Here is a 230,686-nt window from a genome sequence, read left to right on the forward strand (position 1 = left end):
CGATCGCCGCGGAGCTCAGGCGGCAGATGAAGAGCGAGCTCTCGGAGCGGGTCGAGACGGTCTACGCGGACGTCTACTTCTACCCGCTCGGCCTCGCGATCCTGCTCCTCATCGCCGAGGTGTTCCTCAAGGACGCTCCGCGCCGTCGCTTCGTGGCGACACACCCCGAGGCCGCGCCGAAGCGCGCCGGGCTCTTGCTGAAGGGGCGCCCGCTCGGGGCGGGAGCGGGGCAGGCTCCTGGGGGCAACACGGGAGGGCCGCATGCCGCGTCGTGATCGCAAGCGCGTGGATCTCGCCGGGTTCTTCGCGCGCCGCGGGCGCTGGATCGCGATCGGGCTCGCCGCCGCGTGCCTCACCGGGGCCGCGTTCTCGGCGGCGACCGGGTGCAGCGGGTGGGATCCGACGTCCCCGTTCGAGCGGAACGCGCCCGCGGTCGACCAGGCGATCCGCGATCTCGACGCGGGCAACCTCGAGTCTGCCGAGCAGGCCCTCGCGAGCTACCTGGGGACGGGCCCGTGCAGCGACGCCGGCATCGGGCTGCCGGACTCCGTGCGCCAGAAGCCGAACGGCTCGTTCGATCTCGGGCTGACGCTGTTCCACCTGGCCGAGCGCTACGGTCATCGGTTCGGTGACGAGGAGCTCGCGGACGGCGGGCCGGAGCAGGAGCAGAGCGACGCGCTGCGCGGGATCGAGATCGACTGCGCGCTGGTCCTCCTGAAGGCGATCGGGGCCGATCCGAGCGTGCCGGCCGATCTGCGCGCGCGGGCCCGCTACCTCTCGGGCAACCTCGAGTTCTTGCGGCGCAAGTACGAGGACGCCGTGACGTATTACGATCAGGCGCTCGCCATCATCCCCGGGGTCCTCGAGGAGGCCGGCGGCGACGGCGTCGGCCGGGACGCGGCCTGGAACCGGGCGATCGCCCTGCGGCGCATCGAGGACCAGAAGGACGCCGCGCCGCCGGACGCAGAGCCCGATGCGCCGCCGGACGCAGAGCCCGACGCGCCGCCGGACGCAGAGCCCGACGCGGGCGACGACGGCGGCGATCAGGACGCTGGCGACGACGGCGGAGAGCCTGACGCGGGCGACGACGGCGACGGCGGTGACCAGGACGCGGGCAACGACGGCGGCGACCAGGATCAGAGCCCTGACGCTGGCCCGCAGGACCAGACGCCCGACGCCGGCTCACCCGAGCAACCCGAGCCGCCGCGCGAGCAGCCCCAGGAGCCGCCGCAGACCGGTCGGCAGGACGATCGCATCCTCGACCAGCTCGAGGAGGCGCCGACGTATCAGGAGCAGGAAGCGAAGAACAAGGCCGGCATGCGGCGCGGCCGCGGCATGGAGGACAAGTGACGGGCCCGCTCGCGCTCGCCGCGCGCTCCCCTGCCCCGCTCGCGCTCGCCCCCCCGCGCCTCGCGCCGCTCGCGACCGCGCTGCTCGTGGCGTTGCTCGCGTTGCTCGCCCCGCTCCGCGCGCGCGCCCAGCAGCAGCCGGAGCTCTCGGCGCGCGCGAGCTCCACCGACGTCGAGGTCGGCGAGCCGTTCACGGTCGAGGTGAAGGCGCTCGTCGAGCGCGGCGCCGGCATGCCCTCCGATCCGGAGCTGCGTGTCCCGCCCGACCTCTCCATCGTCTCCGGCCCGAGCATCGGGACGCAGATGAAGACCCAGCTCGGGGGCGGCGTCATGATCACGCAGCTGGGCATCAGCGCGACGTGGCAGATCGTCGCGAACAAGCCCGGCCGCTACACCATCCCGGGGCCGACGATCTCGTGGAACGGCAGGCGCCTGCCGGCGGCTCCGATCATGATCAAGGTCGCGCCGGCGAGCGGGCGGCCTCGCCGGCCGAACAACCCGTTCCTGTTGCCCGGCGGCCCGCTGCATGGCTTCCCGTGGCCGTTCGGCGGCTCGGGCGGCCTCTTCGACGACGAGCCGACCCAGGACGAGCCCGAGGCCGAGGCGACAGAGCTGGCGATGCCGCGCGAGCCGGACCCGGTGGTGTTCCTCCGCGCCATCCCCGACAAGACGGCCGCGGTGGTCGGCGAGCAGGTCACGGTCTCGTTCTACCTGTACTTCCGCGAGAACGCCGAGATGACCGAGCCCCGCGCAGCGCCCGCCGCGGACTTCCTTCGCCACCCGCTCCTCGAGGACCCCCGCAACGAGCGCCCCGTGTACACGCGGGTCGGCGGGCACCGCTACGCGGCCCGCCTCGTCGACAAGCTGGCGCTGTTCCCGCTGAAGACGGGCGAGCTGCACACGGGCAGCATGCAGACGCGCATCACCGGGCGCCGGATCGGCGCGCGCGTGCTGCGCGAGTCGAACGACGTCGTCGTCAAGGTCACGGAGCCGCCCGTCGCCGGCCGCCCGTCCGGCTATGCCGTCGGCGACGTCGGTCAGTTCACGCTCAAGGCGACGGTGCAGCCGCGCCAGATCGAGCAGGGCGGCTCGGTGGCCGTGACCGTGCAGATCGCGGGCACCGGCAACTTCCCCCAGTCGCTCCGGGTGCCGGAGCGGACCGGGCTCGAGTGGCTCGACCCGGAGAAGCGCGACGCGATAGAGCCGCGCGGCGGCGCGATCGGGGGCACCCGATCGTTCGGCTACGTCGTCCGGATCCAGGAGAGCGGCGCGGTCGATCTCGGGAAGATCGAGCTCCCCTACTGGGATCCGGCGCAGAAGCGCTACGTGGTCGAGCGCGCCGAGCTCGGCGTCGTCCAGGTCAGCCCGGTGGCCCCTCCGGCGTCGTCCGGGCCGCCGTCCAGGGCGCCTCGCGCCGAGGGCGACGGCGCTGGCCGGGGCGAGCCGTTCGCCGGCATGCCGGGGCTCCGCACGTCGCTCGGCCCGCACGCCCCGCCCGCGACGCTGCCCCTCGACGGCGCGCCGTTCTGGCTGCTCCTGGCCGCGCCGCCGCTCGTCGTGACGCTGTTCGGCGCGGGCGATCGGCTCCTGCGCCGGGCGCGCGATCGCCGCGCGGCGGGCGCGACCTCGCCCGCCCGGCTCGCGGCGATCGCCCAGCGCGAAGCGGAGGAGGCGGCCGCGCAGGGGGATCTCGGGGCGACGGCCGCGGCGATCGAGCGCGCTGTGCACCGGGCGATCGAGTCCGCGACGGGCCTCCGCTCGCGCGGCGTCCTGCTCGCGGAGCTCCCGGGCGAGCTCGGCCGGCGCGGCGTCCCCGGGCCGCTCTCGTCGCGCGTTTGCGAGGCGCTGGCCGCGTGCGAGGCGATCCGGTTCGAGCCGACCGCGCAGGAGGGCGGCGGCGCCGCCGCCGCGGCGCTCGTCGAGCAGAGCCGGGCCGTCGTGACCGAGCTCGCGCGATGGAAGCCCGCGTGAACGGCCGCCGCAGGCGCCCCCTCGCCGGCGCGCTCCTCCTCGCCGGAAGCCTCGCGTCGGCGCTGCCGTCGAGCGAGGCGCGCGCGCAGCCCGCGGAGCGCCCGGAGGTGCTGTTCCAGGAGGGCACGGCCGCGCTCGGCCGCGGCGAATACGGCGCGGCGATCGACACGTTCGAGCTGCTCGCCGACCGCGGCTTCGTGCACCCGGACGCGAGCTATAACCGCGGGCTCGCCTACGTCACGCGCGTCCGCGAGGGCGCGGATCGCCCGGGAGACCTCGGCCGGGCGGCGGCCGCGTTCGAGGAGGCGCTGCGGCTCCGCCCGGGCGACGCCGACGCGGATCGCGCGCTGGATCTCGTGCGCGCCGAGATCACCCGCCGGCGCTCGCGCCGCGCCACGGACGCGGTCGACGTGCGCCCGACGCTCGGCCGGGTCATCGTCGGCCTCGCCTCCGAGCGCACCTGGGCGGCGGCCGCGCTCCTCGCGTCGCTGCTCCTCGCCCTGGGCGTGGTCCTGCGGCGCCGCCCTGCCGGCCCTGCGCACGTCGCGGGCAGCGTCCTTGCGCCGACGGCGCTCGTCGCGTTGCTCGCGCTGGTGCCGCTCACCTATGCGGCGCGGCACCTCCGCCTCACGACCCGGGCTGGCGTCGTGGTGGTCCCCGAGGTCCGGCTCCTCGATGAGGACGGGCGCGCGTTGCCCCGCGCGGAGCAGAGCGCGATCCCCGAGGGTGCGTCGGTCGAGGTCGGCAGGAGATCGGGCGGGCTCGCGGAGGTCCGCTGGGGCGCCACCGAGGGCTGGGCTCCGGCGTCGAGCATCCGGTTGCTCGCTCCATGAGCCGCGCCATCGTGTGCTAGGTTGTCCGCGTGTGGGTACGCCGCGCAGCCATTCGCCCCGTCCCCTCGTACGCTCAGGTGCCGGCGCGCGTCCTGTCCGAGATCGAGGATCAGCTCGCCGAGGATGACGACGACTCGCGCAAGCAGCTCGACGACGCGTTCACGCGCTTCGAGCAGACGCAGCCTGCGCTCGCGGACCGGATCTCCTCGGTGCTGTCCGGCCCGCTCGACGAGACGGCGCTCGCCCTCGGCTATTTTCTGACGCTGGCGATCTGGCTCGCCTTCGACGAGCTGTTCGGTCAGGACCTCGACGAGGTCACCGAGACGGCGCTCACGGGCGTCGAGGAGTCGCTGAACCTGGACGAGCAGATCCGCCTCCACGATCCTGCCGAGGCGGTCGACTCGGACGACGTCATCGCGATGGAGCAGCCCGACGTCCTCGCCTTCGTGCAGGAGCACCTCGACGCGGCGCTCGAGGCGAACGCGCACGAGGTCGACGTCGACGACGTCCACGCGATCTACCGGGTAGTGCTGATCGAGGTCCTGGCGCTGAGCTACGCCGTCCGCCCGCCCTCGAACTGGGTAGCGCTGACGACCGAGTTCACCGCGTAACGCGTTTCCCCCACCGCTCCCCGCCCCCATCTCCAGATCGCCGCGGCAGAGCGGCGTTCACCCGCACAGGAGACGGGCCCAGATCGGCGTTTTCGGCGCACAGGCGCACTCCGGTGCGCCGAGCACCGAAAACGTCGAGGTGGGCCCGTATCCGAAGCGGGTGAGCGCCGCTCTTAACGTGCCGAGAAGGTCGCCAGGAAGGCTGGCATCTCGGCGCTGCGGCCGTCCTCGAGGAGGACGGTTCGGCGCGGGGCATTGATCGCGTCGAGCACGGCGACGAGCTCACGGAACGGCGTCTTGTTGTCGCTGTGGAGCACCGCCTGGTCGGCGCGGCGGTCGCTCGGGGCGCGGTGCTCGCCGCTCCGCTCCCACTCGCGCCGGATGGCCTCGCCGAGCTCTCTGTAACGGATCGCGGTGGCTCCCGCTCCGCCGATCTCGACAGGACGTCTGGGGACGCTCACCTCGCTCAGGACGGTCGCGCCCTGCTTCCACACGAGGTTGAACTGGTCCTCGCCGACATGGACGTGCATCGTCCTGAGAGGCTCCTTCTGGCACTCCTCCCCGCACCCCGCGGCGGCAGGCACCTCCGCGCTGGTCTTGAGCCGCGAGTTCGTGACCCACACCGCCGTGATCAGCAGGAAGGCGATGGTCACCATCAGCAGATCGATGAACGGAATCATGTTGATCTCGCTGTTTCGCGCCCGCCTCTCGCCACCTCCCACGTCGACGCCTGCCATGGCTGCCTCCTTGTGTGTTCGTGTTGCCGCCGCGCACTCGCCAGCTCCGCGGCCGCGCTGCGATAGGAGGACAGAGCGCGGCGCGCGCCGGATGTTCCTGGAAAGCACCAACCGCTCCCCCCGCCACGGGTGACCCGCTCGCGCGCGTGGGCCGCGCCGGCGATCCCGATGCGGGAAGAGTGCGACGAGCGATCCCTCGGACGGCCGATGCCCCGTATCGTCCACTATTTCGGAGGCGCTTCGATCCGCCCAGCTCAAAAAAAACGCAACGCGTCATCTTCAAGCAGTCTCATCAACGGCCGCCCTGATATGGAAAGGGCGGATGAGAAGCTCGATTTCTCCGGCATAAGCGAAGATGCGGCCGCCTTGCGCCGCGGACGAGAGGGCGTCGTGCCGTCCTCGGGTCAGCGCAGCGTGCCGCCCCTCGTGCGTCATGGCCGAGCTGTCTCTTGACAGACAATCCGTTATAACGGATGATGTACCTACGGGTTGGAGGTGAAGCGGATGCGCCCCCAGAGTGCTCAAGTGATCGACCTCGAGGAATACCGGCAACAGCGGCGGGCGGCTCGGAACAAGCATGTTCCCGAGAGCAACAGGCCGACGTCGGCGGGAAACTCTTTGACCATGCCGGTCGCCCTCTGGTGGTTCCCGATCTGGACGTGGATGCCCGTCTGGCAGGTGCGATGAAATCCGTCCGTCAGAACACGCCACGGAGCTCGCCGGGGCTGGTCTCCGGCGATGGGCTCGGCGCGTCGTTGCCCGTGGAGGGTTATCAGAACGGCGTGCAAGCGTCCGCCGTATCGACGGGACGCTCTCCGTCGCCTGCTGGACCGCGCTCGCACCGCAGGCCGGAGAGCTTCGCTGGCCCCGCGAGCTCGTACTCCAGCCGCACCAACGGAACAAACGGAGAAGCGCCGCAGCGGGACGTGGACGAGGCGTCTGGAGACGCCTGGGCCTACGAGATGGCCCCGCAGGACGCCTCTTCGGCCCTCACCGGCATCGTCGGGGCCAACCTGCGTCGCCTCCGGACCAAGCGTGGGCTCTCCCTCGAGCGGCTGGCGAAGGCGTCTGGCGTGAGCCGGGCGATGCTCAGCCAGATCGAGCTCGGCCAGAGCACACCGACGATCAACGTGCTCTGGAAGATCGCGCGGGCGCTCGGCGTGCCCTTCTCGGCGCTGATCAGCGACCAGTCGCTCGGCGGCACATCGCTCATCCTGGCCGCGCGCGCCAAGGTGTTGACGTCGCATGACGGCTCGTTCACGTCCCGCGCGCTGTTCCCGTTCGACGTGCCGAGGATCGTCGAATTCTACGAGATCACGCTCGCGCCCCTCGCCACCGAACACGCGGATCCTCACCCGCCGGGCACCGTGGAAAACCTCGTGGTGACCGCCGGGACGCTGGAGATGGTCGTGGGCGCCGAGCGCCATGTGCTCGCGACCGGCGACGCGATCATGTTCGACGCCGACTTGCCCCATCAGTACAGGAACCCGACCGATCAGCAGGTCATCCTTTACCTGGTGATGACGTACGTCGAGAAGACGGGCTGACCGGGGCGCTCGACAGCCAGGATCACCGAGGCGCCAAGGACGCCGAGAGGAATAAGGACGTCTTCCGGCGCTCCTCGTCTCCCTCCGGTTCTCCCTCCGCACCGTGGTGATTGAAAGAACAGGAGCGCTACGTCTCGACCCCCGAGACACGCGGATAGCGCCGCACACGGCTTCTGCCCCAGGACATGAATGTTCGGCGCCCGGCGCAGCGTCGCCCCTGGCCTGCCGGACGCGATGGCAGGCCCGAGGCGGGCCCGGCGGATCGACCGCTGACCGACGCCGGCCAAGCATCACGCCGGGGCGTCACGCGCCCGTCCGCGCTATCATCGCGCCGCCTCGTTCCGGGCAGCCTGGCCCCCGCCGCATGTCCCAGCCCCCTCCCGCGCCCGCGTTCGCCGAGATGACCGTCGGCGCGCACCGCCTCGCGCTCCTCAAGGACGGCGCGCAGACCTACCCGGCCATGCTCGAGGCCATCGCCCGCGCCCGGCGCACGATCTGCCTCGAGACGTACATCCTCCGGGTCGATCGCACCGGCCAGCGCTTCGCCGAGGCGCTCATGGAGCGCGCGGCGGCCGGCGTCGAGGTGAACGTCCTCTTCGACGCCTGGGGCTCCTCCGTCTCGTCGTCCTTCCTCGATGGGCTCCGCCGCGCCGGCGTCCGGCCCCACGCCTTCCGCCCCCTCGACCTCTCCGCCCCGCTCGGGAAGGTCGCCCGCCGCGACCACCGCAAGGCGCTCATCGTCGACGGTGCGATCGCCTTCACGGGCGGCCTCAACCTCTCCGACGACTACGCGGCTCCGGAGGATGGCGGCGCCGACTGGCGCGATACCCATCTCCGCATCGAGGGCCCCGCCGCCGCCGAGCTCCAGTACTTCTTCTTGCGCACGTGGCAGCGCACGGGCGGCGCCCCCATCGACGACGAGCGCTACGGCTACGCCGAGCGCAGGCCCGACCCCGCCGTCCAGATCATCAGCAACGACCTCCCCCGCCGCAGGCACCGCCACGGCATCCGCGACGCCTACCGGCACGCCATCGAGCGCGCCCGGCGCAGGATCCTCATCACCAACGCGTACTTCCTGCCGCCGCTCCGGATCATCCACGCGCTCTCCGCCGCGGCCCGCCGCGGCGTCGACGTCAGGATCATGGTCGCCGGCACCACCGACGTGCCCGCGGTCCTGCTCGCGTCGCGCGCGATCTACGGCCACCTCCTCGACGCCGGCGCCCGCATGTTCGAGTGGCGAGGCCGCGTCCTTCACGCCAAGACCGCGGTCATCGACGGCCTCTGGTCCACCGTCGGCTCCACCAACCTCGACAGCCAGTCGCTCCGCATGAACCTCGAGGTGAACGCCGTCGTCTCGCACCGCGGGTTCGCGGGCGCGATGGAGCGGATGTTCGCCGACGACCTCGCCCACTGCCGCGAGATCACCGCCGCGGGCTGGGCCCAGCGCCCCCTCTGGGAGCGGGCCGCCTCGTGGACGGCCTACCTCGCGCGCGACTGGCTCTGATCCCGCGCGATCCGCCGCGCTCGGCGGGGGATGCTACCGTTCCGGCATGTCCGACTTCCGCCGCTTCCGCGGCACCGAACGCTACCTCACGAGCGAGGCGCTCGAGGCCGCCGTCAACTGCGCGCTGGCCCTGGAGCGGCCGCTCCTCGTCAAGGGAGAGCCCGGCACCGGCAAGACGCTGCTCGCCGAGGCCATCGCGCGGAGCCTGTCGGCCGAGCTCATCACCTGGCACGTCAAGAGCACCACGCGGGCCCAGGACGGGCTCTACGTCTACGACACCGTGCAGCGGCTCTACGACGCGCGCTTCGGCGACTGCGACGTCCGCGACATCCGCCGGTACATCAAGCTCGGCCCGCTCGGGAAGGCGTTCAACGCCTCGGCGCGCGTCGTGCTCCTCATCGACGAGGTCGACAAGGCGGACCTCGAGTTCCCGAACGATCTCCTCCACGAGCTCGATCGGATGCGCTTCCGCATCGCCGAGACCGGCGACGAGATCGCCGCGCGGGAGCGGCCCGTCGTCATCATCACCAGCAACAACGAGAAGGAGCTGCCGGACGCGTTCCTTCGCCGCTGCGTGTTCCACTTCATCGATTTCCCGGAGCCCGAGCTCATGCGGGAGATCATCCACGTCCACCACCCCGATCTCGATCGGACGCTCGCCGACCAGGCGATGCAGGTCTTCTACGAGATCCGGAAGAACACCCGGATCCGGAAGCGCCCCTCGACGAGCGAGCTCATCGACTGGATCGCCGTCCTGCGGAGGGCGGGCGTGGGCGAGGTGAAGCTCGACAAGGCACTGCCGTTCCTCGGTGCGCTGCTCAAGAAGGAGCAGGACCTTGTCGCGCTGGCCGATCAGCTGGCGGGCGGCAGGCGGTTCCGGTCGTAGCGATGTTCGTCGCGTTCCTCTACGAGCTCCGGGCCCGCAAGGTGCCGGTCGGCGCCCAGGAGGCCGTCGGCCTCGCGCGCGCGCTCGCCGCGGGCCTCCACGAGAGCTCGCTCGAGGGCTTCTACCACGTCGCGCGGGCGATGCTCGTCCACTCGGAGGCGCACCTCGACGACTTCGATCTGGCGTTCGCCCAGCACTTCCGCGGCGTGCACGTGGAGGCCAAGGCGGTGACGGAGGAGCTCCTCTCGTGGCTCCGGGATCCCATCAAGATGCGCGCCCTCTCCGACGAGGAGAGGGCGATGATCGAGGAGCTCGATCTGGAGGAGGTGCTCCGGCGGTTCGAGGAGCGCCTCCGCGAGCAGCGCGAGCGCCACGACGGGGGGAGCCGGTGGATCGGGACCGGCGGCACCTCACCGTTCGGCCGCGGCGGCTTCCATCCGAGCGGCATCCAGGTCGGCGGCCCCGCGGGCGGGCGCAGCGGCGCCGTGCAGAACGCCGACGCCCGCCGCTACCGCCCCTACCGCAGCGATGTCACGCTCGACGTGCGCCAGATCGAGGTGGCGCTGCGCAAGCTGCGCGCCTTCGCGCGCGAGGGCGGCGATCGCGAGCTCGACATCGAGGCGACGATCGACGCGACGGCCAGGAACGCGGGCGAGATCGAGATCGTCACGAGGCCCCCGCGCCGGCCGAACACGCGCGTGATCCTGATGATGGACGTGGGCGGCTCGATGGATCCCAGCGCCGCGCTCGTGTCGCAGCTCTTCAGCGCGGCGAAGCGCGCGACGCACTGGAAGGAGCTGAGGAGCTACTACTTCCACAACTGCGTCTACGAGAGGGTCTTCAGGACCGAGGGGCTCCTCGACCCCGTCCCGGTGCGCGAGCTCCTCCGCGAGTGCGGCAAGCACCACAAGCTCGTGATGGTCGGAGACGCCTCGATGGCGCCCTACGAGCTGCTCGGCTCGTCGGGCTCCGGCGGCGGCGCGGGCTCCTCGTTCGACCCCGACCCGCGGCTGCCCGGCGTCGCCTGGCTGATGATGCTCCGCGACCATTTCGACCGCGCCGTGTGGCTGAACCCGGACGGGATCGGCCCCTACCCCCACCCGACCGTCGACGCGATCAAGAGCATCTTCCCGATGTTCGCGCTCACGCTGGAGGGCCTGGGAGAGGCCATCGCCGAGCTCGTCCGCGGCCGCGGCCGCGCCTGATCCGTGCGGCGCGCGGGCCCGGGTCAACGGCCCGCGCGGCGGAACACCTCCGCCGTGGCCGACGCGACGAGGGCGCGGTCGAGCCAGCGGTCGAGCTCGCGCTCGCTCCTGCACGACGAGATCTTCGCCGCGGCCGCCTTCGTGAGCCGCAACCCTCGCCGAGCGAGGACACGCCTCAGCGCGTCGCGCTTGCCCTCGAGGATCCCCTCCCCGCGCCCCGCTTCGCGCCCTTCCTCACGCCCCGCTTCGCGCCCTTCCTGACGCCCTTCCTCGCGCCCCAGCTCGCGCCCTTCCTCGCGCCCTGCATCGAGCACGGCGTCGAGATCTTCATATCCGCGCCGCTGGAGGAGGTTGGTCAGCGTGCTCTTCTCCGCCTCGCTCCGGTCGTAGAGCGCCTCGACCCGGACCGCGTTCTTCAGGATGCCCGGCGCGCTCAGCAGCTCCCCGGGGAGCGCGACGCGCACCTTCCGGCGGGGCTCGTGCACCTCGACCCGCCGTGGACCGATGAGGCGCACCACCCACAGGAGCTTCGTACCGGCCGCCAGCAGGTCGGCGATCTTCTCCTTCAGCGCCTCCTCGTCCTGCCCCACGTCGGCGTACTCGATCGCGAGCTCCGGCACGCCCTTCACCCAGCCCGGCCTGTCGGGGACGTTCCCCACCGCGACGTCCGGCGCGCGGAGGGTGCCCGGATCCGGGGAGTACCCCGTGTCCACGCCCACCTCCTTGACCGCCGGGTCCCACCCCACGACGGAGCTGCCCAGGTGGTTCGGCCCCGAGGCGCGCCCGCCCGTGGGGGCGCAGTAGACGGGGTGGCCGTTCGACAGCTCGTACGGATCCCCCGCGCGGAGGTGCTCCGCGCGAAAAGGGCCGCGCTCCGCCGTCCGGCGCTTCACCTGCATGAGAGGACGATAGCACGCCGGAGATGCGCCCCGGGGAGCTCGCCACGCTCCGCGCCCGTCACGCGCTCGGCAACCACATGCGGAACGCCGCGCCCCCGCACCGGCCCGCCGTCGCGGTGATCTCGCCGCCGTGCGCCTCGACGATGACCCGGCTCAGCGCGAGGCCGAGGCCGGTCCCCTTCACCTTGGCGGTCACGAGCGGCTCGAAGAGGTGGTCGGCCACGCACGGAGGAACGCCGGGGCCGTTGTCCTCGATCTCGAGGTGCGTGCGCTCGTCGCCCCTCCACGCCCGCGTGACGATCACGCCGCCGGGCCCCTGGTCGAACGCCTCGATCGCGTTGAGGTAGAGGTTCGAGAAGACGCGCTCGAGCAGGATCGGATCGCACAGGAGCGTGAGGTCGGTCGGCGCGACGGCGACCTCGAACCGGACCGCCGTGGGCAACACCAGCGCGTGCCGCGCGCTCTCGATGAGCCGGCCGAGGTGCGCCGGCTCGCGCCGCAGCGGCTCGCCGCGCGCCAGCCCGAGGACGCTGCCGATGACCTCGTGCGCCTTGCGGATCTCGCACGTCACGCGGTCGAGGTGGCGCAGCAGGCGAGGCCGATCGTCGAGGTCGCGCTGCGCCAGGTAGAGCGACGACTCCGCGACCGCGAGGGCGTTGCGCAGCTCGTGGGCGACGCTCGCGCCGACCGCCCCCGCCGCGGCCAGGCGCGCCGCGCAGCACGCCGCCTCGTGACCCTCCTTTTCCATAAAGCAAAGCGCAGCGTAGCCGATCCCCGAGCGATCGCCCGCGCGTGCTCCGCGCTCCGCGCCCCGCGCTCGGCGCCCCGTGCGCCGCCGCCGCCGGGAGGATCTTTACGACACGACCGTCCCGGGCTGGCTCACTCGGCGTCCGCGGCGAGCGGGAGAGCCGGAGTTCGCTCCGGAGCCGACTTGACGCGGCGCGCCCGCTCGAGATCGAAGAGCGAGAAGCGCTCGCCCGCTGCGGAGCCCGCCGGCGAGGTACGGCCGAATAGCTGAAGCCGCACGGCGCGGTGCGGCGGCGGCGTGATCGCGCCCGGCGCTTCACCCGGCTCTCCCGTGATCACCGCCGCGACCTCGGACGACTTCACCGCACCCGAGCCGCGGATATCGACCTCGACCTCGAGCGCGACGAGATCGCCGACGAGCCCGGCGCGCGCGAGCGCCGCGTGGACCTCGGGCCCGCCGACCTCGGCCCGCACGAGGTACTGGCGCACGTCGACCATCTTGGCGAGCCGGTCGATCTCGCGGCGGATCGGGAGCGACGCGGCCGAGAGGGCGGCGCTGCAGCGGGCGGCGAGGAGCGCCTCCGCGTCGCCGCCGATCGCGGAGCGCGCGAAGGCGAGCGCGTAGCGCGCGCCGGCGATGAGCTTGCTCAGGGCCGGGTCCTCCGGGCCGAGCTTGACGGCGCCGCTGAACACGAGCCCGCGCGGGCTCGCGGCCGACATCGCGGCGACGAGCGCGTCGAGCGCGGCGGGATCGAGGTCGCGCTCGAGGCGGAGGTCGACGTACTCGTCGAGGCTGATCACGCCGAGCGAGAGCGCCGGCGAGAAGGTCATGTCGGGCTTCGGGTGGAAGCCCGCGGTGTAGGTCATCGGCGCGCCGACGCGCCGGAGCACGCGGGGCAGCTCGCGCACGACGTCGAGGTGGCCGAGCAGCGCCATCGGCCCGGCCTTCTCGAAGCGGAAGCGGTAGCGGAAGCCGCCGCGCCCCTTCGGCGCAGGCGCGATCCGCCGCGCGCGGTGGGGCGCCTCCGCCTCGGCGCGCGAGGGCTCCCTGCCGTCGCCGCTCTCCGGCTCCGTGGCAGCGACGCTCTCCCGCTCCGCGCCGCCGTCGCTCGCCGGCTCCGCTCCTCCATCGCTCGCCGCCGCGCCAGAGGGACCCGCGGCGGCCGCGGGCGGCGCGGCGCCCGCGTCGGTGAGCACCGGCAGCGAGCGCCGGTGGGCGCCGAGCCGATCGAGGAAGGTGAGCCGCTCCTCGCGCATCTGCGTCATGTCGCAGGCGACGCCGCAGTCGTAACAGACGAGCCGCCGCGCGTCGGCCTTGGCGTCGTCGAGGTTCGTGTGGTGGACGAACATGCCGGCGACCTTGCCGCACGGCGGGCTGAGGCGGCTCTGGAGCGCCTTCCGGTACTCCTTCGCGAGGAAGCCCTCCTCGAGGCCGACGTCGATGTGATCCCAGGGCAGCCGCGCCGTCACCGGGAGGGTGCCGAGGTACTTCTCGCGATCGACGCCGACGTGCGTGAACGCCTCCTCCCACACGCCGAGATCGAGCTTGTCCTCCCACGAATCGAAGCGGGCGCCGTGCCGCCAGGCCCGCTCGAGGACGTCGGCGAGGGGGCGGTCGCCGCGGGCGAAGATGCCCTCGAGGACGCTGGCGTGAGCCTCGTGGGTCTTCAGCGTGACGGCGCGGTACGGCCGCACCGTGTCCTTGAGCAGCCGTTGCTTGCGCCCGACCTCGCCGAGCGTGTCCATGGCCGCCCACTGGAAGGGCGTGTGAGGCTTCGGCACGTGGGTCGAGACGCTGACCGTCACGTCGACCGGCTTGCCCTTGCCCGCCGCCTTCCTCCCAGCGCCGGCCGCGCGGGCGCCCGTCTCGACGATGCCGCGCACGTCCTCGTCGGTCTCGGTCGGCAGGCCGATCATGAAGTAGAGCTTCATCTTGCCCCAGCCCCGGCTGAACACGCGCTCGGCCGTCTCGAGGAGCTGCTCCTCCGTGACGTTCTTGTTCACGACGTCGCGCATCCGCTGGGAGCCCGCCTCCGGCGCGAAGGTGAGGCCGGTCGCGCGCACGCGCTTGAGCTCGTCGAGCAGCTCGGGCTCGAGCCCGTAGGCGCGCAGCGACGAGACGCCGAGCGAGATGCGCTCGGCGGTGAGGCGCTCGGTGACCTTCTTGATGAGCGGCGAGATGCACGAGACGTCGGCGGTCGACAGCGCCGTGAGCGAGACCTCGTCCTGGCCGGACCTCTGCACCGCGCGCATCACGGTGTCGACGATCTGCTCGGGATCGCGTTCGCGGACGGGCCGGTAGATCATGCCGGCCTGGCAGAAGCGGCACCCCTCGGTGCAGCCGCGGGCGATCTCGATCGACATGCGGTCGAAGATGGCCTCGGGCCCGCCCGTGGGGCTCTGGTCGGGGAACGGGTACTTGTTCAGGTCGACGAGGGCCCGCTCGATCGGGAACGGGATCCCGGAGGCGAGCGGGCGGTCCACGACCTCGAAGCCGGTGTCGGGATCGAGCCGGGTCGCGTAGAGCGAGGGCACGTAGACGGCGCCGAGGCGCGCGATCGCGACGAGCCGCTCGCGCCTCGGCACGCCCTCGCGCTTGAGCCGCGCCCACGCGAGGGCGACCTCGGTCGCCTTCTCCTCGCCGTCGCCGATGACGATGGCGTCGAGGAAGGGGGCGATCGGCTCGGGGTGGGTCGCCGTCGGGCCGCCCGCGATCACGATCGGGTCGTCCTCGCCCCGGTCCGCCGCGCGCAGCGGGACGCCGCCGAGGTGCAGCATCGTGAGGATGTTGGAGTACGTGAGCTCGAACTGCAGGGAGAAACCCACGACGTCGAAGTCCCTGAGCGGGCGCGCGGACTCGAGGGACACGAGCGGCAGCCCACGCTTCACGAGCTGGGCCTCCATGTCGACCCAGGGCGTATAACAGCGCTCGGCCAGCGTGCGCGGGTCGTCGTTCAGCAGCTTGTAGAGGATCTTGAAGCCGAGGTGGCTCATCCCGATGTCGTAGACATCCGGGAATGCCAGGCAGACGCGCGCCTCGACCGACGCCCAGTCCTTCACGACCGAGCCGACCTCGCCGCCCGCGTAGCGCGCGGGCTTCTCGACCTGATCGAGGAAGGAGGCGTACGGGTGATCGGCGAGCAGGGGGAGGCTGTCCATGGCGCCTCGGCGCGTAGCATGGCCGGCCGGCGCCGGCACCCGCGGCTCGCTCGAGCCAGCTCGATCCGCCGTCCGGGGCCGCAGGCCGGAGCGGCGCGGCGGCCCGCTTGGGCTATGCTCACGACGTGCGCGAGCGTGATGCCCATCATGTGGAGATCGACCGGGCGCGGCACGTCGAGTACCGGGACCCCAGCGAGTTCGACCGGATCGCCTTCGCCATGCGCACGCTGGACCGCCTCCGGCCGAAGCGGCTGACGGTGGCCGTCTACCCCGCGCTCGCCGCGATGCGCGTCGAGCGCGGGAGCAATTTGCATCGCGGCGAGGGCGGCTCCTGGGCGATCGTCGGCATCCCGCCGCACGCGAGCCGCGAGCACATCGCCTACGCCCTCGCCGAGCTCGCCGGCGTCGAGTCGGTGCCCTACGCCGTACAGAGCCTCCTCGCCGCCGACAGGAACACCGACGCCTAGGCGCGCGCGCCGTGACGTTGTTACGCCGTAGCGCCGCTGCACGGACATCGCCGCTGTCCCGAGATCGGCCGCGCGCCTCGGCGGGGCGGATGGTATTGCGCCCCGCACGAGGGAGAGCGACGCTGCCCTCCGTGCCTGCTCCGATCCGGCAACAGATCGCGCACCACCGCGCAGCGAAGGCGGTGTGGAGCGTCATCGTCAGCCTGGATCGCCACAACGGGCCGCGGGCCGCGAGCGCGATGGCCTTCGACGCGTTCCTCAGCCTGATCCCGCTCGCCGCCTTCGCCGGCTATGTGCTCAGCCGGATCCACCAGTGGTCGGATGTGGTGGTGCGGCCCATCCTGCAGGCGGCGCCCCCGGACGTCGCGAAGCTCGTCTCGGAGGAGCTCATCCGGCTCTCGCAGTCGTCGGCGGTCGCGCCGATCAGCATCACCGGCTTCCTCTGGATCACGTCCTCCGGGCTCTCGACCGCCATGGGCGTGTTCGACACGATCTACAACACGCGCGAGCGCCCCTGGTACGTGCGCAGGGCGATCGCGGCGGCGTGCGTGATGGCCAGCCTGGCCGTGGTGCCCGTCGTCGCCGGCGTGGGCGTGCTGATCGGCACGCTCTCCGGATCGACCGGCGCCCGCATCGTCGCCTTCGCCCTCCCCGGGGGCCTCGTCATCTGCATGGTGGCCGCCTTCTTCAGGATCTCGATCCAGCGCCCGAACATCGAGCGACGCCGGATCTTCCCGGGCGCGGTGCTCACGGTGGTGCTCTGGTCCGCCGTGTCGACCCTCTTCTCGCTCTACGTCGCCACGCTCGGCCGCTACGCCACGTTCTACGGGAGCCTCGCGACCGTCGCGATCTTCCTGTTCTGGCTGTGGCTCCTGGCGCTCGCGCTGCTCATCGGGGGCGAGCTGAACGCGCGCCTGGAGCGGGAGCGCGCCGGGGTGACGTCGATCCCGCCCCCCGGCAAGTGGAGCGCGCTCGCGCTCTCCGATCTGCCCGAGCTCTCCGATCTGCCCCAGAGCGTCACGCCGTCGCCCCAGAGCGTCACGCCGCTGCCCCAGAGCGTCACGCCGCTGCCCCTGAGCACCACCCTCCCCCAGGGCGCAGCGCTCCCCCGCGGGGCCGCGGCGCGGCTCGGCGACGCCCAGGGCGCGGGCAGCGCGGACGAGGACGAAGCGCGCGGCGCACCGAGCTCGCCGCGCGAGCACCACGCCGCCGGGTAGGTCGAGGCGGCGGGAGGCCGACGCCCCCGGCGGCCGCGCGCTGAAGGACGGACGGTCGACGCCCGACGGTTCGGCTCGGCACGGGCGGTGAAAGCGTCGTCGCTCGTCCGCCACTCGGCGCTCACTCGGCGCGCATTCGCACGGTGGGTGCGCGCACTTCGCGCAGGGGCATGTCGAGGGCGGGCGTGAGGGGGAGCAGTCGAGCGTGCACGCGCACTACGGAGCGGGGGGTGACGGGGGCGGCGACCGACGCGCCGCGCCTTTGCCGGGCGACGCCGGGCTGTACTTTCTGGGGGCGCTGCACGAGCTCGTCGCCGTCGGCCTGCACCGCCCCGCGCTCGAGGCGCTGTGCGCGGGGCAGCGCGACCTCGCGGAGCCGCCCATCGACCGCGCCTACCTGCTCAAGATCCTCGACGAGGAGATCTGCCGGCAGTTCGGGCATCCGCTCCGGCCGCTCATCGAGCTCGTGCTCAACGCCGCCGACGCGGCCCGCGCGCCGCAGCCCGTCGTCGACGTCGCCGTCACCGACGGGCGCGTGGAGGTCAGCGACGCCGGCGCCGGCATGGGGCTCCGGGCAATCCTCTCACGGCTGCTCATCCCGTTCGCGACGGACAAGCGGCCAGGGATCGATCTCGGCCGGTTCGGGGTCGGGTTCTTTTCCGTGCTCGGGCTGGGGCTCTCGGATCCGGAGAGCTTCAGCCTGCACGTCACCACCGGCGACGGCGTCGAGGGATGGGCGATCCGCGTCGTGGCCTGGCCCAGCGCGGGCGACGCGGGCAGCGCGCCTGCGAGCGCCTCGGAGGAGCCCGGGCAAGCCCGCGGCCGCGCGTCGCCCGAGCTCACCGCCGCCCTGATGTGCTCGGTGCGCCGGATCGCGCCGCTGCTCGGGACGCGCGTGCGCGTCACCTCGGCGCTGCTCGAGACGGCCACGGTCCGCGCGTACCTGCGCGACGCGCTCCACTTCTTCCCCGCGAGCCGCGCCCTCGTGCTGCTCGACGGCGCGGCCGTGAACGACGGCCGGCTGATCTCCGGCGGGCAGCTCATCCACGAGCGGGTCGAGGTCGCGCCCCAGCCCCCCGGCGCGGCCGCGCTGGAGTCGCGGACCCACCTCGGCGACGCGCTCCTCGCGCGCTTCCACGTCGGCGGGCGAGGGCTGCTCCCGAGCATCTCGGCGGCCACCTTCCATGCCGGGGTCAAGGTCGACGCCTGCCTCGCCCTCGCCGAGCTCGCGCTCATCGATTTCCCGGCCGCCGTGGAGCTGACCGAGGGGCGGGACGCGCTCAAGGTCGGGCCCGAGTTCACCGCGGTCGCGACGGCCTTCTACCGGCGCCTCATCGAGCTCGCCGCGGCGAGCGGCGAGGGCCGGCGCACGCGCGACAGGCTCGCCGAGATGGCCGCCCAGATCAGCGCGCTCATGCTGCAATCCGCGGGCTGGGACGAGGTCGCCCTCGATCTCGCGCGCGCCCTGCTCGGCCCCGGGCGCTGCATGGTGACCCCCGAGCGGCGGGAGGCGCTGCTCGGGTTCCTCGGGCCGAGCGTGGCCGAGCGGCTGTTCGTGCCGGAGAGCTTCTGGGCGGAGCGCGAGTGGCAGCCGCACCTGCCCGGCGAGCGCGAGCTGCTCGAGGACGAGCTCGAGATCGACGCGCCGGAGACGCTCTCGGCCCTGGCGCGGCGCCGCGGCGACCTCTCCGGGCTGCCGCTGCTCGTCGCGCGGGCGACGAGCCCGCACACGACGATGGTGGCCCTCTGCCGGAGCCGGCTCCTGCCGGACCGCGGCGCGGGCGCGGCGGCGCGCCGGGCGCCGGGCGCGCCGCCGCTCCCCGACGCGCCGGGGCGGCGGCCGGCGGGGCCGCTGCCGTGCCTCGGCACGCGCCGGCTCCTGCTCATCCGCGACGACAGCGCGGCGGTGCGGCGCCCCTCGGGCTGGAGCGACTGGTACGCGCTGCGGGCCGCCTTCGACCGGGCCTCCGGGGTGCGCGAGGCCGATCTCGAGCGCGATCTCATCGTCGGCGAACCCGTGGACGGGACGGCCTTCGCGGCGCCCCGGCCCGGCGAAAGGACGTCTGGAGGCGAGCCATGACCCAGATCTCGTACGGGCTTTTCTCGGAGCTCTTGCTCGTGCGGATCCACGGGCGCGCCGAGGCCTACCTGCAGGCGAGCAGCGCGGAGCGCCTCGCGCTCGTCGCCGCCTGCCGCGGCGAGGCCACGGTGCCCGACCTCGCGCAGCGCATCCTCTCGCGCACCATCTACGCGCAGGCGTCGTCGCGGATCGGCCCGCTCCGCGAGCTGCTCCAGAACGCGCTCGACGCGTCGCCGCCGGGCGCCCGCATCGACGTCCGCTCGTCCGAGGACGGGCGCGAGATCTCGGTCACCGATCAAGGCCGCGGCATGAGCCGGACCGAGCTCCTCGCCGACCTGCTCGTGCCCTTCCGGAGCGGCAAGGCGGGCGAGCCCGACGCGATCGGCGAGCACGGGATAGGCTTCTTCTCCGTGCTCGAGATCGCGCCGTGGATCGAGGTGGTCACGGCGACGCCCTCGGGCGGGCACCGGCTGCTCGTCGCGCCGCTCGGCGGGGGGCCGCCCTACGAGGACTTCTCGTGGACGCTCCTGTCCCTGCCCCGCCCCCCGCCCGCGCCGTACGCGGACGGCGCCCGCGCGGGCGCCCCGGCGCGCCGTGTCGACGAGCGCGCCTCCGAGCCGCCGCGCCGCCCGACGACGGGCACCTCGGTGAGGCTGTCGCTCGCGCAGCCGATCTCGCGGCCCGCGCTCGCCGCGGAGGTCACCGCGGCGGTGGGGCTTGTCGACGCGACCGTCGCGCGGATCTACGTGGACGGCGCGCTCGTCAACACGGCGCGCGGGCGCCTCCGCCGCGCCGCGGAGGTGCCGCTCCGGCTCCCGCCGTCGGGCGAGCTCTGCGGCGCGGTCGAGCTGCTCGTCGGCCGGGGCGACGGCATCGAGCCGCAGCTCACGATCACCCAGAAGGGGCTCACGGTGACGACGCGGATCGATCCCTTCCCTGGCCCCGAGCTCGGGCTTCACCGCGAGCTCGCGCGGGCGATCACGGCGGCGGGCTTCGGCCTGGTCGCGGAGCTGCCGCTCGGCGTGCCGCTCAACAAGGGCCGCTCGGCGGTCGCGGCGACCGCGTCCACGGCGGTCGAGGCGGCGCTCGTCGCGGCCTTCGAGCGGTTCGTCCTGCGCGACGCCCTGTACGACCGCGAGCTCCTGCGCGCGGTCGATCACCGCCTCTCCTCGGTCCTCGACCGGCTCCTCCACGCGGCGCTGCTCGGCGAGAGCATCACGATCGCGTCCGCGCAGGCGGTGGACGAGCTCGATCCGGTCGCGCGCACCCCCACGGTGGCGGCGCCCGAGCAGGTCATCCGCTTCGCGAGCGGGCTGCTCGACGCGCCCCTCTTCCGGTCGATCGTCGTCGACGCCGGCCAGCGGCCCTCGGGGGCGGCGCTCTCCTCGCTCGGCCAGGTCCACTACCGGAGCGCGCCGCTGACGCTGCGCGAGCTGCTCCAGGCGCACAGGACCGGCGCGCTCCGCCCCCTCGAGGCCGCGCCGTCGCTGTCGTCGAGCCAGATCCGCAGCACCGCCCGCTGGCCGCTCGGCGCCTCCGGTCCGGGGCCGGAGGCCGCCGGCGTGCGGTCCGGGGACCTCGTGTACCTCGCGCTCGACGAGCCGCTCGCGCAGGCGTTCTGGCGGCGCCTCGCGAGCGAGGGCGCGGCGTCGCAGCCCCTCCAGGCCGCCGCCGGGGCGCCGCCGCGGGCGCCGGGCGCGGCGCCGTGCCCGATGCCCCGCACCTCGCGCGAGGCGCTCCTCAAGACCGCGATCGACGTGCCCGGCGTCCGCGCCGTGGCCGCGGCCATGACGATCATCGAGCGGCTCGACGCGGCGATCTCCGAGTCCGCCGACCTCCCGGCGTCGCCGATCTGGGTGCACCAGGACCTCTACGGCCCCGACGAGATGGCGCACACCGACGGGAGCGGGATCAGCGTGAACCTCGCGTCGGCGCGGGTGCGGGCGCTGCTCACCGCGGTGCTCCTGCGCGACGACGCGGTCGCCTTCACGGCGCTGGCGGATCTCCTGCTCCACGAGAAGACGCACGTCTCGCTGGCGAGCTACGTCCCGCGCCCGACGGCCGAGCACGGCACGAGCTTCTACCGCCGCAAGGACTGGATGCGCCGCCGCCTGCTCGCGGCGATCGCGAGCGGCGCGGTCGCCGACCCGATGCGCTGGCTCGCGGTCGCGCGGCGAGGGCTCGCGAGCGCGGCGCTCCCGGCGCCGTCGGAGCTCTCGCAGGCGTTCCTGGCGGCGGCCGCAGCGGCATGACGCATCACATTCTCCGGAGACCGGTGTTCGACCGAGGGCGAGATCGCCGCGGCGGCGTCGCGCGAGCGCGCGCTATGCCGCGGCGGGTCTCCCCATCGCGTAGGCGATGCCGCTCTGAACTCGACAACGTTCTCCGCGATGGGCGTGTCCTGGATACGCCGGAGGCCCCAGGTCCATGCCTCCGCGCTCTGGTCGAGCGTGATGAGCTGCTGCTCGCGGAACCGCCGGAGCAGCCGAGTCAGGTAGAACGGGTTGCGAGGGGCAGCTCGGAGACGGTCGCGCCGGCGCTCCGGATATCGCTGAGGGCGAACGAGAGCGGGTATCCCTCGTCGACCTCCTGATCCCGGGCCGCGTCGATCAGCAGCAGATGAGCGCCGCCCGTGTTGCTCAGGATGACCTTGAGCAGGTTCAGCGAAGCAGGATCGGCCCACTGCAGGTCGTCGCAGGGCCTGGTGCAAAATTGCAATGGAGATGTGTACACGACGGTCTGTTCGCGCCTCGAAGCGAGCGGGCAGACCAACCATGATCCCCCTGACGCGCCGGCACAACACGACACAATTCCAGCGAAGTGGAATCATTCCGGCGCGCTTCCCCGAGCGGGCTCAACGGGAGACGAGGTCCTTCATCCAGGCGACGTCGTCAGGTGTCGCCTGGTGCAGCTCGCCGGCCCACTCCTCGTCGGTCATGCGCTCGAAGTCCTCGGTGATCTTCTCGAAGTACGAGGAGGCGAGCCCCACGAAGGCGCGCGCCGTGCCGCACGGATCGGCGGTGACGACCATGAGCCGCGGCCGGCCGGTGCCCACGTGCAGCACGCGCCCGACCGGCGCCCCGCCCTCGTCGGTCGGCTGCGTGTGCACGTCGGCGATCGTCGGATCCTCGGCCACGGTCTGGAAGACGTCGAAGAAGAGCTCGGCGTACCAGCCCACCGCCCCCTCGTCCGAGCCGCAGCCGGTCTGGATCCGGACGGCCTGGTTGATGAAATCGAGGTGCTCCTGGGTGAGGGGCACCCCGGCGCGCTCGTTCTCGGCCATCTCGCCGAGCGTCCGCGCGACGCTCTGCAGCTTCGCGAAATACGCCGGCACCCGCTGCGCCAGCAGCGACGGTGCGCCCGACAGATCGAGCGCCTCGACGGCGCGGCTGCCTTGCTCCGCCAGCTCGGCGATGCGCGAGAAGAACGCCGGGTACGGGTCGACGTAGGCGTCCGGGAACTCGCACGTGGCGCCGCTCGTGTACGACTGCTTGGCGTAGAGCAGCGTGTCGTGCCGGAGCTCGGCCCACGAGGCGAGCTGGGTGTTCAGGAGGCGCCGGCCCCACGCCTCGGTCTTCGCCACCGCGGGCAGCCCGGTCGTGTCGGCGAGCGCCTTCGCCGGCGACAGCTCCCGCAGCGCGCCGAGCCAGTGGTTGTAGAGGTTCTTGCTCCAGAAGTCGCCGGGGTGGGCGTCGACGAGCACGCGCATCATGTGCAGGTCCGGCGCGTAGGGGAACTTCCCGAGCTCGGGCGCGAGCAGCTGACCCGCCTGATCGTTGCCGAGCGCGGCGAAGCCCACGTCGAGCGGGCTCGGCATCATCCGCTTGACGGTGCCGCCCATCACCCGGTCGTAGACCACGTTCGAGAAGACGTGCGAGTCGACGACGTACCGCTGGCCGAGCAGCGCGAAGCTCGACGAGAGCGGCATCGTGCCCTTGCCGAGGCCGTTGATCATGATGTGGCTCGAGATCCGCTGCGTCCCGTGGCCCTTCTTCACCACGACGTCGATGATCTGCTCGTCCGAGAGCCCGGCGAGACCGGCGGCGCCGGCGAGGCCGAGGTCCTTGAGCAGGACGTCGAGCTCGGGCAGGGTCATGTAATCGCTCTCGCCGACGAAGGTCTGAACCGTGTCGTCGATGCGCGTGTACCGGGCGAGGGTGCTCTCGTCGGCGAGGGCGCGCAGCACATAGGCGCCCTCGAGCTGCCGCCGCTGCAGGACCTGCGTGCCGTCCTCCTGGGTCTCGAGGAAGCGGAAGTCGACGCGGCCGAGCCACATCATGCTGCGGAAGTAGCGCTGGAGCTCCGGCGAGTCGGTGTAGTGGCCGCGGGGCTCGAACTGCGAGAAGTCCATGATCCGATCGGAGCCGAAGAGGCGCACGCTGCCCGCGCCCTGGTGGGCCTTGGCACCCGCGACGAGCTCGTCGATCTTCGCGGCGTCGGCGCCCGCCACGGGCGCGACGGGCGTGTCGCTCAGCAGCGAGAGCGCCACGGCGGTGAAGAGGTCCGCGTCGGCGCGCGCCTCGGCGCCGAGCTCGCCGCCGGCGCCCGAGGCGAGCCGCGCGCGCATCTCCTCGAGCATCGCCCCGAGCTCGGGCGCCAGCGCGGCGAGCTCCACGCCCTTCAGGATCGCGTCGTAAGACCGGTGCACCGCGTACAGGATGGAGTCGGCGGACACGTAGAGCGGCAGGTCGAGCGCGTAGATGCTCGCGTAGCCGTAAACGAAGGTCGGGAAGGCCTTCTTCTCCGAGATGACGAAGCCGCTCTCGGAGAGCTTCGCGAGCTCGTCCTCGTCGAGGGCGAGCGAGGTGCCCTGGACGAGCGAGAGGCCCTCGGCGTCCGCAGGCGCGTAGGGCAGGCCCGAGGCGAAGGGGACGGCGTACCTCGAGGCGAAGTCCTCCGCGGTCATGTTCGCCGAGGACTCCTGCTCGTCGAGCAGCGCGCTGAGCTCCGCCTGCTGCTCGGGCCCGAGCGGCGCCGGCGGCTGCTCCGACTGCGTGCCGCCGGTCTGCGTGCCGCCGGTCTGCGTGCCGCCGGTGTCGGTCTGCTGGCTGCTCTCGCCGGAGCAGCCGCCGGCGAGGGCGAGGAGGATCGGAACGACGTGAAAGTGAAGAAGCATTTTGCGCATCGTGTTTCCCTTCCAGAGCGCGCCTCCAGTGCGCGGGGCGCGGCGCTCCCGCTACGGGCAAGGACAGTGCCGCGGGCGCGAGGCGCGCTCCCCTCTTCGTCCACAACAGGAAAGATCTGCTCGGATACAGCAGGATACGGCACCATCGCGAGGATGCGCGGCTGAGGAGGACTGGCACGATGTCGCCACGCCGGGATCAGGTGGTCATTCGAGGCTTGCGCCGCGCGGAGATGGCGTTGTGAGACCGTGAAGACCGCCGGAGAGGAGAAGCGCTCGTGGTGTCCCGACGACTGTCCTCTTCACGCTTCACGCCCATCGATGCCTGGGCGTCCCCCGCGCTTCCCGCGCTCCCTGCACTCCCCGCCTGATTCTGTCGATTTCTTGCTCCCCATGACAAAGTGGGAACATCGCTGTTTCGACGGGGCCCCGAGGAAACTTGGCGGTCCCATGCACGATGAACGTGACGGCGGCGAATCGGATCCACTACAAGGGGCGCCGGAGGCGAACCATGACCATCACGTTCTATTACTCCCCCCAATCGAGCGCTGGGCGCGTCCGCCTGACGCTCGCCGAGCTCGGTGTCCCCTACGAGGCCGTCCGGGTCGATCTGCGCGCCGGCGACCAGAGGAAGCCGGAGTTCCTCGCCCTCAACCCCAATGGCCAGGTGCCGACCCTCGTGATCGACGGCACCCCGATGTTCGAGTCGGTGGCGATCCAGATCGCCCTCGGCGAGCGCTACGGCGTCGAGAAGGGCCTGTGGCCGGCCCCCGGCTCGCCCGAGCAGCTGACGGCCCTGACGTGGCTCGTCTGGGGCCAGGTCAACCTGACCAGCGCCCTGTTCCGCTACATCAAGAACACGAGCGACTGGTTCCCCAAGGAGCAGCAGGACGCGAAGCAGGCCGAGGCGGCGCTGACCGAGGCGCGCGGCCTGCTCCGCATCCTCGACGGCCGCCTCGACGGCCGCCAGTACATCACCGGCGAGCGCTGTACCCTGGTGGATCTCGACCTCGCGTCCGTTCTCGGCTGGGGCCTTCAGGCTGGCAAGATCGACATCTCCGAGCTGAAGAGCTTGAAGGGATGGCTCGGCCGCATCATGGAGCGCCCGGCCGTGAAGGCGGTCATGGCCGAGAGCTGAGCCCGAGCGCCTCGCTCGCCCGTGCGGGCGAGGCGCGCCCCCGCCTCTTCATCGACCGCGCGGCGAGCGCTCACGGTCATCCACGCTGTCCGCGCGATGTGGGCCCCGCGCCCCGAGCGCCCTTGCGCGCGCCGGACACATGCTAGAACTCGGCCGCAATGACGGTCCTCCAGGTCGCCGACCTCAGCTTCGGTTACGGCGCGGACAGGCTCTTCCAGGGCATCACCTTCTCCCTGGAGCAAGGCCAGCGCGCCGCGCTCGTCGCCCCGAACGGCGCGGGCAAATCGACGCTGCTCCGCCTCGTCGCCCGCGAGCTCACCCCCGACACGGGCTCGGTCGTGATCCGCAAGGGGATCCGGTTCGCGTACTTCCGGCAGTCGCACGAGCTCGCGGCCCAGGGCACGGTGCTCGAGGCCTTCCTCTCCGGGTTCTCGGAGGTGCTCGAGCTGCGCCACGCCCTCACCGCGGCGCAGCACGCGGCCGCCAGCGGCAGCGAGGCCGATCTCGCCCGCCTCAGCGATCTCACCGACCGCTACCACATCGCCGGCGGCGACGACCTCGAGCGCCGCGTGGAGATCATCGCGGCCCACCTCGGGTTCTCGCCCGCCGACATGGAGCGCCCCGTCTCGAGCCTGTCCGGCGGCGAGCGCGGGCGCCTGCAGCTCGGCGTGGTGCTCGCCATCGAGCCCGATCTCTTGCTGCTCGACGAGCCCACGAACCACCTCGACATCGAGACCATCACCTGGCTCGAGAAGCACCTCGCGGGCCTCGGCGGCGCGCTCCTCTGCGTCTCGCACGACCGCGCGTTCCTCGACGCCGTCTGCCCGCACACGTTCGAGCTCGGGCAGCGCAGCTTCCGCGCCTACCCGCTCAAGTACAGCGACTACGCCGTCGCCCGCGAGGAGGACCTGGCCCGTGAGCGGGAGCTCGCCGAGCGGCAAGAGGCGTTCGTCGCCAAGACCGAGGACTTCATCCGGCGCAACATCGCCGGCCAGAAGACGAAGCAGGCGCAGAGCCGGCGCAAGATGCTCGACAAGCTCGAGACGATCGACCGGCCCGAGGACGTGTGGGCGACCGCCGAGAGGGTCCGGTTCCGGTTCGCGCCCGCGCCGCGCAGCGGGGACATCGTGCTCGACGCGCGCGGCCTCGGCGCCTCGCGCGGCGGGCGCACGCTCTTCTCCGGCGTGGACCTGCTCCTGCGGCGCGGCGACCGCGTCGGCATCGTGGGGCCCAACGGGACCGGCAAATCGACGCTGCTCAAGCTGCTCGCCGGCGCGGGCGCGCCCGAGGACGCGGGCGACGTGCGGCGCGGGACGAACCTCTGCCAGGGCTACTTCGACCAGCACCTCGGCTCGCTCGACCCGTCGAGGACCGCGGTCGAGGAGATCCGCAGCGTGCGCGCCGACATGAACGTCGACGCGACACGCCAGTACCTGTCGCGCTTCCGGTTCTACGGGGACGACGCGCTCCGGAAGGTGCAGGGCTTCTCCGGCGGCGAGCGGAGCCGGCTCGCGCTCGGCAAGCTGCTCCTCGAGCCGCGCAACCTGCTCTTCCTCGACGAGCCGACGAACCACCTCGACATCCCCGCCGCCGAGATCCTCGAGGAGGCGCTCGCGGGCTTCGAGGGCACGGTGCTGCTCGTCTCGCACGACCGCAGGTTCCTGGAGGCGGTGACGACGCGCATCGTCGCGGTGCGCGAGGGGCGCGTGGACATCTACCCCGGCGGCTTCCGCGACTACCGCGACAACCTCGAGAAGCTCGCGGCCGAGGCGGAGGAGGCGGAGCGCGCGCGCGAGGAGGGCGAGAGGGCGAAGGGCGCGCGGGGAGCGCGGAAGACGGCGAGCGCGCCGCCGCCGCGCGAGGAGCCGAAGGCGGAGGCGGCGGACCGGGGCGCGAAGGCGTCTGGCCGCGCGGTGCGGCGGAGCGGCGCGACGATGCCGCCGCCGGACGATGCGGGCGCGGGCGACGCGGCGGCGCGCCGGCGGGCGTTCGAGACCGACAAGGCGGCGGCGCGGGCGACGGAGCGCAAGCGCAAGCGGGTCAAGGAGCTGGAGGCGGAGATCGCGGCGGGTGAGTCGCGGCTCGCCGAGATGCGCGAGGCGCTCAAGCAGGACCCGGGCGGCGACTGGGCGAAGCTCGCGGCGGCGGCGCGCGAGGAGCAGGCGCTCGCGAAGCGCGTCGACGCGGCGATGGCGGAGTGGATGGCGCTCAGCGAGGAGCTCGGGGCCTCGGCGACGACGGCGGGAGGCGAGGCGTGAAGCGGCGGGCGGGGGGGTCGCGGGGGGCGCGGATCGCGGGGGTGCTGCTCGCGCTCGCCGCGGCGGCGCTCGGCCCGGCGTGCAAGGAGAAGCGCGCCGACGGCACCGCGCCGGCGCAGGCCGTCGCCGAGCTGCCGCCGCTCGAGCTCCGCGACGACACGGCGAACCTGATGCTGACGTGGATCGACGAGAAGGGCGACACGCACGTCGAGATGCGCCCGGCCGACGTGCCGGCCGAGGGCCGCGCGCTGGTGCGCGCCATGCTCTCGGACCGGACGGAGGGGACGCGGGACGCGTTCTACGTCGCGGATCTGACGCAGAAGCGGCCGGACGGCACGTATGCGGTCCGGACGATGCCGCGGAGGGAATGGGAGTCGCTGCTGGAGAAGCGGCGCGCCGAGCACCTCGCGAAGACGGCGCCGCCGCCCGCAGCGACGCCAGGCCCCGGCGGCTCTGCGGGCGCCGGCGCGCCGGGCGCGCCGAGCCACCTCGCGGGGGTCACGGTGATCATCTACGGCGCCTCGTGGTGCAAGCCGTGCCACCAGGCCGCGGACTACCTGCGCTCGAAGGGGATCGCCGCGGTGGTGAAGGACATCGAGGAGGACGCGGGCGCGGCCGCGGAGATGCAGGACAAGCTCGCGAAGAGCCACCAGCGCGGGGGGAGCATCCCGATCATCGACGTGCGGGGGCAGATCCTCGTGGGGTTCAGCCCGGGGGCGATCGACCAGGCGCTCGCGCGCGCGGCGGGCGGGACGACGCTCTGAAGGGGCGGCGGGCCTCTGCGCTCGTCCAGGCGCGCGGCTGGCTCGACCACCACCTCGATCGGCTCGACGACGCTCTCGCTCGCTATCACGCCGTCCTCGATGGCCATGACCGCCTCCCCCTCCGCATCGACTGAGCGCGCCGGCGCTCTGCGACCGCCGCAGTCCACCGGCGCATCGCCTCGCTGCGATCGCGGCGAGCGGAGATCCAGCTCGATGATGGCCACCACAGAGCCGGATCGTCCGGCCATCAAACAGCCTGCTCGGTAACACATAGCAACCCGGATGGGTCACCACGCCGAGCCTTTCTTTTAAGGCGTTCCGTTCACAGCGCCGGATTTCTCACGCCTCGGATCGGCATCGTAGGCGGGAAATCCATGCCGAAGACTTGTTCCGGAGTTCAGCATCCAGGGAAGACGCTACCAGCGTCAGGATGGCGCCAGGCCATGGATCACGATGGGTCATGGAGCACTAAGCTGCGCCGTAGCGTATACACCCTCATGGTGCACGATCCACAGTCGCCTGTCCACCGGAGCGCAAATGATGACATCGCACCCCGAAAAGACTCGCTCAGAGAATTGGTCAGAGCACCACGCCTGGAACTCTTCAAATTGAGACGCAGATACTGCAAACGCGCCGCTTCCCTCTTTGAATGAAACATCTGTAACCACGACCAGCTCGGTGTCCGGTGACAACGAAGAGAGCCCGAGGAGCTTCGCCATGGTGTCATCATCTTCGATACCCGCTGGGATGCGTGTCCACTGAAGAGTACCGAGCGCATCGTCAATCGCATCTGGAACGATCGACGAAAGCCTCGATCCGATCATCGATTCAATCTGTCGCGCGACCACGCCCAAATCAACTATGTTCATTGCTCTCTCTTTCGCGACGCCTGCCGACACACATTACATAGCACCGATCCACTACCTATGATCAGGCTTATAATTCTCCCACCCTTCGACAAACGCCTTCTGCACCGTTTCCCAACCACCTTTGCCCTGGCGCATGGGCAGCGATCGATGGCGAGGCTCAACATCAACATCACCGGGCGGTCGAAGGCGCACATCGGCTCCCCAGCCCCAGGGCCGGGACTAGCGCCTTCACGTGGCACATTTTCGTGGTGCGAATTGTCTATTTGGCGTGGGCCACTGGTGCGAGCGCCAGAGAGGGATCCATCACCTTCTGGTGCCCTCGGGCGAACGATGGGGGGGGGGGGGGACGCAGCAATCTGAGTTCAATTTATATATTATTATTGTCAGCAGAGAAATACATCAGTTCAAGCCTCCTCTCTTTCTCCGAGTTTAGCTCGACCGCACGTCGAAGTGTCCGATGGTGCTCAATCTCCCGTGCGGGAGCACTTCGGAGAAAACGAACGAGATCCGCCCTCTGCTCGTCGGTCAGCATTGGCCGCGCAACGAAGACGTTCTGCACGGGCTCGTACTTCCAATCCGGGTCATTCGGCGTAATTTTCAGTAGATACTCGTAGAGCGAGCTCCACCACGGATCCCATTCCTTCTGTTCAGGATCCACGACGAGGTATGCACAGGTGGTCCGCAATGGAATATCGATACGAACCTGACGTATATGGCGCTCACGATCCGACATTAGAAGGCTCCAGGTGGAAGAGGTACAATCGTCCCCGATCTGAGAATCGTCTCCCGTGCCCTCGGCGTGAAAATCCATTGGGTGCGGCTCTTCTGGAACGAGGGCATTTTGCTCATTTCACCCGGCGCAGCTTGGGTCGAGGCGGCGGCAGCGGTGAGGGGACATCGCCCCCTGCATAACGTGCACGGTGCGTTCGGTCATGCTCCTGCTGCAGGTGGAACGCCCAGTAGGCTTCGAGGTCGCCGCTCGAGCGCAGCGAGCGGAGGCGCAGCACCGCCTCTGCGCCTCGGAGCGACCAGCGAGCCCCTGTGCGGTCCATGCGATCCTTGACGAGATGGCGGCATGCGCCCTCGATCACGCCCGTTGCGATGGGCAGCCCCGCTGCGAGCGCGCGCTCGTAGTGCAAGAGCGTCCGATGCTTCACAAGGTAGCCGATGCAGGTATCGAGCGTCACCGCTGTCCCCATGTCCAACACGCGGCTGCTGGCATGGCGCCGGATGGTGCTGGCAATGGCTCCGGCCGTGCGCCCCGCGAGCAGCTCGTGCAGCCGGCACGTCACCCACTGCTCGACTTCCTTGGTCCCATCGGCGAAGAAGCAGTGCGCGGCCTTCCAGAGACACTCAAGCACGTGGATGATATCGAGCACTATCGTGATCTCGACGCATGCCTTCTTCGCAGCGCGCTTGACCAGGGTGTTCTGGTCCTTGTTGCCGTCGACCAGCACCACCCACCGCCGAAGGCGTTCCGGATCGCGACGCAGGCCTTCAGCAAACGCCGCCGAGATCACCTCCCGCGCTGACTTCTCCACGCTCGCCCAGACCCGTTTGTTCACCGGCCGCGGCCGTTGCGCCGCGACGTCCTTCACAGGGCGCAAGTCGTTCACGATGTCGTCAGGCGTGCGGACCCAGGGGTCTATCGTGTAGATGGTGGCGACCTCGGCCATTCGCTTCCGGTTGCGCTTCTCGCCCTTGGCGAGGCGCTTGGTGAGCTTGTGTTTCCCGGCTTCCGCAGCCTTCCGCGTCGCCGGTCGGAGGTCTTCGCGCCGCATCGCGATCCCCTTGCCGTCGAAGCTGAGTACCAGCAGCGCCTGAGTGTCCTCGACTTCAACGGCTCGGCTGGAGTAGAACGCATCGAAGTCCTGCGCGGCGCGCTCCGCGAGCTCCTCCACCTGGCGCTTCGGCACCGCGGCGCCGGTCGATTTTCTCAATCCCTCAACGACCTCATCGAACGAGCTGCGGGCGGCGCTCTCGGCGACGTAGCGACGGACGCTGTGCGAGTAGAGCTCGTCCGGCAGGCTCAGCCCGCCCCCCCGATTCCTTCGCCTCTCGCGGCCGAACCTGGGCTGCGGCTTCGCTCCTGGGCCAGCGGATAAGTGCACGGCATGAACGGCGCAGGGGGGCCAAGTCCACCGGCTTCGTCGACGGGCGTCTGCATCGAGGGGATAGGGGCGCGGTCCCAGGGACCGCACCTGCCGCGCAACACCATGAAATCGCACGGATTTTTGTCGTCGCCAAGGATCTACACCCTCCGCTTTTATAATGTCAGAGGTTTTGTCCAACGCGCGACCAAGCTTTCCGAAGAGCTTTGCGGCGCCAGCCACTTCGAGCGGCCCAGGCCCCAAGCCCTCGCCAAACCAGGCACCTACCTCCTCGCCTTTGTTGTAGTCGACCACCTTCGGAACCTCGATGTCAGCACCGAAGAGATTCGCTACGCCTTCCACCGTAGCACCTGGAGCATTCACCAGGCCTTTGGCGAAGCCAGCAACGTCCCTCCCCTGGATCTTGCCGACACCCTTGTCGTCCCAGAGCTGCCCTTCGTACGAGAGACCATTTTCATCCGCCCGTGCCTGCACTTCGGCAGCGGACTTGGTGATCGTTATCTCGGCGACCTCAATCTCAATGGGCGGTCGTGTGCCCTCGATGGTCACCGGAGCGAGGGTGGTCACACCTGGTTCCGCGAGGATCTTACTTCCTTCGGTGCGGACATACCATCCCGCGCCGTGGGAACCAGACTCCGACCAATACTGGTTCCCACCCCAGGTTCTCGACAGGCGACCGACGTACTTCTCATCCTTGCTCGAACCCAAGTACGTCGTCGTCGGCTCGTGGCCGCTCGGGTCCACCAGCCGGACAGGGTTTCCCGCCGCGTACTCGTACAGGTTGATCCCACCCTTAATTCCTATGGGATCTGCGCTCGTCCACCTCCCCAGCCACGGCGCATAGTACCTCGCCCCGTGGTAGTACAGCCCCGTCTCCTCGTCCTTCTCCTTGCTCGTGTACCGGTACCGCTTCCGGCTCACCTCCGCGGCGCTGCTGGCCGACCAGTATGCCGTCGTTCCGTAGGGGTGGTACTCCTCGTAACCGATCACGAGCCCCGCGCCGTCGACCTCCAGCGACGCCGACCCGAGGTGGTTATCGAGCTGATACCGCACCCGCGGCGTCACCGTGAACGGCCCCGCGGTGTCGACCGTCTTCGTCTCCACCATGGCCACCCGCCGCGCGCCATCCATCACGTGCAGCGTCTGCCGCTCGAGCACCAGCCCCGTCGCGTTGCGCTTGCGGTAGACCTCGTATCCGCCGAGGTAGATGCGCTCCTCCACAAGCCCGTTGTGCTCCCACACCTTGCGCACGCGCTGCCCGGCCGCGTCGTAGGTGTAGTAAACCACCCCGCCGCCCCCGAGATCCGTGCTCCGCAACTGGTCGTTCTCGTCCCAGGTCAGCGCCGCGATGTGCGGCATCGACGTCATGTTGCCATGTACGTCATGCGTATACGTCGCGCTGTAGGGCCCGTTCACCGGGTCCCCCGACACGCTCGTGCTCGTCAGCCGGTTGCTCGTCGCCTCGTGGGCGTACCGCCGCGTCCAGCTCCCCGCCCCGGCCTCGTGCACCATCCGCAGCAGGTTGCCCACCTCATCGTAGAAATACTCCTCCGCGTAGCTCCTCAGCGCCTGCGCGTCGTTCGCGTGCGGCAGCGACTGGATCGGAACATCGTTCTGGTCCCGCTGCACGTCGGCAATGCCCCCCGCGTGCTCCCGCCCCGTCGCCTCGATCAGCCGGTAGACCGCGTCGTACACGTACTGTGCGCTCGGCGATACCACTGCGTTGTTGAAGAACACCGTTTGCTGCGCGCTGTCCCCGATCTCCACGATGTTCCCGGCCGGGTCGTGCACATACGTGAGGTTCTGCAGCACCGCGCTGTCCGAGCTCCGCGTCGTCTTCAGGCGCGAGAGCCGGAACGTCAGCGGGTCATACGTGTACGCCGTCGAGGTGCCATTGCCGTACTCGATCCTCTCGCGCTGCCCCTTCGCGTCGTAATCGATGTTGTCGACGAACGTCGTCCACGCCACCGCGCCTCGAACGCGCGCCTCGACCCGCTCGAGCAGCCCCGCCTCGTTGTACGTCGGCTTGACCTCGCTCGCATCCGGCGCTGTCACGCTCGTCGGCCGGTTCAGCGCGTCGTACGCCGTCTGCGTGCCGAAGCTCTCGGTCTCCAGCAGCGGCTCGGCCGCCGTCGCGATGGCGGACACATCCGTCAGCACAGACAGCACCGACCAGTCGGCGTCCGCGTGCACGTCGCTGCGCAGCCGGCGCGAGGCCTGCAGCAGGTTGCCCTTGAAGTCGTACGCCTGGCTCGTCACCACGCCCGCGCCATCATACACCTGGTACGGTCTGCCGCGCAGGTTCAGCGCCGTCGCCTGCGGATGCGCTTCGCCGTAGACGTAACGGCGCGCCAGCCGCTCGCTGCCCGAGCCGAGCTGCACGCGCTCGTGCGTCGGTCGGCGCAGCGCATCGTACGACGAGCGGTAGACGAACCCACGCCCGTTCCAGGCCCGCAGCCGCTGTCCTGTCGCGCCCGCCAGCATCCACCGCTCGCCGCCGTCGTTGCTCTTCTGATAGAGCAGCTGCCCGCCCAGCCCGAAGCGATGCTGCATCGCCTGGTTGCCGCGCGCGTCCGTGATCACGAGCGGCTGCCCCTTGATATCCAGCGTGCTCTGCGTGACATACGGCCCCTCAGCACCGTTGTCCGCCACCGCGCGGAACACCCGCCCCAGCGCGTCCAGGTGGCTCACCGCCGGCGTCCCGGCGTGCGCGGCCGCCAGATCCGCCGCGCGCCGCTCCGGATCGCCCGCCGTCAGCGCCTGCCGCGCCGCGTACCACGAGCTCTCCAGCACCGTGTCGTTCGGATCGTGCGACGTCTGCTTCCACGCATCCAACACCACCCGCGAGAACGTGCCATTGGGCAAGTCGGTCCGGATGAGCCGGCCGAGCGGATCGTACCGCAGGATCGGCGTAACTCCCCACTCCACGAGCTCCGCTTCGTCCTCGTACTCGTTCGTCGCGCTGAAGAACGGCTCGTACTGCTTGACCGGATTGCCCTTGTTGTCCAGCACCGTGCGCCCGGTCCCGATCCAGCGAGACGTCGCGTGCGAAAAGACGAGGTGGCCCTGCGCGTCGTGCCCGAGCGCGCCGTTCGCGTCGCGCTCGGGCGCGAGCCCCGGCTCCGCATTCACCTTGCGCAGCACCTCGTTGCCCGAGCCGTCCGAGTAGCTGTACGTGTCCAGCCAGCGCGTGTTGCCCGCGCCGTGCTGCTCGCGGGCGCGGGCGTGCACCACGCTCGGCTTGCCGGTGAGCCGGAATCGCTCCAGATCGTACGCGAACGTCGCCGTCGGGTCGTCGAGCGTGTCGCCCTCGCCGGCCCCCGGCTTGCCCATCACCGCCAGCAGCGTGACCCTCCCCAGCGCGTCGAAGCGCACCTCGCTCACATTGCCGTTCGCGTCCGTCAGCTTCAACGGGGCGAGCACACGGTAGTCGGGGACGGCTTCCACGACATTGCTCAGCGGATCCGTCACCGCCGTCACGAGCAGGCAATACGGGTCGTAGGCAACCTGCGACGCATTGCTGAACGGATCGATGAACGTCGTCGGCAAGTAGAAGTGAGCCGCCGAAGGCACCGCCCGCCCCGAGGCCACCCAATAGTCCGGATCGTCCGGGAGCTGGAGATAACCCCCCTCCGTGAGCATGCCGCTCGTGACGCGGGTCCCGAACACGGACGTGATCAGCGAAGGCGTGAGGACCTTGGCGAAGCTCTCGTAAACGAGCGCCCTGCCCCCGACCTCGCCGAACGGCAGCGGCCCCGTGAGATCGTCGCTCCAGTCCCTCGTGCGCGCATGCTGCAACAGGCGCTTCTGGAACGACCCGCCCGGCGTCCCGTCGTACGCGAGCGTCGGCGCGTCCTCCGCCGCGGCCGCCGCGTCGAAGACTGCCTGGAACCCGAGCACCCCCTCAGAGCCAAGCGGCAGGCCGTGCAGCTCGTAGGTCCGGGTCTCGGTTGAGCAGCGCCAGCAAGATGGAGGCCCCCAGGCGCCATCCTGAGCGCGTTCTTTGAGGGGCGAGAAACGAAGCCCACTCAGAAACCTTGGTCGAGGTCTTCGAGAAGAAGATCTCCGCCGCGAAGGACAGGCTCGAGTGGCAGCGGCTCAAGACCGTCGCCCACCAGGGCAAGCTCGATGCGATGCTGGTCTTCGCCCTGGATCGGCTCGGGCGCTCCCTCGTTGGCAACCTTCAGGAGGTGCTCGCCCTGGATCGCCTCGGCGTCGAGGTCATCAGCGTGAGGGAGCACTGGCTCGACATGGGCGGCCCGATCCGGGAGTTGCTCATCGCAAGCTTCTCCCGGGTGGCCCAGGAAGAGCGATGGCAGATCGCTTCCCGGTGTCGAGCTGGCCAGGAGCGTGCCTGCCGACAGGGCACGTCGGCTGTCCCCGAGCGGTCGTGGATCTCGACCAGGCCATCGAGCTTCGTGCCCGGGGCCCCTCCATCCGGAAGGTGCCGAAAAGCCCGGCGTGTCGTCCTCGGTCCCTCCCTCGGGCGCTTCGGAGCCACGACGGAGCCGTCGGCGCATGGACATCGCTAGGTGGCGAGGCTCAACACCAACAACACCGGGCTGGTCGAAGGCGCATGGACTGGATTATGAGCTGCTGCACCGCCCTCCCTCACCGTCGCCAGTCCCATGTCGGTCTAGCTCGGATCAGTTCAGCGAATTCGTGAAGCGGCAGAATGATGCCATGCTGCGTGTCCACCACCAGGTCACGTCGTTCCGCGAGCTTCTGCACCACCCGACGCGTGAGCGGCAGGTTGGTCGTCGTCAGGGTGAAGAACCTCGGAGCAGCTCCGATGAGCTTCGTGATCGTTGGGACGGTGTCAGGGTCTTCGATCTCCGCGTATGGGTTTGGATTGAGAACGATCCACCTCTCCCCAGGGACGGCAATCCTGATCCCACCAAAGTCCGTCTTGGCGAGCTGAAACATTTCGCTGAGTGGCGCGGCGAGGCTCTCAATGAACTCCCCAGCCGGCGCGGCAATCGTTAGGGTATCGGTCATGGCTTTTGGATCCAATGCGATGGCCGAGGACCGGCCGCCACAATATTATGCAGCTGCTCTGGGGTGGTCGCCACCGACCACCCCTTCTTCGCGATTTGCGTTTGCAAGGCCCTTGACGCATAGGGCGCATAGGCGATGGGGTCCCAGCCACGCGCCGCAGTTTCCTCCATTTGAGTCATCAAACCCCTCGTACCGCCGGTCTTTATTTGAATCGCCCGCCCGTCGGTCAATGCAATATCGAGGTCCGTACCAGGCTCGCCGTTGGGCCGCACCGTCTGGACGTTGACATCCTCTACGATCCCGGGAATGCGCGCCTCGACTTCGGTTGCCAGCTCTCCAACCTGCGGATCCTTGCTGGTGAAGGTCCTCGGTGCTCCCCTTGCGGCGTCAGCGGCGACCTTCAGCTCGATCTTCTCGGCAGCATTCCGCTCGACCGTCGGCGCGGCGGCATCAATGACCTCCTTCCCGGCCCTTTGCTCGGCGACCTTCACCACCTCCTTCTTTAAGGCCTGCGTGGCAGTCTGGACTACCTTCTCCTCGGCCGGCCGTAACGCAGTCTCTACCTTCTTGGCCGTTTGGCCCAGAAGCGCTCGACCCTCCTTCCCCACTGCACGCCCGGCGTCATCTAGGGGGCCAGGAAGATCGAGCGGCGATACACCCGGGGGATGCGGATCGGCAAGTCCGACAGCCAGCGCGCCGGCTGCGTACGCCTTTCCCGGATTAGCAGTAATCCAGACATACGCTGCTGCTGGCGCCTCCATGACGATGCCCCCGATCATCCCCCCGACAACGGCCCCCGCAGCCTCGGCCCCGAGCTCTTGCCGGTATTGCTTCTGCGTGATCTTGCCCTCGAGAAGGCGGTCGACCCGTCGATCCTGTTGCGTGCGGAAGGGCTCGCGTCCGTCCGGATCATGGAAGACGACCGGGTTCCCCCTCACGTACTCATAGAGGTTGATCCCCCCCTGAATCCCCGCGGGATCCGCCGCCGTCCACCTCCCGAGCCAGGGCGCGTAGTACCTCGCCCCGTGGTCGTAGAGCCCCGTCTCGTCGTCCTTCTCCTTGCCCGTGTAGCGATACCGCTTCAGGCTCACCTCCGCGGCGCTACTGGTCGACCAGTACGCCGTCGTCCCGTAGGGGTGATACTCCTCGTAGCCGATCACGAGCCCCGCCCCGTCCACCTCCAGCGACGCCGACCCGAGGTGGTTGTCGAGCTGGTAGCGCACCCTCGGCGTCACCGTGAACGGCCCCGAGGTGTCAACCGTCTTGGTCTCGACCATGGCCACCCGCCGCGCGTCATCCATCACGTGAAGCGTCTGTCGCTCGAGCACGAGCCCCGTCGCGTTGCGCTTGCGGTAGACCTCGTAGCCGCCGATGTAGATGCGCTCCTCGACGAGCCCGTTGTGCTCCCAGACCTTGCGCACGCGCTGCCCGAAGGCGTCGTAGGTGTAATACACGACTCCGCCGCCGTCGAGATCAGTGCTCCGCAGCTGGTCGTTCTCATCCCATGTGAGCGCTGCGATGTGCGGCATGGCCGTCATGTTGCCGTGAGCATCATGGGGATACATCGGGCTGGACGGCTCGTCTTCAGGATCCCCGAAGGTGCTCACGAGCCGGTTGCTCGTCATCTCGTAGGAATACCGCCGGATCCAGGTCCCCGCGCCGGCCAGATGCTCCATCCGCTGGATGTTGCCGACGGCGTCGTAAAAGTACTGCTCGGTGTAGTTCCTCAGGGCCTGCGCGTCGTTCGCGTGGGGCAGCGCCTGAATCGGCAGGTCGTTCTGGTCGCGCTGCACGTCGGCGAGCCCGCCCGCGTGCTCCCGCCCCGTCGCCTCGATCAGCCGGTAGACCGCGTCGTACACGTACTGCGCGCTCGGCGATACCACGGCATTGTTGAAGAACACCGTCTGCTGCGCGCTGTCCCCGATCTCCACGATGTTCCCGACCGGGTCGTACACATACGTGAGGTTCTGCAGCACCGCGCTGTCCGAGCTCCGCGTCGTCTTCAGGCGCGAGAGCCGAAACGTCAGCGGGTCATATGTGTACGCCGTCGAGGTGCCGTTGCCGTACTCGATGCGCTCGCGCTGCCCCTTCGCGTCGTAATCGATGTTGTCGACGAACGTCGTCCACGCCACCGCGCCTCGAATCCGCGCCTCCACCCGCTCCAGCAGCCCCGCCTCGTTGTACGTCGGCTTGACCTCGCTCGCATCCGAGGCGGTCAGGCCATCCGGGGCGGTCAGGCTGGTTGGGCGGTTCAGCGCATCGTACGCCGTCTGCGTGCCGAAGCTCTCGGTCTCCAGCAGCGGGTCGGCCGCCGTCGCGATGGCGGACACATCGGTCAGCGCCGACAGCACCGACCAGTCGGCGTCCGCGTGCACCTCGCTGCGCAGCCGGCGCGAGGCCTGCAGCAGGTTGCCCTTGAAGTCGTGCGCCTGGCTCGTCACAACACCCGCGCCATCATACACCTGGTACGCCCTGCCGCGCAGGTTCAGCGCCGTCGCCTGCGGGTGCGCTTCGCCGTAGACGTAACGGCGCGCCAGCCGCTCGCTGCCCGAGCCCACCTGCACGTGCTCGTGCGTCGGCCGGCGCAGCGCATCGTACGACGAGCGGTAGACGAACCCACGCCCGTTCCAAGCCCGCAGCCGCTGTCCTGTCGCGCCCGCCAGCATCCACCGCTCGCCGCCGTCGTTGCTCTTCTGATAGAGCAGCTGCCCGCCCAGCCCGAAGCGATGCTGCATCGCCTGGTTGTCACTCGCGTCCGTGATCAGGAGCGGCTGCCCCTCGATATCGAGCGTCGTCTGGGTGATGTACTCCCCCTCCGCGCCGTTGTCCGCCACCGCGCGGAACACCCGCCCCAGCGCGTCCAGGTGGCTCACCGCCGGCGTGCCCGCATGCGCCGCGGCCAGATCCGCCGCACGGCGCTCCGGATCGCCCGCCGTCAGCGCCTGCCGCGCCGCGTACCACGGGCTCTCCAGCACCGTGTCGTTCGGATCGTGCGACGCCTGCTTCCACGCATCGAACACCGCCCTGGAGAACGTGCCGTTCGGCAGGTCGGTCCGGATGAGCCGGCCGAGCGGATCGTACCGCAGGATCGGCGTAACTCCCCACTCCACGAGCTCCGCTTCGTCCTCGTACTCGTTCGTCGCGCTGAAGAACGGCTCGTACTGCTTGACCGGATTGCCCTTGTTGTCCAGCACCATGCGCCCGGTCCCGACCCAGCGCGACGTCGTGTGCGAAAAGACCAGGTCGCCCTGCGCGTCGTGCACCAGCGCGCCGTTCGCGTCGCGCTCGGGCGCCAGCCCCGGCTCCGCCTTCACCTTGCGCAGCACCTCGTTGCCCGAGCCGTCCGAGTAGCTGTACGTCTCCAGCCAGCGCAGGTTGCCCGGTCCGTGCTGCTCGCGGGCGCGGGCGTGCACCACGCTCGGCTTGCCGGTGAGCTGGAATCGCTCCAGATCGTACGCGAACGTGGCCGTCGGGTCGTCGAGCGTGTCGCCCTCGCCGGCCCCCGGCTTGCCCATCACCGCCAGCAGCGTGACCCTCCCGAGCGCGTCGAAGCGCACCGCGCTCACGTTGTCGTTTGCGTCCGTGAGCTGCCGCGGGGCGAGGACGCGGTAGTCGGGGACGGCTTCCACGACGTTGCTCAGCGGGTCCGTCACCTCCGTCACGAGCAGGCAATATGGGTCGTAGGCGACCTGCGACGCATTGCCGAACGGATCGACAAACGTCGTCGGCTGGTAGAAGTGGGCCGCCGAGGGCACCGCCCGCCCCGAGGACACCCAGTAGTCCGGATCGTCCGGGAGCTGGAGATAACCCCCCTCCGCTAGCATGCCGCTCGTGACGCGGGTCCCGAACACGGACGTGATCAGCGAAGGCGTGAGGACCTTGGCGAAGCTCTCGTAAACGAGCGCCCTGCCCCCGACCTCGCCGAACGGCAGCGGCCCCGTGAGGTCGTCGCTCCAGTACCTCATGCGCATGTGCTGCAACAGGCGCTTCTGGAACGACCCGCCCGGCGTTCCGTCGTAATCGAGGTGCGTCGCGCCGTCCGCCGCGTCGAGGACCGCCTGGAACGTGAGCACCCCCTCCGCGCCGAGCGGCAGGCCGTGCAGCTCGTAGGTCCGGGTCGCGGTCGGGACCCCGATCCGATAAGCACCCTCCTCGTCCGGGACCAGGTGCTTCACATCGTTCTCTGTCAGCGTCGCCTTCCCCTCCCCCTGCTCGGCGAACGCCGTCCACGCCGCCCGCCGGCGATACCCGATCTGCGCCGCCCGCAGGACCGCACCGTAATTGTCGACCTCCAGCGTGAGCGCGTGCGCCACGCGCGGATCGCTCTCGCTGCGCTCGTAATGGTACTCGAGCGCCTCGCGCGCATGGGCGAAGAACACCGCGTGCGCATTGCCCACCGCGGGCTGGAGCCGCCGCATCGCGTAGCTGTGCTCCTTGACGACGTACGGCCGCGGCTCCTCCGCCGTCCCGTCGAGCGCATAGATCTCCTCGCGGAGGGGCCGCCCCTTGAGCGCCCGGCACGCCTCGCGCATCTCGACGGCGCCGAGATCCTCGCGAAGCAGCGTGTCCGCCAGGCGGACCGCCGCCGCGTCACCGGCGTAATACTTCCTCTCGTACTGCGCCGAGATCTTCGCTCCCTCGATCCAGGCGCCGGTATGGAACCACGTCTTCGTCAGCACCGGCGGCAGGTGCAGCTCGGGATCGGCGTTGGCCGTGGGCGGCGCGAAGCCAGCCCCGCTGAACGCCGAGAACGACTCGGTGTCCCGCTGCTCGACCATGCCGAAGCCGCGCATCTCCCGTTCCACCCCGTCGTAGTCGCCGTGGTGGTAGGCATATGTTGTCACGAAGCGATGCCGCGAGATCGCGTCGAAGACCTCGACGCGCTCGATGACATGGACCACGAACGGCAACTTCGTCACCCACGGCCGGCCGGCCGCCCGGTCGGCGAGGTAGAACTTCGTCGACGGAGCGTAGGTCACCGTCGTCGTCCTTCCGAGGTTGTTCGCGATCGAGGTCAAGAGGTGTGGCTTCCGGAAGTTGCCAACGGGTTTGAGACAGGCCGGACGAGAATCCTATGAGGAGAACGCGCTGAGGGGCGCGTTCCGGCACAGGGCCCCCACCAGTCGAGGTCGAGGCGGCCGTGTCACAGCGGCGGGCGTTGCGCCAGGTTCGGCCGCGGCGCTGGTCGTGCCCGTGTGCGGCCCCGCGGCCTCGTCGGCAGCGTCGTCAACGGACAGCGGATTGATGGCTACCGAAGCGGGCGGCCGACGCACAACGGGCGGACCGTTCGGGAAGCGTTCCGGGTGCGCGGCGTACGCTGTGTCGAGGGCGACTTGGCGCCGAGCCGCGACATCTTCGACTCGGCCGTAGAATACATCAGCAGGTGTGAAGAGCGCAAGGCCAGAATGCTGATGAAGGTCATTATACCAGCCGAAGAACTCCTGGCACCACGCTCGTGCATGAGCCAGCGAGGCAAACCGGTCCGGATAGTCGGGCTGGTACTTGAGCGTCTTGAACTGCGACTCGGAGAAGGCGTTGTCATCGCTGACGTGAGGCCGGCTGAAGCTTCGAACGACGCCGAGCGAGCCGAGGAGCTGAGCGAGCCCTTCCGACCTCATTGCGGAGCCGCGGTCGGCGTGCACGGTGAGCGAGCCGGGCTCGACGCCGTGGCGGGCGACCGTCTCTGCGAAGAGCTGCTCGGCGAGCAGCGCGCTCTCGCGCTCGGCGAGCAGCCAGCCAACGGTCATGCGGCTGAACAGGTCGAGGACGACGTACAGGCAGTAGAAGACCCCGGGCAGCGGCCCGCGCAGCTTGGTGATATCCCACGTCCAGATCTGGTTGGGGGCCGTGGCGGTGAGCGTCGGCTTGGCATGCTTCATCGGCCCACGCTGCGCGCGTCGCTCGCCGCTCTCGCCGGACGCCGCGAGCAGGCGGTACATCGTGCGGATCGAGGCGAGATAGACGCCGCGCGACAGCAGCGTCGCGTAGACCTCCGGCGGGGGCTGGTCGACGAACTCGTCGCTGTGCAACACATCGAGCACGGCTTGCCGCTCGGGGTCACTGAGCCGGCGTGGGCTCGGAGCGTTCCCGTGCAGCGCACGCGGCATCGCGGGCTGGGTCTGCCGGTAGAGCGTGGCGCGGCTGATGCCGAGTGCCGCACACGCCTGCGCGATGGGGACGTGCGTGTCATCGAGCTCTTCGATGACGTCCATCAGCGCTCTTCGTCGTTCGTGAGGTTGATGCCCAGAATGGCAGAGACTTTTTTTTGGAGATCTATGAGCTTCTCAGCGAGCGCGAGCTTCTCCTCGAGCCGGGCCGAGCGCTTCTCGAGCTCGGCGATGCGCCGATCCTTCGCGTCCTGCTTCGGCTTGCGGCCGGGCTTACGCCCCGCGAGAGCCTCGCTGCCGTGGAGGGCGAGCTGCTTGCGCCACGCCGTCAGCAGGGAGCTGTAGATGCCCTCGCGGCGCAGCAGCGCCTCGATGTCGCCGCGCTGGGTGCATGCAGCCGCTTCGCGAACGATGCGCAGCTTCTCCGCCGCCGAGAACTTCCGCCTCTTACCCGGCTTCGGCACAGTCTCGACGGCGACGCCACTCGGGCGGGGAGCAGCGCCCTGCGCCGCTGGGGCGGGGGTAGGATCGACGGATCGGAGATGGGAAGGCTTCGGCACGGGTCAGGTCCATTCTCCGCCCTCTCACCACAGATTTCCAGGGGGAGCCTGTCTCACCCGACGTTGGCACAGAGGGCTTCTTGCTCCCGAGCAGATCGATGTAGCGCACCCGCGGGCGCGCTCCGGGCAGCGACTAGGCCCACACGAGGCACCCGGTCCCGGAGCCGAGCAGATCGATCACATCGACCGACGCCAGATCGCTCACGTCCGGCAGCTGCGGCAACATCACCGGCGCAGCCAGCGTGTTGCCGGCGTTGTTCGCATAGAAGCGCACGCCGTCCGGGTGCAGGTAGAGAATGTCGGTCGTGCCCGAGCCGTCCACATCGGCGAGGCGAATGCGCTTCGGGTCGAAGCGGCCCTCGTGATCGAACCGCAGGCTGCCGCTCATCTGCACCTTGGCGCCGAAGCGGCAATGGCCGAGGTTGGGCCAGTAACACACGTTGCCGTTCCGGATCCGCACGAGGTCCACCAGGCCGTCGCCGCTCATGTCGGCCAGGAAGATGCTCTGTGCGGCGTCGGCGAAGACGAGCGACGGCCCGCGCTCCTCGTCGCTCGGACGCGCGATCGTGATCGGCCGGTCGAAGCCGCCCTTGGCGAGCGACGGATACCACGTGAACGTGTCGGGCCCCGTGATCAGGATGTCCTCGTGCCCATCGCCGTCGAGATCGATGAGGCGGACGTTTGCGTCGCTCCAGTCGACGTTCGGCTGCGACGCGAACGGGCGGAACGCCGCCCAGCCCGCGTCGGTGCGGTCGAAGTAGCCCGCCACCGGCCGCTCGAACACCACCCTCTCCTTGCGCCCGTCTCCGTCGATGTCGAGCAGCTGCCCGCCGGAAACGGCCGGGCGAGTTTGCAGCGGCCGCGCCGTGGACAGGAGGCCCCCGCCGAGGTTCTGCTTGTAATACAGCGCCTCGCCCTCCTCGATCAGCACGCCGGGCAGCGCCTCGCCGTCGAGATCCACCCACCGCCGCCCAGAACCCATCGTGCCGCCCGGCAGGTCGCGCAGACTCTCGGGGTCGAGCGACTTCACCTCGTGGTGAATCACCGGCGCGCTGTACGTGAGCGCGCCGGGCGGGAGATTACCGGTGTGAACGCCGGGCTGTGTGACCGCCGGTGCGTGCTCCTAACATTCTGTTGGCCTTGGGGAAGGAGGGGCCAACAGCAACTGGGTTCGATTCAGTTTTCGGGCTCGATCCATCTGTCAGCAGAACCACGAGTCCAACGCGCACGTGCAACGAGATTGAACCACCCGGATCGTTCTTTGCTTCCCCGATATAACATGACTCGTTCACACTCGTATTCGTCCGGTGCTGGACGTCTGCAATAGACGGCGACCTGACTCCGGCGGTCCCCAGTAAGATCGACGATGGTGAACGGCCTCCACATGAACTCGTTGCCATCGTCCCGAGGTGCGATTGACTCGGCACTCTTTCGGGGCAGAGACTCGTTAATCCAGTGAAATTCGAGTCGGGCAGCCCTGGTTGCCTCCGATGCACGAACCGCAACGAGACCCTGAGTGATAGGCGATTCACTCGAGCAGCCCTCCACAGCCCACAGGCCGTCGCCAACCTCGTTACCGACCGACGCTTGACAGACCACACCTCGCTTGTCGATGAGCAGCAAAGCTTCGCCGCGAGAAGGGGTTTGAGCGCGATAGGACGGTAGGGACGTTATCCGGAGCGTCCCCGGCAAGACACGCGAAACTAAAAACACATCAACACCCTCCGGCTTCACCACTCCTTCCTTCCGGGAGACGCGATACAATTGATACCAGCCGCACCGCTCTGCCCCATAGTATTCGAAAGCTCCGCCCACCTCGATGTCTCCCTCACCGTAAGCACGTCGGAGGTAGACTTGCTGTACAGAACAGTGCAGGTCAGTTTCCGCGACCTTTCGCACGAGGGACTCGGCGCCATCGCCGAGGCTAGACCCATGCGGCAAAGGGGCAACAGACGGCTCTGGAGCCATCGTAACACGGGAGCGGCACTGGATTTGGTCCACGCTGGTCGCCTCGCGTGCACCGGCGCAACCGGCGCAGACCAAGGCCGCCACCGCGAACGCTTCGCTGGTTCTCATCGTTCCCCTTTGACTTCGTGTCATCGGGTTGATTGTCGCACAACCGAAGTCGATTGTCGAGGCGGGGGTAAGCGGCGTGGCCCGATGTTGCAGTGTCACGGCAACGGACGCGGCGCCCGGGTACTCAACGGCGCCTCGCGGAAACTCCCGCCGCCGGGCCGCCAGGGGCGGGTGCATCGCGTCGTTGCACCTCGTCGCCGCGCTTCAGGAGGGCTCCCCGGGGCGGCTGGCGTCGCCCCGGGGCCCTGCGGTCCGACGGGCCCCTGTTATCACCCATTTACGCTCTACGCCATCCGGCGAGCGTACCGAGTCCGGCCTGCACCCGCCGAGGCGGCGGAAGCGACGACGTTTCACGGATGTGAGCCCGGTCAGGCCGCACTAAAAACACGTTACGTGCTATTCGATTGCGACTGAACCATGCAGTCACCTCCAACGAATATCTCGACTTTCGGGCGCGCCTTATGCGACCTACGCGCAGGCAATTGATCTATTGTTGCTCTGCGGCCTTAGTTCTACTGCGGGAAGTTGGTGAGACCTGAGTAGGCCGGCGACAGCCACCTGGTCGGTTGGTGTCGTTTGTTTCTCACTTTGTCCTCCGAAAGTTAGAACAGGGGGTTTCCATCTGCGGTCGGGTGCCCAAGATGGGCGTCGCGATGACATACACGCTGGACAACGCAGCGAAGTCTCGGTTGGATGACTACTTTGCCCAGATCGGCGCCCACCTACGACGAAAGGAGCAGCGGGCGTCGTTCGCGGCTTACGCCTTTGGCATTCTGGGCGAGGGGGAGAGAAAGAGCGTCGAGCCCATCGCGGCGCGCGCGTTCGGAGAGCCACGCGAGACGCAGCGCGCCCATGACCGGCTTCTCCACTTCTTGAGGGACTCGCCGTGGAGCGATCGCGATGTCCGCCGTGAGGCTGCGCACTATGTGACGAGGGCCATGCACGAACAGGATCCGATCTCGGTCTGGATCGTCGATGACACGGGCTTCCTCAAGCAAGGGGACCACTCTGTCGGTGTCCAGCGCCAGTACACAGGCACCGCAGGGAAGATCACGAACTGCCAGGTTGGCGTGAGCCTCTGCGCCGCAAACAGAACCGAGCACGTCCCTCTCGATTTTGAGCTGTACCTCCCTCAGCAGTGGCTGGATGACGAGGAGCGCCGGAAGGAGGCCAGGATTCCGTCCGATCAGGTGTTCAAGACCAAGCCGGATCTCGCGCTCGACATGATCGCCCGCGCAATAGCCGACGAGATCCCGGGAGACATCGTTCTCGCGGATGCGGCCTATGGCACCTCGTCCGGTTTTCGTGACGCGCTGCGAAGCTATGGGCTTGACTTCGCCGTGGCCGTCAACGCGACCACGGGCGTGTGGTTGCTCGACGCCAAGGAACGACGCCGCGGCGCCGCCGTCGGCGTTCAGAAGCTCGGCATCGAGCTCGGGCTGCAGGCCTTCCGGCGAGTGACGTGGCGCACAGGAACACGCGGAAAGCTCGCCAGCCGCTTCTGCTTTCGCAGAGTGAAGGCGGCCCATGACGATGGGTCCGAGCCCAAGGACAGAGAGGTCCTGTGGCTCGTGATCGAGTGGCCGCACGACGAAACGAAGCCGACGAAGTTTGCCCTGACCACGCTGCCTCGCCGGATGAGCAAGAAGCAGATCGTCAGAACCCTGAAGGAACGATGGCGCACCGAACACGCCTACGAGGAGCTCAAAGGGGAGCTGGGGCTCGACCACTATGAAGGACGGTCGTTCCCTGGATGGCACCATCACGTGTCCGTCGTCCTGTGCTGCTACGCGTTCATTGTTGCTGAACGCGTGCGGCATTTTCCCCCCTCGGTCCGAGGGGAAGCGCAAGGCTACGCGCTCCGTAGCGCGGCCTGAGCGCCACTTCGCCGACTCCTTCACCACTCTCCGCCTCGCCATAGCGTACGCCCTCATCGCGTGGCTCCCTCGATGCCCTCTGTGTCACCGTCGAGGGATCCCACACTCTCCAAAGGGTCAACTGCATTCTTTTGCGGCGGAGTGCACAACTGAGGGCGGGGTTGTGTCGATAGACACGAGATGAACCGCCAAGACACCAAGGACGCCAAGGAAGAAGTGAGGAGCGAGCCCGACGCGGAGTTGGATCGCCTCGCCCACTGCGTGATCGGCGCCGCGCTTGAAGTGCACCGAACTCTCGGCCCTGGCTTCCTCGAAGCTATCTACGAGGAAGCGCTCTGCGTCGAGCTTTCCTTGCGCCGCATTCCGTTCGCCCGGCAAGTGCCCATCGGCGTGGACTACAAGGGGAATCTGGTGGGCCAGGCTCGATTGGATCTCGTGGTGGATGGTCAGCTCGTCGTCGAGCTCAAGGCCACCGAGGGCATTGCCCCGATCCACGTTGCGCAGCTTCTGTCGTACCTCAAGGCGGCAAGACTACGGCTTGGCCTCTTGATCACCTTCAAAGTGGCCTTCCTCCGTACCGGTGTCAGGCGCGTGGTTCATTCCCCGTAAATTTGGCGTTCTTGGCGTTCTTGGCGGTTCCTCTCTTTCCGCGACGAACCTCCCGCAGTAGTGTTAGCTGCTCTCTGCCACACGGTTTCTTTGGGTTCGACGCTCCGCGCTGCTTGCTCCCACGTAGTGGGAGTTACCGACTTGATGGCCTCCGTTTCGCTCGGCGCCGAGAAGAACTCGTGGACAGCTTTAGCCAAATGATCGGCGGGTTCAGTCTGGATACTGAGCCAGTTACCAAGGGGGCCATGCTCGTCGGATATACCCTGAGATCTCAGGCCGGCATGAGCAGACAGCTCATGGAAGAACGTCTCCAGAATCGAATCTTCAGATCGGCTTACCTCTTTGCTCGAATCGATAGGACTGCGAAATCGGTTCGCCACAACAATCAACCCCTGGGCTGGCTTCTTGTCTGTCGCTGGACGTCGGAGCGCTGGATCCGTGTCACCGCTTGCCCTCTCGTCCCGCATCTTCCTCTTGCCCCAATACTCGTTGCTCGGGTATGAGTCTATCGTTTCGCCGACCATCACTCCATCTTCTTTGTGTCCCCAGACCGGCGCGTCTCCGGGCTCGAAATCGCCTTGAAGCTTGTCGTTAGGGTAAAGACTGTCCTTCGATACGTTTGACGCCGCTGTGGTAAGATGCCAATCACCTGATTGAATGGCGCGCGCAGCGGACGTAAACCATTCCGGCACATCCTTCTGCGTAACGCCCGGAGGCAGCTGAGCTTGACTCTTAACGAAAATTCGATTTTCCCGCCAGGAGAATGCGTTCTTCATCCAGCCCGGGATTTTATCATTGCGCTTGATCATCTCAACAAGCTGTCTCGCAGATATCTTTGATTCTGGAGAAACCGTGAGACCACCCGCAGCTCTCTTTCCCTGATGACCACTTGGATCCTTCAGTACTATTGGGTTTGGGTGTAGATCCTTGGCGACGACAAAAGTCCGTGCGATTTCATGGTGTTGCGCGGCAGGTGCGGTCCCTGGAACCGCGCCCCTATCCCCTCGATGCAGACGCCCGTCGACGAAGCCGGTGGACTTGGCCCCCCTGCGCCGTTCATACCATGCACTTATCCGCTGGCCCAGGAGCGAAACCGCAGCCCAGGTTCGGCCGCGAGAGGCGAAAGAATCGGGGGGCGGGCGAGGCCACATTCGGCGGGCTGACGGCCATTTATTTCGCCACAGGTGATAATTCCGGGCGCGAAAATGCAACGCATTGAAATGCTACGAAGCTGACGTACCCATGGCCTCTGCAAGAGGCCGGTCCCGACAAGCAGGTTGGACCGGCAGGAGGACTTGGTCGTGAGCGCCGCGTACGCCGTTGCAGCAGGTCAGGACCCTTTCAAGAGCGCCCGGGAGCAGGCAGAAGTCATGGAGAAGCATCTTCGGTCATCCGAATCGATGGAGAGCACGCATGCCGAGCTGGAGGGGTTCGTCGTCGACGAGGGGCGCGAGTACCAGCGGCGGCTCCTCCAGGCCCACCTCGAGCTTCGGGCCGAGCGCGAAAGGCCCGTGGTGGTCAAGGGCGCGGACGGCGTTCAGCGCAAGCATCGACGTCTCAGCAGCAGAGCGCTCATGTCGGTCGTCGGCGAGGTCGATGTGCCACGCGTGGCCTATCAGGCGCCGGGCGTCCCCGGTCTTCATCCGATGGATGCGGCGCTGAGCCTGCCGGACGAGCTCTACTCGCACAGCGTCCGTCGCTACGTCGCCGAGAGCGCCGCCCGCAGCTCGTTCGATGAGGTCGTTGAGGGATTGAGAAAATCGACCGGCGCCGCGGTGCCGAAGCGCCAAGTGGAGGAGCTCGCGGAGCGCGCCGCGCAGGACTTCGATGCGTTCTACTCCAGCCGCGCCGTCGAAGTCGAGGACACTCAGGCGCTGCTGGTACTCAGCTTCGACGGCAAGGGGATCGCGATGCGGCGCGAAGACCTCCGACCTGCGACGCGGAAGGCTGCGGACGCCGGGAAACACAAGCTCACCAAGCGCCTCGCCAAGGGCGAGAAGCGCAACCGGAAGCGAATGGCCGAGGTCGCCACCATCTACACGATCGACCCCTGGGTCCGCACGCCTGACGACATCGTGAACGACTTGCGCCCTGTGCATGACGTCGCGGCGCAACGGCCGCGGCCGGTGAACAAGCGGGTCTGGGCGAGCGTGGAGAAGGCATCGCGGGAGGTGATCTCGGCGGCGTTTGCTGAAGGTCTGCGTCGCGATCCGGAACGCCTTCGGCGGTGGGTGGTGCTGGTCGATGGCAACAAGGACCAGATCACCCTGGTCAAGCGCGCCGCGAAGAAGGCATGCGTCGAGATCACGATAGTCCTCGATATCATCCACGTGCTTGAGTATCTCTGGAAGGCCGCGCACTGCTTCTTCGCCGATGGGACCAAGGAAGCCGAGCAGTGGGTGACGTGCCGGCTGCACGAGCTACTCGCGGGGCGCACGGCCGGAGCCATTGCCAGCACCATCCGGCGCCACGCCAGCAGCCGCGTGGTGGACATGGGGACAGCGGTGACGCTCGATACCTGCATCGGCTACCTTGTGAAGCATCGGACGCTCTTGCACTACGATCGCGCGCTCGCAGCGGGGCTGCCCATCGCAACGGGCGTGATCGAGGGCGCATGCCGCCATCTCGTCAAGGATCGCATGGACCGCACCGGGGCTCGCTGGTCGCTCCGAGGCGCAGAGGCGGTGCTTCGCCTCCGCTCGCTGCGCTCGAGCGGCGACTTCGAAGCCTACTGGGCGTTCCACCTGCAGCAGGAGCATGACCGAACGCACCGTGCACGTTATGCAGAGGGCGATGTTCCCTCACCGCTGCCGCCGCCTCGACCCAAGCTGCGCCGGGTGAAATGAGCAAAACGCCCTCGTTCCAGAAGAGCCGCACCCATTGGGTTTCCGCTCACGAACGCGTACAGGTTCGTCCCCTCCACCATCCCAGCCGGATCCGCGCTCGTCCACCTCCCGAGCCACGGCGCATAGTACCTCGCCCCGTGGTAGTACAGCCCCGTCTCCTCGTCCTTTTCCTTGCCCGTGTACCTGTATCTCCTCTGCGAGACCTCGATCCCCGATGCCGTCGACCGGTACGCCGTGGTCCCGTACGGGTGGTACTCCTCGTAGCCGATCACAAGCCCCGCCCCGTCGGCCTCCAGCGACGCCGACCCGAGGTGGTTGTCGAGCTGGTAGCGGACCCGCGGCGTCACCGTGAACGGCCCCGACGTGTCGACCGTCTTGGTCTCCACCATGGCCACCCGCCGCGTGCCATCCATCACGTGCAGCGTCTGCCGCTCCAGCTCCAGCCCCGACCCGTTGCGCCGCCGGTAGGCCTCGTAGCCGCCGAGGTAGATGCGCTCCTCGACGAGCCCGCTGTGCTCCCACACCTTGCGCACGCGCTGCCCGGCCGCGTCGTAGGTGTAGTAAACCATCCCGCCGCCCCCGAGATCCGTGCTCCGCACCTGGTCGTTCTCGTCCCAGGTCAGCGCCGCGATGTGCGGCATCGACGTCATGTTGCCATGTACGTCATGCGTATACGTCGCGCTGTAGGGCCCGTTCACCGGGTCCCCCGGCACGCTCGTGCTCGTCAGCCGGTTGCTCGTCGCCTCGTAAGCATACCGTCGCGTCCAGCTTCCCGCGCCTGCCTGGTGCGCCATCTCCAGCAGGTTGCCCACCGCATCATAGACATACTGCTCCGTATAGTTCCTGAGCGCCTGCGCGTCGTTCGCGTGCGGCAGCGACTGGATCGGAACATCGTTCTGGTCACGCGGCACGTCGGCAATGCCCCCCGCGTGCTCCCGCCCCGTCGCTTCGATCAGCCGGTAGACCGCGTCGTACACGTACTGCGCGCTCGGCGATACCACCGCGTTGTTGAAGAACACCGTCTGCTGCGCGCTGTCCCCGATCGCCACGATGTTGCCGACCGGGTCGTACACATACGTGAGATTCTGCAGCACCGCGCTGTCCGGGCTCCGCGTCGTTTTCAGCCGCGAGAGCCGGAACGTCAGCGGGTCATACGTGTACGCCGTCGAGGTGCCGTTGCCGTACTCGATCCGCTCGCGCTGCCCCTTCGCGTCGTAATCGATGTTGTCGACGAACGTCGTCCACGCCACGGCGCCGCGAATCCGCGCCTCCACCCGCTCCAGCAGGCCCGCCTCGTTGTACGTGGGCTTGATCTCGCTCGAATCCGAGGCGGTCAGGCCATCCGGCGCCGTCACGCTCGTCGGCCGGTTCAGCGCGTCGTACGCCATCTGCGTGCCGAAGCTCTCGGTCTCCAGCAGCGGGTCGACCGCCGTCGCGATGGCGGACACATCCGTCGGCGCCGACACCACCGACCAGTCGGCGTCCGCGTGCACGTCGCTCCGCAGCCGGCGAGAGGCCTGCAGCAGGTTGCCCTTGAAGTCGTACTCCTGGCTCGTCACCACGCCCGCGCCATCATACACCTGGTACGGTCTGCCGCGCAGGTTCAGCGCCGTCGCCTGAGGATGCGCTTCGCCGTGGACGTAGCGCCGCACGAGCCGCTCGCTGCCCGCGCCGAGCTGCACGTGCTCGTGCGTCGGCCGGCGCAGCCCATCGTACGACGAGCGGTAGACGAACCCTCGCCCGTTCCAGGCCCGCAGCCGCTGTCCTGTCGCGCCCGCCAGCATCCAGCGCTCGCCGCTGTCGTTGCTCTTCTGATAGAGCAGCTGCCCGCCCAGCCCGAAGCGATGCCCCATCGCCTCGTTGTCGCGCGCGTCCGTGATCACGAGCGGCTGCCCCTCGATATCCAGCGTGCTCTGCGTGACGTACTGTCCCTCCGCGCCGTTGTCCGCCACCGCGCGGAACACCCGCCCCAGCGCGTCCAGGTGGCTCACCGCCGGCGTGCCCGCATGCGCCGCGGCCAGACCCGCCGCACGGCGCTCCGGATCGCCCGCCGTCAGCGCCTGCCGCGCCGCGTACCAAGGGCTCTCCAGCACCGTGTCGTTCGGATCGTGCGACGCCTGCTTCCACGCATCGAACACCACCCGGGAGAACGTGCCGTTCGGCAGATCGGTCCGGATGAGCCGGCCGAGCGGATCGTACCGCAGGATCGGCGTGACCCCCCACTCCACGAGCTCCGCTTCGTCCTCGTACTCCTCCGTCGCGCTGAAGAACGGCTCGTACTGCTTGACGGGATTGCCCTTGTTGTCCAGCACCGTGCGCCCGGTCCCGACCCAGCGCGACGTCGCATGCGAAAAGACGAGGTCGCCCTGCGCGTCATGCATCAGCGCGCCGTTCTCGTCGCGCTCGGGCGCGAGCCCCGGCTCCGCCTTCACCTTGTGCAGCACCTCGTTGCCCGAGCCGTCGGAGTAGCTGTACGTGTCCAGCCAGCGCAGGTTGCCCGGTCCGTGCTGCTCGCGGGCGCGGGCGTGCACCACGCTCGGCTTGCCGGTGAGCTGGAATCGCTCCAGATCGTACGCGAACGTGGCCGTCGGGTCGTCGAGCGTGTCGCCCTCGCCGGCCCCAGGCTTGCCCATCACCGCCAGCAGCGTGACCCTCCCCAGCGCGTCGAAGCGCACCTCGCTCACATTGCCGTTCGCGTCCGTCAGCTTCTGCGGGGCGAGGACGCGGTAGTCGGGAACGGCGGTCACGACATTGCTCAGCGGATCCGTCATCTGCGTCACGAGCAGGCAATACGGGTCGTAGGCGACCTGCGACGCGTTGCCGAACGGATCGACGAACGCCGTCGGCTGGTAGAAGTGAGCCGCCGAGGGCACCGCCCGCCCCGAGGACACCCAGTAGTCAGGATCGTCCGGGAGCTGCAGATAGCCCCCCTCCGCGAGCATGCCGCTCGTGACGCGGGTCCCGAACACGGACGTGATCAGCGAAGGCGTGAGGACCTTGGCGAAGCTCTCGTAAACGAGCGCCCTGCCCCCGACCTCGCCGAACGGCAGCGGCCCCGTGAGGTCGTCGCTCCAGTACCTCATGCGCATGTGCTGCAACAGGCGCTTCTGGAACGACCCGCCCGGCGTCCCGTCGTACGCGAGCGTCGGCACGTTTTCCGCCGCGGCCGCCGCGTCGAAGACTGCCTGGAACGCGAGCACCCCCTCAGACCCAAGCGGCAGGCCGTGCAGCTCGTAGGTCCGAGTCGCGGTCGGGACCCCGATCCGATAAGCACCCTCCTCGTCCGGGATCAGGTGCTTCACATCGTTCTCCGTCAGCGTCGCCTTCCCCTGCTCCTGCTCGGGGAACTCCGCCCACGCCGCCCGCCGGCGATACCCGATCTGCGCCGCCTGCATGATCACGCCGTAATCGTCGACCTTCAGCGTGAGCGCGTGCGTCACCCGCGGATCGCTCTCGCTGCGCTCGTAATGGTACTCCAGCGCCTCGCGCGGATGAGCCAAGAACACCGCGTGCGCATTGCCCACCGCGGGCTGGAGGCGCCGCATCGCGTAGCTGTGCTCCTTGACGACGTACGGACGCGGCTCCTCCGCCGCCCCGTCGAGCGCGTAGACCTCCTGGCGGAGGGGTCGCCCCCTGAGCGCCCGGCACGCCTCGCGCATCTCGAGGGCGCCGAGATCCTCGCGAAGCAGCGTGTCCGCCAGACGGACCGCCTCCGCGTCGCCGGCGTAATACTCGCTCTCGTACTGCGCCGAGATCCTCGCCCCCGCGATCCAGGCGCCGGTATGGAACCACGTCTTCGTCAGCACCGGCGGCAGGTGCAGCTCGGGATCGGCGTTGGCCGCGGGCGGCGCGAAGCCAGCCCCGCTGAACGCCGAGAACGACTCGGTGTCCCGCTGCTCCACCATGCCGAAGCCGCGCATCTCCCGCTCCACCCCATCGTAGTCGCCGTGGTGGTAAGCATACGTCGTGACGAAGCGATGCCGCGAGATGGCATCGAACACCTCGACGCGCTCGATGACATGGACCACGAACGGCAACCTCGTCACCCACGGGCGGCCGGCCGCCCGGTCGGCGAGGTAGAACTTCGTCGACGGGGCATACGTCATCGTCGTGGTCCTTCCGAGGTTGTTCGCGATCGAGGTCAAGAGGTGCGGCTTCTTGCTCCCGAGCAGATCGATGTAGCGCACCCGCGGGCGCGCTCCGGGCAGCGACGAGGCCCACACGAGGCACCCGGTCCCGGAGCCGAGCAGATCGATCACATCGACCGACGCCAGATCGCTCACGTCCGGCAGCTGCGGCAACATCACCGGCGCAGCCAGCGTGTTGCCGGCGTTGTTCGCATAGAAGCGCACGCCGTCCGGGTGCAGGTAGAGAATGTCGGTCGTGCCCGAGCCGTCCACATCGGCGAGGCGAATGCGCTTCGGGTCGAAGCGGCCCTCGTGATCGAACCGCATGCTGCCGCTCATCTGCACCTTCACGCCGAAGCGGCAATGGCCGAGGTTGGGCCAGTAACACACGTTGCCGTTCCGGATCCGCACGAGGTCCACCAGGCCGTCGCCGCTCATGTCGGCCAGGAAGATGCTCTGCGCCGCGTCGGCGAACACGAGCGACGGCCCGCGCTCCTCGTCGCTCGGACGCGCGATGGTAATCGGCCGGTCGAAGCCGCCCTTGGCGAGCGACGGATACCACGTGAACGTGTCGGGCCCCGTGATCAGGATGTCCTCGTGCCCGTCGCCGTTGAGGTCGATGAGGCGGAGGTTCGGGTCGCTCCAGTCGACGTTCGGCTGCGACGCGAACGAGCGGAACGGCGCCCAGCCCGCGTCGGTGCGGTCGAAGTAGCCCGCCGCCGGCCACTCGAACACCACCATCTCCTTGCGCCCGTCCCCGTCGACGTCGAGCAGCTGCCCGCCGTTCAGGACGGCCGGCCGCGACGGCAGCGGCCGCGCCGGGGACAGGAGGCCCCCGCCGAGGTTTTGCTTGTAATACAGCGCCTCGCCCTCCTCGATCAGCAGGCCGGGCAGCCCCTCGCCGTCGAGATCGACCCACCGCCGCCCAGACCCCATCGTGCCGCCGGGCAGGTCGCGCAGACTCTCGGGGTCGAGCGACTTCACCTCGCGGTGAATCACCGGCTCGTTGTACGTCAGCGCGATGGACGGGAGCGCCTCGCGGCTGTACGCCTGGGTCTGCGGATCGCGGACATATCCCGCCTGCGTCGCGGTGGCGAGCCGCGTCAGGTGAGCGTTCTCCGCATACGTGAGGTCGAGCGACCGCACGAGACACGGCGTCTCGCCGAGCTCGGATATATGGTGAAACATCAGCACGCGACGGCAGAGCCGGTACGTGCGGATCTCGAAGCCCGCGCGGTATACCGAGAACGGGTCCTGGCGGACTGGCCACGGGGCGCTCCCCACAGGCGTGGGTTCCGCAGCATCGTGCTCGCCGTAATCGAAGACGACCTCGAACAAGCTGCTTTCCGCGTCGCCCGGCACGATGTTCCCGTAGCGGACGCGCTTGAGATAGCGGTTCGCGAAGGCCGCGCGGCCCGCGTGGCGGTGGCTCTCCGCGGCCTCGTCGCGCGCGACCCCCGTCAGGTCTTCTGCTTTGTAGTCGTAGACGACGACATTGCCCTTGTCGTCCCGCGTCTCCTCCAGCAGCCACGAGAAGATGCGCTCCGGCCTCGCCGGGTCGGCGATCCGCGCCTCCGGGCTCCGCCCGTAGACGCTCGTTATGTTGTCCGGCGTCGTCGCCGTCCAGTACATGTTCCCGCCCTCCTTGACCTCGCGGCGCTCGATGCGCGCAAACGCGCCCTCGACGCGAGGACGGTAGCGGATCACCCGCTCGCTCTCGGTCTCGTACCGGTCGAGCACCGCGCCGTCGGTCGACCGGGCCGGCACCAGATCCTCGGCGCCGGACAGGACGAACACATCGCTCTCGCGCGCGTCGTCGTAGCGGGGAAGGCCCTTGTCGGTCTTTCGTGTGATGCGCGGTATCGACAGCTGCCAGCCGGCGCCGAACGGGCCATTGCCTGCCCCGGAGTCGTACGTCACCGCCAGCGCTGGCCCGAACCCGGCGCGGCCGGGGCTCAGCGGCAGCGGGATCGAGAACGATCCCGTGCCCGTCACCGGGTTCGCGGAGAATTTCTCATCCACCCCGCGGATCGCGCCGCCGCCCTTCGGCAGCGCGGGCGCGGGCAGCTCCGGCGCCTTGGGCGCGCCGGGGAGGCCCTTCGGAGCCTCGGTGTCTTTGCCGGACCCCTCCCGGGCGAGGGACGCGGGGTCTCGGCTCTTGCCGCGGGCGCCGCCGTCCGGCGCGGCCGGTGATGCTGCCGGAGCAGCGGTGGTTTCCTTCTTGGGCTCACGAGCGTTCATCCGTCTCCCTCTTCCCATGGCAATGGGCGGCCCACGCGCCCGGAGCGACTCGCTCCGGCACGACGGCGCCGGCCGCCGAATCCGTGAGCGGCGCCGGGCCAGCGCCGCTCACGGACTGTTCAAGCTCTCCACGGCCCTGTCCTCGTCGCCCGGTCCCCCCCGGGAACAAGGGCTCGTCCCCTCTGCGGGCAGCGCTACTTGTAGAACACGTTCACGATCATCGTGTTCGCTCCCGGTTGGGAGGTGTTGTCGTCTGCCGCGGCGGCGGTCGCGCCGATACCGATGCCGTTCGTGAAGGCGATGCCGTTCGTGTACTCGGCCGAGGCGTTCTGCCCGGCCGGCACGTAGAGCGTCGCGACAGGAGTGCTCGTGCCGACGGTCGGGGCCGTGGCCATGTCGTAGAGCTTCACGAACGCATCGCTCGCTCCCGAGTTGGCCAGGTGCCAGCCGAACACCTGCCCGGCGGAGCTCTTCACGCTCTGCCCGGTGGTGCTCAGGCCGATCATGCGGTAGACCGAGAGCCCGCCTGCGGTGGCCGGCTTCACGTTGACCGCGCCGAGCGTGTTGCCGCCGGCCGGGTGCGACCCGACCAGGCGCACCGGCAGCGGGTCGTTCTGCGAGACGTCGACCGCGGTCCCGTCCACGCCCGTCTGCAGCTTGGCGCGCAGGACGTGGACGCCGAGGATCTCGTCGGTGGCGAGGAGCGTGCCCGCGCCCTCAGGAAGCGTGATGTTGTCCGACATGATTGTTGACTCCTTGGTGAGAGATCGCCTGGGTTTCTTCCGCGGTCACGCCGGCTCGAAGCTGTACTCGCAGAGCAGGTAGATGTCCTGGAGCGTCTCGTCGAGCCGGCTGTTCGTGCTGAGGTCGCTCGCGATCGCGCCCACCGCGCTGCGGCTCGCGCTGAGCGTCCAGGTGCCGAGATCCTGCTCGTTCTGGGGCAACGCCTGGCTCGCGCTCGCCCCCGTATTGCGCTCGTTGTCGTCCGGGTACTCCACGAGATTCAGCGTGTCCGCCGGCGCGACGCCTGGCCGCGCCATCGTGACTCCGAGCACGCCTCCCTCCGAATAATGCGTCTTCCCGTTCCACCGCGCATAGAGCGTGTAGCTCTTCAGCGCGATCTTCTGCGTCGCCGGGGCGTAGGGGAACATCTCCGGCGCGAGCGAGATGGACAGCTGCTGTGCCACCTCGTCATCCGACGGCGCCACCATGAACCGGGCCCACTCGGCCGGCAGCTCGGACCGCAGGCTGAAGAGCCGGCGCCGCACCGGCGGGTGCGCAGCGTAATAGTCCTTCGCCACGCCCGTGAGGGCGCCGTCCGAGCGCGCCGTGTACCGGACGTGCAGGACCACGTCGCTCACCGCCGCGATGTCGAAGCGGTTGTTCGCCGCAGGGAGCTCGATCGTGTAGGTGCCCAGCACGCCCGCGCCCTCGAAGGGGAGATACCGCTCGTCGCGCAGGTTCGTCTCGAACAGGCCCGCGTCGTTCACCCCTCCGCTGGTCGTGATTGCATGCGTCACCGGCACGAGATCCGTCCGGAAATTCTGGGTCTCCCCGTAGGTCTGGGCGGTCACCGGCTGCTGCTGCGGCGGCGGGCGCACCTTCGTGTTGCTCAGCGTGAGCGTGCAGCTCACGCCCGCGTACGGGCCTGTCACGGTCGGTATCGTGACGGCGACCGACTTGATGCGACGGAAGTAGTGACCCGGGTAATCGAGATCGAACACCTCCTGCGTAGCCGCTCCGCAGAGCGCGTTCCGAAGCGTGCTTGTGGAAGGCGGCCCCGTGCGTAGAGTCGCGGTGCGATGACGGAGCGACGGAGCGGGGACGCAGGCGTCGAAGTGCCGAGCCTGACGACGGCGGTGCTGAAGCTGTCTGCGCCGCACGTCGCGTGGCCAGGCCGCGAGGACGCCCCCGGCCGCGCGACCGGGCGCCCGCGTCGCGCGGCCGGGCAGCAGGAGCGCTCGGGAGCGACGGAGGCCGCCGGCGTGCGGCGCCGCAAGAGCGCCGCCCAGCCGTCCGCAGAGGAGGTGAGCGGACGGCGGCCGACGCGAGACGCGGACAAGCAGCGCCGAAGCGATGCGACCCGAAGGGGCCCCGCCAGGACGAGCTCGACGGCGGCCGGGCGAAGCGACGACAGCACCGGCTCGACGAGCCGACGCACCTCGGCGCGGAAAGGACGCGCGCCGGTCTCGGCCGCTCCGGACGCGACGAGCGCTGTGGGCGCGACGGAAGCGGGCGACGCGGCGCGATCAGCGGTCGCGGAAGGCGAGCCGCGAGCCGGTGATCCGAGCCAGGTCCAGGTACTTGAGCCGCCCCTCGGCGATGAGGCGTTGTCGCGTCGCGACCCAGTTCTTGGGACTCAGGTCGAGGATGCGACTGAGCGGATAGCTCGGAGCCACGGTCAGGATCTCCTGCAAGTAGAGCTCGGGGTCGAGCCCGTGCATCTGGCAGGTCGCGATGAGCGACGAGATGGCACAAGACCGGACAGCGTGCTCGTCGCTGCCGTGGAAGAGCCAGTTGCGCCGTCCCTTGACGACGCGGCGCAGTGCCCTCTCGGAGGCATTGTTGTGGATGGGGATCTCCCCGTTGGAGAGGAACTCGCAGAGCGCCTCCCTCTGGTTGTGCAGATAGACCAGCCCTTCGCGCAACGGCGAATGCTCCGGGACGACCTGCCGCTGCGCCTCGACCCAGGCGAAGAGCTTCTCAATCAGCGGTGCGGACTTGCGCTGCCGGATCTCGAGGCGCTCGTCCGGGCTGCACAGGGCGCATTCCTCCTCGACGCGGAAGAGCGCCTGGAGGGTCTGGAGCGCGAACGCCGCCTCCTTGCCCGCCCCGGCCTTGAACGCCTTGAAGAAGCGCCTTCGTGCATGGCTCCAGCAGCCGGCCTCGCGCGCCTTGCCCGGCCCGAACAGCACGTTGTGGTTGGCCGAGGCATCGGCGACGAGCGTCCCCTGGTAGCCGCCGAAGAGCTTCGCGACGGTGGGGCCGTCGTACGTCGGTGTATAGCGGAACAGCACCCCATCGCCGGGCGCGACCAGGACGAAGACATGCCCATAGCGGTGCTTGTCCTTGGCCCGGATGGCGGTGCCCGTCGCATCCATGGCGAACCACGACCTCGAGAGCGCGTCGCTCCAGATGGCATCGGCGATGCGCATCGCGATGCCGCCACAATCGTACTGCCAGCGTGTCATGTTACCGCGGCCGATGCGGAAGCCGTGGCGATCCGACTCCACCTCTTGCCGGTAGTAGGGCGTATGGTAGTCGAGCTTGTGGACGAACAGATGGGCCAAGAGGCTCGGATCGGCAAGGCACCTGTCGATCGGGCGCTCCGGCAGCGAGGCGATCTTCACCGGTCCGCTGTCCTCCCCAGCGTCCGACTCGGGCGTGTAGCGTACGAGGACGCCGTCGATGAAGGGGCTATGCTTGAAGGACGTGTCCGCGGGGATCCCCGAGAGCTCGTGCTCCCGGACGACGAGCGGCTCGCCGCGCTCGTGATTCAAGGCCGGCCCGGCGGCTGGCGAAGGAGCCGGCTCCTCTTCAGCTGCGCTGCTCGCCGCCGGCGCCTCCGCCTTGGCCACGTACTTGAGGCGACGCGTGACGAGCTCGAGGAGGCCGCCACGCCGGTAGCCGATGCTCGAGCTGTCTTCGGCGCCCACACGCTCGAAGCGCTCGAGGCCTTTGAGCAGCACCTCCTGCGGCAGCGACTCGATGATCACCCTCGGAATAACACCGATGCGGCGGCGCCCGTGCTCGTGGCGCTTGACTGGCTTGCCACCTCCGGGATCGGAGCCGGAGGAGGATTCTGCCGTCCCCGCGTGCTCCGGTGGGCCCGCGGAGCCCGGCGGCGGGCCGCTGGCCTCGCCCGGGTCCACTTCGGGCGCGGCGTCGACGCTCTCGGCCTGCGACGAAGTCGGAGCCGGACAGGCATCTGGCTCCCCGGCCAGCGAAAGCCGCAGCTGGTCAGGCGAGACCTGCTCGGAGACGTGGCGCCGGAATCCGATCTCCAGGGTCCGAATCGTCTCCTGCAGCTGTTGATTGTACGCCTTGAGCGACGCGACGGTGCGAGCGAGCTCTTGGGCCTGCTGCTCCGCCGTCGAGAGCTCGGCCAGCCTCGCCTCGAGCTCCTGCACCCGCCGGAGCAGCGCGTCGACCACCGACGCGGGGCCGGCGGGGCTCCCCTGTCCTTGTCCCCTGGCCTGGAGATAGCCGAGCACGAGCGCCGCGCCGTCAAGGCGCTCTGCCTCCGTCGACTGCGGCAGCGCGGTCTCACCGGGGCGTGTCGTCGAGGTCAAGGCGCGCCATGGATGCCCCCTGCGCTTGCTCTTGACAAGTACCTTATGCAGAGAAAATTCGCTGTTTTCGATGAGAATTTCTCGTCGAAGGCGGGAATGCAGGACCGCCATGGTGCGCCATCGGCGGCGCGCGCTCGCGAGGTCTTCGGGCGCGATGCAGCGCGCGCCCTGCTCCATCTCCGCATCCGGCTGCGCCGGCCGCCATCGGGCCGCGCTGGCGCCGGCAGCGCGGTGAACGAGCGCCGGCGCAGACGCCTCAGTGGACCAGCCGGCGGCGGCTTGCCAGCTCTTCTACAGGCAGACCGGCGAGCAGCTGCGCGAAGTCCTGTGCTGACAGCTCGATACACCTGCCGTCGGCCTCGGTGAACGAAGGCAGAGCAAATGCACCCTTCGAGAGACGCTTATACAAGATCGTGTATCCATTGCGATCCCACCAAAGGGCTTTGAGCCGGTTACGCCTCCTGTTGAGGAACAAGAACAGCGCGCCGCTGGCCGGGTCCAGGCACAGCACTTGCCGGGTGATCGCGGCGAGCCGGTCGAACGCACCACGCAAGTCCACTGGACCGACCGCCAGATAGACGGCTATCGTCGCGGGGGTCACCGTCCCCTCCGCAACGCTTCGAGCGCTTCCACGAGCTCGCGCGCGCCTATCCCACATACCTGCATCCGCGTCCCGTCGGCAAACGCGACGTTGAGCCGCAAAGGCGGCGCCTCGCGGCGCTCGGGGCGCACCACGACGGGTAGGAACGGAATCTGCTGAGCCGCCTTGGGGGCTCTTGGCGACGCCCCCTCGTCTGCGCGCTCACCGTCAGCCACCCATCGGTCGGCAGTCATCTTGTGGACACCGAGCTCCGTGGCGATCTCGGTCGGTGTTGCCCCCGAGCGGGAGCGCGCCTTGGCGTAGGCCTCGGCTCGCTCCCGCAGCTCGCTCGGGAATTTCCCACGGCTCTTCTGCTCTCGATACCTCGACAGCTCTGCACGCAGCTGTACCAGCTCCCTGCTTCCTGGCATCGCTCGCTCCTCTTCGCTCGGCGAGGGCACGGCCCTCATCTGGCGTCGCGTAGCGTGCAACCGAATCTGGCCAGGGGAAAGACGCGGTCAGCGGAGCGGCTACTTCAGCACCGCCGTCGTCAGGCTCGGCACTTCGACGCCTGCGTCCCCGCTCCGTCGCTCCGTCATCGCACCGCGACTCTACGCACGGGGCCGCCTTCCACAAGCACGCTTCGGAACGCGCTCTGCGGAGCGGCTACTCTTGTGGACACCGAGCTCCGTGGCGATCTCGGTCGGTGTTGCCCCCGAGCGGGAGCGCGCCTTGGCGTAGGCCTCGGCTCGCTCCCGCAGCTCGCTCGGGAATTTCCCACGGCTCTTCTGCTCTCGATACCTCGACAGCTCTGCACGCAGCTGTACCAGCTCCCTGCTTCCTGGCATCGCTCGCTCCTCTTCGCTCGGCGAGGGCACGGCCCTCATCTGGCGTCGCGTAGCGTGTAACCGAATCTGGCCAGGGGAAAGACGCGGTCTGCGGAGCGGCTACCCTCCTGCGTCAGCACGACGTCACAGGTGCCGGTCTCGCGCAGCCGCATGAGCTGCTCGGGCGCGACCTCGGCGAGCGAGACGTTCTTGACGAGCTCCGCCTCTCGCGGCGTCTGCTCCAGGAACGCGGCCTCCAGGCGGCGGAGGTCGTGCTGGAGCCGCTCGCCCGCGAGAAGGCCCTGCTTCAGGCTGTCCCAGGCGCCGAAGCGCACCATCGCGGGCGTGCTGTCGGCCGTGCCGAGCTCGAACCGGAGCGCCCGCTCCGCGCGCCTGGCCATGTCGAAAGCCAGCGTGTACGTCTGGTAGTGGACGGTCGACAGCTCCGCCACCATCCAGTCGTACAGCTCCTCGGTCGTGCGCTTCCTGTCCCGGAGGAACTCGAGCACCTCGCGCGCCTGCTCGGTCTGCCGATCGTGGTTCCTGAGCTCCACCTCGGCCACCACGACGCGGATCTTCGCGGCGACGATCTGCTTCTCCAGGCCCTGCATCTCCTTCGCCGCGAGCCGCTCCTGCAGCGCCCACTCCTCGGCGCGCCGCTCGTAGCCGGCGAGCGTGGACGCGATCGACGCGCCCTCGCGCAGCGCGCCAGCGGCCATGGAGAGCGCGTTCGACGCCGCCTCGGTCGATGCGCCCGGTTCGATTCAGCGCCACCAGGCCTCTTGCTCCATTTGCAGAATCTGATTACCCCTGCCGCCCCCGTGCTCTCGTGCTGCCCGACCACGCGACGGGTGCTTCCCTCCGCTCTGGCGTGTGCGCCCTCGCTTCCTTGCCAAGCTACATGCGGCGCTGACAGGTCGAGCACCCCCGTCATCGTGCTCGGGACTTCGACGCCTGCCTTCCCGCACCGTCGCTTCGCCATCGCAAGGCAACTCTACGTCCTCGCCTGCCTTCCACAAGGACGGTTCGATACGCGGCTGGCGGAGCGCCTACGCTACGCCGAGGTAGATGCGCTCCTCGACGAGCCCGTTGTGCTCCCAGACTTTGCGCACACGCTGCCCGGCGCCGACCCCGACGAGTTCATTCCTGCACGGGCCCAGGCGTACCAGTAGGGTGAGCTCCGCCTTTCGGAACGCCTCTCGACGCTGTCGCTCGTACGCCAGAGTGAGTACCTGGGGCCAATCGGTGGATCTCCAGATCGAGGGCCGGCATGACCGCCGCCGCGGGCGCCCGAACCTTCCGGCACCTCGGGGCGAGGAGGCGAACGGCAATAATCTGGGTTCTATTCAGCTTTCGCACTCACGCGGTTCCCTTGCCCTCCTGCTCCACATCCGACAACCAATACAGCATTTCACGTCGCATTTCCGGGTCCTGCTCCGCGTCATACACTCGCCGAATCAGCGGCAGCCACTCGTCGCGCCGCTCTCGCAATCGACACACGATAGACAACGCTGCCAACCGGCGGTCCTTCGACAGATTCCTGTTCTGCAGATCTCTACAATACGAGCCCAGGCCATCCGCTATTCTGCCACGACTCGACTCGGTCAGAGATCGCAGGTTCCCATTCACTCTGATCCCCTCATCATACGCGTCAGACTGCGCTGCTATCGTCATCAGTACCAGCAGCTCGTAGACGCATCCCGGCGCCATACCCTCCCTGATTAACTCCACTAGAAATGGGATTGCATGGTAACTCGCCTCGACCAGCACTCCCTGAGGCAGAAGACAATCCTCTAGCCGATCGCAAGACTCCTGTCGCCTCACATCGTCGCCTGAGATTAAACCAATAATCACATCCGGAATGAATGCGCTGCAACAATCATGCTCGTAGCGATACCATTCCACTGCACGAACCCGACGTTCGAAATCATTTGCCGACACGGTACTCCTCACTGGGGCTTACGCGGAGCATATTTGGTACCAGGACCAAAGTTGGCTGGAGTGTATTTTGTTTGACAGTTGAGACAGACGTCGATCTGCTTCAGTTTATACGGTCGAATAGCAGGGGTCATGACGACTTCCTCCGTAACGCCGCCGAGCTTCCCGACAACGACGTCTTCAGCGCAGAACTTCCCCTGCCCAAACCACTTCGTTCCTACTGCGATCTCGCCTGTCACCTTGTTGTATCCACCCACAACGGTTGCTACGCCTTGGATGTCTTTCTGAGGAAACAATCGAAAAGCGTCAACAACTTCATCTCTTGCCGCGAGAGCCATTGCGTAATCTTTTGCTCCCGACACCGGAGCAGCCTTCGGCGTCGGAAGCAAAGCTGCCGCCACTTGCCCTAATGCGACGGCCGCATCCGTATGATCGCGATGAATATTCAGCGGCTTGATGTTGTGTTCGGAATCTAGATATTGCCGCGACTTGTCCTCCATCCAATTCTTAATCGGAGTATACATGCCATGCTTGAGCGCATAAACAATGTCGTATTCGACTCCGAGGGCAGCGGACTCCTCCTGCATGAGATTACCAGGCGCCATGTCCCACCGGACGATTTCTTCATGCCGCTGGGCACGAACCTCCTGCTCCGAGACACCCCGCACACTTGGCCCTTCCGCCGCGGATAGCTCCATCCCCGCTGGCGAAGAAGATGCGTCTGGTCGGACCTGCTCCACGGTGGTGACGCCCACTCGAACAGTCTCCAATTTGTACTTATCGAGGTGAGCTTGAACGCGCTGCTTGAATCGCCCTGATGCTGCGCTGCGAAACGCTTCCCGCTCTTCAGGTAACATCCCATTCAAGTGTGTCTTTAGAGCGGCATCCTTTCTCGTCATGACCTCATAATCTACGGTCCCAGGCTTGGGCAATCCTTCTTTCCCCTCTGGATCATGAAGGATCACAGGATTCCCCCGCACATAGGCGTAGAGATTCGGCCCATCCACCATCCCAGCCGGATCCGCGCTCGTCCACCTCCCGAGCCACGGCGCGTAGTACCGCGCCCCGTGGTAATAGAGCCCCGTCTCCTCGTCCTTCTCCTTGCCCGTGTAGCGATACCGCTTCCGGCTCACCTCCGCGGCGCTGCTGGCCGACCAGTATGCCGTCGTTCCGTAGGGGTGGTACTCCTCGTAACCGATCACGAGCCCCGCGCCGTCGACCTCCAGCGACGCCGACCCGAGGTGGTTATCGAGCTGATACCGCACCCGCGGCGTCACCGTGAACGGCCCCGCGGTGTCGACCGTCTTCGTCTCCACCATGGCCACCCGCCGCGCGCCATCCATCACGTGCAGTGTCTGCCGCTCCAGCACCAGCCCCGTCGCGTTGCGCTTGCGGTAGACCTCGTATCCGCCGAGGTAGATGCGCTCCTCCACAAGCCCGTTGTGCTCCCACACCTTGCGCACGCGCTGCCCGGCCGCGTCGTAGGTGTAGTAAACCACCCCGCCGCCCCCGAGATCCGTGCTCCGCAACTGGTCGTTCTCGTCCCAGGTCAGCGCCGCGATGTGCGGCATCGACGTCATGTTGCCATGTACGTCATGCGTATACGTCGCGCTGTAGGGCCCGTTCACCAGGTCCCCCGACACGCTCGTGCTCGTCAGCCGGTTGCTCGTCGCCTCGTGGGCGTACCGCCGCGTCCAGCTCCCCGCCCCGGCCTCGTGCACCATCCGCAGCAGGTTGCCCACCTCATCGTAGAAATACTCCTCCGCGTAGTTCCTCAGCGCCTGCGCGTCGTTCGCGTGCGGCAGCGACTGGATCGGAACATCGTTCTGGTCCCGCTGCACGTCGGCAATGCCCCCCGCGTGCTCCCGCCCCGTCGCCTCGATCAGCCGGTAGACCGCGTCGTACACATACTGCGCGCTCGGCGATACCACCGCGTTGTTGAAGAACACCGTCTGCTGCGCGCTGTCCCCGATCTCCACGATGTTCCCGACCGGGTCGTACACATACGTGAGATTCTGCAGCACCGCGCTGTCCGAGCTCCGCGTCGTCTTCAGGCGCGAGAGCCGGAACGTCAATGGGTCATACGTGTACGCCGTCGAGGTGCCGTTGCCGTACTCGATCCGCTCGCGCTGCCCCTTCGCGTCGTAATCGATGTCGTCGACGAACGTCGTCCACGCCACCGCGCCTCGAATCCGCGCCTCGACCCGCTCGAGCAGGCCCGCCTCGTTGTATGTGGGCTTGATCTCGCTCGCATCCGGCGCCGTCACGCTCGTCGGCCGGTTCAGCGCATCGTACACCGTCTGCGTGCCGAAGCTCTCGGTCTCCAGCAGCGGCTCGGCCGCCGTCGCGATGGCGGCCACATCCGTCAGCGCCGACACCACCGACCAGTCGGCGTCCGCGTGCACGTCGCTGCGCAGCCGGCGCGAGGCCTGCAGCAGGTTGCCCTTGAAGTCGTGCGCCTGGCTCGTCACCACACCCGCGCCATCATACACCTGGTACGCCCTGCCGCGCAGATTCAGCGCCGCCGCCTGCGGGTGCGCTTCGCCGTAGACGTAACGGCGCGCCAGCCGCTCGCTGCCCACGCCCAGCTGCACGTGCTCGTGCGTCGGCCGGCGCAGCGCATCGTACGACGAGCGGTAGACGAACCCACGCCCGTTCCACGCCCGCACCCGCTGTCCTGTCGCGCCCGCCAGCATCCACCGCTCGCCACCGTCGTTGCACTTCTGATAGAGTAGCTGCCCGCCCAACCCGAAGCGATGCTGCATCGCCTGGTTGTCACGCGCGTCCGTGATCTGGAGCGGCTGCCCCTCGATATCGAGCGTCGTCTGGGTGATGTACTCCCCCTCGGCCCCGTTATTCGCCACGGCGCGGAACACCCGCCCCAGCGCGTCCAGGTGGCTCACCGCCGGCGTGGCCGCATGCGCCGCGGCCAGCGCCGCCGCACGGCGCTCCGGATCGCCCGTCGGCAAGGCCTGGCGTGCTGCGTACCACGAGCTCTCCAGCACCGTGTCGTTCGGATCGTGCGACGCCTGCTTCCACGCATCGAACTCCACTCGCGAGAACGTGCCGTTCGGCAGATCGATCCGGATGAGCCGGCCGAGCGGATCGTACCGCAGGATCGGCGTGACCCCCCACTCCACGAGCTCCGTTTCGTCCTCATACTCGTTCGTCGCGCTGAAGAACGGCTCGTACTGCTTGACCGGATTGCCCTTGTTGTCCAGCACCGTGCGCCCGGTCCCGACCCAGCGCGACGTCGCGTGCGAAAAGACGAGGTTGCCCTGCGCGTCATGCACGAGCGCGCCGTTCGCGTCGCGCTCGGGCGCGGGCCCCGGCTCCGCCTTCACCTTGCGCAGCACCTCGTTGCCCGAGCCGTCCGAGTAGCTGTACGTGTCCAGCCAGCGCGTGTTGCCCGCGCCGTGCTGCTCACGGGCACGGGCGTGCACCACGTTCGGCTTGCCGGTGAGCTGGAATCGCTCCAGGTCATACGCGAACGTCGCGGTCGGGTCGGCAGGCGTGTCGCCCTCGCCGGCCCCCGGCTTGCCCATCACCGCCACCAGCGTGACCCTCCCCAGCGCGTCGAAGCGCACCTCGCTCATGTTGCGGTTTGCGTCCGTGAGCTGTCGCGGGGCGAGGACGCGGTACTCGGGGACGGCTTCCACGAGATTGCTCAGCGGATCGGTCACTGCCGTCACGAGCAGGCAATACGGGTCATAGGTGACCTGCGACGCATTGCCGAACGGATCGACGAACGCCGTCGGCAAGTAGAAGTGAGCCGCCGAAGGCACCGCCCGCCCCGAGGCCACCCAGTAGTCCGGATCGTCCGGGAGCTGGAGATACCCCCCCTCCGCGAGCATGCCGCTCGTGACGCGGGTCCCGAACACGGACGTGATCAGCGAAGGCGTGAGGACCTTGGCGAAGCTCTCGTAAACGAGCGCCCTGCCCCCGACCTCGCCGAACGGCAGCGGCGCCGTGAGATCGTCCCTCCAGTACCTCGTGCGTGCGTGCTGCAACAGGCGCTTCTGGAAGCCCCCGCTCGGCGTCCCGTCGTACGCGAGCGTCGGCACGTCCTCCGCCGCGGCCGCCGCGTCGAAGACTGCCTGGAACCCGAGCACCGCCTCAGACCCGAGCGGCAGGCCGTGCAGCTCGTAGGTCCGCGTCTCGGTCGGGACCCCGATCCGATAAGCACCCTCCTCGTCCGGGACCAGGTGCTTCACCTTGTTCTCCGTCAGCGTCGCCTTCCCCTGCCCCTGCTCGGCGAACGCCGTCCACGCCGCCCGCCGGCGATACCCGATCTGCGCCGCCCGCAGGACCGCACCGTAATTGTCGACCTTCAGCGTGAGCGCGTGCGCCACGCGCGGATCGCTCTCGCTGCGCTCGTAATGGTACTCCAGCGCCTCGCGCGCATGGGCGAAGAACACCGCGTGCGCATTGCCCGCCGCGGGCTGGAGCCGCCGCATCGCGTAGCTGTGCTCCTTGACGACGTACGGACGCGGCTCCTCCGCCGACCCGTCGAGCGCATAGATCTCCTCGCGGAGGGGCCGCCCCTTGAGCGCCCGGCACGCCTCGCGCATCTCGACGGCGCCGAGATCCTCGCAAAGCAGCGTGTCCGCCAGGCGGACCGCCGCCGCGTCGCCGGCGTAATACTCCCTCTCGTACTGCGCCGAGATCTTCGCGCCCTCGATCCAGGCGCCCGTATGGAACCACGTCTTCGTCAGCACCGGCGGCAGGTGCAGCTCGGGATCCGCGTTGGCCGCGGGCGGCGCGAAGCCAGCCCCGCTGAACGCCGAGAACGACTCGGTGTCCCGCTGCTCCACCATGCCGAAGCCGCGCATCTCCCGCTCCACCCCGTCGTAGTCGCCGTGGTGGTAAGCATACGTTGTCACGAAGCGATGCCGCGAGATCGCGTCGAAGATCTCGACGCGCTCGATGACATGGACCACGAACGGCAACCTCGTCACCCACGGGCGGCCGGCCGCCCGGTCGGCCAGGTAGGACTTCGTCGACGGAGCGTAGGTCACCGTCGTGGTCCTTCCGAGGTTGTTCGCGATCGAGGTCAAAAGATGCGGCTTCTTGCTCCCGAGCAGATCGATGTAGCGCACCCGTGGGCGCGCCCCGGGCAGCGACGAGGCCCACACGATGCACCCGGTCCCGGAGCCGAGCAGATCGAGCACGTCGACCGCCGCCAGATCGCTCACGTCGGGCAGCTGCGGCAGGATCACCGGCGAAGCCAACGTATTTCCGGCGTTGTTCGCATAGAAGCGCACGCCGTCCGGGTGCAGGTAGACGACATCGGTCGTCCCCGAGCCGTCCACGTCGGCGAGACGGATGCGCTTCGGGTCGAAGCGGCCCTCGTGGTCGAACCGCATGCTGCCGCTCATCTGCACCTTGGCGCCGAAGCGGCAATGGCCGAGGTTGGGCCAGTAACACACGTTGCCGTTCCGGATCCGCACGAGGTCCACCAGCCCGTCGCCGCTCATGTCGGCCAGGAAGATGCTCTGCGCCGCGTCGGCGAACACGAGCGACGGCCCGCGCTCCTCGTCGCTCGGACGCGCGATGGTAATCGGCCGGTCGAAGCCGCCCTTGGCGAGCGACGGATACCACGTGAACGTGTCCGGCCCCGTGATCACGATGTCCTCATGCCCGTCACCGTTCAGATCGATGAGGCGGACGTTCGGGTCGCTCCAGTCGACGTTCGGCTGCGACCCGAACGGGCGGAACGGCGCCCAGCCCGCGTCGGTGCGGTCGAAGTAGCCCGCCACCGGCCGCTCGAACACCACCCTCTCCTTGCGCCCGTCTCCGTCGACGTCGAGCAGCTGCCCGCCGGAAACGGCCGGGCGAGATTGCAGCGGCCGCGCCGCGGACAAGAGGCCCCCGCCGAGGTTCTGCTTGTAATACAGCGCCTCGCCCTCCTCGATCAGAACGCCCGGAAGCGCCTCGCCGTCGAGATCGACCCACCGCCGCCCCGTCCCCATCGTGCCGCCCGGCAGGTCGCGCAGACTCTCGGGGTCGAGCGACTTCACCTCGCGGTGAATCACCGGCTCGCTGTACGTCAGCGCGATCGGCGGGAGCGCCTCGCGGCTGTACGCCTGGGTCTGCGGATCGCGGAGATAGCCGGCCTGGGTCGCGGCGGTGAGGCGCGTGAGGTGAGGGCCCGGCACGTACGTGAGGTCGAGCGACCGCACGAGGCACGGCGTCTCGCCGAGCTCGGACATATGGTGAAACATCAGCACGCGACGGCAGAGCCGGTACGTGCGGATCTCGAAGCCGGCGCGGTACACCGAGAACGGGTCCTGGCGGACCAGCCATGGGGCGCTCCCCTCGGGCGTGGGCGCCTCGGCGTCGTGCTCGCCGTAATCGAAGACGACCTCGAACAGGAAGCTCCCCGCGACGCCCGGCACCGTGTTCCCGTAACGGACGCGCTTGAGATAGCGGTTCGCGACCGCCGCGCGGCCCGCGTGGCGGTGGCTCTCCGCGGCCTCGTCGCGCGCCACGCCGGTCAGGTCCTCCGCCTTGTACGCGTAGGCCACGACATTGCCCTTGTCGTCCCGCGTCTCCTCCAGCAGCCACGAGAAGATGCGCGCAGGCCTCGCCGGGTCGGCAATCCGTGCCTCCGGGCTCCGCCCGTAGACGCTCGTTATGTTGTCCGGCGTCGTCGCCGTCCAGTACACGTTGCCGCTCTCCTTGACCTCGCGGCGCTCGATGCGCGCGAATGCGCCCTCCACGCGGGGACGGTAGCGGATCACCCTCTCGGTGTCGGTCTCGTACCGTTCGAGCGTGGCGCCGTCGATCGACCGGGCCGGCACCAGATCCTCCGCGCCGGACAGGACGAACACATCGCTCTCGTGCGCGTCGTCGTAACGGGGAAGGCCCTTGTCGGTCTTTCGCGTGATGCGCGGGATCGACAGCTGCCAGCCGACGCCGAACGGGCCATTGCCAGCCCCGGAGTCGTACGTCACCGCCAGCGCCGGCCCGAACCCGGCGCGGCCGGGGCTCAGCGGCAGCGGGATCGAGAACGACCCCGTGCCCGTCACCGGGTTCGCGGAGAATTTCTCATCCACCCCGCGGATCGCGCCGCCGCCCTTCGGCAGCGCGGGCGCGGGCAGCTCCGGCGCCTTGGGCGCGCCGGGGAGGCCCTTTGGAGCCTCGGTGTTACCGGACCCCTCCCGGGCGAGGGGCGCGGCGTCTGGGCGCCTGCCGCCGGCTCCCCCGTCCGGCGCGGCCGGTAATGCTGCCGGAGCAGCGGTAGTTTCCTTCTTGGGTTCACGAGCGTTCATCCGTCTCCCTCTTCCCATGGCAATGGGCGGCCCACGCGCCCGGAGCGCCTCGCTCCGGCACGACGGCGCCGGCCGCCGAGTCCGTGAGCGGCGCCGGGCCAGCGCCGCTCACGGACGGTTCGAGCTCTCCACGGCCCTGTCCTCGTCGCCCGGTCCCCCCCGGGACGAGGGCTCGCCCCTCGGCGGGCAGCGCTACTTGTAGAGCACGTTCACGATCATCGTGGTTGCCGCGGGCGCGGTCGCGTCGCCGTCCGCCGCGCCTACGGTCGCGCCGATGCCGATGCCGTTCGTGAACGCCATGCCGTTCGTGTGCTCGGCCGAGACCACCTGCCCGGCCGGCACCATGAGCGTCAACGCAGGCTCGGTCGTGCCGACGGTCGGGGTCCCCGCCGTGTTGTAGAGCTTCACGAACGCGACGCTCGAGCCCCAGTTGGCCAGGTGCCAGCCGAACACCTGCCCGGGAGAGCTCTTCACGCTCTGTCCCGTGGCGCTCAGGCTGACGTTGCGGTGGACCGAGAGCCCACCCGCCGTGTCCGGCTTCACATGGACCGCGCCGACGGTGTTGGCGCCGGCCGGGAGCGACCCGACCAGGCGCACCGGCAGCGGGTCGTTCTGCGAGACGTCAACGGCGGTGCCGTCCGCGCCCGTCTGCAGCTTGGCGCGCAGGACGTGGACGCCGAGGATCTCGTCGGTGGCGAGGAGCGTGCCCGCACCCTCAGGAAGCGTGATGTTGTCCGACATGGATACTGACTCCTTGGTGAGAGATCGCCTGGGTTTCTTCTACGATCACGCCGACTCGAAGCCGTACTCGCAGAGCAGGTAGATGTCCTGGAGCGTGTCGTCGAGCCGGCTGTTCGTGCGGAGGTCGCTCGCGATCGCGCCCACCGCACCGCGGCTCGCGCTGAGCGTCCAGGTGCCGAGATCCTGCTCGTTCGGCAGCAGATCCTTCTTGTCGCTGGCCCCCGTGTTGCAGCCGCCGGTGCTGTCCAGCGGGAACTGGTTAAGCGTGGGCGATTCCTGCGCCGCGGCGCCTGGCCGCGCCATCGTCACCAGGAGCCTGCCCTGGTTCGGACTCCAATAATGCGTCTTCCCGTTCCACCGCGCATAGAGCGTGTAGCTCTTCAGCGCGACCTTCTGCGTCGCCGGGGCGTAGGGGAACATCTCCGGCGTGAGCGGGATGGAGAGCTGCTGTGCCACCTCGTCATCCGACGGCGCTACCATGAACCGGGCCCACTCGGCCGGCAGCTCGGACCGAAGGCTGAAGAGCCGTCGTCGCACCGGGGGATGGTCGTCGTAGTATGTCTTCGCCGCGGCCGCGAGGGTGCTGTTCGAGCGCGCCGTGTACCGGATGTGCAGGATCACATCGCTCACCGCCGCGATGTCGAACCGGTTGTTCGCCGCAGGGAGCTCGATCTTGTAGGTCCCGAGCACGCCCGCGCCCTCGAAGGGGAGATACCGCTCGTCGCGCAGGTTCGGCTCGAACAGGCCCGCGTCGTTCACCCCTCCGCTGGTCGCGATCACGCCCGTCAGCGGCACGAGATCCGTCCGGAAGTCCTCGGTGTCCGCATAGGTCTGGGCGGTCACCGGCGGCTGCGGCGGCGGGCGCACGCGCGTGTTGCTCAGCGTGAGCGTGCAGCTCACGCCCGCGTACGGGCCGGTCACCGTCGGTATCGTGACGGCGACCGACTTGATGCGACGGAAGTAGTGACCCGGGTAATCGAGATCGAACACCTCCTGCGTCAGCACGACGTCACAGGTGCCGGTCTCGCGCAGCCGCATGAGCTGCTCGGGCGCGACCTCGGCGAGCGAGACGTTCTTGACGAGCTCCGCCTCTCGCGGCGTCTGCTCCAGGAACGCGGCCTCCAGGCGGCGGAGGTCGTGCTGGAGCCGCTCGCCCGCGAGAAGGCCCTGCTTCAGGCTGTCCCAGGCGCCGAAGCGCACCATCGCGGGCGTGCTGTCGGCCGTGCCGAGCTCGAACCGGAGCGCCCGCTCCGCGCGCCTGGCCATGTCGAAAGCCAGCGTGTACGTCTGGTAGTGGACGGTCGACAGCTCCGCCACCATCCAGTCGTACAGCTCCTCGGTCGTGCGCTTCCTGTCCCGGAGGAACTCGAGCACCTCGCGCGCCTGCTCGGTCTGCCGATCGTGGTTCCTGAGCTCCACCTCGGCCACCGCGACGCGGATCTTCGCGGCGACGATCTGCTTCTCCAGGCCCTGCATCTCCTTCGCCGCGAGCCGCTCCTGCAGCGCCCACTCCTCGGCGCGCCGCTCGTAGCCGGCGAGCGTGGACGCGATCGACGCGCCCTCGCGCAGCGCGCCGGCGGCCATGGAGAGCGCCTGTGCCGCCGCCTCGATCGACGCGCCCGAGGCCTGCCCGCCGATCGTGGTGAGAGCCACCGGGCTCCCCATCGTGCCCGCGCCGCCGAACGTCGTCGGCGGGGTCGCCTCGACGCCGGGGGCGACGGCGGCGATCACCTGCGCCGCGAGCCCGAGCTCCAGGCCCGTGATGCTCATGGCCAGCGCGCCCTGCTCCGCAGCGCTGATCCGCGGCAAGCCCGCGTAGTGGTCGCGCCGGAGCCGCGCCGTCTCGAGCGACCGCTCCAGCGAGGCGACGGTCGCCTGGGTCTCCTTGATCTGCTGCGCCTTGATCTCGCGCACCGCCGCGAGGAGCTCGACCTCGTGGCCGGAGCGGAGCCGCGCGATCGCCTCGCCGTCCTTCTTCTCCATGGCGGCGAGCAGCGCGGCGCCGAGCCCGGAGACCGCGCCGCAGAGCTCCGCCGCCTTCGCGAGCACCACCTGGAAGCGGTAGGGGAGCCGCGGGGAGCTCGCCTCGCCGAGCACCGTCGCGAGATCCACGCCGAGCGCCCTGGCCTGCACGAGCAGCATCGGATCGATGGGCGGCTCGAACAGGGGCAGCGTCCGGACCATGCCCTCGATGTTCATCGAGTGTCGGATCTTGAAGAGCCGATCGGCGACCGTGTCCCACAGCCCCGAGAGCGCCTCGTCGCGGGGCACGCAGAAGTACAGCTCTCCGAGGTCAGGCGCCCGCTCGTGGATCGTGGGGTGCGGCGGCTTGATCAGGGTCGCGAGGCTCTCCGCCTCGACGCGGGACCGCGACCCGATCACCGGGTCGGAGAGGTCTCCGAGCCCGAGCGCCTCGAGTTGCCAGTAGTTCCGCGGCGTCACCGCGTCCTTCCGCTCGACGCGCACCGGACGCCGGCCGAGGATGTTGCCGGCGAGGATGTACAGCTGCGTCGCCTCGTTGATCGACTCGATGGTCTCGCGCCGGAAGAGCTGATCGCCCCAGGCGATCAGGTTCTCGATGTACTTCGACACCACCGCCTTCTGGTAGGCGATCGGCCGCATCCGTGCGACGAGGTGCGGATTGAACGGGTCCTTCCGCCACGCCTCGATCTGCGCGGCGAGATCGAGCTTCTCCGACGCGTCGCCCTGGTTCGTCAGGAGCGCGCGCATCAGCTTGGCCATCGCGCCCTGCTCCGAGGCCGGCAGCTCCCGGAGCTCGTCCTCGATCGAGGCGAGATCCTTGTTCTCGCGGAACGGCCGCACGTTCCAGAAGCGCTCGGGCGCCGGGGCCGGATCGCCCGTGGTCGGGTCGAAGATGAAGTGGAGCCAGCGCTGCGCCTCGGCGTGCCGGCCGCCCTGCATCAGCCGGAGGGCGATCAGGAACGGCGCGTGGAAGAACAGCTCCCAGTTGTAGCTCGAGTAAGCGCCCTGGAACGAGAAGTCGACCTCCTCCTTCGGATACGGCGTGAGCACGTACTCGGGATCGGGGTCGTACGTCTCCTCGAAGGGGTCGCTGGAGCGGCGCTGGAGCGGCTCGGTCGGGTGGAGCGACCACTTGAGCAGCCCGTCCACGCCCGAGCGCTGCAGCTCCTTCCGGAACAGGCAGGCGTAAGGGTGGTAGAAGGACATGAAGCGGTATCGCTTCGCGTCTTCGTAGACGTGCGCGATGCGCGTCTCCTCGGGCGCCCGGTGCGCCCACTCGGCCGCCGTCGGCCCCGCGCGCATGGCGAAGGCGCCGAATTTCAGGCCGATGTCGCCGTACGCCGTCATCCCGGGCTGGACCTGCGAGGCCTCATCCCACTCGGTGTACTCGGTCAGGACGATATCGGCGAAGAACGTCGACTTCGCGTCCTTGAAGAAGAACGACACGCCGGCCGAGGCGGTGTCTTTGAAGTGCCCGCTGCCGATCTCGCGCGGAGCGAGCGTGCGGAACGGGGTGACGCTGCCGAGCAGCGGGATCCACTTCAGGAAGCCGTTGATCTTGACCGGGACGATCAGCTCTGTCGCATCTTTCGACACCACCTGCTGCCCCCGCCAGCCGGTCCTGCGGGGCATTCCATCACTGAGAGACCTGTAGTGCGGATAGTTGGAGATGAATTGCGTGCCCTCCAGCGCACCGCAAGCGCTCTGCGCGAAATGCCCGAGACGCGCGCCGCCGGTGCCGTCGAGCGTCATCGCCGCGATCGCCGGCGGATCCTGCTCGTCGTCGCGCTGCACGAACAGCGAGACACGTTCGGGATCCGACTCTGACGCCAGCGTCACCTCCGAGCCGCCGCTCAGACGGCGCGCACCCCATGCGCCGTTGCGGCGCTGGCTCCACGCGAGGCGGATGTAATGGCTCGTCACCGCCGTTTTGCCCGCCTCGCGCGTGTCGCTCGGCATCGGCTGCACCGGCTCGGCGCGCTCCTCGATGATCGGCCAGTACAGGTGTGGGCGACGATCCACCACGGCGAGCAGGACCCTGTCCCCCTCGATGTCGAGATCGATGGGCTCCTAGGGAGTCCAGGACAGCCCGTCCACCCGCGTGCGGTAGAAATACTTGTACGGCTGGGCCGCGGTGCGGCCGACGACGTGGAGCACGTCGATCGGAAGGTGCGTGTCGTCGCCCTCCTCCTCCTGGTGGAACGCGCTCGCGATCTCGAGGTTCGCGACCTCGTCGAGCCTGTCCAGGTACCGCTCGAACGCGCGCTCCGCGGAGTCGTCGGTGATGTCCTGCTGCCGGAGCTCGGCCTCCAGATCCTTGAAGAACGGCGACTTGTCGTCGCGCAGCGACGGGTCGAGGTACAGCTCGGTCTGGAGGAGCACCTTGCGGCTCGCCTCCCAGACGCGGTAGCTCTTCCGCCACGCCCACTCGCGCGCCGCCTCCTCCGGGAGCTTCAGCTCTCCGGACTCCAGGTTCATCAGCGCGCGCTGCACGAACGTCTGCACCGAGCCGATGGCCTGCTTCAGGCGCGAGGTGATCACCGCGGGGCTCGTCTCGACGTCCACGAGCAGGTCGGCGAACAGGTCGTCGCTGTCCTCGTATCCCCGCTTCGCCACGAGGTACGCCACCAGCGTCGACCGGAGCCGCTCGCGCAGCACGTCGCGCAGCGGCGGCGCCACCCGCGCCCACTCGGCGTCGGAGTACTTCGCCTTCACGGCCCGGACGATGCTCTCGGTGGGCACGGCACCGTCCGACAGCACCGCGCTCTCCCACGCGAACGCCTGTGCGGCCGAGATGCCGAGCCGCTTCAGCATCGCCATCACGCGACGCATGATCACGACGGTCGAGACCAGCGACGAGGACTCATCCGGGATGAGGATCATGTTGCGGGCGCTGAGCACCTCCGCCACGTCGGCCTCGGGCCAGCCGGTGGCGGCGGCCAGGTCCGCGGGCGTGCCCACGAACAGGCTCGCCAGCGACGGGTTCGGCCCGACGAGGAGCGAACGGAGCTCGACGAAATCCAGGAGCCTCTCCCAGGGCGCAAACCACATCGAGCCGGTTTCGCTGCTCTCGGCGCGCGGCAGCCGGTCGAGGTCGATCACCGGCCAGGCGCGGGTGAACAGCAGCTCGAGCTCGTCGGCGCTCAGCCCGAGCGGCTGCAGGAGGGCCACTACCCTGGCCAGGTACTTGTAAGCGGCGAGCTGCGCGGGGCGCCGATCGAGGTCGTCGAGCGACGTCGGCGGCGAGGCGGGCAGCTCCGGGGGCAGCGAGAACGAGCTGCCGAGCGGCGGGTCTCCCATCTCGTTCGCCGGGGTCAGGATGTCCGTGAGGAGCAGGTGCATCGACCGCGCGTCCAGCTTCAGCGCCGCGGCGAGCGTCTCCTCGACGAGGGCCGCCTCGGCCTCGCTGTCCGGGGCGCCGTTCTTGCCGCGCAGCGCCAGCAGCGCGCCGAACATCTGGTCGAGCACGGGGTTGATCGCCTCGTCCGTCGCGGCGATCCGCGTGCGCGGAGACGGCCGCGCCCGGAACCGGAAGACGACGTCGAGGTCGGCGGGCGACAGCCCCGAGCGCCGGACGCGCTCGACCGTGTCGAGGAAGCGCAGCGTGCGTTCGGGGATGTCGCCCTCGGGGTTGAGTGCCTCGGGGTTGTCGGACGCGAACGGCTTGTAGGCGCTCAGGTTGTAGATCACGAGGAAATCGGGCAACGACAGCCGCACCGCCCGCGCGAGGGTCACGTAACGGTGGAGCTTCGCGAGCGTCACCAGCGCGGAGTCGGAGGTGTCCGCCGGGACGAGCACGGGCAGGCCGAGGCCGGAGTCCTCGGTCAGCAGCGACAGCTCCTCCCGGCTGATGCGCAGGCCGGCGAGGACCGCGGGCGTGTGGGACTCGAGCAGGTTGGCGGTCGAGAGGCTGGCGACCGCCGGCAGCGCGAGCGCGGCGTCGACAGGGTTGGTCACCGTCCTGTTCTGGAAGAGCTGCTCGTAGAACGATGGCGTCTCGCCGGCGTCGCGGCGCTGGGTGTCGGGCGGCCCGAACCAGCTCGCGAGCACCGCGATCGGCAGCGAGACGCGCCGCTCGGCGCGCAGCGCCTGGATCACCGCGATCACGCGCAGCGCCCGGTCGTTGATGAGATCGGTGCCACTGGGCGCGCACGCGGCCAGCACCTGATCGAGCTCGCGGGTCGACCAGCCGAGGCGCAGCCGGAGCCGCAGGAAGCGGTGCAAGATGCCCAGCGAGGCCACGGCGTCGCTCAGGCCGCCGAGGCTCTGCTCCTCGATCTTGAAGCTCTCCGCCGGCTGGATCGCCGGCGACCCGAAGCGATGGAGCACGGAGGTCTCGAGCAGATCGCGCAGCTCGTCGTAGGACAGTCCCGAGCGCTTGAGGAACACCGGCACGTTGAACAGCCCGCCGGGGATCACGGAGACGCCCCAGGCGCTCGCGACGGTCACGCCCGAGACCTGTGTGCCGCGGATCAGATCGCGCTCGCGCCATGAAAGCCCGAGCCGGTAGGCGGCGATGTTCTCGGGATCCCAGGTCTCCGGGCTGTGCCCGGTCGCCCTGAGCTCGCTCATGAACGCGTGCAGGGGCACGCCGAGGTGCTCGAGATAGACGCGCGCCTCGTGGTGACGGTGGTGATACGGCAAGCTGAAGGGGAAGTCGGTCTCCGCCAGGCGCTCGTAAGCCGTCTCGTGCCAGTCCTCCTCGCCGCTGGGCGGGTTCGGCATGGCCGCGAGATCCTCGGCGGTGCCGGCGGTCGCGATGTGCTCCGGGAAGGCGAGCGGCGCCTGGCCCTCGCTCACGAAGGCGTGGACGAGGATCTCGTTCACCAGGTCCACGTACGGCAGCGGCGTGTCGGCGTTCTGGCAGGTGAGGTCGATCCGGCCGATGTCCGGGCGCCGCCCGGCGCGCGCCGGCGTGGAGCCTGGCGCGCTGCCGAGGAGCAGCTCCTTCGCGGTCCACTTGGTGCTGCCGCTCTTCGTGATCGTGGAGTTGTACCGGTCGAGGAAGCGGAGCATGTCGACGAGGTACGCCGCCGGGCCGTAGACCGAGGCGCAGTGCGCGCACGCCCACGCGTCGGAGGAGCCGAAGAGCGCCTCGTACGTCGCGAGGTCGGGCGCCGGCTGGCTCGCGCGGCGCGCGGGGTCGGGCAGGGCGTAAGCCGAGCCCTGGTTGAAGGCAGTGCCGAACTTGAGCGACAGCGCGAGCGCGACATCGGAGACGGCGACGGCCTTTTCGTAGATGTCGTTCGCGATCTCGACGCCTCCGAGGGCAGCGCCGAGCTCGGCGCCGACCCGGGGCTTGCCGCGGATGGAGATCTCCCGCGCCGACTTGAACCCGGCGTCGAGCAGCACCTTCGCCTCCTCGTACCTGGGTGTGAGCCTGTGCAGCCGCTCGACCACCTTGAGATCGCGCACCGCGACCATGGGGTTGGAGAGCCCCGCGACCGCCCCCGGGTTCGACGCGATGAAGTGGCCGACGCGCGCCTCGCCGAGCTTGAACGAAGGGTTGTTGTTGAAGAACGTGGGCAGCTCGCTCCCGCCGACCGCGGCGATCGCGGACGCAACCGCCTTCGACGGGAACGCCTCCTCCAGGGCCCGCCGGAGGACCTTCGCGTAGGTCGCGCGCCTCTCGGCCACCGTCGCTCCGGGCGTGTCGGCCGGGTAGTTGATGGGCGAGCCGTTGCGCTGGATGGTGAGGATCGTGATCCAGTCGGCCTCGCTGTAGGCCGCGAGGTCCTTGAGCTCGGCGAACTGGGCATTCTGCCAGCGCGCCCACAGCTCTTCGACGAGCGGGAAGTGATAACGCGTGAGCGCGCCCAGCTGCAGCACGAGCTGGAGCCGCGGGATGTTGAGCGAGCCCTCGCTCTGGTACTCGGGCAGGGACGCGAGGTGGGCCCAGAAGGCCTCCGGCGTGCCATCGAACGCCAGGTACTCGGCGAGGAACTGTTCCGCGTAGCCCTCCTCGGACAGCACGAGCTCGACGAGCTGACCGAGGCTGCACGTCGCTCCCGCGGGCGGCGCCCCCATGGCGAGGTCGACGGCGGCCTGGGCGAGGAGATCGGCGAAGCTATCGCTGACTTCGCCGCCCACGATCTTCGCTTCCTTCGCCTCGTCGAGCGCGCGGCGCAGCGCGGGTTTGGGGTACGCCAGGAGCCCGCGCTGGGTGGCCGGCAAGCCCATGCGGACGAAGGGGTAAAAAGAATCGGCGGCCCCGCCGACGCCGACGGACGTCAGCAGAGAGTCGGCCGCGACGAGCGCCTCGACCTTCCCGCGATCCACCTCGGTCGCCATCGCGACGAGCTCGACCTGCTCGGCCTGGAGGGTTCGGAGGACCACCCCCTGCGTATGGACCGCGGTGCGGGACTTGAGCTGCTGCAGCTCCGAGGGGCCGCGGTCTTCCTGGTTCTGGCTGGTGACCAGGTCGACGACGGCGGTCGACGGGGCGCGGACGATCAGCGCGGAGCGGCCCAGCTCCTGATTCGACCCGTTGTAGACGATCACCCGGAGATCCGGCTGTTGCTTGCCGGATGCCAGCAGGGGCGAGTACGAGATCTTGTAATGACCCGTCGAATCGGTCGTCGACGAGCCGATCTCTATCTCTGATGTCAGCCTCACGTCGTAGGCGCGCACCGGCGCGTTCGCGACCATCGCGCCTTGCTCGTTCCGCACGATGCCGCGCACGACCGATTGGGCTGGAGCGCGCCTGGTCGAGGTCAACGCGATGTCCACCTCGATCCGCACGGTCGCAGGCGTCGGCGACACCTTCCATTGCGTGTAGCGCGTGACGTACTCCTCGGCCCCGGGCGAGAACACGCGGAGCGCGATCAGCGGCTTCCGCCCCTGGAAATGGCGATCCACGGCGGCTTGGTCGAGCGATATCTCGAAATCGCCGGTCTGGTTGGTCACGGCGACGGCGATGAGATCCGTGGTGACCTCCGCGCTGTCCCACGCCTCGACACGCACATTCCCGACGCCCCTTTCGGTCTTGGCTCGGACGACCTGACCGGAGAGTTTGTACTTTTTCATGCGAGCTCCCTTCGATTCCATGGTCAAGAACCATCAGTTGGCGCAGTGTTCGGCCGCCGCGGCCGGTGCGCCTCGTCGCCGGCGGTCGACAGCGGAGGAGATGACGAGGAGGGCCACCGCGGAGCGATCGGCGCGACGATTCGCGCGCCGATCGCTCCGCGCGAGCACGCTCTCGCGGTTCCGCGAGAAATCAGTTGTTTGCTGTCGATCCCCTCGTCGCCCCTGCGCGCGTCAGCGGCCCACCGCGGACGCCCCTGCGGGACGTAATCTGAACTACCATGGCGCGTCTCGTTGGAAAGCTCGAAACACGTCCCTGCCATTCGACGATCTCGGGGTACGTCCACGCCTCATGCGCGGTCGATGGACGTCTGTCTCTTGCTGTCGCCGGCCGAGCGCGGCCGTACGGCCGACGCCATGGGCTCACGCAGGCATGGCAAAGGCTGGTGTCCTTTGACGCGCCGCTCACGCGAAGCCTTCGCGCGGAACGTCACGTCGTCCCGGTCACATCCTGGCGACATCTTGCGCGCCCCCCACCACCTCTTGGCCAGGCCTGCCGATTTTCGACTAGAATAGAGGGTCCCCTTCCGCGAGGCCTCATGCGCGGCGCGCCCACTGCTGTTGTTATCCTCCTCTCTGTCGCGGTCGCCGCGTGCGACCAGGCCGCGCCTCCCGCCGAGGCGCCGCCCGATCCTGCGGCCGCCCAGCCGCTGTCCGCGACGGCAACCCCGGTGATCGCCGCCGTCACCTGGCCGCCGGCCGCCTCGGTCGACCGGACCGCGCTCGCGGCGCTCCCGGAGACGGCGGCCCACACCGCCAGGGCCTCGCGGGTCCCGGTGCTCGTGCCGTCGCGGCGCGAGCTCCTCGCGGCGCCGGTCCTCGTTGCCAGGGAGCACTGGACCTCGTTCTCGGCAAAGACGGACGAGATCACCGTCTCGCTCACGATGACCCGCCTCTCGCGCAAATATCCAAGCATTCCACCGTTCCGGGGGCCCCGCGCCGTGCGCGGGGCGCCTGCGTTCGTCACGGCGAACGAGGGAATCTGGAGCGCCTCGTGGATCGAGAATGGCGTCTCGTACGCGCTCGACGTCGAGTGCGCCTCCCCGGACGCGCCGGCCTGCGCCTCGGACGCGCTCGTCATCGAGCTCGCCGCAGAGCTCGTTTATGTGGGCGGCGACGAGCCCAGGGCCGCGGGAGACATGCCATGATCGCGCCGCTCCACCCGCCGCGCCCGCGCCCCGCCGCGCTCGCCTCGCTGGTCGCGACAGCCACGCTCGCGCTCGCGGTCGCGCTCCCGACGCGCGCCGCCGCGGCCGATCCCTTCTCGTACCGTCCGGCCGGCGAGCTCCTCGCAGGCTCGGGAGAGGGGCGCGCCGACGACATCGTGTATGCGCCCTCCATGCGCTTTCCGATCGAGGAGGGCCCGGCGTTCGCCAACTCCCAGGTCTACAGCAAAGGCGGGAGCGCGGGCCCGGCCGGTGGACAGTGCGATACGGACAACTACGCCTATCCGTGGCACGACAACTACTGCGAGTCGCGCTCGTGGGAGATGCCTCTCTGCCCCTCCGGCACAGGGCACCAGGGGCAGGACATCCGGCCGGCGACGTGCGAGGCGGGGAGACACTGGGTCGTCGCGGTGGTGGATGGCACCATCACGAGCGTCGGCGGCTACTCTGTCTACCTGACCGGCGAGGACGGGACTCGCTACGACTACCTGCACATGTCCGATGTCCAGGTCTCGCCCGGCCAGGACGTGTCGCGGGGAGAGCGCATCGGGCGGGTGTCCAACGTCTACGGGAGCACGCCGACGACCATTCACCTGCACTTCAACGTGCGGCAGTCCGTGAGCGGCGTCGGCGTGGTCTACGTGCCGCCCTACACATCGCTCGTCGCCTCGTACGAGGCGCTGCTCAACGAGCCCCCCGAGGGCGCCCTCGAGACAGCCGGCTGCAGCGGTATCGCGGGATGGACCCGCGACCCGGACGCGGAGAGCGCGCCGGGCGACGCGCGGCTCTACTTCGACGTCCCCGCGACCGAGGAGGGCGCGGAGGGCTACAGCTTCCCCGCGGACGTGCGCCGCGACGACCTCTGCGAGCCGCTCGGCTCGTGCGCGCACGGCTTCGAGGCGCCGATGCCGCTCAGCCTGCTCGGGGGCGAGCACGCGGTCCACGCCTACGGGATCGACGGCCTGAGCGGCGAGGAGGTGGAGCTCGAGGGGAGCCCGAGGGCCCTCCAGTGCCCGCTCGATCTGCCCTCCGGCGTGAGGCGACCGCTCGGCGGCGACGCCGCGCTGGGCGCCTGGGGGTTCTCGCGGTTCTGGGACGTCGCCAGCGCGCCGGACGCCGCGCTCCAGGCGCTGCCCGAGGGCGACGTGTTCCCCTCGTCGCCGCGGCTCGTGCGCGGCGACGACGGGGCGGCCTCCCTCTGGCTGATCGACGGCGCCGAGCGGCGGGCCGTGCCGGATGCCGATGCGGCGGCCGCGTGGCATCTCGAGCCGCGCGAGGCCGTCGTGTGGCCGGCAGCGAGGCTCGCCGCGCTGCCGCTCGGGCCGGCGCTGCGGCCGCGCCCGTTCCTGGTGCAGGGCTCCGGGCCGGCGCTCCACGTCATCGACACGCCGCCGCTGCCAGGCGAAGGCGGCAGCGCGGGCGCCGGCGGGGCCGGCGGGGCCGGCTCCGGGGGCGCTCCAGCCACCGGAGACGTGGAGGAGGGCGCGCCCGGCACGAACATCGGCGTTCACGGGCAGCTGCGCTGCGAGTGCGGCGCAGCCGGCGCGGGCGCCGCGGGCTCCGCTGGGGCGGGCTGGCAGCTCGGCCTCTTCGCGATGGCGGCGCTCGGCGCGGCCCGCACGCGGCGGCGCTCGGCGCGGCCCGCACGCGGCGGCGCGAGGGCCGGCCGCCTCAGCCTTCGTGGATCTTGATCCCGGGGATCGACCGGAGCGGGCTCGCGTCCTCGACCCGCGAGCCCTCGAGGTAGACGTTCTTCAGGCTCTTGAGCTCGCGCAGCGGCGACACGTCGCTCACCCGCGTCCGCTTCATCTGGAGCATCTCGAGCTTCTTCAGGCCGGCGAGCGGGCTCACGTCGGTCACCTCGGTCTCGTCGAGCTGGAGCTCGGTGAGGCTGGTGAGGCCGGCGAGCGGCGAGAGGTCGGCGACCGGCGTCCGGCCGATGTCGAGCCGGTCGAGCTTGACCAGGCCGGAGAGCGGCGAGAGGTCCTTGACCAGGGTCGCCGAGACACGCAGCGACTCCAGCCGGAGCAGGCCCTTGATCGGGCGGAGGTCGTCGATCTTGCCCGGCGGCAGGTAGAGCCCTTTGAGGCCCGCGAGCTCGGGGAAGAGGCACGGATCGAGCTCGTCGAGCCCCTGGGCGTCCGACAGGTTCATGGTCTTGATGTTCTTGAGCTCGGCGCGCTTGATCGGCCCCTCGGGCTTCTGGAGCTGCTGCCGCACCTTGGCCTCGAGCGCCGGATGAGAGAAGGTCACCGGATCGCTCTTGGTGCACTCCACCTCTTGCTTCTTCGGCGGCGCGCTGGCCGTGGCCGCGGGGCTCGCGGCAGGAGGCGCGTCGGCCGGCTTCGCAGCAGAAGGCGCGGCCGAGGCCGCTCCCGCAGCGGGCTTCTGGGGCTCGTCGCAGCCGAGGAGGAGAAGGGCGACGCCAAGGGACGCAAGGACGAGAGGGCGAATCATCGCCGCGATGATACACGAGGCGATGGAAGAAAGCCGCGTCTTCCAAAGGGCGCTGGCGCGCTACAGCGGCAACAGCAAAAGCCCTTGTCGCGAGTCGAGCTGCTCGGAGAACCAGTCCCGGTGGCGCCGCTCCACCGCGAGCGAGTGCCGGAGGACGTCGCGCGCGCGCTCGGAGAGGCCTTCCCGGAACGATATCATCCGCTCGTAAGCAGCGCAGCTGTCCTCCTCGTAATGCCTCATCGCCTCGAGGATCGCGCGATCTCCGACCATCCCGTTCGTCAGCGCCTTGCTCTTCAGCTTGGGTCGAACGGCGCTCTCCACCGGCGGCTCGCCGAGCTCGTGGGCCAGGGCGGCGAGCACCTCGAGGTGACGCTCGTGATCGTGAAGGAAGCTCGCGAGCCGGCTCTTGTCGCCTGGTCGGCTCATCCGCGAGAGCGCTGCTGCGAGCGCGTCCACCGTGGACCAGTTGAGCTCGATCAGTTCGGTCAAGGACCCGATGAACGCGGCTTCGCCGCCGATCACGGACGCCATGGAATATCGCTCCTCTCTCGCGGAAGCGGACCGCCCGCGTGAAGAGGGAGGTGGGCGGGTGCTTCTCCAGGCCTTCGATGCTCGCAAGCCCGGTGCCGGAGCCCGCCTGTGCAGCCGCTATCCATCGCTGCGCGCGCGTCGTCCAGAAAACCCGCGGTTCTCCACGCTTGTCGCCCGCCGCCGCGCCCGAGACGGCCCGCTCCGGGGCCCGCGCTCGAGGGGATGCGAAGACTCAACCCAGATCGAGGCCGCGGTCGCGGCGCTGGGTCGAGCGCGCGCCGGACCAGGACGGAGCCGTGCCGTGCCGGGGCGCGATCGGCGCATGCTCACGCCGCGCCAGGCAGCGAAGCGCGAACACGTCCTGGACATGAGCGCATCTCCACCCGAAGCGCCCGAAGCGCGAAGGCGGCGTCGTCCAGGTCAGGATCAGGAGAGATGGACTTCGGTCGAGAGCGCTCCGGCGGCGCGCTCCGCAGAAATGCCGCTACTTCTTGCCGAAAAGGCCGCCGAGCGAACCTGCGAGGCTGCCGACGTCGAGGTTGGCGATGGCGGGGGCCGCCGCGCCGAGCGCGGTCTCGACGTGGGCGGCGAGGGGCGCGGGGAGCTTCTCTTTCAGGAAACCGACCACCGTCTCCACGGCCACGCGGGCCTTGTCTTCCGAGATGCCAACCTTCTCTGCGACCTGTCGTACCAGCTCGTCCATGGCCTCGACGCTCATCCTTTCTGCGCGAGCCGCGCATCCGGGGCGAGCATCCACGCGCCGATCGGCGCCGGCAAGGGAATTCGGCGCCGCGCGCTGCGGGCTCGACGCCGTCGCCCCTCGCACCAGCGCGCGGCGGCATGCGCTCTCATGGTGAGCCGCATCGCGGCGGGCCCCGCACCACAATCCCCCTGGTCATTTCGTAAAGTGTGTTGTTGAATCATGGGGCTTCAGCGTGCCCGGTGCGGGCGAGGAGCGAGAACGATGTCCGGGTCCTCCGGTCACGAACCTGCGCTCCTCGTCGAGCTCACCCGGACGGACGGTTTCCTTCACATGGCTGCTTGAAAGGAGCGAGGGGTATGTCTCAATTCCGCTTGAGCCGGCGCGCCATGCTGCGAGGCGCCGGCGCCATCGCCGTCGCGCTCCCGTGGCTGGAGATCATGGGACCCGAGCGCCCGGCGCACGCGCAGCCCGCCCCCGCCCGGCGCTTCCTCGCCGTCTACACGCCCGGCGGGACCTTGATCGACCGCTGGCGTCCGACCGGCACCGAGACGAGCTTCACCCTGGGCCCCATCCTGGCGCCGCTCGCGCCGGTGCAGGACCGGCTGCTCGTCGTCGACGGCCTCGACATGAAGAGCGCTATCGGGGAGCAGCACCAGGCCGGGATCATCGCCTGGCTCACGGGCACGGATCAGGTCACCTCGACCGGCTACGCGAGGGGGCCGTCCATCGATCAGGTGATCGCCTCCCGGATCTCCGCCGGTCAGAAGGCGAAGGCGAGCGTCCAGCTCGCGGTGCGCTGGGGGACGGGCAAGTCCCACGGCCTGATGACGCCGATGAACATCGCCAACTTCGAGGACGCCGCGCCGTACAACCCCATCCAGCCGCAGCTCGATCCGGTGGAGATCTTCACCGAGCTCTTCGGCACGCTGGACCCGGGCGCCAGCGACGACGCCGCCCTCCGCCTCGCGCGGAAGCGATCGATCCTCGACTACCTCGACCGGCGCTACACCACCCTCTCCGCGCGGCTCGGCGCCGCCGACAGGCAGAAGCTCGACCAGCACCTGACGAAGATCCGCGAGATCGAGCAGAGCCTCGGCAGCACGCCGGCTGCGACGAGCGCTTGCCGTGCCCCGACGATGGTCGACACGTCCGACTACGACCCGAGCGCGGGGCTCGACGCGGACGACGTCGGCTCGATCGTGGACAGCTCGACCGACGCGGCGATCCCCAAGGTGGGCAAGCTGATGACGGACATGCTGGTGATGGCGCTCGCCTGCGACATCACCGCGGTCGGCACCCTGCAGTGGAGCGACACCGAGGCGAAGTACACGGTGCCGTGGCTGAATCTGGCCGAGCACCACCATTTCTACCAGGAAATGGGCGGCTTCAGGCCGGCCGAGTGCGAGCTCATCTACACCTGGTACTCGGAGCAGCACCTCTATCTCTTGCAGGAGATGGAGAAGGTCGACATGGGCGGGCACTCGCTGCTCGACGAGAGCGTCGTCTTCTTCGGCTCCGAGATCTCGCATCCGGCGCTCCACAACAAGAAGGACATGCCGTTCCTGCTGGCCGGCGGCGGCGGGGGCCTGCGCACCGGGCGCTGGGTCCGGTACCCGAGCCTCCCGCACAACAACCTGCTCGTCTCGATCTTGAACCTGTTCGGCGACACCCGGACCACGTTCGGCTTGCGTGAGCACTGCACCGGGCCGCTCACGAACCTCACGTAGGCATTTGCCGCGATGCCTGGCTGAAGGCGAGCTTCGCCGCCAGGATCGCCGCTCGCCGGAGGTACCCTAGGTCTCCCGCTCGAGCGCGCGCACCAGCAGCGGCGCCACCGAGTGGAGGGCGCCGGGCGCATCGGCGAGCTGCTGGCTGCCAGGGTGCGAGTCGGTCCCGAGCAGCGTCGTGAACACGGAAGCCTTCCTGATCTTCTCGAGCGAGTCGCCCGGCAGGACGAGGTGGCTCGCGACGGCGTGGACCTTGGACGCGCCGGCGGCGAGGTAGGCGCGCCCCGCCTGGACGAGCGATGAGCCGGTGCGGACCATGTCATCGTAGATGACGACCTCGCGGCCCGAGACATCGGCGTTGATGCCGGTCACGCCGACGCCGTCGCCTCTCCGCTCCTTGTACACGAACGCCGGCTCGACGCCGAGGCCGCGGGCGAGGCTCTGCACCCATTTGGCCCGACCGGCGTCCGTCGCCGCCAGCACGTACGGGCGATCGCCCATCAGCTCGCGGACCGCCTGCGTGATGAGCGGAGCGCCGTAGAGGTGGCGCGTCACGTGCGAGTCGCTGAAGTAGAACTCGATGCCATCGGTGTGCAGATCGAAGAGGAAGATGCGCGTGCCCGCGTCGCACGAGGGGATCGCCGAGATGAGCCGCGCCCGCGTCTTCGCGGTCACCACCTCGCCCGGCTTCACGGCCCTCTCCATGGTCGCGTAGCCGAAATAAGGCATCACGATGGAGAGCGACCGCGCGCCTGCGCGCGAGATGGCGCAGCCGAGGTCGTAGATCTCGAGCCAGTCGAGGTCCCGGGGGGCGCCGCCGAGCAGGACCACGTCGCGCCCCCAGCAGTCGACCGCGACGCGCAGGTAGCGCTCGCCGTCGGGGAAGCTCTTGCGCTCGACGAGGCCGCGCTCGAAGTCGCCCGCGGCCAGGAAGGCAGCCTCGAGGTAGCTGTACGAGCTGATCGTGATGAGCAGGCGCCGCTGGCTCATCGCGCACCTCGGCGGGTCGTCCGGGCCGGAGCGGCGGGCCCTCGGCGCGCGCCCCGGGCAGCCGGGGCCTTCGCTGCCCTCGCGGGCGGCGCGGCCTTCGCGAACGGCGCGGCCTTCCCTGCCTTCGCGAACGGCGCGGCCTTCCCTGCCTTCGCGAACTGCGCGGCCTTCCCTGCCTTCGCGAACTGCGCGGCCTTCGCTGGCGGCGCAGCCTTCCCTGCCTTCGCGGGCGGCGCGCCCTCTCGGGCCCTCGCGGACGGCGCGCCCACGCTGGCGAGGACGCTCTTCAGGTGGGACTCCGCGCCTGGTTCGCTGGGAAAATCGATGGGATCGGGGAGATCTTTCATCTGCACGACGTCGCATCCTGCTTCACGCGCGGCCTCGTGCAAATGACGCCGGAACCTGGCGCGCGCGATGCCGCGGTGGTTGGTGCAGGCGAGCAGCCTGCCGCCCGGGGCGAGCACGCGGAAGGCGAGCGCGGCGAGCGCGCCGAAATCGCTCGCAGCGCTGAAGCGGCTCTTCTTCGTGGTCGCGAAGCTCGGCGGATCGAGCACGACGAGGTCGAAGCGCCGGTCGGACTGGGCGGCGGCCTTCAGCCACGGGAACACGTCGGCCTCGACAACGACGTGCGCCGCCGGGTCGGCGCCGATCGCGGCGAGGTTGTCGCGCGCCCAGGCGACGACGCCCCGGGACACGTCGACCGTCACGCTCTCGCGCGCGCCGCCGGCCACGGCCGCCACGGTGAACGCCCCCGTGTAGGCGAACAGGTTCAGCACCCGGGCCCCCCGGGCCAGCTCCCGCACCCGCCGCCGGTTCTCGCGCTGATCGAGGAAGATGCCGGTCGAGAGCCCGTCGCCGAGCCGCACCTTGAACGGCAAGCCGTGCTCGAGGACGGTGAACTCCTCCGGGGCGTCCTCCCCCCGGACGGCGTGCCGCGGCGCGAACTCCTCGCGCCGCGCGTCGACGATGACGCTCGCGTGCTTCGGGCGCGCCTTGACGTAGACGCCCTTCGCCCCGAGCCGGTGGGCCGCGTCGAGCACGAGGTCCCGCGGCGGCGCGCCCGGCTCGCCCTCGCCCGCGCCGAACAGCGACACGACGAGGTGCTCGCCGTACAGGTCGACGGAGACGGACGGGAGGCCGTCACCCGCGCCATGGACGAGCCGGAGCGCCGTCGTGTCGCCGGCGCGCGCGATCCCGTACCGCCGCTCGGCGGCCTCGCGCATGGCACGCTCGACGGCCGCGACGCCGCCCGCGTACGGGTCCGCCGGCGCGGCCGCGAGCCACGCCTCGAAGACTGCAGGCAGCTGCGAGCGGAAGGTCGCGGCCGCGCCCGTGGCCGGGTGATCGAGGCGGAGCTCGGCGGCGTGCAGGAGCAGGCGCGGGGCCTCGGGGCCGCCGTAGAGCGGATCGCCGGCGATGGGGAGGCCGATCGCCGCGAGCTGCACCCGGAGCTGATGCGTGCGGCCTGTCTCGGGCCGGAGCTCGAGCAGGGCGCGGTCGCCGCGGCGCTCGAGGAGGCGGTAGCGGGTGATCGCCAGCACGCCGCTCGCGGCCCGATCCTCCCGCTTCGCGGCCCGATCCTCGCGCCCCGCGGCCCGATCCTCGCGCCCCGCGGCCCGATCCTCGCGCCCCGCGGCCCGATCCTCTCGAGCCCCGCCGGTCTCGGCGAGCGCGCGCATCGCACCTCCCGGCGCCGGGACGAGGCGGTGCCGCAGGGTGCCGCGCGGCGGGCGATCGCCGAAGCCGGAGACCGCGGCGACGTACGTCTTCTGCACCGTGCGCCCCTCGAACTGCCGCGCGACGGCGGCGTTCGCCTCACGCCGCCGCGTGAACAGGAGGACGCCCGACGTGTCGCGATCGAGCCGCTGGTGGATCCCGAGGTACGCCTCCGCGTCGCCCCGGCCGCGGAGGAAGGCGCGGAGGCGCGTCACCATGTCGTCGATCCGCTCCGCCTCCGGCGCGTGCGTCGACAGGCCAGCCGGCTTGTCGACGACGATGAGATCGCCGTCCTCGGCGAGGATCCACGCCGGATGGATGTCGGGAAAGAGCTCCGGGAGCGAGAGGCGCGGGGTCATCCGTTCTGCTTGACGTCGGTGCCGGGCGGCGCCGTGAACTGGAACTCCGCCGGATCGATCGACGCGGGCTGCGACGCGTTCTCGAAGTCGAACCGGTTCCGGTTGCCCTGCGCGTCGACGATGAGGACGCGGCGCACGACGCCAGGGTCCTTCTTCGCGAGGAGCGCCTTGTCGATATAGAACATCACGACTTCGTAGTGGGGAGTCGGCGCGCGCGGCTTGCCGACGAGCACCGGGCCGCCCTCGAACTTCGCCTTGTCGTTGAAGGTGAACGTGAACGACGGGCGGAGCCCATGACCCATGAGGAACGAGAGGGCGCCCGGATACTCCGAGTTCTGCACCGGCGTGACGAACATCTGCCGGTCCTCGGCGACGTAGACCTTGAGCGACACGCCGTCGGAGACGATGCGGTTCTGGTTCGGCGGATCGTAGCGAAACGAGATCCTGTCCGGCTTCTGGACCGACAGCGTACCGCTCTGCTTCTTGACGGCCCCCGAGACCTTCTGCGTGTGCTCCTGCTTGAAGCGGGCGAAGTACGTCTTCTTGCCGACGAAGATCGCGTCGACCTCGGCCGCGACGGCGTCCGCGGATCCCGCCTCGGCGGGCGGCACAGCGGGCGGCGCCGCCGTGCCGGGCGCGGGCGCGGAGGTCGCCGCCGGCGCCTCGGCGCGCCCTCCGCCCGCGTCGCGCGCCGCCGCGTCGCCGGCGAGCGTCCCCGCGTCGCGCGCCGCCGTCGCGGCGCCCGCGTCCTCGCGCTTCCGACCCGCGTCCTCCGCCGGCGCGCCCGCGTCGGCCGGCACCGCCGCGTCCGTCGCCGCCGGAGCGCCCGCGCCGGGGGCCGCCTCGGGGGCGCTCGCCTGCGGCGGCGCGTCGGCCGGCTGCGGCGGCGCGGCGGCCGGCTGCGGCAGGGGCTGCGCGGCGGAGGGCGACGCGTCGGGCGCCGCGCCGGCGGGAGCGGGCGGCGCGTCGCAGGCCGCCACGACCAGGGCAACGGCCGGGACGAGGGCGACGAGGCGGAGGCGGTTCATCGAAGAGCTCGCTTTCAAGGAGAGTGCGTCGCGTGTTCTAGGACAGGTAGGGCCGAGGTGGTAGCGCCGACCTCCACCGCCCCGGTCCCTGCGCCGGCGGCATCGACCGCGACCTCGCGTCGTCGCGGGGGCGCTCGCGGCCGTCGTCGCTCGAAAAATGGCGCCGCGCCGAGGGCGGGGACGCCGGCGCTCGCCGGAGCACGCCAAGGGACGCCGGAGATCCCCACGGCGGCGGAACGACGGCGCGACGGGTGGCTGAGCGGCGGAACCCTGCCGGAACGCCGGAACGGCGGCGTGGGCACGCGCGGGCGACGAGATCGTCACGAGCACCCGGGGCGAGACCATGTCTTGACCCCTATTTCCACGTAGCCCAAACTCTCCGGCCGCATGCGCGTGGGCACTCCCTCCCTGATCGATGCGTCGTCGCTCATCCTGATCCTCGACGTCTCGCGCAAGCTCGCGGCGCCGTGTGATCTCACCGAGCTGCTCGAGCTCATCATCAAGACGGGGCGGGAGGTGATCGGCGCCGACCGCGGGAGCGTCTTCCTCTACGACGAGGAGGCCAAGGAGCTTTACTCCCGCGTCGCCACGGGCGAGGCCCAGATCCGCGTCAGCATCGACAAGGGCATCGCCGGGGAGTGCGCGCGCAAGCGCCAGACCATCCTCGTCGACGACTGCTATTCCGACCCGCGGTTCAATCAGGAGATCGACCGCCGGACGGGGTATCACACGAAATCCCTCATCACGGTCCCGCTCATCGGGCTCGACGACAAGCTCGTCGGCGTGCTCCAGATGCTGAATTCGAAGGCGGACCACTTCGGCCCGGACGAGCGCGACGTGGCGGAGCTGCTCGCGGCGCAGGCGGCCGTCGCCGTGCAGCGCACGCTCCTGCTCGAGGAGCGCATGATCAAGCTGAAGCTCGAGCACGATCTCACCATCGCGCGCGACATCCAGCAGAACATCCTCCTGCGGCGGCTGCCGCGCTGCCCCGGCTACTCGCTGTCGGCGTTCAGCAAGCCGGCGGACGACACGGGCGGCGACATCTACGACGTCATCCGTCTCGACGAGCGCGTGGACATGTCGCCGATGATCCTGCTGCTCGCCGACGCGGCCGGCCACGGCATCGGCCCCGCCCTCAGCGTGACCCAGTTCCGCGCGATGCTCCGCATCGGCCTGCGCCTCTCGGCCGACATGGACGCGCTCATGCACCACGTGAACCAGCAGCTCCTCGAGGACCTGCCGAACGACCGCTTCATCACGGCGTTCCTCGGCATCCTCGACCCGACGACGCACCAGCTCCGCTTCCACGCGGCCGGGCAGGGGCCGCTGCTCCACTACCGGGCGGCCGAGGGCCAGGTCGTGTGGCGCGATCCGTCGACCGTCCCGCTCGGCATGTTCAAGGATCTCGACCTGCCCCCGACGCCGCCCCTCGTGATGGCGCCGGGCGATCTCCTCGTTCTGCTGACCGACGGCTTCTACGAGTACCAGGACGCCGCCGGGCAGGTGTTCGGCAAGGAGCGCGTCGGCGACCTCATCCATCGCCTGCACGCGCGCCCCACGTCCGACATCCTGGGCGCGCTCCTCGCCGAGGTGCGCCGCTTCGCCGGCTCGGCCAAGCAGATCGACGACCTCACCGCGCTGCTCGTGAAGCGCGACGCCTAGAGCGAACCCGAGCGGGCCCGACCCGGAGCGGGGCCCACCGCGAGAACGCGGGCGTCGTCGACATCGGCGACGGGTTCGCGGCCGTCTGCTCCTGCTCGAGGCGTGCCTCGAGATCTTCGCGGAGGCGCCAGCGGAATCGACCCGGCGATTCCGCGGCGCCGCGCGCTCACGCGGCGCCTTCGCCTATACTCGCAGCATGAAGCGCTGGATCCCGCTCGGGCTCATCGCCGCCGGCGCCGTCCTCGGCGCGGCGGCGCTGCTGCTATCGCCCTCCGAGGAGGAACGGATCCGCGACCGGCTCACCCAGCTCGAGAACGCGGTGCGCATCGACGACGGCGAGCGGAATCCGCTGGTGCGCCACGGCCGCATTCGCGGTGAGTTCGCCGAGATCTTCACGAAGGAGGCGAGCGCCCGCATCGCCGAGATCGGCGACAGCCTCCGCGGCCGCGACGAGCTCGCGAACGCGGCGACCCAGGCAGCCGTCGTCTATCAGACCGCGGAGGTGAGCCTGGGTGGCACGGAGATCCAGATCGACCCGGCCGGCATGACGGCGAAGGTGACCGCCACCGCGACGGTCACGGGCGCCCGGCATGGGCATGAGGCCCGGCGGGACGAGCTGCCCGTGGTGCTGCGGCTCGAGAAGATCGACGGCGAGTGGAAGATCGTCTCTGCCACCGTCCACCCCAGGCACACACCTGGCGACGACGGCCGCTGACAACCGCGCTCAAGCCCCGAGACGCAGCCAACAGCGAGCTTCGCGGCGTCGAGGGCACGCCAGGGAAGCGCTCATGCGCACCAAAAAAGAAAGGCCGGTCGGGAAGAACCCGCCGGCCTGAGGCCCGCTTTCGCGGACCCACCGGGACCGCACAGGGGCGCCGGTGGAGGGGAGTCCACCGGAGTCCTGGAGAGGCCCGCGATCAAAAGAGATCAGAAGTCAGAAGATAGAAGTCAGGAAAGCAATACGAAGCGCAATCAAGTAAAGAGCGAAGATAAAGCGAAGAAGACGGGCGGAAGACTAAGACAATCCGAGAAGCCAGTCAAACCGAAAGATGAAGCTGAAGCGAAGTGCAAAGCGCGAACCGGAACCGAACGAGCAAGCTCAAGCGAAGCAGGGGAGAAGCTGAAGCAAAGCGGGAAGCAGGGTCAACATCGAGAGCGGCACAACAGATAAGAAAAGCTGAGACCGAGGTCTGACAAGCTGGTCATGCTAAGCCAACTCAATTGGCGACGCGCGTCGCGCGTGCCTCGGCCATCCCTCCTTAATCGCCTCGTGAGGCGTCTGTCGTCACGTGAACCGAAGCTGTCCGCCGGCACCCGGCGACAAGTCAATCAAGGAGCCCGATACCGCAAGAGCCATGGCATCCGGGTGACGGCGGGGTCGCGATCGCTCGGCTAGCGCCGCCGATCACCTCGCTTGGCGTCCCCCCCGAAGACCGGGGCTGCATTGCGAAGGTCATGCCAGGGGTCCCCCCTTCGAGTCCGCATGAAACAGGACGACGAGCAGGGGCGACATCTGGTGGATACATAGAGCAACCGGCGGGCCAACGGCGAAGGGGCCGCGGTCCTGGCGCCCAGCAGCCAAAATTGCCGCTGAAACCCTCCCTCCGAGGCGCGCGCGCGACCTCGAAGGCCAGCACCGGTCATACATTTCCGCAGGGACTGGTCCGATCCAGGGATGGGTTCAGATCCAGAACGCAAAGCGTACCTGGACATGAATATGTTCACCATCGAGCCGCTGGACGCCCTGCATTGCACCGTGGAAGCGAAGAAGTGCACGAGGGCAGGACGACTGCCATCGACGCTTTGCGTCGTATCTCGACGGCGTGCTCCCCGCCAAAGGCGCAGCGCGCTACGCGGCGCAGCCCGCAATACGCAGCGCGGCGCGCAGCTCACCGCACATCGGCGCAGCGCACGGCACATGGCAGAGCTCGCGGCGCACAAGGGCGCAGCTCGCGGCGCACAGCGCAGCTCGCTGGACTACCTGCAGCCGGCCTCGATCAGCGGCTCGACCACCCGGGCGATGTTCTCCTGGGGCTCGGAGAACCTGTGGCGCTCGAGCCTCCGCAACGCGCCCAGGAACCTCGGCCAGCTGCCGCCGCAGGTCGCGAGCAGCGCCCGGAGCTCAGGAGTCCCCGAGTTGTAGACACGGAACTGCACGAGCGACGCGTTGTTGATCGGACGCCGCGCCCCGATGTCGGCCTTGAGCCGGGCGAGCACCGCGTCCTTCTCCGCCCGCTTCTCGGCGTCGGGCGCAGGGGACGCATACAGCCGATTGAGGTGGACGTAGGCCGCGTGCAGCGCGCGCGTCCGCACCTCGCTCCTCTCCATCTCCCTCATGTAGGCCGTCTTCTCCGCGGAGAAGGGGCCCACCCGCTCGTCCAGGTAATGCTTGGTGAGCTCGTCCCCGACGAAGCTCGCGAGGCTCTCGTTCAACCTCGTCTGCCCCTTCACGTACAGCGTCGCGTGCAGCGACTCGTGGAGCACCACGTTGGCGAGGTCGCCGAGCGCCTCGTCCCCGTCCGAGATCATCGTGGACAGGACCGGATCCTCGAGCCAGCCGAGCGTCGAGTAGGCGCCCGCCGCGCGCACGTCGACGTCCCAGCCGGCCGCCTTGAGCGGCGCCGCGAACGCCTTGGCATCCTTGAGATCGAACCACCCCATGTAGGGGACCGTACCCACGATAGGAAAACTCCATGTCTTCGAGCGGAACCGCAGCGGCTCACACGCGCTCACCACCCAGACCGCGGCTGGGCGATCGAGCTCGACATACGTCCTGTAATTGCCGGTCGGGGTCAGCCCGTGGCGCTCCCCGAAGCGCTTGATGTGCGGGACCTCGCGCAGCAGCGCGCGCGTCCGCCACGGCTTGCGGGCGTCGAAGGCGGCGTCCTCGAGCGACTCGGCGCGCCAGGCCATCGAGAGCTGGCCGGCGCCCGCCTGCGCGATGTAGCGGACCTGGGTACACGATGCGAGCAGGAGACAGAGCGCGACGAGCCCCGCGGCGGCGCAGACCAGGCGCGCCGCGGAGCGAGGGCGCGACACGGACCACGAGGGCGCGGCGCCGCGACGGGCGCTGGCCGCAAGCCTTTCGCTCATCCTTAGCTGATAGCTGGCCGCGCGGGCTAAACAAGCTCTTCCGCGCAATCGACGCGCGCGCCGCGCGCCCCACGCGCACGCGCGGGGCGCGCCCGACAGATCAGGACGGCAGCGCCGCCCCCCACGAACTGTTCTGCACGGCCGGGACGATCGGCGCGCGTTCGCGCAACGAGGGCTCCTCCGTGGCATAGAGGGGCTCGCGTGCGAGGGGGTAGTCGCGTGGAGCCCCGTTCGCCAGCACCATCTGGATGGCGCCGAGGTGCCCGCTGCGGAACGCGGCGGCCGCGCACGCGAGATAGAACTCCCACGTCCTCATGAAGGCGTTGTCGAAGCCGGTGACCCGCTCGATCTTCTCCCTGTTCTCCAGGAAATTACGGCGCCAGCAGCGCGCCGTGAGCGCGGAGTGGCGCCGCAGGTTCTCCGCGTCGAGCACGTCGAGGCCGCGCGCCGAGGCGCGCGTCGCCATCCCCTGGAGCGAAGGAGGCCAGTACCCCGGGAAGATGTGCTTTTGCAGGAAGGGGTCAGTCCGCGACGACTCCTGCTCTCTCGTGACGCTCTCGAGCAGGCACACGCCGCCCGGGGCGAGCAGCGCCTTCACCCTGTCATAGAACACCTCGATACGACGCTCGCCGGCATGGCACATCGAGCCGAGGGAGACGAGCCGATCCCACCGCGGCTCGTCCTCGAGCTCGTCGCAGCTCATCACGCGGACCTCGACCGGGAGCCGCCGCGCGGCCGCCTGCTCGCGGATGTACCTCGCCTGGTTCTCGCAGAGGGTGATACCGAGGCACTGCACCCCGTACGCCTCCGCGGCGTGGAACATGAGGTGCCCCCATCCGCAGCCGAGATCCACGAGCCGTTGCCCGCGCCGGAGCGCGAGCTTCCGCGCGACGAGGGAGATCTTGTGCGCCTGCGCGTCGTCGAGCGTCTCGCCCGGAGAGCTGAAGTAACCACACGACGTCTGGAGGCGCCTGTCCAGGTAAAGAGGGTAAAAGTCGTTGCCCAGCCCATAGTGACGCTCGACGGCGAGCCTCTCGCGCTTCGCCGCCCCGGAGAGCAGCCCGAGCCGGAGCGCGTCGAGCACGCCCGACAGGCCGCGGTCGAACGACGACGACGCGGGCACGAGGCGCGGCAGGCGCGCCTCCACGGACCGAGCGAGCTGGAAGAGGCCCGCGAGCGAGTCCTCGAGATCTCCCTCGAACGTGACCTCGCGCCGGACATACGCCTCACCGAGGCCGAGCGTGCCCCGGAGCGCCGTCTCGCAGAGCGACCGACGCGTCCTGAACGTCACGGCGAACTCGGGAGCGCCCGCGCCGAAGCGCAGCCGCTCGCCGCCCCAGAAGCGCAGCTCGAACGGGGTCCCGCCGTGGCGCTCCAGCAGGCGCGACGCCGCTTCCTTGAATCGACGAGACCACGGCGGCATTTCGCCCTTCCTGACGATGAACATCGGACCCCCTCCGCGGCCCCCCGGCCGCCCGACGAGCTGACCCGAGCTGGGCTTTCCCGTCAAGCAACATGTCATCCATGCAAACGACATCACAGCGAGTCACGTAACGCCCAGAGCGGTCGGAGGACACCCCGGACACGCGCTGTCGTCAGGGAGAGGAGGAACGCAGTGGCTGGCTCGCTCATAACACCGGAGTGGTGTTCGGGAGAGTCCTGACAGCATGCTCACATGTCCGGGATGTTTCATGTTCCAGGCGAAGGAGGGAAATCGGGAAGATGACTCGAATTTCTCCCTACCTTCCTGGTCGTGTTCCTGGTCGCGTGGCGTACCCATGCCCTGTGTGCGCTGCCCCCTCGCGCCCGGTAGGCGCCTGAGCTCCCTCGCGGCCGGGGCGCGGTCCGTGGTACGCACGCCGGCCCGTGACCACGCCCAGCGATCCTCCCGCCGCCCTGCGAGACCTGCCGCCGCCCGCGCGGCGCGCAGGGAAGGCCGGCAGCGGTGAGCTCGTGTTCACGAGCGTCGCGGGGCGCACCGTGCTCGAGAAGGCGCTCGCCAGGAGCCCGCTCAAGCTGCTCGCTCCGAGGAACCACGGGCAGGCAGCGTGGGTGTTCGTCGCGAGCTTCGGCGGCGGCCTCGTCGGCGGCGACGAGCTCCACCTCCACGCGCGCGTCGGTCGCGGGGCCGCCGCGCTGCTCAGCACCCAGGCCTCGACCAAGGTCTACCGTTCGCCTCTCGGCAGCCGCCAGCGCCTCGCGGCCGAGGTTCAAGCAGGCGGGCTCCTCGTCGCGATCCCCGATCCGGTCGTCTGCTTCGCGGGCTCGCGGTACGAGCAGGACATCGACGTCGCGCTCGCCGACGACGCGTCGCTCGTGCTCGTCGACGCGCTGTCCTCGGGCCGGAGCGCGCGGGGCGAGCGCTGGGCGTTCGACCGGTACGCGTCGCGCATCCGGGTGAGCCGCGGCGGGCGGGCCGTGCTGCTCGAAGCGACGCGGCTCGATCCCGCGCACGGCGCGCTGCTCGAGCGCATGGGGCGCTTCGACGCGCTCGCGACGTTCGTCGCGCTCGGCCCGCGCGTCGCGGGCGCGGCGGAGGCGCTGCTCGCGCCGCGGCCGCCGCCCGAGCGGCGCGCCGAGCTCGTCGCGTCGGCCAGCCCGCTCCGGGGCGGCGGCGCCGTCGTGCGCGTCGCGGGCACGAGCGTCGAGCGCGTGGCCGGCTTCCTCCGCGGCGCGCTCGGCTTCCTCGCGGGTGAGCTCGGTGATGATCCGTTCGCACGAAAGTGGTAGCGTCGCGCCGCGCCGGCAAAGCCGCGGCGTCGCCGCGCCGGAGAGAGGGCGAACATGCACCTTGCGCCTCGTGATCTCGACAAGCTCGTGCTGCACGGCGCGGGCTTCCTCGCCCAGAAGCGCCTCGCGCGCGGGGTCAGGCTCAACTACCCGGAGGCCGTCGCGCTCATCGCGACGCAGATCCTCGAGCTGATCCGCGACGGCCGCAGCGTCGCCGAGCTCATGGACGTGGGCCGCCGCCTGCTCGGGCGCGCGCAGGTGATGGCCGGCGTCCCCGAGATGGTCGCCGAGGTCCAGGTGGAAGGGACCTTCCCCGACGGGACGAAGCTCGTCACCGTCCACCACCCGATCGCGCTCGAGCACGGCGATCTCGCGCTCGCGCTCTACGGCAGCTTCCTCCCCGTGCCCGACGTGTCGCTCTTCCAGCCCGCAGGCCAGGGCGAGGCGGCGGCCGAGCCGACGCCCGGCGAGGTGCTCGTGAAGCCCGGCGAGATCGAGCTCTCCCCCGGCCGGCGGCGGCTCTCCCTCCCCGTGAAGAACCTGGGCGACCGGCCGATCCAGGTGGGCAGCCACTACCCGTTCTCGGAGACGAACCGCGCGCTCGAGTTCGACCGGGCGGCGGCGGCGGGGATGCGGCTCGACATCCCCGCGGGCACCGCGGTCCGCTTCGAGCCGGGCGACGAGAAGACGATCACGCTGGTGCAGGTCGGCCCGCACGGGGCGGCGCACGCCGCGCGGGAGGAGCAGCAGGCATGAGCCACAGGATTCAGCGGCGGCACTATGTCGATATCTACGGGCCGACGGTCGGCGACCGGGTGCGGCTCGGCGACACCGGCCTCATCGCCGAGGTCGAGCGGGATCACACGTCCTACGGCGACGAGTGCAAGTTCGGCGGCGGCAAGGTGCTGCGCGATCGCATGGGGCAGATGCCCGGCGCCTCGAACGACGAGGCGCTCGACTGCGTCATCACGAACGCGCTCATCGTCGACTGGACCGGCGTCTACAAGGCCGACATCGGCATCAAGCGCGGCCGCATCGCGGCGATCGGCAAGGCCGGCAACCCGAAGGTGATGGCCGGCGTCACGCCGGGAATGATCGTCGGCGTGACGACGGAGGTCATCGCCGGCGAGGGCCACATCGTCACGGCCGGGGGCGTCGACGCGCACATCCATTTCATCTGCCCGCAGCAGGGGTACGAGGCGCTCGCAGCGGGCGTCACCACGTTCGTCGGCGGCGGCACGGGCCCGGCGACGGGCACGAACGCGACGACGTGCACCCCGGGCGCCCGCCACATCTCGCTGATGCTGCAGGCGACGGACGTCCTGCCGCTCAACATCGGCCTCACGGGCAAGGGCAACACCTCGTCGCCCGAGGGGCTGCTCGAGCAGGTGCGCGCCGGCGCCGTCGGGCTGAAGCTCCACGAGGACTGGGGGACGACCCCGCCCGCCATCGACTGCTGCCTCAGCTTCGCCGAGCACGAGGACATCCAGGTCACGCTCCACACCGACACGCTGAACGAGTCGGGCTACGTCGACGACTCCATCGCGGCGTTCAAGGGCAGGACGATCCACTCCTACCACTCCGAGGGCGCGGGCGGCGGGCACGCGCCCGACATCCTGCGCATCTGCGGCGAGCCGAACGTCATCCCGAGCTCGACGAACCCGACGCGCCCGTACACGGTCAACACGCTCGACGAGCACCTCGACATGCTCATGGTCTGCCACCACCTCGACCGGAACATCCCGGAGGACGTGGCGTTCGCCGAGAGCCGCATCCGCGGCGAGACCATCGCGGCCGAGGACATCCTGCACGACCTCGGCGCGATCAGCATCATCTCGAGCGACAGCCAGGCGATGGGCCGCGTCGGCGAGGTGATCACGAGGACCTGGCAGACCGCGCACAAGATGCGGGACCAGCGCGGCCGGCTGCCCGAGGAGCAGGGCGACAACGACAACTTCCGGATCCGCCGCTACGTGGCCAAGTACACGATCAACCCGGCCATCGCGCACGGCATGTCCCACGAGATCGGGTCGGTCGAGCCGGGCAAGCTCGCGGACCTCGTGCTGTGGCGGCCCCAGATGTTCGGCGTGCGCCCGGAGCTCGTGATCAAGGGCGGCCTCATCGCCTGGGCGCAGATGGGCGATCCGAACGCGTCGATCCCGACGCCTCAGCCGTACTACATGCGCCCGATGTTCGGCTCGCTCGGCGCGGCCGTCGGCGAGACGAGCATCGCGTTCGTGTCGAGCCGCGCCATGGACGAGGGGAGCATCCGCCGGCTCGACCTGAAGAAGCGCCTCTCGGCGGTCCGCCGGTGCCGCAAGATCGGCAAGGCCGACATGCGCCTCAACAGCACGCTCCTGCCGATCACGGTCGATCCCGAGACGTACGAGGTGCGGGCCGGCGGCGAGCTCCTCCGCTGCGACCCCGCGAAGATCCTGCCCCTCGCGCAGAGGTACAGCCTCTTCTGAGGCGGGGAGCTCGGCCTCGGCGGCCCGGCGCCCGCGGGTTCACTTTCTCTCCGTCTGCTTCCGTCTGCTTCCGTCCGCTCCCTCTGATCCTGTCTGATTCTGTCCGCTTCCATCCGCGCGCATGAACAGGTGGCTCCTCCTCCAGCTCTCCGACTCCGCGTTCCCGGTCGGAGGGTTCGCGCACTCCGCGGGCCTGGAGGCGGCGGTGCAGCTCGGCGAGGTCGGGCCCGGGGGGCGAGCGCTCTCGTCGTTCGTCGCGAGCGCGCTCTGGCAGGTGGGCCTCGGCGCCCTGCCGCTCGTGCGGGCCGCGCATGAGCGCCCGCTCGACATCGCGGCCGTCGACGACGCCTGCGACGCCTTCCTCGTGAACCACGTCGCGAACCGGGCGAGCCGGACGCAGGGCCGCGCGTTCCTCGCGACGAGCGCGCGCGTCTTCCCCTCCGCCGAGATCCGCCGCCTCGACGCCGCCGTGCGGGCGCGGGAGGCGCTCGGCCACCACGCGCCGGCGTTCGGCGCGACCCTCGCGGCGCTCGGCGTCCCGCGCGAGGACGCGCACGCCGTCTACCTGCACGCCTCGCTCCGCGGCGTCGTCTCGGCGGCGGTGCGCCTCGGGCTCATCGGGCCGCTGGAGGCACAGCGACTGCAACTCGAGAGCGCGCCGCTCCTCGACGCGGTGCTCCATGAGTGTGAAGATCACGGCGTCGATGAGCTCGCGCAGCCGGCGCCGCTCCTCGATCTCTTCGGGGCCACGCAGGATCGGCTCTACTCGCGTCTCTTTCAATCGTGAGGTGACAGCATGCACGACCCCGGCGAGCACGGGCACGGGCACAACGGCCACGACCACGTTCACGACCACGACCACGACCACGTTCACGACCACGGCCACGACCACGACCACGGCCACGACCACGTTCGCGGGGGTGGCCACAGGCACGCGCATGCGCACGGAGACGAGCACACGCACGAGCACTGGGCGCATCCGGGGCTCTTCAGCGAGCGGGATGCGCCGAAGGACCGCGATTTCTCCGCGCGCGCGTTCACGGTGGGGATCGGGGGGCCCGTAGGCAGCGGCAAGACGGCGCTCGTGCTCGCGCTCTGCCGCGCGCTGCGCGACAGGATGCCCCTCGGCGTCGTCACGAACGACATCTTCACCCAGGAGGACGCCGAGTTCCTGCACCGCAACAAGGCGCTGCCGCCGGAGCGCATCCGCGCGGTGGAGACCGGCGGCTGCCCGCACGCGGCGATCCGCGAGGACATCAGCCACAACCTCGTCGCGCTCGACGACCTCATGGATCACGTCGCGCCCGCGCTCCTCATCGTCGAGAGCGGCGGCGACAACCTCGCCGCCCAGTACAGCCGGGAGCTCGTCGACTACACGATCTACGTGATCGACGTCGCCGGCGGCGACAAGGTGCCGCGCAAGGGCGGACCGGGCATCACGCAGTCGGATCTGCTCGTCATCAACAAGACCGATCTCGCTCCGCACGTCGGCGCCGACCTCGGCGTCATGGAGCGGGACGCCCGGAGGATGCGGGGCGACGGGCCCTTCCTGTTCGCGCAGTGCAACCGGAGCCAGGGAGTCCCCGAGATCATTGACCACATCCTCTCCGCCATGCGCCGCGCGACCACCACGGCGCCTCCCGCGAAATAGGCCTCTATCGCGCGCCTCCCGCTGCGAGAAGCGCTCACGCTCCACAGGAGTCGGCATACCGGAGCACATCTGCGCCGGGCGCGCGGCGCCGCCCCCTGTTAAAGGAGGACAGCGGCAACGCCGCTTCGACTTCCGTTTCGCTGGAATACCGGTTCTATTGGACCGTAGGCGGACTTCGGACGGGTGGTAGAGGGCGGAGAGGGCTCCGCCGGGCGGAGCGGCTTCCACCACGACCGCCGCGGTCGCCACGCGATCACGGCAGCGCCGGATGGCGAGGCGCGCGGCGCACCCGTCGTAGACCAGAGGAGGAGGCATCAGTGAGCCAGGCCCGACCCCATGTGCTGGTGGTGGACGCCGAGAAGAGGGTCCTCGACAGGCTCGCGCTCGAGCTGAACCAGGGCGGCTTCGACGTCACCTGCGCCGAGAGCGGGCTCGCGGCGATCGAGCTCGTCAAGGCGCGCCGCTTCGACCTCGTCGTCGCCGATGTGGGGGCGCTCGGCATGGAGGGCGCCGGGACCATCGCCGCGCTCAAGGCGCTCGGCCCGGACCTCGAGATCATCGTCGGCGCCCCGTGCTCGAGCGCGCAGGCCGCCGTGGAGTGCATCGAGCTCGGCGCCTACGACATGCTGGAGAAGCCCTACGACATCGATGACCTGAAGCGGATGCTCGAGGCGGCGATGCTGCGCACCCACCTCGACGCCGTGGCGGCCGTCCACCAGGCGAGCGCCGCCCTCGTCGCGTCCCTCTCGCGGGACGACTTCCCCGAGCGCGCCGTGGATCTCGCGGCGAAGGTCGTCTATACGACCGGCGCGGCGCTCTCGCTGGCGCTCGATCAAGGGGCCGCCCTGTACCAGGCGGCCTCCGGCGCCGAGGTGCCCGCGGCGTTCATCGCGCGGCTCGCCGGGCGCATCGAGGGCGCGCTCGCGCCTGTTCGCCTGTCCGCGGACGACGCGCCCGATCTCCTCTGTACCGCAGAGGGCGATCGCTTCGGCGCCGCCATCGTCGCGCCGCTCCGCCTGGGCGAGAGCTCGTTTGGCGGCCTCGTGGTGCTCCGCGACGAGCGCCTGCCGGCGTTCACCAGCCAGGAGGAGCAGGCCATCGGCATCTTCGCGATTGAGCTCGCGCTCGCCTTTTACGGCCACAAGGTACGGCGCTCGCTCGGCCCCTGCGCCGCCTGACGCGCGCGGGGATGGATGAGGCGCGCTTCCGCGCGCGGCGCGCTCGTCCGCGTCGAGATCTGCGGCGAGCGCCCGCAAATTCTTCGGCGATCGAGCCCAAGATTCCCTCTGGCTAACGCGTTCGCACCCCACTAAAGGAGGGGAGCGATGAGCCCCACCGCTGCACCATCGACTCTCCCCGCCAGGGCCCAGCGCGCCGCGACCTTCTACCGGGACCTCGTCGGCAAGAAGATCGCGATGGCGCTGAGCGGCGTCATCTTCTTCGGCTTCGTGATCGGCCACATGGCCGGCAACCTCCAGGTCTTCCTCGGCCGGCAGAAGTTCAACGACTATGCCGCCTTCCTCCACGGGACGCCCTCCCTGCTCTGGGGGACGCGGATCGTCCTCCTCGCCTCCCTCATCGTCCACGTCTACACGGGCGTGACGCTCGCGCAGCACAGCCGCGCTGCCCGGCCGGTCCCCTACCAGGTGAAGGGGCAGCGGCGCCCGAACGTCGCCGCGCGGACGATGCTGCTGAGCGGCGGCGTCCTCGGCGCCTTCATCGTCTATCACCTGCTCCACCTGACGACGGGCACCGTGCACCCCGACTTCGTGCCGCTGGACGCCTACGACAACGTCGTGAAGGGCTTCAGCCCGGGCCCCGCGGCGATTGCCTACGTCGTGGCGATGGGCCTGCTCGCGCTGCACCTCTACCACGGCGCGTGGAGCATGTTCCAGTCGGTGGGCTTCAACCACCCGCGCTACTCGCCGGCGCTCAAGAAGTTCGCCGCCGCGTCGTCGATCCTGCTCTTCGCCGGCTTCTCGTCCATCCCGCTGGCCGTCCTGTTCGGCATCGTCCGCTGAGCCCGGAGCGTCCGTCATCATGCAGCTGAATGCGAAGATCCCTGAAGGTCCCATCGAGAAGAAGTGGGACCAGCACCGCTTCAACCTGAAGCTCGTCAACCCGGCGAACAAGCGGAAGTACACGGTCCTCGTCGTCGGCACCGGCCTCGCCGGGGGCGCGGCGAGCGCGACGCTGGCCGAGCTCGGCTACAACGTGAAGAGCTTCTGTTTCCAGGACTCTCCGCGCCGCGCCCACAGCATCGCCGCGCAGGGCGGCATCAACGCCGCGAAGAACTACCAGAACGACGGCGACAGCATCTACCGCCTCTTCTACGACACCGTGAAGGGCGGCGATTACCGCGCGCGCGAGGCCAACGTGTACCGGCTCGCGCAGATCAGCGTGAACATCATCGACCAGTGCGCCGCGCAGGGCGTGCCGTTCGCGCGCGAGTACGGCGGCGTGCTCGCGAACCGCTCCTTCGGCGGGGCGCAGGTGTCGCGCACGTTCTACGCGCGAGGCCAGACGGGGCAGCAGCTCCTCCTCGGCGCCTACCAGGCCCTCGAGCGGCAGATCGGCCTCGGCAAGGTGAAGATGTACCCGCGCACCGAGATGCTCGACCTCATCGTCATCGACGGCAAGGCGCGCGGCCTCATCACCCGCAACCTGATCACCGGCGCGCTCGAGACGCACCTCGGCGACGCGGTCGTCCTCGCGTCGGGCGGCTACGGCAACGTCTTCTTCCTCTCGACGAACGCGAAGGGGTCGAACACAACGGCCATCTGGCGGGCCCACAAGCGCGGCGCGCTCTTCGGCAACCCCTGCTTCACGCAGATCCACCCGACGTGCATCCCGGTCTCGGGCGACTACCAGTCGAAGCTGACGCTCATGAGCGAGTCGCTCCGCAACGACGGCCGCATCTGGGTGCCCACGAACCTGGGCGACACGCGCCCGCCGGAGCTCATCCCCGATGGCGAGCGTGACTATTACCTCGAGCGCCGCTATCCGAGCTTCGGCAACCTCGTGCCGCGCGACGTCGCGTCGCGCGCGGCGAAGGCGGTATGCGACGAGGGCCGCGGCGTGGGGCCGACGCGTCTCGGCGTGTACCTCGACTTCTCGGACGCCATCCGGCGCCTCGGCAAGCCGGCCATCGCCGAGCGTTATGGCAACCTCTTCGACATGTACGAGCGCATCACCGGCGACGACCCGTACAGCGTCCCGATGCGCATCTATCCGGCCATCCACTACACGATGGGCGGGCTCTGGGTGGACTACAACCTGATGAGCACGATCCCCGGCCTGTACGTGCTCGGCGAGGCGAACTTCTCCGACCACGGCGCGAACCGCCTCGGGGCGAGCGCGCTGATGCAAGGCCTGGCGGATGGGTACTTCATCATCCCCTACACCATCGGCGATTACCTCGCGTCGACGAAGCTCGAGCGGATCGACGACCTCCACCCCGCCGTGAGGGACGCCGAGCGCGACGCGAGCGCGCGGCTGAACAAGCTGCTCGGCGCGAACGGCTCGCGCACGGCCGACTCGTTCCACCGCGAGGTCGGCAAGATCATGTGGGAGGCGTGCGGGATGGCGCGCAACGCGGCCGGGCTCAAGGGCGCGCTCACGCGCATCCCGGAGCTCCGCGAGCAGTTCCACCGCGACGTCCGCGTCTCGGGGACGGGCACCGGCCTGAACCAGGAGCTCGAGAAGGCGGCGCGCGTCGCCGACTTCTTCGAGCTGGCGGAGCTCATGTGTCGTGACGCGCTCGACAGGGAGGAGTCGTGCGGCGGGCACTTCCGCGAGGAGCACCAGACGCCCGAGGGCGAGGCGAAGCGCGACGACGAGCGCTTCTCCTATGTCGCCGCCTGGGCATGGAGAGGCGAAGGTCAGGCCCAGGAGCTCCACAAGGAGCCGCTCCAGTTCAACGAGGTTCACCCCACGCAGCGGAGTTACAAATAATGCGCCTCACCCTCCATGTCTGGCGGCAGAAGGGCAAGTACGAAGCGGGCCGGTTCGTCACGTACGAGGTGCCCGACGTCAGCGAGCACATGTCCTTCCTCGAGATGCTCGACGTGCTCAATCAGCGGCTCATCCTCAAGGGTGAGGAGCCAATCGCGTTCGATCACGACTGTCGCGAGGGCATCTGCGGCATGTGCGGCTTCATGATCAACGGCCAGGCGCACGGCCCCCTCCGTGGGACGACCGTGTGTCAGCTGCACATGCGTCACTACAAGGACGGCGACGTGCTGTGGCTCGAGCCTTGGCGAGCCCAGGCGTTCCCGGTGGTAAGCGACCTCGCCGTGGACCGCAGCGCGTTCGACCGGATCATCGCGTCGGGCGGCTTCGTCTCGGTGTCGACGGGCAGCGCGCCGGACGCGAACGCGATCCCGGTGCCGAAGGTGGTCGCCGAGCGCGCCATGGACGCGGCGGCGTGCATCGGCTGCGGCGCCTGTGTCGCATCTTGTCCGAACGCGTCCGCCTCTCTCTTCACCGCGGCGAAGCTCACGCACCTGAACCTCCTGCCGCAGGGCCAGCCGGAGCGCGATCAGCGGAGCCTCAACATGGTCGCCCAGATGCGCGTCGAGGGCTTCGGCCACTGCACGAACGTCGGCGAGTGCGAGGCGGTCTGCCCGAAGGAGATCCCCCTCGACATGATCGCGAAGATGAACCGCGACTACCTGCGCGCGACGCTCGTCCACCGCGACGTGCAGGCCAAGGGCGGCACCGGCTGAGGCGCCGCACCACCGGCCTCGCCCGAGGCCGGTGGCGCCTCCCCTCCCTCCCCTCTCCTCGACAGCGAACGCCCTCCTCCCGCACGTCATGAACGGCGGCGCTCCGTCGCCGTCACCCCGCCGCCAAGGCGGGCGCGCCCCGGATTGACCACCGGCTCGTCGCCCGACGCGCCGCGCCAAGGGTGCGCCCGTGGCCCGCGGGATCGGGCCGGCCCTTCGGCCCATCACCGCCCGTACGGCCAGCCCCCGGTGCCTGCAGGCCCAGGCTGCAGCGCCTCGGCGCGAGGCTTACCCGAGCAGGGCGCCGCGGCATGACAGGCGAGCCCTGGTGCCACGGGTGCGCCAGCACGATCCCGACGGCCGCGGCAGGCGTGGCAGGAGACCGCCGTCATCCCCCGTTTTCGTACAATTTTTCACCAAAACTACAAGATTTCGCAGGCCACCTGTGGAAAACAGGCCAGGAGTTTCCTGATCACCGACTCAGGTACTTCCTAAACAATCTTCACATCCCGAGCTCCAACCGTACAGTCAACGTGGGATAAGCACTCGGCATGTTTCGAGAACATCTCGTCGCGACTCGCGCCCATGCCAGTTGGGGCTTTCCAGGTGTGACGAGCCGTCGCTCCAGTAGCAGCGCAACCGCGAAGATGCCGTGGCGCTCTCCCGCGCCGCAATGAAACGTGTCAGGGTCAACAGCCACTTGTTCGAGGCCACGAGTTGGAATAACCTCGAAATTGTCCTGAACGGGATCAGACGTCATAAGACAATTGTGGTCACCCCACACCATGTCGTAGACTAGGTCGAACTTAGAGCGCCGCAGCGAGGGGGGGCATCCCGCGGCGAGCGCGTCGAGGATCGCATCGAGTATCGCTCTTCTGCGGAAGCCGGTTCGAGGGGAGGGCCGGCAGGAGGGGAAGCCAGAGGCAACGGCCGCGGCGACCTTTCTCCCGGCGGATCAGGAGATCCGCTTTCCACATGGGAACGACGCGCACCGGGACCGCAAATCAGATCCACGGGGGCCGGGCAGATCGCCTGACGGCGCCCTGCTGCACCGTTCGTGCTGCGCGCCTTTGGCGCGCGCCGGGGTCTGCGAGGCTGATCGGATGCGGGAGTTCGAACATCAGACAGGTCTCTTGGACGAGCGAAGAAGTAGGAGGGGAACTTCATGAGGTGCTGCATCGACGGCCTTAATCTGCATCCGACGAGCGTCCACGATGCTGCCGTTGCTCTCGACACCGTGACGGATCGGCTCCTCGCCGCGGGGGATCGGCGAGCGGCCTTCACCGACGTCTACGGTATCGTCACGCGCGCGGTCGCGGCGCAGGCCGAGCGACGCGATGGCATGTTCCTCGAGCCGGCGTGGATCTCGCGGCTCGCGGGCCGGTTCTGCGAGCGGTACCTCGAGACGCTCGGCTGGTACGATCGGGGCGCGGCGCAGGACTGCGGCGCCTGGCACATCGCGTACGCGAGCACGGCGTCGCGGTTCACGCCCCCCGTGCAGAACGCGCTGCTCGGCTTCAGCGCCCACATCAACTACGATCTGATCTTCGGGATCCACGCGACGATCGTCGAGTTCGGGCACGGCGCCGACAGGGCGATGCTCGCGCGGCTCAAGCACGATCACGATCAGATCAATACGCTGCTCCGCGCCTCGGTCATCGAGGCGCTCGCGCGCCTCACAGCGCGGCACGGCTGCCCCCTCAGCGCGTTCTTCCTGGAGACAGCGCCGGAGGTCGCGGTCTGGGTGTCGATGGAGATGCTCTCGCGGTGGCGCGAGCGGGTCTGGGACGACGTCCTGGCGCTCCTCGCCGCGCGCAGCGGGAGCGAGCGGGCGGCGCTCTCCCGCGGGATCGACCGGCGCTCCACGCGCATCGCCCAGATGCTCGCGCTGCCCTCGATCCACCAGGCGCCGCATACGGCGCTCCGCCTCCTGTCAAGGGCCGCGTGATCGCGACCGACCGCAACCGGAGCCCCGCCCGATCGTAGAATGGGGGCATGAGCAAGCTGCCCAAGGAACCGCCCGCCGGCGAGATCACCCCTCCAGCGCTCTACCTGCGGCGGCGCGAGCTCCTCAAGAACGCGGCGCTCTTCGCCGGCACCGCGTCGGCCATGGGCGGCGGCCTCGTCTGGCTCACGGGCGGCGCGGCGCGCCTCTCGGCGGCCGGCGCCCCCGGCGGCGAGGCCACGCCGCTCGGCAGCGCCGCCGCGCCGCCGGGGCCGCTGGCCGCCGGCGCGTCGTCCTCCGGGACGAGCCCAGGAGGCCCGTTCGTCACCGACGAAGCGCGGACCTCCTACGAGGACATCGTTTCGTACAACAATTTCTACGAGCTCGGCCTGAGCAAGTCGGAGCCGGCCAGGAACGCCGGCCGGCTCAGGCTCCGCCCCTGGGCCATCGCGTGCGAGGGAGAGGTGAAGAAGCCCGAGGTCATCGACCTCGACACCCTCCTCCGATGGTTTCCCCTGGAGGAGCGCGTCTATCGAATGCGCTGCGTCGAGGCGTGGTCGATGGTGATCCCCTGGCTCGGGTTCCCGCTGGGCGCGCTGCTCAGGCGCCTCGAGCCGACCTCTCGCGCCCGGTACGTCCAGTTCACCACGCTGCTCGATCGAGAGCAGCTGCCCGGCCAGGGGAGCGACGTGCTCGAGTGGCCTTACGTCGAGGGGCTCCGGATCGACGAGGCCATGCACCCTCTCACGATGCTGGCCGTGGGCCTCTACGGCAAATCGCTGCTCGGCCAGAACGGAGCGCCCATTCGCCTGGTGGTGCCGTGGAAGTACGGGTTCAAGGGGTGCAAATCGATCGTCAGCATCAAGCTCACCGAGCGGCAGCCGACGACGAGCTGGAGCCGCGCCGCGCCGGACGAGTATGGGTTCTATGCGAACGTGAACCCCGCGGTGGATCACCCGCGCTGGAGCCAGGCGACGGAGCGGAGGATCGGTGAGCTGCGCCGCCGCCCCACGCTGCCATTCAACGGCTATGCGGAGGAGGTCGCCGGCCTCTACAGCGGGATGGACCTGCGGGAGAGCTTCTGACGATGCGCGCGCCAGCGAGGACGATGTCGCCGCCGCGCGCTGTCGCCGCCGGTGTGCCGGCTGGCCGGAAGCTCGGCTGGCTCACGCCCGCGGTCGTGGCCGGCGGGCTGATCCCGGTGGCCGTGCTCGGCCTGCGCGCCGGGGCCGGGGCGCTCGGCCCGGACCCCGTCGCCGAGGCGCTGAACCAGCTCGGCCTGCTCGCGCTCGTGCTGCTCGTCGCCTCGCTGGCGGCGACGCCGCTCAAGCTCGTGTCGGGCTGGACGTTTCCGCTGCGTATCCGCAAGGCGCTCGGGCTGCTCGCGTTCTTCTACGCGTGCGCCCACTTCCTGACGTATGCGATCGTCGATCAGGGCCTCGACGTGCGCGCGATCGTCGAGGACATCACGGAGCGCCCCTTCATTCTCGCCGGCTTCGTCGCGCTCCTCGTGCTCGTCCCGCTCGCGGCGACGTCGACCGCGCGCATGCTGAAGCGCCTCGGCGCCGCGCGCTGGAAGCGCCTGCACCGCCTCGCCTACGCCGCCGCCGTCCTCGGGATCGTGCACTTCTTCCTCCGCGTGAAGAAGGACACGACAGAGCCGATGATCTACGCGGCGCTGCTCGCGCTCCTCTTCGCCGTGCGCATCGCGAGCGCCGTCCTGCACAGACGCGCGGCGCGGCGCTGAGGCTCCGGCGTCGCGCCGTCGCGCGCGGTCACGCCGCCGCGCGGCGAACCTGCCGCGCGGCGCAGCGCGTTCGGATACCATGGCGCTTCGACGTGGAACGCGTGAGGACGGCGTCATGAGGCTCTTCACCATCGGGGACAGCATCTCTCAGGGCTTCATGTCGCTCGGCGCGGCGCGCACCCAGCTCGCCTACTCCACGTGGATCGCCCATGCGCTCGGCGTCGACGTCGGCGACGCGCGGTCGAGCCCGGCGTACCGTGTGCCCGACTACCCGGCCCACGGGCTGCTGCTCGATCTCGAGGTGGTGCTCCGCCGCCTCCAGCTCGCCTTCGGCCCCACGATCGACAGGCTCGAGTGGGCCGCCGTCCTCCTGGAGATCAACCGGGTGCTCGACGTGGCCGAGGAGTACTACGAGCGCGGCGAGGGGGCCGGCCGCTACCGCGGCGGGAGCGTGCCCTGGTTCCACAACGTCTCGGTGTACGGCTTCGACGTGGCCGACGCGTGGCTCGTGACCCCGAGGGCCTCCCGCGCTACTACCCCTATTACACCTATCCCCCGCTCGCTCGGGGCACGCGCCTGATCGAGGCGGGCGCGCCGCACCTCACCGCGGCGGACGCGCGGCGCATCGACGAGACGGTCGACGCCTGCAACGCGCAGCTCGTCCGGCTCATCGAGGAGAAGAACGCCCGCCACCGCACGCCCCGGTATCACCTCGTCGACGTCTCCGGCGGCCTGGACCGGCTCGCGTACCGGCGCACCGGCGGCGAGCCGGCATACGAGTTCCCCGCGTACTTCGCGGCCAACGTCGCGCCACCGATGGACACCCGCTTCTACCACGTCGATCGCGCCGGGCGCCGCAAGGCCGGCGGCATCGTCAGCCTCGACGGCGTTCACCCGAGCGTCATCGGCCAGGGCCTCCTCGCCCACGAGTTCCTCAAGGTCATGAGGGAGGCCGGCGTCCCTGGCGCCGACCCGGACCGCCTGCCGTGGCCCAGGATCGTGGCGAGCGACACGCTCTATCAGGACCCGATCCCGCTGATGGAGGAGATCTACCAGTACGAGGAGCTCTCCTACGCCGTGCTCTCAGCCTACCGGTACGTCTTCGGAGGCTTCCAGGGGCGGCGCGGCAGCATCAAGGACTTCTAGAGCGGTTCCACCCGCCCCTGGTACGAGCGCCGCTCACGGCACGGCCGGCGCGCTCCCGCGGAGCATGAAATAGATCAGCACCCCGGTGACGGAGACGTAGAGCCAGAGGGGCAGCGTCACCCGAGCGACCTTGGCGTGCTTCGCAAAATTCGCCTTGTAAGCGAAGTAGAACGACGTCAGCGCGAGCGGCACGATGCCGGCCGAGAGCACGATGTGCGAGATGAGGACGGCGAAGTAGACGGCGCGCAGCGGCCCGGTGCCCTGGTACTTCGTGTCGCCATGGACGAAGTGATAGGCGAGGTAGCCGACGAGGAACAGCGACGAGGCGGCGAACGCCGAGACCATCAGGTACTTGTGCACGACCATCGCGCGGCGCTTGATCGCGATCCAGCCCGCGACGAGGAGCGTGGCGGCCGTCGCGTTCAAGGCGGCGTTCAGCGGCGGCATGAAGCGGAGATCCGCGCCGCCCGCGCCCCGCCGGATGATGAGGATGTAGGCGAGGAACGCCAGCGCGGCCGCGGAGAGCACGGCATTGAAGGCATAGAACGAGCGGTCGCTGGTGCGGGCGAGCAGGCCGACCGGCTTCAAGTGGCTCGAGGCGTGGGACGACATCGCGCGGTCCATACCAGAGGAGCGCGCCGAGCGCGAACGCGAGCGAGCAAGCTCGGATCAGCGAACGGAAGCGGACGGAAGCGGACGGAAGCGGACGGGGACGACCGCCAGCGCTCGCAGACGGATTGAAGCGGACGGGCGCGGACGGAGCCGCCCCGAGCGACCTCGGGCTAGGCGGAGCTCGGCGCGATCCCCATCGGGGGGCTGCGATCGAGGTTCCGCAGCGGCTCGCGCATGGTCACGAACTCCTCGGCCGCGGTCGGGTGGATGCCGATCGTCGCGTCGAACTGCGCCTTGGTCGCGCCGCACTTCAGCGCGACGGCGAACCCCTGGACGATCTCGCCGGCGTCGGGGCCGACCATGTGGACGCCGAGCACCCGGTCGGTCGCGCGGTCGACGACGAGCTTCATCATCGTCTTCTCCTCGCGCCCGGAGAGGGTGTGCTTGAGCGCGCGGAAGGTCGAGAGGTAGATGGCGACGTCGTGGTGCTCTCGCGCCTGCGCCTCGGACAGGCCGACGGTGCCGACGCTCGGCTGGCTGAAGACGGCGGTCGGGATGCCGGCGTAGTCGACGCGCGCGCGCTCGCCGCGGAAGAGCGTCTTCACCAGCGCCATCGCCTCGGCGATGGCCACGGGCGTGAGCTGCACGCGCGAGATGACGTCGCCGAGCGCATAGATGGACGGGACCGACGTCTGGAACGCGTCGTCCACCACGACCGCGCCCTCCTCGTCGAGCTTCACCCCGACCTCCTCGAGGCCGAGCCCCTTGGTCTTCGGCAGGCGCCCCGTCGCGTACAGCACGCAGTCGGCGGCGAGCTCGGTGCCGTCGGCGAGCGTCGCGGCGAGCGCGTCGCCCTGCCGCGCGATGCTCTCGACGCTCGCGCCCAGGCGGAGGTCGAGCCCCTTCTTCTGGATCTCGGCGGCCAGGAACGCCCGGATGTCGTCGTCGAAGCCGCGCAGGAGGTGCAGGCCGCGGTGGACCAGCGACACCTTGGCCCCGAGGCCGTGCAGGATGCCGGCGAGCTCGACCGCGATGTAGCCGCCCCCGACGATGACCGCCCGCCGCGGCATCGTCGGGAAGTGGAACAGATCGTCGGAGGTGACGGCGAGCTCGCGCCCGGGGAGATGGGGGATCCAGGGATAGCTGCCGGTCGCGACGAGGATCCGCTCGGCGGTGATCCTGGCGCCGTCGATCTCGACGGCGTGGGGATCGACGACCCGGGCGTGCCCCCGCCGGACGTCGGCGCCCGAGTTCTTCAGGAGCCGCTCGTAGATGCCGTTCAGGCGCTCGATCTCCTTGTCCTTGTTGCGGAGGAGCGTCGACCAGTCGAACGACGGGCCGGCGTGCCCGTTCCCGCCGGCGCCGTGGCCGGGCACCGTCCAGCCGTAGCCGGCGGCGTCCTCGAAGTCCTCGGCGTAGTGCGAGGCGTAGACGAGGAGCTTCTTCGGGATGCACCCCAGGTTGACGCAGGTACCGCCGAGGTGGCGCGACTCGGCGACGGCGACCCGGGCGCCGTAGGAAGCGGCCATGCGGGCTGCGCGCACGCCGCCGGAGCCGGCGCCGATGACGAACAGATCGTAATCGTACTTGGACATGGCGGACGACTATGCCCCATGTCGGGCGCGGTCGCCGCGCGCCGTGCGGTCGCCGCGCGCAGGGCTCCGCTCCCTCCAGCTTCGGCCCGGCCACCGGCGCGGGGATTCTGCTACGGTCCCGCCGTTGCGCTCCTCGACCCACACGGGATCCTTCGCCGACGCTCCGCCACCGCGCCCGCGCGACGGCGACCTGCAGGAGCGTCCCGCGCCGCGCCTCGCGGCACGCGCGCGCCGCGCCCTGCCCTTCTTGCTGGCGGCCGCGCTCGTCGCGTTCGTCCTCGGCCGGCTCGACTTCGACGCCTTCCGCGCCGCCCTGTCGCGCGTCGACGCCCCGCTCTTCGTCGCCTTCGCCGCCCTCTTCGTCCTCGCGCTCCTCGGCGCCGACACGTTCGCGACCGTCCTCGTCTACCGCCGCCTGATCGCGCCCGTCGCCTTCCGCGATTTCCTCGTGCTCCGCGGCGCCTCCTACCTCCCGTCGCTGCTCAACCACCACGTCGGTCAAGCCTTCGTCACGGTCTTCCTCGCGCGCGTGCACGCCGTGCCGCTCGCGCGCGTCGCCGGCGCGACGCTCGTCGTGTACGCGTCGTGGCTCGGCTGCCTGCTCCTCCTCGGCGCCGTCGCCGTGCCCGCGAACGGCGGGCCGCTCGCCGGGTCCGCCCTGCTCCTCGCGGCGGGCGCGCTCTACCTCGCGATCCTCGCGCTGCGCCCCGCCCGGCTCGCCCGGGCGAAGCTCCTCGCCCCGCTCTTCGAGGCGGGCGTGCGCGGCCACCTCGTCGCCCTCGCCGCGCGCATCCCGCACCTCCTCGTGCTGTTCGCCGGCACCTGGCTCCCCTTCTGGTTCTTCGACGTGCGCATTCCCCTCGGAGCCGCCCTCACGTACATCCCGATCCTGATGGTGGCGGTGACGCTCCCCATCACCCCGCAGGGCTTCGGCACGCGCGACGTGCTCGCCGCCGCGCTCTTCGAGGGCTTCGCGGCCGGCGCGACGCGCGACGCACGCCTGGCCGCCATTGCCGCCTCGACGACGACGTGGGCCGTGGCGGTCACCCTCGTCGAGGCCGCGCTCGGCCTGGTCCTCCTCCGGGGCGTTTTGCCCCATATGGAGGCAAAGCGCCCCACCGACGCTTCGCCGTCCGGACATGACGCGGCGTAACGCGGCTCGCCGTCACGGTATTTGCAAATCTTGCAACCAGGCCACTCGCCAACGTCGATTGGCGCATGGTTTGCCATGAAGCGGTAAAGCGGCGGAAGAGCGGGCCTGGAGAGACCCAGCAGAGGCCCGCAGCGACCCAGCAGCGACCTAGCAGAGACCCAAGAGGCCCTGCGGAGGCCAAAGCGAGATAGGTCGGCCAAGAGCGGGTTCGGCGCGACGAGTTTCGGGTTATAGTCTCCGGCCCCCTGGCGTTCGTTTCGTCCTTCTGGCCGCGTGCGACCCGCTGAACATCGCAGACTGGACCAGTCCGCGCCGAGCGACCTTCTATGAAGAATCTGGTTCGTTTCCTCGCCTCCTCCGATCACGACGTCGCCCGCGCCATGCGCCACGTGCGCCGGCAGGTCCGCAGCTTCACCCTGCCCGCGCCGCGGCCCCTCGTGGTCCCGATGCGCGTCGCGTTCGAGGCCGCGCGCGAGGTGTACTATTTCGGTGCGCGTGTTCTCGTCTGCGAGCCGCATTTCAAGTCACACTGCGCGCAGTACGGCAAGGGTGTCCGGACGGGGACCTTCATCCACTTCATCAATGGGCGGGGCGACATCATCCTCGGTGATAACGTCGTCCTCGACGGCAAGACCGACTTCATCTTCGCCGCGCGGTTCAGCGACCGCCCCACGCTGCGGATCGGCGACAATACCGGGATCGGTCACGGCTGCCGGATCGTCGTCGGCAAGTCGGTCACCATCGGCAAGCATTGCATGATCGCGGCGGGCGTCTTCATCCTCGACTCGAGCGGCCACCCGAGCGATCCGGAGGCCCGGAGGCGGGGCCTGCCTCCCTCGGACGCCGAGGTGCGGCCGGTCGTCATCGAGGACAACGTCTGGCTCGGGACCCGGTCCACGATCTTCCCGGGGGTCACGGTGGGCGAGGGCAGCGTGGTGTCGGCGGGCTCCATCGTGATGGCCGATGTCCCGCCGTACACCGTCGTCGCTGGCAATCCGGCCCGGCGGGTGGCATCACTCCGGACCGAGCCGCCGCCGCCCATCGCGCCCGCGGCGGACCGCGCCGATGCGAACGCGAGGAGGCACGGCGCGGACGACGCTGCGCGTCGCTCGGGCTCTGACAGCGCATCTTAACCCTGGAGTTCTTTCATGATGATCGAGGTGGAGAAGGTGATCGATGTCATCGTCACGGTCGGCCGCTTGCCCGCCGCGATCAAGCCCGATGACGACATCTACGACGCGGGGTTCTCCTCGGTTCGAGCGCTCCAGCTGCTCACCGAGCTGGAGGACCAGTTCAACGTCGCGCTCCCCGACGACCGGTTCACCGTCGCCCGCACGCCGCGCGCGCTGAGCTCCCTCATCCAGGAGCTCGCGCCGTGAGGAGGGTCGTCACCGTCGAGCTCGCGGCGCCTGCGACCGAGATGGCGCAGGAGGAGATACCCAAGCAGATCGCCTTCCTCTCGAAGGAGATCGCGGACATCCGCTTCGTCCGCGAGGGCGCCGCGCTGGAGTTCGAGGCCCCCGAGGAGCGCGCGGCCGACCTCGCGAAGGCGGCGGAGGGCATCGCGCGCACCATGCAGCGCAGCCTGCGCCAGCTCACGCGGAAGCTCGTGTACCGCAGCCCGGCGTGCGATCGGGTGGAGTTCCGGGGCGGCGCGCTCCCCGCCGGGATCACGCAGATGGGCCAGGGCCAGGTCGCCCTCGAGGGCATCCCGCTGCGGCTCTACCGCTACTTCGATCGCTCGCTGGAGGCGCTCGGCGCGCCGTTCTCGCCGAGCCCGATCCTGGTGCCGACGTTGATCCCGGCGGCGACGCTGGCGAAGTGCGACTACTTCCGCTCGTTCCCGCACATCGTCACGTTCACGTGCCATCTGCCGGAGGACATGCCGCTCATCGAGGATTTCCGGGCGCGGCATCAGGACCGGGACACGCTCGACGAGCGCGCCCTGAGCGACATGGCGCAGCCGGAGGTGTGCCTCTCGCCGGCGGTCTGTTACCACGTGTACGCGGCGAACCGGGGCCGGGTGCTGCCGGCGGGCGGCGCACGCTACGCCCTCGCGGGCCGCTGCTTCCGCTACGAGTCGAGCAAGATGGTGGACCTGCGGCGGCTCTGGGAGTTCACGATGCGGGAGATCGTCTTCCTCGGGTCGCGGGAGAACGTCCTCGCGCTGCGCGAGCAGGGGAACGAGATCGTGGCGCGCTACCTCGACGAGCACCGGCTCGCCGGCGAGATCCGGACGGCGAGCGACCCGTTCTTCATCGCGCCGGACGCGGCCGCCAAGACGTACTTCCAGATCAGCAGCGAGACGAAATACGAGATCTCGTTGATGCTCCCGGAGGGCGAGCGCGTGGCGGCCGGCTCGCTGAACTACCATACCGACTTCTTCGGCCGCGCGTTCAGCTGCGATGTCGAGGGCGCGGGCCCGATGCACAGCGTGTGCATCGCGTTCGGCCTGGAGCGGTGGGTCTACGCGTTCCTGGCCCAGCACGGCGACGATCCGACCGGCTGGCCCGATGTCGTGCGGCGCGCTCCCGAAATGGCGACCCTGTAGCGCGGCGCATCGCCGCTCCGCCGCTTGCTCGCAGTTCCGTCTCCTGGGGGTTCTGAGAGGCTTCGCGTCCATGAAGTTCGAGCGCGTCGATCCAGTCGCGGCGGCGGACGAGGCCAGCTTCGTCCTGCGCGAGGCGTGGCCTCCGCCGACCCTCCATTACACGGCCGGCTACCTGCGATGGCAGTTCGGCTACCCCGGCCCGTCGCCGAAGGCCGTGCTCGCGCGAAAGGGCGGCGAGCCGGCCGGCTTCATCGGCGTCGCGCCGCGCCGCTTCCGGTTCCGGGGCGCCACGTCGGAGGGATATGTCCTCTCGTTCGTGAGCGTGCGGCCGAAGTTCCAGGGGCAAGGGCTGGCGAGCCGGATGTACGCAGAGCTCCTCGCCGATCTCCGGGAGACCGGCCTGCCCATCGCGGTGTTCGTGGAGGCGCGGTCCGCGCCCGCGCAGCGCGTGCTCTTCAAGGCGGTGGCGGCGGTGGGTCTCGAGCTGAAGCAGCTCACCGCGTGCCGGAACCACGGCTTTCTCCCCCGGGCGAGCGCCGCGCCGCCGCGGGCCGTGGCCGCGCCGGCATCGGTGGAGGACGTGCTCGCCGTGATGGAGGCGTGCAGCGGCGAGCGCGTGCTGTGGGCGGCGCCCGACGCGGCGCACCTCGAGCACGCCCTCCGCGATCCACGGCCGCGCCGGCTGTTGCTCGTCGAGGAGGCGGGTGAGGCCGTCGGCGCCGCGGTGGCTTTCCTGTCGGAGATCGCGACCGCGCGGGGGATCGACCGGGTGGCGACGCTCGGCGCGCTCTTCCTGCCGGAGCCGACCGCCGATCGGCTCGCGGCGGTGATGCGCGGGGCGTCGGAGGCTTTCGGTGGAAAGGCGACCGCACCGACGGTGAGCGCGCCGAACCTGGCGATCGTCCCCCAGGACCAGCTCAGGCCGGCCGGCGTGCGCGCGACGGCCGCGACCTTCGACGCGTTCGTGATCCAGGCGAAGGGCGGGCCCTGGCTGGACGCCGAGACGACCAACCTCGAGGTCGTCTGAGGCAACGGTGTCCCAGGGGCATCCATCTACATTGCAGATGGTTCCCATCAGAACAATGCCGATTCACAAGATGGATCGGCGGGCGCATGCTGAGGTCATGGCCAACAACACTTCTTCGATGGTGATCCGGCGCTCTGGCGAGCGGGGCTATGCCGACCACGGGTGGCTGCAGTCGTTCCACACGTTCTCGTTCGCCGACTACCAGGACCCGGAGCACATGGGCTTCCGTGCGCTGCGGGTCATCAACGACGACCGCGTCGCCCCGTCGCGGGGGTTCGGGATGCACCCGCACCAGAACATGGAGATCGTCACCTATGTCCTGGAGGGGGAGCTCGCGCACAAGGACAGCATGGGGAACGGGTCGATCATCCGCCCTGGCGAGGTCCAGCGCATGTCGGCGGGGACGGGCGTGTACCACAGCGAGCACAACACCTCGAAGGCGGGCGCGACCCACCTGCTGCAGATCTGGATCGTGCCGGATCGGCGCGGGTATACGCCGAGCTACGAGCAGAAGGCGTTCTCGAAGGAAGAGCGCCAGGGCAAGCTGCGGCTCGTCGCCTCGCAGGACGGGCGCGAGGGCTCGGTGACGGTCCACCAGGACGTGAGCCTGTTCGCGGGGCTCTTCGGGCAAGGCGAAGAGGCGCGCTACGAGCTCCCCGCCGGCCGAAACGCCTGGGTCCACGTCGCGCGCGGGAGCGTCGAGCTGAACGGGACGCTGCTCGAGGCCGGCGACGCGGCGGCGCTCGAAGCAGCCGGAGCGCCCGCCGCGGGAGGAGCAGGTCAGTCGCTCCACCTCGTCGGGAAGGGCGCGGGCGAGGTGCTGCTGTTCGACCTCGCCTGAAGGGCGGCTCTCGCGCGCTCCGGCCGCCGGCGGCTCGATGAGACAGAGGAGACAGCGGGAGATCGCGCCCATGACGCCACGGCGTCAGGAGACGCCTGCCGCCTGCAAGGGAGCTCCCTGGGGCAAACAGGCACCTTGCGGGCGGCGGCTCGACATACCGCCATGATCGTCATCCCTCTTCGCTCGACCGCCGCAGACGCGCCATGTCGCCGCCGCGCTGCGGATCCGACGCCAGGAGGCCGCTGAATCCGTGAATCTCGATCTGGCAGGCTTTGCGTGTCTCTCCCGCTTGCTCGCCGGCGGTATACGCTCCATAGAGATCTCATGGATGCCATCGATCTCCTCGTACGCCACCACCGCGAGCTCGAGCAGCGATTCTCCGAGCTGAAGGAGGCCTCTTCCGTCACCGCGGCGCAGTTCTCCGCTGCCGCCGACCTCCTCGCCACCCACATCACGATCGAAGAGCAGGACTTCTACCCGGCGGTCCGGGCTCGCCGCACCGAGGATATCCTCCTCGAGTCGCTGGAGGAGCACCTGTCCATCAAGCGCGTGCTGGCCGATCTCGTGGCCCTCGACGCCGCGGACGAGAGGTTCGGGGCCAAGATCCATGTGCTCGCCGAGCAGCTCGAGCACCACCACAAGGAGGAGGAAGAGCACCTGTTCCCCAAGGTCAGGAAGCTCCTTGACGACGGCGCGCGCGAAGCGCTCGGGCAGCAGATGCACGCGAGGATGCGCGCGCTGCAGCAGGGGGAGCCCCGCAGGCTCGTCCTGGGCCAGACCGACGCCGCAGCGCCCCTCCCCTGAACCATGCGCTGCCTCTCCAGCCCCCTCTCCCCGGGGCCGTGAGCGCCCGGACACGCGGTTCAGAGACGACTGGACGACGGTTAGAACGGTTAGAACGGTTAGAAACGATACCCTCACGCAACACGCGCGTGCTGAAGCGGGACATAAAAACCTGAGCCGCACCCGCGCGCCGGCGCCACCGCCACCCTACGACTCAGCGAAAGCCGAGAAATTCGTCGGAGCGAAGGCGATTTTTCTAGTAGGAGTTCCCCTACGGTCGTTATTCTACACTGCTGCGAGTCTCGTGGCAGGGGTCCGGAATGGCCGCGGGAAGAGAGCATGCTGCGAAGAAGCCGATGGACAGGGCCTGATGCCGTACGCCAGCTGCTCGGCGCAGCGGGCGCTGTCCGGCGCGCGAGCGAGCGATGTCCAACGCTCACCGGGGGATCTGCGACGGAGGTAGGATGACGGCTCGACCTGTACTCTCGATTGACACATCCTTCGACCCGGACAGCGCGTGGTTCGCGGCCGGACGCACGCAGCTCTACGGGCGTATGGGAGAGCAGTTCTCCATCGTACCGTTCGGACGCGCCAGCGCGGAGCGGAGGCGAATACTCCGCCAGATCGCGCGCGCCGAGAGCACCGGCAATCCCTTCCGGGCGATCGTTGTGTCGTCCCACGGCAAGACGAGCTGCGTTGTGGACGACGAGTCGCCCGACGGCATCCTGCTGTCGCACGAGAGCCCGGCGCAGGAGATCGAGCTGTGGGCGCGCAATCGCGTGCTCTATTTCTGCTGCGGCGAGACCGCGAACGGCCCGCTGTTCGACAGGCTCCTCGACGCGGGAGCGCGGGCGGTCGTCGGCTTCACGGGGAGGCTCGGCGCCACGACCGTCGACGGCAAGTTCTTCTGGCGGCTGCTCGATCACGAGCTGGTGACCTGCGCGCTGCACGACCAGCAGGTGCCGGGCTTCGAGAGGGCGAGGCAGCAGTTCCTGGAGCGCGTCACGCTGCGTCTCACGTCGCTCCCCGACGACGGAGCGGTGCGGGACGAGCTCTCGAAGATGAGGGACCTGCTCGTGTCGATGGTGATCCGGGGCCCGGGGACGGGCTAGCCCCAGCGCGGCGCGCTCTCCGGTAGACCGAGCGCCGCGCGGTCCGGTAGATCCAGGAGAGCCATGAGACGCAAGCCGACCGCGGTGCTCTCCTCGGCGGCGCTCCTCCTTGCCGCCATGGCGGGCGACGGCCTCGCCAGCCCGCGCGCGGCCGTGCGCGAGGAAGCGGAGGAAGCGCGCGACGCGTGGTTCATGGACGGCGGGCGCCTCGTCGCGGTCGAGCGGCTCGGTCCTGCCGCGCTGGGCGCGTCCTCGACGCCGCGCGCGCTCGCGCCGGTGCGGCTCCGCTATCCAGACGGACGGACGGTCGAGGCGAGCGTCGGCGCGACCGCGATCGTGGAGGTCGAGCCCGGCGCGCTGGACGTGTTCGACGCGCTCGGCGCCGCTGGGGTGGAGCTGGTGAGGCCGCTGATGCCCTCGATCGGGCTGTGGCTCGTCAGGGACACCGGCGGCGGCGACGGGCTCGACCTCGCCCAGCGCCTCCAGGGCGCGGCGCGGCCGGCCTCCGTGCGGGAGGCGATCCCGGACCTCCACGTGCGCCTCAAGGCGCACGGCGCGCCGTTCGCGCCGGACGACCCGCGCCTGCCCGACCAGTGGTACTTCGACGACCTCAGGATGCAGGAGGCCTGGGGGCGCACGCAGGGAGACGCGGCCACGTCCATCGTCGTCATCGACACCGGCTGCGACCTCGATCACCCGGACCTCGCCGCGAAGATGGATCCAGGCCTGGACGTCATCGACGACGACGACGACGCCACCTACCAGCCGGGCGAGCAGAGCGTGAACCACGGGACGGCCTGCGCGGGCCTGATCGCCGCCGACACCAACAACGGCGTGGGCATCGCGGGCGGCTGCCCCGCCTGCAGGCTGCGGTGCGTGCGGCTGATCGACGACGAGCCACGGCCGATCTCCGCCTCGGTCGACGCCTTCGAGTTCGCCCTGCAGGTGAACGCCGCCGTCGTGTCGAACAGCTGGGGGTACGCCGACCCGATGCCCGTCCCCAGGGTGGTCGAGGCCGCGATCAACCGCCTGTTCGACGCCGGGCGCAACGGGAAGGGGGCGCTCGTCCTGTTCGCCGCCGGCAACGACGACCGGGAGATCCTCGACGACGAGCTCCAGGCCGTGCGGGGCGTCCTTACCGTGGGCGCCGTCAACCACCTGGAAGACGCGACGCCGTTCACGAACCGCGGGAGATCCATCGATCTCGTCGCCCCCACGGGGACGCTGAGCACCGATATCGCCGGGAGCGAGGGGGACGACGCGAGCGACTACACCGACCGGTTCGGCGGCACCTCGTCGGCGTGCCCTGTCGCCGCCGGCATCGCGGGGCTGCTGGTGAGCGCCGCGCCCGAGCGGACGGCGGGCGAGCTCTACGATGTCATGATCCGGACGGCGCGGCTGGCGCCCTACGCGGTCCCCGACGAGAGCGGGCACGATCCCCTCTTCGGGCACGGGATCATCGACCCTGTCGCGGCGCTCACGGAGGTGCTCGGGGACGAGCCGCCGCCGCTCTCGGGAGGCGGCGAGGGCGCCGGCGACCAGCGCGCCGGCTGCGCGTGCGCTTCGACCGGCGCGGGCTCAGGCGAGCGGCGAGGCCTCGCGGCGGCGGCGCTCCTCGGCCTGGCGGCGGCGGCGCGCCGGCGCGGCGCGGCCCGCGCGCGCCGCTGAGGGGGACGTCACGCTCCAGGCCGCCGCCCGGCCCGGAGCGCGTCCCGCCGGACGAGCAGCCATGCGCGCGCCTCGCCTTCCGTCGCGAAGAACTCGACCGGATAGGATTGCCTCGTCAGGAGCTGCACGCTCTTCGCGGCGAGCGTGGAGACGACACGCACGGCGAAGCTCGCGCCAAACAGCGCGATCGCGTCGAAGCGCACGCCGCGGAGCTCGTCCGCCATCACCTTGCGCGCCGACGCCGAGATGGTCCCGGTGCGGCGCGCATCGGAGAGCACGAGGACCGCGCGGCCGCTCTCCGACAGGCGCCTGCACGCGGAGGCGATCGCGCGCGCCGTGTCGTCCGAGATGTCGCCCACGATGGCGGTGCACAGGATCCCTTCAGCGTCCTCGCGGAGGGCCACGCTCGCGTCGTCGATGCGGGGGTCGCTCATGGTGTTGCACGGTAGCTCGTTTGCGCGGCGGTACGACGTTCGCTCCATCACGGACGCCATCCTCGCGACGACCGGCGAAGCGGCCGATCGAGCGCGTGGGCCGCGGCTCGGGGCTGCGCATGCGCCGGGTCGCCCGCGCGCCGCGGAGGGTGACGTCACGCCTAAATCCGCCGCCCGGCCCGGAGCGCTCCCCGCTGCTTGAGGAGCCACGCGCGCGCTTCGGCTTCCGTCTCGAAGAACCCGAGCAGATAGGGTAGCCCATCCCCGCCGACGTGCGTCGTGCGCGCCGGCGCCGCGCCGATGGCGCGCGCCTCGGAGGGCGGCGGGCGTCATGCGCCCTGCCGCTGCGTGGCCCGGAGCGCGTCTCGCTGGGCGAGCAGCCACGCGCGCGCCTCGCCCTCCGTGTCGAAGAACGCCAGCGGATAGACCTCGCCCGTGAAGAATTGCACGCTCCTCGAGGCGAGCGTGGTCACGACGCGCAGGGAGAAGCTCGCCCCGAAGACCGCGACCCCGCTGAAGCGCACGCCGCGCAGCTCTTCCGCCAGCGCGCTGCGCGCCGCCGCCGTCAGGGTCCCGACGCGGCGGGCGTCGGAGAGCACGAAGACCTCGCGACCGCTCTCCGACACGCGCCGGAACAGGGCGCAGAGAGAGCGCGCGATCTCTTCCGAAATATCGCCCTCGATGGCGAACCAAAGAATGCCGTCGGCGCCCTCCCGGAGGAAAGGGCATGCGTCCTCGGAACGGGGCTCGCTCATCTCCTTCAGGCTAGCGCATCCGGCTCACGGCACGACGAGCGCTCACGGGGCCGGCGCGGGAGAGCGCTCGCCGGGTGACGCGCCTCACCGAGCGCCGCGCCGAGCGCGTCGCCCGGCGCGTGAGCCCCCGCTCAGCGCCTGCGCCGGCGCGCGGCCAGCGCGAGCAGCGAGGCGCCCAGCGCGCAGCCCAAGGACGCGGCGGAGCTCGCGGCTGCGGCGGCCGGCGCCGCGAGGCGGCAGCCGCACCCGCCGTCGTCGACGCCGCCCGCTGCGCCCTCGGCGGGTGCCTCGCCGCCGGCGCCGCCGCCACCGCCGCCCTCCGCGGCGGCCCGGCACGCGGCGACCTCGTCGGGCGTGCCGATGCACAGCGTGGGCTTGCGCGATTCGCCTTCTTGCAGGCCGTTCACCACGACGACGGCGAGGTCATCGGCGCCCGCCGTGTCGACAAGCGCCGCGCCGGAGGCGACGTCGCCGGCGCGCACCACCTCGCCATAGACGCGGCCGCGCCGCGCCGCGAGCAGCAGCGCGAGGCCGGAGAGCTCTGCCGGATCGCCCGCGGGCGCCGCGAGCGCGGCCGTCATGGTCGCGCGCCCGGCGGGGGAGACGCTGAAGTACTGCGCCGACGCGTGGAAGACGCGCAGCCCGTCCGCGTAGGGCGCTGCGACCTCCTCCGGGGCGAGCCCGCGGTAGCCGGACCCGGCGGCGTAGGAGCGCCCGGGATCCGCGGCGGATCCGGTGAGCAGGTTCCAGGCGGCGAACTCCACGAACGCCTCGGCGAACGTCGTCTGCGCCTGCGACGAGAGCAAGGGGTCGAGCTGCTCGAACCACAACGGATCCGCCTCGCCGTTCGCGCCGTCCTCGAGGCGCTCCCAGAGCGCGCGGACCGTGCCGTCTCCGAAGCGCTCCTCGAGGAACTGGAAGAAGAGCGCGCTCCCGTAGCTGAAGGGGTCGACAGGGCCGGTGAAGGGCACGTCGAGCGACCGATCCGTGTTCGCGAGGTAGCCGTCGACGAAGCCCTCGAAATCCTTCAGCGAGGGGTCGAACGACTCGGTCGCCCAGACCGCGGTCCCCTCGGTGATCAGCGTGTCCTGGCCGTGGTCGTAGCCCGCCTGCACCGCGTGGAAGAGCTCGTGGCTCCCGAGGACCCGGTTCGCCGTCAGCGTCGACGGATAACCATAGCCGCTGTAGTCGTTCTCCTGGGTCATGAAGCCGGCGCAGCGGCCCCCGGCGTCCTCGTCGCAGGCGTCGACGCGGAACACGCCGTCGCCGACGCCGGCGAAGTCGACGAGGTAGACGTCGAAGCGGCCGTCGCCGCCGTTGTCGGGCAGGCCCTCGTCGCTCCTCGGCGGCCGGAAGCCGAGGACGTCTCGGTAGTGGGTGATGACCTCGTCGTAGACGGCGGCGACCTCCTCGACGAAGTCGGGGACGCCCGTCGCGTCGCCGTCCTCGGCGGGCACCGCGCAGCGCCCCTCGCGCGTGAAATGGACGAGGAAGCTCCCGGACGCCGACGCGAAGGTCTCGACGACGTCGTCCGGATCGAACCGGAACTGGAGGCTCGTGCCGCGCGCGTCGGGCCGCTCGAGCGGCGCCGCGGCGGGCCCGTCGAGCGGCGGCGCGGCCGTGTCGTCCGCGCCGCAGCCGGCGAGCGCCGGCGCGATCGAGGCCGCGAGCGCCGGCGCGAGCCAGGCCGCGAGCGCCGGCGCGAGCCAGGCCGCCGCGCGGCCCAGGCGGCGCCACGGGGCCGCAGCGCGGGCCAGGCCGCCGCGCCACGCGGGCACCGCGCCGGCGGTCCGCGTCACGGCAGGAACGCCCACCGGAGCTGGAGGTTGGCGGCGCCGGTGTCCTCCATCGGAACCATGCCGTCCTCCTGGCATATCACCTGGGTCTGCTCGTTGTAGAAGTGCGTGACGGTCAGCTTGAGCCTCCGGCCGTCGGCGAGCCTGAGCACGTAGACGAAGCCCGTCATCTTCACGCACCCGGGGTAGGTCCAGTAGCGGGAGAGCGCCGTCGCCGGGGCCTCCAGCCCGGAGCCGTCCGGGATGAGCTTGCAGCTCGGGGTGAAGTACTCGTCGCTGTAGAGCGTCGGGTCGGCGGGCAGCTCGGTGAGCCCGTCGTAGTCCGGGTCGCCCGGGAGCCGCGCCGCCGTCACGCAAGACGGCCCGGAGTGGCCGCTGTTGATGCGCAGGATGTAGCGCCGGAAGGCGATGTCCCAGTCCATGGACTGGAGCGACGCCTCGTCGGAGATCTCGACCTTCTCGAGGCCGGCGTCCGTGAACCGGGCATAGACGTAGGCGTCGGGCTCGGTAGCGAAGGGGCCGCCCGCGGTGGCGTCGACGAGGGAGCGGATGCCGGCGCCGTCCTGCTCGTTGACGATCTCACCTGCTGCCACGGTGTCCTGGAGGTTCATCTGCTGGAAGACCTCGTCCTCGCAGGGCACCGGCGTGGGCTCCGAGCAGACGGGCCCGGCGGGGACCCCGCCGCCCTCCGCGCCGCCAGGGTCGACGGGGTCCTCGGAGCCGCAGGCGCACACGGCGAGGACGGCGAGGCTGGCGGCGACGAGGGGAGACGCAGTCGAGGTGCGCATGGGCGACATGGTAACAAAAAGTCGGAGCCGGCGTGCCCGCCGCTAGGGCGCGCCGCTGCGCTGGTAGAGCCACCAGTCTCCGACGTGGTCGACGGCGACGATGCTCGGGTCCTTCGCGAAGAGGTGATTCGCCCCCGCTCGCCGGCGGACGAGGAACCAGTCGAAGAAGGCGCCGTGGCGGCGCACGTCGAATATCGAAGGCGTCCACTCCCACCGGAGCGGCGTGGGCGGCGGGACGACGGCGCCCGGCTCCTCGCGGGGCCTGTAGGCGACGGGCGAGGCGTCCCAGACGGCGAAGTGGAAGCTGAGCCAGCCGCCTCGCGTGGCCTGCACCCAGGCAGGGAGATGGATGAACGGCGTCGTCGTCCGGGTCGAACCGCCGTGATCGAAGACGAGGTAGAGCAGCCTCGGCGCCTGCGGGATGCGGGCGATGATGGCGTCGAAGTCCCGCGTGCTCTGGTCGAATCGGCGGTAGTTGTCGCGGACCACGGCCCCGAGGAAGACCGCGGCGGCCGACAGCGCGAGCACGGCCGGCACCTTGAGCCAGGGGGATCGCGGCAGATCCGGGAAGGCGCCGAGGCCGAGGAACAGCGCGGCGACGATCTCGCGCGGGTAGACGTACCACCAGAGGCCGATCTGCAGCGGCAGGCTCAGGAACAGGCCCAGGAACACGATCGCGCAGGCGACCGGGACGAGGGCGGCGAGGCGCGCGAAGGACCACTTCGGCGCGTCCACGGCGGGCGAGGGCGCGGCGCCGGCGCCTGCGGGTGAGCACGCAGCGTCGGCGCCGGCGCCTGCGGGCGAGGGCGCCGCATCGGCGCCGGCGCCGGCGAGCCGTGCGGCGGCGCCGGCGGCGCAAACGAGCAGCGCGGCGAGCACGAAGCGCGCTGCCCGGCCGGCCGCCGCCGCCTCGGCGGGGTCGGTGAAGCTCGTGAAGAGGAGCGACGGGACCTCGCCGAGCCGCTCCCAGTGGAGCGCGGGCGCGATGGGCGCCGCGTGCAGCGTGTCGGTCCGGACGACGAGCCACGCCGCGAAGAGGGCCAGCGAGGGCGCGAGCGGGAGCGCGACGGGGCGGAGCCGCCGCGTCGCCGGGAAGACGACGATCGCCGTGCCGACGACGGCGGCGAGCGCGAACGGGAAGCGGAAGATGTGCGTGAAGAACAGCGCGACGAGCGCGAGCGCGAGCGCGATCTGCCGGCCGCGCGAGGGGCGATCGAGGAGCAGGAGCGTCAGGCCGACGACCATCGCGAAGAGGCCGAGCGCGCCCATGTGGTTGAGGAAGCCCCAGTGGGTGAGGTTGCACCAGACGAGGAGCAGGCCGAGGACGCCGAGGAGCGGGCTCCGCTTCAGGCCGTGGAAGAGCACGGCGAGGCCCGCGGGCAGGAGCGCGAGCATCGCCGCCGCCGCGACCTTCACCGCGGCCACGGGAGGGAGGACGAGCATGAGCAGGGCGCCGAGCGCGTACATGGACATGTACGGGACGGCGAGCGGCTGGAGCGTGAACTGCTCGCGGAAGTGCCACGCCGGATCGAGGTAGTGCCTGAACGCCGCCGTCTCGGCCGCGTGGAACGGGAGGTCGGTCATCGGCGGATAGCGGACGACCGCGAGCGGGACGGCGATCACATAGACAGACGCGGCGACGACGACGAGGGCGAGCGCCGCGCTGAGCGGCTCGCGGCGCGCGGCGCCCGCGCCGCGGCGGAGCAGGCCAGCGAGCGCGCGGCGCGCGGGAGCGGGCGCCGCCAGAGGCTCCGCCGGAGGGGACGGGGTACCCAAGGTGGCGGGAAGCTACCATCTCGGAACCGAGCCGAGAGCTCGGATGCCCGCCGGGAGCGGTCGCGATGTGCCGGCTCCCCCTCCCGAGGGGGGTTCGGCCGATCTGGAACCGACAATGGGGCCTCGGACGCCCGCTGGGAGAGGTCGCGATATGCCGGCTCCACCTCGACGACGCCAGCGCCGCGAGGCCAACGCCGCCGCGCGGCCCTTGCGGCCACCCGGCTCCGGGACGCAAGCTGCGCGCATGGCACGCCGCTTCAACACGGCCGGCCCCTGCCGCCCCGATTTGCACTACATGATCCCGGCCGAACGGCGCCTGCCCGAAGCGCCCGGCCTGGTGGAGCAAGGCGCCTATTTCGTGGTCCACGCGCCACGGCAAACGGGGAAGACCACGGCGCTCCGCGCGCTCGCCGATCAGCTCACCGCCTCCGGCCGCTGGGGGGCGCTGCACTTCTCCTGCGAGGCGGGCGAGGCGGCGGGCGACGACTACGGCGCGGCCGAGCGCATCCTGCTCAGCTCGCTCCGGGCGCGCGCCGAGCTCACCCTTCCCCCCGCGCTGCATCCGCCTGCCTTCCCCGACGCCCCGGAGGGCAACCGCATCGAGATCGCGCTGCGCGCCTGGGCCCGCGCCTGCCCGCGGCCGCTGGCGCTGCTCTTCGACGAGATCGACGCCCTGCGAGGCCAGAGCCTCCTCAGCGTGCTGCGCCAGCTGCGCGCCGGCTTTCCCGATCGCCCCGCCGACTTTCCCGCCGCCGTGGTGCTCTGCGGGCTGCGCGACGTGCGCGAGTACAAGGCGGCGAGCGGCGGCGACCCGGGCCGCCTCGGCACGGCCAGCCCGTTCAACGTCAAGCTCGAGTCCCTCAAGCTCGGCGATTTCGACCCTGACGAGGTGCGCGAGCTCTATGGCCAGCACACCGCCGACACCGGCCAGGTCTTTGCTGAAGAAGCGGTCGATCGGGCCATCGCGCTCACGGCCGGGCAGCCGTGGCTCGTCAACGCGCTCGCCCGCGAGATCGTGGAAAAGCTCGCGGTGCCCGCGAGCGAGCCGATCACCGCGGCGCACGTCGAGACGGCCAAGGAGCGCCTCATCCTGGCGCGCGCCACCCACCTCGACTCGCTCGTCGCCCGCCTGCACGAGCCGCGCGTCCGGCGCGTGCTCGAGCCGATCCTCTCGGGCACCCTCGCGATCGTCGGCGACGCCTACCAGGACGATCTCCAGTACACCCGCGATCTCGGGCTCATCGCGCCGGACAACCCCGCGCGCATCGCGAACCCGATCTACCGTGAGGTCATCGCCCGCGTGCTCGCCGGCGACGTGGAGCCCGTCATCCTGGCCGAGCCGAGGAGCTTCGTGCTGCCCGACGGCCAGCTCGACGTCGCGCGCCTGCTCCGGGAGTTCGCCGCCTTCTGGAGGGAGCACGGCGAGGCGCTCTCCGGCAACCTCGGCTACCACGAGGTCGCGCCGCAGCTCGTGCTGATGGCCTTCCTGCAGCGGGTGGTGAACGGCGGCGGGCTGATCGAGCGGGAGTACGGCCTCGGCCGGGGGAGGATCGACCTCCTGATCCGGTGGCCCTACCGCGCGCCGGACGGGTCACGCGCCGTGCAGCGCGCGGCGCTGGAGCTCAAGGTCTGGCGCGAGGGAGAGAAGGATCCCACGCCGAAGGGGCTCGCGCAGCTCGACGGCTACCTCGCCCAGCTCGGCCTCGACGAGGGCGTGCTCGTGCTGTTCGACCGCCGCGCCGCGGCGGGGGACGTCGAGGCGCGCACGCGGATCGAGGAGGCCCGGACGCCGTCGGGCCGGCGGGTGACGCTGCTCCGGGCCTGAACGGCCGCGGGCCGCGCGAGGCTCACGGCGCCCCGGGTCCCTTGCCCCTCGCCCCCGCGGCGCTCGCGATCTGGGCCTCGAGCGCCGCCACGCGCTCCAGCGCAGCCTCCTTCGCGGCGCGCTCCGCTTCCTTCGCCGCGCGCTCGGCCTCCTTCGCCGCGCGCTCCGCCTCCGCGGCGGTCGGGAAGAGCTCCTCGCCCTCGGGCCCCGTGGCCAGCCGGAGGCGCGCCTCCTCGCCAGCGCCGATCACCCGCAGCCAGCAGCCGAGCACGCGCGCGTGGATCCGATCGACGTTCGTCGTCTCCACCCGGACGAAGCCGCGCGTCTTCAGCCTCCGGTAGCGCTGCCATCGCACCCGATCGCGGCCCCGCTCCCAGTCGGGATCGAAGATCACGAGCTCCTTCACCCCGAGCTCCCGGTAGCGCTCGGGCGCGTCCACGTGGTCCTTGTAAGGCTCGTCGGACGAGACGACCTCGAGCGCGAAGCTCGGGGCGATGCCCGTCTTCCACACCTTCCAGCTCCGCACGCGCCGGCCCGGCGGCACGCCAGGGAGCACGTACACGTCCGGCGCCACGACCCTGGAAGGGTCGAACTGCCGATAATAGATGAACTGGTCCGCCCCAACGAACCTCGGCCGACCGAGCGCCTCGTACCAGCGCTCGATGAGAGGGCGGAGGAGCTCCACGATCCACGTCTGAAGGGAGTCCTCCCCCATCTTCTTCTCCACGGGATAGAACGTCGGATCACGCTCCTTGCCGTCACGGTGCGCCCGCCGATGGACCTGCCTGTGCGCCTCGGTCGACATGCCCCATCCTACCCGACCGGGGCGCGCGCATCGACCCGCGCCGCTGCGGCGCGCGGCGCCCGCTGCTCGGCGCTGCACCTGCCCGCGCGGCGCCGCCGACGAGATAGGCTGCGCCCACGTTGCTGCCCCCGCGCCTCGCCCCCCATCCGACCGACCTGCGCGGCCTCCCCGCCGCGTCCCGCCGCGAGGCCCGCGCGGCGCTCGCCGTCACCGCGCTCGCCACGGCGTGGTTCGCGCTCGCGGCGGCGTGGGAGATGTTCGGACCCGTCCTCGCCGGACATTACGCGTCGTCGGCGAGCGTCGGGATCATCGCGGAGAACATGCTCCGCTGGAAGATCCCCGGGCCCGTGTGGGAGTACACAGCGAGCCGGCCGCCGCCCGGGATGTACTACTGCCACCACCCGTGGGGGATCTTCTGGACGACGGCCGCGTTCATGAAGGTCCTCGGGCGGCACGACGTCATCTGCCGCCTGCCCGCCGTCCTGCTGAGCGCCGCGACGCCGCCCCTGCTCTACGCCCTCGGCCGGAGCGTCTACCGCCCCGCCGCGGGGGCCGCCGCGGCGGCGTCGTTCGTCGTCCTGCCGATCACGCTGTCGTTCGCGAACTTCAACGCGCTCGAGGTCCCGGTCATGGCCTGGACGCTGCTCGGGCTCTTCGGCTACGTCCGCCTGTTACAGACATCCAGGCGCCGTTACCTCGCGGTGAGCGCGCTCGGGCTCGCGCTCGGGATGCACGCCGACTGGCCCGCGTTCGTGCTCACGGGCGGGCTGCTCGCGTTCGGCGCGATCCGGGCCTACCTGCTCCCGAGGCGCGTCTTCGGCCCGCTCCCCGAGCGGCGCTACGCCGCGTGGTGGGTGCTCACCGCCTCGATCGCCGCGCTGACAGCCGCGCTCTACCTGGCCCTCTTCCAGCATGCCGGCAAGCTCGGCGACCTGCTGACGAGCTACGGGCTCCGCTCCTCGGGGAACGCCGAGCCGCTCGGCAAGGTGCTCGAGAGCCGGCGGTACTGGCTCGAGCTCTCGTTCACGCCGATCGCCATCGCCGCCGGAAAGCTCGCCGCGATCGTCTGCGCGGCGCGGCTCGCCCTGCTCCGGCGCGAGCACGACGCGCTGCCGCTGCTCTACCTCGCGACCGCGGCGGTGCAGTACGTCGTCTTCCGGCAAGGCGCCGACATCCACATCTTCTGGCCGCACTACTTCGCGGCCTACTTCGCCCTCGCCGCCGCCGCCCTCGTCGACACCGGCGCGGCGCTCCTGGAGCGCGCGGCCGCCGCGCGGCAGGCCGCCCGGGTCGCGACGCCGTCGGGCGGGCCGGCGCTCGCCGCGCCGTCGGGCGGGCCGGCGCTCGCCGCGCTCGCGCTGTGGCTCGTGCCGCTCGCCGCCATCCTGCGCGACGGGCTCCCGGCGCTGCGTTATGCGCGCGAGACAGGCGGGCGCTTCAACGAGCGGGGGCACCTCATCGACTCCGACGGGGCGAAGACGGCGTTCCTGAGATGGCTCGCGCCGAGGCTGCCGGGGACGCCGACCGACGCGCCCGTCGCGATGCACGAGGGCATGAAGGCCACCTGGGCCCAGGTCTGGGCGCTCGGCGGGCGCGTCGTGACGCCCAACCGACCCCCGCCGAAGGAAGCGCCGCCGCGCGGCGCCTACCTCGTGGACTCGCGGTTCATGCTCGACCGGGATCAGGCGAGCCTCGCGCAGCGCTTCGACGTGACGGCGGTGGGCCCGTTCTGGGCGCTCGGCGCGGGCGCCGGGGCGCGCACGCTCTCGGCAAGCGGCGCGAGCGGCATCGAGGCGTTCTCGTTCCGCGAGCGAGAGCCGGGGCTCATCGCCTGGTACCTCATCTCGGGCACCGAGCCCGAGCGCGAGATCGTGCCGGATCCGTTCCTCACGTGGGAGCTCCGCGCGCACTTCGGACAGCCGGCGGAGCCGCCGGCCGCGCCGCCGGAGACGCTCGATCAGAAGCGGATCGCGCACAACATGGCGCTGGCCGCGGGCGACGGCGCGCGCGCGGCGGCGCTCTTCGCGGAGATCAGCGCCGCGCTCGCGCCGATCGGGGCGCGGTTCGACGACGGCACGGAGCTGCTCGGGACGACGTTCCACGAGGGCGCCCGCTCGCTCCTCACGATCTTCGTGCGCGCGGGGGGCCCGGCGGCGAGCGACGTGGTGCTCGCGGTGCGCTCCCGGGTCGTCGAGCGCGCCCCGCTGTCCACGACGATGGCGGACCCGGTCGTCCGCGAGGTCGGACTGCCGACGGCGATCTCGCCGCAGCGCTGGAGGACGGGCTTCCTCTATGCCGATCCGGTGCCGATCCGGAAGCGGCCAGGGACGGAGGTGTTCTGGGCGTCCATGACGGCGCGCGAGCGCGGCCGCGCGCCGAAGCTCGTGGATCGCGGCGGCGCGTCGGAGGTCGAGGTCCTGCGGCTGCGCTGAGCGAGCGCCGCTATCCCCGTGGACACGGCCCCGCGTTCGGGTTTTAGCTTCGGGCATGAGCTCTCGCCGAACAGGGTTGGTTCTGATCCTCGCGCTCGCGGCGGGCTGCGGCGCCCCGCCGCCAGCCGCCCAGTCGCCGACGCAGCCCGCGTCGGACGGGCCGACCGGCTCGGCGTCCCCGGAGCCGACGACCTCGGCCCCCCCGGAGCCGAAGCCCGCGGCGCCCCCGCCGGACGCGCAGGCCCCCGCGGCGGCGACGCCGGTCGAGGCGCCCCCGCCGCGGGCCACCTCGAGACCTGACGGCAACGTGAGGCCCGGCGCGGCCACCGCGACCGGCACGCTGGGGGGCGACATCTCCGAATCGCAGGTCCGCGACGTCGTGGAGAAGCACGGCGAGCTGTTCGACGAGTGCTACAAGATCGGCGTCAAGAGCTCGCCGAAGTTCACGGGGAAGGTGACCGTCAAGGCGACGATCGGCCCGACCGGCAGGGTGAACAGGGCGGACGTGGTGAGGTCGACGGCGAAGAATCAGCAGGTCGATCGCTGCGTGGCCGATACCTTCGAGAAGATGCAGTTCCCCTCGCCGCAAGGCGGGGTGACGACCGTCATCACCTTTCCGATCGAGTTCAGCGGCGTCGAGCTCGTGCAACCCTGAGGAAGACCGCGTCGGGCTTGAAATTTACAGCGCTTCACGGTGCGACGTCACACCACGAGGCCATGGCACACACGGTCGACCCCAATGTCTGTCATGAGACCGCTATTTCGCGTTGCGCAAAGCCCCGCCCGGAAGACACCATGACGCCTCGCTCTGGTGCTTTCGGCGGCTCGCCAGGGTCCGCCGCCATCAACGCCTGACTTCTTGGAGATAGACATGAACTCGAGATCTCGCCTCTCGTCCTTCGGTCGGGTTCCGGTCCGACATCTGCTGCGGGTCGCGTGCATCGCCGCGGCGCTGCAAGCGGCCGCGTGCTCCAGCGTTGGCGACCCCAGCAGCGCCGGGGACAGCGGCGGCACGACGGGGAGCACGGGCAGCACGGGCAGCACGGGCAGCGGCGGAGACGACCTCGGGGGCGTGGCCTCGGGCAGCGGCGGAGACGACTTCGGCAGCCTGGCCACGGGCGCCGGCAGCGGCAACAGCAGCTCGGGGAGCGGCGCGCCCAGCAGCGAGGACGCCTGCGATGGCCTGGACAACGACGGCAATGGCATCGTCGACGATGTCGACGTCGCCGGCGACGGCATCTGCGACTGCCTCCGCATCGCCACGCTGGGCGAGCCGGGCGAGTGGGGCGACGGCGACGTCTTCGAGTCCTGGTTGAACGAGCGCAGCATCAACGGCGCCGTCGGCCTGGGCGGCGCCGAGCTCACCGCGGAGGAGCTCGCAAAGCACCAGGTCATCGTCATCCAGGACGTGAGCGACATCGGGCGCACGTACTCGGACGCCGAGGTCGAGGCGCTCCGCGACTGGATCTCGAAGGGCGGCGGCCTCATGACGTTGATCGGATACGGCCAGACCCGGGAGCGCGCGAACGTCAACACGCTGCTCGCTCCGCTCGGCGTCAGCTACGACGCAGCGCAGATCCTCCCGAGACGAGGCGGCGCCACGGTCCCCATCACGGAGTGGACCGGAGGGCATCCGGTGCTCGACGGGATCGAGGCTGTCGGCGTGGACACCGGCTACCCGGTGGTCGGCGAGGGCGCCACGCTGGCGACCGGCGACGGCTACGACGTGCTGAAGGCGCTGGAGGTCGGCGAGGGCCGGGTCCTTGTCTGGGGCGACGAGTGGATCACCTACAACAGCGAGTGGGTCGAGCATCCCGAGTATCAGGTCGAGCGCTTCTGGCTGAACGCCATCAAATGGATGACGCCAGCCAACGAGTGCCAGGTGGCCATCCCACCGCAGGTCAACTGACAACTGAGCCCCTCGACCTCCCGCGCGGCGATCACGCCGCCCGGGAGCCCTCGGCGCGCCGCGGGCCGGTCACGGTCCGGTAGAGCTCCTCGTATTTGCCCACCATCACGGCGCTGCTGAAGCGCTCGCGCGCGCGGCGCGCGCAGGCGGCGCGATCGAAGCGGGCGAGGCCCGCCGCGAGCGCGGCGAGGCGCGACAGGTCGCCCGGCGGCGCCAGGTAGCCGGTGACGCCCTCGTCGACGATCTCGGGGAAGGAGCCGCGGCGAAAGCCGAGCACCGGGGTGCCGCAGAGCATGGCCTCGATGGCGATCAGCCCGAACGGCTCCTCCCACTGGAGCGGGCAGAGCACGGCGCGGGCCCCGCGCAGGAGCGCGACCTTGCGGTCGTGGCCCATCTCCCCGAGATCCGATATCCCGCTCTCCCGGAGGCGCGGGGCGACCTCCTGGAGAAAATAGATCTGGTCCTTGGGGTGCACGCGCCCCGCGAGCTTGATCGGCAGGCCCGCGGCCCTCGCGATGTCGAGCGCCAGGTGGGTCCCCTTCTCCTCGGCGTAGCGGCCCAGGTGGGCGAGGTAGCCCTCGTCGCTCAGGCTCGGCGGATAATGCGCCGGCGTGACGCCGTGATGGATGACGCACGAGCGCGGCAGCGGGATCTCCAGGGCGCGCTGCCGCGCGCTGATCGCCACGTACGCGACCTCCGGGTGGCGCGCGTAGATGCGCGAGCTCTCGCCGCAGGGAGCGTGGTGCAGGGTGTGCACCGCCGGGACGCGGACGAAGCGGGTGAACGGGACGGCGATCGGGCTGTTCACGTGGATCACGTCGAACCCGTCCTCGCGCGCGATCTCCGAGAAGGCCCAGGCGACGTGGTTGACCTCGTCTTCCGGCGCCGGAGGCCAGCTCGGGCTCCCGTAAAGGGATCGGCGACGGCAGGTGACCACCGAATCTCCCGTCGCGAAGAGCGTGACCTCGTGTCCACGCGCCGACAGCCCCTCGGCCAGCTCGTGACAGAAGAGCTCGGTCCCTCCGTACCCGGAGGGAGGCACCCGGATGAACGGGGTGGAAACGATCGCGATCCGCATGCTCTATGCTCCTCGGTCGCCGCGCCGCGACCGGGGCGCCGTGCTCGCCCCCGCTCGCAGCGGAGCGCAACCCCGCGCTCGAGATCCATCAACGAGCATGCCAGCGGGCTGCTCCCCACCTGCCCGGCCGAGGGAGCGCGCGAGGACAGCTGCTGCGCGGCGGACGCAGCGCAGCGCGGCGCCCGCCAGGCCAGCGCGATCCGAAGCGGCGCGCGGCGGTGCGGCGCTTTCTTCGGGCGTCCCGTGCGTCTAGGATACGCCCTCCCGCTCGCTCCTGCGCGCGGGGCAGCGCGGGAAGCGTCGAGAGCCCGAGCGCCCCTGCCAATCTGCACACAGGTGGTCAATGACTTCGAGATCGATTCGTTACGGATCCGCGCTCGCGTTGAGCATTTCGCTGGTGGCCACCGCGGGCTGCCAGACGGGGCCCGATGGCGGCCTCACCAATGAGAACACGGGAGGGAGCGGCGGACAGGGAGGAACGGGCGGAGGGGGCGGCGTCGGTGCCTCCGGCGGCAATGACGGCGGCGGTGGCTCCGGCGGTGGCGATGGTGGCTCCGGCGGTGGCGATGGTGGCTCCGGCGGTGGCAACGGCGGGAGCGATGGTGGCGCCGGCGGAGTCGATGGCAACGGAGGCAACGGAGGCGACGCTGGAGCCGGCGGGGACGGCGGAGCGGGCGGCATCGATGGCTCCGGCGGCAGCGGCGGCGACGTCCCGTGCACCGGCGACGCCGACTGCCCCGCGCCTGACAGCGAGTGCGCGATCGCGAGGTGCATCGACGGTGGATGCACGACCGAGCCCGTGGCCTCGGGGACGCCCGTGAAGGAGCAGATGGCCGGCGACTGTCGCGAGCGCGTCTGCGACGGTGGCGGCGCGGTCACGGAGGTCGACGACGACGACGACCTGCGCGACGACCACAGCCAGTGCACGGTCGACTCCTGCCGCGATGGCTCGCCGATCAACGACCCGGTCGAGGCCGGCACCCGGTGCTCCCTGGCCGACGGCGGGATGTGCAACCCCGCCGGGGTCTGCGTGCAGTGCCTTGTCGGCTCGGACTGCCCGACCCAGGTCTGCATCGACTACGTCTGCCAGGCCGCCTCGTGCGAGGACGGCCGGCACAACGGCGATGAGGGCGGCATCGACTGCGGCGGCAGCTCCTGCCCTGCGTGCGGAGCCCCGGCCAGGGTGACCTCCGTCGATTATCCGGTCATCGCCGTCGGCGGCGCGCTCGTGCTCACCGGCTCCGGCTTCACCGGGGCGACGGGGGTGACCGTGGGCTTCGTGGCGCAGCCCTTCACGATCGACTCCGACACGCAGATCACGATCCCCGCGCTCTCGGACGCGACGCTGAGCGGCCCGACGAACATCGTCGTGAACCGGCCGGGGGCGCGGTCGACGTCGTTCCCGGTGACGGTGATCCAGCTCCAGATCAACGAGGTCGACGCCGACACGCCGGACAGCAGTGACGTGCTCGAGTTCATCGAGATCAGCACGGGCTGGCGGTACGTGAACCTCGCCGGTTACACGCTCGTGCTCTACAACGGGGCCGCCGGCGGCTCCTACAGCGCGATCGAGCTCAACGCCACGACGGACGTGGGCGGGCTCCTGCTCGTCGGCAACAGCGGCGTCGCACCGACGCCCGCCCTCGTCTTCCCGACCAACACCCTGCAGAACGGCCCGAACGCTGTCGCCTTGTACCAGGGGCTGCCCGCGGAGTTCCCCACGTCCACGCCGGCCACGGCGGCGCACCTCATCGACGCGCTTGTCTACGGACCGGCGGCCGAGCCGGACACCCAGCTCTTGAACGCCCTGATCTCCAGCGCTCCGGGGCGCGTCCAGGTGAGCGAGGGCGCGAGCTCGCAGACGCAGTCGATCCAGCGCTGCGCCGACGGCCTCCGCGACGGCCGCCGCTTCGGGGCGGCGGCGCCCACCCCGCGCAGGCCCAACACCCTCCCCTGCCCCTGAAGGCGCGGCGCAGCTGGCAGCGCGCCGCCGCCCGGCGCTGGGCTCCGGGGCTCAGCGCTCGAGGTGGATCTCGAAATCCTCGATGCTCACGGCGAGCTCGTAGCGCTCCTCGATGAGCCGCGCGAGCTCGGGGAACCCGTTCAGCGTGTCGCGCGAGTCGATCACGTCGCCGGTCACCGAGGGGAAGACGTCGTGGCGCTCGACGACGATCGCGGCCGGCGGGCGCGCGGCGAGGTCGCGCATCAGCGCGTCGCGCGCCTCCTGCCGGGCCCACGCCGCGCGCTGCGGGACGTTGTAGAGGTAGCGCGTCGCCGGCGGGCGATCGGCGAGATCGTAGATCACCGGCTCGAAGCCCCACACGAACACGGGGCGCCCCGGCGCGACGCGCTCGCGCAGCCACGCGGCGACCTCCCGGTTCGCCGCGGCGTTGACGTCGGCGACCGACGCGAGGCGGTCGAGGCGCGCCTGGTCCCTCGCGCCGGTGGCGAGCACCGCGATCCGCTTGGCGCAGCGCTCGATGTAGTCGTCGGCGACGTCCTTGGTCGCGGAGCGGGCGAAGGCGGTCGCGACGAGCGCCGCGAGGAGCGCCGCCGCGGCCGCCTTCGCGCCGGACCGGGTGCACCGCCGCCACGCCTTCCAGAGGCCGAGCGCGGCGAGCATCGCGGTGAGCGGCCACGTCGCGCCGTAATGGTAGGGGAAGAACTTCGCCTGCATCACGACGCCGACGAGGTGCATGGCGATCACGCCCGAGAGCAGCGCCACGCCCGCCCGCTCGCGGCGTTCGGGGTGGAGCGCGACAAGGCAGGCGAGGCCGAACGCGAGCGGGCCGGAGTAGTGGACGAGCCACTCGCAGACGCCGTACCACGCCATGCCGAGCACGCTCGCGCCGCGCCACCCGAGCGCTGTGTAGTGCGGCGTGAAGACGAAGAGGACCTCCCGCAGATCGCCGAGCGCGCCCCTCAGGGCGAACCAGGCGGCGCAGGCGAGCACGGGGAGCACGCCGCCCAGCGCGATGAGCAAGGCGGGCCGGAGCGCCGCCCAGAGGAGCGCGGCCGCCGTCGAGCGGACAGGCCCGGACGCGGGCGGCGCAGAGCGCGCCGGATCGCCCTGGATCGCGGTCGGACCGGCGTCGATCCGGCGCCGGGCGGCGGCCCGCTCCGAGCCGCGCCGCGCGAGCTCGGCGAGGGCGGGCGCGGCCAGCGCGACGGCGAGCACGACGCCGCCCCCGGCGAGGGGCGGCTTGAGGAGGCCGGCGGCGCCGAAGAGCGCGCCCGACACGACAAGCGCGGCGCCGCGCGGCGCCGGGCGGGGCGCGCCGTCGCGGCCGCGCGGCGTGGCCACGAGCAGCGCGGCGATGGTGAGCATGCCGCCGAACGACTCGGGCTGCGCCGTGTGCCAGAAATCGAGCTGGGCGTGCACCAGCACGGCGAGCGCCGCGGCGACGACCCCGATCCGCCGGTCGCCGAACAGGCGGGCGGCGAGCGACGCCATCGCGAGGCACATGCCGGCGAGGCCGAGGACCTCGAGGACGCGGATGCCCCACTGCGCGGGGCCGAAGAGGGCGCGGGCGAGCGCGTAGATGAGGAAGATGCCGGGCGGCTTGAAGTCGAACGCGTCGCGGTAAGGCATGCCGCCGTCGAGCAGCGCGCGCGCGACCATGGCGTAGATGCCCTGATCGCGGCCGTAGCCGTAGGTCAGCACCTGCAGCAGCAGGAACGCGATGACGACGAGCGAGGCCGCCCGGATCGCCCGCGCCCCCACGACGCGCGGCGGCCCGGCGGCGAGGGGCTCGCGCGCGCTCTCGCTCGAGGGGGCCAGGGGGACGGGGGCTGCGGTCGCATCCGGCGCGGCGTCACGCACGGGGCCCTTGTACCGGCTGGGGCCCCAAAAGGATACACACCGGACGAACACTGTGTCGTTGCTCTCGAAGGGCGGGCGGCGTATACGACCCTGCCGCCTTGCCCGGAGAGGTGAAACGGGCGCTCACGGCGGCGCGCGTTGGAGGCGCGAGAAGCGATGGTCGAAGTCCGCATGCCACAGCTCGGTGAGAGCGTGGTCGAGGGAACCGTCTCGAGGTGGCTCGTGCGCGAGGGCGATTTCGTCAAGCGCGAGCAGCCGCTGCTCGAGGTCGCGACCGACAAGGCCGACACGGAGATCCCGGCGCCCGTCGCGGGTCGTGTCTCGCAGATCGCGGTGGCCGAGGGCACCGTCGTCGCCAAGGAAGGTCTGCTCTGTCGGATCGACGAGACGGCGCAGGGCGAGGCCCAGGCGACGGCTCAGCGCGCGAGCGCGCCGCCGGCGCCGTCCGAAGCGCGGCCCGCCGCTCCGGCGCCCGGCAGCAACGGACACGACGAGAGCGCCCGCCCCCTGACGAGCCCGTCGACGAAGAAGCTCGCGCGCGAGTCGGGCGTCGACCTGCGCGACGTGCACGGGACAGGCGATCACGGCCGGATCACCCGCGACGACGTGATGCGCGCGGCGCACGGCGCGCCGGCCGAGCCGGCGCCTCAGCCGAGCGCGGCGGCCCAGCCGGCGAGCGCGGCCGCGGAGCTCTCGCAGCTCATCCAGGCGAGCGGCGGGTTCGTGCCGCCGGTGCCCGGCGTCGGGTACGGCGCGTACAAGGTGCCGCCCTACGCCCCGAAGCCCGGCGACAAGGTGGTGCCCTTCAGCCGGCGCCGCCGCATCACCGCCGACCACATGGTCTATTCCAAGGTGACGTCGCCGCACGTGGTGACGGTCGCCGAGGTCGACCTGCACGAGACGTCGAAGCTGCGCGACCTCCACAAGGACGAGTTCAAGAAGGCGGGCGTGTCGCTGACGTTCCTGTCCTTCATCTGCGCCGCGGCCGTCCGCGCGCTGCGCGAGCACCCGGAGTTCAACGCTCGAGTGCTCGAGAACTCGTACGTGGTGCTGCGCGACGTCAACCTCGGCGTGGCGGTGGACACGCCCGGCGGCCTCATCGTCCCGAGCATCAAGCACGCGGACGAGCTGTCGCTGCGGGGCATCGCGAGGAGCATCGACGAGCTGGCCGGCCGCGCGAAGTCCGGCAAGATCACGGCCGACGATCTCGCGAACACGACCTTCACGGTCTCGAACCCCGGCCTCAAGGGGAACCTCTTCGGCGGCGCGATCATCTCGCAGCCGAACGTGGGCATCCTCCGGATGGGGGAGATCAAGAAGCGCGTCGTGGTGGTCACGAAGGACAAGGAGGACTCGATCGCGATCCATCCGGTCATGTTCCTCGCGCTGTCGTACGACCACCGCATCATCGACGGGGTGCTGGCGAACTCGTTCCTCTGGCGCGTCACCGACATCCTCACACGCGGGGAGTTCGAGGTATGAGCGTGACAAGCGAAGTGCAGGGCCTGCGGGCGCTCAACGAGGTCGATCCGGAGATCGCCGAGCTGATCCGCCTGGAAGAGCGGCGGGAGGCGGACACGCTCCGGCTCATCGCGAGCGAGAACTACGTGTCTCGGGCGGTGCTCGAGGCGACGGGCTCGGTGCTGACGAACAAGTACTCCGAGGGGTACCCGCACAAGCGGTATTACGAGGGTCAGCAGCAGATCGACGTCGTGGAGGAGCTCGCGCGGACGCGGGTGGCCAAGCTGTTCGGGGCCGACCACGTGAACGTGCAGCCCTACTCCGGGAGCCCGGCCAACCTGGCCGTCTACCTCGCGTTCGCGCAGGCGAACGACACGATCATGGGCCTCGGCCTGCCCGCGGGCGGTCACCTGACCCACGGCTGGTCGGTGAGCATCACCGGGAAGTACTTCAAGAGCGTCCCGTACGGGGTTCGCGAGAGCGATCACCGCATCGACCTGGATCAGGTCCGCGACCTGGCGCGCGCTCACCGGCCGAAGCTCATCTGGTGCGGGACGACGGCGTACCCGCGCACGCTCGACTTCGCCGCGTTCCGGGCGATCGCCGACGAGGTGGGGGCGATCCTGGCGGCGGACATCGCGCACATCGCGGGGCTCGTGGCCGCGGGGGTGCACCCGTCGCCGGTGGGCATCGCCGACGTGGTGACGTCGACGACGCACAAGACCTTCCGGGGCCCGCGCGGCGCGATGATCCTCTGCAAGAAGGAGCACGCGGGCGCGATCGACAAGGCGGTGTTCCCCGGCCTCCAGGGCGGCCCGCACAACCACACGACCGCGGCCATCGCGGTCGCGGCGAAGGAGGCCTCGGAGGAAGGGTTCCGGGCCTACGCGAAGCAGATCGTGGTGAACGCGCAGGCGCTCGGGCGCGCGCTGGAGTCGCGCGGCTTCCGGCTCATCACCGGCGGGACCGACAACCACCTCCTGCTGATCGACATGACGCCGAAGGGGATCGCGGGCAAGCCGTACGCGCAGGCGCTCGATCGTGCGGGCATCGTGGCGAACTACAACTCGATCCCGTTCGATCCGCGCAAGCCGTTCGACCCGTCGGGGCTCCGCATCGGCACGCCGGCGGTGACGTCGCGCGGGATGGGCGTCGCCGAGATGGAGCGCCTCGCGGCGTGGATGGATGAGGTGGCGCAGAACGTGAACGACGAGGCGCGCATCGCGCGCATCGCCGCCGAGGTCGCGGAGCTCTGCCGCGGCTTCCCGGCGCCCGGCATCCGGCTCTAGCCGACGCTGCTGCGAGCCACGGCGACGCGACCGAGGACGCCACGGAGAGCGATCTCCTGGCGTCCTCGGCGCTTTTGTGGCCGAGACCCGAGGACGCCGGGGAGGGCGATCTCCTGGCGTCCCCGGCGCCCTGGCGGCGTCACTTCACGTAGAGCTGCGCGGCGGCGACGCCCGATCCGGAGGTGGCCTTCACGATGTACTTGGCGTTGATGCCGACGGGGAGCGACCAGCGATAGCAGTTGCCTCGACCGCCGAGCGCGGCGTTCGCGCCGCTCGAGTTGTCCTGCGCCAGCACCGATGAGCCCATGGGGATCGGGGTCAGCGCGACGAGGCTGATGTCGAGCTCGGTGATCCCCGCGCCGACGCCGACGATCGTGTAGCACTTGCCGGGCATCAGCTGGATCTGCTGCTCGAGGGTCTGTCCGGCGCTGAACTGCCCCGCGATCGGCCCTCCCTCCTTCGTCATGCCGGGCGCCTCGGTCGCGGCGAGGTTGTTCAGCGGGATCGTCGCGGCGGAGGCGAGGTTCGGATCGATCGCCGACGCGCTGCCGGAGCTGCTCCCGCCGCTCGGGGCCGGCTGCTGCCCGCCCGTCCCGCCGGTCTGCTGGCCCGGGAGCGGGAACGGCCAGGGAAAGCCGCCTGGCTGCGCCGTCGGGGCAGGCTGCGTCGTCGTCGGAGCAGGCTGCGTGGGGGCCGGTTGCGTGGGAGCCGGCTGGGTCGGGGGGGGCTGGTACCCCGGCTGCTGGTACCCGGGCTGCTGATACCCCGGCTGCTGGTACCCGGGCTGCTGATACCCCGGCTGCTGATATCCAGGCTGCTGGTAGTAGCCGGGCGGGGGCTGGTTCGCGTAGTTCGGCGGCGGCGTGGACGCCTCCCGCTGTTGACAACCAGCAGCGAGGGCGGCGGTGAGGACCAGGGCGGGCAAGACGCCAATCGTACGGAGCAAAAGAACCTCCTCGAATTTCCGGCAGAACGCCGCGTTCAATCTCACTGACGGGCTCGCGACGCAACGGGTCGCTCGCAGGAGCTCCCCGACACGCCCCCCGAAGCCCGCTCAACCGAGCTCCAGGTCCGTCCGCCGGATGTCGCTTTGGACGTGGCACGCCCTCGCTTTCATCGCGTCCATCCGACGGATTGATGCTGCTTCTGCCATGATTTCCCGGGTTATTGCGGCCAGGCGCGGCTGGCCCGGGTCAAAAAGTGAGGTAGCCTACGGCATGACCGACCACGGCTCCCGAGCGAAGCTCGATCGTCCCGGAGAGTTTGCTCAGTGGTTCCTGGAACGAGAAATGCTGGCGAGCGCCGGCATGGGGCTCGCGGCCGACAGGGCGCGGCTGCACCTCGGACGCGCGGTCACGTTCCTGGAGCAAGGGATGCTGCGCGAGTCGCTGGTGGAGGCGAACTCTGCCGCGTACCTCGATCAGGCGATCCGACCCGAGGCGCTGCTCATTGCGCGCATGTGCATCCTGCGCGAGTTCGTTGGCGAGTCCGGCGGCTGAGCGGCGCGACGGCGCGAACAGCCGACCGCCCGCGCCGGCTTGCCTGCAGGCTCGCGCCGCCGGCTGAGCCGCGCGAGACGCCTCGCACATAGCCCCCGCCCCCTGGCGGGTGTATGAGCGCCACGAGCACAGCTATCCCAACGAGGGGCCGCGGCGTGCGGCAGGGCTGTGCGCGAGGAGGCCGCAGATGACGGTGACGGGTAGGTCGTTGGGTTCAGCAGTGCTCCTGGCGCTGTCGGTGGCAGCGCTGGGCTGCGGCGGCAGCAGCAAGGAGTCGGAGTTCGCGGACGACGCCCCGGACGCGGGGACGCCGCCGCCCCCGCAGCCGACAGCGTCCGTGCCGCCCCCGGACGCCGGCCTGCCCCCGGTCGCGGTACCCACGGTGGCGCCCTGCGATGGAGTCCAGTCGCTCGCGATGACGACCATGTTCCAGGGCCGCTCCGCCGGCGAGGCGCCGAAGATGCAGCCGGAAGGGGCGCCCGTCTGCAGCGTGGTGCCCGAGGGACAGACGACCTCGGGGCAGACCTTCATGCTTCAGCCCGGCAATTGCTACACGTTCCTGGCGCAGGCGCTCCCCACCGTCACCGAGGTGGACGTCCAGCTGGAGCTCGACCTGAACGCCGGAGGACAGCCAGGGCTCGCTGCGTTCAACCTGAAACCGGTGCTCGCCGTCGACTCGGACACCGGGCCGACTGCCGCCATCGGAGCCAAGCAGAGCTGCTACCAATGGCCGTTCCCCATCGCGGCGACGGCCAAGCTGGTTGTCAAGGCGCGCACCGGCTCGGGACCGGTGGCGGCGCAGGCCTACAGCCGCAAGAAGTGAGCTGACCTCGCCGCGGGGGCGGCGGCGGCATCGAGCCGCCCGGCCCCCCGGAAGGCGGCGCGCGTCGCCGGCGCGCCCCGCGGCCGCCCCGCCGCGCGCGCTGGGCGCCCTTCCGCCGCCCCGGCGATGGCGCGCCGAGGCCATGGAGCAAGAACGGCCACGTCTCCGTGGCCGCCCTGCGCTCCGCTGGGAGATCCCGTAAGACTACAGGAGCGCGTCCTTGATGGCCTTGATCGGCCGAGCGCGGACCGACTTGCTCGCCGGCTTCGCGGCGAAGGTCATCGGCTGCTTGGTAAACGGGTTGATCCCCTGGCGCGCCTTCGTCGCAGGGCGCTTGACCACCCGGAACTTCGCGAAGCCGGGCAGCGTGAACACGCCCGACTTCTTCAGCTCGCGATGACCGATCGTGATGAGGGACTCGAGAACGTTCTTGACCTGCTTGCGGCTCAGCTCATCACCGGCAGCTTCGGTGATGGCCTGGATCAGGCCGCTCTTGCTCAACGTCTTCTTCGCGCCGCCCCCGGCCGTCTTCTTACTTGCCATGGCACTCTCCTCGGACATGAGCTCGCGCGCGACACCTCGCCGCGCACAGCCTCAGTGAACCTTACACACGACACAGGACAAAAAAAGACAAAACTGCGGGGAGAAATAGCGATTTCTGAGACGGGGCATCGCGCGGACCCCTGAAAGACCGCGCCGGAGCGGTGCGCCAGAGGGGGAACCAGCCGCCGGGAAGGGCGGCGGCGCGGCGCCGGCGCGGGCCGGAGAGCGTCAAAAAACGCCTGGAATCGCGCGGTTTTGCGCGCTCCAAGCCCCGCGCGCGCCGCCTGGGGCGGCCGCGGAGGCGGGCGCCGCGACCTGGGCATACCCGCGGAGACGCGCGGAACAGGCCCTCAGCCGGCGCGCAGCTCGTCGAGCAGCGCCCGGGCCGCCTCGAGCGAGCCGTCCTCCGAGACGGACTTGTCGAGCATCAGGCGCGCTTTCCGGCGATCGCCGGCCGCGAACGCCATCGCTCCGAGGTGGTAATAGGCGAGCGCCCGCGCGGCGGGCGTCGTGCCTCCCTCGCCGGGCTCCGGGGAAATCTTCATCAGGGTGACCGCGCGGTAAGCGCGCGCGGCGATGTCCTCCTCCCCCAGCCCGAGCGCGCTCTCGCCGAGCTCCATGGCGATCTCTCCGTTCTGAGGATCGTTCTCGAGCGCCCTCGTGAGCGCCGTGAGCGACTCGTGCAGATTGCCCTCTGCGTCCTCGATCCGCGCGACGCGGTGGTAGACGGCGCCGAGGTGCCGCGAGCGGCGCCCCTTGGCAGCCACGATGAGCTCGGCGGTGACCGCGCGCGCCTCCCTCGAGTCGCCCGCGACGAGGAGCGCGTCCACGAGCAGGAGGGCGACATCGTTATCTTCGGGGCGCAGGGAGCGCGCCTCCCGGAGCGCCGCGGCCGCCTGCGCGGCGTCGCCGACGTCGAGCAGCAGGCGGCCGGCGGCGACGAGGAGCGTGAAGCGGCCGGCCACGTCGGACGCCGCGGCGGCGTCCTCGAGCGTGATGGCGGCGAGCTCTCGGCTCGCGCCGATCTCGGCGTAAAGCGCGCGCAGGCGGTCGCGGATCTCGGTATTGCCCGGCGCGGCGCGGAGCGCGCGCTCGAGCCCGCCGCGGGCGTCGCCCAGGTGCCCCGCGCGCGCGCAGGCGCCGGCCAGGAGCAGCGCCGTGGCGACGAGGGCGTCGCCCTCCTCGAGCGCGATGAGCCTGCGGTAGACGGCGCTCGCGGCGTCCCACCGCGCGGCGGACTCCTCGAGGCCGGCGAGCGCCTTGAGCGCGGCGCGGTCCTTGGAGTCGGCGTGGAGGAGATCGCCGAGGTGGGCGCGCGCGCGCTCGACGTCGCCCGAGCGCGCGAGGATCTCGGCGAGGCGCAGCCGGAGCGCGCGCGGCGAGGCGGCGCCCGCCGCGTCCGCCGCGGCCTCGCTGGGCGCGCCCGCGGCCTCGGCCTCGGCGGAGCGCGCGCCCGCGTGGTCCGCGCGCGCGAGCGCCCGCTCGAGCTCGGCGACGAGCTCGCTTCCGTACTCGGCGCCGCCGAGCGCGTAGGCGCGCTCGAGATCGGCGAGGGCGCGGTCGCCCTGGCCGAGCGCGCCGTGGACCTCGGCCCGCGCGCGGTGGAGCCACGGGTCGTCCGGGCTCGCCTCGAGCGTCGCCGTGAGCGCGCGGGCCGCGCGGGCGTGGTCGGAGACCGCGCCGCACGCGTCGATGAGCGCGATCAGGACGTCGCGATCCCCGGGCGCGACGCGGAGGGCGCGCTCGAGGAGCTCGGCCGCCGCCGCGGCGTCGCCCGCGCGATCGCGGAGGATCTCGGCGGCGCGGCAGAGCGACTCGACGCGCGCCTCGTCGCCGTCGGCGCCGTGCGCCGTGAGCACGTGGAGCTCGGCGAGGGCGTGCCAGGCCTCGCGGGCCGCGTAGCGCGACGCGAGCTCCTCCCGGAGCCGGTCGTTCGCGGGGTAGACGGCGTACCCGGCCTTGAGGGCGGCCTCCGCCGCGGCGTCGTCGCCGCGCGCGCCGTGCAGCTCGGAGAGCTCGAGGGCGAGCTGGGCCGCCTCGCCGCCCTGCTCGGTGCGCAGGAGCTTCTCGAGCGCGTCGATGAGGTCGTCCGCGCTGTCGCGCTTCCGGCTGAGACGCACGAGCGCGCGGAGCACGTCGCGGTTCGCGCCGTCCCAGTCCGCGGCCCCGAGGTAGACGTCGCGCGCGCCGCGATCGTCGCCGCGCTGCTCGAGGAGGGCGCCGAGGCGCATCGAGATCGACGCGATCGACGCGACGTCCGCGCGATCCTTGGCGGCGTCGAGCTGCAGCGCGAAGAGCTCGCCGAGCTCGTCGGTGCGGCCGGCCTCCTCGAGCATCGTGGCGAGGAGGATGGCGGCCTCCACCTGGGTGGGATCCTCGTCGAGGATGTCGCGGAGCAGGGCCGCCGCCTCCTCCGGCGACTCCCGCGCGAGGAGGCGCGCGCGCTCGAGGCGCAGCGCGCAGCGCTCGGAGAGATCGTCGACGAGGGGCGCCGTCTCCTCGAGCAGCGCGGCGAGGCGCGCGGCGTCGCCGCTCCGCCGGTACACGCCGGCGAGGGGCGTCCAGATCTCGCGCTCGGCGGGCTCGCGGGCGCGGAGCTCCTCGTAGAGGCGCGCCGCGCGGGAGAGGTCGGCGAGCGGGCCGGCGGCGAGCTCCGCGGCGTGCAGGAGCAGCGCGCGCTCCTCCTCGGGCGCCGAGGCGCGCGCGGCGCGCTCGCAGAGCGACGCGGCGGCCGCGAGATCGCCGGCCTCCTCGCGGAGCTCCGCGAGCGCGACGAGCGCCCACGCGGAGCCGGGCGGATCGGACGGATCGGACGAAGCGGACGAAGCGGACGAAGCGGACGAAGCGGACGAAGCGGACGAAGCAGACGAAGATCGCGCGCCCGAGCCGACGATGCGCAGCAGGATCGACTCGGCCAGCCCGCGATCGCCGAGCGCGCGGGCGGTGCGGACGGCCTCCTCGAGGACCCCAGGGCCCTCGATCTCGGCGAGGAGCAGCAGCGCGTCCACGAGGGCGCGCGGCCGCCCGCTCTGCCGGGCGAGGCGCTCGAAGAGGCGGATCGCGCGCGGGTTCCTCGGATCGGTGCGGAGCGCGTCGCGCAGGATCGCCTCGGCCCGGTCCGGATCGGCGTGGAGGTCGAGCGCCTCTTCGAGGAGCGAGATCGCCTGATCGACGTCCGCCGCGTCCGCCGCGAGCAGCGCGGCCAGGCGGTACCGCGGCCCGGCGCGATCCGCGCCGCCCGTGGAAGCGGCCGGCGCGTCGGCGAGGCCGATGCGCTTGCGGAGGACGTCGGACTGCGCGGCGCGATCGCCGAGGCGCGCGTAGATGGCCTCGAGCGAGCTCCACAGCTGCTCGACATCGGCGTCCGCGTCGCGGCCCGCGCGGTCGTGGAAGGGCGCGCCGGCCGCGATCTTCGCCTCCGCGCGGCGGTAGACGGCCGCGGCGCGCTCCTGATCGGCCGGCGAGAGCTCGAGGGCGCGGCCGAAGCGGAGCAGGAGCGCGACCTCGTACGGCTCGGAGGCCGCCCGCGCGACGAGCCGCTCGACGAGGTCGACGTACCGCGGTGTCTGGCCGGAGCGGCGCGCGAGCTCGAGGGCGGCGTCGTGCGCGGCGCCGGCGCCCGGCGTGAGATCGAGGGCGCGCAGGCGGGCCGAGAGCGCGAGCTCCGGGCGATCGAGCGGGCCTTCGTAGAGCGACGCGAGCTCGCCGAGCGCGGCGGCGGCGTCCTCGGCGGGCCCCTCGGCAGGGCCGGCGAGCCGCGCCTCGAGGGCGCGCGCGAGCAGGTCGTGGCGCCCGCGGGCGCGCAGCGCGGCGAGAAGCTTCTCGTGCTCGGCGTCGCTCTCGCGCGCCGCCTCGAAGGCGGACTCGACGTACTCCGCCTCGCGGTCGGGCGCCCCCTGCCGGCGCGCGATCTCGCCGAGCGCGAGCAGGACCTCGGCCCGGCTGAACGAGGTGGCCGACGGGAGGCCCACGCTGGAGCGCGTCGGCGGCATCGTGCTGCGCCGCACGCCGACGAGCCCCTCGCCCTCGTCGCGGGGCCGGCGCACGACGAGCAGCAGCGCGCGGTAGGCCCGGTGCGCGCGCTCGAGCTGGCCGTCCTCGAGGGCGAGGCCGGCGAGGCCGTGGAGCGCGTCGGGGTGCGCGGGGTCGACGCGCAGCGCGAGGTCGAACTCCGCCATCGCGCGGGCGCGATCGCCCGTGGCTAGCGCGACGCGGGCGAGCTCGTAGTGGACGAGCGCGCGCTCCTTGGGGCGGCGGGCGCCGAAGTCGGCGATGATCCCGCGCAGGGCCGCGGTCGCGTCCTCGGTCCTGCCGGCGGCGGAGAGGGCGCGGCTCCGCGCGAGGCGCAGCGAGAGGTCGTCCGGCGCGAGCGCGATGGCCTCGTCGAACAGCGGGATCGCGGCGGCGGGCGAGCCGCCGCGCGTGAGGTAGAGGTCCGCGGCCTCGCGGAGGAGCGAGAGCCGGGCCGGCGCCTCGCCTCCGTCGCCGATCGCGCGCGCGGCGTCGCCCGCGATGAGCGCGGCCAGGGCGCTCCACGCGCCCGACGCGCGGTAGAGGTACGCGAGCCGCTCGCGCAGCGGCGCGGGCTGCGCGGCGCGGGGCAGCGCCCGCTCGAGGGCGGCGCGGGCGCGATCGGGCTCGCCGGCGGCGAGGTACGTGTCCGCGAGGCGGAGCGCCGCCTGGTGCAGCTCCTCGGGCGCCGCGCCGGCGCAGAGCCTCTCGAGCGCCTCGGCGGCGGCCGCGTGCTCGCCGCGGCGCGCGAGCAGCCGGGCGAGGGCGTCGAGCGCCTCGACGGACCCGATGTCCGCGGCGCGGCGGTAGCTGGCGATGGCGCGCTCGGGCTCGTTGAGCTCGTGCTCGGCGAGGGACGCCGCCTGGAGCCAGAGCTCGGCGGCCGCCGCGCCGGCGTCCGCCGACCCGCGCGCCGCCGCCTGCTCCTCGCGGAGCAGCATGAGCTCCCGGTGCAGCCCGCCCGCCTCGAGGAGCGAGGCGAGCCTGTCGATCGACGGGCCGTGCCCCGGGCTCTCCGCGAGGTTCCGGCGGAGCAGCGCGATCGCCTCGGACGCGCGCGTGGCGTCTGCGAGGAGCTCCGCGGCGTCGTAGCGGAGCGCGACGCGGCGATCGAGATCGCCGGAGACCTCGATCTGCAGCTCGCGCAGGCGCACGAGCTCCTCGCGCCGCCCGGCCGCCCGGAGCAGCGCGGCGAGGCTCTCGCCGACCGGCTCGTCCGTCGGGTCGTCCGCGAAGAGCCCGCCGTAGAGGGCGATCGCCTCGCCGGGCTCCGCGGCCTCGGCGGCGACGCGCAGCAGCCGGCGCCGCTCGCTCGGCGCGAACGGGAGCGCGGCGCCGCGCCGGCACAGCGCGACGATCTGCGGCCTGTCCCCGGCGCCCTCGAGCATGCCGACGAGCGCGTCGATCGCCCAGAGGGCGGCGCGCGAGGCCGGCCACGCGCCGGGCCCAGGGGGCTGCTCGTCCTCGTCGACGAGGCGCTGCACGGCGATCTCGAGGAGCTCGGCCGCGATCTCGCGGGCCCGCGCCGCGTCGCCCGCGTCGCGCGCCGCCTCCACGGCCTCGCGGTAGAGGGCGAGGTCGTGCCCGCTCGCCGCGGCGAGCCGGAGCAGCGTCGGGACGAGCGAGGGCCCGCGCCGCCGCCGCAGGAGCTCCGCGAGATCGAGCAGGATCGCGCGGTTCGCCGGGTCGTGGAGGAGCGCGCGCTCGAACGCGCGCTCGGCGGCGTCCTCGTCGGCGCGCGCGTCGCGGTGCCAGCGGCCCACGCGGGCCGTGAGGTCGCGGAGCGTGGCGGCAGGGACGTCGCCGCGGCGCTCGAGCTCGGGCAGCGCGTCGGCGATCGTGCGCCAGCGGCCCGCGAGGTCCGTGAGCCGCAGGAGGCCCTCGGGCGGCTCGGCGCCGGGCGACAGGAGGAACGCGCGGAAGGCGAGCTCGAAGGCGCCCTCCCGGTCCTCGCCTCGCTCCTCGAGGAGCGCCGCGGAGGCCTTCAGGATGGCGACCCGCTCGGCGTCCGTCCCGGCCGCGGCGAGCCGCGGCTCGAGCAGCGCGATCTGGCCGCGCCAGTCGTCCGCGTCGGCGCAGATCTCGAGCAACGCGCCGACGGCGGCGACCAGCGCGCCGCGGTGCTCGGCCGACGCCGGGTCGATGCGGCGGAGCAGCTCCTCGAGCCCCGCGCGCGGCGCGGGCAGGCGCTCGCCGCGCTCGCCCCCTTCGGCCGCCCCCCACTCGCCCTCCCCGCCAGAGCCCTCGAGCCCCGCGCGTCGCGCGTCCCGATCGGCCTCGTGCGCGCGGCGGTAGCCCTTCACGGCGAGCTCCCACGCGAGCGTGCGATCGCGGTGCGTGTCGCCGAGGCGCTGGAAGAGCTCCACGCTGCGCGCCGCGCCCGCCCCGCCGGGGAGCGCGCCCGCCGCGGACGCCTCGACCTCGAGCAGCGCGACGAGGTCGCCCCAGCGCTCCGCGCGCGTGTAGAGCGCGGCCAGCGCGTCCCCGCTCTCCGGGTCGGGCGCGAGCTCCTCGCGGATGCGGCGCCAGGTGGCGATGGCCTCGTCGGCGTCGCCGAGCTCGCGCTCGAAGAGCGCCGCGACGCGCCCGAGATCGCGCCGGCCGCCCGCGCCGCCGCGCACGGCCGCGCGGCGCTCCAGCACGGCCGTGAGCTCGCGGTACCGCCCGCCCTGCTCGAGGAGCGCCGCGAGGCCGTCGAGCGCCGCGAGGTCCTGGCGGTCGTCGACGAGGCGCGCCGAGTACGCCGCGATCGCCCGCGCCTCGTCGCCGAGCCGCGAGGAGGCGAGCCGCGCGAGCTCGCCGAGGGCCTCGCGCCGCGCCGCCGGGTCCGTCTCGATCGCGGCGAGCGTGTCGAGCACGTCGCACCGCTCGGCGACGCGGTCGGCCTCCGCGAAGAGCCTATCGAGCGCGCGGGCGGCGTCCCGCGCGGCCTCCGCGTCGCCGCTCGCCTCGGCGAGCGAGAAGAGCCGGCGGAAGAGCGCGATCGCCCCGTCCGGGTCGCCGAGCCGGTCGCGGCGGAGGAGCGCGGCGTCGCGCACGAGCGAGAGCGCCTGCCGCGCGTCGCCGGCGCGCGGCTCGGCCGCGGCGAGGACCTCGGCGAGGCGGTCGTGCCGGCCGAGGCGCTCGGCGAGCTCGGCGAGCTCCGCGCGATCGCCGGCCTCCGACGGCCTGAGCTCGACGAGCTCGGCGAGCCGCGCGAACGCGCCCGGCTCGTCGCCGAGGGCGTCGCGGCGGAGCCGCACGATCTCGCGCAGCAGCGCCGGGCGGTCGCCTGCGTCGGCGCCCTCGAGCTGGATCTCGAGCACGCGCACGAGGTCCGTGGGCCGCGCCTCCTCGCGGTAGTGCTCCGCGAGCAGCGCGGCCGACCGCTGCCGCGCCGCACGCGTGACGCGCGCGCCGGCCTCACCGGCGGGCGCCTGCTCGAGCGGCAGCGCCCCGAGGATCCGCTCGAGCAACGCGAAGGCGTCGACGGGGCGCGGCGCCGCGCGGGCGGCGCGCGGCTCCCGGGGCGCGTCGAGGAGCCGCTCGACCACGGGGAGCGCCGACGCGGCGTCGCCGACGCCGTCGATCCAGAGGAGCGCGACGCGCTCGCGGAGCCGATCCGCGGCGTCGCCGGAGAGCCTCGGCAGCTCGGCCGACAGGAGATCGATGAGCGGGCGGTGCCTGCCGTGCCGCTCGTAGAGCCGCTCGAGCGCGGCGCGGGTGCGCGCGTCGTCCTGGAGCGGGAGGAGCTGCTCGAGGTAGCGCATCGTGCGCTCGCCGTCGCCGGCGAGGTCGCGCGCGACGGCCGCGGCGTCCTCCAGGAGGAAGACGCGCTCGTCGGCCGCCGAGGTGCGCTCGAGCATCGCGTCGTAGAGCGCGAAGAGGTCCTCCCAGCGCTCGGCCGCGTTGTAGGCGAGCTTCAGCCGCTCGAAGCCCCAGAGCGAGCCGGGCACGAGCTCGACGAGCCGGCGGAGCAGCGCGAGGGCGGCCTCCGGCGCGTCGAACCACTCCTCGTGGTGCTCGACGGCCCGCCGACCGATCTCCTCGACGATGTCGGGCGGGAGCGCCGCGCCCGCGTCGAGCGCGGCGGCGTGCGCGGCCGCGACGCGCTCGGGCTGCTTCGCCCGGCGCCCGAGCTCCTCGATCCGATCCCAGAGGGCGAGCTCGCCCGGCAGCTCGGAGACCGCGCGCAGGGCGACGTCGAGGCCGCGCTGCGCGTCGTGGTCGTGGTGATCGAGCAGGCGCTCGAACCAGCCGCGGCGGACGGCGGCGCGCTGCGCGGCCGCGAGGCTGCCCGCGTCGAGCAGGGCGCCCGGCGCGGCGTCCGCCGGCGAGCTCGCGAGGAGCGCCTCCAGCAGCGCGACGCGCGCCTCGGGGTCGTCGAGCGCGTCGCACGCCCGCTCGAGGAGGAGCGCCGCGCGCGCCTGCGTCTCGGGGCGCCCGAGCGCGCGCTGCACGATCTCGATCACCGCGGGCTCGATCGTCCCGGCCTCGATCGCGGGCGCGACCGCGTCGAGCGCGTCCGCCGGCCGATCCAGCCGATCGAAGAGGAGCGTCGCGAGCTCGACGTCGAGCGCGACGCGCGCGCTGCCCTGGCTCCGGTCGCGGCGCGCCGCGAGCACCTCCGCCGCGCCCTCGTGATCGCCCACCTCCGCGAGGAGGCGCCCCCGCGCCGCGAGCGCGTCGTCGTTCTCGGGATCCGCCTCGAGCAGCCGGGCGTAGAGCGCCGCGGCCGCCGCGCGGTTGCCGATCTCCTCTTCCCACGCGGCCCACGCCGAGAGCGCCCTCGGGCGCTCGGCCTCGTGCCCGCGCTCCACGAGGAGCGTGAAGAGCCAGCGCCGGTCCACGCGGCGCGCGAGCGTGTCGGGGCTCTGCGCGAGGAACGCGCGGAACGCCTCCAGCGCGGCGGCGTCGAGCGCGCCCAGCGCGCCGTCGCCGTCGTCCTGCGGCGAGAGCAGGCGCCGGTAGACGGACGCGGCGTCGTCCTGCCGCTCGGGATCGGCGGCGAGCACGCGCGCGAGCGCCGCCTCGATCGCCCGGACCCGCGCCGCCGCCTTGCCGGCGGGCGCGCTCCCCTCCCCCTCGGCCCTCATGCGATCGCGGAGCTCGAGCGCGGCGTCGACGAAGCGCGACGTCGCGCGCGCCCGGATCGCCGCGTCCTCGAGCGCGGCGAGCGCGGCGAGCGCCTCGTCGTCGGACGCCGCCGTCTCGAGCAGGACCTCGCAGACGGCCGCGAGCCGGACCCAGGCCCCCTGCCCGCGGTAGAGCGCCGCGAGGCGGGCGGCGGCGTCGCGGTGCTTCGGCGCGACGGAGAGCACGCGCTCGTAGAGCTTCTGCGCGCGCTCCGGATCCGCGAGCGGCCCCTCGGCGAGCCCGGCGGCGCGCTGCCAGGCCGTCACCGCGGCGTCGAGGTCGCCCGGAGCGGCCTGCGCCGCCGGGGCGTCCGCCGCGCGCGCGTCATCGGGCGCGTCGGGCGCCTCCACCACGCGGACGCCGAACGCCGCGAGCTCGCCGAGGCGCTCCAGCCAGAGCGCCTCGTCCTGGGGATCGCCCGCGGCGGCGACGCGCCGCTCGAGCACCTCGCGGAGCAGCGCCGGGTCGCGCGCGGACAGCGCGAGCGCCTCCATCGCGGAGAGCGCGGCGCCGTCGAGCGCCGCGCCGCTCGAGAGGATCGCGCGGTAGTGAGCGACCGCGCTCGGGACCTCCCCGCCCCTCGCGGCCGCGTCCGCCATGCGCAGCTCGTGGGCGACGCGCGCGTCGGGCGCCACGCCCGGGAGCCGCTCGGCCAGCGCGCCGTAGAGCGCGCCCCACGCGTTGCCCGCCGCGAACGTCTCGAGCAGCGCCTCGTACGCCGCGTCGTCGCCCGGGTCGTCCTCGATGGCCGCGCGGTACGTCGCGGCCGCCCCGGCGAGGTCGCCGACGTCGCGGCGCTGGATGGTGCCGATCGCGTGCAGGAGCTCGCGCCGCCGCGCGGGCGCGCACGGCTGCGCGAGCGCCTCGCGGTAGAGCGCGAGCCGCTCCTCGGGGCTGCCCTGCTCGCGCAGGAGCGCGTCGACGCGCGCGATGAGATCGAGCGACGAGGGCTCGAAGGCGAGCGCGCGGCGGTAGAGGGCGAGCGCCTGCGTCACGTCGCCGCTCGCGAGCAGCGCCTCGCCCGCGCGCCGCGCGAGGTGCGACAGCGCCGGGCTGTCCACCGCGCGATCCCCGAGCGCCCCCGCGAGCGCTGGCGCGCGGCGCGCGGACTCGCTGCCGTGCTCCGTCAGCCGCTCGACCTCGGCGACCCACCGGGCGAGCCGCTCCGGCGCGTGCGCGGTCGCAAGCGAGAGCCCGCGCGCCGAGAGGTCGAGCGCCTTCTTCGGGTCCCTGAGCTCGCGCTCGGCCACGGAGGCCGCCTCCTCGAGCGCCGCGAGCCTGCCCGACACGTCGGCCGGCGCCGGCGCGGAGGCGCCGGGGGCCCACGCCACGGGCCCGAGCTCCGCCTTCGTCTCGAGCACGCGCACGAGCAGGGGCGCCGCCTTCTCCGCGCGCGCGATCGGCTCCAGCACCGCGCAGGCCGCGAGCCGCTGATCGTCGGTCAGCAGCAGGTGGGAGCTCTGCCGCGACGACTCCGCGCCGGCGGCGCTGTTGCCCGGGGGCGCGCCCAGCATCTTCTCGACCGCGAGCCGGCTCGGTCGGTCGGTCGGATCGAGCGCGAGCGCCCCGCGGTACGCGGCGATCGCGCCGGCCGGATCGTCGAGCCGCGCCATGCGGATCGCGCCGATCCGGGCGAGCACCGAGGCGCGGTCCTGCCCGGCCGCGAGCTCGGCCTCGGCCTCGAGGAGCGCCTCGAGCTCGGCCCAGCGCCGCTCCTGCTCGAGCAGCGGGATGAGCCGCGCGTGCGCCTCGCGCGACGCCCCGAACGCCGCGAGGTAGCGGCGCCAGGCGGCGACGGCGGCGGGCAGATCCGCGAGCCGGGTGCGCATCTCGGCCGCGCGGAAGGCGAGCTCCCGCGCCGCGCGGCGGTCCGGCTCCGCCTCGGCGCGCCGCTCGAGGACCCACGCGAGGCCCTCGTGCGCCGAGGTGGCCTCGTACAGCCGCTCGAGCGCCGCGAGCGCGCCCGGCTCGCGCGAGGAGCCCGACTCCGCGAGCCTGCGGTAGGCCGCGATCGCGCCCGCGGCGTCGCCGAGCTCCTCCTCGTAGAGGCGCGCGAGCCGCTCCGCCGCGGCCTCGCGCGCCTCGGCCTCCGGCTCGGCCTCGGCGAGCCGCTCGAGCGCGCCCGCGAGCCCGCGCGCGTCGCGCTCGCGCTCGCACAGCTTCGCGAGCCCGCGGGCCGCGCGCCGCGCGGCCGCGTCGTCGGGCTCGCCGTCGAGCGCCTGCTGGAACGACGCGCGCGCCTTCCTGCCGTCCCCGAGGCCCTCGTACAGCTCGCCGAGCTCGGCGGCGATGCGGGCCTTGAGCGGCTTGTCCTTGGCGCCGGCCGACGCGCGCACGAGCACGCGCGCCGCGTCGGCCTGGCGGTCGAGCGCCGACGCGAGCGCGACGAAGCGCTCGCGCACCGCCTCGTCGGACGGGTCGACCGCGAGGATCTGCTCCGACAGCGAGAACGCCGACGCGAGATCGCCGAGCCGCTGGAACTGCAGCTCGACGAGCCGCTTCTGCACCTCGACGCGGCGCGGCCCGCGCAGGTTCTCGATCTGGAGGGCCATCATCCGCGCCGCCTCCTGCGCGTCCCCGCGGCGCGCGTGGGCCGCCTCGAGCGCCGCGGCCGCGCGCACGAGCACGGTCTTGCGCGCGAGCAGGGCGTCACCGGCGCGGAGGGCGGCCTCGTGGTCCGGGTTCTGCGCGAGCACCTCCTCGACGTGGGGCAGCGCCCGCTCGAGCTCCTTGAGCGGGCCGCTGTAGAGGTCGATGAGCCGCGCGCGGATCTCGAGCGCTTCGTCCGTCGGCCCCTCCGCGGTGAGCGCCTGCTCGAGCATCCTCGCGATCTCCTGGTGCCGCCCGGCGCGCGCGTAGCGCGCCTCGAGCTCCCAGCGCGCCGAGGCGTCGCCGGGGTCGACCTTGAGGATCTGCTGGAGCAGCTTGATCGCGCGCTCCTCGTCGCTCGCGCCGTTTCCGTTGACGTCGACGAGCTCGAACGCGCGGCGGAGCAGCGACAGCTGCTCGGCGCGGTCCGCGCGGTGGCCCGCCGCGAGGGCGTAGAGGTCCGCGAGCTTCGCCGGCTCGTTCGCCTCCTGGAGGATGCGCTCGAGCCGGAAGAACGCCTCCTGGTGCGAGGGCAGCACGGCGAGCGCCCGCTCGAGGTAGGGGCGAGCGCCGCCGGGGTCGCCGAAGGAGTCGGCGAGGAACTCGGCGGCGCGCACGAGGACCTCGGCCTGGGCGGCCTGCGGGAGCATCCCGAACCGCCGCTCGCCGACGAGGCGCTCGTAGGCGAACGCGAGCTCGGAGAACCGGTCGTGGCGGGCGGATGTCTCGTGGAGCTTCGCCCAGAGCTCCGGGTGCAGGCTCCCCTTGGCCGCCGCGGCCACGAGCACGTCGAGCGCGGCCGCCTCGTTGTCGATCCCCTGCTCGAGCGCGGCTTCGAGGTTGTCGATACGGAACGAGACGCGCGCGCTCTTCGTGTCCTGCTGCATGTGGATCCGGACCTCGGCTGGCGGTGGTGCAAGGGGCCGGCGTGCCGGCGCTGCCGTCGAACCTGCGTCCGCAGTGCGCTGCGGAGCGCTGCCCAAGGTAACAGGAGCGTTTCCCAAATGGGCTCGGGGATCGGGGCCCGGCGCTGGCGGGGCGGGGCAGATCTGCGCTGGCGGACCGCGATCCTGCGCGGCATGGGAGGGAGGATGGTCTCGCGGGCTGGCGGAGCGGAGGAGTAGCGGACAGGAGGAGAAGATGCGACAGCGGCGGCGCGCGTGATGTCCGGAACGCGGGCTGGCTGCACAGCTGAACTCGGCAACCGCTGCGCAGCTCTGCTGGGGCGGAACCAGCCGCTCGCCATCCTGAAGCCGAAGGGAACCGCCCAGTCTCCCAGCGCTGGCGGCGGCCGCTGTGAGCCAGTTCAAGGCTCGGTCAAACGCCGCCCCCTCGCTGGCAAAGGGCGTTACTTCGCTGCTTCGAAGCTGAGCCCGAAGCGGGCGCGGCGCGGCGCCGTGCCGGCGAGGTGGATCCTCTCCACGATGCGGCTCACGCACTGTTCGCTGTCGACCCCCGTGTAGCCGGCCAGCTTGGCAGCGCTGTCCGGGCTGAGCTCGATGTCGAGCTCGGCGGGGCTCTTCGGCGGCTCGCCGTAGCAATCCGGCACCCGGCGCGACAGCACCTCTTCGAGCAAAGTGATCTCCTGCTTGCTCAAGGCCTTCGCGCTCTCCGCGTTCGCCTTCGCGATCACCCGCACCTTGGGCTTGCCTCCCAGGCGGAAGACGTCACACGCGATCCGGCCCTGCTGCGACCTGTCGTTCGCGGCCTCGACCCGGGCCTTCGCCGCATCGGCCTTCTTCTCGCGGTCGGTGTCCGTGTAGACCTTCACGAGCGAGCAGCACGCGCTCACCGAGCCGCTCGCGCACGCTCGATCCAGCGCCTTCTCGGCGATCGCCGCGTGAATCTTCGCCGGCTCGAGGTCCATGTGCAGCTCACCGCGGTCCTCGCAAGCGGCGACGTCTCCCGCATTGCAGGCGCGGTCGAAGCTCTCGTCGACCTCCTTGTCGTGGCCGTCCTGTGTCGAGAGCGCCCGGCCGAGCGCGGCGCAGCCCTTCGCGCTCTTCTGGCACGCGGCGCGGAGCTCCTTCAGCTGTACCTCGCGCTTGTCACACGCGCTCTTCGCGCCGAGCTTGCACGCCTCGCCGAACGCCCGCAGCGCGGACCCGAGCGAGAATCCCGGAGTCGCCTTGTCTTCCGCCTTCGCGTGGAGGTCGCCGAGCGTCTCGCACGCGGCCGCCTTGCCCGCCGCGCACTCGGTCTCGCAGGTCTCGATGTCCTGCGCTTCGCTGCACGTCTTCGCGGGAGCGGGGGCCGCGGTCGGCGCGGGCTCGGCGGGCGCCGGGCCCACGACCGGAGCAGGCGCCACGCCGCTCGCGCCAGGGGGCGCCTGCGCGAGCGGGGCGGCCGCCGGCGGAGCCGATGGACCGCAGGCCAGGAGCGAAGCCGCGGCGCAGGAGGGGAGCAGGACGGCGGCGAGGCGCATTTTCACGAGCGCCACCGTACAACCGTTCCACGCTTACAAGGTGGTAAAACCGGGCTCACTGGCGGGCCGCCACCCGGCTCAGCCTCACCCCGAGCTGCCCGCTGCGCGCAGGAGGGTGACCCACGAGGGTGACCGGCACGCCGCTGCGCGCGTCCGAGCCCGGCGCGCGCCGGCGTCGTTCGCGCGCGGCGGCGGGCTCCCTCCGGGCTCAGGGCGAGCAGGTCCCGGTACCGTTGTTCTCCGCGAGCACGCCCTCGGGCGGCCAGTCGAGGCGCTCCACGAACGCCTCGACCTCGCAGCTCGGCAAGCTCTGGTTGCCCATGATCTGCATCCAACCGATCATCCTGGCGCCCAGGCCTCGGAGCGTCGCGAGCGAGCGGTTCCCCGCGACGATGAGGCCACCGAGCTCTGCCAGGCCCTCGAGTCCCGCCAGCCCGAGCAGCGCGTCGTTCTCCAGGACGACGAGCTGGCCCACGCGGACCAGGCCGCCCAGAGCGCCGATATCGACGAGCGATTCGTTGTCCTGGAGCGACACGGTCCCGGTCACGCCGTCGCCCGCCCTGAGCGAACCGAGCCCGTCGAGGCTGGTGAGCGCGCGGTTGCCGACGATCTCGATCTCGTTTCGGACGTTGCGGAGGCCGCTCAGGGCCCGGAGATCCGTGAGCCGGGGATTGTTGGCGATCGACAGCAGAGAGAGATCCGAGATCTGCTCCATGCCTGTGAGGCTCACGAGCCCGGTGTTCTGGGCCAGGGAGAGCACCGACAGCTCGGTCACGCCGGCGAGGGCGGACAGGTCCGCCAGGTAGCCACAACCGACGATGGACAGCTCTTGCAGGCGCGTCAGGCCGCCGAGCTCGATCCTGATGAGCTTGGGGTTGGAAATTAAAAAAAGCGACGGCACGTCGCCCGAGTCCGAGCGAAGATGCGCGAAAGCGTCGGCGATCGCCAGCTCGGGATTCGATTCGACATAGGCATACATGACACCACGCAGCGAGAACAAGCCCGTGAGGGTGGTCATCGACGGATTGCCGCTGATGTTGATGCCGTCGACGGTCTCGAGCCCCCCGAGCCCGACCAGGCCGCGGAGACGCTCGTTCCGCGCGATGGAGATGGATCCCGCATAACGGAGCTGGTCTAGGCCGTACAGCGAGGTCAGCTGCGGGTTCTCCGCCAGCACGAGGTTCTGGACGGTCGAGAGCCGCGAGACACCGTCCAGCCTGAGGAGCCCGTCGTTCCCGGAGATGGTGAGCTCCTCGAGATCCTCGACGGTCTCGAGGCCGTCGAGGCTGATCAGCGCGTCGTTGTCGATCACGCTGATCCGCCCGCTGCGCAGGTTCACGGCCCCGCGCAGCGCCTGCAGCCCGTCGTTGCCCTCGATCCAGAGCTCCCCCTCCTCGAAATTCTCGATACCTGGCAAGAACACGAGCGCATCGTTGTCGATCAGCCGGAGCGTCCCCCGGTGGAGGCCCTGCAGCCCGTCGAGCGACACGAGGTGGTCATTGCCCTCGATCAAGAGCACCCCTTCCTCGAACCTTTCGAAGCCTGACAAGCTATCGAGTTCGTTGTTGTCGATCACGTGCACTTCATGGGCGTTCAGCCCGACGCCGGCGACGCTCTCGAGGATCGGGTTCTCACGGATCTCGATGAGCCCATTGACCTGTTGGAGGTTCGGAAGCTTGCCGAGGCGGAGCAGCGACGCGTTCCGCGCCACCTCCAGCTGCGCCCCGACGACGGAGAGGGAGTCGAGGCCGTCGAGGCTCGACAGCAGCCAGGTATCGCTGATCACGAGGTGGCCCGAGATGGTCGTCAGACACGCGAGCGGGGACAGGTCGGAGACCTCGCCGCCGATGGTGAGCCTGCCATTGAGCACGGTGACGCCGCGCAGCTTCTCGAGAGCCTCCTGGCGATTGACATTCCAGGTGCCGCTCTCCACGCGGGTCGGGTCGCACCCCGGCTCGGCGCCCCCCGCGCCACCCGCGCCCGCGCCCCCCGCACCCCCGACACCCGGCCCACCTCCCGAGGATGGACCGCCTGAACTGGCACTCGCGCCGATCGCTGGGTCGCCCGAGCTCGATGACGTGGCGCCGGCGCCGCCAGCCCCTGCCGTCGATCCGACCTCGCCTTCCTCCGCCGGCGGTCCCTCGATGTCGAGCGCGTCCCGGGCCCCACAGGCCGACGCGAGCGCAATCACCGCAAACACGCCCACCCACCACGGGTTCCGCATGCCGCGAGGTTGGGCTCACCGCGATCCCGCGTCAAGAACGACCGGGTGCTGGAACTGTGCGGTTACAGCACGGAAATTTTGCAGGAGATGCGGAGCGCGTCGTGCCCGTCTCGCTCGTCTGGGGCCTCTGACAGGTCCGCTCAGGGTGGCTGTGGCGTGAAAGCGGTCCTTCGGTGCATGGATCATCTGTTGATAGAGCGCCGCATTGGCAGGAGGGGTCGCTTGCGATCTCGCACACGCAGCCTGATCACCGCGGGCCGCGGCGCGGGCGCCAGGGCGCGCGAGCTTGCGCCGCGCTCGTCTCTGCGCGATCGTCTCGCCATGCAATTCGTCGAGGTGCTCACCAGAGACGGCATCGCCGAGGTCACGCTGAGCCGACCGAAGGTCAATGCCATGAACCAGGCGGTGCTCCGCCAGCTGGCCGACGTCTTCCAGCGGCTCGCAGAGGACGACGCAGCGCGCGGCGTGCTCGTCCGCGGCGCAGGCAACTGCCTGTCTGCGGGTCTCGATCTCCGCGAGGTCGCGTCGCTCGATCGAGAGGGGCTCGGGAGCTTCCTTGACGACTTCGACGCCGCCTTCGGCGCGGCTTTCCGCTTTCCGAAGCCGTTCGCCGCCGCCGTTCACGGCCATGCGATCGCGGGCGGTCTCCTGCTCGCGATGTGCGCTGACTTCCTCGCCCTGGGCGCCGGCGACTACAAGGTCGGTCTCCCCGAGCTCGCCGTGGGCATCGCCTTCCCGCGCGTCGCCTTCGAGATCGCCCGGACCGCCTCTCCCGCCCGCGCGCTCCGGAAACTCGTCTTCGGCGCGGAGCTCCATTCCCCCGCGAGCCTCTTCGACATGGGCGTCGGCGACGCGCTCTCCGCCGAGCCGCTCGAGGACGCGCGCCGCTTCCTCGCCACGGCGTGCGGCCGCCCCGCCGCGGCGTTCCGCCTCGCCAAGGCGAGCCTCCGCAGGGACGCGTGGGAGCGGGTCGCGGCGCAGCCGCCGGCCGAGCGGGAGGCATTGATGGACGCGCTCCTCTCCTCGAAGCAGGCCTTTCTGCCGGCATGAGCGCGCAGCCCTCGACGCAGAAGGGCCGTCGCTCGCGCCCCTGAGCGGGCCAGTCGCCGAGATCCTCGCCTCCTCGCCGTCTGCGGTGGAATCACTTCGTGGGGTGGTTCGATCCTTTCATGCCACGGAGTTCACTCCTGTCGTGTGATGACCACTGCGACTGCCAGCTCCGCCCACCAGGGAGCCGGAGAGAGATTTCAACGCAAAGCCGCAAAGCCGCAAAGCCGCAAAGCCGCAAAGCCGCAAAGCCGCAAAGCCGCAAAGCCGCAAAGCCGCAAAGCCGCAAAGCCGCAAAGCCGCAAAGCCGCAAAGCCGCAAAGCCGCAAAGCCGCAAAGCCGCAAAGCCGCAAAGCCGCAAAGCCGCAAAGCCGCAAAGCCGCAAAGCCGCAAAGCCGCAAAGCCGCAAAACCGCAAAACCGCAAAACCGCAAAACCGCAAAACCGCAAAACCGCAAAACCGCAAAACCGCAAAACCGCAAAAAAAAAAAAAGAACAGTCCCGTGCATTTTTGCGCCTTTGCGGCTTTGCGCCTTTGCGTTAAAATCTCTCTTCGTTCGCGAGACAGATCCCTGGCGGGAAACTCTCTTTCTCAACACCTCGAACGGCCAGAAGCTCGACGGTCCAGGGCTCTCCTTCGAAGCTAATCGGCGACGGATGACCCCACCGCCCAGGGCGCGAGCGCGAGCTGAACATCGATGTTGTCGACCTCGCGGAGCGCGTCGCACGATCCCGGGTGGAGACCGAGACGCTCGCACGCGGAGAGGAGCGCTACGTGAACCGCCCAGGTAATCTGCGGCGGCTCGGCGAGCAAGGGCAGGAGCGCCACGACCTCGGCGTGGGCGCCGAGCTTCGCGAGCGCGTCGACGGCGCCGCACCGGACCGGCTCGCGCTCGTCGCTGCGCGCCAGGGTGAGGAGCCGGGGGATGGCTTCCTCCTTGAGCGCATGGGCCACGTACGTGTTCAGGGTCTCGAGCGCATGCGTGCCAGTCGTCCCGAGCTCGCCAAGGTGCTCCCAGGCGGGCCCCGCGAGGGCCCGGTTCGCACGGAGCTCGCCGAGCCAGTACATCGCGCTCTTCCTGACGTGAAAGGCAGGATCGCGGGTGAGCCCGAGGAGGGCCTCCTGCTCGTCCCACGCGGCGAGGAGCGACGCGGATCGCTCGCGGATCGAGGGATCCGGATGCCCCGCCAGGAACGCCGCCGCTGCGCCGCGATCCGCCGCAACTCCCGCTGCTCGGAAGCGGTCCGCGAACCGATGCTTCCTCTCCGCCCAGCAGCCGTCGAGATCGGCATAGAGCGCGAGGAGCTCGGCCATCTCGAGATCTGCCCCCGACCCGTGATCGCCGCCGGGCGAAAAGATCCGGCCGCGCGCGGCGGGATCGTCCGCCTCCGACGCGTCCTCGTCTCCCAGAACGCCAAGGAGATGCCGGACCGGCTCCATCCACGCGAGGAGAAACCGCCGCTCGGCCGGCTCGGCGCGCTCGAGCGCCCACCGGAACCTCCCCTCGCGGATCTCGAAAGCGCAGGCGGCCGCCGCGGCGCGCACCCGCTCGTCAGGGTGCCCGCACAGCGCGGCGACCGCATCGAGGCAGCGCCGGCTCGGGTAATAGTGGAGCGTCTCCAGCGCAGCGACGGCGACGTCGACCGCGGGATCCACGGCGGCGCGCAGGAGCGGCGCCTCCGCCGCGACGGGCTCCTCCCATACCAGCGCGTCGGCGGCGACCTTGCGGATACCCGCGTCGGGATGCCCGAGGGCGGCGATGATCAGCGCCTGGAAGCGCGGCTCCGAGAAGCCGAGCGCGAGGGCCTGTATGGCTTCCGTGTGAAGCGGGTGCGCGGGATCCCGGGCGACCGGCTCGACGAGGTCCGCCTCGGCGCGCTCCATGAAGAGCAGCGCGTGACGGCGAAGCACGATGTCGCCCTCCGCCCAGGCGGCCCTGAGCCAGGCGCCGCCCGGCGGATTCCCGGCGCTCCTCAGGATCGCGCCCGCAGCCTCGCGCGCCGCCTCGGGCAGCTCGCGCGCCTCCACGATGCGCATGAGCCGCGCCGCCGCGCGGGGGTCCCCGACGCGCGCCAGGGTCGTCGCGATCTCGTCCCGCTCGGCCTCGGGGAGCTCGGGCAGCACCAGCCAGCCGAGGAGCCGATCGGTCCACGACCGGTCCTCGGCGCGCTGGATGTCGTCGTGGGGAATGGCCAGGGAGCTCTCGCGGCGATCGTTCACGGTGACGCCCGCGATCCTAGCAGCCGGCGACGCGCTCACCGAGCGGCAGAGACGTGCGCCGGTATCGTGCAGGATGAGCCGGGTCGAGCGGCGGCTCGGCGCGGCCAGGAGAGGCCCGTCGTCGTTGCCGGAGGTCGAGGGCTGGTTGCGCTGCTCCCCAGCAGCGTTTACCGGCGGGCGCGCCGGTCCGCCGTGAACGCTGCCGCGGCCAGCTCCACGAGAACGGCCGGAGATCGCATCAGGGGAGCGGCCCCCACAGCGTGCCGCACACCCCACCCGTGTAGTTGATGCGGTCCACGTATCCATACCCCGTGACTGGAGTGTCGGGACACTGGTATCGATTCGTCCCGATCGTGGTCGGGCTCTGGGACGACGGCGAGCCGGTACCCCAACCCGCTCCCCCGGGCGTGCTGCACCGGACCGTCGCCGGCGAGCAGAATCCCTGGCCACCACTCGTGACGCACTGGACCCCAGTCACGACCTTGTCGCTGGGGCAATCGGTCGTCCAGGCGTGGCTCGTCGTGGACGATGGACCGGGCGTACAGTAGATGCGGAACTGGGAGCGAGACGAATTGCTCTCCCAGCGGGTCGCGAAGCTCCCGTTCGCGCACGTGGGGGAGACGATGGGGGTGCATCCGCCGATTCCGCAGCTCCCCGACGACCACTCCGTCCAGCCCGACACCGTCGAGGCCAACGTCGCGTCACCGGTCTCCTCGGTGCTGTCCCACTCATCTCCGTCCGACGCGTCCATCGCGCAGCTCGCATTGGCGAGGGCGACGCACGCGAGGAACGCTGTTACCAATGACCGTGTTCGCATGTTCTCCGTCCTTCTGCTGTTGTGGGTGTGATGCCTTCCAGCGGCTCGTCCGCTTCGAGGGATACGGCTTGTCCGTTTCGAGGGAGAAGGGAGGGTAATCCGATCGGGAGAGGTCGACTCGCCTGCGACGGCACGCCGCAACGCGCTTGCTCGACACCAGGCCGGATCGCGCCACGGGCCGCTGCAGCGCGAGCACGCGCTCGATCCCTCACGTGTAGAAGTTGGATCCCCTCGTGTAGATGTCGAGCTGCGGTGCTCAGACGTCGAGCTGGCCCATTCGCCTGCCTCGCCCGCTCCCTCCGGCGTCGAGCCCGGCCGCGAACGCCAGCACGAGCGTCACACCAATCATGATGAGCACGCGATCAGCTCGTCACAGACGGCGTTTCAAGTCACCTACCCCGTGACTGCATCTCGTTGGCTGGAGTCTAGTGTGCAGCATCGCAATGCGCAAGATCTGTCCGAACCAATTCGGTGCGCCCGATGCCGGCGTGCGATGGTCTGACAGCACATCATGGAATCATCCAGCACGGGAGTGCGCGCTTAACCTTACCCCCGGCGCAGTCTGCTCCTGTTGCAATTGGATTGTTCTACTGTCCTCCGTCGCATCGGGCCTCGCGGCAGGCGGAGCGCAAGCGCGCGAGCATGCGGATTTCACGCCATCGGGAGCGGGGCGAGCCGCCCCCTCACTTGCCCCGCGCCTTCCCCGCCTTCTGCCGCCGCACCATCTCCGCGATCCAGACCGGCGCGAACGGCGGCGTGCAGCCCGGCGACGCCGGGTAATCCTTGAGCACCTCGAGCCGCTCGCCGATGGCCACCGCGCGGGCGCGCAACCCGGGGTTGTGGATGCCGATCTCGGCGAGGCAGTGGTTCATCGACCACTGCTTCGGGCCCGGCGCCGCCTTCATCTCCGCCTCGATCTGGTCGAGCAGCGCGGAGAGATCGAGGCCGGCTGGGCTCTTCACGACGCGGTCCGTCGTCAGGCTCCAGCCGGCGCGCCCGACGAGCTCGCTCGCGGAGTCCTTCCAGCGGACACGCAGCTCCTCGACGTGGCGCGACGCCTTGACCACGTTGACGATGAACCAGTCGAGGAGCTTGGGATAGCCGATCTCCCGGACCATCGCGTCCAGCTCGTCCGCCGAGAAGGCCTTTGGCTTGAACACCAGCGTCGCCAGGAGGCGGGCGTCGGGGTCCCCGGTGCGCCACAGCTCGCCGGCCAGGGCATGGTCCGCCTTCAGCTGCTTCGCGAGCGCGCGGAGCTGGGTGAGGTTCACGCCGTGGGCGTCTCCGGCGCGGGCGTTGACCTCGCGCATCTTCTCGTTGCTCAGCGCGGCGAGCTCCCGCAGGACGTCGGTGAGGTTCATGGTCTGGAGTTAACCGTATCTGCGGGCGCCGTCCAGCAGCGCGGCGCCGCATCGGGTGGCGACGCGGATTGCCTGTTGAAGCAGCACCGTTGCTCCAGGAGGGCCGGCATGCCCCCGCGCGGACGACCAGAGCGTGTCTCGTAGCTCTTTCGGGTGCTCGCGGAGCGGCGTGAAAGGCGCCGCTCCCAACCGCGAAGCGTGGGGCAGCGGGCGGCACGGCGGAGCTCCTCCGACGTGTCCGGTTGCGCGGCCACGCTCGGCAGGTGCGGGCTCAGGACGAGGGCGGGCCTGCCGCCTCCAGGTGCTCGTCGATGAGCTTGGCGAGACGGACGCGGCAGGGGCGCTCGCATCGCGGCGCCGGCACATCGCCGGGAGCAACGATACCACAACCTATCATTCCCACTGAAAGCGCGGGCCAGCTCGAGGAACCAACCGACTTCCTCGGCAGAGTGGCGTACGATACTCCAGCACTCGCGCTGCGCGGGGGCAGTGGGGTCAGCATGCATTCAAACCACGATCGCCAGCGGCCGGCGCACCGCCAGGTCAGCGGCTTCTTCCTCTGCGGAATCGTCCTGCTCGGCTGCGGAAGCACGGTCCGCGAAGAGGACACCCCGCCTTCTTCCGGAGGCACGGGTCACGCGGAAGGCACCGGAGCGACAGGCGGCGGAACATCGAGCGGAGGAACGGGCGCGAGCGGCGGCCTCGGGAGCGACGCCGGGAACACGACCGCCGCCGCGGGCAACTCGGGCGGCAGCGGAGGGGCGTCGGGCGGAGCAACCGGCGAAGGCGGAGTGGGGTCGGGCGGAGCAACGGGCGACGGCGGAACGCCCGGCGACGGAGGAGCAGGTGGCGCGCCGGACGACAGACCCAAGATCTGTCCTGATGGTTCGTTCGATCATGACGGCGACCCCAGCAACACCTGCAAGGCGTGGTCGCGATGCCCCCCGGGTCAGTACATCGCGAAGGAAGGCACCGACACCAGCGACCGCCAGTGCGCGATCTGCGGCGATGGTACCTTTTCGACGATGCAAGACGTGCGCGCGTGCACGCCCCTCACGGGTTGCGCGCCGGCTTCGAGTTCATGGCCACAGGGCGGTGTGGCGACCCCCGGAACAGCAAACGCCGATGCCGTATGCGCCGATCCTTATTACAGATTCGGTTCGGAGGGCTTGTACGTGGCCTTTGCCGTGGCGGTCGACGGCGGCGGCAACGTTTACGTCGCGGGAAACACCTACGGCGCGCTCCCGGACGGCGGTGAATCGAACGTCTTCGTCCGCAAGCTCGATGCGCATGGATCCGTCGTGTGGACTCACAAGTTTGGGACATCGAGCGACGAAACCGCCAAGGGCGTGGCGGTCGACGGCAGCGGCAACGTCTACGTGGCTGGAATCACGGGGGGCGCGCTCGAGGGTGCCAACGGAGGCTTTGGCGACGCGTTCGTGCGGAAGCTCGACGCGAGCGGCGCGACGCTGTGGACACGGCAGATTGCCACGTGGCGTTCGGAGTCGGCGAACGCCTTGGCTGTCGATGGCCAAGGGAATGCTTATGTTGCCGGAACCAGCTACGGCGGCGACCAGAGCACGGGTGAGGCGTTCGTGACCAAGATCGACGCGAACGGCGAGCCAGCGTGGACTCAGCTGTTTGGTGGGCCGGACGAGGACGAAGCCCTCGCCGTGGCGGTCGACGGCAGCGGCAACGCCTACGTCGGCGGATACACCTCCGGCGGCGTCGTCGCAGACGCGGACCGAGGACAGCGGGACGCCTTCGTCCGCAAGCTCGACTCGAGCGGCGCGACGTCATGGACTCGGCAGTTCGGCTCCACGGAGAACGACTTCGTCTTCGCCGCGCGCGTGGACGGCAGCGGGAACCTCTATGTCGCGGGGAGCACCGCCGGCGAGGTCGGCGGCCCGAGCGAGGGATCCCCGGAAGCCTTCGTGCGCAAGTTCGACGCAGGCGGCGCGACGTCATGGACCCACCACGCCGGCAACGCGTCCTACGATTACGGCTTTGCCCTGGCCATCGACGGCAAGAACGACGTCTACCTCGTGGGATCCACGAGCGGCAGCGAAGAGGACGTCTACGTGCGCAAGCTCGACGCGAGCGGCGCAGCGCAATGGACCCAGGAGATCGGGACGCCGCGCAGCGAAACGGCGCTCGCCGCGGCCGCAGACGCCGACGGCGATCTGTACGTCGCCGGGTACACCGGCGAGTTCTTTACCACGTCGGCCCCATTCGTCCTGCACGTGCCCGCCGAGTGACCCTGGGCCGTCCGCTGGGCGGACAGCAGCGTGCGCATGGCCGGCGTGATGACGTCCGCGATCGCGCGGCGCCACGTGGCAGGAGCGCAGCCCGCGTCAAAGGCTCATGCCTACGCCCACGCGGAGCCGCATGGCCACCGCGGGGCCGACCTCGCCCTCGTCGCTGCCCGCGCGTTGCTGCTTGAAGACGTACGTCTGCGCCGCCGCCTCGACGCCGAGGTAGAAGCCCTCCGGCAGATCGATGTTCACCCCTGCATCGACGCCGAACGCCCCTGCCAGGCCATGGCGGTCGGGCGCGCGCCCGGCGGTCTCGAACTGCTGCCTCAGGACGGCGAGGCCGACGTCCACCCCGACGCCGAGGCTGATCACGGGCAGATCCCAGGAGCGGGACAGGCGCACGTCCAGGCCGAGCTCATCGTCGCTCGCCGTGACGTGCTCGTTCTGGAACGCGCTGCGACACGCGCTGAGCCGGGACGCGACGCCGAGGTGCTGGAGCTCGATCCCGTACCCGACGAAGCCGCCGTGACAGAGCGAATCCCCGGGGACAAGGGGCGTCCTGAGCTGATACCCCGCCGCCGGCCCGTGCGCGACCCCGCGGACGCCGCCGCCCTTGCGCACGAGCCGGGCGAACATGACGCGGCTCAAACGCTCGTCGCCGACATCCATCGTCTGCCCGGCCCCGGCGTCGACGCTCCCCTCCAGGAGAAAGTCGGGGCCTCGCCCCCGCACGAAGTAACGGCCAGGGCGCAGGCTGACGGTCCGCGTCGCGTCGCTCGCCCCCACCTCGGCCACCACCGCGCCCTCGCTGGAGTCTCGCATCACGAGGTAGGCCCTGCCGGCCGGAAACCGGAGCACGCCCCGCAGGGACGCATGGACCGGCAGTTCGGTCAGGACGAGCTTGCCCTGGCCGCGGAGGTCGTAACGGAAGGTGGGGTGTTGCGCCCCGGCCCACGTGCGGCTCGTCGCGCGCAAGGTGCTCTCGTACGCATGGCGGTACGCCTCCTCGAGCGAGACGGCGCCGTCTCGATCCGCGTCGGCCGTCCCGAGCAGCCCCGAGACGAGCGCGTGGGTGAAGAACGACCCTTTGAGCTCATCGGACTCCTGAGCGTCCTCGTTTCCGGAGCTCGACGTGAGCGTCACCATCCCTTGCCCGGCGAGCCGCTGATCGAGCTTGATGACGAAGGGGGGCGCGCTCGTGCCGCCCTTGACGCGCGTCAACGCCCCCGAGCGGCACGAGTCGACGATCAAGAGCCGCGCCGACGCCGCCGAGCCGCGGACGAGCTGCTCGAACTCCGTCAGCGAGAGCGGCGTCGGCCCGAGGTGAAGCGCGTTCGCGTCGGCGTGGCCGGAGTAATAGACGAGGTAGAGGACATCGGTGTCCGGGCTCGAGATGGCCGCGCGGACACGGTCGTTCATCGTGATGAGCGTGCGCCGGACCGTGTCGGCGCCCTCGCTCCGCAGGAGCACGAGGTTCGCCGGGGGAAAGCCGCCGAGGTCCTTGAGCACGTCGTACATCTTCGACGCGTCGTCCTCCGCGTACCGGAGCTCGACCTCGCCCTTCTCTCCGGCGTTGTTGCCGATGAGCACAGCGAAGCGCTCGATGCGCGCCTCGGCCGGAGTCACGGAGGCGGCCGCGGCCAGGCCGCACGCGGCGGCGGCGGCGAGCGCCGCGCTGCGACGGCGGATCACGGCGACGCCGCGACCTTCTCCGCCGTGAGCGCGTCGACGTCGCAGCCCGGCGGGGCGGGCGGCGCGTCGGGGCGCGCCGCGAGCGCGGCCCGGAGCGGCTCGACAGCGATCGCCTCCGAGCAGAACAGCCCGAAGATCCGCTCGGTGCCGAGCGTGTCGTCGAGCACCGTGCTCTGGGGGAGGAGGACCTCCCGGCCAGGCTCGATCCGCGCCGCGACAGGACCGCCCGGGTAATAGACGCTCGCCTGGGAGGCCCCGTCGACGCTCAGGATCACGAGATATCGCGCCTCCGCGCTGGAGTACGTGAACTGGATCGCGTCGCCTGGATGGAGCCTCTCGCCTGCCCCGCCGGGCAGGACGCTCCCGCCGCGCTTGACGTAGAAGCCGATGTGCTCCGCTCCCTTGATGCGCTCGCCGGGGATCTCCGCGTCTCGTCCGTCTGGCCCGGCGTGGAAGCGGAAGAAGAAGAGCGCTGCCGCCGCGGCGGCGAGCGCGCTCGCCGCCGCGGGCGCCAGCCATCGGCGCGGCGGGCGGACCTTCTCTGCCGCACGACCCGCCGTGGCGCCTCGAGCGAGCCGCAGGGGCGGCGCCGACGCCGCGAACGAGGCCCGCGCCGCCTCCCTCTCGGAGCGCCGCGCCGAGCACCGCGAACAGCCAGCCACGTGCGCGCTCGCCTCCTGCGCCGCGGCCGCGTCGAGCTGGCCCGCCATGAGCTCGTCGAGCTTCAGCTCCGAGAGGCACCCTTCGGGTCGCGCTGGCGTCATGGACTCGAACTCCCTTCTCTCATCCGGTCGGAGAGCGTGGCCTTCAGCCGCTCCAGCAGATTGCCGACGTGCCGACGGGAACAGCCCATCACGCGCGCGATCTCCTCGTGGGTCATCTCGTCGGAGTAATAGTGGACGGCGACCTGCGCGAGGTCGCCCGGGAGCTGCGCGAGGAGCTCCCGCGTGAGGAGGGCGTTCTCGGCGGACGCCGCCGCGCTCTCCTGCTGCAGGGGTGCAACGTGGGTGTCGAGGAGCCGCAACCGGTTCTTGTGATCGCGGATGCGGTTCAGGCACGCGTGCGTGGTCGCGCCGTAGAGCCAGCCCACCATCGGGCCCTTGCCGTCGAGCTGCCCGGGCTCGCCAAGCAGGGAGGCGAAGACATCCTGGAGGATCTCCCGCGCCTCCTGCTCGTTCCCGAGGAGCCGCCGCGCCCGGCGCAGCACGATGTGCCCATGCTGCCGGTAGGCCGCCTCGATCAGCGACACCAGCGCCTCGCGATCCTCCACGTCCGAGCGTGTACCACGATCAGTGCCAGTCGGGGTACGTCAAATCCTCGGAGGGCGCGATCCGGACGGTGAGCGACGTGCTCGACCCGCCGGCGGAGGGGCGGATCTTGATCTTCACATCAAAGCCGGCGCAGGCGTTGTGCTCCGCCTCCGTCGTCGCCGCGGCGTCGCAGGCGTCGAAGGCCGCTTGCAGCTCTGCGTCCACGGCACCTTCGCGGCTGAACACATCCATGACATGGAATCCGGGAGAGAGCGGTCCTCCGAAGAGATTCGACCAGAAGCTGCCTTCCGCCATCTGGCTCTCGACGTACACGATCACATGGTCCTCGTCGACGCCGAGCGATGTGCCCTCCCCGGCCGAGGCCTCGTCGAGCGCCGCTTCGACGGTGGCGATGCCGACCCGGGTGTCCACGACACCGAACTCGCTGAAATCGTTGAGCGCGCTCTCCGGCGGGGGCGCATGGATCGACAGCGTGAAGCTCGCGGGAAAGCTTCCGGTCACCGGCGTCTCGACGGGGAAGTTTTCGACATCGCCCTGGGTGTTCCAGACCAGCAGGGCGTCGACCGGCCCGGTCGGCGCGACGCCTTGCTCATTGACGATCGTGCCCTCGACCGTCAGGAGGGCCTCGCCAGGGTACTCGGAGCCGACCTGGGGGTCGCCGCACGCGGCGAGCAGGAGCGGGAGCGCAAAAGAGACAATCGAACGATGCTTCATGACATCTCTCCTTGAAAAAAAGACAACGAGTCATGGCGAACGAGCAAACCAGCCATCCGCGAGAGGACGCCGCGCGCAGCGCGCGCCGCCACCGCCGTGGTGCGGTCGCGCCACCGGCGGAGCTCTCCTGGATGCACGGCGGGACGCCTGCCGTTCGGTGCAGCGCGGCGCCCCGGAGGGACCCGCCTTCGCTGGCCCCTTCGACCTGGAGAGACCGCAGGGGTCCCGGTTTGGGCACGGGTCGATGTCGATTGCTTATCTTACAGCCTCGGCGTAATATTTCCTCCCCACCATCCACCCGAACCAGCTCGGGCCGACGACGCTCGGGTCGCGCAAAGCTGGCTCAAGCTGCTGGCCGCGCGCCGCGCGCGTCTCCTCCTGCACCCCCGTGAACGCCGGCGCCGGCGCGCTCGCGGCGCTTGGCGCATCGGTTGCTATTCCACGTCGCCAGCAGGCGCTCGAACGCAGACGGCGAGGCCGCGTGGAGGTCCCTGACCCACGCACCCCTGGTCGGAATCCTCCGGCCGATGCCCGCCCGACGGCGCCCTGCCGACACGACATCGAAAGGAGCCTTGCTGTCATGAACAAGATCGCCCTGCTGTTCGGAGGCTGTGTTGCGCTCGCGTCGATCGCGGCGGCCTCTCCCGCTCAGGCTGGCTGGACCAGCTACGTCTCGGAAGAAGACGCCCCCGCGTACTGTCCCGGCCCCGAGGCCGCCACCGGCTTCACGTGCTGGGGGGATTACTGCGACGAGGTCGCGCTGCACTGCAACGGATTGCCCTCCTGGAGCTCTCTGGACATCTCCACCAGGTACTGGACGAGCTACTTCTCCGAGGAGGGGGACAGCGATCTCGGCGAGGTTGTGTGCTCGGACGGCCCGAGCGGCGGCAGCTGCGAGGCGTTCGAGCTCGGCGACAACGTGCGCTACTGCTTCGGTGGCCGCGGGAACAAGGGCATCGTGACGGGCATCGATTGCGCGGACAGCTACTGCGACGAGATCTCGCTCGAGTGCACCAAGCCTGCGGTCGGGCGCCTCACGGGCTGCTCCTGGTCGGGCTGGCTGTCGGAGGAGGAGTGGTACGTACACTTCGGCACGAACCGGTTCATCACGGCGGTGGAGTGCAGCGGCGACTACTGCGACAACAAGCGGTTCTACGTCTGCTCGCTCGTCCAGTAGCGGCCCGGGCGCTCCGGCGCTCGCCGCGGGCTCGGCCGGCGCCTCGTGCGTCACGGGGCGCCGAGTTGTGATACTGCTCGTCCCCCGGGGGGAGAAGGAAAGCACCATGTCGGAGTCGAAGCTCGCCGCGCCGCAGATGGTCATCGACAGCCGTATGCTCTATTCGAGCTGGGTCCCAGCGGATCCGGCCGCCGCCGCGGCGCTCCTGCCGGGCGGGATCAGGCCGGCGGAGAACAAGGCCATTTACATGAACCAGTACGTGGTCGACCAACCGGAGCAGACCTCCGGCTTCGGCGCCTATTCGCTCACCTACCTGGGGCTGGATCTCGCGGATCACACGACGCCCGACGGCGCGGCCCCGGCCCGGTTCTTCACGCACTACTTCAACTCCTCCGAGACGGTGCGCCGGTACGTGCGCGAGCGCGGCGTGCCTGCCTCGCCCGGGGCGACCACGCTCGAGCTGCACGGCAGAGAGCTCGTGGCGACCACCTCGGTCGACGGCGTGCCCATCATCCGGACCAGGGCGCTCGTCGGCAACAAGATCGGCGTGGTCGCGCGCGGCCACCTCGCCTACGTGACGAAGGTCGACGAGCGGCTCGTCGCCGGCAACTACCCCTTTATCGCGGACATGGCCGACCCGTACGAGCTCCTCGCCATCGAGTTCCTCGCGAAGGATCACCCGGTGTACGCGCTGCGGCCCGGGAGCCCGGTCCAGGTGGTGACGAGCGCCTCGTGGTACTCGCCCCGCAGCTCCTTCGTGTATCCGGGCGGAGAGCGGGACCTCTTCTGACGGCGCCGCCCCCGGCCGCCCTTCGCTCCGGCGCGGCGCTCGCCGCGGCCGGCGCTTGCCGGGAGTTCACCGGGACGCCAAGGCCGCCAGGAGAGCCAGGATTTTCTCGCCCTGGCGTCCTTGCGCCGGATGGCTCGACTTCACGTCGTCCGATCCGCTTCGTCCGAGCGCAAGAGCGCCGTCCCGTGTGAGCCCGCCGCCGCCATGGCAGGGCGAGCGGCCCTGTACCCATCCTGCCCGCGCCGGCGAGCGCGCGCACACACACACCGAAGGACAGGCGGCCACGGTGGATTGGATGGGATCTCGCCAGAGCGCGCGGTCGCGAAGGAGGGAAGGCTGGAAGACCCATGAGCGCTTGGCCCTCGTTCGTCGCGCCGCGGGCGGCGACGGGGACCCGCGCGGCCCCGTCGTGCACAACGCGGCCCCGGGTACGTCGGTTGCTCCGAGCCCGTCCGCGGCCGGAGCCGGCCGCTCGTACAAGGGAGAGAACGAATGAATCGACTGATTCGACTCGGAGCACTCTCGGCCTTCCTGTCGCTCGTCCTCTGGGGCGGCAAGGATGTGGCGGCCGCTCCGATCCCCGCCGCGCTGAGCAGCAAGCAGCTCAAGGACCTGACGACAGCGGACGAAGACACGACGTGTCAATCGCTCACGCCGAACCTCGTGCTCACCAGGCAGGATAGCTGCGAGTTCGTCGGGCTCCTGTGGTCCACGGTCGGGCAGGTGTGCACCGCCGTGAGGGACAAGTGCCTGGCCGAGGGCCAGCAGCCGCCGGCGCGAGCGGACGAGACGGCCACGCCGAGCTGTCTGCCGCCGGCCGACACGCGCGTCGGCTGCACCGCGACGGTGGCCGAGTACGAGGCGTGCATGCTGGCGAACGCCGAGAAGGTCCGAGCGCTCAGCTGCGATTCCGCGACGACGGCGCTCGAGGCCCCCGTCGCGGAGTGTGACGTCATCGCGCAGAAATGCCCCGATCTCGGCAACACCGACGACGGCGAGGGCCAGGGCGAGGGCGAAGACCAGCCCTGACGCCACCGCAAGGCGCGCCCCGCAGGCCCCCGCCCGCCTCGGGCCGGCCGCGAGGCGCGCCGCGGCTACAGCGCCGCGCTCCCGATCTGCTGGATCGTCGCCTCCACCCGCAGCCGCTCTCGCTGCTCCGGTGACGACTGGATGAGCTCGTTCAGCTTGCTGTGGATGACATAGAGCTTTCCGTCCCGGAGCACGCCGGTCGTCGGATAGACGTCGCCGAGGCGCTCTACCGCGCGCAACCTCGCTGTGCTCCAGCCGTCCTCGCTCGACACCGAGAACGCGGCGTTCGACGCGACGCCGGCGGCCTGGTTCGCGACGACCACGAGATCGTTCTTCCCCACCAGGGTCAGCCCGTCTCCGCCCACGAACCGCTCGGCGACATCGACCCTGGAGAACCGCGAGGGGTTTGCGAGGGGCACCTTGAACAAGGTGCCATCGCTCTTCTTGACGACCAGCAAATAGCCATCGGGATGGACGACCACCCCGTTGAGGTTGATCCCCTCGCCGGTGAATTGCTCGTCCCGCAGGAAGACGGCCGCGTTCCCCTGCGGATCGACCTTGTAGATCGTCGGCGAGAAGCTGTCGGTGACGTAGGCATTGCCGGCCGAGTCGAGGGCGATGCCGTTCACGAGGTGAGCGCCGGGGGACAGCGGCGCGAGATCCACATAGTGGATGGCCTTGCCCGTGGAGAGATCGTAGACGCCCACGGCGGCCAGGTTCTTCGGCCCCGCGGCAGATGGCTTGATGCTCGCGCCGAGATCGGAGCTCACCGCCCAGAGCCGCCCCCGCTCGACGTCCACGGCGATGCCGAGCACCGAGCAGAGGCGTGGGTCGTCGACGACAAGGGAGACGCTGCCATCGCCGTCCACCGCGTAGATCGCGCCCTCCCTGAACGAGCTCACAAGGAATTTGCCTCGGCTGCTGTCGAACTCGATCGTCTCCGGATACAGCGCTGGTCTGTGGACGGTGATGGGCTGTCCCGTTCGCTCCAGGGTGACGACCTCCGCGCGCGCGCAGGCGGCGGAAGTCAGCCCGATTATCGCAACCGCGCACAGAGCCCGGGCGGTCAACCCCGCACGCGCCGCGCGCGCAGCCGTGCGCCGCGCGCTCGGCGTCCTGTTCATGATCGACATGTCAGCTCCTGTTCTGCCGAGGCATCGCCTCGGTTTCTTCGGAAAATTCACAGGGAGACGGGGAGACGGGGAGACGAGAGGGGAATAGTCAAATACTCCCTGTCTCCCCGCCTGCCTGTTCAATTTCCCCGCTGAAAACGGCGGCAAATGAGGGGGATAGCTCGGCCTGTTCTGGACAGGTCCGTGCGATGTGCGGAGCGCGCTATCGAGGCGCGCTGCCGGACGCCCGCGGGCGCCTCTCCCACGTCGTCGATTCGTCGACGAATCGCTCTTCGATCCAGGCCTTCGCGGCGCGCGCGTGCCTCAGCTCCTGGCGCAGCTCGAGCACCAGCACGGCAGCCTGGGTGTCCTCGCGCTGCGCGTCGGGGAGGAGCAGCGCTTCCTCGAGCCGCGCCTCGATCTCCTGCTCGCGGCGCGCGAGCTCGGCCATCTGCTCGCTCGCCGCGGCCGCGTCGGGCGGCGATGCCGTCACGTCGAGGGCAGCGCCGCGCTCCCGCGGGAGCGCGCTGCCCGCGCCTGCCACGAGCAGCGGCGGCCGCGCGCGCGCCACCTGGACGCTCAGGCCAGCAGCCGCGATGCCGGCCGCGGCGAGGCTGGCGATGGCCCGCCGCCGGCCCAGAGGGCTCGACGTGGCTCGCGCCCGGCTCCCCGCATCCAGGAGGCGCCTGACGCGCGGAAGGAGCGCGCCCGCCGAGCGCGCCATGGCCGGGACCAGCGCGCGCCGCGGGGCGAGCGACGCGCCCGACGCGACCTGGACCAGCGCGCGCGCCAGACCGAGGGGATCTCCCGTGAGCTCGACGGCGCGATCGTCGCAGGCGAGCTCCGCTGTCTGGCGGAAGCGGGATGACGCCCAGTGCACGAGAGGATGCACCCACAGGACCGACTGCACGAGGCCTGCGGCCGGAAACCAGAGCCCGTCGCGGCGCTCGAGGTGCGCCAGCTCGTGCGCGAACACGGCGTCGACCTCTGCGTCGGTGAGGGAGGCGAGCCTCGCCTGCGGAATGCAGATCTCGGAGGCTCCGATCACCAGCGGGCTGCCGATGCCGGCGCTCTCTGTCAGCGCGACCCGGCGCAGCCCGATCCGGGCGCGCAGCCGCTCCAGCCGCTGGAGCAGCCGCGCGTCCTGCACCTCCGTGCGTCCGCGGAGGCCACACCACAGCAGCAGCGCCGACGAGGCGAACCGCAGCAGCCCCAGCGCGGCCGCCCCGGCCGTGCACGCGGCGAGCAGGGTCCACCCCGGGCTTCCCCCCGCGCGCCACGCCGGTGATCCGGCGCCGGCGCTCTCCCTGGCCGAGCCGCCGGCGTCTCGCGCGGCATCGAGGACCGCCGGCGCGGGCGCGTCCTCGAGCGACAGGACGGCGATCTCTCCAGGAGATGCCGTGTCCCCGGGCGCGCGCTCGAGGCCCCATGACATCGCCGCCGCGAGCAGCAGAGTCGCGAGCGGACCGAAGAGCGCCATCTTCCAGAGCAGGTGCCGCGTGGAGGACGAGAGGGATCTCCGTCGAGCCAGGAGCGCCGCCGCCCCGGTCCACACCGCGGCGTGGACCGAACAGGTGAGCAGCAGCGCCAGCCAGAGGGCCGCCATGGCGGGCCAGGCGCCCGGCCCCGCGAGCAGGTGGAGCGCCAGGATCACGCGCCTTTCTCCTTGATCAGCCGCTGCATCTCCTCGAGCTCTTCAGGGCTGAGCTGCTCCGACTCCAGGAGCTGCGCGGTGAGGGCCGAGGCCCTGCCGCCGAAGAACGAGCGCAGCACGCGGTGGAGCACGCCCCTGGCCGCCTCCTTCTGGTCGACCGACGCGCGGTACACGAACTGCCTGCCAGACCGCTTGCGCTCCACCCACCCCTGCTGGCTGAGCCGCTGCAGCAAGGTCGCCACCGTCGTGGGAGCGAGCTCCCGCCCGTCCTCCGCCATCGCCGAGACGACGTCCCCGACGGAGCCTTCCCCGACGGTCCAGAGGGCCTTCATCACCGCGAGCTGCAGATCGGTCAGCGCTTCGGTTCCCACGACGACAAGTGTCGTTCATGGGCGGCCGTCCGTCAACTACAAATGTAGTCGCGTCGACTCTGGGGCGGCCGGCGGGATCCCGGGCCCGGGTCGGGCCGCGCGACATGGCCCGTCTACCTCCCTTGAACGCGGCGCCTGGGAGCGCCGCTCCGGCTCCCTCGAACACGGCGCCTGGGAGCGCCGCTCCGGCCCTCGCGCCCCCTCACCCGTCGGGGAACGGGATGAACTCGATGTCGTCGCCCGGCACCTTGGGAAAGAGCCCTGCCTTCCAGTCCTGCTTCGCGCGCTCGATGCGCTCCGGCGAGCTCGAGACGAAGTTCCACAGGATGTGGCGGTCGCCTTCGAGCGCGGCGCCGCCGAGGAGCATCACGCGGCTCTGCGAGAGCGCGCGGAGCTCCGGCTGAGCTCCGGCGCGGAACACGAGCATCGTCCCCTCCCCGAAGCGCTGGCCCTCGCAGCCGACCGACCCGTCGATCACGTAGGCCGCGCGCGCCGCGTGCTCCTCGGGCAGCGGGAGCGTCGCGCCCGTGTCGAGCTCGGCGTGGACGTAGAGCGTCGGTGACAGGACGCCGACCGGCGAGCGCGCGCCGTAGGCCTCCCCCGCGATCACGCGCAGCACCGCGCCTTCCCGGGTGACGACGGGGATCGTCGCCGCCGGGTGGTGCTCGAAGCGGGGCGCGTCCTCCTCGTGCTCCATCGGCAGCGCGAGCCAGCACTGGACGCCGTGGAGGTGCGTCTCGTGCGCCAGGTCGCCGCGCTCGGAGTGGACGATGCCGCGCCCGGCGACCATCCAGTTGACGTCGCCCGGCCGGATCGGCTGCGTGGAGCCGAGGCTGTCGCGGTGGAGGATCTCCCCCTCGAACAGGTACGTCAGCGTCGCGAGCCCGATGTGCGGGTGCGGGCGCACCGAGATGCCCTGTCCCACGGCGAAGCGCGCAGGGCCCATGTGGTCGAAGAAGACGAACGGACCGACGAGCCGCCGGCGGACCGACGGCAGCACGCGCCGCACGGAGAAGCCGCCCAGATCGCGGGCGCGCGCGTCGATGACGAGCTCGATCGCGTTCGCGGGCGAGTCCACGCACGCGGGTTCATGGTCGGCGTAACGGCTCATCGGGGGCTCCTTCGCGGCGCCGGGCGGGGGTGCGCGGGGCGTCGCCTCCGTCCAGGGATCGCTACCCTAGCCCATCGGGAGCTCCGGATGTGTAGCGGCGCGTCGCCCAGGTTTTTCTGTGGCTGCGTGTGAGGTGGTGCCGAGCCGCTCGGGGGCCTGCCGTGAGCGCGGCACCAGGGAAGTCCTTGGGCAACGATTTTGCGGTGGCGAACCGTCGCGATCCGTTGCTTCCGCGGCAGTTTTGGGGGGCCCACACCGCCGATCGCTCCCCTTCGGAGGGCATGGACCCAGCCCGGGCCCAACCGACGAGCCCTGGGCTCGGGGAGTTCGCGCCGGCCCATCCGTCGTCTCGAGCTGCGCTGGTCGCCTCGCTCGCCGAGACGCTCGCCCGTGCCGTCGCGCTTGGGGACGAGGAGGCGGCCCGGGTCGTTCACGAGGCGATCGGTCGGATGCTCGGGCTGCCGGTGAAACCCGAAGGGCGAGCAAGGTCACGCCCGTAGCGTGAGGCTTACTGCCGCCGAGAGGTCACATTCGCAGACGCGCACCGCATTGGGCCAGCAGCAGGCGCCACCCCCACGGGCCATCGAGTGCTGCGGTCTGCTGAACCAGCTTCTGTTGACCACGCCGGGAGCACCTCGTCATCCTCTTGGCTGACGAGAGGCGCGCAGGTCAGCCAGGTAGCCCGGATCCCGAAGACACCCGAAGTCGAGCTTCTCTGCGAGCGGCTCCGCGTCGGCCCGGACGCGCCCACGCTCAAGGAGCAGGGCCGGGGCTCTCGCCCGGTCTGGCGCTGGCGCGCCCCGGACGATGCCTGGCGGGCCCTCGCCGGCCAGATCCCGGCGGCTTCGCTGCAAGGTTTTGGCGACGCCATTCGCCTCGTCCTTGGAGAGCGCGATCCGAAGCTCGATCTCGCGCCCGATCAGCGCTTTGCCGCCGCGTTCCACGGCAAGACCCTCCGCACATCGGGCGCGCTGCGCGAGGGGCTCGTCCGATCCCTGGTGTACCTTTCGCTGAGTGACGCCGCGCTTGCGCCGCTCCACGGACCGCAGCGTGGCAGTCTCCTCGCGAAGGTCGTGGCACGCGATGTTTTACCGCCCCCGTGGAAATCTGGGCCTCGCGCGCTGAGCTCCTACCGCTCCTTTCGGAGTCCGCACCGGAGATGTTCCTCGAGTGCCTAGTACAGCGTTCCCCAACTTCGTCCCTGGATCGGCGATGTGCCAGCCCCGCTACGAGCTGAGCCGGCCAAAGCGAGTTCGTCGCTGGAGGTCGACGCAACGCCGGCGGCGCAACACCAGCGCAGGGGCAGCTACTCGATAGGCGCGAGCGTCCAGGGGAAGTCGGTCATCATCAACTTGAGCAAGTCCTGCCACAGGCCACGGAAGCCGGTCTTTTCCCACTTGCCGGTGTGGGTTGCGATCTCGAGCGTCCAGAGGTGGACGGTGTCACGGCGCAGCCTGGCGTGCGCGATCGGGTCGGCTTCAGGACCCGACTCGATGATCACCAACTGCCCGTACTTCCGGGCCCTCAGGTGGGGCAGTCCGTGCGCTTCGAGGTAGGAGCGGACCGCGGCGGCGTGCTCCGGGGCGGCGTGCGGCTTGGACATCGGCCCGCACGGAAGCTCAGGCTGCGTACGATGGCAAGGTCGCCCTCCACTGGCCGCGGAACTTCCAGCGGAAGGGCCGGGCTTGGTGCTCGTTCCAGTGGCGCACGAAGCCGAGCACGCACCGGCTCAGCTCCTCGGTGGAGGCGAAGGAGGCGTGCTTGAGCACCCGACGGCTCAGGATGCTGAACCACAGCTCGATCTGATTGACCCACGACGCGTGGATGGGCGTGTAGACGAAGTGGAAGCGCCCGCCGTACCGTGCGTTGAACTCGTTCCACCTGGCGCCGTGGTGGATGTTGAGGTTGTCCCAGATGATGTAGACCTCGCCCGTGGGATAGCGCTTCGCCACCTCGTCCATGAACGCGAGCAGATCGGCGGCGGTGCGTGTCGGTCCACAGCGCGACACCACCTCGCCCGTCTTGACGTTGAAGGCGCCGATCAGCGTGAGCGTGCCGTGGCGTCGGTACTCGAACTCCCGGCGCGCGGCTTTTCGGCTGCGGCACGGCTGCATGGGGAACCGATGCTCCAGCGCCTGCATGCCGGTCTTCTCATCGACGCACAGCACGGTCGCGCCTGCGGGAGGCTCCAGGTACAGCTTGCAGATCACCTCGACCTTGGACCGGAAGTCCGGGTCCGGGCTGTGCAGCCACAGCCGGACCCGATGCGGTCGGAGGCTGGCTCCCCGCAGCACGCGCCAGACCTCGGTGCGGCTCAGCTCCACCTTGGTTTCGAGCTTCAGGGCCTTGGCCAGCTGGTCCAGGGTCCAGACCTGCTCGAACGGGACCTTGTGCTCATCGGGGCGGCAGCAGGCCAGCTTGATGAGCTCGTAGTGCACCGCGGTCGCCACGCGCGGCGGTCGGCCCATGCGCGGCTTGTCCTGCAGCACCGCCTCGTCCGCGATCGCTGCGACCCGGTTGCGCCACTTACGCACCGTCTTGATGTCGCAGCCTAAGGTACGCTGGATGTGCTCGTTGCTCCATCCCTCGTCGGCCAGGAGCGCGATCCGGGCACGCTGTGCATCGCGCTGCGAGGTCTTGGGCGAGCGCGCCGTCTGCTGCAGCTTCTGGCGCAGCGGCGCGGGCAGCAGGACGGGTTTTGCGCGAGCTCGGGGCACCTCGCGCGTGGGACCTGCCCCCGAGCCGAGGGCTTCAAAAACGCACGCGATCGCAGGTGACCCGGCAACCTCGCCTCGCAGATCTCAATGCGCTGCACGTGCTCGCCACGCTCTGGCTGCACGGCCCCGATGGGCTCGGCTGGCTCACCTCGGATCCAGGGATGAACTTGGGGAACGCTGTACTAGTGCCGCACCGCGGCCCTGTTGCTCCATCCTATCGCTCGGAGCCGCATCGAAATGGCTGGATCCGAGCATATGGACGGTTCATCAGAACAGTGTCGAAGCACTAGACATCCAGCGAGCACTGATCCGCTCGTTCTCCTCGAAAGTCGAGGCAACGAAGGACAGGCAGATCAGGACCACATGGCGCGATCCATCGCAGATATCAGCGGCGCATGGAGCCCAGGAATTGCCAGCGCTCCGCCCCGCGCCGAACGTCGCTGCGCTGCCCGCCCCCTCGCCCATCGCCTCGCTGTCCCCGATCGTCGCTGCGCTCCCTGCGCCGACCATGTCTGCGCGTGACTACCTCGGCTCGCCGGAACCTGCCGTCGCCTCTGTCGAACGTTCGCAGGGCTGACCGCTCTGCGTCAACCGCTCAGTCGACGAACAGCCCCCACGCTGCGCGCTGCGTCGATCCAGACTCGGACACCTTTCAAACTATCAACACGCCAACCATCAATGTGGAGAGTGACTCCACTTGAGATCTTGAGAGCGCCACGCCGATCGCTTCGACGGTGTTCCTACCAGCTATCTGAGAACAGACAATCGTAGAGCGTGGCCTCTCCCAAGAGGCGGCTGTCGGTTGCTACGTCCGGTATGATGAGCTTTCCGACGAGTGGCGGCATGCGCTCGTATCCCCAGGTGCGTTCAATTTCCTGCGCGATCCAAGTGGCGCACGGCTGCTCATCCGGCGACAGATCGAAGCTGAGATCCTGTCGTCTAGCTTCTAGCGGAAGTGGTGGCTCAACAAGGTTGGGCTTGACCAGCCTGACCAGCTTGCCCATCCAGGCAGGCAGGACGTAATGCGTGTCATGAACGAAGACGCTTACGTGGCGAGACGGCGTCGCATTAAGCACCTTGTTCCTCTCGATTTCTTCGAGATCGTCAACGGTCCGTAGGCTGTAAACGACATAGCAGGAAACCAATAGACTCACCATGAACCCTATCACATGACCGTACTCCCCTGGAGCGCTTGCTCCGATAGAGAGGTGACCGGCGTAGCAGGCGTCGTAGTTTCCCGTGGGAAGATGAATAGAACGGTCAATCAGGGAACGCTCCGGAAACTTATCATGGATCCGATCTAGCATACCTTGCCAACGGCCATGTTCGGCTCCGGCTCGACGACGGGCATCCACCAGCCGTCCATATTCCTCTGTCCGCTTGTAGCGCGAGTCCTCACGCGAGACCCCACGTGGGTAATAGCAATATGCCGCCTCGACCAACTCTTCGTTCGAGTGCTTCATGGCTTTGTAACCCTGGCACCCTTCACAGCCTCTGGCATTCTAACCTTCATCTCTTCAGTGAATTTGAAGCAAAAGATCCCCTGTGGCATGTGGATGTCGGATCTCATTATCTTGCGAGATGCCGTGGACGACACTTTGGCACTTATGGCAGCAGCCAACTCCGCCGAAATCTTCCCCTGAGCTTCATTTCGCAAGGGTACACCAATCGTCATCTTGCATGACCAAAATTCAGGATAAACATCGACCCATCGCTTTATCTTAAAATCCACGGCGGCTTCCTGCCAACCTCCCGGAGTTTGGGTTCCGTCATCTTCGATTTTAGTGACAAAATTAAATATTGTTGGAGAAAAGCCGTTTACTCCGGATGTTGGGCATTTTGAGCCACACGCATCGCTACAGAATATAAATGTCTGTCCGTCCCCTGCGGTGTCGCCGGGCCCTGAGCATGTGCTGTCTGTCGAACTCTCCGAGCTGCCCTTCGGGCTCTCTTCTGAGCTCTCCTCTGAGCTCTCCGTCCTATTACACTGGATCTCACGCTCTCCGGCACCTTGCGGTTCTCCTGGCGGCGCAGCCCTGAAGTCACCCGCTGCGCTGGACGTGAAGATGGGTTCGGGCGGTCCGATTGGAGCGCTCGCGCCTGCACCCCTTTCCCACTCCTCGCGAGGATAGCAGTCTCCGACCGTCCAGTTGCACGCCGCTAACGCACAGCCGATGACGACTAGAAACATCGCAAGAATTCTCTTTGAGATCATTCGGTGCTCCAACTGCAAACTTCGATTTTTTTGGTGGTGGCAACAGCCGAGCGTGGCTCCATCGGGGACTTACTTGGCGAGCCATCGAAGTACGGGGCCGGCGACAACGACTGCTGACACATGGCCTGGAAGTACAAGGCTGCTGCCACCGACCCAATCGACAGTAGCGATCGCCGACACGCCCAGCGGTCCAGCAATGTACGCGTTGGCTTGCGCATGTCCGCCTACCGCCGTCCCGGCAACGCGCCCACATAAGGTGTCGCCGCAGGCCGGCATGAAGTAGATCGCAAGCGATGGCCCGGCGCTAAAATCGCCATCCTTCCATGCGTATCCGACGGCGACGGAGGTGTGATTGTAAACGCCGGCCCCGCCTATCTGGATAGGTGGCACGACGCTGCACAGGTCGTGGACCTTGAACAGAATGTCTTTCTTGATATGCCACGAAATCCCCGCGTGCGGGCCTATTGCGAGCCGCGGAGCGGTGCCAGCTTGGATCCATCCGAAGCTAACGCCGGCGCTCAATTCGGATGCCTCTGCCTGCGGCGGAACGACACCGAGGACGAGCACGAATATTGCCACTGATAGGATTCGCCGGTATGTCGTCCGCATCGTCTTCCTCCCCCCTTCCGCAACAAACGGACAACGTGGCAACTACAGGATTGGGCGTCAAACGGAATCTAGGCGAGAGCATCACAATGGACGTGGGTTGTACCGTCCAGAGCGTGCACCATTGCGCATCTGCCAACGACGCGCGAGTCCTTGTCAACGCCCTTGCACCGGCTGCCCGCCCACGGGCGCGCGGCTGGTGCTGCACGACGTCGCCCGTGCGCCAGCATCGCGCGCGAGCGCAGCGCCTCATGGTGGCGCGGGTAGGCAGCGGCGACGCGCGCTGACGCCGCGCGCCTGAGCCGCACGAGATCGCCCGTGCGCCACCGTAGCCCGCGGACCCGGCCGGCGGTTTCGCCGGAGCAGGCCACCGTTGATGACGGCCGCAGCTGGAGTTGCACGACGTCGCCCGTGCGCCACCGTCGCTGCAGGCGCGATCCGCCTCGTGACCGTCGGCAGGTCGCCGTTGACGGCGCGCTGACAGCCGCGCTCCTGGAGCTGCACGACATCGCCCGTGCGCCACCGTCGCCGCGAGCCCGGCCGGCGGTTTCGTCGTGGGCAGGCCGCCCTTAATGGCGGCCGCACCTGGCGCTGCACGACATCGCCCGTGCGCCACCGACGGCGCGAACGCCATCCGGCTCGATCTCGCCGTGGGCAGACCGCCCTTGGTGACGGCCGCACCTGGCGCTGCGCGACATCGCCCGTGCGCCACCGTCGCCGCGAGCCCGGCCGGCGGTTTCGTCGTGGGCAGGCCGCCCTTAATGGCGGCCGCACCTGGCGCTGCACGACATCGCCCGTGTGCCACCGACGCCGCGAGCGCGATCCCGCTCGGCCTCGCCGTGGACAGGTCGCCCTTAACGGCGCGCTGAGGCGTGCGCCTGGAGCTGCACGACATGGCCCGTGCGCCACCGACGTCGCGAGCGTGATCCCGCTCGGCCTCGCCGTGGGCAGGTCGCCGTTGATGACGGCCTCGCCTGGAGCTGCACGACGTCGCCCGTGCGCCAGCCTGTGCTTCTGTGGCGCATTCAGCTTCCAGATGACTAAGGAGCTGCACGCATATGGTAAACGGTCTGCGGTCTAACTCACGTTGCAGCTGTCAGCCTGCTAGCAGCGGGTGGCATCGTTCCGGCGCCCCTCTCGCCGCGCGGACGGCCGCAGCTGAACGCACCTTAGCGGACCGCGCCGACATGGCTTGGCCTGTGGGGAGCTCCGCAGCTGTGTTATCCGGGCACCTCCTCAATGCGACCTGCTACCGTCGGCGCGACCTTGCTCGTCCCTCTGGTGCTGGCGCCAGGCCGAGCAGCCGACCGATCGCCTCGTGAACGACTCGAGCCGCAACGTGGTCCCCGAGGGCGACGGCGGAGCTGAGGGCGTTGGCGAGCGCTGCGAGCACGACGGCGCGAGGCGATGGGTCGAGCAGGGCGAGCTCCCCGGATCCCGAGCTCGCCGGTTGGGCCCGGGTTGGGCCCACGCGTTCCGAGGGGCTGCGATCCGTCGTCACGCCCCCCCGAAATGCCGGCGCATCCCACGGATCGCCCCGGTTCGCCACCGCAAATTCGTCCTTGGGCGACATCCTGGCTGCATCCGTCTGGTTGCGCTTGCGAGACCGTGCCCGACAGGCGGCGCGGCAAGCGATGCTTTGGGGTGGCAGGACCTGGTGGGCCTTCGATGGGCAGGAGCGACCACGGCCTGAGGCGCCAGAGAAGAAAGCGTCGCGTGCCGCCCTTTGGTCCGCTTCCCGGCCCCTTTGAGGGGCCCCCACTCCGAAAGCCCCCGGCTCTGCCGGGGGATGTTTACTCAGCTCTGGAAACCGAGCTCCCGAAGCCGACTCGCCTCGGGCTAACCCATCGGATCCACGAAGACTTCAAGGCGGAGCGGACCCCATCGCAGAAGGACGGTGATGTCAACTGGCCCGGTTCCGCCTGGGGGTTCCGAATTGCTTGACATCCACCCGACGTTTGCTTTTCCGATCCGCGCCGCGCAGCTACTCCACAGGGGCGACGTGGACCTCGACCGTACCGCTCCCCGTGTTGCTGGTCTTGATGAAGGCGAGGTCGAAGGTGCCATCCTGATCGTAATCGACGAGCTGCCACACACCGTCGGCCTCGGGCCTGAAGGGGGTCGGGGTCGAGAGGACACGGGTCTGGTAGCCCGACGTCCCGGTCGCGACGAACACCTCGACTCTGCCGGTGGTCGTGTTGCTGGTCTTGATGTACGTCAGGTCGGGGATGCCATCGTGATCGTAGTCGACCAGCTGCCAGACGCCGTTGGTCTCGGCGCCGAAGGTGGTCGCGGTCGCGAGGGTGCGGCTCTGGTAGCCCGACGCCCCGGACGCGACGAACACCTCGACTCTGCCGCTGGTCGTGTTGCTGGTCTTGATGTACGTCAGGTCGGGGATGCCATCGTGATCGTAGTCGACCAGCTGCCAGACGCCGTTGGTCTCGGCGCCGAAGGTGGTCGCGGTCGCGAGGGTGCGGCTCTGGTAGCCCGATGCCCCGGACGCGACGAACACCTCGACTCTGCCGCTGGTCGTGTTGCTGGTCTTGATGTACGTCAGGTCAGGGATGCCATCGTGATCGTAGTCGACCAGCTGCCAGACGCCGCTGGTCTCGGCGCCGAAGGTGGTCGCGGTCGCGAGGGTGCGGCTCTGGTAGCCCGACGCCCCGGACGCGACGAACACCTCGACTCTGCCGCTGGTCGTGTTGCTGGTCTTGATGTACGTCAGGTCAGGGATGCCATCGTGATCGTAGTCGACCAGCTGCCAGACGCCGTTGGTCTCGGGGCTGAAGGTCGTTCCCTTGTGGATCGGCACCGGTGCGTGGTTATCCACCGTGTCGCGAATCCACGTCGCCGCGACCGCTGAGAAGCCTTCGACGCGGTGTGCCGGCCAGTCGCCGTCGTTGTGGCCCGTGACCACGGCGGTCACGCTGCCCTGCGGGAAGGCGGCGTTCGTGCAAATGAGCGGGCCTCCGGAATCGCCCTTGTCGGGGATCGCGGTGCCGAACGTTGCTTCCATATAACCGCTGGGAGCAGAAAGCGTAACGTCCACATACCCCCAATACTTCGCGCCCCCAGCAATCGTGCCGTCTGGGTTGTTGTGGATCCCGTATCCGGCGACCTTGCAGCGCGTTCCGACGGCGGGCTGCGTGGACGTATTGTACGGGAGGGGCATGACGGACAATACAGGATCGGCGAGATAGAGGAGCGCTTGGTCCACCCCCGCGCTGGGATGCGGGAAGGTCTCGGCGACAGCGGTCGAGATGGTGCCGTTCGTCAGCACGGTCGACGCGCCACCCAGGCAGTGCTTCGCGGTGAGCACCCACCGGGGCGCGATCAGCGTCCCCGTGCAGCTGACTGGTAAGACTCTCACGATTGCAGGATCGCCGTAGTCCCTTTCGGGCTCTCCTTTAGGTTTGGTGGATGCGTGGCCAGGTGTGAACCGGTTGCAGTGCGAGACCTGAACAGCAGAGGTGAATCAGCGCGATGAGGGAGGAGGCGCCGTGAAGGCCGTACGACCGTCGCGTAATGGTGCGCACCTTGCCATTGGTGCCTTCCGAGCGTGCGTTCGACAGCCCGCTTGCGACGTAGGCGACGATGCCATCGAGATGGCGACCAATTGTTCGCGCCGCTTTGGCGAAGGGCTTGAGGCCCGAGCGCGTCGCCCACGATATCCACTCTTCGAGCTTCGCCAGTGCGACATTCGGTTGACGCCGATCGAGAATGGCAGCGAACGACTCCTTGAGCAAATAGGCGCGGTAGAGCGTCGCATTCGCCTTCGGCAGTTCGGTCAGCTTCGCTCGCTCGATTCCAGTCAGGTTCCAAGGGTTTTTCTGCAGCGCGAATCGGGTGTGCTTCAGCGCGCTGCGCTCTTCTGGATCTTCGATCGTTCTCACCTCTGCACGGCGTACTTCGTCGAGCGCGTCATGAACCAGCCGCTGGACATGAAAGCGGTCGAAGATGATCTGCGTGTTCGTCGCCGACTCCGAGACCGCCGAGATGTACGCGTTCGACATGTCGATGGTGACCGCCTGGAGGAGCGCGCACCGCTCCGAGCCGAGCTCTTGGAAGAAGGTCCGGAGCGTGTCGGCGTTCTTCCCCTCTCGCGCCCAGACCACGCGCCCGGTGACGTGGTCGACCACGATGGTCACGTACTTGTGGTGTTTCCTGTAGGAGAGCTCGTCGACGCCGATGTGCGTGAGCCCGTCGAGGATGTCGTGGGGCAGCCGTCGCTCGACCACGCGACCGATGATCGCGCCGACCGTCGCCCACGCGACGCGCATCATCGCCGAAACGACGGTCTTCGAGGCCATCTGCGCCAGGTACCCGACCGTCTCCTCGAAAGCGTGCGTGAACCAGCTCATCGGGTCGGCCCAAGGCACCATCTCGGTGGTCACTCCGCACCGCGAGCAACACAGCCGCCGCGGCGAGTACTGGAGCTCCAGCGACATGCCAGCGAGGTCGAGGTGACGCCAGCGACGCGGTTTCCGCTGGTCGTACACCTTCCTCACCTGGTGACCGCACCCTCCGCAGCGAGGGATCTCCGTGGTCGGCTCGACGTCGCAGACCAGCCCGTCCGCCGTGAATTGCGCGCCAGTGACGCGAGTGAACTTGATTCCGAGGACATTGTTGAGCAAAGTGGTGGCGCGCACGGCCGATCGGGCTCCATGGGTTGGTGTGGTAACCCCCGAGGTAGCCCGTCGGCTGTGCGCGTTCCATCCCCAATCGCACCGTGCCCCTCCTGAGCCGGGGCCGCCTGCAACGCCGCGGGCGCCAGGGCGAGGTCACGCCGCCGCGCATCCACCAAACATCTCGGAGAGCCCCCTTTCGCCCCCCTGGATTGGCGCGCTCGCGACGTCGATCGGCTCGTCGACCGACTCCTCGGGAACGCTGCTCGAGTCGAGCGCGCAGCCGGCGGAGAAGAGAGTGATCAAAGGGAGGCACACGAGAAGGTTCTTCATGACAGGCTTCCTTTGGAGATGATGTCGCCGCGGAGGGGGGATGATCAGCGCTCCCCCCTCGCGCCCTCGGACGCGCCGGCCCGTGGCGTCGTTCGGCTTCTACTACGCCGGTTGAGGCCGCGAGTTTCGGCGCATCACCGCGCCGCCCCCGCACACGGCCGCGAGGGCGATCCTGATGTGGGCACGAGTGCGCGGTTGTCGACTGCGAGGTGACGCCGCCGCGCTGGATGGCCAGGTCGAGCGCGGGCCACGGGGATGCCTGGGTGACATGAACGAGGTCGGTACGCGTCACGAGCAGGAGCGTCTGCGGCTCGGCGTCCGGAAGGCTCACGGCATCGCCGATGCGGCTCGGGACGCGCACGTGCCACGTGTCCCCCACGGGCAACGGCGCTGTCCGGCGCGGGCCCTTCACCCGGCCGGCTTGCCGCGCCGCCCCCCCGCTGATAGCTCGCTGGACGCAATCAGGAAGCGAGGGGACGTATGAGCGAATACCGAACAATCGCGGCGGCGCCGGTGCTGGTGGCGGCGTTCCGGGATCAGATCTTCGGCGTCGACCCGGCCACCGGGCGCGTGCTCTGGGAGTACAAGCAGGCCGGGGTCGGTTTCTCTTCCACGGCGCTCCTGATCACGCCTGCGGCGATCTACGCGGCGAGCTTCAGCCACGTCGCCTGTCTGCATTACCCGACGGGCGAGCTGCTCTGGGAGGTGAAGGCGGCCACGCAGGGCCGCGCCACGCTCCTCCTGGAGGGAGACCGGCTCTTCGTCGCCAAGCAGGGCGAGGTGGAGTGTTTCTCGCTCACCGGCAAGAGCCTCTGGCACAACCAGTTCAAGAGCAAGGGGATGGGCCCGGTCGCCCTGGGCGTGCCGGACAATGTGGCGCAGCCGGACGACAAGGACTGACGCCCCGCGGCGCGGCGATCTCTCAGGGCGTGATCCGCGTGATGGTCCGGCTGGTCCTTTGCCAGACATCGCCGGCGAGGGTTGCATCGATGGTCGCCGTCGCGGTCCCCTGCCAGGCCAGCGGGGCGTCGATCGTCATGGTCCCAGCGTCCCAGGTCGAGATCGACACGGGGCCGGTGCACCCGGGGCACGCATTGACGCCGGTCACTCCGGCGAGCGGAAACTCGAAGTGAGAGCCGCTGCCGTTGCTGGCGCCGAAGACCCAGGTCGGCGCGCTCCCGGCGTAGGCCTGGAGGTAGCCGACGTGGGTGCTCCCTTGCGAGAGCAGGCCGAGCCCCCAGCCGGACTCGGTGGCATCGTACCAGAGCCCGCCGAGCTCTGGTGAGCCGCCAGCACCCCAGATCCACGCCACGCTGTCGCGCCCCGAGCTGCCGTCGAGCTGCCAGACCAGCTCACCGCGATCCGAGGACGTGAGCTCCAGGCTCGCAGCGCCGACCACGGTCGCGGTGATCCCGGTGCCGGTCCAGCGCGTGCGATACAGCTCGCCGGTCCAGGCGCTCGGGCCCTGAGACAGGATGCCCTGGTACCAGATCGGCGCGCCGCCCAGATCGAAAGTGTACCACGTCATGACCACGCCAGCGCTGTTGCCCAGGAAGCGAACATCGAGACCGTTGTTCGGACGGCTGAGGTCGTCCCAGAGCCCTCCCTGGGGCGTCGGCGCGAGCGGCGGGTTCTCGCCGATCACCGTGACCTCGCTGAGGGTCGGGCTCGTGGCGGTGGCGCCAACCACGACGGTATAGAGATACCGATGGCCAGGCGAGATGGTCTCGACACGCTGACCGGCGACGCGCGTGTCGATGATCTGCGGCGCGCCGCCGTCGATCCGGCGCACCAGACGGGCAGAGCTGACGTCCGACGTCGACCAGACCAGGTTGGTCGTGCTGGCGGGCGCGACCACGCGGTCGGGTGTCGCCGTGATCGTCGCGGTGGGGCCCCGGCCGACGACACCGTAGTTGTAGAGGAGCATCCCGTCGCCCCAGAGCTGGATTCCATGGGACTCGCCCCCGGCGATGGGGCCATAGCTGAGCGAGCCGTCGTGGTCCGTGGAGAGCTCGATCTCCGGTCGATTGGGCGGTCGCGCGACCACGCGGATGTTCGTGGCCCCGCCGCCGCGCCAGGTCAAGGTCGTGTAGAACGTCTCCCGCGGCCCCAGCCGCCTTTCCCAGGGCGAAGCGCCGAAGCTGGCGCCGATATGGCACTGGTACTGCGAGGGCATGACGCCGCTCCAGAGGGTGCCTGGAGCGAGCGGGTGACAAGGCATCAGGGGACCGGCCTGCGGGGTCACGCTGACCGCTGTGTACGGAGGCGGGCAGGGCTCGCACGAGCTGAAGCTCAGCCCCGTCGTGTCGCGGCACGTCACCGCGTTGTCATATCCGAGCCCGTAGCTGGGCGCGCTGGCGTTGAAGTAGTACTCGACCGGGTGCCGCCCCGGGGGGCACGCGAGCCATGGTTGCGGCGCGGAGCCCTTGCGGGACCCCGAAATCGAGCCGTCCCCGAGCACGATCACCTCTTCATAGGGCGTCATGGCGGGCGTATCGACATCCGAAGAGCTCCTCCCCTCCGTGCCGACATCGAGCGCGTGCGCCGTGTCGGCAGGGTCGAAATCGGCATAGGGCCCGCTCGTGCACGCCACGACCGGCGCCGAGCCGGCGATGACGACGAGGAGAGCGATCAACGGGGGACGATACGCGCTCGTCGGCGCTCGGGGATCCCGGCGTGGGGGGGTCGGAGCCGAGGGGGCAGAGTTCGAACAAGAAGAAGATACCATCGAGTCCTCCTCATCGGGACGGTGGCTCATCACGGCTCTCCGGCTGCCGGCCGAGGAGCATGGGGGTAGATCCAGTGGGTCGGAGCGGCCGCCGGCGGGTCGCGCCCGGAGCGGGGATCCGGGCTCGCCTGCTGCTCCGTCACGACCCCTGGAACCCTAGGACGGGGCTGGGAGGCCGGCTCGGACGACAGCGCACAACGATTCGACTCGGAGTGCAGCCGTGGGGCTGTCCGCGTGGTAACGTCGAGGCGCATGTTCGCTTCTTTCACTACAGACGCCGTTCCGGAGAAGGAGCGCGCGGAGTACTGGCAGGAGATGGCGGGCCGGGTGTTCCTGGGGCTGCGCACCGAGCAGCGCGGGCGTGGTCCGTTCTTCGGCATGCTCGAGGCGCGCGGGGCCGGGTCGCTGTGGGTCACCCGGCTTCATTCGTCGGCGCAGGGGGTCTTCCGCGGGGAGCCCGAGATCGCGCGCGCGTCGCGCGAGTGCTTCTTCGTCGCGATGCAGCTCGCCGGGGTATGCACGCTGCGCCAGGGGCGCGAGGTCCGCCAGGCGGAGCCGGGCGACATCGAGCTGCTCGATGGCACTCGTCCCGGCGAGCTGTCGTTCGAGACCGACTACGACCGGATCGTCGTGTCCGTCCCCTACGACCTCTTGAGACCGAGGCTGACGGGCATCGACCGGGCGGTCGGCAATGTTGTCAGGGGCCGACAAGGGGTCGGAGCGCTGGTGTCGAGCTACATGCGCGCCTTCGCGCAGAACGTCCTGCCCGAGCCTGTCACGGGGTCGGCCTCCGACATCCTCATCGAGCTGCTTGCGCTCGCGTGCAACGCGCCGGAGGCCGGCGCGAGCTCCGATGGCGCGTCCGTGCGTGAAGCCCGGCGCCACGCGCTGAAGCGGTACGTGGAGCGCAACCTCGCCGACCCGTCGCTGAGCCCGGCGACCGTGGCCGCGCGCTGCGGCATGTCGACGCGCTACCTTCACGGGTTGTTCGCCGAGAGCGGCGAGACGTTCATGCGCTGGGTCCTGTCGCGGCGGCTCTCGCGATGCCGCGACGCCCTCGTCGATTCGGCGCTGCGAGCGCGCGGCATCGCCGATATCGCCTTCGCCTGGGGCTTCCACGACGTGTCGCACTTCGGGCGCGCCTTCAAGGCGGCGTTCGGGATGACGCCGCGCGACTGGCGGCGTGTCGGGCGACCTTGAGCTCTTCCGGCGCTCGACCGAGCCCGCAAGCCTTCTCCAGAAAGCGATCCACGCTTTCGGGCCCGTCACCAACGACGCCGAGCTGTTTGCCCCCCGGGTCGAGCAAGAAGTACCAATCGACCGCGCTCGCCGGAAGCTCCGAGTACGAATGCCGGTAAGCGATCAGGCTACCCACGAGCGAGCGGCGATGGTGCGCTGCGGTGGGCCGGCCGCCCGACCATCAAAGAGCTGGCTCGACAAGCGCATCATCGGCATCAACGAGAGTGCGCGGCAACACCTCACAACGCCGCCTTGCTCGCCGCCGCCGAAGGCTACGGCTGCATCCCGCCGGAGATCGACAGGCTGATCCGGCAGGCGTAGGCGAGGCGCGTCGAGGAGAGAGAGTCAGCGGGCGGCTCGGGCGTAGGCCCCCGGCGTCACCCCGGCGATGCGCTTGAAATGCCGGTGGAGCTGGCTCTGGTCGTAGAGCCCCACGCGCGCAGCGACCTCCGCCTGAGGGACTCCCCGGGCGAGCAGCGCCCCTGCGAGGCCGACGCGCCGGTAGGTCACGTACGCGTGCGGGGGAAGCCCGACCTCCTCGCGGAAGGCACGACAGAGGCGGAACTTGTCGAGTCGCGCGTGGGCGGCGAGCTCGTCGAGCGCGATCGATTCGGTGAACCGCGCATCGAGGAGCTCGCGCGCGCGTGTCACCGCGCGAGCCCACGCGCTGCGCGGACGGGGCGAATCTCGGCGCATGGTGGTGAGCTCGCACAGGGCGGCGAGCGCCTCGGACGACACACCCGCGAGCTCGAGAGGCGTCGCGTCGCCGCGAAGCAGCGAGCGATGCAACGCCGCCAACGGTGCAGCGCGCGGGTCCTGCGCGCAGAGCGCGTTCTCCGTCGGAGGCGACGCGGGAGAGTCCAGCGCCGCGCGCGCCTCGTCGACCATGCGCGCGTCGAAGATCACGACTTGAAACCGCCGCTGGCCTTGGCGGGCGTGCTCTGCGAAGACCTCTCCGGGGACCTTCACGTCGATCGTGCCCGGGCCGCTCGACCAGCGCGCGCCTCGAAGCGACCACTCGGAGCGGCCACTGAAGTGGAGCGCGGTGGCGTAGCGGTCCGTCACGCAGGTGAACAGGGGCCCGTCGCTCCGGAACTGCCCGACGGTGAGGCCGGGGAGCGCAGCCGGGCGTGAGAATGAGATCCGGCTCCGCCCGCGCTGCGCCGCCGAGAGATCCACACCGAGGACGATACAGCGCGGCCCTCCTCGGCGCCAGGGGGTTCGCGGGCTGCTCCCTGCTCCCCAAGCACGCGCGTCGAGCCAAGATCGTCCAATCTCCTCTGGACGCTCGGTCGTAGATGGAGGGCATGAACGTCCAGCGAACAGCGCTCGTCACGGGCGCGAACAAGGGGATCGGCCTCGAGACCGCCCGCCAGCTCGGCCGCGCGGGCATGACGGTGCTCGTCGGAGCACGCGACGAGGAGCGCGGCGCGCGAGCCGCTGCGGCGCTGCGCCGAGAAGGCATCGACGCGCGCTTCATCGCGCTCGACGTGACGGACGCAGCGAGCGTCGCCGAAGCGGCTCGCACGATCGAGCGCGACCTCGCGCGGCTGGATGTCCTCGTGAACAACGCGGGCATCCTCCTCGGCCGCTCCACGCCGAGCGCGACGCGACTCGACGAGGTGCGCCGCGTGTTCGAGGTCAACGTCTTCGCTGCCATCGCCGTGACGAATGCGATGCTCCCGCTGCTCCGACGAGCGTCGCCCGCGGCGCGCATCGTCATGGTGTCGAGCGGGCTCGGCGGGCTCGCGAACCACGGCGACCCAGCGTGGGAGTACGCGTCGTTCAACGCCATCGCGTACCCCGCCTCCAAGGCGGCGCTCAACATGGTGACGGTGCAGTATGCGAAGGAGCTCGCCCCGACGGGCATCAAGGTCAACGCCGCGGACCCCGGTTACACCGCGACCGACCTGAATGGCCACCGCGGCACGCAGACCGTCGAGGAAGGCGCCCGCGCGTCCGTGAGGCTCGCGCTCCTCGACGACGCCGGCCCGACCGGCGGGTTCTTCGACGCGCGCGGCCCCGTGCCCTGGTGAAGAGAAGTGAGTGACGAAAGGAGCAGGACGACATGACGACGATGGTGACGTTTTCGCTGGGGAACGCGGGGCAGATGAAGGGCGCCCTCTCCGAGCCGCCTGGCTCGGGCAAGGTCGGGGGGCTCGTCGTGGTCCACGAGTGGCACGGCCTCAACGAGGTGATGCGAGCGCACTGCCAGCAGTTCGCGCAGGCGGGCTTCCTCGCGCTCGCCCCCGACCTCTATCACGGCAAGCTCGCCGAGAACGACGAGGAGGCGGCGAAGCTGATCGGCGCCTTCGACTTCCAGAAGGCCGTAGGTGAGCTCGGCCACGCGGTCGGCTACCTGCGCTCGCATCCCCGGTGCAACGGGAGGGTCGCGGTCGCGGGCTTCTGCCTGGGTGGGGCGCTCACCCTCGCTGCGGCACGTCACGTGCGGCCGGCCCTGGAGGCGGCGGTCCCGTTCTACGGTCTTCCTCGGATCGCACCGGAGGAGTTCGCCGAGGTGAAGACGCCCATCTGCGGGCACTACGCCAAGGTGGACGACTGGGCGAACCCTTCCGTGGCCGAAGAGATCCAGAAGGCGGCGCGCTCCGGTGGAGGCGCGATGGATCTCCACGTCTATGACGCCGGCCATGCGTTCATGCGCTCGACCGATTCGTCCAAGTTCGAGCCGAAGAGCGCCGCGCTCGCGTGGCAGCGCACGGTCGAGTTCCTCCACACGCACATTGGCTGACGCGTCAGGCGGTGTCGGGCCAGGGCTGCGCCGGGTCGGAGCGGCCGGCATCGGGAAGAGCACGCTCATCATCCCGCGCTCCGGGCCGACGCGTCGCACAGGTCGCACATCACTTCGGGGACCGCCGCTGGTTGGTCCGGCTCGAGGTCCTCCACGGATCTCAGGTCGCCCCGCACTGAGCGCCCCCGGCGGAGGTCTTCACCGGTTTTCCGCGCATTTTCGCGATCGCTAACAACCGTCTCGAACCGCCGCATTCTTCGGGATTTCTGGAGGGCGTGAACCCCGATCGCACCCGGTCGGAGGGAATGGCCCCAGCCCGGGCCCAACGAATAGGCGTTTGCGGGACTGCACCTGAGCAGCAGCGGCGGCGAGGTCCCGGCGCAGTCCCGTAAACGTCGGGTTGGACCGGGCCGGTTCGCGGCCGGGCGAGGCGATCGCGAGGCCTATGGAGATCCTGCCCGAGAAGACAGCAGAAGGCGGGCGCGGCGAGGCTCGCACGCGTGGTGCATCCCGCCGCCGCGACGTTGGGCGCAGACGTGCCGAGGCAGAGCGCAGCGCCGACGGAGGCCCAGCAGCACGCAGGCCGCCGACGTGGACGGGGCAGAAGGCGGATCGACGCCTGACCGCCGCGCAACGGAGGTGGTGCTGTCGCTTCTGCCCAGGCCAGCGATGCTCATGACGTGTCCGGGGGAAGTGTCGGATCTTTACGAAGCGATGAGGCAGCACGCGCATCAGGAATCGACGCAGAAACTCCTCTGCGGAGAGCGTCACGGCCTTGTCTCCGCGGATCCGGAAGCACACGCCGCGCTCATCCATCCACCGCAGCCGGTGATTGGACAGCCCGACACGGTGGGTATAGCGACCGAGAAGAGGTAGCCGCGCCGCCCCTCGATCCAGCGCGAGCCGTCGAGCGAGAACCCACCGCCCGTGACGATGCATCGCGGAGCTGTCCCATCGATGCCCTCTTGGTTGACGCGGCGCCCGGGCAGGGGCGTCGCGAACGGCAGGGTGGGCAGGGAATGAGGCGGCGGGCGGCAAGTCCTGCGCAGCGCCGGGCGCTTTTAGAAATACAGGGCATCTGCAACCCGCGGCGCGCGTCGGAGGCAGGTAGAGCGCGCCGTAAGGAGCAACCTGGCAAGGGGAGGTGTGCTCGTGGAGCGAATGCGCCCCGCCACGCTGCCCTCGTCGCGCCGGTCAGGGCGACACCGCCGAGCCGAAGTGCTCGTCGCTCGTCGGGCCCGCCCCTTCCAGGGACGCCTGCGAGCTGTCGGCGAGGTTGCCGCCGAGGAACACGAGCACCTCCTTGCCGCCGCCGAACGCCACGACGACGTCCCCGAGCCCATCGCGGTTGAAATCACCCGCGCGCGAGACCTCCGTTTCCACCGTGCCCCCGTGCCGCGGGGTCATCGCGGCGTCGGGCTCCGCGTCGAGGCTCGCGGCGCCGCGGTACACGTACACCTTGCCGGAGACCCCGACCTCGGGCGCGCCCACGAGCATCTCCACGAAGCCATCCCCGTCCAGGTCTCCGCTCGAGGACACCGTCTGACCGAAGCGGTGGGACGGCCCTTCGCCGTGCAGTTCCAGGTCGGCGGTCGCGTCGAACTCCCCTCCCGGCCCGCCGAGGAACAGGAAAGCCATGCTGCTCATCGGCTCTCCGACGAGCAGGTCGGCAAACCCATCTCCGTTGACGTCCCCCGCGCCCAGCGATCGTCCGAGCTCCCCCTCGCCGATCAGGATGCCGTCAGGCACGGTGTCGAACGCGCCGTCCGAGCCGAAATAAACATGGACGCGCTGGCTGCCGGGCGCGCCGACCGCGACGTCCGAGAAGCCGTCGCCGTTGAAGTCCGCCGAGGCGACCGACGTGCCGAACGCGCTGTGGCTCTGCACCCCCGTGAACATCACGCCGGCGTCGAGATCGGGGCCCTCGGGTCCGCCCGAAAACACGTAGGCGCTGCCGGGGTCATTGGACGGGACGGGGCCGGGCCCCGGCGCACCGACCACGAGGTCTGCGTAGCCGTCGCCGTTGATGTCCCCGGAGGCCAGGGAGTGTCCAAACCTGCGGTTGTCGCCCGGCAGGCTCCCCGCGAAGTCCTGGTCCCAAGGCCACGTCCCCGGATCCATCGAGCTCCCGAAGAGCACGCGGACGAAGCCCTTCTCGTCCCCGAAGCTCGGGGCCGCGACCAAGGCGTCGGCGAAGCTATCGCCGTTCATGTCCGCGGTGGCCACGGTCCCCCCGAACCCGGCTGCTTCGATGGTGCCTCCCCGCCTGCTGACCCCGACCAGGAGCCCATCTGATGCCGGATCGAAGCTGTCGCCGGCTCCGCCCAGGAACACGTAAGCGGCTCCGCTAGGGATATAATCCGGGGCCGCGTATTGGTTCGCCCCCACGAGGATGTCGTCGAAGGCGTCGCCGTTGAGATCGTGGTGGCCCCGTCCCACGTTGATCCAGCGGACGGCGGACGGAGCGGAGCAGGCGCTTGCCGCGCACGCGCGGACCCGCCAATACACGCGGCGGCCCATGGGAGGAGCCGCGGCCCCCTCGAGATCGGCGCCTGGTCGCCAGCGCGTCGCCGTCGTAGTCTCGGTCTCGAGTAGCGCAGCGAACGAAGGGTCCTCGCTGAGTTCGATCGTGTACTCGATGTCGCCCTCGGCGGCCGGCGTCGAGGATTCCCAAACGAACGTGGGTCGCCGGGTATCGGGCACGAGCATCGAACCGACTGCGGCATCCTGGACCGGCAGTCTCAGGACCGGCGTCGTAGGAGGCCGCTTCCCCTCGCTACCGCTGCCGCCCTCGCCATCGATGCTCGCGCCGCTGCCGCCGTTGCCGTACACCCCTCCAACGCCGCCGGTACCCCGCTCGTACTCGTTCCAGTTCGCGCCGATGATCTGGGCGCATCCGCTAGAACCGTAAACCGCAAGCCACAGGATCGCCGTCCGCGCACCTACCGGTGTCGTGCCTACCATGGACACGATCGTCCAGCGCTGCGCTTCCACTGTCAAGATGGCCGAGCGGCACGAGAGGCGGCACGAGCGGGCGGAGGGGGCCCGAGCGCGGATCCGCAGCGGGGAGTGCCCTTCAATCGCAACCTGCTCCGCGTCCGCGCCGGTCTCCGGGCATGGACGACCTCTCCCCGGAAGATCTGCCGCCATCCATGCCCTCGCCGAAGCCATACTCTCCGAGCCTGAGCGGACCCTCGCTTTGAAACATGACATCGCACCGGGCGTGACGCTCGAGGTGACCTATGGCGGCATCTCGAACCGCCCTGACGGGGATCGTATTTGTGCTCACGACAGGGATCCCTTGGGAATATTTACCGCAAGAGCTCGGCTGCAGCGGAATGGGGTCACCTGAGCGAGGCGGCAATGGCCGCCGGGGTGCACCGGGCGGCGCGTTGGGAGACGGCACTTGGTCGTGCTGCGCCGGCAACGGCGGCCTCGGAGGTGACGGAGGCTATGGCGGCACCGGGCGCGGCGGCGACTCGATCGGCATCGCGTACCTCGACGGGGACCAGCTCACGCTCGAGTGCGTCAAGTTCAAGCTCGGGCCGCCGGTAAAGGGCGGCATCAGCTGGAACCACGATGGCAGCATGGCGACGGGGGAGGATGGCATCGTCGTCGATACGCTTCGCTTCCCTGAATAGGAGCAGCGCGCATCAGGCGATCACCGAGCTCGAGGTCGCGTCCGGTGAGCTCGTCCACATCCGTCCGGCCCTTGTCGGCGTTCGTCATGCCCCATCAGGGCACACAACGTGGAGGCGACCCGCCGTTCTGGATAACCGCCAGTGTCACTTCGGCCGGCCCGATGGACGCAGTGCAGCCTGCTTCGCCAGCTTCTGCCTCGCGATCGCGCGTGCTTCGCCGACGACATCATTCACCTGTTTGTACAGCTGCAAGGCCTCCTCATATCGGTTGTACGCTTTCTCGGCCTCCGACCTCCCAAGCTCGACATCGCCGATCTTCAGAATACATGCGGCCTCGTACACGGCGCACGCGGCTCGGCGCTCGACGTTTCGACCCCCCATGTGTCTTAAGCCCTGAATGAGCAGTTCGCATGAGGCGATAAATGACTCTTCCCATGCGCCGACAGCTGTCAGCTCCTGCTGCGCATTTTGAACTTGTGCCAAATTGGAATCGACTTGTTGCATCGAAACCTCAAGTTCTTCCCAGGCCATCTCGTATTCCCCTTTGTATACGGCTGCAGCGCTCATGGCGCTCATGTTCGGCGCCTCCGGCGCGAGCCGCGCCATCACCGCCGCAGCGGGATCCTTGCCGGTCGTAGACGCCAGCTGGCGTGCGAGCTTTCCGTAATGGGCGATCGCTCCGTCCAGATCCTCCTCCGCCGCCGGATGCACGAGGCGCATGTGCTCCCGAATCGGCGCCAGCATCTGCAGCCGCCCTCCCTCGAAGAACGCGAGCCCCACCTGCGAAAGCACCCGCGCCTCGCCGCGTCCCCCGGCGAACACGACCTCCAGGTCCGTCACCGCAATCCCCCCCGGCAACTCCGCCAGCACCGCACCGAGCCGCCGCGCTCCAGGCGTCATCCGCCTCGACGCGAGCGACAGGTCCACCGACACTGCCCAGCTCGATAGCCGATCCGGCTCCTCTCGATGTCGCTCGAGCAACGCCGTCCGCCGCGCCCGCAAGTCTGCGGCGAGGTTGTCGAGATCGTCCCCCTCCGCGGCGCGCGCCAGCAGAACGACGGCGAGCGGCACTCCGCCGAGCTTGGCGAGCAGCGGCCGCACGCGCGCATCACCCGCGTGCTCGGGCGCGATGGCGCCGAACAGCACCTCTGCCGTGTCCAACGAGAGCGGCCCGAGCTGGATGGCCTTGCTCCACGCCACCCCCGCCGGCTTGTGCCCACCTCGCGCTGAAGCCACGATTCGAAGGCCCGGGATTTGACCAAGCGCACCGAGGAGCGCTTCGGTGGCCACCAGCTCTCGCTCCCAGGGTGTCTCCAGGTTATCGAGCACGAGCACTCCGGGCGCGTTCGCGAGGGCGGCCTTCACCTCCGTCAGTGGATCGCCGCTCGACGACAGCCCTAGCACCTCGCGGATGTTCTTCGCCGCGTCGTCCGCCGTGGCTGCCGCGTCCAGCCGGACGAACCACCGCCGGGCGCCGTAGCGCTCCTCGATCTCGCGTTGATGGAGCGCCGCCAGCGTGAGCGTCGTCTTCCCGATCCCGCCGGCGCCAAGCACGATGATCCGCGCGGCTGCTTCGCCGAGCAGGGCATGCACCAGCTCTTCGACCTGAAAATTCCGGCCGACAAAGTGCTCGATCGCCGGTAAGGCGAGCCCGCCAGCGCGCGGTGCGGGCACGTCCTCGGTGAACTTGGCCTGGACTCTTCTCGTCCGCGGGTTGTTCGATATCCGGGGCGCGCGCTTCCACGGCTCACGGTCCCCCCTGTCCCAGGTCGCCATCCTCCCCAGGACGGCCCGCACATAGGCCGCAGCTACGACCGCCGCGTACATGTGCCAATCGTCGTTCTTGTTCTTGTCGCAGTAATCGCAGATCCCCCGTACCACCAGGTACCCCACCCCGTGGACCCACGTCGCATCCGCGATCCCGGATGCTTCCATCTCGATCGCCTTCACCCTGTGCGCGTCGCGCAGCCGATCACGCCAGACCGGATCCTTCAGCAGCACGTTCGCCGACGCGATGGCCCCCGTGAAGATGCGCGGCCGCCCCGCGGCTCGCCTGCCGTCCGCCGGATGCTTCACCGGAACGAACGGCGCCCGGGACGTCAGCAGAACGTCGCGCGCCGCCGCGGGCCGCGCGGCTCCTTCGAGCTTCGCTGCCAGCCATACGTGCGCCTCCCAGGGCTTGTTCCCAGCCAGTGCATCCGATTCCAGAAGCCGCACAGCCTCCAGGAGACGCGCATGGGGTGGCCGGGGAGAGGCGCGCACCTCCGTAATCGTGCGCGTCTTCTTCAGGAAATCGTACTGGATCACCCCTCGCCGATCCGAGACCACGAGGTCGCCGAGCCGCACGTGTTCGTCGGGGTTGTCGGGGTTCGGCACGCCTCCGGCAACCCCGACCATGATGATCGCTTCGACCAGAGGGAAGTGGTGAAGGAGCAGGGTGCCGCGTGCGGCAGCAATGTTGGTGCCCAGATCGGCGATAGCGACGGCGACGACATGGTGTCCTCCGCCATGGGCTGGTAGCTCCCCCAGATCGTAGACGAGCCCGGCGCCTTTTCCGGGGAAGGACCAGGAGACCGTCCGGTCGAACATCGCGAGCATCGCGACGCGCTCCTCTGGCAGCGCTGTCACGATGCCCACCGTCACCCGCCTCGCCAGGGCCGCCGCCCGCGCCCAATCATCGCTCGCCACTCGCACGCGCCGGAGGATAGTTGCCGCCGCCGCCGCGGGGAAGGCCGCCGGGGCGCCGCAGCATGTGGATCGGCCGTGCGTCGAGGCAGGGTAAAGCCCTGGCGTTGGCGTACAGGGAGGCCACACGGCGTGGCCAACCCGGGGCAACGCCCGTTGTTGACGCTCACGATGGTTGCTGCTCGATTGCGCAGGCTGTTGGCTGGCCATCACGAGGGTGAGCGCTCCCGGTCACGGCCGTCATGGTCGGCCCATCCCGCGGCCGAGGTTGCGGGAGTGCTCAGGCGCGTGAAGGGTGCCCGCGCCGGGGGCGCGGCGGCTACGCCGCCCTTGCCCCGCCCTCCGCGCTCCGACAACCGTCCGGAGCGGGCGACGGGCGAACGGAGCCTCCGGGCACCGGATGGCCATCAACCAGCGCGAGCGAAAAGAGGCGCAGGACCATCATCTAGCCAGTTCGATAACAGCCGGCCGCGCGTTCGCGCGTTCGCGCGCCGGCGTCACGGCCCGGTGAGTTTGATCGCTGGGAACCCGAGCCACTCCGCATCGAGCCACGAGAGCCGGCCCACACCCTCGTATTTGACGAGCATCGACGGGATCAAATGGAGCGCGCTGTGCAGCGCCTGGAAAGCATCGATTCCGACTCCGTGGGTCTTATGAGCGTCCCCCGCTCCAGCGACTTCCACATCAGCTTCCCAGCACATGGCGTGTGGCCTGTACTCGGGCGACCACAGTCGCACTCGGATGCTTTCGTTCGTCCCGTTCGGAAACGTCAGCTCGAGGGTACGCTCCGCAATCACGTCCGGCATGCCCCACCAGCTAGCGTCCTCCTCGGCGATGTCAAGCGCCCTGGCTCAACAGGAGCTCAGGCACCTCCTCTGCCCGTTTTGTCGTGCCTGTTCGCAGATGCTCTTCAGGAGCAGGGGCGCGCGCTCTTCACAGTAAAGCTCCCATCGCGTCGAAAGCGCGAGGCATGCAGTCGGGCAACTGGAACGGCACTTCGCGTAGCCCGCGGCTCGCCCTTCGCTGCTCTCCGCAAGGCAGAGTTGTGTCTCATACCGCGTCAAGAATATATCCATCGCTGATCCACACATGAGCCTCCAGATATCAGCTCCCTCGTCTACCGCGTCTTCGCACTTTCCCCGCGCCGCGAGCGACTCGCCAGCCTCCAGGGTTTCATCGTCCAACACGGCTTCCGAGTCAGGCGCCTGGTCGACCGTGCACGAAGGGAACAACGACGTCCGATGTCCGGGAGGGAACTGTAAGCCGAGCCGGAGCAGCACCGCGGCCGAGGCGTCGAGATGTGCGTCGGCGAGCTCGGGTCCGTCGCTGGCGTCGAGGCGTGCGCCGGGTCCGTCGCCGGCGGGCGGTACATGGCGGCGCGGCTTGGTCGCCCCGGGCCAGCGCCTGGCAGGGCGCGCCGCGCGGAGCCTCGCGCGCCCACCTCGGCCGCCCTCGCGCGGCGATCGACCCGCGGCCAGGCCGCTTCACGGCGGCGTGGCGATACCCTAGCCTGGCCGTGGATCTCCGCTGCGCCACGAGCGCCACAAGGAAAGAAGGACCATGGCCGTCACCTCTGGCTTCGACCTCACGAGCGAGCGCTTCTTCGCCGATCCCTTCCCGACGCTCGATCGGCTCCGCACCGAGGCGCCGGTCTACTTCTTCGAGCCGCTCCAGTGCTTCCTCATCACCGCTCCTGCCGATATCGAGGGGCTCCTGAAGGACCCGAGCTTCACCGCGCGGCGGGCGACGGCGATCCTCGGCAGCCTGGGCATGCTCGGCGAGGACGAGCTCTCGAGAAAGACGTTCGACTGCTTGTCGCGGCTCGCCTTCTTTCAGGACGCGCCGCGCCACACGAAGCTTCGACAGCTCATCATGAAAGGGTTCTCGCCGTCGGCCGTCGAGTGGATGCGGCCGCGGGTCGTGGGGCTCGTGCAGCGCGCCGCCGAGAAGGCGCGGCGCGACGGCGAGATGGATGTCGTCTCGGCGTTCTCCGAGGCGGTCGCGCTCAACACGCTCGCCGAGATGTTCGTGATACCCGAGGCCGATCGGCCGCAGTTCATGAGATGGTCGACGGACCTCCTGAAGCTCGCCGGCGGCGGGGTCACCTCGGACGAGCAGAAACGGGCGGTGAAGCAGAGCTGCTGTGACATGGTCGACTACATGATGCGGCTCGTCGAGGAGCGCCGGAAGGCGCCGGGCGAGGACGTCGCGAGCAGGTTCATCGAGGCAGAAGGCGGAGACACCGAGCTCGCGGGCGAGGCGGCCATGCAATGCTTCCAGATGGTCGCCGCGGGGTTCGTGACCTCCGTGAACCAGATCGCCAACACCGTGCTCGCGCTCCTCAACCACCCCGCCGAGCTCGCGAAGCTCCGGGAGGCGCCAGGCCTCGTCCGCGGCGCGGTCGAGGAGAGCCTGCGCTTCGAGCCGTCCGTGCTCTCCCTCAGCCGCATGTGCGCGAGGGACACGGAGATCCGGGGCACCAGGGTCGCCGAGGGGCAGTTCGTCTTCGCGATGATCGCCGCGGCGAACCGCGATCCAGGGCTGTTCTCCGAGCCGAACCGCTTCGATATCACCCGGCAGCAGAGCCGGCACCTGACCTTCGGGAGCGGCGCTCATTACTGCCCCGGGGCCCCGCTCATCCGGATGGAAGTGGAGGAATCGGTGCGCGCCCTGCTCTCGCTGCCGCGCTGGGAGCTCGCCGAAGAGACGTTGAGCTACGCCGGCTCGAACCTGCAGGACCGCGGGCCGAGCTCGCTGCGCATTCGCTTCCCCGCAGCTTGAAGCGGGCGGGCTCGGCCCATTGGCCGACGCGCCGCTGGCCGCTGGCGCCCCGAGCGAGGCGGCCACCCGAGAAGAGACAATCATTCAGCTCTTCAAGGACGTATGGCGGGGACGAGGGTACAACCGCGCTCTTGCGGCGGGCGCTCCCGCTCGATATTCAAGCTGGACGATGTATCGTGCATCCGACGATGCGGCCCTCGTGCGAACGGCCGAGGCGCAGGTGCTCGAGAGCTACGCCGCGCTCGTGCAGGTCGTGGCGCGTGTCGCGGCCCTCAATGCGCGCCTCGTGGCAGGCGGGGTCGCTCCGATTCCGCTCGCCACGTACACGCCGCCGCCCGCCGCGGCGGGGGCGCTGGCCTCGGTGGAGCTCCTCCAGGGCCAGCGCGCGTACTTCGCCGGAGAAGCAGCTCGCCTCGGCGAGGCCCTCCGCGCGATGGAATCGGCGCTTGCCCAGCGCGCTCGCCCTGTCGCGCCGCTCCGGCCGGGGCCGCGCGCCGTGCCTGCCGCGTACGTCTTCGCGGAGCTGTCCCGCGGGGCATGGTCCTTCTTCAGGATCGCCCTGTTTCCTCCCTTCACGATGCTGATCGCGCCGGCCCTGCTCGCCCCGTGGTTCGCTGGACCGCTCGAGGGCGCCGCGGCGATGGCTGCGTTCCTCGTCGCGCTCTGGGCAGTGTCGCTGGCGGGCGCGAGGAAGCGCTTGCGGCTCCTCGCGCGCGGCGAGCTCGGCACCGTGCTCCAGAAGAGCCAGGCGTACTCGGGCGTGCAGCTCAGGAACTGGCCCATGCTCTGGACGAACGGCTGGGACATCGCGCTGCGCCTGTACTCGGGCCTCGGCTCGGTGACGACGCTCACGGTGCAGACCCCGCGCGGACGCATCGCGCAAGTCACGGTGCGTACGGGGCCAGCGTTCCACGGCGTCGTGCTCGCCGAGCCCGAGACGGGCGACGGCCTGGCGAACTGCGACTTCGCCTCCGCCCCGCGGCCGGATGCGCGGGGCGAATGGGACCCAGCGCTCCCGGGGCGCGTCTGGGCGGCGAGCTGTTTCTCGGTCATCGCGTCGCTCGCGCTCGCCACCGCCACGACCGTCGCCGCGCTCGCCCCTCTGGACCTCGGGGCGTTTTAGCTCGACGCGGTGACCGAGGGTCGAGCGTTTCGCTAACCGATGTTGCTCGGCCGGTACCAGTCGAAGTTGTTGTGGAACGGGAAGCTGTTGATCCCCAGGCTGATGCTGGCGTCGAGCGCGCGGACATGGTGCCACCAGCCCACCGGGATGAAGAGCGCCTCGCCCGGATCGAGCACGACGTCCTTCACGAGCGCCGGGGCCATCGGGTCCTTCTCCGGATCCCGATCGGCGTACATCGCGCGTGCGCCGTCGAACAGCGACGTCTCGAACGGCGCGATCATGCGGTAACGCTTCCTGCCGTACACCTGCCCGAACAGGATGTTGGACGTGTCGTAGTGCAGCGGCGTGACGGTCCCGGCAGGGCCGAGCCAGAGCGCCGAGGCGCCCAGAAGACGCTGCGCGGCGCAGTACCCGTCCGGGAGCACCACGTCGTCCAGCAGCGCGCCGAGCCGCGTCCGCTCGAGGACGCGGTTGTTGGCGACCATGTAAAAGTCGTTCGTCTCCTCGCTCGCGGCGCCGGCGATGCGCGCGACGAAGTCGCGCAGCGGCGTGCTCTCCGTGTGCCGCGCCGCGTGCATGTCATAGTCGGGATCGCTCTGGCGTCCTGTCGTGACGTCGACAACGACATCGCCGAAGCGCTCGGAGAGGTGGGCAGGGGTCCACCGGCCGAAGGCGGGCCAGCGGGTCACGACGTCGGTCAGGATGACCGGGATGTTGCCGGCGACATAGACGTCGCGGAGCTCCTCGCCGGACACGCCGGAGCGCCGCGGGATCCCCGTCGGATCGCAGGCGACCGACGCCATTCTCTGCTGGAGCCGCGCCAGCATCTCGTGCCGCCGCGCCGACCTGGCGAAGGGCCGAGCGGCGACGAAGATGGGCGAACGGACGATGGCCGAGAGCAGCTCTCCGGCCTGCGCGCTGCTGACGCCGGCCGCCTGGAGCTGCTCCGAGATCTGGCCCTCGGGCACGCCGCGCAGCAGGTTCTCCGTGGCCCAGCGCCACCACTCGGGCGCAACTTCCAGCTCGCGTTCCTGTTCGCCCATCTTCGACCTCACGATGTTGGGGAGCGCAACGGTGCGACGATCGAACGCCTCACTTGCACGGGGGAAGAGGCGGCGGCATCGGCGGGATGATCTCCCCCTCTTCCCCGTCCGGCGGCGGCGGCGGCATCGGCGGGATGATCTCCCCCTCTTCCCCGTCCGGCGGCGGCGGCGGCATAGGCGGGATGATCTCCCCCTCTTCCCCGTCCGGCGGCGGCGGCATCGGCGGGATGATCTCCCCCTCTTCCCCGTCCGGAGGCGGCATCGGCGGGACAATCTCGCCGCCCTCGCAGTCCGGAGGCGGCGGCGGCATCGGCGGGACAATCTCGCCGCCCTCGCAGTCCGGAGGAGGCGGCGGCATCGGCGGGATGATCTCGTCGTCCGGAGGCGGCGGCGGCATCGGCGGGATGATCTCGTCGTCCGGAGGCGGCATCGGCGGGATGATCTCGCCTTGATCGTCCGGGTCCCGTCCCTCGTCGACGGCCGGAGGACCACAGGCGACCACGAAGACGGCAGCAGCCGCTGCGGCCGCGCGAGACACCCGCTGCACCAGGGCCGCCGTCCGAGGCGGCGGCGTGGGCAGCGGCGATAACAAGGCTGCATCGTCCGAAAGAAAGCGACGTGACATGAACACCTCCGCTGACGGCAGCTTGCAGGACATGTGCCATCTCGCTACCGCCGGATATCCCTGGAGATCTCGCCTTCTACAGCGCCGCCCGACGCACCCGTTGCGCGTGGCCCAGAGTGGCTCACCGCAGGGCCCGCGCGAGCGCCGCGTCGTCGACCTCGTCCTCCGCGGCGCTCTCGAGCGCCGCGCGCAACGCATCGTCGGCCGTGCCCTCGGCGGCGACGCGGATGAGCTCCTGCGCGTCGGGGTAGCCAGCGACGCGCAGGAGCAAGGCGGCGCCCACCCGGCGATCCAGCGGGGCGCTGGCGTCGTCGAGCGCGTGGAGCGCGTCCTCGGGGGTCAGGCCGGCGGCGCGGTAGTCGTCGCCGGCGAGCAGCTTGTGGAGGTCCCCGCGCCAGAGCGCGAGATCGCGGCCGCGCCGCTCCAGCGCGTCGGCGCCGTGCAGCGCTGCGCCGCCGGCAGCGCCCTCGCGCGCATCACGGAGGCGCTGCGCCAGCGTCTCTGTCAGGGCCTCTCCCGTCCGGAGCACGACCGGACCGTCGCTGCCCCGGCGAAAGAGGAGGAGCCGATCGCCTCGCCTCTCGACCGAGTCGAGCTCGGTGTAAGGGAGCCAGACGGTCGAGAAGGGCCGCTCGACGCGCACGCCGTCGGTGCCCACCACGACCGGAGTGCGGCGCACGGCGCGGCGGAGGAGCCATGTCGACAGCGTGGTGAGGGCGAACCACGCCAGGACCGGTCCGGAGTTGCCGGTGAGCGGCTCGGCGAGCGCCACGATCACGACGAGCCAGAGGATCATGAAGGCCGGCAGACCGAAGCAGCCGGCCAGGAGCTCGCTGTGGACGCTGCCGATCGAGAGCGCGACGCGCCGCTGGGTGGGGCCGATCCCGAGGGCCGCGAGCAGGCGCGCGCCCTCTTCCTCCCGCGCGACGTCCACCTCGAGCACCCGCCCGCCGCGCAGGCGGAGCTCGACGCGGACGCGCAGGTCCGACAGGACAAGGCCGGAGCGGATCTCGGCGCGCGGGATCGATCGCTCCGCGGCGCCGGGGTCGAGACTCAGCCCAGCCGCGTCGGCGGCCACGCGCACCGGCCCCTTCCAGCCGATGGCGGTGGTGGTGAACAGGGCGCTCACGAACGAGAGCCCCAGGCCGACGACCACACCGGGCACGGTGACGGTCAGGGCGTGGAACGCGAACCCGCGGAGGTCCGGCTCGTCCAGCACGTGCGCGAGGACCAGGGCGATCACGCTCACCAGAAAAGGCCCTCCCCCGCTCGCGAGCAGCGCGAGGCCTCCGAAGACGCGGCCAAGGCCCTCGTAGCGCCGCCCGACGCGGCGGCTCGTGAACTCGAAGGCAGGTCGGGAGGTCGCCCACATCGCCGGGGCCATTCTACGCACTGACGTGCATTTGCGTGTGCTTACGGCGAGGCCGCTAACCGTGGATCCAGTAGCGGTAGCCGTTGGTCCGGAAGGGCACGTCGAGCTCGCGGCAGAGCTCGGCGATCACATCGGGGGTGAAGAAGTAGTTGCGGATGCGGGCGATGTGCTCGCCGTCGGTCTCGACGGTCCAGACGGTGCGCACCGCCGGTCCGGTGTCGTGATCGAACCAGAAGAGCAGCAAGAGCTCGCCGCGGTGCTCGCGCACCTCGCAGCGGGGCGGGCCGCCGAGGTAGCCCACCAGGTGACGGGCGTCGACCCCGCCGGCGTCGGTGGTCGTGATCGGCGAGAGGCTGCCGACGAACGACCCGGTGCGCGGATCGGCCGGGGGCTCGCGCCCGTACTCGGTCACCACGCCGACGATCTCGGTGATCGAGCTGTCGAGGAGCAGCGAGGTCAGGGCCGGCAGGTCGCGGGCGTTGAAGGCGGCGCAGAAGGCGTCGAGCACGCCCGGCGCGGGCGCCCGGGGCTCGTCGGCCTCGGGCGCCACGAGCTTGCCGCGGCCGCGGTGCAGCGCCGCCTTGACCGCGCCGACCGAGGTCGAGAGCGACGCGGCGACCTCCTCGAGCGAGAAGTCGAACACGTCCTTGAGCACCACCGCCGCCCGCTCCTGGGGCGACAGGTGCGCGACCAGGGTCCCGGCGGCCTCGCGCGACGCCCGCTCGTCGGGCGCCTGACCTGGCGCCGGAGCCGCTGCCGAGGGCTCGCCGATCGCGTCGCGCTCGAGCCGCTGCCGCCGGGCGCGGTCGATCCACAGGTTCGACGCCACCCGGAACAGCCAGGCGCGCGGGTTGGGCAGCTCGTGGAACAGGGTGCCGAGCGTGACGAAGCCGCGGGCCATGGTGTCCTGCACCAGGTCCTCGGCGTCCCACGGGCTCCGGGTCAGGTAGCGGCAGTAACGGTACAGCTCGGGCCGGAGCGGCTCGAACACGTCGAGGAACCGCTGCCATGACGCCTTCACTTCATTGCTCAGCTCGCCGAGGTCGCGCGGCTCATCGCTCATGACCAGACGGGCTCGTAGCACAGGACCGACAGCCCCCCGCCCAGGTTCTGGGTCCGGATCTGCCGCAGCGAGAGGCGATGGTCGCGGCGCGCGAACAGCGGCGTGCCGCCGCCGAGCACCACGGGGTGCACGATCAGGCGGAATTCGTCGACGAGGCGGTGCTCGATCAGCGTCGACACCAGCGCGGCGCCGGCCCAGGCGACGATCGGCTTGCCGGGCTGCCGCTTGAGCGCGGCGATCTCCTCGGGGTCGCGGGCCACGCGGGTGTTGGCCCACGCGGGGTGCGTCAGGGTCCGGGACAGCACCACCTTGGGCAGGGCGTTCATCTTGCGCGCGAACGCGAGGTCCTGGGGCGAGCGCGGCTGCGCCTCGGCGTCGGGCCAGTACTGGAGCATGAGCTCGTAGGAGGTGCGCCCGTAGAGCGCGAGGCCGACGGAGTCGATCATCTCGTCGCAGTACCGCTCGAACTGCGGGTTGCCGTCCTGGAACCAGTCGAGCTCGCGGCCCGGGCCCTCGATGTAGCCGTCGAGGGAGGTGATCATGGAAACGTAGAGGCGTCGTTCGGTCGGGGGTGTCGTCGTCATGGCCCACCGACGAACGGCGCGGCCGGAAGGATACGGGGGACGGCGAAATGGATCGCGCCGACCCGGGGCGACGCGACGCCAGTGGTGCTACGTCGCGGTAATCCCAGGCGTTTCTGGCATGGTTCAGCGCCCCAGTTCATCGAGGAAACGGGCGGCCACCGCGGCCGGCGAGCCCTTCTTCTCGTCCACGGCCGCGTTCATCTGGCGCATCTTCTGCGCGTCGATCGTCCCCGATAGCCCGCGCAGCGCCTCCAGCACCTCCGGGCGGGCGCGCGCGAGCCGATCGCTCACCAGCACGAGCGCGTCGTACGGCGGGATGGCCCGGCGATCGTCCTCCAGCAGCACCAGATCGTCGACGATGATCCGCCCGTCGGTCGAGAAGGCGGTGATCACGTCCACCTGCTCCGCCCGCAGCGCCTCGTAGAGCAGCGACGGATCCATGCTCCGCGCCTCGCGGAACGCGAGGCCGTACACGCGCTCGATGGCGCGCCACTCCGGCCGCTGGAAGATCTCGTAGTCGCCCCCCACCCGCAGCGATCGCGCGCGCGCCCCGAGATCGCTGATGCGCCGGATCCCCAGCCGCTCGGCCTCGGCCCGCCGCATGGCGAGCGCGTAGGTGTTCTCGAACCCGAGCGCGGCGGCCACGTGGACGTTGTACCGATCGAGCAGCTCCCTCTCCACCGTGGCCAGCACCGACGCGCGGTCCGCGCCCTCCGTGCTCCGTCTCAGGACGTTGGCCCAGAGGGTGCCCGAGTAGTCGACGTAGACGTCGATCTCGCCGTTCTTCAGCGCATCGAACACCACCGTCGACCCGAGCGATCCCAGCGTCCGCGCCGGCACGCCGGCGACGCGCTCGATCCTCCCGGCGACGATGCCGGCGAGGATGTACTGCTCGGTGAAGGTCTTGGCGCCGACGGTGATGGACACCTGATCGCGCGCGAGGAGGGCGCGCACGACCGGGGTGGCCGCGAAGACCGCGAGCCCGGCGAAGCCGCCGAGACACAGCAGCACGAGGCGCCGGCTGTGGCGCGTGACGCCGGCGAGCAGGCCACGCACCAGGCCGTCCAGCACCAGCGCGAGCCCGGCCGAGGCCACACAGCCGATCAGCACGGCCGTGGTGTTGCGCGTCTGCAGCCCGCTGAAGATGTAGTCACCAAGGCTCGGCGCCCCGACCGGCGTGGAGAGCGTGGCGGTGCCCACCGTCAGCACGGCCGCCGTGCGCACGCCGGCCACGATCACCGGGAGCGCCAGCGGCAGCTCGACGCGGCGGAGCTGCTCGCGGGGCGTCATCCCCACGCCGCGCGCGGCCTCGATCACCGCCGGATCGAGGCCCGAGAGGCCGGCCGCCGTGTTCCTGAGGACCGGCAACAGGCTGTAGAGGAAGAGGCCGATCAGCGCCGGCAGGTAACCGATGCTGCGCGCGCCCAGGGCCGCGAGCACGGGCACCATGAAGGCCAGGAGCGCCAGGCTCGGGATGGTCTGGACGACGCTCGCCACGCCCAGCACCGGCCCCTCCAGGCGGCGCGATCGCGTGACCAGCACCCCCAGCGGGACGCTCACGGCCACGCCCAGCGCCAGGGCGACCAGCGTGAGCCCGAGGTGGGCGGCGAGGTAGCGCGGGAGGAGGGCGAGCTGCTCCTTCACGAAGCGTCGCCTCCCGCGATCGTTCGCGCGGGCGCGCCCGCGATCAGCGACTCGACGGCGCGCGCCTGCTCGAGCGGGCCGCGCACCAGATCGGCCACGTAGTCGTCGGCCGGCGCGCGCACCAGCTCGCGGCCGGGCGCGAGCTGCAGGAGGCGCCCGCCGCGCATGACGCCCACGCGATCGCCGAGGAGCAGCGCCTCGACGACGTCGTGCGTGACGAAGATCGCCGAGAACCCCAGGCTCCGGCGCACCCGCGCGAACGATCGCTGGAGGCGCTCGCGCGTGATCGGATCGAGCGCGCCGAACGGCTCGTCGAGCAGCAGCACGCCCGGCTCGGCCGCCAGCGCCCGCGCCACGGCCACGCGCTGCGCCTGGCCGCCGGAGAGCGCGTCGGGCCGCCGATCGCGGACCTCGGCTGGATCCAGCTCGACAAGCTCCAGCAGCGTGTCCACCCGACCACGGATGCGCCTCGCGTCCCAGCCGAGGAGCGCCGGCGTGATGCCCACGTTCTCGGCGACCGTCAGGTGCGGGAAGAGCCCGAGCCGCTGGAACACGTAGCCGATGCGGCGCCGGAGCGCGTGCGGCGGCACGGTGGTCACGTCCTCGCCCTCGACGCGGATGCGACCCGAGCTCGGCTCGATGAGCCGGTTCGTCATCTTCAGCGTCGTGGTCTTCCCCGATCCCGACCCCCCCAGCAAAACCACCAGCTCGCCCGGCTCGACGCGCAGGGAGACGCTGTCGACAGCGACGATTCCATCGTAACGCTTGGTCACCCGCTCGAGCTCGATCATCGCCGCCGAGAGCGTGGCTCCTCGCGTACGACCCGGAAGCTCGAAAAGACATAGGGATAGTCCCGGCGATACCAGTTGCGGAAGCTCGGCCGGAGGAACCCCTCGTCGGTCGCCCACGAGGCGCCGAAGACGACGTCGTGCTCCCCGTCGAAGAAATCCGCCGAGTACCCGGGGTACGTGCGGGCGTACGCGACGAAGCCGGGCAAGGGCGCGAAGGGCGTGGACGTCCACTCCCAGCCATTGCCCACCAGCTCCTCGACGCCGAACGCGCTGGCGCCGTCCGGGTGGCTGCCCGTCGGCACCGGCGACCATCCGCGAAAGCCGAACTGGCCATGACGCGGCTCGCCCGGCGCGTGCCCCCACGGACGCGCGCGCACACCGCCGCTCGGCTCGCCGAACGCGGCGCGGCGCAGCTCGGCCTCGGTCGCCAGGCGTCCACCGCGCCAGGCTGCATAGGCGCGCGCCTGCTCGCCCGAGACCTGCGCCGGCCAGCCGGACGCGACCTCGAAGGAGACCGGCCCGAAGATCGTCTTCACCGCCAGCCCGCCTCCGCGGCGCACGAACGTACGGGGCGTGAGCGCGGCCCGCGCGCCGTCTTCCATCACCTCGAGGAAGGCCAGGTAATTGCCGTTCCGCACCGGCAACGAGTCGATGGTGAAGCCCGGGACATCGATCTCCGCGCGCCCGAACTCGTTGTCCCAGCCGAACGGGATCGCCTCGAAGTCCGCGCCGATCACCACGCGGCCCGCCGGGACGTGCCGGGGCTCGGCCGCGCGCCCCCCGCCGCCCACGAACGCGGGCGCGCCGTCGGGGCGCCGCGCGGCGCCGTGCTCCTGGAGCATGTACATCAGGGTCTCGTGGTGCATCCGCTCGTGCTCGATCACGAGCTGGAGGATCCGCCCCCGCGCGCCGAGCACGTCCTCGGCGCGCGCCAGCACGTCGGGGATGCACGCCCGCACGGCGCGGCGGACCTCGTCGCGGTACGCGATCACCTCGGCGATCGCCGGCCACGCGTCCCTCGACGCGGCGCGGGCGCCGTCCTCGTCGGCCGGATCGATCCCGCGCTCGAACAGCACGTCGAAATCGCTCCGCATGGGCCCGAGCCCGAGGACGCCTCGGCCGATCTGGTTCCACGCGAAGGCCGGGAGGTGCCCCAGGTAGAACGAGAAGGGGTGTCGCTGCGCGATGGGCCGACGGCCCATCGACGCCTCCGGGACGAGCGCGAACAGATCGTCGCTGCGGCGCCACGCGGCGGCGAGGAGCGCCTCGAACGAGGCCTCCGTCACGCGTCGTTCCGCCGGAGCAGGGCCAGCGCGAAGAGCTGGTCGGGATCGGTGTGCCACGAAGACAACACGAGCCCTCCGGCCCGGGCCGAGGCCTGGAGCGAGTCGCGCGTGAACTTGCAGCTCACCTCGGTGCGGATCTCGGCGCCGCGCTCGAGGTCGAGCCGCAGATCGAGCGCCGGGATCTGCACGCGCATCCGCCGCGAGGCCACGAGGCGCATCTCGATCCACGCCCGCGCCGCGTCGTAGAAGGCGCGGTGCGCGAACGCGTCGGGCGCGAAATTCGCCCCGAAGCGCCGGTTGATCACGCGGAGCGCGTTGCGGTTGAAGGCCGCCGTCACGCCCTCCGGATCGTCGTACGCGGCCTCCAGCAGGGCCGTGTCCTTGACCAGATCGGCGCCGACGAGGAGCGCGTCCGACGGCTCCATGACGCGCGCGACCTCGCGGAAGAAGGCGCGCCGCTCGTCGGGGTAGAGGTTGCCGATGGTGCCCGCGAGGAAGACGACGAGGCGCCCCCCGCCCCGGCCGAGCCGCGGCAGGTCGGTGGTGAAATCACCGATCACACCGCGGAACGTGTACTCCGGGTAGTCGGTGCGGAGGCGGCTGATCGACGTCTCCAGGAAGAGCCCGTTGACGTCCAGCATCGTGCACGTCTCGCCGCCGCCCACCCACCGCCAGGCGTCGAGCAGGATGCGGATCTTGCGGCCCGCGCCGCTGCCCAGCTCGACGAGGCGCCGCGGCCGGACGGCGCACAGGATGTCTCCGGCGTACTGCTCGAGGAGGCCGATCTCCGTGCGCGTCGGGTAGTAGACCCCGAGGTGGGTGATCTGCTCGAACAGCTCGCTCCCGATATCGTCGTAGAAGTAGACGGGCGGGATCTCGGGCAGCGATCGTGTGAGGCTCTCGCGCAACCGAGCGCGCTCATCGGGTGAAGGGTACGCGTCCGCCGCGAATGTGGAGCTCAACAGGACCTCCTTGAGGGAGCGCTGCGCAGGGCGTCCATTGGGAGGAGAGCGGCGGACGTCAAGCATGGATCCCCGGCGTGCCGCCGTGGACGATACTCGGTGAAACCCGGGCAGCGACCTGCGACGACGGCGCTGGGCAGACGCCGTCGGTGCTGTACAACCAAGGCTCCCCCCTTGCCGAGGAGCTGCCGCATGACGCGCCATCTTCAGGAACGCCTGCTCGCGATCATGGACCGCAAGAACCACTGGGCCTGGGCGCACCTCACCGGCCCCGGCCTCACGCGAGACCAGCTCGCTGTTCACTTCAGGCACGAATACCGGGTCTACGTGCGCGACTTCCCCGTGCTGCTCGCGCGCGTGCTCGGCCAGTCGCCGCCGGCCGCGGTGCGCAGCGCCCTCGCCGAGAACCTCTTCGAGGAGCAGACGGGCAAGCTCTCGCTGGGCGTGTCGCACCCGGCGCTCTTCCTGGAGATGATCGACGGCCTGGGCATCCCGCGCGCGGCCATCGAGGACGAGTCGCTCCCGCTCGAGCCCGAGGCCCACGCCTACCGGGCGCTGCTCGACCATGTGAGCGCGGCGCCGCCGTGGGTCGTGGGCGCGGCGGTGCTGACGATCTTCGTGGAGGGCAGCGTGCACGAGCGCGCGGAGCTCCTCGGGCAGCGCGAGGCGCCGCCGATCGAGGAGGCGCTGCGCGCGCACCCGATGGTGCGGCATTACGGGTGTCCGCCCGAGCGCATGCGCCTGGCGAGGGCGCACCGGGCGGTCGAAGGGGGACACCGGCGGGACGCGTGGGAGATGGTGCTGGGGCACGTGCCGGACGAGGGCCCGATGGCGGACGCTGTCGCGTCGGCGGTGGCCGCAGCGCACGCGGCCTGGCTGGCGTACCGGGATGGAGTCGCGCGCGCCATGGGGCTCCGGCAGGCCTGAGCTGGCCTCGGCGCACTCCTCCGGTTCTGCCTGACACGCGCGGGGTTCACTGATAGAATCGCGCGCATCGCTTGGGCCGTTCTGCGCCCGTTTCTTGAGGAGATCTCCCCGTATGTCCTTCTCGGCTCGTTCCTTTGCCTTCTTTGCCATGGTCACGCTCGCGTCCGTGGCCGCGTGCGGCGGCGAATCCAGCTCCGGGGCCGGCGGCGCCGGTGGGTCGGGCGACGACGCCGCGGGCCCGGGGAGCACCTCCTCCGGCCCCGGCGCGACAAGCGGCGGCGCCACGAGCGGCGGCGGCGCCACGAGCGGCAGCGGCAGCGCCACGGCGAGCAGCGGCTCGGGCGGCGCCACCAGCGGCAGCGCCGCGAGCAGCGGCTCAGGCGACGTCGCCGCGAGCGCCGCGAGCACCGGAGCCGGCGACACGACGACCAGCACGGCGGCGACCGGCGGCACGGATCCCGGCGGGTGCAGCATCTTCTGCTCCGACTTCGAGGGCGGCTCGCTGCCTTCCGAGGTCCAGTTCTTCCCGGAGTACCTGCGCGCGAGGATGGGCGAGTTCGTGACGCTGGACAGCACCGGTCACAGCGGCTCGCGCTCCGTCAAGGTCACGGGCACGGACTTCAGCCAGATGCTCGGCGTGGCCGTGCCGAGCAAATTCTGGGGCAGGATCTACCTCAAGAGCGCCACCGACATCCAGATGGGCCACAACACGTATGTCGCGGCCGCGGAAGGCAACGGGGATCCCAACAACGGGGAGCAGATCCGCATCGGCGAGCACCAGTGTCAGCTCGAGCTGAACCGCAAGAGCGACGACAAAGAGATGCTCTCGAACGGCGGAATGTACATGTGCAGCGGCGGCGTGAAGCTCGTCGCGAACACCTGGTACTGCCTCGAGTTCCACTACGACGGGCCGGGCCGCTCGGTGAGCGTGTTCGTGGACGGCGCCGAGGTCAACGCGATGCACGTCACGGACTGGGGCCCGTACGACTACAAGCTCTTCAAGTTCGGGTTCGAGAAGTACCACGGCGGGGCCAAGACGATGTGGTATGACGACCTCGCGCTCCACTCGGAGCGCGTCGGCTGCGGCAAGTGAGTCTGTTTTCCGCTCGACGAGGTCCCCGCCGCGCTCCGCTACTTCGGCGAGGGCAGAGCGCGCGGGAAGATCGTCATCACCGTGTGACGGCGCCCCCCGTACCGACCGACGCCGGGCTCAGTCGTCGAGTACGGCGTTGACGATCCCGTCGAAGAACTCCCCGTTCCCGACCGCGTCGAGCATCCGGTTCCAGCCGATCTCATCGAACGGCGTCGGCACGCCGTGGTTCGTCAAGATGACCCCGATCAGCTCGCGGCGGCGATCGATCCACAGGAAGCACCCGGCGCCGCCCGCCTTGCCGTAAGAGCCGTTCGAGAGGCGCGACCCGCCGTTGGAGAAGCGGCGGGTCGCGAGCTCCCAGCCATACCCCTTGGGCGTCATCAGAAGGTTCGTTATCGGCGACACGTCGGTCTCCGACGCCTTCACCTCGGGCGTCTGGTTGCTCACCATCGCGGCGGCGGCCTGGCGGCTCAGGACGCGGACGCCGCCGTACCTGCCGCCGTTCAGGATCATCTGGCAGAACACCGCGATGTCCCGCGCCGTCGAGAAGACGCCGTCACAGCCGGCGATCCCGCCGAGCGCGTGATCCTGGTCGTCCTGCACCTCGCCGCGCAGCACCCTCCCCCGGAGCTCGGAGTAGCCCGTGGCCGCGGTCCGCGAGATGAGCGCCGCCGACGGGTTGAAGGTCGTGTCGCTCATGCCGAGCGGGCCCCAGATGCGCGCCTTCGCGAAGGCGTCGAGATCCATGCCCGAGGCGACCTCGATCACCCGCCCGAGGAGGCGGTAGGTGAGATCGCTGTAGAGCACCTGCGTGCCAGGGACGTACTCGAGCGGCGCCTCCGCCATGCGCTGCCAGACGCGCTCGGCGTCCGGATCGTCCAGGAACTGGCTGTCCAGCGGCAAGCCGGCCGTGTACCGGAGCATGTCGCGCACCGTGATGGCCTCCTTGCCGTTGGCCGCGAACTCGGGGATGAAGTCGGCCACCCGATCGTTCAGCCGAAGCACGCCGTCCTCCACGAGGATCACCGCCGACGTCGACGTCGCGAGGACCTTGGTGATGGAGAGCAGGTCGAACAGCGTGTCGAGCGTCATCGGCTCGTCCGCGCCGCGGACCCGGGAGCCGAACGCCCGGTGCCCGACGATCTTGCCCCGCCGCGCCACCAGGGCGACAGCGCCCGGGAACAGGCCGTCGGTCACCCGGCGCTGGATGCGCGCGAAGACGTCCTCGATGCGCTCCGAGCACAGGCCGACGCGCTCGGGCAGCGCGGGGACGAGCTGCTCGTACGTCGTCGGGATGTGCGCCTCAGCCACCTTGGCCGACAGGACCGCCGGCGCGAACGCGGCCATCGCCGCCGTACGGCCCAGCCCCTGGAGAAGGCGCCTGCGATTCAAAATTTCATGCTCGGTGCACATGCTCGCTCCTGATCCGTGATCCGTGGGGGCCGGGTCGCGTCGCTGCAGAGCCCGCTCGGGCGCGCTTTTCCGCGCCGTCGCCGAGGTCGCCATCGACGCTCGCGAGCGCCCGGATTCCTGGACAGCAGGAGGCGTGCCGGACAGCGGACCCAGCGATTCGCGGCGCCGCCGCGCGAGAGCGCCGGCGGACCGGTGCGCCGATCGTGCACCCGCCTGCACGATCGGCCGCGCGATCGCCCGCGCGGTCCCTGCGCTGTGCACGGTTTTGCATGATTCGTGCAAATCTTCGTGCAGATCACCGCCAAACCAGCGCACGACGGCGCGCGGCGCCGCGTAGGATGTGCTCGTGGACGAAGGCTTTCCCGGCAGCGATGTGCAGGGCGCCTGCGCGACGGCGCTCCGGCTCGCGATCGTGGCCGGCAACACGATCACCTTCGCCCCGCTGCCGCCCCACGGCCGCGTCGTCCTCGGGCGCGACGAGGGGTGCGACGTACGGATCGACGATCGCTCGGTGTCGCGCCGGCACGCGGCCCTCCACGTCGGCCCGCCGCTCCGGATCGAGGACCTCGGGAGCGCCAACGGCACCTTCGTCGGTGAGCCGCAGGCCCGCGCGCTGACGGCGCGCACGCACCGCCTGCGGCGCCTCTCGCGGGAGAGCGCCGAGGTCGGCGTCGGCGAGCGCTTCAACCTCGGCGCGACCACCGTCGTCGTCGGCCGCGCGCCCGGCGGGGCGGCCGAGGAGCCCGACCGCGGAAAGCCGCCTGCGGACATCGTGCTGCTGGTCCCTTCGATGCTGGCGCTCTACGAGCAGGCCGCCCGCGCCGCGCGGAGCCCCATCAGCGTGCTCATCCTGGGCGAGACGGGGGTGGGCAAGGAGGTGCTCGCCCGGACCCTCCACGCGTGCTCGCCGCGGTCGAGCGGGCCTTATGTCGAGCTGAACTGCGCCGCGCTGCCGCCGTCGCTCCTCGAGGGCGAGCTCTTCGGCCACGAGAAGAGCGCCTTCACGGGCGCCAGCCACGCGCGCCCCGGCCTGCTCGAGGCGGCCCACGGCGGCACGCTGTTCCTCGACGAGATCGGCGAGCTACCCCTCGCCTTCCAGGCGAAGCTGCTCCGCGTCCTCGAGGACCGGAAGGTGCTCCGCATCGGGGGCCGCACCCCCCGCCGGCTCGATCTCCGCTTCGTGGCGGCGACCAACCGCGATCTCGAGGCGGAGATCGCGCGCGGCGCCTTCCGCCAGGACCTCTATTTCCGGCTGAACGGCATCTCCCTCGTCGTCCCGCCGCTCCGCGAGCGGATCGCCGAGATCGGCCCGCTCGCCGGCAGGTTCCTCGAGGAGGCGTGCCGGCAGCTCGACCAGCGCGGCGCGCCGCGCATCTCGCAGGAGGCGCTCGCCGTCCTCGAGGCGTACGCGTGGCCCGGCAACGTGCGCGAGCTGCGCAACGTGATCGAGCGCGCGGCGGTCCTGTGCGCGGGGGAATTGGTCCTGCCCGCCGATCTTCCGCCGCACCTGATGAACGGCGCCGCGCCCCCGTCGAGCCGCGCGTCGCGGCCCAGCGGCACCATCCCCCCGCCGCCGCCATTGCCGCCGAGCGGCGCCCCGCTGCCGCCGAGCGGCGCCCCGCTGCCGCCGAGCGGCGCGCCGCTGCCGCCGAGCGGCGCCGCGCTGCCGCCGAGCGGCGCCGCGCCCCTGTCGAGCCGCGCCGCGCCCCTGCCGAGCACCGCCGCGCCCCCGTCGGGCCGCGCCATGCCCCTGTGGAGCGGCGACGCCCCCTCGTCGGACCGCGCGGCGCTGCCGCCGCCGCCGCCCAGCTTCGCCGGGCTGCCGCCGGCCGACGCACCGCCGCCGAGCGGCGACGCCCTGGCGAGGCTCCGGCTGGAGATGAAGGCCGCCGACCGGCAGCGCGTCGTCGAGGCCCTCGAGCGGTCCGCGGGCAACCAGACGCGCGCCGCCAAGCTCCTCGGCGTCTCGCTGCGCACGCTGATCAACCGCATCGACGAGTACGGCATCCCGCGGCCACGGAAGCGGTCGCCCTGAGCGCTCACGAGCGCGACGAGAGCGCCGCGCCCCCGGCGCCCAGCGCGCGGGACGCCCCCCTCCCGGATCGGCGTTGCTACGCTGATACAGCGTCACTATCAACTCGACGCTGGCAACCGACAGGTGGTCAAGAGGGAAAGTGTCGAAAGGCAGCCTGAACTCCTGCCAATCGGGTCCCACGGTGAGCGCCCGCTACGGCAGCGTCGACCTCAGGGAGCGGGGGTGAAGGCGACGGTGAGCGTGTAGGGGCCGCCGTTGAGCGACGTGTAGGTGTCGACGATGACGAACAGGGGCTCGCCGCCGGTGACATCGATCACGAGCGTCTCGTCATGGCCGCGGCCGTCGGCGTCGACGCACGCGAGCTCGGAGCCGAAGTCCGCGCAGCTCTCGCGCAGGTAGATGCCCAGGTCGGTCTCGGCGGACAGCGTCAGCGTGAGCGTGCCGTCGCTCGGCGGCGTGAACCTGTGGATCGTCTCCGGCGCGTCCCATCCGAGGCAGCTGCCCTCGAACACCGAGGGGCCGGTCGCCGTGTTGCCCGTGTTCTCGCCGATCACGAGCTCGACCGCGTTCTCGCACAGCACGTCGGGCTCGTAGGCGCACGTGGCGGAGCAGCCATCGCCGCTCGTGGTGTTGCCGTCGTCGCATTGCTCGGCCGAGCCGACGGTCCCGTCGCCGCAGACGACCGGCGTGAAGCTGACGTTCAGGGTGTAGGGACCGGCCTCCCGCGGCTCATAGGAGTCGACGACGATCGGCACGGTCTGGCCGTCGCTCACGTGGATCTCGATCCGCTCTTCGTCGGGCAAACCATCGTGGGGGTAGTTCTCGTCGGAGCAGTCGATCTCGGAGAGCATGTCCGCGCACGAGCTACGGACATAGACGCTATGCTCGGTCGGCGACTCGAGCTCGACCACGAGCGTGCCCGACTGCCCGGCGGGCGGCGTGAACAGGTGGATCTCCTCCGGTCCGTGCCCCGTGTTGCCGAGGTAGCAGGTCCCTTCCAGCCCGCTCGTGCCCCCCGACGTGTCGCCGTGGATCGTCGTCGAGACGATCGGTGTCGCGCTCGCGCAGGCGGCCTCGGCGATCGGGGTGCAGGTCGCGGCGCAGTCGGTGTCCGCGCAGTCGTAGGACCCGTCCCTGTCGTCGTCCTCGTGGTTCGCGCAGTCCGTCTCGCCTGGCGTGCAGACGCCGCTCAGGATGTCGCACACGCCGAGCGAGGGGCACTGCGCGTTCGAGGTGCACCTCGGGACGCAGGCCCGGATGCCACCGCCGATGTCCTCGCAGGCATAACCGTCGCGGCACTCCGACGACGCGCTGCAGAGCGCCAGGCACGCGCCCACGCCATCGAAGATATCAAGACAGACCCCGCCGTCGCACTCTCCGCCCGGCGTTGGCACGGCCGCGGGCTCACACAGGTCCGAGCAGAGCCCGGACGGGTATCCAAGTTCCTCCTCGGAGAGGCAGATGTCCCCGGTGCACTCATCGTCCATCGCGCAGGCCTCGTACAGCGCGCCCGCCGGCCCGCCTCCGCCGCCACCGGTGCCGGTTGGCTCGGCGCCGCCGCCGCCACCGGTGCCGGTTGGCTCGGCGCCGCCGCCGCCACCGGTGCCGGTTGGCTCGGCGCCGCCTCCGCCACCGGTGCCTGTTGGCTCGGCGCCGCCGCCGCCGCCACCGGTGCCGGTTGGCTCGGCGCCGCCTCCGCCGCCACCGGTGCCGGTTGGCTCGGCGCCGCCTCCGCCTCCGCCGGTGGGCTCGGCGCCGCCAGCACCGCCACCGCCGGTTGGCTCGGCGCCGCCGCCGCCACCGGTGCCGGTTGGCTCGGCACCGCCGCCTCCGCCGCCACCGGTGCCGGTGGGCTCGGCGCCGCCAGCACCGCCACCGCCGGTTGGCTCGGCGCCGCCAGCACCGCCACCGCCGGTGGGCTCGGCGCCGCCAGCACCGCCACCGCCGGTGGGCTCGGCGCCGCCGCCGCCGCCACCGCCGGTGCCAGTTCCGGTGCTCGTGGCGTCGACGCCGCCGCCACCGCCACCGCCGCCGGAGCCGCCATTGCCGCCGGCGCCGACCTGGCCGTCATCGTCTCCGCAGCCCGCGGCAGCCGACAGCGCCAGCACGAAAAGACCTGCAACGAGTCGTACGTTCATCCACCTGCTCCAACGCAAGAGAGAGCTGTCGTGACGCGACGTGGGCCTCACCCCACGGCGCAGCGTGATGCCATCTTCGGCACAACCGATCCGCCTGGCAAACCCCCTTTCATGAAGGCCGTCTGCCTCCGCCGCGCGCCAGCGCGCGCGGCCGCCGGATCCGGGCGTGGCTGCGCATCGCACGGAGAATCGCGCGCGGAGCGCACAATGCGCCTGGCTCGTCTGCTGAGAGGGCTGCTCTTCTTTCATCAAACGCTCCGGACTCGCCCTCCGACAGTACGCGCATTGAGGATCGGTGTTTCAGGCACATTGGCACGGAGGGCTCCGCAGCCAGCGGAGTGACCTCCGGGGGTAGCTGGTGTTGATCAGGAACCTCGTATCGGAAAAACCTGCCGCGAATACCTGGGCAAGAGCAGGATCGGGATCCGAGTCAAGCGGCCAGGCGCGGGGCCCTATGCGCTGTCGCGCATGATGGACGCGAGCTTCATGGCCGCCGCCTCCAGGTGCGCCTGGCGGCGACGTCACCCACACTCTCCCAGGTGAACGCGTGACCAGCACTTTGTTGGGTTTCCTTGTTGTGTGAACGTTCACATGTCGTTTATCATCTCGGCCCTCGAAGCGCTTCGAAAAGGAGGGCCGATGCCCGTTTCTCACCCCGGAGGAAATTTATGATCACAAGAGTCACGGGCGCAGCGCTGCTCGCCGCAGGGACCCTGACGCTGGCCGCGTGCGGTCGCAGCGACGACGGCGAGTCCGGCGGCAAGGAGCTGCGCATCTGGCACTACGAGGCTCCCGAGAGCGCCATGGGCGTGGCCTGGAACGAGGCCATCAAGGAGTTCGAGGCCACTCATCCGGGCGTGAAGGTCAAGCTCGAGGAGAAGGGCTTCGAGCAGATCCAGAAGACCGCGCCCATGATCATGAACTCCAAGAGCGCCCCTGACGTCATGGAGTACAACAAGGGCACCGCGACCGCCGGGCTGCTGTCCAGGCAGGGCCTGCTCCAGGACCTCACCCCCGAGGCCCAGAAGCGCGGCTGGGACAAGCTGATCAGCCCGGGCGTGCAGGTCGTCGCGCGGTACGACGAAAAGGGCATCATGGGCGGCGACAAGTGGTACGGGGTGCCCAACTACGCCGAGTACGTGCAGGTCTACTACAACAAGGACCTGTTCAAGGCGCACGGCGTCAACGTCCCGACCACGTTCGACGAGTTCACCAAGGTGATGGACGCGTTCGTGGCCAAGGGCGTCACGCCGCTGGCGAACGCCGGCGCCGAGTACATGGCGCAGCAGTACGTCTACCAGCTCGCGCTGGACAAGGCCGACCAGCCGTGGGTGAACGCGTTCCAGCGCTACACCGGCAAGACCGACTTCACCGACCCGGCATGGACCTACGGGGCGACCACGTTCGCTGACTGGGTGACGAAGGGCTACATCGCCAAGAGCTCGGTCAGCACCAAGGCCGAGGACGCCGGGGTGGCGTTCATGAGCGGCAAGTTCCCGATGATGTTCTCCGGGAGCTGGTGGTTCGGGCGCATCGCCAAGGAGGCCAAGTTCGACTGGGATACCTTCGTGTGGCCCGGAGCCAGGATGACCCTCGGATCGGGCGGCAACCTGTGGGTCGTCCCGGCGGGCTCGAAGAACAAGCAGCTCGCCTACGACTTCATCGACATCACGCTGAAGAAGAAGATCCAGAACATCCTCGGCAACGCGGGCGGCGTCCCGGTGGCGGCCGACAGCGCGGCCATCACCGAGCCCAAGGCCAGGAAGCTCATCGACGGCTTCAACACCCTCGCCCAGTCGAACGGCCTGGCGTACTACCCGGACTGGCCGGTTGCGGGCTTCTACGACCAGTGGGTCTCGCACACCCAGAAGCTCATGAACGGCGATCCGCCGCAGTCGGTGCTCAGCGGCCTCCAGAAGACCTACGACAGCGGCCTGCCCAAGTGACGGCGCGCGGCCCGACAGGGCGTGGCCCGCTCGCCTACCTGCCGTACCTGATCCCCGGGCTGCTGCTGTTCACCGGGGTCATCGGGATACCCTTCCTGATGAACCTCGGGACCAGCTTCACCGAGTGGGCCGGCGTCGGCACCCCGACGTGGGTGGGGCTGGACAACTACCGGGAGCTGGCCACGGACGGCGAGTTCTGGGCGTCGTTCCGGCACAACGCCCTGGTCGTCGTCGGTATGGCGGTCCTCCCGACGATGATCGGGCTCGTGCTGGCCTCCGCCCTGACCGATCTGATCGACCGGCACTTCGGCCCGCGCGCCGCCAGCGTCCTGCGCGCCTGCATCTACCTGCCGCAGGTCCTGCCGATCGTCATCGCGGGCATCGTGTGGAGCTGGCTGCTCGCCCCCGAGAACGGCGCGGTGAACGACCTGCTGCGCGCGATCGGGCTCGGCTCGCTCGCGCACGACTGGCTCGGCGACCCCGCCACCGCGCTGTGGAGCGTCATGGGGGTGATGGTCTGGATCCAGATCGGATTCCCCCTCGTGATCTTCATGTCCGGGCTGCAGCGCGTGGACCCCTCGCTGTACGAGGCGGCCGAGATCGACGGGGCCTCGTGGGCGCAGCGCTTCTGGCACGTCACCATCCCGCAGATCAGGCCCGAGATCTTCGTGGTGCTGCTGTGGACGACGATCGCCGCGCTCAAGGCGTTCCCGCACATCTTCGTGCTCACCAGGGGCGGGCCAGGCGGCGCGACCAGCGTGCCGTCCTACTACTCCTACGTCAATTTCTTCGAGAAGACCGCCGTCGGCTACGGCTCCGCGATCGCCACCGTGCTGACGCTGATCATCATCGCGCTCACCATCGCCTTTTTGCGGCTGCAGGGCCGTGAGCTGGAGGAGGAGCGATGACGGCGACGCTGGCCGAGAGCCCGGTGAGCGCACCCGCGCGGAGCCGGCCGCGGCGGCGCCGCCGGGGCCCGTCGGCCTACGCGGTGCTGGCGGCGCTGGTCGCGCTGGCGGCCATCATGCTGATCCCCTTTACCGTGGTGGTCTTCAACGCGCTGAAGACGCCGGCGGAGTACACCGCCAACGGCCCGCTCGCCCCGCCGGAGGGGCTCCATCTCGACGGGATCAGCGACTTCTGGGAGCGCGTCGGCTTTGGCCACGTCCTCTTCAACAGCCTTCTCATCAGCGGCTCGGTGGCCGTGCTCGCGGTCCTGCTGTCGGTGATGAACGCCTACGCGCTGGGCATCGGCCGGATCAAGGGACGGATGTGGGTGCTGGTCCTCTTGCTGATGGCCAACACGCTGCCGCAAGAGTCGCTGGTCTACCCGCTGTACTACCTGGCCAACAAGCTCGGTCTTTACGACACCCGGATCAGCGTCGTCATCGTGTTCACCGTCATCCAGAGCGCGTTCGGCACGTACCTGCTGTCGTCGGTGATGTCGGCGTTCCCCCGGCCGCTGCTGGACGCGGCGCGG

160 protein-coding genes and 3 pseudogenes (2 of these 163 running past the window's edge) are annotated in these 230,686 nt (G+C 70.5%); 76 read left to right on the forward strand and 87 right to left on the reverse strand.

The genetic code is table 11. From position 1 onward, the window contains the following. The 5 genes in view from WMF45_RS35615 to WMF45_RS35635 are tightly spaced (at most 29 nt apart) and all read left to right on the forward strand, a layout consistent with a single transcriptional unit that may run on beyond the window. On the forward strand, positions 1-275 hold the end of the coding sequence (locus WMF45_RS35615; RefSeq protein ID WP_437709958.1) for a vWA domain-containing protein. It extends 871 nt beyond the left edge of the window; only the last 275 of its 1,146 coding nucleotides appear in the window; the start codon falls outside the window, past its left edge; it ends in the stop codon at positions 273-275. Then, complete coding sequence (locus WMF45_RS35620; protein WP_437709960.1) at positions 262-1,350, forward strand: tetratricopeptide repeat protein; 1,089 nt, start codon at positions 262-264, stop codon at positions 1,348-1,350. Before WMF45_RS35615 ends, WMF45_RS35620 begins: the two co-directional genes overlap by 14 nt. Beyond that, positions 1,347-3,320 carry a BatD family protein gene (locus WMF45_RS35625; protein ID WP_437709962.1) on the forward strand — a complete coding sequence of 658 codons (1,974 nt, stop codon included), beginning with the start codon at positions 1,347-1,349 and terminating at the stop codon, positions 3,318-3,320. Before WMF45_RS35620 ends, WMF45_RS35625 begins: the two co-directional genes overlap by 4 nt. Further along, positions 3,305-4,153 (forward strand): hypothetical protein, encoded by an 849-nt coding sequence (locus WMF45_RS35630; protein WP_437709964.1) that lies wholly within the window; start codon positions 3,305-3,307, stop codon positions 4,151-4,153. Before WMF45_RS35625 ends, WMF45_RS35630 begins: the two co-directional genes overlap by 16 nt. 29 nt (positions 4,154-4,182) lie before the next feature. Further along, positions 4,183-4,764 (forward strand): hypothetical protein, encoded by a 582-nt coding sequence (locus WMF45_RS35635; protein WP_012239127.1) that lies wholly within the window; start codon positions 4,183-4,185, stop codon positions 4,762-4,764. 173 nt (positions 4,765-4,937) lie between these two features. Here WMF45_RS35635 and WMF45_RS35640 read toward each other — a convergent pair whose 3' ends face one another. Further along, positions 4,938-5,501 carry an ExbD/TolR family protein gene (locus tag WMF45_RS35640; protein ID WP_437709966.1) on the reverse strand — a complete coding sequence of 188 codons (564 nt, stop codon included), beginning with the start codon at positions 5,499-5,501 and terminating at the stop codon, positions 4,938-4,940. A 683-nt stretch (positions 5,502-6,184) separates the two neighbouring features. On the opposite strand from WMF45_RS35640, the gene WMF45_RS35645 reads away from it, so the two are divergent. From WMF45_RS35645 to WMF45_RS35660, 4 genes are all read left to right on the forward strand, one after another. Then, complete coding sequence (locus WMF45_RS35645; RefSeq protein WP_437709968.1) at positions 6,185-7,048, forward strand: helix-turn-helix domain-containing protein; 864 nt, start codon at positions 6,185-6,187, stop codon at positions 7,046-7,048. 364 nt (positions 7,049-7,412) lie between these two features. After that, positions 7,413-8,552, forward strand: coding sequence for a cardiolipin synthase ClsB (clsB, locus tag WMF45_RS35650; RefSeq protein ID WP_437709970.1), 1,140 nt, complete (start codon positions 7,413-7,415; stop codon positions 8,550-8,552). A 46-nt stretch (positions 8,553-8,598) separates the two neighbouring features. After that, positions 8,599-9,438, forward strand: a complete 840-nt coding sequence (locus tag WMF45_RS35655; protein WP_437709972.1) for an AAA family ATPase — start codon at positions 8,599-8,601, stop codon at positions 9,436-9,438. Positions 9,439-9,440: 2 nt separating this feature from the next. Beyond that, positions 9,441-10,643, forward strand: a complete 1,203-nt coding sequence (locus tag WMF45_RS35660; protein WP_437709974.1) for a vWA domain-containing protein — start codon at positions 9,441-9,443, stop codon at positions 10,641-10,643. Between the two features lie 23 nt (positions 10,644-10,666). Here WMF45_RS35660 and WMF45_RS35665 read toward each other — a convergent pair whose 3' ends face one another. The 3 genes from WMF45_RS35665 to WMF45_RS35675 form a co-directional block, all read right to left on the reverse strand. Beyond that, complete coding sequence (locus WMF45_RS35665) at positions 10,667-11,542, reverse strand: Uma2 family endonuclease (RefSeq protein ID WP_437709975.1); 876 nt, start codon at positions 11,540-11,542, stop codon at positions 10,667-10,669. 58 nt (positions 11,543-11,600) lie between these two features. Further along, complete coding sequence (locus tag WMF45_RS35670) at positions 11,601-12,290, reverse strand: sensor histidine kinase (RefSeq protein ID WP_437709977.1); 690 nt, start codon at positions 12,288-12,290, stop codon at positions 11,601-11,603. Positions 12,291-12,421: 131 nt separating this feature from the next. Next, entirely contained in the window at positions 12,422-15,448 is a 3,027-nt protein-coding gene (locus WMF45_RS35675; protein WP_437709979.1) for a TIGR03960 family B12-binding radical SAM protein, read from the reverse strand. A 125-nt stretch (positions 15,449-15,573) separates the two neighbouring features. On the opposite strand from WMF45_RS35675, the gene WMF45_RS35680 reads away from it, so the two are divergent. The 4 genes from WMF45_RS35680 (at position 15,574) to WMF45_RS35695 (ending at position 21,464) form a co-directional block, all read left to right on the forward strand. Further along, positions 15,574-15,915: a hypothetical protein gene (locus tag WMF45_RS35680; protein WP_437543960.1), complete on the forward strand. Its 342-nt coding sequence runs from the start codon at positions 15,574-15,576 to the stop codon at positions 15,913-15,915. A 131-nt stretch (positions 15,916-16,046) separates the two neighbouring features. Further along, positions 16,047-17,132, forward strand: a complete 1,086-nt coding sequence (locus tag WMF45_RS35685; protein ID WP_437709981.1) for a YhjD/YihY/BrkB family envelope integrity protein — start codon at positions 16,047-16,049, stop codon at positions 17,130-17,132. Between the two features lie 205 nt (positions 17,133-17,337). After that, positions 17,338-19,212, forward strand: coding sequence for an ATP-binding protein (locus WMF45_RS35690; RefSeq protein WP_437709983.1), 1,875 nt, complete (start codon positions 17,338-17,340; stop codon positions 19,210-19,212). Continuing rightward, on the forward strand, positions 19,209-21,464 hold the full coding sequence (locus tag WMF45_RS35695) for an ATP-binding protein (RefSeq protein ID WP_437709985.1): 2,256 nt from the start codon (positions 19,209-19,211) through the stop codon (positions 21,462-21,464). The genes WMF45_RS35690 and WMF45_RS35695 overlap by 4 nt, the downstream gene beginning before the upstream one ends. A 238-nt stretch (positions 21,465-21,702) precedes the next feature. Here WMF45_RS35695 and WMF45_RS35700 read toward each other — a convergent pair whose 3' ends face one another. Continuing rightward, a complete protein-coding gene (locus tag WMF45_RS35700; protein ID WP_437709987.1) occupies positions 21,703-21,945 on the reverse strand; it encodes a hypothetical protein in 243 nt (80 codons plus the stop codon). 121 nt (positions 21,946-22,066) lie between these two features. Beyond that, the gene (locus WMF45_RS35705) at positions 22,067-24,337 is read right to left on the reverse strand and encodes a DUF3160 domain-containing protein (protein ID WP_437709988.1); all 2,271 of its coding nucleotides are present in this window, start codon (positions 24,335-24,337) and stop codon (positions 22,067-22,069) included. Between the two features lie 508 nt (positions 24,338-24,845). On the opposite strand from WMF45_RS35705, the gene WMF45_RS35710 reads away from it, so the two are divergent. The 3 genes from WMF45_RS35710 to WMF45_RS35720 all read left to right on the forward strand — a co-directional run bounded on the left by WMF45_RS35710 (position 24,846) and on the right by WMF45_RS35720 (position 28,494). After that, positions 24,846-25,472 carry a glutathione S-transferase family protein gene (locus WMF45_RS35710; RefSeq protein ID WP_437709990.1) on the forward strand — a complete coding sequence of 209 codons (627 nt, stop codon included), beginning with the start codon at positions 24,846-24,848 and terminating at the stop codon, positions 25,470-25,472. 158 nt (positions 25,473-25,630) lie between these two features. After that, positions 25,631-27,730 carry an ABC-F family ATP-binding cassette domain-containing protein gene (locus WMF45_RS35715; protein WP_437709992.1) on the forward strand — a complete coding sequence of 700 codons (2,100 nt, stop codon included), beginning with the start codon at positions 25,631-25,633 and terminating at the stop codon, positions 27,728-27,730. After that, positions 27,727-28,494 (forward strand): glutaredoxin domain-containing protein, encoded by a 768-nt coding sequence (locus WMF45_RS35720; RefSeq protein WP_437709994.1) that lies wholly within the window; start codon positions 27,727-27,729, stop codon positions 28,492-28,494. Before WMF45_RS35715 ends, WMF45_RS35720 begins: the two co-directional genes overlap by 4 nt. A 458-nt stretch (positions 28,495-28,952) precedes the next feature. Here WMF45_RS35720 and WMF45_RS35725 read toward each other — a convergent pair whose 3' ends face one another. The 3 genes and pseudogenes from WMF45_RS35725 to WMF45_RS35735 all read right to left on the reverse strand — a co-directional run. Continuing rightward, positions 28,953-29,363: a hypothetical protein gene (locus WMF45_RS35725; RefSeq protein ID WP_437709996.1), complete on the reverse strand. Its 411-nt coding sequence runs from the start codon at positions 29,361-29,363 to the stop codon at positions 28,953-28,955. Between the two features lie 367 nt (positions 29,364-29,730). Next, positions 29,731-30,021: a hypothetical protein gene (locus WMF45_RS35730; RefSeq protein ID WP_437709998.1), complete on the reverse strand. Its 291-nt coding sequence runs from the start codon at positions 30,019-30,021 to the stop codon at positions 29,731-29,733. Between the two features lie 187 nt (positions 30,022-30,208). Then, positions 30,209-32,860: pseudogene (locus WMF45_RS35735) on the reverse strand (ISKra4 family transposase); the annotation flags it as partial. 2,651 nt (positions 32,861-35,511) lie between these two features. Here WMF45_RS35735 and WMF45_RS35740 point away from each other — a divergent pair. Next, positions 35,512-36,006 (forward strand): recombinase family protein, encoded by a 495-nt coding sequence (locus tag WMF45_RS35740; protein WP_437710000.1) that lies wholly within the window; start codon positions 35,512-35,514, stop codon positions 36,004-36,006. Positions 36,007-36,085: 79 nt separating this feature from the next. Here the strand turns inward: WMF45_RS35740 and WMF45_RS35745 are convergent, their stop codons facing one another. The 5 genes from WMF45_RS35745 to WMF45_RS35765 all read right to left on the reverse strand — a co-directional run bounded on the left by WMF45_RS35745 (position 36,086) and on the right by WMF45_RS35765 (position 44,184). Then, positions 36,086-36,472 carry a hypothetical protein gene (locus WMF45_RS35745; protein WP_437710002.1) on the reverse strand — a complete coding sequence of 129 codons (387 nt, stop codon included), beginning with the start codon at positions 36,470-36,472 and terminating at the stop codon, positions 36,086-36,088. Then, positions 36,469-41,490 (reverse strand): toxin TcdB middle/C-terminal domain-containing protein, encoded by a 5,022-nt coding sequence (locus WMF45_RS35750; RefSeq protein ID WP_437710004.1) that lies wholly within the window; start codon positions 41,488-41,490, stop codon positions 36,469-36,471. The genes WMF45_RS35745 and WMF45_RS35750 overlap by 4 nt, the downstream gene beginning before the upstream one ends. 54 nt (positions 41,491-41,544) lie before the next feature. Further along, positions 41,545-42,684 (reverse strand): IS3 family transposase, encoded by a 1,140-nt coding sequence (locus WMF45_RS35755; RefSeq protein ID WP_437710006.1) that lies wholly within the window; start codon positions 42,682-42,684, stop codon positions 41,545-41,547. Then, a complete protein-coding gene (locus WMF45_RS35760; protein ID WP_437585412.1) occupies positions 42,684-43,043 on the reverse strand; it encodes a transposase in 360 nt (119 codons plus the stop codon). Before WMF45_RS35760 ends, WMF45_RS35755 begins: the two co-directional genes overlap by 1 nt. Before the next feature lie 229 nt (positions 43,044-43,272). Then, positions 43,273-44,184, reverse strand: coding sequence for an FG-GAP repeat domain-containing protein (locus WMF45_RS35765; RefSeq protein ID WP_437710008.1), 912 nt, complete (start codon positions 44,182-44,184; stop codon positions 43,273-43,275). A gap of 1,672 nt (positions 44,185-45,856) precedes the next feature. On the opposite strand from WMF45_RS35765, the gene WMF45_RS35770 reads away from it, so the two are divergent. Both WMF45_RS35770 and WMF45_RS35775 read left to right on the forward strand, forming a co-directional pair. Beyond that, a complete protein-coding gene (locus WMF45_RS35770; protein ID WP_437707094.1) occupies positions 45,857-47,092 on the forward strand; it encodes an IS701 family transposase in 1,236 nt (411 codons plus the stop codon). A gap of 180 nt (positions 47,093-47,272) precedes the next feature. Further along, positions 47,273-47,701: a GxxExxY protein gene (locus tag WMF45_RS35775; protein ID WP_437707092.1), complete on the forward strand. Its 429-nt coding sequence runs from the start codon at positions 47,273-47,275 to the stop codon at positions 47,699-47,701. Here the strand turns inward: WMF45_RS35775 and WMF45_RS35780 are convergent. Then, positions 47,689-48,510 (reverse strand): hypothetical protein, encoded by an 822-nt coding sequence (locus tag WMF45_RS35780; protein ID WP_437710010.1) that lies wholly within the window; start codon positions 48,508-48,510, stop codon positions 47,689-47,691. The two genes, WMF45_RS35775 and WMF45_RS35780, sit on opposite strands and share 13 nt — an antisense overlap. 492 nt (positions 48,511-49,002) lie before the next feature. On the opposite strand from WMF45_RS35780, the gene WMF45_RS35785 reads away from it, so the two are divergent. Next, entirely contained in the window at positions 49,003-50,547 is a 1,545-nt protein-coding gene (locus WMF45_RS35785) for an ISKra4 family transposase (RefSeq protein WP_437710011.1), read from the forward strand. Here the strand turns inward: WMF45_RS35785 and WMF45_RS35790 are convergent. The 12 genes and pseudogenes from WMF45_RS35790 to WMF45_RS35845 all read right to left on the reverse strand — a co-directional run. After that, positions 50,481-56,915: a SpvB/TcaC N-terminal domain-containing protein gene (locus tag WMF45_RS35790; protein ID WP_437710013.1), complete on the reverse strand. Its 6,435-nt coding sequence runs from the start codon at positions 56,913-56,915 to the stop codon at positions 50,481-50,483. The genes WMF45_RS35785 and WMF45_RS35790 overlap by 67 nt on opposite strands. 194 nt (positions 56,916-57,109) lie before the next feature. Beyond that, positions 57,110-57,658, reverse strand: a complete 549-nt coding sequence (locus tag WMF45_RS35795) for a hypothetical protein (protein ID WP_437710015.1) — start codon at positions 57,656-57,658, stop codon at positions 57,110-57,112. A gap of 45 nt (positions 57,659-57,703) precedes the next feature. After that, positions 57,704-58,639: a hypothetical protein gene (locus WMF45_RS35800; RefSeq protein ID WP_437710017.1), complete on the reverse strand. Its 936-nt coding sequence runs from the start codon at positions 58,637-58,639 to the stop codon at positions 57,704-57,706. A 525-nt stretch (positions 58,640-59,164) separates the two neighbouring features. After that, the gene (tnpC, locus tag WMF45_RS35805) at positions 59,165-61,207 is read right to left on the reverse strand and encodes an IS66 family transposase (protein WP_437710019.1); all 2,043 of its coding nucleotides are present in this window, start codon (positions 61,205-61,207) and stop codon (positions 59,165-59,167) included. A gap of 256 nt (positions 61,208-61,463) precedes the next feature. Continuing rightward, positions 61,464-61,808 (reverse strand): IS66 family insertion sequence element accessory protein TnpB, encoded by a 345-nt coding sequence (tnpB, locus tag WMF45_RS35810; protein WP_165373740.1) that lies wholly within the window; start codon positions 61,806-61,808, stop codon positions 61,464-61,466. After that, positions 61,805-62,218, reverse strand: coding sequence for a helix-turn-helix domain-containing protein (locus tag WMF45_RS35815; RefSeq protein ID WP_129572567.1), 414 nt, complete (start codon positions 62,216-62,218; stop codon positions 61,805-61,807). The genes tnpB and WMF45_RS35815 overlap by 4 nt, the downstream gene beginning before the upstream one ends. Before the next feature lie 452 nt (positions 62,219-62,670). Continuing rightward, positions 62,671-63,333 (reverse strand): hypothetical protein, encoded by a 663-nt coding sequence (locus WMF45_RS35820; protein WP_437710021.1) that lies wholly within the window; start codon positions 63,331-63,333, stop codon positions 62,671-62,673. Between the two features lie 640 nt (positions 63,334-63,973). Then, the gene (locus tag WMF45_RS35825; protein ID WP_437710023.1) at positions 63,974-64,555 is read right to left on the reverse strand and encodes a hypothetical protein; all 582 of its coding nucleotides are present in this window, start codon (positions 64,553-64,555) and stop codon (positions 63,974-63,976) included. Positions 64,556-64,563: 8 nt separating this feature from the next. Continuing rightward, entirely contained in the window at positions 64,564-71,826 is a 7,263-nt protein-coding gene (locus WMF45_RS35830) for a SpvB/TcaC N-terminal domain-containing protein (protein WP_437710025.1), read from the reverse strand. Positions 71,827-72,018: 192 nt separating this feature from the next. Next, on the reverse strand, positions 72,019-72,567 hold the full coding sequence (locus WMF45_RS35835) for a hypothetical protein (RefSeq protein ID WP_437710027.1): 549 nt from the start codon (positions 72,565-72,567) through the stop codon (positions 72,019-72,021). A gap of 45 nt (positions 72,568-72,612) precedes the next feature. Beyond that, the gene (locus WMF45_RS35840; protein WP_437719612.1) at positions 72,613-76,302 is read right to left on the reverse strand and encodes a hypothetical protein; all 3,690 of its coding nucleotides are present in this window, start codon (positions 76,300-76,302) and stop codon (positions 72,613-72,615) included. Positions 76,303-76,377: 75 nt separating this feature from the next. Further along, positions 76,378-81,597 (reverse strand): annotated as a pseudogene (locus WMF45_RS35845) (neuraminidase-like domain-containing protein); the annotation flags it as partial. Positions 81,598-82,172: 575 nt separating this feature from the next. On the opposite strand from WMF45_RS35845, the gene WMF45_RS35850 reads away from it, so the two are divergent. After that, entirely contained in the window at positions 82,173-82,781 is a 609-nt protein-coding gene (locus WMF45_RS35850; RefSeq protein WP_437710028.1) for a hypothetical protein, read from the forward strand. After that, positions 82,778-84,490, forward strand: coding sequence for a M23 family metallopeptidase (locus WMF45_RS35855; RefSeq protein WP_437710030.1), 1,713 nt, complete (start codon positions 82,778-82,780; stop codon positions 84,488-84,490). The genes WMF45_RS35850 and WMF45_RS35855 overlap by 4 nt, the downstream gene beginning before the upstream one ends. On the opposite strand, the gene WMF45_RS35860 is transcribed toward WMF45_RS35855, so the two are convergent. The 3 genes from WMF45_RS35860 to WMF45_RS35870 form a co-directional block, all read right to left on the reverse strand. Beyond that, a complete protein-coding gene (locus tag WMF45_RS35860) occupies positions 84,471-85,256 on the reverse strand; it encodes a leucine-rich repeat domain-containing protein (protein WP_437710032.1) in 786 nt (261 codons plus the stop codon). The two genes, WMF45_RS35855 and WMF45_RS35860, sit on opposite strands and share 20 nt — an antisense overlap. A gap of 60 nt (positions 85,257-85,316) precedes the next feature. Beyond that, the gene (locus WMF45_RS35865; RefSeq protein WP_437324392.1) at positions 85,317-85,787 is read right to left on the reverse strand and encodes a ferritin-like domain-containing protein; all 471 of its coding nucleotides are present in this window, start codon (positions 85,785-85,787) and stop codon (positions 85,317-85,319) included. A 484-nt stretch (positions 85,788-86,271) separates the two neighbouring features. Next, positions 86,272-86,490, reverse strand: a complete 219-nt coding sequence (locus WMF45_RS35870) for a hypothetical protein (RefSeq protein WP_044969688.1) — start codon at positions 86,488-86,490, stop codon at positions 86,272-86,274. 386 nt (positions 86,491-86,876) lie between these two features. Between WMF45_RS35870 and WMF45_RS35875 the strand changes: the two genes are divergently transcribed. After that, entirely contained in the window at positions 86,877-88,217 is a 1,341-nt protein-coding gene (locus tag WMF45_RS35875) for a DUF1552 domain-containing protein (protein ID WP_437719613.1), read from the forward strand. A 66-nt stretch (positions 88,218-88,283) separates the two neighbouring features. Here WMF45_RS35875 and prs read toward each other — a convergent pair whose 3' ends face one another. Genes prs through WMF45_RS35890 form a run of 3 tightly spaced genes read right to left on the reverse strand, consistent with a single transcriptional unit; the run spans position 88,284 to position 92,310 of the window. After that, positions 88,284-89,207, reverse strand: coding sequence for a ribose-phosphate diphosphokinase (gene prs, locus WMF45_RS35880; protein WP_437710034.1), 924 nt, complete (start codon positions 89,205-89,207; stop codon positions 88,284-88,286). Continuing rightward, positions 89,204-91,282 (reverse strand): class I SAM-dependent methyltransferase, encoded by a 2,079-nt coding sequence (locus WMF45_RS35885; RefSeq protein ID WP_437710036.1) that lies wholly within the window; start codon positions 91,280-91,282, stop codon positions 89,204-89,206. Before WMF45_RS35885 ends, prs begins: the two co-directional genes overlap by 4 nt. After that, complete coding sequence (locus WMF45_RS35890; RefSeq protein ID WP_437710038.1) at positions 91,279-92,310, reverse strand: LolA family protein; 1,032 nt, start codon at positions 92,308-92,310, stop codon at positions 91,279-91,281. Before WMF45_RS35890 ends, WMF45_RS35885 begins: the two co-directional genes overlap by 4 nt. 387 nt (positions 92,311-92,697) lie before the next feature. On the opposite strand from WMF45_RS35890, the gene WMF45_RS35895 reads away from it, so the two are divergent. Both WMF45_RS35895 and WMF45_RS35900 read left to right on the forward strand, forming a co-directional pair. Further along, positions 92,698-93,972, forward strand: a complete 1,275-nt coding sequence (locus tag WMF45_RS35895) for a SpoIIE family protein phosphatase (RefSeq protein WP_437710040.1) — start codon at positions 92,698-92,700, stop codon at positions 93,970-93,972. A gap of 196 nt (positions 93,973-94,168) precedes the next feature. Beyond that, positions 94,169-94,687, forward strand: a complete 519-nt coding sequence (locus WMF45_RS35900) for a nuclear transport factor 2 family protein (RefSeq protein WP_437710042.1) — start codon at positions 94,169-94,171, stop codon at positions 94,685-94,687. 1,262 nt (positions 94,688-95,949) lie between these two features. On the opposite strand, the gene WMF45_RS35905 is transcribed toward WMF45_RS35900, so the two are convergent. Together WMF45_RS35905 and WMF45_RS35910 are read right to left on the reverse strand one after the other, a co-directional pair. Then, entirely contained in the window at positions 95,950-97,065 is a 1,116-nt protein-coding gene (locus tag WMF45_RS35905; RefSeq protein WP_437710044.1) for an aminopeptidase, read from the reverse strand. Positions 97,066-97,165: 100 nt separating this feature from the next. Next, the gene (locus WMF45_RS35910; protein ID WP_437710046.1) at positions 97,166-98,512 is read right to left on the reverse strand and encodes a class I SAM-dependent methyltransferase; all 1,347 of its coding nucleotides are present in this window, start codon (positions 98,510-98,512) and stop codon (positions 97,166-97,168) included. Positions 98,513-98,931: 419 nt separating this feature from the next. Here WMF45_RS35910 and WMF45_RS35915 point away from each other — a divergent pair, with 419 nt between their 5' ends. The 14 genes from WMF45_RS35915 (at position 98,932) to WMF45_RS35980 (ending at position 113,479) form a co-directional block, all read left to right on the forward strand. Further along, positions 98,932-99,795, forward strand: coding sequence for an urease accessory protein UreD (locus WMF45_RS35915; RefSeq protein ID WP_437710048.1), 864 nt, complete (start codon positions 98,932-98,934; stop codon positions 99,793-99,795). A 54-nt stretch (positions 99,796-99,849) separates the two neighbouring features. Continuing rightward, the gene (ureA, locus tag WMF45_RS35920) at positions 99,850-100,551 is read left to right on the forward strand and encodes an urease subunit gamma (RefSeq protein ID WP_437710050.1); all 702 of its coding nucleotides are present in this window, start codon (positions 99,850-99,852) and stop codon (positions 100,549-100,551) included. Beyond that, on the forward strand, positions 100,548-102,263 hold the full coding sequence (ureC, locus tag WMF45_RS35925; RefSeq protein WP_437710052.1) for an urease subunit alpha: 1,716 nt from the start codon (positions 100,548-100,550) through the stop codon (positions 102,261-102,263). The genes ureA and ureC overlap by 4 nt, the downstream gene beginning before the upstream one ends. A 121-nt stretch (positions 102,264-102,384) precedes the next feature. Next, positions 102,385-103,050 carry an urease accessory protein UreF gene (locus WMF45_RS35930; protein WP_437710054.1) on the forward strand — a complete coding sequence of 222 codons (666 nt, stop codon included), beginning with the start codon at positions 102,385-102,387 and terminating at the stop codon, positions 103,048-103,050. Between the two features lie 9 nt (positions 103,051-103,059). Beyond that, positions 103,060-103,914 (forward strand): urease accessory protein UreG, encoded by an 855-nt coding sequence (gene ureG, locus WMF45_RS35935; protein WP_437710056.1) that lies wholly within the window; start codon positions 103,060-103,062, stop codon positions 103,912-103,914. A gap of 317 nt (positions 103,915-104,231) precedes the next feature. Continuing rightward, entirely contained in the window at positions 104,232-105,092 is an 861-nt protein-coding gene (locus WMF45_RS35940) for a response regulator (protein WP_437710058.1), read from the forward strand. A 147-nt stretch (positions 105,093-105,239) separates the two neighbouring features. Next, positions 105,240-105,935 carry a succinate dehydrogenase cytochrome b subunit gene (locus WMF45_RS35945; protein WP_437710060.1) on the forward strand — a complete coding sequence of 232 codons (696 nt, stop codon included), beginning with the start codon at positions 105,240-105,242 and terminating at the stop codon, positions 105,933-105,935. Positions 105,936-105,954: 19 nt separating this feature from the next. Continuing rightward, positions 105,955-107,868, forward strand: a complete 1,914-nt coding sequence (locus WMF45_RS35950) for a fumarate reductase/succinate dehydrogenase flavoprotein subunit (protein WP_437710062.1) — start codon at positions 105,955-105,957, stop codon at positions 107,866-107,868. Next, positions 107,868-108,641 carry a succinate dehydrogenase/fumarate reductase iron-sulfur subunit gene (locus WMF45_RS35955; protein WP_437710064.1) on the forward strand — a complete coding sequence of 258 codons (774 nt, stop codon included), beginning with the start codon at positions 107,868-107,870 and terminating at the stop codon, positions 108,639-108,641. Before WMF45_RS35950 ends, WMF45_RS35955 begins: the two co-directional genes overlap by 1 nt. A gap of 1,165 nt (positions 108,642-109,806) precedes the next feature. Next, positions 109,807-110,589 carry a DUF5995 family protein gene (locus WMF45_RS35960; RefSeq protein ID WP_437710066.1) on the forward strand — a complete coding sequence of 261 codons (783 nt, stop codon included), beginning with the start codon at positions 109,807-109,809 and terminating at the stop codon, positions 110,587-110,589. Between the two features lie 47 nt (positions 110,590-110,636). Beyond that, positions 110,637-111,671 carry a protein-methionine-sulfoxide reductase catalytic subunit MsrP gene (gene msrP / locus WMF45_RS35965; RefSeq protein WP_437710068.1) on the forward strand — a complete coding sequence of 345 codons (1,035 nt, stop codon included), beginning with the start codon at positions 110,637-110,639 and terminating at the stop codon, positions 111,669-111,671. A 2-nt stretch (positions 111,672-111,673) separates the two neighbouring features. Then, positions 111,674-112,333: a sulfite oxidase heme-binding subunit YedZ gene (locus WMF45_RS35970; RefSeq protein WP_437710070.1), complete on the forward strand. Its 660-nt coding sequence runs from the start codon at positions 111,674-111,676 to the stop codon at positions 112,331-112,333. A gap of 115 nt (positions 112,334-112,448) precedes the next feature. After that, positions 112,449-112,913 (forward strand): hypothetical protein, encoded by a 465-nt coding sequence (locus tag WMF45_RS35975; RefSeq protein WP_437710072.1) that lies wholly within the window; start codon positions 112,449-112,451, stop codon positions 112,911-112,913. Then, complete coding sequence (locus WMF45_RS35980; RefSeq protein WP_437710074.1) at positions 112,835-113,479, forward strand: hypothetical protein; 645 nt, start codon at positions 112,835-112,837, stop codon at positions 113,477-113,479. Before WMF45_RS35975 ends, WMF45_RS35980 begins: the two co-directional genes overlap by 79 nt. Before the next feature lie 33 nt (positions 113,480-113,512). Here WMF45_RS35980 and WMF45_RS35985 read toward each other — a convergent pair whose 3' ends face one another. After that, positions 113,513-114,103, reverse strand: a complete 591-nt coding sequence (locus WMF45_RS35985; RefSeq protein WP_437710076.1) for a DUF420 domain-containing protein — start codon at positions 114,101-114,103, stop codon at positions 113,513-113,515. 158 nt (positions 114,104-114,261) lie between these two features. Next, positions 114,262-115,686: a glutathione-disulfide reductase gene (gor, locus tag WMF45_RS35990; RefSeq protein ID WP_437710078.1), complete on the reverse strand. Its 1,425-nt coding sequence runs from the start codon at positions 115,684-115,686 to the stop codon at positions 114,262-114,264. 124 nt (positions 115,687-115,810) lie between these two features. Here gor and WMF45_RS35995 point away from each other — a divergent pair, with 124 nt between their 5' ends. The 9 genes from WMF45_RS35995 (at position 115,811) to WMF45_RS36035 (ending at position 124,821) form a co-directional block, all read left to right on the forward strand. Continuing rightward, positions 115,811-116,839: a lysylphosphatidylglycerol synthase domain-containing protein gene (locus tag WMF45_RS35995; protein WP_437710080.1), complete on the forward strand. Its 1,029-nt coding sequence runs from the start codon at positions 115,811-115,813 to the stop codon at positions 116,837-116,839. A 326-nt stretch (positions 116,840-117,165) separates the two neighbouring features. Further along, positions 117,166-117,972, forward strand: coding sequence for an acyltransferase (locus tag WMF45_RS36000; protein ID WP_437710082.1), 807 nt, complete (start codon positions 117,166-117,168; stop codon positions 117,970-117,972). Between the two features lie 15 nt (positions 117,973-117,987). After that, positions 117,988-118,218 (forward strand): acyl carrier protein, encoded by a 231-nt coding sequence (locus WMF45_RS36005; protein WP_437710084.1) that lies wholly within the window; start codon positions 117,988-117,990, stop codon positions 118,216-118,218. Continuing rightward, positions 118,215-119,390: a hypothetical protein gene (locus WMF45_RS36010; RefSeq protein ID WP_437710086.1), complete on the forward strand. Its 1,176-nt coding sequence runs from the start codon at positions 118,215-118,217 to the stop codon at positions 119,388-119,390. The genes WMF45_RS36005 and WMF45_RS36010 overlap by 4 nt, the downstream gene beginning before the upstream one ends. Before the next feature lie 70 nt (positions 119,391-119,460). Continuing rightward, positions 119,461-120,417, forward strand: coding sequence for a GNAT family N-acetyltransferase (locus tag WMF45_RS36015; RefSeq protein ID WP_437710088.1), 957 nt, complete (start codon positions 119,461-119,463; stop codon positions 120,415-120,417). Positions 120,418-120,535: 118 nt separating this feature from the next. Then, the gene (locus WMF45_RS36020) at positions 120,536-121,258 is read left to right on the forward strand and encodes a pirin family protein (RefSeq protein ID WP_437719614.1); all 723 of its coding nucleotides are present in this window, start codon (positions 120,536-120,538) and stop codon (positions 121,256-121,258) included. A gap of 324 nt (positions 121,259-121,582) precedes the next feature. Further along, entirely contained in the window at positions 121,583-122,062 is a 480-nt protein-coding gene (locus WMF45_RS36025) for a hemerythrin domain-containing protein (RefSeq protein ID WP_437710090.1), read from the forward strand. Positions 122,063-122,505: 443 nt separating this feature from the next. Further along, positions 122,506-123,153, forward strand: a complete 648-nt coding sequence (locus WMF45_RS36030; RefSeq protein WP_437710092.1) for a hypothetical protein — start codon at positions 122,506-122,508, stop codon at positions 123,151-123,153. 63 nt (positions 123,154-123,216) lie between these two features. Next, complete coding sequence (locus tag WMF45_RS36035) at positions 123,217-124,821, forward strand: S8 family peptidase (RefSeq protein ID WP_437710094.1); 1,605 nt, start codon at positions 123,217-123,219, stop codon at positions 124,819-124,821. Positions 124,822-124,829: 8 nt separating this feature from the next. On the opposite strand, the gene WMF45_RS36040 is transcribed toward WMF45_RS36035, so the two are convergent. The 5 genes from WMF45_RS36040 to WMF45_RS36060 all read right to left on the reverse strand — a co-directional run bounded on the left by WMF45_RS36040 (position 124,830) and on the right by WMF45_RS36060 (position 130,370). Next, positions 124,830-125,255, reverse strand: a complete 426-nt coding sequence (locus tag WMF45_RS36040) for an STAS/SEC14 domain-containing protein (protein ID WP_437710096.1) — start codon at positions 125,253-125,255, stop codon at positions 124,830-124,832. Positions 125,256-125,584: 329 nt separating this feature from the next. Continuing rightward, entirely contained in the window at positions 125,585-126,010 is a 426-nt protein-coding gene (locus tag WMF45_RS36045; protein WP_437710098.1) for an STAS/SEC14 domain-containing protein, read from the reverse strand. 131 nt (positions 126,011-126,141) lie between these two features. Beyond that, the gene (locus tag WMF45_RS36050) at positions 126,142-127,809 is read right to left on the reverse strand and encodes an MXAN_6640 family putative metalloprotease (RefSeq protein WP_437710100.1); all 1,668 of its coding nucleotides are present in this window, start codon (positions 127,807-127,809) and stop codon (positions 126,142-126,144) included. Further along, positions 127,806-128,594, reverse strand: a complete 789-nt coding sequence (locus WMF45_RS36055; RefSeq protein ID WP_437710102.1) for an HmuY family protein — start codon at positions 128,592-128,594, stop codon at positions 127,806-127,808. The genes WMF45_RS36050 and WMF45_RS36055 overlap by 4 nt, the downstream gene beginning before the upstream one ends. A 42-nt stretch (positions 128,595-128,636) precedes the next feature. Beyond that, positions 128,637-130,370: a hypothetical protein gene (locus WMF45_RS36060; RefSeq protein WP_437710104.1), complete on the reverse strand. Its 1,734-nt coding sequence runs from the start codon at positions 130,368-130,370 to the stop codon at positions 128,637-128,639. A 244-nt stretch (positions 130,371-130,614) separates the two neighbouring features. Here WMF45_RS36060 and WMF45_RS36065 point away from each other — a divergent pair, with 244 nt between their 5' ends. Then, complete coding sequence (locus WMF45_RS36065; RefSeq protein WP_437710106.1) at positions 130,615-132,195, forward strand: ATP-binding protein; 1,581 nt, start codon at positions 130,615-130,617, stop codon at positions 132,193-132,195. A 22-nt stretch (positions 132,196-132,217) separates the two neighbouring features. Here the strand turns inward: WMF45_RS36065 and WMF45_RS36070 are convergent, their stop codons facing one another. Then, positions 132,218-133,000, reverse strand: coding sequence for a Uma2 family endonuclease (locus tag WMF45_RS36070; RefSeq protein ID WP_437710108.1), 783 nt, complete (start codon positions 132,998-133,000; stop codon positions 132,218-132,220). A 119-nt stretch (positions 133,001-133,119) separates the two neighbouring features. On the opposite strand from WMF45_RS36070, the gene WMF45_RS36075 reads away from it, so the two are divergent. The 3 genes from WMF45_RS36075 (at position 133,120) to WMF45_RS36085 (ending at position 137,341) form a co-directional block, all read left to right on the forward strand. Then, positions 133,120-135,432, forward strand: coding sequence for an ArnT family glycosyltransferase (locus WMF45_RS36075; RefSeq protein ID WP_437710110.1), 2,313 nt, complete (start codon positions 133,120-133,122; stop codon positions 135,430-135,432). Between the two features lie 55 nt (positions 135,433-135,487). Next, positions 135,488-136,087: a TonB family protein gene (locus tag WMF45_RS36080; protein ID WP_437710112.1), complete on the forward strand. Its 600-nt coding sequence runs from the start codon at positions 135,488-135,490 to the stop codon at positions 136,085-136,087. Positions 136,088-136,303: 216 nt separating this feature from the next. Beyond that, positions 136,304-137,341: a hypothetical protein gene (locus WMF45_RS36085; RefSeq protein WP_437710114.1), complete on the forward strand. Its 1,038-nt coding sequence runs from the start codon at positions 136,304-136,306 to the stop codon at positions 137,339-137,341. A 31-nt stretch (positions 137,342-137,372) separates the two neighbouring features. Here the strand turns inward: WMF45_RS36085 and WMF45_RS36090 are convergent, their stop codons facing one another. Further along, positions 137,373-138,419, reverse strand: a complete 1,047-nt coding sequence (locus WMF45_RS36090; RefSeq protein WP_437710116.1) for a glycosyltransferase family 4 protein — start codon at positions 138,417-138,419, stop codon at positions 137,373-137,375. A gap of 382 nt (positions 138,420-138,801) precedes the next feature. Between WMF45_RS36090 and WMF45_RS36095 the strand changes: the two genes are divergently transcribed. Next, entirely contained in the window at positions 138,802-140,382 is a 1,581-nt protein-coding gene (locus WMF45_RS36095; RefSeq protein ID WP_437710118.1) for a hypothetical protein, read from the forward strand. A 51-nt stretch (positions 140,383-140,433) separates the two neighbouring features. Here WMF45_RS36095 and WMF45_RS36100 read toward each other — a convergent pair whose 3' ends face one another. After that, complete coding sequence (locus WMF45_RS36100) at positions 140,434-142,242, reverse strand: glycosyltransferase family 39 protein (protein WP_437710120.1); 1,809 nt, start codon at positions 142,240-142,242, stop codon at positions 140,434-140,436. A 156-nt stretch (positions 142,243-142,398) separates the two neighbouring features. Between WMF45_RS36100 and WMF45_RS36105 the strand changes: the two genes are divergently transcribed. Together WMF45_RS36105 and glyA are read left to right on the forward strand one after the other, a co-directional pair. Next, positions 142,399-143,724: a dihydrolipoamide acetyltransferase family protein gene (locus WMF45_RS36105; RefSeq protein WP_437710122.1), complete on the forward strand. Its 1,326-nt coding sequence runs from the start codon at positions 142,399-142,401 to the stop codon at positions 143,722-143,724. Next, positions 143,721-144,992: a serine hydroxymethyltransferase gene (glyA, locus tag WMF45_RS36110; RefSeq protein WP_437710124.1), complete on the forward strand. Its 1,272-nt coding sequence runs from the start codon at positions 143,721-143,723 to the stop codon at positions 144,990-144,992. Before WMF45_RS36105 ends, glyA begins: the two co-directional genes overlap by 4 nt. A gap of 139 nt (positions 144,993-145,131) precedes the next feature. On the opposite strand, the gene WMF45_RS36115 is transcribed toward glyA, so the two are convergent. Continuing rightward, on the reverse strand, positions 145,132-145,938 hold the full coding sequence (locus tag WMF45_RS36115; protein WP_437710126.1) for a hypothetical protein: 807 nt from the start codon (positions 145,936-145,938) through the stop codon (positions 145,132-145,134). Positions 145,939-146,143: 205 nt separating this feature from the next. Between WMF45_RS36115 and WMF45_RS36120 the strand changes: the two genes are divergently transcribed. Further along, complete coding sequence (locus WMF45_RS36120; RefSeq protein WP_437710128.1) at positions 146,144-146,491, forward strand: hypothetical protein; 348 nt, start codon at positions 146,144-146,146, stop codon at positions 146,489-146,491. A 208-nt stretch (positions 146,492-146,699) separates the two neighbouring features. Beyond that, positions 146,700-147,314: a hypothetical protein gene (locus WMF45_RS36125; RefSeq protein WP_437710130.1), complete on the forward strand. Its 615-nt coding sequence runs from the start codon at positions 146,700-146,702 to the stop codon at positions 147,312-147,314. 204 nt (positions 147,315-147,518) lie between these two features. On the opposite strand, the gene WMF45_RS36130 is transcribed toward WMF45_RS36125, so the two are convergent. From WMF45_RS36130 to WMF45_RS36145, 4 genes are all read right to left on the reverse strand, one after another. Further along, positions 147,519-147,857 (reverse strand): HU family DNA-binding protein, encoded by a 339-nt coding sequence (locus tag WMF45_RS36130; protein ID WP_012239209.1) that lies wholly within the window; start codon positions 147,855-147,857, stop codon positions 147,519-147,521. Positions 147,858-148,207: 350 nt separating this feature from the next. Then, a complete protein-coding gene (locus WMF45_RS36135) occupies positions 148,208-160,459 on the reverse strand; it encodes a tetratricopeptide repeat protein (RefSeq protein ID WP_437710132.1) in 12,252 nt (4,083 codons plus the stop codon). A 461-nt stretch (positions 160,460-160,920) separates the two neighbouring features. Beyond that, positions 160,921-162,003 (reverse strand): hypothetical protein, encoded by a 1,083-nt coding sequence (locus WMF45_RS36140; RefSeq protein ID WP_437710134.1) that lies wholly within the window; start codon positions 162,001-162,003, stop codon positions 160,921-160,923. 202 nt (positions 162,004-162,205) lie between these two features. Further along, a complete protein-coding gene (locus WMF45_RS36145; RefSeq protein WP_437710136.1) occupies positions 162,206-164,197 on the reverse strand; it encodes a leucine-rich repeat domain-containing protein in 1,992 nt (663 codons plus the stop codon). A gap of 345 nt (positions 164,198-164,542) precedes the next feature. Between WMF45_RS36145 and WMF45_RS36150 the strand changes: the two genes are divergently transcribed. After that, positions 164,543-165,271 carry an enoyl-CoA hydratase/isomerase family protein gene (locus WMF45_RS36150; RefSeq protein WP_437710138.1) on the forward strand — a complete coding sequence of 243 codons (729 nt, stop codon included), beginning with the start codon at positions 164,543-164,545 and terminating at the stop codon, positions 165,269-165,271. Between the two features lie 147 nt (positions 165,272-165,418). Next, the gene (locus WMF45_RS36155) at positions 165,419-165,811 is read left to right on the forward strand and encodes a hypothetical protein (protein WP_437710140.1); all 393 of its coding nucleotides are present in this window, start codon (positions 165,419-165,421) and stop codon (positions 165,809-165,811) included. A gap of 99 nt (positions 165,812-165,910) precedes the next feature. Here the strand turns inward: WMF45_RS36155 and WMF45_RS36160 are convergent, their stop codons facing one another. The 3 genes from WMF45_RS36160 to WMF45_RS36170 form a co-directional block, all read right to left on the reverse strand. Next, the gene (locus WMF45_RS36160; RefSeq protein ID WP_437710142.1) at positions 165,911-167,488 is read right to left on the reverse strand and encodes a hypothetical protein; all 1,578 of its coding nucleotides are present in this window, start codon (positions 167,486-167,488) and stop codon (positions 165,911-165,913) included. Positions 167,489-167,726: 238 nt separating this feature from the next. Then, a complete protein-coding gene (locus tag WMF45_RS36165) occupies positions 167,727-168,305 on the reverse strand; it encodes a hypothetical protein (RefSeq protein WP_437710143.1) in 579 nt (192 codons plus the stop codon). 683 nt (positions 168,306-168,988) lie between these two features. Beyond that, positions 168,989-169,666 (reverse strand): DNA alkylation repair protein, encoded by a 678-nt coding sequence (locus WMF45_RS36170; RefSeq protein ID WP_437710145.1) that lies wholly within the window; start codon positions 169,664-169,666, stop codon positions 168,989-168,991. A 311-nt stretch (positions 169,667-169,977) separates the two neighbouring features. Here WMF45_RS36170 and WMF45_RS36175 point away from each other — a divergent pair, with 311 nt between their 5' ends. Beyond that, entirely contained in the window at positions 169,978-171,924 is a 1,947-nt protein-coding gene (locus WMF45_RS36175; RefSeq protein WP_437710146.1) for an SBBP repeat-containing protein, read from the forward strand. 96 nt (positions 171,925-172,020) lie between these two features. Here WMF45_RS36175 and WMF45_RS36180 read toward each other — a convergent pair whose 3' ends face one another. From WMF45_RS36180 to WMF45_RS36195, 4 genes are read right to left on the reverse strand one after another with little or no spacing between them, the layout of a single operon-like run. Then, a complete protein-coding gene (locus WMF45_RS36180) occupies positions 172,021-173,613 on the reverse strand; it encodes a caspase family protein (protein WP_437710147.1) in 1,593 nt (530 codons plus the stop codon). Further along, positions 173,610-174,377: a DUF4384 domain-containing protein gene (locus tag WMF45_RS36185; RefSeq protein WP_437710149.1), complete on the reverse strand. Its 768-nt coding sequence runs from the start codon at positions 174,375-174,377 to the stop codon at positions 173,610-173,612. The genes WMF45_RS36180 and WMF45_RS36185 overlap by 4 nt, the downstream gene beginning before the upstream one ends. Beyond that, positions 174,374-174,883: an RNA polymerase sigma factor gene (locus WMF45_RS36190; RefSeq protein ID WP_272095554.1), complete on the reverse strand. Its 510-nt coding sequence runs from the start codon at positions 174,881-174,883 to the stop codon at positions 174,374-174,376. The genes WMF45_RS36185 and WMF45_RS36190 overlap by 4 nt, the downstream gene beginning before the upstream one ends. 19 nt (positions 174,884-174,902) lie before the next feature. Next, positions 174,903-175,598, reverse strand: coding sequence for a hypothetical protein (locus tag WMF45_RS36195; protein WP_437710151.1), 696 nt, complete (start codon positions 175,596-175,598; stop codon positions 174,903-174,905). Between the two features lie 580 nt (positions 175,599-176,178). Here WMF45_RS36195 and WMF45_RS36200 point away from each other — a divergent pair. The 3 genes from WMF45_RS36200 (at position 176,179) to WMF45_RS36210 (ending at position 178,594) form a co-directional block, all read left to right on the forward strand. Next, positions 176,179-176,775: a hypothetical protein gene (locus WMF45_RS36200; protein WP_437710153.1), complete on the forward strand. Its 597-nt coding sequence runs from the start codon at positions 176,179-176,181 to the stop codon at positions 176,773-176,775. A 106-nt stretch (positions 176,776-176,881) separates the two neighbouring features. Next, positions 176,882-177,565: a hypothetical protein gene (locus tag WMF45_RS36205; RefSeq protein ID WP_437710155.1), complete on the forward strand. Its 684-nt coding sequence runs from the start codon at positions 176,882-176,884 to the stop codon at positions 177,563-177,565. A 492-nt stretch (positions 177,566-178,057) separates the two neighbouring features. Beyond that, positions 178,058-178,594, forward strand: a complete 537-nt coding sequence (locus WMF45_RS36210; protein WP_437710157.1) for a hypothetical protein — start codon at positions 178,058-178,060, stop codon at positions 178,592-178,594. 65 nt (positions 178,595-178,659) lie between these two features. Here WMF45_RS36210 and WMF45_RS36215 read toward each other — a convergent pair whose 3' ends face one another. From WMF45_RS36215 to WMF45_RS36275, 13 genes and pseudogenes are all read right to left on the reverse strand, one after another. Next, the gene (locus WMF45_RS36215) at positions 178,660-179,496 is read right to left on the reverse strand and encodes a hypothetical protein (protein WP_437710158.1); all 837 of its coding nucleotides are present in this window, start codon (positions 179,494-179,496) and stop codon (positions 178,660-178,662) included. A 433-nt stretch (positions 179,497-179,929) separates the two neighbouring features. Next, positions 179,930-181,360 carry a M56 family metallopeptidase gene (locus WMF45_RS36220; RefSeq protein WP_437710160.1) on the reverse strand — a complete coding sequence of 477 codons (1,431 nt, stop codon included), beginning with the start codon at positions 181,358-181,360 and terminating at the stop codon, positions 179,930-179,932. After that, the gene (locus tag WMF45_RS36225; protein WP_437544121.1) at positions 181,357-181,731 is read right to left on the reverse strand and encodes a BlaI/MecI/CopY family transcriptional regulator; all 375 of its coding nucleotides are present in this window, start codon (positions 181,729-181,731) and stop codon (positions 181,357-181,359) included. The genes WMF45_RS36220 and WMF45_RS36225 overlap by 4 nt, the downstream gene beginning before the upstream one ends. Before the next feature lie 202 nt (positions 181,732-181,933). Continuing rightward, complete coding sequence (locus WMF45_RS36230) at positions 181,934-182,842, reverse strand: pirin family protein (RefSeq protein WP_437710162.1); 909 nt, start codon at positions 182,840-182,842, stop codon at positions 181,934-181,936. A gap of 638 nt (positions 182,843-183,480) precedes the next feature. After that, entirely contained in the window at positions 183,481-183,786 is a 306-nt protein-coding gene (locus WMF45_RS36235) for a hypothetical protein (RefSeq protein ID WP_437710164.1), read from the reverse strand. 362 nt (positions 183,787-184,148) lie between these two features. After that, positions 184,149-184,445, reverse strand: coding sequence for a hypothetical protein (locus WMF45_RS36240; protein ID WP_437710166.1), 297 nt, complete (start codon positions 184,443-184,445; stop codon positions 184,149-184,151). Between the two features lie 16 nt (positions 184,446-184,461). Next, a complete protein-coding gene (locus tag WMF45_RS36245) occupies positions 184,462-185,559 on the reverse strand; it encodes an IS630 family transposase (RefSeq protein ID WP_437710168.1) in 1,098 nt (365 codons plus the stop codon). A gap of 740 nt (positions 185,560-186,299) precedes the next feature. Continuing rightward, complete coding sequence (locus WMF45_RS36250; RefSeq protein ID WP_437710169.1) at positions 186,300-187,022, reverse strand: hypothetical protein; 723 nt, start codon at positions 187,020-187,022, stop codon at positions 186,300-186,302. Continuing rightward, a complete protein-coding gene (locus WMF45_RS36255; RefSeq protein ID WP_437710171.1) occupies positions 187,019-187,774 on the reverse strand; it encodes a hypothetical protein in 756 nt (251 codons plus the stop codon). The genes WMF45_RS36250 and WMF45_RS36255 overlap by 4 nt, the downstream gene beginning before the upstream one ends. Before the next feature lie 69 nt (positions 187,775-187,843). Further along, positions 187,844-188,383, reverse strand: coding sequence for a hypothetical protein (locus tag WMF45_RS36260; protein WP_437710173.1), 540 nt, complete (start codon positions 188,381-188,383; stop codon positions 187,844-187,846). Positions 188,384-190,364: 1,981 nt separating this feature from the next. Continuing rightward, positions 190,365-191,774, reverse strand: a pseudogene (locus tag WMF45_RS36265) (trypsin-like serine protease); the annotation flags it as partial. Positions 191,775-191,787: 13 nt separating this feature from the next. Then, the gene (locus WMF45_RS36270; protein WP_437710175.1) at positions 191,788-193,029 is read right to left on the reverse strand and encodes an ISL3 family transposase; all 1,242 of its coding nucleotides are present in this window, start codon (positions 193,027-193,029) and stop codon (positions 191,788-191,790) included. A 132-nt stretch (positions 193,030-193,161) separates the two neighbouring features. Next, a complete protein-coding gene (locus WMF45_RS36275) occupies positions 193,162-193,338 on the reverse strand; it encodes a hypothetical protein (protein ID WP_437710177.1) in 177 nt (58 codons plus the stop codon). Positions 193,339-193,818: 480 nt separating this feature from the next. Here WMF45_RS36275 and WMF45_RS36280 point away from each other — a divergent pair, with 480 nt between their 5' ends. Continuing rightward, positions 193,819-194,238 carry an outer membrane protein assembly factor BamB family protein gene (locus tag WMF45_RS36280; protein ID WP_437294447.1) on the forward strand — a complete coding sequence of 140 codons (420 nt, stop codon included), beginning with the start codon at positions 193,819-193,821 and terminating at the stop codon, positions 194,236-194,238. Positions 194,239-194,260: 22 nt separating this feature from the next. Here WMF45_RS36280 and WMF45_RS36285 read toward each other — a convergent pair whose 3' ends face one another. Next, on the reverse strand, positions 194,261-195,973 hold the full coding sequence (locus WMF45_RS36285; protein ID WP_437710179.1) for a hypothetical protein: 1,713 nt from the start codon (positions 195,971-195,973) through the stop codon (positions 194,261-194,263). A 345-nt stretch (positions 195,974-196,318) separates the two neighbouring features. Between WMF45_RS36285 and WMF45_RS36290 the strand changes: the two genes are divergently transcribed. After that, positions 196,319-197,266, forward strand: coding sequence for a helix-turn-helix domain-containing protein (locus WMF45_RS36290; RefSeq protein WP_437710181.1), 948 nt, complete (start codon positions 196,319-196,321; stop codon positions 197,264-197,266). Between the two features lie 384 nt (positions 197,267-197,650). Here the strand turns inward: WMF45_RS36290 and WMF45_RS36295 are convergent, their stop codons facing one another. Further along, positions 197,651-198,484, reverse strand: coding sequence for a helix-turn-helix domain-containing protein (locus tag WMF45_RS36295; protein ID WP_437710183.1), 834 nt, complete (start codon positions 198,482-198,484; stop codon positions 197,651-197,653). Between the two features lie 128 nt (positions 198,485-198,612). Between WMF45_RS36295 and WMF45_RS36300 the strand changes: the two genes are divergently transcribed. Both WMF45_RS36300 and WMF45_RS36305 read left to right on the forward strand, forming a co-directional pair. Beyond that, a complete protein-coding gene (locus WMF45_RS36300) occupies positions 198,613-199,341 on the forward strand; it encodes an SDR family oxidoreductase (RefSeq protein WP_437710185.1) in 729 nt (242 codons plus the stop codon). Between the two features lie 32 nt (positions 199,342-199,373). After that, positions 199,374-200,054, forward strand: coding sequence for a dienelactone hydrolase family protein (locus WMF45_RS36305; protein ID WP_437710187.1), 681 nt, complete (start codon positions 199,374-199,376; stop codon positions 200,052-200,054). A gap of 228 nt (positions 200,055-200,282) precedes the next feature. On the opposite strand, the gene WMF45_RS36310 is transcribed toward WMF45_RS36305, so the two are convergent. Both WMF45_RS36310 and WMF45_RS36315 read right to left on the reverse strand, forming a co-directional pair. Continuing rightward, positions 200,283-200,993, reverse strand: a complete 711-nt coding sequence (locus WMF45_RS36310) for a transposase (RefSeq protein ID WP_437710189.1) — start codon at positions 200,991-200,993, stop codon at positions 200,283-200,285. Between the two features lie 255 nt (positions 200,994-201,248). After that, complete coding sequence (locus WMF45_RS36315) at positions 201,249-202,493, reverse strand: FG-GAP-like repeat-containing protein (protein ID WP_437710191.1); 1,245 nt, start codon at positions 202,491-202,493, stop codon at positions 201,249-201,251. A gap of 953 nt (positions 202,494-203,446) precedes the next feature. Here WMF45_RS36315 and WMF45_RS36320 point away from each other — a divergent pair. Next, positions 203,447-203,695 (forward strand): hypothetical protein, encoded by a 249-nt coding sequence (locus tag WMF45_RS36320; RefSeq protein WP_437710193.1) that lies wholly within the window; start codon positions 203,447-203,449, stop codon positions 203,693-203,695. Between the two features lie 144 nt (positions 203,696-203,839). On the opposite strand, the gene WMF45_RS36325 is transcribed toward WMF45_RS36320, so the two are convergent. Next, on the reverse strand, positions 203,840-206,332 hold the full coding sequence (locus tag WMF45_RS36325) for a phosphorylase family protein (RefSeq protein WP_437710195.1): 2,493 nt from the start codon (positions 206,330-206,332) through the stop codon (positions 203,840-203,842). A gap of 545 nt (positions 206,333-206,877) precedes the next feature. Next, a complete protein-coding gene (locus WMF45_RS36330) occupies positions 206,878-207,186 on the reverse strand; it encodes a DUF6968 family protein (RefSeq protein ID WP_437544143.1) in 309 nt (102 codons plus the stop codon). Between the two features lie 754 nt (positions 207,187-207,940). Between WMF45_RS36330 and WMF45_RS36335 the strand changes: the two genes are divergently transcribed. Further along, positions 207,941-209,161: a cytochrome P450 gene (locus WMF45_RS36335; RefSeq protein ID WP_437710197.1), complete on the forward strand. Its 1,221-nt coding sequence runs from the start codon at positions 207,941-207,943 to the stop codon at positions 209,159-209,161. A gap of 169 nt (positions 209,162-209,330) precedes the next feature. Continuing rightward, positions 209,331-210,284, forward strand: a complete 954-nt coding sequence (locus WMF45_RS36340) for a hypothetical protein (protein WP_437710198.1) — start codon at positions 209,331-209,333, stop codon at positions 210,282-210,284. A 32-nt stretch (positions 210,285-210,316) separates the two neighbouring features. Here the strand turns inward: WMF45_RS36340 and WMF45_RS36345 are convergent, their stop codons facing one another. The 9 genes from WMF45_RS36345 to egtD form a co-directional block, all read right to left on the reverse strand. Next, positions 210,317-211,327: a cupin-like domain-containing protein gene (locus WMF45_RS36345; RefSeq protein WP_437710200.1), complete on the reverse strand. Its 1,011-nt coding sequence runs from the start codon at positions 211,325-211,327 to the stop codon at positions 210,317-210,319. A 49-nt stretch (positions 211,328-211,376) separates the two neighbouring features. Further along, entirely contained in the window at positions 211,377-211,985 is a 609-nt protein-coding gene (locus tag WMF45_RS36350; RefSeq protein WP_437710202.1) for a hypothetical protein, read from the reverse strand. An 88-nt stretch (positions 211,986-212,073) separates the two neighbouring features. Continuing rightward, positions 212,074-213,324 carry a hypothetical protein gene (locus tag WMF45_RS36355; protein WP_437710204.1) on the reverse strand — a complete coding sequence of 417 codons (1,251 nt, stop codon included), beginning with the start codon at positions 213,322-213,324 and terminating at the stop codon, positions 212,074-212,076. A 55-nt stretch (positions 213,325-213,379) separates the two neighbouring features. After that, entirely contained in the window at positions 213,380-214,387 is a 1,008-nt protein-coding gene (locus tag WMF45_RS36360) for an RNA polymerase sigma factor (RefSeq protein WP_437710206.1), read from the reverse strand. Further along, the gene (locus tag WMF45_RS36365) at positions 214,384-214,971 is read right to left on the reverse strand and encodes a dihydrofolate reductase family protein (RefSeq protein ID WP_437710208.1); all 588 of its coding nucleotides are present in this window, start codon (positions 214,969-214,971) and stop codon (positions 214,384-214,386) included. Before WMF45_RS36365 ends, WMF45_RS36360 begins: the two co-directional genes overlap by 4 nt. Before the next feature lie 123 nt (positions 214,972-215,094). Continuing rightward, a complete protein-coding gene (locus WMF45_RS36370) occupies positions 215,095-216,615 on the reverse strand; it encodes a glycine betaine ABC transporter substrate-binding protein (RefSeq protein WP_437710210.1) in 1,521 nt (506 codons plus the stop codon). Then, a complete protein-coding gene (locus WMF45_RS36375) occupies positions 216,612-217,406 on the reverse strand; it encodes an ATP-binding cassette domain-containing protein (protein ID WP_437710212.1) in 795 nt (264 codons plus the stop codon). Before WMF45_RS36375 ends, WMF45_RS36370 begins: the two co-directional genes overlap by 4 nt. After that, on the reverse strand, positions 217,403-218,692 hold the full coding sequence (locus WMF45_RS36380; protein WP_437710214.1) for an SUMF1/EgtB/PvdO family nonheme iron enzyme: 1,290 nt from the start codon (positions 218,690-218,692) through the stop codon (positions 217,403-217,405). Before WMF45_RS36380 ends, WMF45_RS36375 begins: the two co-directional genes overlap by 4 nt. Then, positions 218,689-219,654 carry an L-histidine N(alpha)-methyltransferase gene (gene egtD, locus WMF45_RS36385; RefSeq protein ID WP_437710216.1) on the reverse strand — a complete coding sequence of 322 codons (966 nt, stop codon included), beginning with the start codon at positions 219,652-219,654 and terminating at the stop codon, positions 218,689-218,691. The genes WMF45_RS36380 and egtD overlap by 4 nt, the downstream gene beginning before the upstream one ends. Positions 219,655-219,846: 192 nt before the next feature. On the opposite strand from egtD, the gene WMF45_RS36390 reads away from it, so the two are divergent. After that, positions 219,847-220,581 carry an iron-containing redox enzyme family protein gene (locus WMF45_RS36390; RefSeq protein WP_437710218.1) on the forward strand — a complete coding sequence of 245 codons (735 nt, stop codon included), beginning with the start codon at positions 219,847-219,849 and terminating at the stop codon, positions 220,579-220,581. Between the two features lie 112 nt (positions 220,582-220,693). Next, a complete protein-coding gene (locus WMF45_RS36395; protein WP_437710220.1) occupies positions 220,694-221,674 on the forward strand; it encodes a hypothetical protein in 981 nt (326 codons plus the stop codon). A 117-nt stretch (positions 221,675-221,791) separates the two neighbouring features. On the opposite strand, the gene WMF45_RS36400 is transcribed toward WMF45_RS36395, so the two are convergent. Beyond that, positions 221,792-223,087, reverse strand: a complete 1,296-nt coding sequence (locus WMF45_RS36400; RefSeq protein ID WP_437710222.1) for a serine hydrolase domain-containing protein — start codon at positions 223,085-223,087, stop codon at positions 221,792-221,794. Between the two features lie 346 nt (positions 223,088-223,433). Between WMF45_RS36400 and WMF45_RS36405 the strand changes: the two genes are divergently transcribed. Next, on the forward strand, positions 223,434-225,122 hold the full coding sequence (locus tag WMF45_RS36405; RefSeq protein WP_437710224.1) for a sigma 54-interacting transcriptional regulator: 1,689 nt from the start codon (positions 223,434-223,436) through the stop codon (positions 225,120-225,122). Positions 225,123-225,331: 209 nt separating this feature from the next. Here the strand turns inward: WMF45_RS36405 and WMF45_RS36410 are convergent, their stop codons facing one another. After that, positions 225,332-227,260, reverse strand: coding sequence for a DUF4215 domain-containing protein (locus tag WMF45_RS36410; protein ID WP_437710226.1), 1,929 nt, complete (start codon positions 227,258-227,260; stop codon positions 225,332-225,334). 668 nt (positions 227,261-227,928) lie between these two features. On the opposite strand from WMF45_RS36410, the gene WMF45_RS36415 reads away from it, so the two are divergent. The 3 genes from WMF45_RS36415 to WMF45_RS36425 all read left to right on the forward strand — a co-directional run. Continuing rightward, positions 227,929-229,206: an ABC transporter substrate-binding protein gene (locus WMF45_RS36415; RefSeq protein ID WP_437710228.1), complete on the forward strand. Its 1,278-nt coding sequence runs from the start codon at positions 227,929-227,931 to the stop codon at positions 229,204-229,206. Further along, positions 229,203-230,114 (forward strand): carbohydrate ABC transporter permease, encoded by a 912-nt coding sequence (locus tag WMF45_RS36420; protein WP_437710230.1) that lies wholly within the window; start codon positions 229,203-229,205, stop codon positions 230,112-230,114. Before WMF45_RS36415 ends, WMF45_RS36420 begins: the two co-directional genes overlap by 4 nt. Positions 230,115-230,230: 116 nt before the next feature. Further along, a protein-coding gene (locus tag WMF45_RS36425) for a carbohydrate ABC transporter permease (RefSeq protein ID WP_437719615.1) crosses the window boundary here: on the forward strand, positions 230,231-230,686 show its 5' portion. 312 nt of this gene lie beyond the right edge of the window; the window shows 456 of its 768 coding nt (coding positions 1-456); the start codon lies at positions 230,231-230,233; the stop codon falls past the right edge of the window.

This window comes from Sorangium sp. So ce448, from assembly GCF_051520915.1.
Lineage (GTDB): Bacteria > Myxococcota_A > Polyangia > Polyangiales > Polyangiaceae > Sorangium > Sorangium cellulosum_B.

Bases quoted from the DNA above. Each gene is read 5' to 3' on its own strand.
- WMF45_RS35620 (WP_437709960.1), top strand. From the start codon at position 262: ATGCCGCGTCGTGATCGCAAGCGCGTGGATCTCGCCGGGTTCTTCGCG.
- WMF45_RS35630 (WP_437709964.1), top strand. From the start codon at position 3,305: ATGGAAGCCCGCGTGAACGGCCGCCGCAGGCGCCCCCTCGCCGGCGCG.
- WMF45_RS35640 (WP_437709966.1), bottom strand. From the start codon at position 5,501: ATGGCAGGCGTCGACGTGGGAGGTGGCGAGAGGCGGGCGCGAAACAGC.
- WMF45_RS35645 (WP_437709968.1), top strand. From the start codon at position 6,185: ATGAAATCCGTCCGTCAGAACACGCCACGGAGCTCGCCGGGGCTGGTC.
- clsB (WP_437709970.1), top strand. From the start codon at position 7,413: ATGTCCCAGCCCCCTCCCGCGCCCGCGTTCGCCGAGATGACCGTCGGC.
- WMF45_RS35655 (WP_437709972.1), top strand. From the start codon at position 8,599: ATGTCCGACTTCCGCCGCTTCCGCGGCACCGAACGCTACCTCACGAGC.
- WMF45_RS35660 (WP_437709974.1), top strand. From the start codon at position 9,441: ATGTTCGTCGCGTTCCTCTACGAGCTCCGGGCCCGCAAGGTGCCGGTC.
- WMF45_RS35665 (WP_437709975.1), bottom strand. From the start codon at position 11,542: ATGCAGGTGAAGCGCCGGACGGCGGAGCGCGGCCCTTTTCGCGCGGAG.
- WMF45_RS35670 (WP_437709977.1), bottom strand. From the start codon at position 12,290: ATGGAAAAGGAGGGTCACGAGGCGGCGTGCTGCGCGGCGCGCCTGGCC.
- WMF45_RS35675 (WP_437709979.1), bottom strand. From the start codon at position 15,448: ATGGACAGCCTCCCCCTGCTCGCCGATCACCCGTACGCCTCCTTCCTC.
- WMF45_RS35695 (WP_437709985.1), top strand. From the start codon at position 19,209: ATGACCCAGATCTCGTACGGGCTTTTCTCGGAGCTCTTGCTCGTGCGG.
- WMF45_RS35705 (WP_437709988.1), bottom strand. From the start codon at position 24,337: ATGCGCAAAATGCTTCTTCACTTTCACGTCGTTCCGATCCTCCTCGCC.
- WMF45_RS35710 (WP_437709990.1), top strand. From the start codon at position 24,846: ATGACCATCACGTTCTATTACTCCCCCCAATCGAGCGCTGGGCGCGTC.
- WMF45_RS35715 (WP_437709992.1), top strand. From the start codon at position 25,631: ATGACGGTCCTCCAGGTCGCCGACCTCAGCTTCGGTTACGGCGCGGAC.
- WMF45_RS35725 (WP_437709996.1), bottom strand. From the start codon at position 29,363: ATGAACATAGTTGATTTGGGCGTGGTCGCGCGACAGATTGAATCGATG.
- WMF45_RS35745 (WP_437710002.1), bottom strand. From the start codon at position 36,472: ATGACCGATACCCTAACGATTGCCGCGCCGGCTGGGGAGTTCATTGAG.
- WMF45_RS35755 (WP_437710006.1), bottom strand. From the start codon at position 42,684: ATGGACGTCATCGAAGAGCTCGATGACACGCACGTCCCCATCGCGCAG.
- WMF45_RS35770 (WP_437707094.1), top strand. From the start codon at position 45,857: ATGGGCGTCGCGATGACATACACGCTGGACAACGCAGCGAAGTCTCGG.
- WMF45_RS35775 (WP_437707092.1), top strand. From the start codon at position 47,273: ATGAACCGCCAAGACACCAAGGACGCCAAGGAAGAAGTGAGGAGCGAG.
- WMF45_RS35780 (WP_437710010.1), bottom strand. From the start codon at position 48,510: ATGATCAAGCGCAATGATAAAATCCCGGGCTGGATGAAGAACGCATTC.
- WMF45_RS35790 (WP_437710013.1), bottom strand. From the start codon at position 56,915: ATGAACGCTCGTGAGCCCAAGAAGGAAACCACCGCTGCTCCGGCAGCA.
- WMF45_RS35795 (WP_437710015.1), bottom strand. From the start codon at position 57,658: ATGTCGGACAACATCACGCTTCCTGAGGGCGCGGGCACGCTCCTCGCC.
- WMF45_RS35815 (WP_129572567.1), bottom strand. From the start codon at position 62,218: ATGCCAGGAAGCAGGGAGCTGGTACAGCTGCGTGCAGAGCTGTCGAGG.
- WMF45_RS35820 (WP_437710021.1), bottom strand. From the start codon at position 63,333: ATGGCCGCTGGCGCGCTGCGCGAGGGCGCGTCGATCGCGTCCACGCTC.
- WMF45_RS35830 (WP_437710025.1), bottom strand. From the start codon at position 71,826: ATGAACGCTCGTGAACCCAAGAAGGAAACTACCGCTGCTCCGGCAGCA.
- WMF45_RS35835 (WP_437710027.1), bottom strand. From the start codon at position 72,567: ATGTCGGACAACATCACGCTTCCTGAGGGTGCGGGCACGCTCCTCGCC.
- WMF45_RS35840 (WP_437719612.1), bottom strand. From the start codon at position 76,302: ATGACGCTCGACGGCACCGGCGGCGCGCGTCTCGGGCATTTCGCGCAG.
- WMF45_RS35850 (WP_437710028.1), top strand. From the start codon at position 82,173: ATGCGCGGCGCGCCCACTGCTGTTGTTATCCTCCTCTCTGTCGCGGTC.
- WMF45_RS35855 (WP_437710030.1), top strand. From the start codon at position 82,778: ATGATCGCGCCGCTCCACCCGCCGCGCCCGCGCCCCGCCGCGCTCGCC.
- WMF45_RS35860 (WP_437710032.1), bottom strand. From the start codon at position 85,256: ATGATTCGCCCTCTCGTCCTTGCGTCCCTTGGCGTCGCCCTTCTCCTC.
- WMF45_RS35865 (WP_437324392.1), bottom strand. From the start codon at position 85,787: ATGGCGTCCGTGATCGGCGGCGAAGCCGCGTTCATCGGGTCCTTGACC.
- WMF45_RS35870 (WP_044969688.1), bottom strand. From the start codon at position 86,490: ATGGACGAGCTGGTACGACAGGTCGCAGAGAAGGTTGGCATCTCGGAA.
- WMF45_RS35875 (WP_437719613.1), top strand. From the start codon at position 86,877: ATGCTGCGAGGCGCCGGCGCCATCGCCGTCGCGCTCCCGTGGCTGGAG.
- prs (WP_437710034.1), bottom strand. From the start codon at position 89,207: ATGAGCCAGCGGCGCCTGCTCATCACGATCAGCTCGTACAGCTACCTC.
- WMF45_RS35885 (WP_437710036.1), bottom strand. From the start codon at position 91,282: ATGACCCCGCGCCTCTCGCTCCCGGAGCTCTTTCCCGACATCCATCCG.
- WMF45_RS35890 (WP_437710038.1), bottom strand. From the start codon at position 92,310: ATGAACCGCCTCCGCCTCGTCGCCCTCGTCCCGGCCGTTGCCCTGGTC.
- WMF45_RS35895 (WP_437710040.1), top strand. From the start codon at position 92,698: ATGCGCGTGGGCACTCCCTCCCTGATCGATGCGTCGTCGCTCATCCTG.
- WMF45_RS35900 (WP_437710042.1), top strand. From the start codon at position 94,169: ATGAAGCGCTGGATCCCGCTCGGGCTCATCGCCGCCGGCGCCGTCCTC.
- WMF45_RS35905 (WP_437710044.1), bottom strand. From the start codon at position 97,065: ATGAGCGAAAGGCTTGCGGCCAGCGCCCGTCGCGGCGCCGCGCCCTCG.
- WMF45_RS35910 (WP_437710046.1), bottom strand. From the start codon at position 98,512: ATGTTCATCGTCAGGAAGGGCGAAATGCCGCCGTGGTCTCGTCGATTC.
- ureA (WP_437710050.1), top strand. From the start codon at position 99,850: ATGCACCTTGCGCCTCGTGATCTCGACAAGCTCGTGCTGCACGGCGCG.
- ureC (WP_437710052.1), top strand. From the start codon at position 100,548: ATGAGCCACAGGATTCAGCGGCGGCACTATGTCGATATCTACGGGCCG.
- WMF45_RS35930 (WP_437710054.1), top strand. From the start codon at position 102,385: ATGAACAGGTGGCTCCTCCTCCAGCTCTCCGACTCCGCGTTCCCGGTC.
- ureG (WP_437710056.1), top strand. From the start codon at position 103,060: ATGCACGACCCCGGCGAGCACGGGCACGGGCACAACGGCCACGACCAC.
- WMF45_RS35945 (WP_437710060.1), top strand. From the start codon at position 105,240: ATGAGCCCCACCGCTGCACCATCGACTCTCCCCGCCAGGGCCCAGCGC.
- WMF45_RS35950 (WP_437710062.1), top strand. From the start codon at position 105,955: ATGCAGCTGAATGCGAAGATCCCTGAAGGTCCCATCGAGAAGAAGTGG.
- WMF45_RS35955 (WP_437710064.1), top strand. From the start codon at position 107,868: ATGCGCCTCACCCTCCATGTCTGGCGGCAGAAGGGCAAGTACGAAGCG.
- WMF45_RS35960 (WP_437710066.1), top strand. From the start codon at position 109,807: ATGAGGTGCTGCATCGACGGCCTTAATCTGCATCCGACGAGCGTCCAC.
- msrP (WP_437710068.1), top strand. From the start codon at position 110,637: ATGAGCAAGCTGCCCAAGGAACCGCCCGCCGGCGAGATCACCCCTCCA.
- WMF45_RS35970 (WP_437710070.1), top strand. From the start codon at position 111,674: ATGCGCGCGCCAGCGAGGACGATGTCGCCGCCGCGCGCTGTCGCCGCC.
- WMF45_RS35975 (WP_437710072.1), top strand. From the start codon at position 112,449: ATGAGGCTCTTCACCATCGGGGACAGCATCTCTCAGGGCTTCATGTCG.
- WMF45_RS35985 (WP_437710076.1), bottom strand. From the start codon at position 114,103: ATGGACCGCGCGATGTCGTCCCACGCCTCGAGCCACTTGAAGCCGGTC.
- gor (WP_437710078.1), bottom strand. From the start codon at position 115,686: ATGTCCAAGTACGATTACGATCTGTTCGTCATCGGCGCCGGCTCCGGC.
- WMF45_RS36000 (WP_437710082.1), top strand. From the start codon at position 117,166: ATGAAGAATCTGGTTCGTTTCCTCGCCTCCTCCGATCACGACGTCGCC.
- WMF45_RS36005 (WP_437710084.1), top strand. From the start codon at position 117,988: ATGATGATCGAGGTGGAGAAGGTGATCGATGTCATCGTCACGGTCGGC.
- WMF45_RS36015 (WP_437710088.1), top strand. From the start codon at position 119,461: ATGAAGTTCGAGCGCGTCGATCCAGTCGCGGCGGCGGACGAGGCCAGC.
- WMF45_RS36020 (WP_437719614.1), top strand. From the start codon at position 120,536: ATGGTGATCCGGCGCTCTGGCGAGCGGGGCTATGCCGACCACGGGTGG.
- WMF45_RS36025 (WP_437710090.1), top strand. From the start codon at position 121,583: ATGGATGCCATCGATCTCCTCGTACGCCACCACCGCGAGCTCGAGCAG.
- WMF45_RS36030 (WP_437710092.1), top strand. From the start codon at position 122,506: ATGACGGCTCGACCTGTACTCTCGATTGACACATCCTTCGACCCGGAC.
- WMF45_RS36035 (WP_437710094.1), top strand. From the start codon at position 123,217: ATGAGACGCAAGCCGACCGCGGTGCTCTCCTCGGCGGCGCTCCTCCTT.
- WMF45_RS36040 (WP_437710096.1), bottom strand. From the start codon at position 125,255: ATGAGCGACCCCCGCATCGACGACGCGAGCGTGGCCCTCCGCGAGGAC.
- WMF45_RS36045 (WP_437710098.1), bottom strand. From the start codon at position 126,010: ATGAGCGAGCCCCGTTCCGAGGACGCATGCCCTTTCCTCCGGGAGGGC.
- WMF45_RS36055 (WP_437710102.1), bottom strand. From the start codon at position 128,594: ATGCGCACCTCGACTGCGTCTCCCCTCGTCGCCGCCAGCCTCGCCGTC.
- WMF45_RS36065 (WP_437710106.1), top strand. From the start codon at position 130,615: ATGGCACGCCGCTTCAACACGGCCGGCCCCTGCCGCCCCGATTTGCAC.
- WMF45_RS36070 (WP_437710108.1), bottom strand. From the start codon at position 133,000: ATGTCGACCGAGGCGCACAGGCAGGTCCATCGGCGGGCGCACCGTGAC.
- WMF45_RS36080 (WP_437710112.1), top strand. From the start codon at position 135,488: ATGAGCTCTCGCCGAACAGGGTTGGTTCTGATCCTCGCGCTCGCGGCG.
- WMF45_RS36085 (WP_437710114.1), top strand. From the start codon at position 136,304: ATGAACTCGAGATCTCGCCTCTCGTCCTTCGGTCGGGTTCCGGTCCGA.
- WMF45_RS36090 (WP_437710116.1), bottom strand. From the start codon at position 138,419: ATGCGGATCGCGATCGTTTCCACCCCGTTCATCCGGGTGCCTCCCTCC.
- WMF45_RS36105 (WP_437710122.1), top strand. From the start codon at position 142,399: ATGGTCGAAGTCCGCATGCCACAGCTCGGTGAGAGCGTGGTCGAGGGA.
- glyA (WP_437710124.1), top strand. From the start codon at position 143,721: ATGAGCGTGACAAGCGAAGTGCAGGGCCTGCGGGCGCTCAACGAGGTC.
- WMF45_RS36120 (WP_437710128.1), top strand. From the start codon at position 146,144: ATGATTTCCCGGGTTATTGCGGCCAGGCGCGGCTGGCCCGGGTCAAAA.
- WMF45_RS36130 (WP_012239209.1), bottom strand. From the start codon at position 147,857: ATGGCAAGTAAGAAGACGGCCGGGGGCGGCGCGAAGAAGACGTTGAGC.
- WMF45_RS36135 (WP_437710132.1), bottom strand. From the start codon at position 160,459: ATGCAGCAGGACACGAAGAGCGCGCGCGTCTCGTTCCGTATCGACAAC.
- WMF45_RS36150 (WP_437710138.1), top strand. From the start codon at position 164,543: ATGCAATTCGTCGAGGTGCTCACCAGAGACGGCATCGCCGAGGTCACG.
- WMF45_RS36155 (WP_437710140.1), top strand. From the start codon at position 165,419: ATGACCACTGCGACTGCCAGCTCCGCCCACCAGGGAGCCGGAGAGAGA.
- WMF45_RS36165 (WP_437710143.1), bottom strand. From the start codon at position 168,305: ATGCGAACACGGTCATTGGTAACAGCGTTCCTCGCGTGCGTCGCCCTC.
- WMF45_RS36170 (WP_437710145.1), bottom strand. From the start codon at position 169,666: ATGAACCTCACCGACGTCCTGCGGGAGCTCGCCGCGCTGAGCAACGAG.
- WMF45_RS36175 (WP_437710146.1), top strand. From the start codon at position 169,978: ATGAGCTTGGCGAGACGGACGCGGCAGGGGCGCTCGCATCGCGGCGCC.
- WMF45_RS36185 (WP_437710149.1), bottom strand. From the start codon at position 174,377: ATGACGCCAGCGCGACCCGAAGGGTGCCTCTCGGAGCTGAAGCTCGAC.
- WMF45_RS36195 (WP_437710151.1), bottom strand. From the start codon at position 175,598: ATGAAGCATCGTTCGATTGTCTCTTTTGCGCTCCCGCTCCTGCTCGCC.
- WMF45_RS36200 (WP_437710153.1), top strand. From the start codon at position 176,179: ATGAACAAGATCGCCCTGCTGTTCGGAGGCTGTGTTGCGCTCGCGTCG.
- WMF45_RS36205 (WP_437710155.1), top strand. From the start codon at position 176,882: ATGTCGGAGTCGAAGCTCGCCGCGCCGCAGATGGTCATCGACAGCCGT.
- WMF45_RS36210 (WP_437710157.1), top strand. From the start codon at position 178,058: ATGAATCGACTGATTCGACTCGGAGCACTCTCGGCCTTCCTGTCGCTC.
- WMF45_RS36230 (WP_437710162.1), bottom strand. From the start codon at position 182,842: ATGAGCCGTTACGCCGACCATGAACCCGCGTGCGTGGACTCGCCCGCG.
- WMF45_RS36240 (WP_437710166.1), bottom strand. From the start codon at position 184,445: ATGTCCAAGCCGCACGCCGCCCCGGAGCACGCCGCCGCGGTCCGCTCC.
- WMF45_RS36250 (WP_437710169.1), bottom strand. From the start codon at position 187,022: ATGAAGCACTCGAACGAAGAGTTGGTCGAGGCGGCATATTGCTATTAC.
- WMF45_RS36255 (WP_437710171.1), bottom strand. From the start codon at position 187,774: ATGATCTCAAAGAGAATTCTTGCGATGTTTCTAGTCGTCATCGGCTGT.
- WMF45_RS36260 (WP_437710173.1), bottom strand. From the start codon at position 188,383: ATGCGGACGACATACCGGCGAATCCTATCAGTGGCAATATTCGTGCTC.
- WMF45_RS36275 (WP_437710177.1), bottom strand. From the start codon at position 193,338: ATGAAGAACCTTCTCGTGTGCCTCCCTTTGATCACTCTCTTCTCCGCC.
- WMF45_RS36280 (WP_437294447.1), top strand. From the start codon at position 193,819: ATGAGCGAATACCGAACAATCGCGGCGGCGCCGGTGCTGGTGGCGGCG.
- WMF45_RS36290 (WP_437710181.1), top strand. From the start codon at position 196,319: ATGTTCGCTTCTTTCACTACAGACGCCGTTCCGGAGAAGGAGCGCGCG.
- WMF45_RS36300 (WP_437710185.1), top strand. From the start codon at position 198,613: ATGAACGTCCAGCGAACAGCGCTCGTCACGGGCGCGAACAAGGGGATC.
- WMF45_RS36305 (WP_437710187.1), top strand. From the start codon at position 199,374: ATGACGACGATGGTGACGTTTTCGCTGGGGAACGCGGGGCAGATGAAG.
- WMF45_RS36310 (WP_437710189.1), bottom strand. From the start codon at position 200,993: ATGCATCGTCACGGGCGGTGGGTTCTCGCTCGACGGCTCGCGCTGGAT.
- WMF45_RS36330 (WP_437544143.1), bottom strand. From the start codon at position 207,186: ATGCCGGACGTGATTGCGGAGCGTACCCTCGAGCTGACGTTTCCGAAC.
- WMF45_RS36335 (WP_437710197.1), top strand. From the start codon at position 207,941: ATGGCCGTCACCTCTGGCTTCGACCTCACGAGCGAGCGCTTCTTCGCC.
- WMF45_RS36340 (WP_437710198.1), top strand. From the start codon at position 209,331: ATGTATCGTGCATCCGACGATGCGGCCCTCGTGCGAACGGCCGAGGCG.
- WMF45_RS36345 (WP_437710200.1), bottom strand. From the start codon at position 211,327: ATGGGCGAACAGGAACGCGAGCTGGAAGTTGCGCCCGAGTGGTGGCGC.
- WMF45_RS36350 (WP_437710202.1), bottom strand. From the start codon at position 211,985: ATGTCCTGCAAGCTGCCGTCAGCGGAGGTGTTCATGTCACGTCGCTTT.
- WMF45_RS36355 (WP_437710204.1), bottom strand. From the start codon at position 213,324: ATGTGGGCGACCTCCCGACCTGCCTTCGAGTTCACGAGCCGCCGCGTC.
- WMF45_RS36360 (WP_437710206.1), bottom strand. From the start codon at position 214,387: ATGAGCGATGAGCCGCGCGACCTCGGCGAGCTGAGCAATGAAGTGAAG.
- WMF45_RS36365 (WP_437710208.1), bottom strand. From the start codon at position 214,971: ATGACGACGACACCCCCGACCGAACGACGCCTCTACGTTTCCATGATC.
- WMF45_RS36375 (WP_437710212.1), bottom strand. From the start codon at position 217,406: ATGATCGAGCTCGAGCGGGTGACCAAGCGTTACGATGGAATCGTCGCT.
- WMF45_RS36390 (WP_437710218.1), top strand. From the start codon at position 219,847: ATGACGCGCCATCTTCAGGAACGCCTGCTCGCGATCATGGACCGCAAG.
- WMF45_RS36395 (WP_437710220.1), top strand. From the start codon at position 220,694: ATGTCCTTCTCGGCTCGTTCCTTTGCCTTCTTTGCCATGGTCACGCTC.
- WMF45_RS36400 (WP_437710222.1), bottom strand. From the start codon at position 223,087: ATGTGCACCGAGCATGAAATTTTGAATCGCAGGCGCCTTCTCCAGGGG.
- WMF45_RS36410 (WP_437710226.1), bottom strand. From the start codon at position 227,260: ATGAACGTACGACTCGTTGCAGGTCTTTTCGTGCTGGCGCTGTCGGCT.
- WMF45_RS36415 (WP_437710228.1), top strand. From the start codon at position 227,929: ATGATCACAAGAGTCACGGGCGCAGCGCTGCTCGCCGCAGGGACCCTG.